232 protein-coding genes, 2 tRNA genes and 6 pseudogenes (1 of these 240 only partly in view) are annotated in these 227544 nt (G+C 57.7%); 107 read left to right on the forward strand and 133 right to left on the reverse strand.

Features of this window, described 5'->3' with window-relative positions; all coding sequences use genetic code 11:
- The first annotated feature begins 62 nt into the window (after positions 1-62).
- A complete protein-coding gene (locus FJD34_RS28855) occupies positions 63-308 on the forward strand; it encodes a BBE domain-containing protein (protein WP_090291284.1) in 246 nt (81 codons plus the stop codon).
- A gap of 563 nt (positions 309-871) precedes the next feature.
- Here FJD34_RS28855 and FJD34_RS16295 read toward each other — a convergent pair.
- The 6 genes and pseudogenes from FJD34_RS16295 to FJD34_RS16320 all read right to left on the reverse strand — a co-directional run.
- A complete protein-coding gene (locus FJD34_RS16295; protein WP_090291286.1) occupies positions 872-2677 on the reverse strand; it encodes a B12-binding domain-containing radical SAM protein in 1806 nt (601 codons plus the stop codon).
- Between the two features lie 26 nt (positions 2678-2703).
- Positions 2704-3609, reverse strand: a complete 906-nt coding sequence (gene yddG, locus FJD34_RS16300; RefSeq protein WP_065942850.1) for an aromatic amino acid exporter YddG — start codon at positions 3607-3609, stop codon at positions 2704-2706.
- A gap of 100 nt (positions 3610-3709) precedes the next feature.
- Positions 3710-4486 (reverse strand): AraC family transcriptional regulator, encoded by a 777-nt coding sequence (locus FJD34_RS16305; RefSeq protein WP_065942851.1) that lies wholly within the window; start codon positions 4484-4486, stop codon positions 3710-3712.
- A gap of 285 nt (positions 4487-4771) precedes the next feature.
- A complete protein-coding gene (locus tag FJD34_RS16310; RefSeq protein WP_065944069.1) occupies positions 4772-5215 on the reverse strand; it encodes an RES family NAD+ phosphorylase in 444 nt (147 codons plus the stop codon).
- Entirely contained in the window at positions 5215-5661 is a 447-nt protein-coding gene (locus tag FJD34_RS16315) for an antitoxin Xre/MbcA/ParS toxin-binding domain-containing protein (RefSeq protein WP_083204894.1), read from the reverse strand. Before FJD34_RS16315 ends, FJD34_RS16310 begins: the two co-directional genes overlap by 1 nt.
- A 119-nt stretch (positions 5662-5780) precedes the next feature.
- A pseudogene (locus FJD34_RS16320) lies at positions 5781-6571 on the reverse strand (tyrosine-type recombinase/integrase); the annotation flags it as partial.
- A gap of 99 nt (positions 6572-6670) precedes the next feature.
- Here FJD34_RS16320 and FJD34_RS16325 point away from each other — a divergent pair.
- Positions 6671-6961, forward strand: coding sequence for a type II toxin-antitoxin system ParD family antitoxin (locus tag FJD34_RS16325; protein WP_065944072.1), 291 nt, complete (start codon positions 6671-6673; stop codon positions 6959-6961).
- Between the two features lie 2 nt (positions 6962-6963).
- Positions 6964-7320, forward strand: a complete 357-nt coding sequence (locus tag FJD34_RS16330; protein ID WP_090291287.1) for a type II toxin-antitoxin system RelE/ParE family toxin — start codon at positions 6964-6966, stop codon at positions 7318-7320.
- Positions 7321-7527: 207 nt separating this feature from the next.
- Here FJD34_RS16330 and FJD34_RS16335 read toward each other — a convergent pair whose 3' ends face one another.
- From FJD34_RS16335 to FJD34_RS16365, 7 genes are all read right to left on the reverse strand, one after another.
- Positions 7528-7827, reverse strand: a complete 300-nt coding sequence (locus FJD34_RS16335) for an Arm DNA-binding domain-containing protein (protein WP_065944074.1) — start codon at positions 7825-7827, stop codon at positions 7528-7530.
- Positions 7828-8052: 225 nt separating this feature from the next.
- Positions 8053-8128, reverse strand: a tRNA-Gly gene (locus tag FJD34_RS16340).
- A gap of 63 nt (positions 8129-8191) precedes the next feature.
- Positions 8192-8752 carry a CDP-diacylglycerol--glycerol-3-phosphate 3-phosphatidyltransferase gene (pgsA, locus tag FJD34_RS16345; protein ID WP_029293776.1) on the reverse strand — a complete coding sequence of 187 codons (561 nt, stop codon included), beginning with the start codon at positions 8750-8752 and terminating at the stop codon, positions 8192-8194.
- A gap of 32 nt (positions 8753-8784) precedes the next feature.
- Entirely contained in the window at positions 8785-10608 is a 1824-nt protein-coding gene (uvrC, locus tag FJD34_RS16350; protein ID WP_032861471.1) for an excinuclease ABC subunit UvrC, read from the reverse strand.
- A gap of 16 nt (positions 10609-10624) precedes the next feature.
- Positions 10625-11266 carry a response regulator transcription factor GacA gene (gene gacA, locus FJD34_RS16355; RefSeq protein WP_029293774.1) on the reverse strand — a complete coding sequence of 214 codons (642 nt, stop codon included), beginning with the start codon at positions 11264-11266 and terminating at the stop codon, positions 10625-10627.
- Between the two features lie 219 nt (positions 11267-11485).
- Positions 11486-11926 carry a GNAT family N-acetyltransferase gene (locus tag FJD34_RS16360; RefSeq protein ID WP_032861426.1) on the reverse strand — a complete coding sequence of 147 codons (441 nt, stop codon included), beginning with the start codon at positions 11924-11926 and terminating at the stop codon, positions 11486-11488.
- Between the two features lie 19 nt (positions 11927-11945).
- On the reverse strand, positions 11946-12695 hold the full coding sequence (locus FJD34_RS16365; protein WP_032861427.1) for a carbon-nitrogen hydrolase family protein: 750 nt from the start codon (positions 12693-12695) through the stop codon (positions 11946-11948).
- Positions 12696-12842: 147 nt separating this feature from the next.
- On the opposite strand from FJD34_RS16365, the gene FJD34_RS28640 reads away from it, so the two are divergent.
- The 13 genes from FJD34_RS28640 (at position 12843) to FJD34_RS16425 (ending at position 29602) form a co-directional block, all read left to right on the forward strand.
- Positions 12843-12977 (forward strand): hypothetical protein, encoded by a 135-nt coding sequence (locus tag FJD34_RS28640; protein ID WP_262975311.1) that lies wholly within the window; start codon positions 12843-12845, stop codon positions 12975-12977.
- Between the two features lie 339 nt (positions 12978-13316).
- A complete protein-coding gene (locus FJD34_RS16370; protein ID WP_032861428.1) occupies positions 13317-14387 on the forward strand; it encodes a 3-deoxy-7-phosphoheptulonate synthase in 1071 nt (356 codons plus the stop codon).
- Positions 14388-14516: 129 nt separating this feature from the next.
- Positions 14517-14798, forward strand: coding sequence for a peptidylprolyl isomerase (locus tag FJD34_RS16375; protein WP_032861429.1), 282 nt, complete (start codon positions 14517-14519; stop codon positions 14796-14798).
- A 135-nt stretch (positions 14799-14933) separates the two neighbouring features.
- Entirely contained in the window at positions 14934-16793 is a 1860-nt protein-coding gene (locus tag FJD34_RS16380) for an extracellular solute-binding protein (RefSeq protein ID WP_090291288.1), read from the forward strand.
- Complete coding sequence (locus tag FJD34_RS16385; protein WP_032861431.1) at positions 16793-17854, forward strand: microcin C ABC transporter permease YejB; 1062 nt, start codon at positions 16793-16795, stop codon at positions 17852-17854. The genes FJD34_RS16380 and FJD34_RS16385 overlap by 1 nt, the downstream gene beginning before the upstream one ends.
- Positions 17854-18876 carry an ABC transporter permease gene (locus tag FJD34_RS16390; RefSeq protein WP_032861432.1) on the forward strand — a complete coding sequence of 341 codons (1023 nt, stop codon included), beginning with the start codon at positions 17854-17856 and terminating at the stop codon, positions 18874-18876. The genes FJD34_RS16385 and FJD34_RS16390 overlap by 1 nt, the downstream gene beginning before the upstream one ends.
- Positions 18877-18886: 10 nt before the next feature.
- The gene (locus FJD34_RS16395; protein ID WP_065944343.1) at positions 18887-20464 is read left to right on the forward strand and encodes an ABC transporter ATP-binding protein; all 1578 of its coding nucleotides are present in this window, start codon (positions 18887-18889) and stop codon (positions 20462-20464) included.
- Between the two features lie 139 nt (positions 20465-20603).
- A complete protein-coding gene (locus FJD34_RS16400) occupies positions 20604-22010 on the forward strand; it encodes a sigma-54 interaction domain-containing protein (RefSeq protein WP_090291290.1) in 1407 nt (468 codons plus the stop codon).
- A gap of 287 nt (positions 22011-22297) precedes the next feature.
- A complete protein-coding gene (locus FJD34_RS16405; RefSeq protein WP_032861435.1) occupies positions 22298-23689 on the forward strand; it encodes a GntP family permease in 1392 nt (463 codons plus the stop codon).
- Between the two features lie 7 nt (positions 23690-23696).
- Complete coding sequence (locus tag FJD34_RS16410) at positions 23697-24470, forward strand: 3-hydroxybutyrate dehydrogenase (RefSeq protein WP_032861436.1); 774 nt, start codon at positions 23697-23699, stop codon at positions 24468-24470.
- Between the two features lie 169 nt (positions 24471-24639).
- Complete coding sequence (locus FJD34_RS16415; RefSeq protein ID WP_032861437.1) at positions 24640-26592, forward strand: acetoacetate--CoA ligase; 1953 nt, start codon at positions 24640-24642, stop codon at positions 26590-26592.
- Positions 26593-26735: 143 nt separating this feature from the next.
- Positions 26736-29285, forward strand: a complete 2550-nt coding sequence (locus FJD34_RS16420) for a PAS domain-containing hybrid sensor histidine kinase/response regulator (protein ID WP_032861438.1) — start codon at positions 26736-26738, stop codon at positions 29283-29285.
- 41 nt (positions 29286-29326) lie between these two features.
- Complete coding sequence (locus FJD34_RS16425) at positions 29327-29602, forward strand: peptidylprolyl isomerase (protein WP_029293742.1); 276 nt, start codon at positions 29327-29329, stop codon at positions 29600-29602.
- 117 nt (positions 29603-29719) lie between these two features.
- Here the strand turns inward: FJD34_RS16425 and FJD34_RS16430 are convergent, their stop codons facing one another.
- From FJD34_RS16430 to FJD34_RS16465, 8 genes are all read right to left on the reverse strand, one after another.
- On the reverse strand, positions 29720-30628 hold the full coding sequence (locus FJD34_RS16430; protein WP_032857214.1) for a sugar kinase: 909 nt from the start codon (positions 30626-30628) through the stop codon (positions 29720-29722).
- A gap of 139 nt (positions 30629-30767) precedes the next feature.
- Positions 30768-31976: an amino acid deaminase gene (locus tag FJD34_RS16435; protein ID WP_065944346.1), complete on the reverse strand. Its 1209-nt coding sequence runs from the start codon at positions 31974-31976 to the stop codon at positions 30768-30770.
- 17 nt (positions 31977-31993) lie between these two features.
- Positions 31994-32758, reverse strand: coding sequence for an IclR family transcriptional regulator (locus tag FJD34_RS16440; RefSeq protein WP_032857219.1), 765 nt, complete (start codon positions 32756-32758; stop codon positions 31994-31996).
- Between the two features lie 81 nt (positions 32759-32839).
- Complete coding sequence (locus FJD34_RS16445) at positions 32840-33229, reverse strand: RidA family protein (RefSeq protein WP_032857221.1); 390 nt, start codon at positions 33227-33229, stop codon at positions 32840-32842.
- A 15-nt stretch (positions 33230-33244) separates the two neighbouring features.
- A complete protein-coding gene (locus FJD34_RS16450) occupies positions 33245-34012 on the reverse strand; it encodes an amino acid ABC transporter ATP-binding protein (protein ID WP_032857222.1) in 768 nt (255 codons plus the stop codon).
- A complete protein-coding gene (locus tag FJD34_RS16455) occupies positions 34009-34659 on the reverse strand; it encodes an amino acid ABC transporter permease (RefSeq protein ID WP_032857223.1) in 651 nt (216 codons plus the stop codon). The genes FJD34_RS16450 and FJD34_RS16455 overlap by 4 nt, the downstream gene beginning before the upstream one ends.
- A gap of 12 nt (positions 34660-34671) precedes the next feature.
- Positions 34672-35334 carry an amino acid ABC transporter permease gene (locus FJD34_RS16460; protein ID WP_032857225.1) on the reverse strand — a complete coding sequence of 221 codons (663 nt, stop codon included), beginning with the start codon at positions 35332-35334 and terminating at the stop codon, positions 34672-34674.
- Positions 35335-35386: 52 nt separating this feature from the next.
- The gene (locus FJD34_RS16465) at positions 35387-36235 is read right to left on the reverse strand and encodes a transporter substrate-binding domain-containing protein (protein ID WP_065944348.1); all 849 of its coding nucleotides are present in this window, start codon (positions 36233-36235) and stop codon (positions 35387-35389) included.
- Positions 36236-36569: 334 nt separating this feature from the next.
- Between FJD34_RS16465 and FJD34_RS16470 the strand changes: the two genes are divergently transcribed.
- Positions 36570-36932 carry a thioredoxin family protein gene (locus FJD34_RS16470; RefSeq protein ID WP_032857228.1) on the forward strand — a complete coding sequence of 121 codons (363 nt, stop codon included), beginning with the start codon at positions 36570-36572 and terminating at the stop codon, positions 36930-36932.
- Here the strand turns inward: FJD34_RS16470 and FJD34_RS16475 are convergent.
- The 3 genes from FJD34_RS16475 to rpiB form a co-directional block, all read right to left on the reverse strand.
- Positions 36929-38491 (reverse strand): TerC family protein, encoded by a 1563-nt coding sequence (locus FJD34_RS16475; RefSeq protein WP_065944350.1) that lies wholly within the window; start codon positions 38489-38491, stop codon positions 36929-36931. The genes FJD34_RS16470 and FJD34_RS16475 overlap by 4 nt on opposite strands.
- Positions 38492-38881: 390 nt before the next feature.
- Positions 38882-39862, reverse strand: coding sequence for a sugar-binding transcriptional regulator (locus FJD34_RS16480; protein ID WP_032857231.1), 981 nt, complete (start codon positions 39860-39862; stop codon positions 38882-38884).
- Between the two features lie 63 nt (positions 39863-39925).
- The gene (gene rpiB, locus FJD34_RS16485; protein ID WP_032857232.1) at positions 39926-40387 is read right to left on the reverse strand and encodes a ribose 5-phosphate isomerase B; all 462 of its coding nucleotides are present in this window, start codon (positions 40385-40387) and stop codon (positions 39926-39928) included.
- 282 nt (positions 40388-40669) lie between these two features.
- Here rpiB and FJD34_RS16490 point away from each other — a divergent pair, with 282 nt between their 5' ends.
- The 7 genes from FJD34_RS16490 (at position 40670) to dhaL (ending at position 48052) form a co-directional block, all read left to right on the forward strand.
- The gene (locus FJD34_RS16490; protein WP_090291291.1) at positions 40670-42157 is read left to right on the forward strand and encodes a sugar ABC transporter ATP-binding protein; all 1488 of its coding nucleotides are present in this window, start codon (positions 40670-40672) and stop codon (positions 42155-42157) included.
- Complete coding sequence (locus FJD34_RS16495) at positions 42154-43131, forward strand: ABC transporter permease (RefSeq protein WP_032857234.1); 978 nt, start codon at positions 42154-42156, stop codon at positions 43129-43131. The genes FJD34_RS16490 and FJD34_RS16495 overlap by 4 nt, the downstream gene beginning before the upstream one ends.
- Before the next feature lie 55 nt (positions 43132-43186).
- The gene (locus FJD34_RS16500; RefSeq protein ID WP_032857235.1) at positions 43187-44197 is read left to right on the forward strand and encodes a substrate-binding domain-containing protein; all 1011 of its coding nucleotides are present in this window, start codon (positions 43187-43189) and stop codon (positions 44195-44197) included.
- A gap of 148 nt (positions 44198-44345) precedes the next feature.
- Positions 44346-45101, forward strand: a complete 756-nt coding sequence (locus FJD34_RS16505) for an SDR family oxidoreductase (RefSeq protein WP_090291292.1) — start codon at positions 44346-44348, stop codon at positions 45099-45101.
- Positions 45102-45127: 26 nt separating this feature from the next.
- The gene (locus tag FJD34_RS16510) at positions 45128-46243 is read left to right on the forward strand and encodes an MDR/zinc-dependent alcohol dehydrogenase-like family protein (RefSeq protein ID WP_032857238.1); all 1116 of its coding nucleotides are present in this window, start codon (positions 45128-45130) and stop codon (positions 46241-46243) included.
- Positions 46244-46399: 156 nt separating this feature from the next.
- Positions 46400-47401 (forward strand): dihydroxyacetone kinase subunit DhaK, encoded by a 1002-nt coding sequence (locus FJD34_RS16515; protein ID WP_032857240.1) that lies wholly within the window; start codon positions 46400-46402, stop codon positions 47399-47401.
- A gap of 3 nt (positions 47402-47404) precedes the next feature.
- Positions 47405-48052, forward strand: a complete 648-nt coding sequence (gene dhaL, locus FJD34_RS16520; protein WP_090291293.1) for a dihydroxyacetone kinase subunit DhaL — start codon at positions 47405-47407, stop codon at positions 48050-48052.
- Positions 48053-48062: 10 nt separating this feature from the next.
- Here dhaL and FJD34_RS16525 read toward each other — a convergent pair whose 3' ends face one another.
- Positions 48063-48938 carry a LysR family transcriptional regulator gene (locus FJD34_RS16525; protein ID WP_065944354.1) on the reverse strand — a complete coding sequence of 292 codons (876 nt, stop codon included), beginning with the start codon at positions 48936-48938 and terminating at the stop codon, positions 48063-48065.
- A 150-nt stretch (positions 48939-49088) separates the two neighbouring features.
- On the opposite strand from FJD34_RS16525, the gene FJD34_RS16530 reads away from it, so the two are divergent.
- Entirely contained in the window at positions 49089-50630 is a 1542-nt protein-coding gene (locus FJD34_RS16530) for an MFS transporter (RefSeq protein WP_090291294.1), read from the forward strand.
- A 71-nt stretch (positions 50631-50701) separates the two neighbouring features.
- Here the strand turns inward: FJD34_RS16530 and sohB are convergent, their stop codons facing one another.
- Positions 50702-51724, reverse strand: coding sequence for a protease SohB (sohB, locus tag FJD34_RS16535; protein WP_032857249.1), 1023 nt, complete (start codon positions 51722-51724; stop codon positions 50702-50704).
- 193 nt (positions 51725-51917) lie between these two features.
- Here sohB and FJD34_RS16540 point away from each other — a divergent pair, with 193 nt between their 5' ends.
- From FJD34_RS16540 to hglS, 3 genes are all read left to right on the forward strand, one after another.
- Positions 51918-52628 (forward strand): histidine phosphatase family protein, encoded by a 711-nt coding sequence (locus FJD34_RS16540; RefSeq protein WP_090291295.1) that lies wholly within the window; start codon positions 51918-51920, stop codon positions 52626-52628.
- 56 nt (positions 52629-52684) lie between these two features.
- The gene (locus tag FJD34_RS16545; RefSeq protein ID WP_032857254.1) at positions 52685-52999 is read left to right on the forward strand and encodes an SCP2 sterol-binding domain-containing protein; all 315 of its coding nucleotides are present in this window, start codon (positions 52685-52687) and stop codon (positions 52997-52999) included.
- 180 nt (positions 53000-53179) lie between these two features.
- Positions 53180-54550: a 2-oxoadipate dioxygenase/decarboxylase HglS gene (gene hglS / locus FJD34_RS16550; RefSeq protein WP_065944357.1), complete on the forward strand. Its 1371-nt coding sequence runs from the start codon at positions 53180-53182 to the stop codon at positions 54548-54550.
- 145 nt (positions 54551-54695) lie between these two features.
- Here hglS and FJD34_RS16555 read toward each other — a convergent pair whose 3' ends face one another.
- From FJD34_RS16555 to FJD34_RS16565, 3 genes are all read right to left on the reverse strand, one after another.
- Positions 54696-54935, reverse strand: coding sequence for a DUF465 domain-containing protein (locus FJD34_RS16555; RefSeq protein ID WP_032857259.1), 240 nt, complete (start codon positions 54933-54935; stop codon positions 54696-54698).
- Between the two features lie 107 nt (positions 54936-55042).
- On the reverse strand, positions 55043-55681 hold the full coding sequence (locus tag FJD34_RS16560) for a ribonuclease T2 family protein (protein WP_090291296.1): 639 nt from the start codon (positions 55679-55681) through the stop codon (positions 55043-55045).
- Between the two features lie 107 nt (positions 55682-55788).
- Complete coding sequence (locus FJD34_RS16565; protein WP_032857263.1) at positions 55789-56757, reverse strand: Gfo/Idh/MocA family protein; 969 nt, start codon at positions 56755-56757, stop codon at positions 55789-55791.
- Positions 56758-56897: 140 nt separating this feature from the next.
- On the opposite strand from FJD34_RS16565, the gene FJD34_RS16570 reads away from it, so the two are divergent.
- Complete coding sequence (locus FJD34_RS16570; protein WP_032857264.1) at positions 56898-57260, forward strand: NUDIX hydrolase; 363 nt, start codon at positions 56898-56900, stop codon at positions 57258-57260.
- 3 nt (positions 57261-57263) lie between these two features.
- On the opposite strand, the gene FJD34_RS16575 is transcribed toward FJD34_RS16570, so the two are convergent.
- The 6 genes from FJD34_RS16575 to FJD34_RS16600 form a co-directional block, all read right to left on the reverse strand.
- Entirely contained in the window at positions 57264-57512 is a 249-nt protein-coding gene (locus tag FJD34_RS16575) for a DUF1652 domain-containing protein (RefSeq protein WP_032857266.1), read from the reverse strand.
- A 565-nt stretch (positions 57513-58077) separates the two neighbouring features.
- Positions 58078-58407: a hypothetical protein gene (locus tag FJD34_RS16580; protein ID WP_032857268.1), complete on the reverse strand. Its 330-nt coding sequence runs from the start codon at positions 58405-58407 to the stop codon at positions 58078-58080.
- 183 nt (positions 58408-58590) lie between these two features.
- Positions 58591-61068: a TonB-dependent siderophore receptor gene (locus FJD34_RS16585; RefSeq protein ID WP_032857270.1), complete on the reverse strand. Its 2478-nt coding sequence runs from the start codon at positions 61066-61068 to the stop codon at positions 58591-58593.
- Between the two features lie 102 nt (positions 61069-61170).
- Positions 61171-62118 carry a FecR family protein gene (locus tag FJD34_RS16590; RefSeq protein WP_090291297.1) on the reverse strand — a complete coding sequence of 316 codons (948 nt, stop codon included), beginning with the start codon at positions 62116-62118 and terminating at the stop codon, positions 61171-61173.
- On the reverse strand, positions 62115-62657 hold the full coding sequence (locus tag FJD34_RS16595) for a sigma-70 family RNA polymerase sigma factor (RefSeq protein ID WP_090291298.1): 543 nt from the start codon (positions 62655-62657) through the stop codon (positions 62115-62117). Before FJD34_RS16595 ends, FJD34_RS16590 begins: the two co-directional genes overlap by 4 nt.
- A gap of 109 nt (positions 62658-62766) precedes the next feature.
- On the reverse strand, positions 62767-64899 hold the full coding sequence (locus tag FJD34_RS16600; RefSeq protein ID WP_032857276.1) for a TonB-dependent receptor family protein: 2133 nt from the start codon (positions 64897-64899) through the stop codon (positions 62767-62769).
- Between the two features lie 170 nt (positions 64900-65069).
- Between FJD34_RS16600 and FJD34_RS28080 the strand changes: the two genes are divergently transcribed.
- From FJD34_RS28080 to FJD34_RS16615, 4 genes are all read left to right on the forward strand, one after another.
- A complete protein-coding gene (locus FJD34_RS28080; protein WP_167360822.1) occupies positions 65070-65231 on the forward strand; it encodes a hypothetical protein in 162 nt (53 codons plus the stop codon).
- A 5-nt stretch (positions 65232-65236) separates the two neighbouring features.
- Positions 65237-65875, forward strand: a complete 639-nt coding sequence (locus FJD34_RS16605; protein WP_032857280.1) for a helix-turn-helix domain-containing protein — start codon at positions 65237-65239, stop codon at positions 65873-65875.
- Positions 65876-65941: 66 nt separating this feature from the next.
- The gene (locus FJD34_RS28700) at positions 65942-66451 is read left to right on the forward strand and encodes a hypothetical protein (RefSeq protein ID WP_308425989.1); all 510 of its coding nucleotides are present in this window, start codon (positions 65942-65944) and stop codon (positions 66449-66451) included.
- A 351-nt stretch (positions 66452-66802) separates the two neighbouring features.
- Positions 66803-67639 carry a 5'-nucleotidase, lipoprotein e(P4) family gene (locus FJD34_RS16615; protein ID WP_090291299.1) on the forward strand — a complete coding sequence of 279 codons (837 nt, stop codon included), beginning with the start codon at positions 66803-66805 and terminating at the stop codon, positions 67637-67639.
- A gap of 61 nt (positions 67640-67700) precedes the next feature.
- Here the strand turns inward: FJD34_RS16615 and FJD34_RS16620 are convergent, their stop codons facing one another.
- Positions 67701-68189, reverse strand: a complete 489-nt coding sequence (locus tag FJD34_RS16620) for an Hcp family type VI secretion system effector (protein WP_065944362.1) — start codon at positions 68187-68189, stop codon at positions 67701-67703.
- 187 nt (positions 68190-68376) lie between these two features.
- On the opposite strand from FJD34_RS16620, the gene FJD34_RS16625 reads away from it, so the two are divergent.
- From FJD34_RS16625 to FJD34_RS16640, 4 genes and pseudogenes are all read left to right on the forward strand, one after another.
- Positions 68377-69291, forward strand: coding sequence for an NAD synthetase (locus FJD34_RS16625; RefSeq protein ID WP_090291300.1), 915 nt, complete (start codon positions 68377-68379; stop codon positions 69289-69291).
- Complete coding sequence (locus FJD34_RS16630) at positions 69288-69818, forward strand: hypothetical protein (protein ID WP_032857288.1); 531 nt, start codon at positions 69288-69290, stop codon at positions 69816-69818. Before FJD34_RS16625 ends, FJD34_RS16630 begins: the two co-directional genes overlap by 4 nt.
- 191 nt (positions 69819-70009) lie before the next feature.
- Positions 70010-70168: pseudogene (locus tag FJD34_RS28705) on the forward strand (acid phosphatase); the annotation flags it as partial.
- Positions 70169-70475: 307 nt separating this feature from the next.
- Positions 70476-71996, forward strand: a complete 1521-nt coding sequence (locus FJD34_RS16640) for a M91 family zinc metallopeptidase (protein WP_083204918.1) — start codon at positions 70476-70478, stop codon at positions 71994-71996.
- Positions 71997-72006: 10 nt separating this feature from the next.
- On the opposite strand, the gene FJD34_RS16645 is transcribed toward FJD34_RS16640, so the two are convergent.
- A complete protein-coding gene (locus FJD34_RS16645) occupies positions 72007-72774 on the reverse strand; it encodes an AraC family transcriptional regulator (protein ID WP_174553285.1) in 768 nt (255 codons plus the stop codon).
- Positions 72775-72962: 188 nt separating this feature from the next.
- Here FJD34_RS16645 and FJD34_RS16650 point away from each other — a divergent pair, with 188 nt between their 5' ends.
- From FJD34_RS16650 to FJD34_RS16675, 6 genes are all read left to right on the forward strand, one after another.
- Positions 72963-74594 (forward strand): APC family permease, encoded by a 1632-nt coding sequence (locus tag FJD34_RS16650; RefSeq protein ID WP_090291301.1) that lies wholly within the window; start codon positions 72963-72965, stop codon positions 74592-74594.
- Positions 74595-74605: 11 nt separating this feature from the next.
- Positions 74606-75550, forward strand: coding sequence for a 4-hydroxyproline epimerase (locus FJD34_RS16655; protein WP_090291302.1), 945 nt, complete (start codon positions 74606-74608; stop codon positions 75548-75550).
- A gap of 26 nt (positions 75551-75576) precedes the next feature.
- The gene (locus FJD34_RS16660; RefSeq protein WP_032857296.1) at positions 75577-76524 is read left to right on the forward strand and encodes a dihydrodipicolinate synthase family protein; all 948 of its coding nucleotides are present in this window, start codon (positions 75577-75579) and stop codon (positions 76522-76524) included.
- Between the two features lie 68 nt (positions 76525-76592).
- Complete coding sequence (locus FJD34_RS16665) at positions 76593-78164, forward strand: aldehyde dehydrogenase (NADP(+)) (RefSeq protein WP_065944367.1); 1572 nt, start codon at positions 76593-76595, stop codon at positions 78162-78164.
- A gap of 2 nt (positions 78165-78166) precedes the next feature.
- Complete coding sequence (locus FJD34_RS16670) at positions 78167-79438, forward strand: NAD(P)/FAD-dependent oxidoreductase (RefSeq protein ID WP_090291303.1); 1272 nt, start codon at positions 78167-78169, stop codon at positions 79436-79438.
- 118 nt (positions 79439-79556) lie between these two features.
- Positions 79557-79991: an HIT family protein gene (locus FJD34_RS16675; RefSeq protein ID WP_090291304.1), complete on the forward strand. Its 435-nt coding sequence runs from the start codon at positions 79557-79559 to the stop codon at positions 79989-79991.
- On the opposite strand, the gene FJD34_RS16680 is transcribed toward FJD34_RS16675, so the two are convergent.
- The 12 genes from FJD34_RS16680 to FJD34_RS16735 form a co-directional block, all read right to left on the reverse strand.
- On the reverse strand, positions 79985-81112 hold the full coding sequence (locus FJD34_RS16680) for a fimbrial protein (protein ID WP_090291305.1): 1128 nt from the start codon (positions 81110-81112) through the stop codon (positions 79985-79987). The two genes, FJD34_RS16675 and FJD34_RS16680, sit on opposite strands and share 7 nt — an antisense overlap.
- Entirely contained in the window at positions 81109-83706 is a 2598-nt protein-coding gene (locus FJD34_RS16685; protein ID WP_090291306.1) for a fimbria/pilus outer membrane usher protein, read from the reverse strand. The genes FJD34_RS16680 and FJD34_RS16685 overlap by 4 nt, the downstream gene beginning before the upstream one ends.
- Before the next feature lie 33 nt (positions 83707-83739).
- Positions 83740-84486 (reverse strand): fimbrial biogenesis chaperone, encoded by a 747-nt coding sequence (locus FJD34_RS16690; RefSeq protein ID WP_032857306.1) that lies wholly within the window; start codon positions 84484-84486, stop codon positions 83740-83742.
- A 72-nt stretch (positions 84487-84558) separates the two neighbouring features.
- On the reverse strand, positions 84559-85101 hold the full coding sequence (locus FJD34_RS16695) for a fimbrial protein (RefSeq protein ID WP_032857308.1): 543 nt from the start codon (positions 85099-85101) through the stop codon (positions 84559-84561).
- Between the two features lie 353 nt (positions 85102-85454).
- A complete protein-coding gene (locus FJD34_RS16700) occupies positions 85455-87812 on the reverse strand; it encodes an ATP-binding protein (protein ID WP_050593294.1) in 2358 nt (785 codons plus the stop codon).
- Positions 87809-90199: an ATP-binding protein gene (locus FJD34_RS16705; protein ID WP_090291307.1), complete on the reverse strand. Its 2391-nt coding sequence runs from the start codon at positions 90197-90199 to the stop codon at positions 87809-87811. Before FJD34_RS16705 ends, FJD34_RS16700 begins: the two co-directional genes overlap by 4 nt.
- On the reverse strand, positions 90196-90861 hold the full coding sequence (locus FJD34_RS16710) for a response regulator transcription factor (protein WP_032857309.1): 666 nt from the start codon (positions 90859-90861) through the stop codon (positions 90196-90198). The genes FJD34_RS16705 and FJD34_RS16710 overlap by 4 nt, the downstream gene beginning before the upstream one ends.
- Before the next feature lie 133 nt (positions 90862-90994).
- Positions 90995-91660 carry a response regulator transcription factor gene (locus FJD34_RS16715; RefSeq protein WP_032857311.1) on the reverse strand — a complete coding sequence of 222 codons (666 nt, stop codon included), beginning with the start codon at positions 91658-91660 and terminating at the stop codon, positions 90995-90997.
- A gap of 380 nt (positions 91661-92040) precedes the next feature.
- A complete protein-coding gene (locus FJD34_RS16720; protein WP_032857312.1) occupies positions 92041-93375 on the reverse strand; it encodes an EAL domain-containing protein in 1335 nt (444 codons plus the stop codon).
- 309 nt (positions 93376-93684) lie between these two features.
- Complete coding sequence (locus tag FJD34_RS16725; RefSeq protein ID WP_050593302.1) at positions 93685-94953, reverse strand: OprO/OprP family phosphate-selective porin; 1269 nt, start codon at positions 94951-94953, stop codon at positions 93685-93687.
- A 289-nt stretch (positions 94954-95242) separates the two neighbouring features.
- Positions 95243-96157, reverse strand: a complete 915-nt coding sequence (locus tag FJD34_RS16730; protein ID WP_032857316.1) for a LysR family transcriptional regulator — start codon at positions 96155-96157, stop codon at positions 95243-95245.
- 11 nt (positions 96158-96168) lie between these two features.
- The gene (locus FJD34_RS16735) at positions 96169-96501 is read right to left on the reverse strand and encodes a DUF2790 domain-containing protein (protein WP_032857318.1); all 333 of its coding nucleotides are present in this window, start codon (positions 96499-96501) and stop codon (positions 96169-96171) included.
- A gap of 312 nt (positions 96502-96813) precedes the next feature.
- Here FJD34_RS16735 and FJD34_RS16740 point away from each other — a divergent pair, with 312 nt between their 5' ends.
- Positions 96814-97335: a GNAT family N-acetyltransferase gene (locus FJD34_RS16740; protein ID WP_065944373.1), complete on the forward strand. Its 522-nt coding sequence runs from the start codon at positions 96814-96816 to the stop codon at positions 97333-97335.
- Positions 97336-97389: 54 nt separating this feature from the next.
- Positions 97390-97635, forward strand: coding sequence for a DUF6434 domain-containing protein (locus tag FJD34_RS16745; RefSeq protein ID WP_050593295.1), 246 nt, complete (start codon positions 97390-97392; stop codon positions 97633-97635).
- Positions 97636-97702: 67 nt separating this feature from the next.
- Here FJD34_RS16745 and FJD34_RS28085 read toward each other — a convergent pair whose 3' ends face one another.
- The 6 genes from FJD34_RS28085 to FJD34_RS28375 form a co-directional block, all read right to left on the reverse strand.
- Complete coding sequence (locus FJD34_RS28085) at positions 97703-97957, reverse strand: hypothetical protein (RefSeq protein WP_157695985.1); 255 nt, start codon at positions 97955-97957, stop codon at positions 97703-97705.
- Positions 97958-97987: 30 nt separating this feature from the next.
- Positions 97988-98884: a LysR family transcriptional regulator gene (locus FJD34_RS16750; protein ID WP_032857323.1), complete on the reverse strand. Its 897-nt coding sequence runs from the start codon at positions 98882-98884 to the stop codon at positions 97988-97990.
- Between the two features lie 221 nt (positions 98885-99105).
- Positions 99106-102285, reverse strand: a complete 3180-nt coding sequence (locus FJD34_RS16755; RefSeq protein ID WP_090291308.1) for an efflux RND transporter permease subunit — start codon at positions 102283-102285, stop codon at positions 99106-99108.
- Entirely contained in the window at positions 102282-103766 is a 1485-nt protein-coding gene (locus tag FJD34_RS16760; RefSeq protein ID WP_090291309.1) for an efflux RND transporter periplasmic adaptor subunit, read from the reverse strand. Before FJD34_RS16760 ends, FJD34_RS16755 begins: the two co-directional genes overlap by 4 nt.
- Complete coding sequence (locus tag FJD34_RS16765) at positions 103763-105019, reverse strand: TolC family protein (RefSeq protein WP_065944376.1); 1257 nt, start codon at positions 105017-105019, stop codon at positions 103763-103765. Before FJD34_RS16765 ends, FJD34_RS16760 begins: the two co-directional genes overlap by 4 nt.
- Positions 105020-105118: 99 nt before the next feature.
- Positions 105119-105460 carry a hypothetical protein gene (locus tag FJD34_RS28375; RefSeq protein WP_032857330.1) on the reverse strand — a complete coding sequence of 114 codons (342 nt, stop codon included), beginning with the start codon at positions 105458-105460 and terminating at the stop codon, positions 105119-105121.
- Between the two features lie 521 nt (positions 105461-105981).
- On the opposite strand from FJD34_RS28375, the gene FJD34_RS16780 reads away from it, so the two are divergent.
- Both FJD34_RS16780 and FJD34_RS16785 read left to right on the forward strand, forming a co-directional pair.
- Positions 105982-106590, forward strand: coding sequence for a fimbrial biogenesis chaperone (locus FJD34_RS16780; RefSeq protein WP_223232716.1), 609 nt, complete (start codon positions 105982-105984; stop codon positions 106588-106590).
- 23 nt (positions 106591-106613) lie between these two features.
- Positions 106614-107597, forward strand: coding sequence for a fimbrial protein (locus FJD34_RS16785; RefSeq protein ID WP_065944380.1), 984 nt, complete (start codon positions 106614-106616; stop codon positions 107595-107597).
- Positions 107598-107843: 246 nt separating this feature from the next.
- On the opposite strand, the gene FJD34_RS16790 is transcribed toward FJD34_RS16785, so the two are convergent.
- The 3 genes from FJD34_RS16790 to FJD34_RS16800 form a co-directional block, all read right to left on the reverse strand.
- Positions 107844-109097: a ferredoxin reductase family protein gene (locus FJD34_RS16790; RefSeq protein WP_065944449.1), complete on the reverse strand. Its 1254-nt coding sequence runs from the start codon at positions 109095-109097 to the stop codon at positions 107844-107846.
- Positions 109098-109473: 376 nt separating this feature from the next.
- Positions 109474-110406, reverse strand: coding sequence for a carbon-nitrogen hydrolase family protein (locus FJD34_RS16795; protein ID WP_032857336.1), 933 nt, complete (start codon positions 110404-110406; stop codon positions 109474-109476).
- Between the two features lie 32 nt (positions 110407-110438).
- Positions 110439-111764, reverse strand: a complete 1326-nt coding sequence (locus FJD34_RS16800) for an MFS transporter (protein WP_050593296.1) — start codon at positions 111762-111764, stop codon at positions 110439-110441.
- 82 nt (positions 111765-111846) lie between these two features.
- Between FJD34_RS16800 and FJD34_RS16805 the strand changes: the two genes are divergently transcribed.
- Positions 111847-112848 carry a LysR family transcriptional regulator gene (locus tag FJD34_RS16805; protein ID WP_090291311.1) on the forward strand — a complete coding sequence of 334 codons (1002 nt, stop codon included), beginning with the start codon at positions 111847-111849 and terminating at the stop codon, positions 112846-112848.
- Positions 112849-113701: 853 nt separating this feature from the next.
- Here FJD34_RS16805 and FJD34_RS16810 read toward each other — a convergent pair.
- The gene (locus FJD34_RS16810; RefSeq protein ID WP_090293173.1) at positions 113702-114244 is read right to left on the reverse strand and encodes an ATP-binding protein; all 543 of its coding nucleotides are present in this window, start codon (positions 114242-114244) and stop codon (positions 113702-113704) included.
- A gap of 172 nt (positions 114245-114416) precedes the next feature.
- Here FJD34_RS16810 and FJD34_RS16815 point away from each other — a divergent pair, with 172 nt between their 5' ends.
- Both FJD34_RS16815 and FJD34_RS28380 read left to right on the forward strand, forming a co-directional pair.
- Positions 114417-114626: a hypothetical protein gene (locus FJD34_RS16815; RefSeq protein ID WP_065944383.1), complete on the forward strand. Its 210-nt coding sequence runs from the start codon at positions 114417-114419 to the stop codon at positions 114624-114626.
- Between the two features lie 375 nt (positions 114627-115001).
- On the forward strand, positions 115002-116135 hold the full coding sequence (locus FJD34_RS28380) for a fimbrial protein (RefSeq protein WP_090291312.1): 1134 nt from the start codon (positions 115002-115004) through the stop codon (positions 116133-116135).
- A gap of 114 nt (positions 116136-116249) precedes the next feature.
- Here the strand turns inward: FJD34_RS28380 and FJD34_RS16825 are convergent.
- Positions 116250-117215 (reverse strand): annotated as a pseudogene (locus tag FJD34_RS16825) (DUF4113 domain-containing protein); the annotation flags it as partial.
- Positions 117216-117702: 487 nt separating this feature from the next.
- Between FJD34_RS16825 and FJD34_RS28385 the strand changes: the two are divergent.
- Positions 117703-117942: pseudogene (locus FJD34_RS28385) on the forward strand (LysR family transcriptional regulator); the annotation flags it as partial.
- Here FJD34_RS28385 and tnpC read toward each other — a convergent pair.
- Both tnpC and FJD34_RS16840 read right to left on the reverse strand, forming a co-directional pair.
- Positions 117939-118767, reverse strand: a pseudogene (gene tnpC / locus FJD34_RS16835) (IS66 family transposase); the annotation flags it as partial. The pseudogenes FJD34_RS28385 and tnpC sit on opposite strands and share 4 nt — an antisense overlap.
- 314 nt (positions 118768-119081) lie before the next feature.
- The gene (locus tag FJD34_RS16840; protein ID WP_090291315.1) at positions 119082-119696 is read right to left on the reverse strand and encodes a TetR/AcrR family transcriptional regulator; all 615 of its coding nucleotides are present in this window, start codon (positions 119694-119696) and stop codon (positions 119082-119084) included.
- Between the two features lie 230 nt (positions 119697-119926).
- Between FJD34_RS16840 and FJD34_RS16845 the strand changes: the two genes are divergently transcribed.
- From FJD34_RS16845 to FJD34_RS16860, 4 genes are all read left to right on the forward strand, one after another.
- Positions 119927-120676 (forward strand): SDR family NAD(P)-dependent oxidoreductase, encoded by a 750-nt coding sequence (locus FJD34_RS16845; protein ID WP_090291316.1) that lies wholly within the window; start codon positions 119927-119929, stop codon positions 120674-120676.
- A gap of 113 nt (positions 120677-120789) precedes the next feature.
- On the forward strand, positions 120790-121527 hold the full coding sequence (locus tag FJD34_RS16850) for an SDR family oxidoreductase (RefSeq protein WP_157695987.1): 738 nt from the start codon (positions 120790-120792) through the stop codon (positions 121525-121527).
- 656 nt (positions 121528-122183) lie between these two features.
- On the forward strand, positions 122184-123008 hold the full coding sequence (locus FJD34_RS16855; RefSeq protein ID WP_090291318.1) for an SDR family oxidoreductase: 825 nt from the start codon (positions 122184-122186) through the stop codon (positions 123006-123008).
- Between the two features lie 638 nt (positions 123009-123646).
- Complete coding sequence (locus FJD34_RS16860) at positions 123647-124576, forward strand: AraC family transcriptional regulator (protein WP_090291319.1); 930 nt, start codon at positions 123647-123649, stop codon at positions 124574-124576.
- A gap of 1768 nt (positions 124577-126344) precedes the next feature.
- Here FJD34_RS16860 and FJD34_RS16870 read toward each other — a convergent pair.
- A complete protein-coding gene (locus tag FJD34_RS16870) occupies positions 126345-127091 on the reverse strand; it encodes a YkgJ family cysteine cluster protein (RefSeq protein WP_090291320.1) in 747 nt (248 codons plus the stop codon).
- A 489-nt stretch (positions 127092-127580) separates the two neighbouring features.
- Positions 127581-128090, reverse strand: coding sequence for a winged helix-turn-helix transcriptional regulator (locus FJD34_RS16875; protein ID WP_146552226.1), 510 nt, complete (start codon positions 128088-128090; stop codon positions 127581-127583).
- Positions 128091-128281: 191 nt separating this feature from the next.
- On the opposite strand from FJD34_RS16875, the gene FJD34_RS16880 reads away from it, so the two are divergent.
- Positions 128282-128905 carry a cysteine hydrolase family protein gene (locus FJD34_RS16880; protein ID WP_090291322.1) on the forward strand — a complete coding sequence of 208 codons (624 nt, stop codon included), beginning with the start codon at positions 128282-128284 and terminating at the stop codon, positions 128903-128905.
- A gap of 586 nt (positions 128906-129491) precedes the next feature.
- Here FJD34_RS16880 and FJD34_RS16885 read toward each other — a convergent pair.
- The 9 genes and pseudogenes from FJD34_RS16885 to FJD34_RS16925 form a co-directional block, all read right to left on the reverse strand.
- Positions 129492-131606, reverse strand: a complete 2115-nt coding sequence (locus FJD34_RS16885) for a family 16 glycosylhydrolase (RefSeq protein WP_090291323.1) — start codon at positions 131604-131606, stop codon at positions 129492-129494.
- A gap of 24 nt (positions 131607-131630) precedes the next feature.
- The gene (locus FJD34_RS16890) at positions 131631-132464 is read right to left on the reverse strand and encodes a glycosyltransferase family 32 protein (RefSeq protein WP_090291324.1); all 834 of its coding nucleotides are present in this window, start codon (positions 132462-132464) and stop codon (positions 131631-131633) included.
- Between the two features lie 102 nt (positions 132465-132566).
- Positions 132567-134126, reverse strand: a complete 1560-nt coding sequence (locus tag FJD34_RS16895) for a carbamoyltransferase C-terminal domain-containing protein (RefSeq protein WP_197677888.1) — start codon at positions 134124-134126, stop codon at positions 132567-132569.
- 218 nt (positions 134127-134344) lie between these two features.
- Positions 134345-134791, reverse strand: coding sequence for a hypothetical protein (locus FJD34_RS16900; protein WP_090291326.1), 447 nt, complete (start codon positions 134789-134791; stop codon positions 134345-134347).
- Entirely contained in the window at positions 134781-136799 is a 2019-nt protein-coding gene (locus FJD34_RS28390; RefSeq protein WP_223232714.1) for a hypothetical protein, read from the reverse strand. Before FJD34_RS28390 ends, FJD34_RS16900 begins: the two co-directional genes overlap by 11 nt.
- Positions 136796-138532: an integrase gene (locus FJD34_RS16910; protein ID WP_090291328.1), complete on the reverse strand. Its 1737-nt coding sequence runs from the start codon at positions 138530-138532 to the stop codon at positions 136796-136798. The genes FJD34_RS28390 and FJD34_RS16910 overlap by 4 nt, the downstream gene beginning before the upstream one ends.
- Positions 138525-139838, reverse strand: coding sequence for a site-specific integrase (locus FJD34_RS16915; protein WP_090291329.1), 1314 nt, complete (start codon positions 139836-139838; stop codon positions 138525-138527). Before FJD34_RS16915 ends, FJD34_RS16910 begins: the two co-directional genes overlap by 8 nt.
- A gap of 58 nt (positions 139839-139896) precedes the next feature.
- A pseudogene (locus FJD34_RS16920) lies at positions 139897-140217 on the reverse strand (Y-family DNA polymerase); the annotation flags it as partial.
- On the reverse strand, positions 140210-140635 hold the full coding sequence (locus tag FJD34_RS16925; RefSeq protein ID WP_090291330.1) for a LexA family protein: 426 nt from the start codon (positions 140633-140635) through the stop codon (positions 140210-140212). The pseudogene FJD34_RS16920 and the gene FJD34_RS16925, both read right to left, overlap by 8 nt.
- 100 nt (positions 140636-140735) lie before the next feature.
- On the opposite strand from FJD34_RS16925, the gene FJD34_RS16930 reads away from it, so the two are divergent.
- Both FJD34_RS16930 and FJD34_RS16935 read left to right on the forward strand, forming a co-directional pair.
- Positions 140736-141416 (forward strand): SOS response-associated peptidase family protein, encoded by a 681-nt coding sequence (locus FJD34_RS16930; RefSeq protein WP_090291331.1) that lies wholly within the window; start codon positions 140736-140738, stop codon positions 141414-141416.
- An 82-nt stretch (positions 141417-141498) separates the two neighbouring features.
- Entirely contained in the window at positions 141499-142056 is a 558-nt protein-coding gene (locus tag FJD34_RS16935) for a hypothetical protein (RefSeq protein WP_090291332.1), read from the forward strand.
- Positions 142057-142088: 32 nt separating this feature from the next.
- On the opposite strand, the gene FJD34_RS16940 is transcribed toward FJD34_RS16935, so the two are convergent.
- The 10 genes from FJD34_RS16940 to FJD34_RS16990 form a co-directional block, all read right to left on the reverse strand.
- Entirely contained in the window at positions 142089-142607 is a 519-nt protein-coding gene (locus FJD34_RS16940) for a lysis system i-spanin subunit Rz (protein WP_090291333.1), read from the reverse strand.
- Positions 142607-143032, reverse strand: coding sequence for a cell wall hydrolase (locus FJD34_RS16945; protein ID WP_090291334.1), 426 nt, complete (start codon positions 143030-143032; stop codon positions 142607-142609). Before FJD34_RS16945 ends, FJD34_RS16940 begins: the two co-directional genes overlap by 1 nt.
- 60 nt (positions 143033-143092) lie before the next feature.
- Positions 143093-143371 (reverse strand): hypothetical protein, encoded by a 279-nt coding sequence (locus tag FJD34_RS16950; RefSeq protein WP_046485475.1) that lies wholly within the window; start codon positions 143369-143371, stop codon positions 143093-143095.
- Positions 143364-143705, reverse strand: coding sequence for a hypothetical protein (locus FJD34_RS16955; protein WP_146552228.1), 342 nt, complete (start codon positions 143703-143705; stop codon positions 143364-143366). Before FJD34_RS16955 ends, FJD34_RS16950 begins: the two co-directional genes overlap by 8 nt.
- Complete coding sequence (locus FJD34_RS16960; protein WP_090291336.1) at positions 143696-144463, reverse strand: hypothetical protein; 768 nt, start codon at positions 144461-144463, stop codon at positions 143696-143698. Before FJD34_RS16960 ends, FJD34_RS16955 begins: the two co-directional genes overlap by 10 nt.
- A gap of 59 nt (positions 144464-144522) precedes the next feature.
- Complete coding sequence (locus tag FJD34_RS16965; RefSeq protein WP_146552230.1) at positions 144523-145392, reverse strand: hypothetical protein; 870 nt, start codon at positions 145390-145392, stop codon at positions 144523-144525.
- Positions 145393-145701: 309 nt separating this feature from the next.
- On the reverse strand, positions 145702-149565 hold the full coding sequence (locus FJD34_RS16975) for a TipJ family phage tail tip protein (protein WP_090291338.1): 3864 nt from the start codon (positions 149563-149565) through the stop codon (positions 145702-145704).
- A gap of 59 nt (positions 149566-149624) precedes the next feature.
- The gene (locus FJD34_RS16980) at positions 149625-150218 is read right to left on the reverse strand and encodes a tail assembly protein (protein WP_090291339.1); all 594 of its coding nucleotides are present in this window, start codon (positions 150216-150218) and stop codon (positions 149625-149627) included.
- Positions 150219-150273: 55 nt separating this feature from the next.
- Positions 150274-150696: a hypothetical protein gene (locus FJD34_RS16985; protein WP_090291340.1), complete on the reverse strand. Its 423-nt coding sequence runs from the start codon at positions 150694-150696 to the stop codon at positions 150274-150276.
- A gap of 41 nt (positions 150697-150737) precedes the next feature.
- Positions 150738-151160 (reverse strand): RDD family protein, encoded by a 423-nt coding sequence (locus tag FJD34_RS16990; protein ID WP_090291341.1) that lies wholly within the window; start codon positions 151158-151160, stop codon positions 150738-150740.
- Positions 151161-151372: 212 nt separating this feature from the next.
- Between FJD34_RS16990 and FJD34_RS28395 the strand changes: the two genes are divergently transcribed.
- A complete protein-coding gene (locus FJD34_RS28395) occupies positions 151373-151609 on the forward strand; it encodes a hypothetical protein (RefSeq protein WP_090291342.1) in 237 nt (78 codons plus the stop codon).
- Here the strand turns inward: FJD34_RS28395 and FJD34_RS17000 are convergent.
- Positions 151593-151856, reverse strand: coding sequence for a hypothetical protein (locus FJD34_RS17000; RefSeq protein WP_090291343.1), 264 nt, complete (start codon positions 151854-151856; stop codon positions 151593-151595). The two genes, FJD34_RS28395 and FJD34_RS17000, sit on opposite strands and share 17 nt — an antisense overlap.
- A 123-nt stretch (positions 151857-151979) precedes the next feature.
- Between FJD34_RS17000 and FJD34_RS17005 the strand changes: the two genes are divergently transcribed.
- The gene (locus tag FJD34_RS17005) at positions 151980-152537 is read left to right on the forward strand and encodes a hypothetical protein (RefSeq protein ID WP_090291344.1); all 558 of its coding nucleotides are present in this window, start codon (positions 151980-151982) and stop codon (positions 152535-152537) included.
- Positions 152538-152543: 6 nt separating this feature from the next.
- Here the strand turns inward: FJD34_RS17005 and FJD34_RS17010 are convergent, their stop codons facing one another.
- The 21 genes from FJD34_RS17010 to FJD34_RS17115 all read right to left on the reverse strand — a co-directional run bounded on the left by FJD34_RS17010 (position 152544) and on the right by FJD34_RS17115 (position 169729).
- The gene (locus FJD34_RS17010; RefSeq protein ID WP_090291345.1) at positions 152544-153308 is read right to left on the reverse strand and encodes a C40 family peptidase; all 765 of its coding nucleotides are present in this window, start codon (positions 153306-153308) and stop codon (positions 152544-152546) included.
- Between the two features lie 3 nt (positions 153309-153311).
- The gene (locus FJD34_RS17015; protein WP_090291346.1) at positions 153312-154064 is read right to left on the reverse strand and encodes a phage minor tail protein L; all 753 of its coding nucleotides are present in this window, start codon (positions 154062-154064) and stop codon (positions 153312-153314) included.
- Between the two features lie 11 nt (positions 154065-154075).
- Positions 154076-154414 carry a phage tail protein gene (locus FJD34_RS17020; protein WP_090291347.1) on the reverse strand — a complete coding sequence of 113 codons (339 nt, stop codon included), beginning with the start codon at positions 154412-154414 and terminating at the stop codon, positions 154076-154078.
- Positions 154414-157749, reverse strand: coding sequence for a phage tail tape measure protein (locus FJD34_RS17025; RefSeq protein ID WP_090291348.1), 3336 nt, complete (start codon positions 157747-157749; stop codon positions 154414-154416). Before FJD34_RS17025 ends, FJD34_RS17020 begins: the two co-directional genes overlap by 1 nt.
- Positions 157746-158015 carry a DUF1799 domain-containing protein gene (locus tag FJD34_RS17030; RefSeq protein ID WP_090291349.1) on the reverse strand — a complete coding sequence of 90 codons (270 nt, stop codon included), beginning with the start codon at positions 158013-158015 and terminating at the stop codon, positions 157746-157748. The genes FJD34_RS17025 and FJD34_RS17030 overlap by 4 nt, the downstream gene beginning before the upstream one ends.
- A gap of 47 nt (positions 158016-158062) precedes the next feature.
- Positions 158063-158443 (reverse strand): phage tail assembly chaperone, encoded by a 381-nt coding sequence (locus tag FJD34_RS17035; protein ID WP_090291350.1) that lies wholly within the window; start codon positions 158441-158443, stop codon positions 158063-158065.
- A gap of 3 nt (positions 158444-158446) precedes the next feature.
- Positions 158447-159103, reverse strand: coding sequence for a phage tail protein (locus FJD34_RS17040; protein ID WP_090291351.1), 657 nt, complete (start codon positions 159101-159103; stop codon positions 158447-158449).
- 391 nt (positions 159104-159494) lie between these two features.
- A complete protein-coding gene (locus FJD34_RS17050) occupies positions 159495-159914 on the reverse strand; it encodes a phage tail terminator-like protein (protein WP_090291353.1) in 420 nt (139 codons plus the stop codon).
- Entirely contained in the window at positions 159911-160486 is a 576-nt protein-coding gene (locus tag FJD34_RS17055) for a hypothetical protein (RefSeq protein ID WP_090291354.1), read from the reverse strand. Before FJD34_RS17055 ends, FJD34_RS17050 begins: the two co-directional genes overlap by 4 nt.
- Positions 160483-160872 (reverse strand): hypothetical protein, encoded by a 390-nt coding sequence (locus FJD34_RS17060; RefSeq protein WP_090291355.1) that lies wholly within the window; start codon positions 160870-160872, stop codon positions 160483-160485. The genes FJD34_RS17055 and FJD34_RS17060 overlap by 4 nt, the downstream gene beginning before the upstream one ends.
- Positions 160872-161366, reverse strand: coding sequence for a DnaT-like ssDNA-binding protein (locus FJD34_RS17065; protein ID WP_090291356.1), 495 nt, complete (start codon positions 161364-161366; stop codon positions 160872-160874). Before FJD34_RS17065 ends, FJD34_RS17060 begins: the two co-directional genes overlap by 1 nt.
- A gap of 1 nt (position 161367) precedes the next feature.
- The gene (locus tag FJD34_RS17070; protein ID WP_090291357.1) at positions 161368-161703 is read right to left on the reverse strand and encodes a hypothetical protein; all 336 of its coding nucleotides are present in this window, start codon (positions 161701-161703) and stop codon (positions 161368-161370) included.
- 57 nt (positions 161704-161760) lie between these two features.
- Positions 161761-162909, reverse strand: a complete 1149-nt coding sequence (locus FJD34_RS17075) for a P22 phage major capsid protein family protein (RefSeq protein ID WP_090291358.1) — start codon at positions 162907-162909, stop codon at positions 161761-161763.
- 75 nt (positions 162910-162984) lie between these two features.
- On the reverse strand, positions 162985-163773 hold the full coding sequence (locus tag FJD34_RS17080) for a DUF6651 domain-containing protein (protein WP_090291359.1): 789 nt from the start codon (positions 163771-163773) through the stop codon (positions 162985-162987).
- A gap of 124 nt (positions 163774-163897) precedes the next feature.
- The gene (locus tag FJD34_RS17085; protein WP_146552232.1) at positions 163898-164515 is read right to left on the reverse strand and encodes a hypothetical protein; all 618 of its coding nucleotides are present in this window, start codon (positions 164513-164515) and stop codon (positions 163898-163900) included.
- Positions 164516-164582: 67 nt separating this feature from the next.
- Entirely contained in the window at positions 164583-164834 is a 252-nt protein-coding gene (locus tag FJD34_RS17090; RefSeq protein WP_090291361.1) for a hypothetical protein, read from the reverse strand.
- Positions 164831-165943: a hypothetical protein gene (locus FJD34_RS17095; RefSeq protein WP_090291362.1), complete on the reverse strand. Its 1113-nt coding sequence runs from the start codon at positions 165941-165943 to the stop codon at positions 164831-164833. Before FJD34_RS17095 ends, FJD34_RS17090 begins: the two co-directional genes overlap by 4 nt.
- Entirely contained in the window at positions 165944-167338 is a 1395-nt protein-coding gene (locus FJD34_RS17100) for a DUF4055 domain-containing protein (protein ID WP_090291363.1), read from the reverse strand.
- A 4-nt stretch (positions 167339-167342) separates the two neighbouring features.
- On the reverse strand, positions 167343-168641 hold the full coding sequence (locus FJD34_RS17105) for a terminase large subunit domain-containing protein (protein WP_090291364.1): 1299 nt from the start codon (positions 168639-168641) through the stop codon (positions 167343-167345).
- Positions 168628-169089: a DUF2280 domain-containing protein gene (locus FJD34_RS17110; RefSeq protein ID WP_090291365.1), complete on the reverse strand. Its 462-nt coding sequence runs from the start codon at positions 169087-169089 to the stop codon at positions 168628-168630. Before FJD34_RS17110 ends, FJD34_RS17105 begins: the two co-directional genes overlap by 14 nt.
- Positions 169090-169120: 31 nt before the next feature.
- Positions 169121-169729 carry a putative metallopeptidase gene (locus FJD34_RS17115; RefSeq protein ID WP_090291366.1) on the reverse strand — a complete coding sequence of 203 codons (609 nt, stop codon included), beginning with the start codon at positions 169727-169729 and terminating at the stop codon, positions 169121-169123.
- A gap of 70 nt (positions 169730-169799) precedes the next feature.
- On the opposite strand from FJD34_RS17115, the gene FJD34_RS17120 reads away from it, so the two are divergent.
- Complete coding sequence (locus FJD34_RS17120) at positions 169800-170393, forward strand: DUF1643 domain-containing protein (protein ID WP_090291367.1); 594 nt, start codon at positions 169800-169802, stop codon at positions 170391-170393.
- A 165-nt stretch (positions 170394-170558) separates the two neighbouring features.
- Here FJD34_RS17120 and FJD34_RS17125 read toward each other — a convergent pair whose 3' ends face one another.
- From FJD34_RS17125 to FJD34_RS17150, 6 genes are all read right to left on the reverse strand, one after another.
- A complete protein-coding gene (locus FJD34_RS17125; RefSeq protein WP_090291368.1) occupies positions 170559-170765 on the reverse strand; it encodes a YodC family protein in 207 nt (68 codons plus the stop codon).
- 193 nt (positions 170766-170958) lie between these two features.
- Complete coding sequence (locus tag FJD34_RS17130) at positions 170959-172002, reverse strand: RelA/SpoT domain-containing protein (RefSeq protein WP_090291369.1); 1044 nt, start codon at positions 172000-172002, stop codon at positions 170959-170961.
- A gap of 176 nt (positions 172003-172178) precedes the next feature.
- Positions 172179-172511: a phage holin, lambda family gene (locus FJD34_RS17135; protein WP_090291370.1), complete on the reverse strand. Its 333-nt coding sequence runs from the start codon at positions 172509-172511 to the stop codon at positions 172179-172181.
- A gap of 299 nt (positions 172512-172810) precedes the next feature.
- Positions 172811-173335 (reverse strand): hypothetical protein, encoded by a 525-nt coding sequence (locus tag FJD34_RS17140; RefSeq protein ID WP_090291371.1) that lies wholly within the window; start codon positions 173333-173335, stop codon positions 172811-172813.
- A gap of 94 nt (positions 173336-173429) precedes the next feature.
- Positions 173430-174248, reverse strand: a complete 819-nt coding sequence (locus FJD34_RS17145; protein WP_090291372.1) for a lipid II-degrading bacteriocin — start codon at positions 174246-174248, stop codon at positions 173430-173432.
- An 8-nt stretch (positions 174249-174256) separates the two neighbouring features.
- Positions 174257-174442: a zinc finger domain-containing protein gene (locus FJD34_RS17150; RefSeq protein ID WP_090291373.1), complete on the reverse strand. Its 186-nt coding sequence runs from the start codon at positions 174440-174442 to the stop codon at positions 174257-174259.
- A gap of 193 nt (positions 174443-174635) precedes the next feature.
- On the opposite strand from FJD34_RS17150, the gene FJD34_RS28145 reads away from it, so the two are divergent.
- Positions 174636-174875 (forward strand): hypothetical protein, encoded by a 240-nt coding sequence (locus tag FJD34_RS28145; protein WP_174553286.1) that lies wholly within the window; start codon positions 174636-174638, stop codon positions 174873-174875.
- Between the two features lie 112 nt (positions 174876-174987).
- Here FJD34_RS28145 and FJD34_RS17160 read toward each other — a convergent pair whose 3' ends face one another.
- From FJD34_RS17160 to FJD34_RS17190, 7 genes are all read right to left on the reverse strand, one after another.
- A complete protein-coding gene (locus FJD34_RS17160) occupies positions 174988-175413 on the reverse strand; it encodes a GAF domain-containing protein (protein ID WP_223232717.1) in 426 nt (141 codons plus the stop codon).
- Positions 175414-175693: 280 nt separating this feature from the next.
- Positions 175694-176275 (reverse strand): hypothetical protein, encoded by a 582-nt coding sequence (locus FJD34_RS17165; protein WP_090291375.1) that lies wholly within the window; start codon positions 176273-176275, stop codon positions 175694-175696.
- Entirely contained in the window at positions 176272-176847 is a 576-nt protein-coding gene (locus tag FJD34_RS17170) for a recombination protein NinG (protein WP_090291376.1), read from the reverse strand. The genes FJD34_RS17165 and FJD34_RS17170 overlap by 4 nt, the downstream gene beginning before the upstream one ends.
- Positions 176844-177314 (reverse strand): hypothetical protein, encoded by a 471-nt coding sequence (locus tag FJD34_RS17175; protein WP_090291377.1) that lies wholly within the window; start codon positions 177312-177314, stop codon positions 176844-176846. The genes FJD34_RS17170 and FJD34_RS17175 overlap by 4 nt, the downstream gene beginning before the upstream one ends.
- Positions 177314-178120 (reverse strand): ATP-binding protein, encoded by an 807-nt coding sequence (locus FJD34_RS17180; protein WP_090291378.1) that lies wholly within the window; start codon positions 178118-178120, stop codon positions 177314-177316. The genes FJD34_RS17175 and FJD34_RS17180 overlap by 1 nt, the downstream gene beginning before the upstream one ends.
- Positions 178110-178955 (reverse strand): replication protein, encoded by an 846-nt coding sequence (locus FJD34_RS17185; RefSeq protein WP_090291379.1) that lies wholly within the window; start codon positions 178953-178955, stop codon positions 178110-178112. Before FJD34_RS17185 ends, FJD34_RS17180 begins: the two co-directional genes overlap by 11 nt.
- A gap of 215 nt (positions 178956-179170) precedes the next feature.
- Positions 179171-179386 (reverse strand): helix-turn-helix domain-containing protein, encoded by a 216-nt coding sequence (locus FJD34_RS17190; RefSeq protein ID WP_090291380.1) that lies wholly within the window; start codon positions 179384-179386, stop codon positions 179171-179173.
- Positions 179387-179473: 87 nt separating this feature from the next.
- Here FJD34_RS17190 and FJD34_RS17195 point away from each other — a divergent pair, with 87 nt between their 5' ends.
- From FJD34_RS17195 to FJD34_RS17285, 19 genes are all read left to right on the forward strand, one after another.
- On the forward strand, positions 179474-180142 hold the full coding sequence (locus FJD34_RS17195) for a LexA family protein (RefSeq protein WP_090291381.1): 669 nt from the start codon (positions 179474-179476) through the stop codon (positions 180140-180142).
- 48 nt (positions 180143-180190) lie between these two features.
- A complete protein-coding gene (locus FJD34_RS17200; protein ID WP_090291382.1) occupies positions 180191-180709 on the forward strand; it encodes a DUF4823 domain-containing protein in 519 nt (172 codons plus the stop codon).
- A gap of 41 nt (positions 180710-180750) precedes the next feature.
- Positions 180751-180978 (forward strand): hypothetical protein, encoded by a 228-nt coding sequence (locus FJD34_RS17205; RefSeq protein WP_090291383.1) that lies wholly within the window; start codon positions 180751-180753, stop codon positions 180976-180978.
- A gap of 77 nt (positions 180979-181055) precedes the next feature.
- Complete coding sequence (locus tag FJD34_RS17210) at positions 181056-181364, forward strand: hypothetical protein (protein ID WP_090291384.1); 309 nt, start codon at positions 181056-181058, stop codon at positions 181362-181364.
- A gap of 22 nt (positions 181365-181386) precedes the next feature.
- A complete protein-coding gene (locus FJD34_RS28400) occupies positions 181387-181605 on the forward strand; it encodes a hypothetical protein (RefSeq protein WP_090291385.1) in 219 nt (72 codons plus the stop codon).
- A gap of 162 nt (positions 181606-181767) precedes the next feature.
- Complete coding sequence (locus FJD34_RS17220; protein ID WP_090291386.1) at positions 181768-182403, forward strand: hypothetical protein; 636 nt, start codon at positions 181768-181770, stop codon at positions 182401-182403.
- Entirely contained in the window at positions 182403-183467 is a 1065-nt protein-coding gene (locus FJD34_RS17225) for a helix-turn-helix domain-containing protein (RefSeq protein ID WP_090291387.1), read from the forward strand. Before FJD34_RS17220 ends, FJD34_RS17225 begins: the two co-directional genes overlap by 1 nt.
- A 251-nt stretch (positions 183468-183718) precedes the next feature.
- The gene (locus FJD34_RS17230) at positions 183719-184150 is read left to right on the forward strand and encodes a glycine zipper domain-containing protein (RefSeq protein ID WP_090291388.1); all 432 of its coding nucleotides are present in this window, start codon (positions 183719-183721) and stop codon (positions 184148-184150) included.
- Positions 184151-184250: 100 nt separating this feature from the next.
- Positions 184251-184484: a hypothetical protein gene (locus FJD34_RS17235; protein ID WP_090291389.1), complete on the forward strand. Its 234-nt coding sequence runs from the start codon at positions 184251-184253 to the stop codon at positions 184482-184484.
- Positions 184485-184845: 361 nt separating this feature from the next.
- Complete coding sequence (locus FJD34_RS17240; RefSeq protein ID WP_090291390.1) at positions 184846-185097, forward strand: DUF1654 domain-containing protein; 252 nt, start codon at positions 184846-184848, stop codon at positions 185095-185097.
- A gap of 436 nt (positions 185098-185533) precedes the next feature.
- Entirely contained in the window at positions 185534-185827 is a 294-nt protein-coding gene (locus FJD34_RS17245) for a hypothetical protein (RefSeq protein WP_090291391.1), read from the forward strand.
- A gap of 63 nt (positions 185828-185890) precedes the next feature.
- Positions 185891-186274 (forward strand): response regulator transcription factor, encoded by a 384-nt coding sequence (locus FJD34_RS17250; protein WP_090291392.1) that lies wholly within the window; start codon positions 185891-185893, stop codon positions 186272-186274.
- A 71-nt stretch (positions 186275-186345) separates the two neighbouring features.
- Entirely contained in the window at positions 186346-186546 is a 201-nt protein-coding gene (locus FJD34_RS17255; RefSeq protein ID WP_146552234.1) for a hypothetical protein, read from the forward strand.
- A 459-nt stretch (positions 186547-187005) separates the two neighbouring features.
- Positions 187006-187428, forward strand: a complete 423-nt coding sequence (locus tag FJD34_RS17260) for a hypothetical protein (protein WP_090291394.1) — start codon at positions 187006-187008, stop codon at positions 187426-187428.
- On the forward strand, positions 187425-187616 hold the full coding sequence (locus FJD34_RS17265; protein WP_057959985.1) for a hypothetical protein: 192 nt from the start codon (positions 187425-187427) through the stop codon (positions 187614-187616). Before FJD34_RS17260 ends, FJD34_RS17265 begins: the two co-directional genes overlap by 4 nt.
- Entirely contained in the window at positions 187613-187804 is a 192-nt protein-coding gene (locus tag FJD34_RS17270) for a hypothetical protein (protein WP_090291395.1), read from the forward strand. The genes FJD34_RS17265 and FJD34_RS17270 overlap by 4 nt, the downstream gene beginning before the upstream one ends.
- Positions 187805-187877: 73 nt before the next feature.
- Positions 187878-188603, forward strand: a complete 726-nt coding sequence (locus FJD34_RS17275; RefSeq protein WP_090291396.1) for a hypothetical protein — start codon at positions 187878-187880, stop codon at positions 188601-188603.
- Positions 188600-189163 (forward strand): siphovirus Gp157 family protein, encoded by a 564-nt coding sequence (locus tag FJD34_RS17280; protein WP_029294950.1) that lies wholly within the window; start codon positions 188600-188602, stop codon positions 189161-189163. Before FJD34_RS17275 ends, FJD34_RS17280 begins: the two co-directional genes overlap by 4 nt.
- 101 nt (positions 189164-189264) lie before the next feature.
- Positions 189265-190041 carry a hypothetical protein gene (locus FJD34_RS17285; RefSeq protein WP_090291397.1) on the forward strand — a complete coding sequence of 259 codons (777 nt, stop codon included), beginning with the start codon at positions 189265-189267 and terminating at the stop codon, positions 190039-190041.
- 358 nt (positions 190042-190399) lie between these two features.
- On the opposite strand, the gene FJD34_RS17290 is transcribed toward FJD34_RS17285, so the two are convergent.
- Positions 190400-191002 carry a hypothetical protein gene (locus FJD34_RS17290; protein WP_146552236.1) on the reverse strand — a complete coding sequence of 201 codons (603 nt, stop codon included), beginning with the start codon at positions 191000-191002 and terminating at the stop codon, positions 190400-190402.
- 102 nt (positions 191003-191104) lie between these two features.
- Between FJD34_RS17290 and yejK the strand changes: the two genes are divergently transcribed.
- Positions 191105-192112: a nucleoid-associated protein YejK gene (yejK, locus tag FJD34_RS17295; RefSeq protein WP_090291399.1), complete on the forward strand. Its 1008-nt coding sequence runs from the start codon at positions 191105-191107 to the stop codon at positions 192110-192112.
- Between the two features lie 15 nt (positions 192113-192127).
- On the opposite strand, the gene FJD34_RS17300 is transcribed toward yejK, so the two are convergent.
- Both FJD34_RS17300 and FJD34_RS17305 read right to left on the reverse strand, forming a co-directional pair.
- Entirely contained in the window at positions 192128-192385 is a 258-nt protein-coding gene (locus FJD34_RS17300) for a hypothetical protein (protein ID WP_090291400.1), read from the reverse strand.
- 49 nt (positions 192386-192434) lie between these two features.
- Complete coding sequence (locus FJD34_RS17305; RefSeq protein ID WP_090291401.1) at positions 192435-192905, reverse strand: hypothetical protein; 471 nt, start codon at positions 192903-192905, stop codon at positions 192435-192437.
- Between the two features lie 49 nt (positions 192906-192954).
- On the opposite strand from FJD34_RS17305, the gene FJD34_RS17310 reads away from it, so the two are divergent.
- The gene (locus FJD34_RS17310) at positions 192955-193746 is read left to right on the forward strand and encodes a hypothetical protein (RefSeq protein ID WP_090291402.1); all 792 of its coding nucleotides are present in this window, start codon (positions 192955-192957) and stop codon (positions 193744-193746) included.
- On the opposite strand, the gene FJD34_RS17315 is transcribed toward FJD34_RS17310, so the two are convergent.
- Complete coding sequence (locus tag FJD34_RS17315) at positions 193713-195290, reverse strand: HNH endonuclease (RefSeq protein ID WP_090291403.1); 1578 nt, start codon at positions 195288-195290, stop codon at positions 193713-193715. The two genes, FJD34_RS17310 and FJD34_RS17315, sit on opposite strands and share 34 nt — an antisense overlap.
- Before the next feature lie 190 nt (positions 195291-195480).
- Between FJD34_RS17315 and FJD34_RS17320 the strand changes: the two genes are divergently transcribed.
- The 3 genes from FJD34_RS17320 (at position 195481) to FJD34_RS17330 (ending at position 196902) form a co-directional block, all read left to right on the forward strand.
- Positions 195481-195876: a hypothetical protein gene (locus FJD34_RS17320; RefSeq protein WP_090291404.1), complete on the forward strand. Its 396-nt coding sequence runs from the start codon at positions 195481-195483 to the stop codon at positions 195874-195876.
- Between the two features lie 332 nt (positions 195877-196208).
- Positions 196209-196520 carry a hypothetical protein gene (locus tag FJD34_RS17325; RefSeq protein ID WP_090291405.1) on the forward strand — a complete coding sequence of 104 codons (312 nt, stop codon included), beginning with the start codon at positions 196209-196211 and terminating at the stop codon, positions 196518-196520.
- 4 nt (positions 196521-196524) lie between these two features.
- Complete coding sequence (locus FJD34_RS17330; RefSeq protein WP_090291406.1) at positions 196525-196902, forward strand: ASCH domain-containing protein; 378 nt, start codon at positions 196525-196527, stop codon at positions 196900-196902.
- Positions 196903-196959: 57 nt separating this feature from the next.
- Here FJD34_RS17330 and FJD34_RS17335 read toward each other — a convergent pair whose 3' ends face one another.
- Positions 196960-197604: a Qnr family pentapeptide repeat protein gene (locus FJD34_RS17335; protein ID WP_090293174.1), complete on the reverse strand. Its 645-nt coding sequence runs from the start codon at positions 197602-197604 to the stop codon at positions 196960-196962.
- A gap of 665 nt (positions 197605-198269) precedes the next feature.
- On the opposite strand from FJD34_RS17335, the gene FJD34_RS17345 reads away from it, so the two are divergent.
- From FJD34_RS17345 to FJD34_RS17355, 3 genes are read left to right on the forward strand one after another with little or no spacing between them, the layout of a single operon-like run.
- A complete protein-coding gene (locus FJD34_RS17345; RefSeq protein WP_090291407.1) occupies positions 198270-198491 on the forward strand; it encodes a hypothetical protein in 222 nt (73 codons plus the stop codon).
- 2 nt (positions 198492-198493) lie between these two features.
- On the forward strand, positions 198494-198736 hold the full coding sequence (locus FJD34_RS17350) for a DUF4224 domain-containing protein (protein WP_065944406.1): 243 nt from the start codon (positions 198494-198496) through the stop codon (positions 198734-198736).
- A 1-nt stretch (position 198737) separates the two neighbouring features.
- Positions 198738-199787: a tyrosine-type recombinase/integrase gene (locus FJD34_RS17355; RefSeq protein ID WP_090291408.1), complete on the forward strand. Its 1050-nt coding sequence runs from the start codon at positions 198738-198740 to the stop codon at positions 199785-199787.
- A gap of 116 nt (positions 199788-199903) precedes the next feature.
- Here the strand turns inward: FJD34_RS17355 and FJD34_RS17360 are convergent.
- Positions 199904-199994 (reverse strand) — tRNA-Ser (locus tag FJD34_RS17360).
- A gap of 152 nt (positions 199995-200146) precedes the next feature.
- On the opposite strand from FJD34_RS17360, the gene FJD34_RS17365 reads away from it, so the two are divergent.
- From FJD34_RS17365 to FJD34_RS17395, 7 genes are all read left to right on the forward strand, one after another.
- Positions 200147-200818 (forward strand): Bax inhibitor-1/YccA family protein, encoded by a 672-nt coding sequence (locus FJD34_RS17365; RefSeq protein WP_029293588.1) that lies wholly within the window; start codon positions 200147-200149, stop codon positions 200816-200818.
- Positions 200819-200905: 87 nt separating this feature from the next.
- Entirely contained in the window at positions 200906-201298 is a 393-nt protein-coding gene (gene tusD, locus FJD34_RS17370; RefSeq protein WP_032857339.1) for a sulfurtransferase complex subunit TusD, read from the forward strand.
- A 1-nt stretch (position 201299) separates the two neighbouring features.
- Positions 201300-201650 carry a sulfurtransferase complex subunit TusC gene (tusC, locus tag FJD34_RS17375; protein WP_032857340.1) on the forward strand — a complete coding sequence of 117 codons (351 nt, stop codon included), beginning with the start codon at positions 201300-201302 and terminating at the stop codon, positions 201648-201650.
- Positions 201650-201943 carry a sulfurtransferase complex subunit TusB gene (gene tusB, locus FJD34_RS17380; RefSeq protein WP_032857342.1) on the forward strand — a complete coding sequence of 98 codons (294 nt, stop codon included), beginning with the start codon at positions 201650-201652 and terminating at the stop codon, positions 201941-201943. Before tusC ends, tusB begins: the two co-directional genes overlap by 1 nt.
- On the forward strand, positions 201940-202275 hold the full coding sequence (locus FJD34_RS17385) for a TusE/DsrC/DsvC family sulfur relay protein (protein ID WP_032857343.1): 336 nt from the start codon (positions 201940-201942) through the stop codon (positions 202273-202275). The genes tusB and FJD34_RS17385 overlap by 4 nt, the downstream gene beginning before the upstream one ends.
- Positions 202272-203273: a glycosyl transferase family protein gene (locus FJD34_RS17390; protein ID WP_090291409.1), complete on the forward strand. Its 1002-nt coding sequence runs from the start codon at positions 202272-202274 to the stop codon at positions 203271-203273. Before FJD34_RS17385 ends, FJD34_RS17390 begins: the two co-directional genes overlap by 4 nt.
- Positions 203274-203361: 88 nt before the next feature.
- Positions 203362-204357 carry a glutathione S-transferase family protein gene (locus FJD34_RS17395; protein ID WP_090291410.1) on the forward strand — a complete coding sequence of 332 codons (996 nt, stop codon included), beginning with the start codon at positions 203362-203364 and terminating at the stop codon, positions 204355-204357.
- A gap of 128 nt (positions 204358-204485) precedes the next feature.
- Here FJD34_RS17395 and cysG read toward each other — a convergent pair whose 3' ends face one another.
- The 6 genes from cysG to FJD34_RS17425 are packed head-to-tail and all read right to left on the reverse strand — an operon-like array spanning position 204486 to position 211974.
- Positions 204486-205880, reverse strand: coding sequence for a siroheme synthase CysG (cysG, locus tag FJD34_RS17400; RefSeq protein WP_032857348.1), 1395 nt, complete (start codon positions 205878-205880; stop codon positions 204486-204488).
- A complete protein-coding gene (serS, locus tag FJD34_RS17405) occupies positions 205881-207161 on the reverse strand; it encodes a serine--tRNA ligase (RefSeq protein ID WP_032857349.1) in 1281 nt (426 codons plus the stop codon).
- 16 nt (positions 207162-207177) lie between these two features.
- Positions 207178-207552 carry a fluoride efflux transporter CrcB gene (crcB, locus tag FJD34_RS17410; protein ID WP_032857351.1) on the reverse strand — a complete coding sequence of 125 codons (375 nt, stop codon included), beginning with the start codon at positions 207550-207552 and terminating at the stop codon, positions 207178-207180.
- Positions 207549-208874 (reverse strand): replication-associated recombination protein A, encoded by a 1326-nt coding sequence (locus FJD34_RS17415; RefSeq protein ID WP_032857352.1) that lies wholly within the window; start codon positions 208872-208874, stop codon positions 207549-207551. Before FJD34_RS17415 ends, crcB begins: the two co-directional genes overlap by 4 nt.
- 10 nt (positions 208875-208884) lie before the next feature.
- Positions 208885-209508 carry an outer membrane lipoprotein chaperone LolA gene (gene lolA, locus FJD34_RS17420; protein WP_032857353.1) on the reverse strand — a complete coding sequence of 208 codons (624 nt, stop codon included), beginning with the start codon at positions 209506-209508 and terminating at the stop codon, positions 208885-208887.
- 57 nt (positions 209509-209565) lie between these two features.
- Positions 209566-211974, reverse strand: coding sequence for a DNA translocase FtsK (locus tag FJD34_RS17425; RefSeq protein ID WP_032857355.1), 2409 nt, complete (start codon positions 211972-211974; stop codon positions 209566-209568).
- A gap of 514 nt (positions 211975-212488) precedes the next feature.
- On the opposite strand from FJD34_RS17425, the gene aat reads away from it, so the two are divergent.
- The 3 genes from aat (at position 212489) to infA (ending at position 214251) form a co-directional block, all read left to right on the forward strand.
- Entirely contained in the window at positions 212489-213169 is a 681-nt protein-coding gene (gene aat, locus FJD34_RS17430; protein WP_090291411.1) for a leucyl/phenylalanyl-tRNA--protein transferase, read from the forward strand.
- 55 nt (positions 213170-213224) lie between these two features.
- Complete coding sequence (locus FJD34_RS17435) at positions 213225-213932, forward strand: arginyltransferase (RefSeq protein WP_065944413.1); 708 nt, start codon at positions 213225-213227, stop codon at positions 213930-213932.
- A gap of 100 nt (positions 213933-214032) precedes the next feature.
- Positions 214033-214251, forward strand: coding sequence for a translation initiation factor IF-1 (gene infA / locus FJD34_RS17440; protein ID WP_002553999.1), 219 nt, complete (start codon positions 214033-214035; stop codon positions 214249-214251).
- A gap of 186 nt (positions 214252-214437) precedes the next feature.
- On the opposite strand, the gene clpA is transcribed toward infA, so the two are convergent.
- On the reverse strand, positions 214438-216708 hold the full coding sequence (gene clpA, locus FJD34_RS17445) for an ATP-dependent Clp protease ATP-binding subunit ClpA (RefSeq protein ID WP_032857364.1): 2271 nt from the start codon (positions 216706-216708) through the stop codon (positions 214438-214440).
- Positions 216709-216737: 29 nt separating this feature from the next.
- Positions 216738-217106 carry an ATP-dependent Clp protease adapter ClpS gene (gene clpS, locus FJD34_RS17450; protein WP_029293391.1) on the reverse strand — a complete coding sequence of 123 codons (369 nt, stop codon included), beginning with the start codon at positions 217104-217106 and terminating at the stop codon, positions 216738-216740.
- A 224-nt stretch (positions 217107-217330) separates the two neighbouring features.
- On the opposite strand from clpS, the gene cspD reads away from it, so the two are divergent.
- Positions 217331-217630: a cold shock domain-containing protein CspD gene (gene cspD, locus FJD34_RS28410; RefSeq protein WP_090293177.1), complete on the forward strand. Its 300-nt coding sequence runs from the start codon at positions 217331-217333 to the stop codon at positions 217628-217630.
- 79 nt (positions 217631-217709) lie between these two features.
- Here cspD and icd read toward each other — a convergent pair whose 3' ends face one another.
- On the reverse strand, positions 217710-218966 hold the full coding sequence (gene icd, locus FJD34_RS17460; RefSeq protein WP_032857553.1) for an NADP-dependent isocitrate dehydrogenase: 1257 nt from the start codon (positions 218964-218966) through the stop codon (positions 217710-217712).
- A gap of 495 nt (positions 218967-219461) precedes the next feature.
- On the opposite strand from icd, the gene FJD34_RS17465 reads away from it, so the two are divergent.
- The 7 genes from FJD34_RS17465 to FJD34_RS17495 all read left to right on the forward strand — a co-directional run.
- Positions 219462-221687, forward strand: a complete 2226-nt coding sequence (locus FJD34_RS17465; protein ID WP_032857365.1) for an NADP-dependent isocitrate dehydrogenase — start codon at positions 219462-219464, stop codon at positions 221685-221687.
- A 179-nt stretch (positions 221688-221866) separates the two neighbouring features.
- Positions 221867-222268, forward strand: a complete 402-nt coding sequence (locus FJD34_RS17470) for a carbohydrate-binding module family 20 domain-containing protein (protein ID WP_032857367.1) — start codon at positions 221867-221869, stop codon at positions 222266-222268.
- Between the two features lie 507 nt (positions 222269-222775).
- Positions 222776-223222: an NUDIX hydrolase gene (locus tag FJD34_RS17475; protein WP_032857370.1), complete on the forward strand. Its 447-nt coding sequence runs from the start codon at positions 222776-222778 to the stop codon at positions 223220-223222.
- A gap of 59 nt (positions 223223-223281) precedes the next feature.
- Positions 223282-224406 (forward strand): tRNA 2-thiouridine(34) synthase MnmA, encoded by a 1125-nt coding sequence (gene mnmA, locus FJD34_RS17480; protein ID WP_090291412.1) that lies wholly within the window; start codon positions 223282-223284, stop codon positions 224404-224406.
- Complete coding sequence (hflD, locus tag FJD34_RS17485) at positions 224403-225026, forward strand: high frequency lysogenization protein HflD (RefSeq protein ID WP_032857372.1); 624 nt, start codon at positions 224403-224405, stop codon at positions 225024-225026. Before mnmA ends, hflD begins: the two co-directional genes overlap by 4 nt.
- A 125-nt stretch (positions 225027-225151) precedes the next feature.
- Positions 225152-226522 (forward strand): adenylosuccinate lyase, encoded by a 1371-nt coding sequence (gene purB, locus FJD34_RS17490; protein WP_032857373.1) that lies wholly within the window; start codon positions 225152-225154, stop codon positions 226520-226522.
- Between the two features lie 84 nt (positions 226523-226606).
- Positions 226607-227544: the 5' portion of a ribosomal protein uL16 3-hydroxylase gene (locus FJD34_RS17495; protein ID WP_032857375.1), read on the forward strand. Its footprint extends 232 nt past the window's final position; only the first 938 of its 1170 coding nucleotides appear in the window; it begins with the start codon at positions 226607-226609; the stop codon falls past the right edge of the window.

Consider the following 227544-nt stretch of genomic DNA (forward strand, 5'->3'; position numbering starts at 1 on the left):
TCTTTTCGGTCACTTGATTGACCGCTTGGATTTTGAATTCTTCGGGATAACGTGGGTTGCTCATGGCACCTCCTGATTGGCCTCAGTTTAAGGCAAAGAGGTGTCTACGAAACCCGGGGCGATTCAACTACCCGGATGTGGACATGCTCACGGTGAATGGCGCAGCGAATGACAGCTGGCTTGAGCTTTACTATGGAAACTCAGGACTGGTAGAAGACTTGATTCTGTTAAAAAATCAGGTAGATCCTAAAAACCTCTTCAGGCACCAGATGTCGATCCCGCTCGCACGAGACAAGAACAAACAATAAGAAATACATACTCCCAGCGGCACGCGCTGTTTCACCCGTGCGCGCCGTTGGGACATCAATCATGTCCGTGAAAGAGCCACTGTTGCCGGTCAGCCCCCTCAAAAGTAACCAACAGCGCTTCATGAATCTGAATGCAAGGTACGATGCCCTCAGTGCGTCGCCTCTCTAGCAACGCTCTGGCCTTGTATATGTCGAAAATCTGTCCCGAATCCATCAACGCGAGGATCAGTTCGTCTGAGATTCGATAATGCCCACAACCTGGACAATCTCGCTCTTCCCATGGGCCGTCGCACATAACGCGTTCTGCAGCACCAACACAAATCAGGCATTTCATATGCGATCACTATTTTATTTTTGTATGCGGATCGATCCAAGCGGTTCACGACTGCCTGGACCTTCACGTATGACTTGCTCTCGTCTACCTTGCGTTCTTGCCCATGTATCGAAGGCTTACTTCCACCTGCATTGTCTTGGGTGGCGTGACAGCCCCCCCAAGAACAAACATACACAGCCCTCCCAATCACGACTGCCGACTGCATCTGACCGTCGACGGCCATGGCACTTCATTGCACATCCACGGGCCAGGTACCACGACGTACCATCTCCCGGACACGGTCGGCGCCATTGGCCCGAACCAGCAACTCCATGCGGGCCTTTTCGATGTCCTCGGCGCTCCATTGATCGGTCGCCATGGTGGCCTTTTCATGAGACCAGCCGTTATCGTAATGGCGTACCACAAACTGCTGCTGGTATTCCCACATCGGTGTCCCAGGAATCGGGGTGACAATAAACGGATTGGCATAGGCCATACCGGCCCCCATCAGATTGACCGCGTAGTCTATGGTCCGCTCGATCAGTTCCAGGCTCTCTACAAAAGCCTTTTGCCCCGGCCCGCCGGGTGGGTTGACGAAGCCCAGCATGAAACCTCCGGTAACCTGGATCCCGTGCTCGGTAAAAATCTCTATGAGTTCGAACGTCGAGTGTTGAATCGCGTTCAGTCGAGACTTGTTGGAGTTAACCAAGCTGTCTTCGTTGGCGCTCTCCACCGCGAGATAGATGTTGTAGCAGCCATTTTCGGCAATCGAGCGAATGAACTCCCTTGCCGTAAGCCCTCCTTTGACAGCGTCGATCACATTGCGAAATTGTGGATTTTTGCGCTCTTTCTCATCCATCTGCGCGATAAAGGGTTCGCCCAGGTGCAGCAGTATCAGGTTGAAAAGACTCAACCCACCTTCCTCGACCCAGGGCAAATCATGTTTTTTCAGCAGCCGGCCGACCTCCATGGCATACAGCGGGTCGTGCATCAGGTGATCGTCCTCGATCAGGACTTCGGTCACGCCCTGTTTGACCAGGTCAGCCAGGTGCAGATCAAACCAGTCCAGGCCGAGTGCACGCCACGGGCCGTTGATTTTCGGGATGTAGCAAAAATTACAGTTCACGTTGCAGCCAATCGTGGAGAAGATCTGCGCCCAGGCGCCGTGCTTGCGTACCCGGGCACCTGATGAGTGATAAGGCTGCAAGTAATGGCTCATGTCCAGAAAGCTGAAGTCCGGTAATGGCATGAGGCCAAGTCGCTCATCGAGATCCTGGCGCTTGGGGACGATGCTCAGGTAGCTGGATTTATGGGTGGGGCGAACCAGTTGCACATGACTATCGCGGTAGGCCACCCCAGGCACGGCATTAATGTTCGTACCCTCGTGGGTCAAGGCATCAAGCAATAACGTAAAGGCACGGTCGGCTTCATTGATGAGCGTAAAGTCGAAGGCCGAATCCAGCAGTGCGTTTTTCCAGTCACCACTGGAGTGGGCGCCACCGGTTACCAGCACCAGATTGGGATCGATGGTTTTCACCAGTTCTGCCAGCGCCCGTGCATTGCCCCATTGCACCGTGTAATTGCATTGAATGCCGACAATATCGGGCTGTGCGGTTTCGATGATCTCGCGCATCTGCGCATCGGTCAGGCCGTAGCGGATCAGATGCCCCTGATCGACCTTGACCAGACTGGACTCCTGGGACCAGCCGGCAAAAGGTGCATCGACAATTTGCACCTCATAACCGGCGCGACGGGCCACCGTGGCGATGCGCAACAGGCCAATAGGGGTACCGGCGCGTTTCATCACTTCAAACGTATCAATGCCAATGCGGGCGAACGCGCTGTCGTGAGGTGTGGGTTCAATCAGACGTGTGTAGGGTGGCACGAACAGCAATACGCGAGGCGGCTCACCATTGGCGCGACGGCGGATGCCAGTACGGCTACTGAGTAGCGATGGCTGTCCTAGATGGTTGAGCAAGGGCCGCGTGGGGGCGACCGAAAAACTGGGCCCGTTGCTTTCGATCCTCATGGTTCCCTGCGAAGCGATCAAATCCATTTGCCTGTCTCCTTAGTTGGTCGATATCACCGTGAGGTCTTGCGTGACCGGGAAGTGGCAATGACAGCCCCCGTGATGATCAGTACTGCGGGAATTATCAGGATCGGCTTGGCATCGCTTTGCCCCACGGCAATAAGCAGCAGGGTGGAGAACAGCGGCGCCAGGTAAGACAAGGCGCCAAGCATCGCTAGGTTTCCGTGTTTGGTCGCGTGATCCCAGGCGAAGAAGGCCAGACCCACTGGGCCCAGCCCCAGGGCGATGATTGCTGCCCATTGGCCGGCGTCCGGCCGCACCGTGGTTTCAAAAGCCAGGTGGCAGAGCAGCCCAGCCACTGCGATCAGGCCGCAAATGCCACCGATGATACTGCTTGGGACATTACTGAAACGCCGGTTGACCACCGAATAGATCGACCAGACCCACGCGCAGGCAAAGGCTGCGGCGTAACCGATAAGCGGCATGCCGACGCTTTCACCCTGTGCACGCTGTTGCATGATGAAGGCTGTCCCCGCCAGGCCGAGCAAGGCTCCCAACAGTTGGCGCTTGCGCAGCGACTCGCCAGTAGAGAACCCTGAGAGCAGGACGATCAATAGCGGCCACAGGTAGGCAATCAGGCTGGCCTCAGCCGCCGGTGCGGTCTTCAGGGCAAAGAAATACAACGAGTGGTAGATAAAGATGCCGGCGAACCCCGTTGCCCATACATACCAGGGCTGTCGCCAACTGCTGAACCCCCCAGCGCCACGCAAGCCGAGCGTGCAGAGACTGGCCACGAACGCGACGGCGAAACTCGATGCCAGCAACTGAAAGGCCGGGATTCCGGCGGTCAAGGTGGTCAGTAGCGCCAGGCACGCCCACAGGAACACCGCAATCACGCCAATCAGAGTGGCACCTACGGCGCCTTTGGTGATGGTGATGGATGCGTTAGTCGTGTTCATACAAGCCCGTCTGCGGATAATCCTGATACGGGGACAATAGATAGGTTGTACGAGGACGTATTGATCGAGCCCGCTAAAAAATTGTTCAAGTCTGCTGCTTTTAGTGGTCGCGCGCTTGCTTGCGCACCGAGGCAGGGGTCAGGTTGCGGGCTCTCTTCAGGGCATGGCTCAGTGCACTCTGGTCGGCGTAACCGGCGCGATGCGCAATATCAGTGATCGACAGAGCGGTCTGGTGCAACAGGTCGATGGCCAGATTGAGGCGCAAGGTCGCTATATGGGTAAACGGGGTGATTTTCAGGTGCCGCCCGAACAGGGCATACAAGCGCCGCTCGCTGGTGCCAGCGTTACGGGCAATGTCATGCACTGTCATGGGCGTACTCAGGTGCTGTTCGATGTAGGCCAATGCCCTGGCGAGGATAAACTGCCCGGGATCGTTCGGTGCAACCTCTGGCTGCAATAAAGAACCCAGCAGCAACCGGCTCCATGACTCAGCCATCGTGGGCGAACTGATCAACCGTGGTCCATTACTGCTTGCGTAATCGAGCAAATGACGGATATCGGGCCTGACCGCAAAAAAGCGTTTGTCATCGAGAGAGTCAAGTAACTGTACGGTGCTTTTGTGTCCATCGGCACGCTGAGTCAATACGTCCAGCACCAGGAAACTGTTATGGGTATTGGCCAGGAATGTATGCCGGACCCCGGAGGCGATCACCACGCCCTGGCTCGCATCGACCTTGCCGCCACGTCCATCGACCTCAATCTCCATACAACCGGACTGGGGCAGGACTATTTGATGAAAGTCGTGTTCGTGAAGCTCGACCTGACCAGAATAGGAGCGCAGAGCCAGAGAGAATGGTTGGGGGGGCGTAGCGTTCATCCATCACTCTCCATAATCCGAGGCGCTTATCTTACGTCAACGGTAATTCCAGGAACCAGTCTGCTAACGGTAGCAATTACGTTCGGGTAACTGCGGTTAACTTGATCACGTGTGAACACAAGAATTACATCTCTTCCTGAGACACGATCTTCGACAGGCATAAGCACGTGCTTGACGTAGTCGTACAGATCAGAAAACCCAATCTGACGTTTTTACACACTCTGGGCCGAAAGCAGCCTTCCAGAAGGACGAGCCACGGGCATCTCAGCACCGCCCTACTCTTCTTTAGCGCAAATAACGCTTATCAAACCAGAACGGCTCAATCGTCTCGAGTAAATGCGTCTGAACCTGCGGATGCGCCGCGTTAACTAAATAATTAGTCGCATGCGGAATCAACGCAGACGGCACTGGCAACAGCAATTCCCCTCCGCCATCCAGCCAACGATTACCCACCACCTGCGAAGTCGGCTCATTAGCCTGCCATCCAACTGGTAACGCTGGTGAAGCCCCCATCGACGCTCCCGGAGCAACGTCGATGCGGGTCAACTGCAACGTCGAAGGAATGTTTGCCAGGCTCAGGCGCATGTGCGCCAGCACTTCCACCATCGCCAATGCAGGATGTTCAGCCGCGTAGATCACGGAGCGTGGCAAGGTGTGCCAGCGACCATCAGTGTGATGACCACCCAGCCCGCTCAAACCAGGAAAGGCTGAAATACGCCACAACTGCATCAGAAGATGCCGTGGGCGGTACGACGTATGTGAGACTCGATCAAGCGTGCGCCTGAGTCCATTACCGACAACTGCATGGGCGAAATTGCGGGTTGGCCGGGCAGGTAATCGGCCGGAGTATTCAGCCACAGCAATGCTGCGCCTTCGTCGCCACCAAACAGTTCGACCGCCTCGGCGTACACCCGCGTCAAGCGAACCACTCGCTCGGACTCGGCTTCGCTGAAGCGGGCATTGTTGCTCAGCCGGCGTCGGATGGTGCTTTCTGGCGCGACCAGTGAGGACGATAACTTTAACTTGCTGGCGACGCGTTTGTAGCTGTGGGTGGAAATACCATTGACCACAATACGCACGGCATCTGACTCTGAAGCGAGCTTGATATCCAGCAGACGCGCCATTCGCCCGAAGACTGTGTCCACTGGGGTTTTAGGTTGAAGTGCAGCACTCATAGAATTCCCTCCATTTGATCGAATTTATACGCCAAATGACGGATAACGTACAAGTGGCGGAACCCGGGTAGCGCTTCCAGCAAGACGAGCGGTCTGAGGCTACCCGATCAAGTGCTTGGTTACGACGTGGAGAGGGCCCAGAAGGCTTCCCAAGGGCCTTTGGCTGTGGCCAAGATCGTCTGCGTTTGTACCAGGCGCACAGAATCCAGCTGCCAATCCGGCACCCTCAACCCACGATTCCCCAACCCTATCGCCAACAACTGCCCCGCCTTGATTTCCCGACTCACCTGTTCCCGCGACTTACCCGCCAACCGCGCAAACTCTGGCACCGTCAAATTAGTCGGAGCCTCATACGCCGCCAGCATTGCCTGACGCTCACGCTGAATATCCGAAATCGCCGGTTCCGCCTCCTTTACCGCCCCCTCCTCCGACGTGCTCAGGCAGGCAGCAACAGCCTCAGCATTAGAGGGTGCCAACACCCTTTTCGACGCAGCCGCCACGTCATAGACCAACGAAGTGCTAGCCGCACCTACCGCCTCCGGCAGCGAAGCTGTCCCCTCCAACCGAATCGTCAACGGCGAACTCGCGGCCTCATGTTTACCCTGCGCCCACAGGTCCAGCCGATTCGCCCAATCTTGCATCATGGTGCGGCGCTGTTCGATGTATCTGGCGTGGTTGTAGGTGCACTGACTGGATCCGGATCTGCATGGGAGAGCTGCGCATCAATCCAGTTTTTGGGATAACCAATCTCGTGCAGCGCGGTGGAGATCGTCGCGCGCATGCCATGCTCGGTGAGCAGGTCGGCATAGCCCATCCGATGCAATGCATTGTTCAGCGTGTTCTCGCTGATTCGCAGCTTTAAGTTGCTGCGATGTGAGAGCAAAAACTTTTGTGCGGGTACGACCTGGTCAGTTCGTCAGATACAAATCACAAACTATGTGTTCGCGGGTAAAATGGCATAATATGCCAATGATCGAAAGAACCTGTTTGCCCAGAGCTGGAGCTAAAGATGGCGACACGAAACGTTGTGCTCACCCCTCACCAGGAGCAGGTCATCCATGACCTGGTGCAGTCCGGCCGCTATCAAAATGCCAGCGAAGTGATGCGAGAAGGTTTGCGGCTATTGGAGCAACGCGTCGCCGAAGACACCGCCAAAATTGAGGCCCTACGCCAGGCGACCTCGATCGGCCTCATGGACCTTGAGCACGGGCGCTTTGCTCAGTTGAACAAAGGGGATCTGGAGCACTACCTCGAGGGCTTGAGCCTTGAGGCAACCATCCCCGCGAGCGAGAAACACTGAGCATGCCGCAGTATCGGATTTCCAACGCGGCGCGCGCCGACATTGTCGACATCCTCAGGCTCTCCCAGACGCAGTTCGGCGATCCAGCACGCCAGCGCTACCAGGCACTGATCCTCGCGGCGCTGCAAGCGATTGCCGACACGCCTTATCGCATTAGCAGCCACGACCGCGATGAGCTTGCACCGGGCCTTCGCAGCTATCACCTCATCTATTCACGCCAGCAGACCAAACAAACCCATGGAACGGTCAAAAGCCCACGGCATATCATGTTCTATCGTGTGGCAAACGACGACGTGATCGAGGTCGTCCGACTTCTTCATGACGCCATGGAAGTGCAACTGCACCTACCCAACGACTGATCACCGACCTGGCCTAAAGACTTAACCGGCCATGAACAGCGAAGGTAAGGCGCCCCCTCGACATCTCAAACTGAGTGCCCTGGCTGTCAGCCAACTCGGCGACCAATTGAAGCGGGAGGTTCTGGGTCCGACCGGACTTTCGAGACCCATGACCAGAAACACGACGTTCAACTTTGCGTACCACTTTCAATGCTGAACAACCGTTTCTTAGGCGTTTTCCGTAGCTAGGCGCCTGGCATTACGTTCCAGCTGCCGATGGACACGCGGATCAATGCCCCTAGCCATCAGTACCCGCGCAACATCACGCAAAGCACGAGCATCTCGTAAGCTAAGTTCAGGATAGGCACCGAGAGAAATAAGGGGTTGCTTACCCGCCCTGGAAAAACGGAAGTGCCAGCACTTGATGCCTTTCGTATTCACGAAAAGGGCGAGGCCGTTGTAGTCAGGGAGGGCGTAGTCCTTGGCAAGTGGCTTGGCGTGCCGGACTGCCATATTGGTGAGAGCCATCGTACATTCTCCGTCTCGTTTGAATAGAGGAGATTTGTACGGTTTTCAGAGAGGCGAGTCCCACGAAAAAATGATCCACCAAACACCGGATTAATGTACTAAAAAATGTACTAAAAAAACGTAGCTGGTAGTGCTTTCGAGTGGAACTTACTGGAACGAAAAAAGAGGCCGAAGCCTCTTTTTTCAGTTTCTGCAAACTTCAATAGAAGCCTGTAGAACAATAATTGGAGCGGGAAACGAGACTCGAACTCGCGACCCCGACCTTGGCAAGGTCGTGCTCTACCAACTGAGCTATTCCCGCGTCTTGGTGGTGTGCATTCTATAGATTCCAGAACACACGTCAACCCCTTGATTCAAAAAAGTTTTATTTCTTTTCAACCGTCGTGCGCAGATGGGGCCAGGCGGCGCGCAGGTATTGCAGCATGGACCACAGGGTCAGGCCCGCGGCGATCAGCAGCAAGGCGTAGCCCAGCAGGACCCAGAAGGTGAAGTTCGACGGGTTGGCCAGCAGGATGACCAGCGCCAGCATCTGCGCGGCGGTTTTCCATTTGCCCATGTTGGACACGGCCACGTGGGCCCGTGCGCCGATTTCGGCCATCCATTCACGCAGGGCCGAGACGACGATCTCGCGACCGATGATCACGGCAGCTGGCAGGGTCAGCCACAGGTTGCCGTGTTCCTGGACGAGCAGCACCAGGGCTACGGCGACCATCAGCTTGTCGGCCACAGGGTCGAGGAACGCGCCAAACGGCGTGCTCTGCTCCAGGCGTCGTGCCAGGTAGCCATCCAGCCAGTCGGTCGCGGCCGCGAAGGCAAAGACCGAACTGGAGGCCATGTAGCTCCATTCATAGGGCAGGTAAAACAGCAAAATGAAAATCGGAATGAGCAGGACGCGTAGAACGGTGATCAGATTAGGGATATTCATCGGCACAACTGGCTACGAGGTGAGAGGGCATTCTACTCGCTGTGTAGGTTTGCATAAATCAACTCAGCAAGCTTTTTACTGATACCGGGGGCTTTGGCTATTTCTTCAATGCTGGCACGGGACAATTCCTGCAAACCACCAAAATGTTTCAACAGTTCGCGGCGCCGCTTTGGCCCTACGCCCGCCACCCCTTCCAGGGTTGAGGTGCGTCGGGTTTTGCCACGTCGGGCGCGGTGGCCAGTAATGGCGAAACGGTGAGCCTCGTCGCGAATCTGCTGAATCAGGTGCAACGCCGGTGAATCGCCCTTCAAGGTGAACTCATGGGCCGCATCATTCAAGTACAACGTTTCAAAACCGGCCTTGCGCGTCGCGCCCTTGGCCACGCCGAGCAGGATCAGGTCGGGCACCGCCAACTCGTTGAGTACGTCACGGGCCATGGACAATTGGCCCTTGCCGCCGTCCACCAGCAGGATATCCGGCAGCTTGCCCTCGCCGTCCTTGAGTTTGCTGAAGCGTCGGGTCAGGGCCTGATGCATGGCAGCATAGTCGTCGCCAGGGGTGACGCCTTCAATGTTATAGCGTCGATAATCGGACTTGATCGGCCCTTCCGGACCGAAGACCACACAAGACGCCACGGTCGCCTCGCCGCTGGAATGGCTGATGTCGTAGCACTCCAGGCGTTGCGGCGGCTCGTCAAGCTTGAGTACGTCAGCCAGCGCTTCAAAACGTGCGGCCACATGCTGGCGGTTGGCCAGGCGCGCACTCAGGGCCTGTTCGGCGTTGGTCACCGCCAACTGCTGCCAGCGCGCACGCGTGCCGCGCACCCGGTGACTGATGTCCAGTTCACGGCCACGCAGTGCGTGGATCGCCTCGATCAACGCAGGGAAGTCTTCGTGCACCACGTTGACGATCAGTTCGGACGGCAGGTCGCGCTCGGGGCTGCTGACGTAGTACTGGCCGAGGAACGCCGCCATGACGTCGGCCACCTCCTCCTCGATTCCCGTCTGCGGAAAGAAGTTCTTGCTGCCCAGCACCCGGCCGCCACGCACACTGATCAAGTGCACACAGGCGCCGCCAGGATTGACGAAGGCCGCAATCACATCCACGTCACCGGTGCCGCCTTCCATGCTTTGCTGGTCCTGGACCCGGCGCAGTAAGGACACCTGGTCGCGCAGCTCGGCGGCCCGCTCAAAGTCCAGGACACTGGCCGCCTGCTCCATGGCACCGGACAACTCGTCGGCCAGGGCATTGCTGCGCCCTTCCAGGAACATCACCGAGTGACGCACGTCCTCGGCATACTCCTGCGGCTCGACCAACCCCACGCAGGGCGCCTTGCAGCGCTTGATCTGGTATTGCAGGCACGGGCGGGTGCGGTTCTTGTAGAAGCTGTCTTCGCACTGGCGCACAAAGAACGTCTTTTGCAGCAGGCTCAGGCTCTCGCGGATCGCCCCGGCGCTGGGGTATGGACCAAAATACTTGCCCTTTTGCTTCTTCGCCCCGCGATGGATGCTCAGGCGCGGAAAGTCACCGTCCGACAGAAACACGTACGGGTAGGACTTATCGTCACGCAACAGAATATTGTAGGGCGGCCGCCATTCCTTGATCAGCGTCTGCTCAAGCAGCAGCGCCTCGGTTTCATTGGCGGTGATGGTGGTTTCGACCTGGGCGATCCGCCCCACCAGGGCGGCGGTCTTCGGCGCCAGGCCGGTCTTGCGAAAATAGCTGGCCAGGCGTTTCTTGAGGTTCTTGGCCTTGCCGACATACAGCAGGCGCGCCTCGCTGTCGAACATGCGATACACGCCGGGCCGACCACTGCAGGTTGCAAGAAATGCACTCGGATCAAACGCGGCTGTTATTTCAGTGGCTTGCATTTCAGGCGCTGGCGTCCACCATGCCGTGGCGAACCGCCAGCAAGGTCAGTTCAACATCACTGCTGATGGATAGCTTCTCGAAAATTCGATAACGGTAGGTGTTCACGGTTTTCGGCGACAGGCAGAGCTTGTCGGAAATCGACTGGACCTTCTGGCAGCCCACAATCATCAAGGCGATCTGAATCTCGCGCTCGGACAAGGCATCAAATGGTGAGTCGCTGACAGGCTGAAACGACTTGATCGCCAGTTGCTGGGCAATCTGTGGGCTGATATAGCGTTGGCCGGCGAATACCAGGCGGATGGCCTGGACCATTTCCGCGAGCCCCGCGCCCTTGGTCAGATAACCGGCCGCGCCGGCCTGCAGAAGCCTGGTAGGAAAAGGGTCTTCTTCACAGACAGTGACCACGACGACCTTGATATCCGGATGACTGCGCAACAACTTGCAGGTAGCGCCAAGACCACCAATCCCCGGCATCTTGACGTCCATCAAAACCACATCGGGTTTCAACTCGCGCGCCTTGATCAGGGATTCCTCTCCCGACTCGGCCTGGCCGACTACTTGCAGGCCATCGATGTCAGCCAGCATTCGTGTAATGCCTGTACGAACGAGATCATGGTCATCGACTACTAGCACCCTAATCAAGCAGACACCTCGCGAAATGGTCTTATAGGTTGCTGAACACCTTAGCAAAAAACCAAGGCACAGACCTAGCTGAACGCGTCATATATATAGAGTTTCAATACGCTACGACCGCCTGCCGAGCGACAAACGGGGTTGTTTCCTGGGTAAAAGGTCAGGATTCCTTGAGGACCGGCCGGGTTTTTCCAGGCACCACAGAGGAATACTCTGCCAAGGTGCTGCTCAGCCTGCGGACAGCCAGCCAGACTCCATACGCCAGAAACAACCCTCCTCAGCGACAATACTCAGGCCCTTGCGCTGATAGAGTCTTTTTGCCGGATTGGTCTTGAATACGGTCAACCGCAAGTAACCCCGGCTTTCCGCCCTCGCCTTGGCGATCATCTGCTCCAACACCCAACTGCCCGCGCCCTGGCAGCGCAAAGCATCAAGAATGTGCAGTTCGCGAATGTACAACGCATGATCATCCCGGCTCAGGCTCACAAACCCCAGCAACCTGTCGCCCTGGCAGATCAACCAGTTCTCCCGCCCGGCCCAGGCGGTATCGAAGCCTTTGTCGGACCACGTCAGATCGTACTGTCGATAGTAGTGATCCATCGCCTGATGCGTCAGGCTGCGCGCAAAGGCCAGGTGTTGATCCGATGCAGCCCTGAGCGTGAATGCCATAACAGTGTGCTCCATGGCATCACAGCGCGACTGACCAGCCACTCCAGTTGCCTGCCTCCCTGCGCGCGATGACCAGGGCATCGCCGACACCTGACGCAGCCGCAATCAATGCGCCGTCGGCGCCCCAGATCGCGCTACGTCCGGCACATACCCAGCCACCGGACGGCCCGCCATGGTTGGCCATCAGCACCACCATCGAGTGTTCGCCAGCATAGCCCTGGAGCAACGCACTATCGGCAGCGTAACCACCGTCGCTGATCAAAACGCCTGCCGCATAGACTGTGGCCCCGAGCGCCGCCGCATCACGCGGATGGCTGGCGTGGGAAAAGTCAGCGCAAACCGCCAGGGCGATCCGGTCATCACCCCATACCAACGCCTCGCCACCCTGTCCCGGCATAAATGCCAGTTCTTCACCGGAGTGCAGATGTTGTTTGCTGTACACCGCCAACGAACCATCGGCGGCCAGTACCAACGCCCCAATCAGCACCCCAGTGCTCGACGGCAAGCGAATGGGCATGCCGACCACCGCCGTCATGTTCAGCTCACGCGCCATTTCCCGCAGCGGCGTCAGTACCGCGTCGTTCGGCGCGATCGCCAACTCCATTGCCAGGAAAGGTTCATAGCCGGTCAAGGACAGTTCCGGGAACACCAGCAATTGCACGTCGTGCTCGGCAGCAGCGACCATAAATGCCAGGTGGCGCTCGATATTCGCTGCCAGGTCGCCAGCGATGGAGCAGGTTTGGGCACTGGCAAGGGTCAAGGTGGTCATGGTCGCGTCCTGGCAATGGGTGTGAGTATCCATCCAGCATATCGGGACTTGCGTCATAGCGCTAAGTCACTCATCGCGATAGAAATTACTGATTGAATCCAGCAGCGTGCCTCAGTTAAGCTCCACCCCATCATTTGGAGAAACACCATGTTGCAACTCACCCTCACCCAGGCTCGCCCTACTGCCAACGCACAGCGTTCGGTCGTGGCTACCCGCGTGAACGGTTTGAGCGCACTGGTCAGCTTTTATTTTGGGTATTGGTTTAGCCACTGGCGCGCCTGATACCTGAAATCGGCGCCCACTACTCAAGGGGTCGCCTGCCAGAGAAATCTAACCCCCGGTCGGCTCCCCGACCGGGGGTTTTGTTTTTTCAGCCCTGAACATTTTTTGCTACACACCGAACTTAAAGGGAATCACACCATGAACTACACCACTTATTACCGTTACGACACCTGCACCGCCTGGCGATTTAGCAAGCTCCGTTCGGGACAGCCTGCCGCCTCCGATCGGTCACCTATTGGTGGCAAGCCAACACACGCAGCCAATACGGCCAATTGTCGAACACCCCAGTAGGGCAGAGCGTGCGGGAACAGCCCGCCGCTTGCCCAGGAAGCCGAAACTATGAACTCCTCCATCGCCGCCCTGCCCGTCACCACCCTGTCCAGCGCCAATGAAGCGCTGACCCAGCGCTTGCCCAGCGCCCTTGAGCTCAAGCACCAGTTGCCCCTGAGCCCGTTCCTGACCGAGCAAGTCAATGCTCATCGCCAGGCTATCCGTGCAATCCTCAATGGCGAAGACAGCCGATTGCTGGTCATCGTCGGACCCTGCTCGATCCATGATCCTGAATCCGCCATGGAATACGCGCGCAATCTGAAGAAACTGGCCAATGACGTCAGTGACCAGATGTTGCTGGTGATCCGCGCCTACGTCGAAAAACCGCGCACCACCATTGGCTGGAAAGGCCTGGCCTACGACCCGCACCTGGATGGCAGCGATGACATGGCCGCTGGCCTCAGCCTGTCCCGGGAATTGATGCGCGAAATGCTGCGCCTGGGCTTGCCGGTCGCCACCGAGCTGCTGCAACCGATGGCCGCCGGTTACTTCGAAGACGTGCTCAGTTGGGTCGCCATCGGCGCGCGCACCACCGAATCGCAGATCCATCGGGAAATGGCCAGCGGCCTGGGCATGCCTGTCGGCTTCAAGAACGGCACCGATGGCGGCGTGGCCATCGCCTGTGACGCCATGCGCTCCGCAGCCCACCCGCACCGCCACTTCGGCGTCGACAGCCAGGGGCATCCGGCGATCATCCAGACCCCAGGCAACGCGGACACCCACCTGGTGTTGCGTGGCGGCCACCGTGGTCCGAACTACGACCGCCAGAGCGTGGCCCAGGTCAAGACCGACCTGGCCAAAAGCAAAGTGGCCACGCGGATCATGGTCGATTGCAGCCATGCCAACAGCGGCAAAGACCCAATGCGCCAGCCTGCAGTCTTCAATGATGTGCTGGAGCAACGCCTGCAAGGCGACACCTCGCTGATCGGCATGATGCTGGAAAGTCATCTGTTCGAAGGCTGCCAGCCGCTCAGCCCGTCGATGCGCTACGGGGTTTCGGTGACCGACGGTTGCCTGGGTTGGGACGGCACCGAGCAGTTGTTGCGTGAAGCGGCACAACGCCTGCGCGACCACGCCTGAGCTACCGCTATCGCCGGCAAGCCGGCGATGGCTTTACATCAGGTACCGACGCAAATCAGTGGAACTTTGCCGGGAAATAACCGCCTGAATCCGGTAGGCTCACCTTTTTTATTCAAGGAGTTACCCACCATGGCCAAAGCCACCGCCCGCCACATCCTGGTTGCCACCGAAGACAAGTGCAACGAACTCAAAGCCCAGATCGAAGGCGGCGCTGATTTCGCAGAAATCGCCAAAGCCAACTCCAGCTGCCCATCGAGCCGTGATGGCGGCAACCTGGGTTCGTTCGGCCCAGGCCAGATGGTCAAGGAATTCGACACTGTCGTATTCAGCGCCCCGGTCAACACCGTGCAAGGTCCGGTGAAAACCCAGTTCGGTTACCACCTGCTGGAAGTGACCAGCCGCCAGGACTGATCAGCGTCTTAGCAAACCACAACGGCCCGCCTTTTGGTGGGCCGTTGTGTTTGTGCCCCGGCGGGGTGACTGGCGACCCGCGCGCGGTTAGGGTACAAGTCCCCTTCCTTCTTCACCCGGCGCTCAAGGCTGATAATGCGACTGGACTTCCTCACGTTAGTTGGCTCTACCCTGGCCCTGCTGCTGGCGAGCACGGCATCGCTCGCGGCCCCTCAACACGCACTGACCGTCTACGGCGAACCCGCCAAGTACCCTGCCGGCTTCAGCCACTTCGATTATGTAAACCCCGAGGCGCCCAAGGGCGGCAGCCTGAAGCGTTCGGCCCTTGAGGTCGGTCGTTTTGACCATGTGCTGCCCTATATCGACAAAGGCATCGGCGTCAGCCAAGTGGACGGTTGGGTGTACTCGCCCCTGGCCTACCGCTCGCTGGATGAGCCCTATACGGTCTACGGCCTGGTAGCGCAAAAGATGGAGCGCGCCGAGGACGGCTTGTTCCTGCGGTTTTTCCTCAACCCCAAGGCGCGGTTTGCCGACGGCAAGCCCATCACCGCCGAAGACGTACGCTACAGTTTCAACCTGCTGATGACCCAGGGCAGCCTGCGCTTTCGCACGCTATTCGCCGACGTCAAGCACGTCGAAGTGGAAGGTCCCCTGCAAGTGCGTTTTGACTTTTCCAGCAATGAAAACCGTACCCTGCCCCTGGATGTCGCAACCCTGCCGGTGTTTCCCGAACATTGGTGGAAAGATCGCGACTTTGCCAACGGCGGTGGTTATGAAGCCCCTCTGGGCAGTGGCCCGTACAAGGTCAGCAAGATCAACTCCGGCAGCACCATCACCTTCCAGCGCGACCCCGACTGGTGGGGCAAGGACTTGCCCGTCAACCGCGGCCTGTACAACTTCGACCGCCTGAGCCTGGAGTACTTCGGCGATACCGAAGTCGCCCGCCAGGTCCTGCGAGGCGGCGCCTACGACTTCAACCGTGAATTTTCCGCCACCGGCTACTCCATCGGCTACAACGGCCCGGCCCTGGATGATGGCCGCCTGCAACGCGCGCACCTGGCCAAGGACGCGCCGCAATCGTCCCAAGGCTACGTGTTCAACCTGCAAAAACCGATGTTCCAGGACCGCCGCGTACGCCAGGCCCTGGCCATGCTCTGGGATTTCGAGTGGGCCAACCGGCAGATGATGCGCAACCTGTACATCCGCCAGCAAAGCTACTTTTCCAACAGCCCGCTGGCTGCCACGCAACTGCCCGACGCCCAGGAGCTGGCGATTATCGAACCCTTGCGCGGGCAAATCCCCGACGAAGTCTTCACCCAGGTGTTCAAGGCGCCAACCACCGACGGCAGCGGGATGATCCGCGACAAGCAGTTGCAAGCCCTGGCCCTGCTGGAAGAAGCAGGCTGGACGCCCAAGGGCGACAAACTGGTGAATGCCGCCGGCGAGCCGCTGGAGTTCACTTTCCTCAATGTGCAAAACGGCCTTGAACGCCTGCTATTGCCTTATAAGCGCAACCTGGCGCAGATCGGCATCACCCTGAACATCCGGCGCATCGACTCCTCGCAGTACGTCAACCGGCTGATGAGCCGCGACTACGACATGATCGTCAGCGGCTTTCCCGTCACCACCTCGCCAGGTCTTGAGCTGTACAACTACTTTGGCTCAGCCGCCGCGTTCGACCGAGGTGCCAACAACTACTTCGTCTTGCAGAACCCGGCGGTCGACACCCTGATCACCGGCCTGGTGCGCGCCACCACCCAGGCGCAGATGCTCAGCTACGCCCATGCCCTGGACCGGGTGCTGCAATGGAACTACTACTGGATCCCCAATTACTACCCGCCCGGGACCTCGGCCGCCTGGTGGAACCGCTTCGGACGCCCGGCCATCGCGGCCAGCAACGACGAAGCGCTGGAGTCATGGTGGGAAGTCAGCCCGACACCCTTGACCAATGAACAGATGAAAGCCGAGCTGGACAAGACCCGAGGTACGCACTGATGTTTGCCTATATCGTGCGGCGCCTGCTGCTGATCATTCCGACGCTGGTGATTATCCTGCTGGTCAACTTCGTCATCGTCCAGGCCGCGCCCGGCGGGCCGGTGGAACAGGCCATCGCCCATCTGCAAGGCATCGGCGGCGCAAGCGTAGGTGGCGCGTCCGGCGACGGGGTCAGCAGCGGCTCGCGGGCCAGCCGCGGCCTTGACCCGAAACTGATCAAGGACATCGAAAAACAATACGGCTTCGACAAGCCAGCCCATGAACGCCTGTGGCTGATGCTCAAGAGCTATGCCCAACTGGATTTCGGCAACAGCTTCTTTCGCGGCGCGACGGTGACCGACCTGATCCTGGAAAAACTGCCGGTGACCCTTTCCCTCGGCCTCTGGGCAACGCTGATCACCTACCTCGTGTCGATCCCCCTGGGCATCCGTAAGGCGGTGCGCCATGGCAGCAGTTTTGATGTTTGGAGCAGCACCGCCATCGTCATCGGCTACGCCATGCCGGCGTTCCTGTTTGCGATGTTCCTGATCGTGGTCTTCGCCGGCGGCACCACGCTGAACTGGTTCCCGGTGCGCGGCCTGGTGTCGGAGAACTTCGAGCAACTGAGCACCGTCGGCAAGATCGCCGATTACTTCTGGCACCTGGTGCTGCCCGTCACCTCCCTGGTGATCGGCGGGTTCGCCACCTTGACCATTCTCACCAAAAACTCGTTCCTCAATGAAATCACGCGCCAGTACGTGGTTACGGCGCGCGCCAAGGGCCTGAGCGAACGGCGCGTGCTCTACGGCCATGTATTTCGCAACGCCATGCTGCTGGTGATTTCCGGAATCCCCCAGGCGTTTATCAGTGTGTTTTTTGCCGGTTCACTGCTGATCGAGGTGATTTTCTCCCTCGACGGCCTCGGCCGCATGAGTTACGAGGCCGCCGTGTCGCGGGACTATCCAGTGGTCTTCGGCTCGCTGTTTATCTTCACCCTGTTCGGCCTCTTGATAAAACTGATCGGCGACCTCTGCTACACCCTGGTAGACCCGCGTATCGACTTCGCCGCGAGAAACGCCTGATGCTCAATCTGTCTCCCGTGGCCCGTCGGCGCTTCGAACGTTTCAAGCAAAACCGCCGGGGCTGGTGGTCGCTGTGGCTGTTTATCGGCCTCTTCATCCTGACCCTGGGCGGCGAGTTGATCGCCAACGACAAGCCGCTGGTACTCAGTTACCAGGACGAACTGTACTTCCCGGTGTTCAAGCGCTACACCGAACAACAGTTCGGCGGCCAGTTGCCGTTCCAGGCCGACTATCGCAGCGACTATGTGCAGCAACTGATCAAGAAGGACGGCGGCTGGATGCTGTTCCCGCCAATCCCGTTCAGCGACGACACGCCCAACTACGAGTTGACCCGCCCTGCCCCCAGCCCGCCTTCAGCGGTGAACTGGCTGGGCACCGACGATCAGTCCCGGGATGTGCTGGCGCGGGTGATCTTCGGCGCTCGGGTGTCGATCCTGTTCGCCCTGGCCCTGACCGTCATCAGCGCCACCATCGGCATTGCCGCCGGCGCCTTGCAAGGCTATTACGGCGGCTGGGTCGACCTGCTCGGCCAGCGCATCCTGGAAGTCTGGTCGGGGCTGCCAGTCCTGTACTTGCTGATCATCCTCTCGGGGTTTGTCGAGCCCAACTTCTGGTGGCTGCTGGGGATCATGGCGCTGTTTTCCTGGCTGGCCCTGGTGGATGTGGTGCGCGCCGAGTTCCTGCGTGGGCGTAACCTGGAATACGTGAAAGCCGCACGCGCCCTGGGCCTGGGTGACGGCAAGATCATCCGCCGGCATATCTTGCCGAACGCGATGACCGCCACCTTGAGCTACCTGCCCTTTATCCTGACCGGGGCGATTTCCACCCTCAGCGCCCTGGATTTCCTCGGCTTCGGCATGCCCGCAGGCAGCGCGTCCCTCGGTGAATTGATCGCCCAGGGCAAGCAGAACCTGCAAGCGCCATGGCTGGGATTGACCGCATTTTTCACCCTGGCACTGATTCTATCGCTGCTGGTATTTATCGGCGAGGCGTTGCGCGATGCCTTCGACCCACGTTCATGAGTGAATCCGTATGAGCGACAACCTGATCGAGATCCGCGACCTGTGCGTCGCCTTCAGCGGCCAGACCGTGGTGCGCAACCTGTCCCTGGATGTTCGCCCCGGCGAGTGCCTGGCGCTGGTGGGTGAGTCTGGCTCCGGCAAGTCGGTGACTGCCCATTCGATCCTGCAACTGCTGCCCCAGGCCGGCACCACGACCACAGGCTCGGTGCGTTATCGCGGCCAGGAACTGATCGGTGCCGGGCCCAGCGCCCTGCAAAAACTGCGCGGCAACCGGATTGCGATGATCTTCCAGGAGCCGATGACCTCCCTCAACCCCTTGCACAGCATCGAAAAGCAGATCGGCGAAACCCTGCTGCTGCACAAGGGGCTCGGCGGCAAGGCGGCCCAGGCACGCATCCTTGAACTGCTGGAGCTGGTGGGCATCCAAAAGCCCCGGGAGCGCCTCAAGTCCTACCCCCATCAGTTGTCGGGCGGCCAACGCCAACGGGTGATGATTGCGATGGCCCTGGCTTGCGAGCCGGAACTGCTGATCGCCGACGAACCGACCACCGCGCTGGACGTCACCGTGCAGCGCAAGATCCTGCTGCTGCTCAAATCCTTGCAGCAGCGCCTGGGCATGTCGCTGTTGCTGATCAGCCACGACCTCAACCTGGTGCGCAGCATTGCCCAGCGCGTGTGCGTGATGCAGGCCGGGGAAATTGTCGAGCAGGCCGACTGCCAAGCCCTGTTCAATGCCCCGCAACACCCCTACAGCCGCCTGCTGCTGGACGCCGAGCCGGTCGGCACGGCACTGTGCCAGGACACGCGCGAAAACGTCTTGCAGGTCGACGGCTTGAGTGTGCGATTCCCCATCGGGGGCGGGCTGTTTCGCCCCAAGCAGTACCTGCAGGCGGTGGACGGCATCAGCCTGGACCTGCAACGGGGCAAGACCTTGGGGATCGTCGGCGAGTCCGGCTCCGGCAAGTCGACCCTGGGCCAGGCGATCCTGCGCTTGCTCGACTCCAGCGGCAGCATCCGCTTTCAGGGTGAAGCTCTCGACAGCCTCAACCAGAAGCAGATGCGCCCTTGGCGCAAACAGATGCAGGTGGTGTTCCAGGACCCATTCGGCAGCCTCAGCCCACGCATGTCGGTGCAACAGATCATCAGCGAAGGCCTGGAAGTGCATGCGCCGTGCAGCCTCAAGGAACGTGACGCGCAAGTGATCAAGGTGCTCGAAGACGTCGGCCTCGATCCGGCCAGCCGCCATCGCTACCCCCATGAGTTCTCCGGTGGCCAGCGCCAACGCATCGCCATCGCCCGCGCGCTGGTGCTGCGCCCGGCGCTGATGCTGCTGGACGAACCGACCTCGGCGCTGGACCGCACCGTACAAAAACAAGTGGTGACGCTGCTGCGCGAACTGCAGGAAAAGTATGGCCTGACCTACCTGTTCATCAGCCATGACCTGGCCGTGGTGCGCGCCATGGCCCACGATATGATCGTGATCAAGGATGGCCAGGTGGTCGAGCGCGGCCCGAGCCAGGAACTGTTCGACTCACCGCAACACCCCTACACCCAGGAGCTGCTCGCAGCCACACAACTGCCCTTGTAGGAGCGAGCTTGCTCGCGAAGATCGTTAACGATAGCGCGAAAAGCCTGCCACCCCGAGGGGTCCTCAGGTTTTTCGCGAGCAAGCTCGCTCCTACAAGGGGCGGTGTGATCCTAATAACCTTTGTATTGGCGGCGCCTGCATGAACACCACCGAAAGCCTCAAGGACTACCAGCACGTTCGCGGCCTGGCGATCCAGTCCCTGTTCGAGATTATCGAGCAGTCCAGTGAAGGCACGGTGATTGTCGACCGCGATGCCAATATCGTGTGGATGAACGAGCGCTACGCCAAGCGTTTCGGCCTGAAAAGCGCCGACCAGGCCATCGGCCAGCCGTGCGAGCAGGTCATTTCCAACAGCCTGTTGCGCCAGGTGGTGCGCACTGACCAGCCGATCCTCCTGGATATCCAGGACACGCCCAAAGGCCCACTGGTGGTGATGCGCCTGCCGATCCACGACGATGCCGGCAAGGTGATCGGCGCCATCGGCTTTGCCCTGTTCGATGAACTGCGCAACCTTTCGCCGATGATCGAACGCTACCTGAGCATGCAACAGGAGTTGGCCTCGACCCGCTCGCTGCTGCGCTCACGCCAGAGCAAATACAACTTCGCACACTTTATCGGCACCAGCGCCGCCAGCCTGGAAGTCAAGCGCCGGGCGCGGCGCAGTGCGAGTGCCGAGTCACCGGTGTTGCTGCTGGGCGAGACCGGCACCGGCAAGGAGCTGCTGGCCCAGGCCATCCACGGCGCCTCCCCACGCGCCAACAAAGCCTTTGTCAGCATCAACAGCGCGGCCATTCCCCACGACCTTTTGGAAGCCGAATTTTTCGGCACCGCGCCCGGCGCATTCACCGGCGCCGACCGCAAGGGCCGCCCCGGCAAATTGCAGATCGCCCAGGGCGGGACGCTGTTTCTCGATGAAATCGGTGACATGCCACTGCCCCTGCAAAGCAAACTGCTGAGGGTGTTGCAGGAGAAAGAGTTTGAGCCGGTGGGCTCCAACGAGATGATCCACAGCGACGTGCGGATAATCGCCGCGACGTCCACCGACCTGGAAGCGGCGATCAAGCGCGGCGAGTTTCGCGCCGACTTGTATTACCGTCTCAACGTGTTGCCGATCCAGGTGCCACCGTTGCGCGAACGCCTGGATGATATTCCGGCGTTGAGTGAAGCGATCCTTGAAGAACTGCGCAGCCAGCATGAACTGGACCGCGAAGCCCTGGCGCTGCTGGCCCAGCATGCCTGGCCGGGGAACATCCGCGAATTGCGCAACGTGCTGGAGCGGGCCGCCTTGCTCAGTGATGACCTGATACTGGATGCGCGGGAAATTCGTGCGGCGATTGGTACGTTCAGCCCGGTGGAACGCGATGCCGTGGCACCGGTTGACGTCGAAACTTTCAGCGTGGCGCGGGAGCGGTTTGACCGGCAGTTGATTGCTGCGGCGTTGAGCCAATGCGGCGGCAATGTGATCGAGGCGGCCAAGCGGTTGGGGCTGGGGCGGTCGACGCTGTACAAGAAGATGGTGGCGCTGGGTATCGAACAGTCTCAATAAAGAGACTCAACTCTCAAAATAAAGACCCCCTAAATGTGGGAGCGGGCTTGCTCGCGAAAGCGCTGGTTCAGCCATGAATCAGTTGACTGACACACTGCTTTCGCGAGCAAGCCCGCTCCCACATTTGCTCTTCATTTGTCTTTAAATAGAGACAGGATTTGAAAATCAGTCACAAAGATTTATAAATATTCATATATATCAATAAGTTACGAACTTGGCACAATTCCCGCTACAGCCCCTTCCTACAGCTTCACCCCACAACAATAACAATCCGATGGAGACACACCATGAGTGTGATCATTGCCCTGGCGGCGCTCGCGCTGCTGATGCTGGCTGCCTACCGTGGCTATAGCGTCATCCTGTTCGCCCCCATCGCCGCCCTTGGCGCCGTGTTGCTCACCGACCCTTCCGCTGTCGCCCCTGCCTTTACCGGGGTGTTCATGGAGAAAATGGTCGGCTTTATCAAACTCTACTTCCCGGTGTTCCTGCTCGGCGCGGTGTTCGGCAAGCTGATCGAGCTGTCGGGCTTTTCACGCTCGATCGTGGCTGCGGCCATTCGCTTGCTCGGCACCCGCCAGGCGATGCTGGTGATCGTGCTGGTCTGCGCCCTGCTGACTTACGGTGGCGTGTCGCTGTTCGTGGTGGTGTTTGCGGTGTACCCGTTTGCCGCCGAGATGTTCCGCCAGAGCAATATCCCCAAGCGCCTGATCCCCGCGACCATCGCCCTGGGCGCGTTCTCATTCACCATGGACGCCCTGCCCGGCACCCCACAGATCCAGAACATCATCCCCAGCACTTTCTTCAACACCACTGCCTGGGCCGCGCCCTGGCTGGGTTTGATCGGCACGATCTTTGTGTTTTGCGCCGGCATGCTGTACCTGGCACGCCAACGCAACAAGGCCCAGCGTGCCGGTGAAGGCTATGGCACCGAGTTGCGCAACGAGCCGGAAACCGCCGAAGACCTGAGCCTGCCCAACCCGTGGATTGCCTTGTCGCCATTGATTCTGGTGGGAGTGATGAACCTGCTGTTCACCCACTGGATCCCGCAATGGTATGGCAAGACCCACAGCCTCGCCCTGCCGGGCATGAGCGCGCCGGTGACCACCGAAATCGCCAAGCTCACCGCGATCTGGGCGGTGCAGGCCGCCTTGCTGGTGGGGATCATCATGGTCCTGGTGTTCGGCTTTTCGGCGATCAAGAGCAAGCTGGCCGAAGGCAGTAAAAGTGCGGTCAGCGGCGCACTGCTGGCGGCGATGAACACCGCGTCCGAATACGGTTTCGGCGCAGTCATTGCCTCGCTGCCGGGCTTTTTGGTGCTGGCAGACTGGCTCAAGGGCATCCCCAACCCGCTGGTCAACGAAGCGATTACCGTGACCCTGCTGGCCGGCATCACCGGCTCTGCTTCGGGCGGCATGAGCATTGCCCTGGCGGCCATGTCCGAGAGCTTTATTTCGGCGGCCCATGCAGCCAATATCCCCCTGGAAGTGCTGCACCGGGTTGCGGCCATGGCCAGCGGCGGCATGGACACCCTGCCGCACAACGGCGCGGTCATCACGCTGTTGGCGGTCACCGGGCTGACGCACCGCGAGGCCTACAAGGATATTTTCGGCATCACGATCATCAAGACCCTCGCGGTGTTCGTGGTGATCGGTACTTTCTACGCCACCGGCATTGTGTGAGGTTTTCATGACGACATTGAATGGCAAGACCGCTCTGGTCACCGGCTCCACCAGCGGCATCGGCCTGGGCATTGCCCTGAGCCTGGCCAAGGCCGGCGCCAACCTGATCCTCAACGGTTTCGGCGATGCCAGCGCGGTGATTGCCCAGGTGCAAGCCTTTGGCGGCAAGGTCGGCCACCACCCGGCCGATGTCAGCGACCCGGCGCAGATCGCCGAGATGGTCGCCTACGCCGAGCAAGAGTTCGGCGGTATCGATATCCTGGTCAACAACGCCGGCATCCAGCATGTAGCGGCAGTGGAAGACTTTCCGGTAGAGCGCTGGGACTCGATCATCGCCATCAATCTTTCATCGGTGTTCCACAGCACCCGCCTGAGCCTGCCGGGCATGAAGGCCAAGGGTTGGGGGCGGATCGTCAATATCGCCTCGGTGCATGGCCAGGTCGGCTCGGTGGGCAAGGCGGCCTATGTGGCGGCCAAGCATGGGGTGATCGGCCTGACCAAGGTCGTGGGCCTGGAGACCGCCACCAGCAATGTGACGTGCAACGCTATTTGCCCGGGTTGGGTGCTGACGCCGCTGGTGCAGAAGCAGATCGATGATCGCATCGCCGCCGGCGTTGACCCGCAGCAGGCCCAGCATGATCTGCTGGCTGAAAAACAGCCGTCGCTGGAATTCGTGACCCCGCCGCAACTGGGCGAGTTGGTGCTATTTCTGTGCAGCGAAGCCGGGAGCCAGGTGCGTGGCGCGGCGTGGAATATCGATGGTGGGTGGCTGGCCCAATAACCCCATCCTCAGCACAACGCCGATCCAAATGTGGGAGCGGGCTTGCTCGCGAAAGCAGTGTGTCAGTCAACCTATTCATTACTGAACCACCGCTTTCGCGAGCAAGCCCGCTCCCACCTTAGGATCTTTGCAGTGTCAAACATCTGCGACAAGAACAAGAGACGTGCTTATGTCCGACATCCTCTGGCAACCTAGCCCGGAACGCATCCACAACACCCGGATGGACCAGTTCCGACGCTTTATCAATGATCGCCACGCCTTGCAGATCAACGATTACCCAGCCCTGCACCAATGGAGTATCGACCAGCGCCCGGACTTCTGGGCGGCGATTGTCGAGTTCTTCGACGTGCAATGGCGCACGCCGCCTGCCGCCATACTGGTGGAAGGCACGCAGATGCCCAGCGCCCAGTGGTTTCCCGGCGCCACCCTGAACTTTGCCGAACACCTGCTACGGCGTCGCGATGACCACCCCGCCGTGGTCGCGATCAGCGAAGACGGCCAGCGCGAACAACTGACCTATGCCGAACTGGCCGCGCACGTCGCCGGCCTGCAACGCAGCCTGCAAGCGGCCGGAGTGGGCCTGGGCGATCGCGTCGCAGCGTGCATGCCCAACACCTGGCAAACCCTGGTGGGCATGCTGGCGACCACCAGCCTCGGCGCGATCTGGTCCTGTTCCTCGCCGGACTTCGGCACCCAAGGCGTGATCGACCGCTTCGGCCAGATCGAACCCAAGGTACTGATCACCTGTGCCGGTTATCGCTACGCCGGCAAGTTGATCGACCAGAGCGCCAAGCTCAACGAAATCCTCGAACGCCTGCCCTCCCTGCAACAACTGATCATCGTGCCCTACGCCCGGCCCGAGGCGCGTGTCGACGATTATCAGACCCAGGCCAATATCAGCCTGTGGGACGACTTTTACAGCGCAGGCGGCGAACCGCAGTTTGTCGCCGTGCCCTTCGACCACCCGCTCTATATCCTCTACTCCAGCGGCACCACTGGCGTGCCCAAGTGCATCATCCACGGCACCGGCGGCGTGCTGCTGACCCACCTCAAGGAACACGGCCTGCACGCCGACCTGTCGCGCGACGATTGCCTGTTCTACTACACCACCTGCGGCTGGATGATGTGGAACTGGCTGGTCTCGGTATTGGCTATCGGCGCCACGGTGGTGCTGTATGACGGCTCGCCCTTTCATCCCGGCCCCGAACGGCTGATCGACCTGATCGACCAGGAACGCATCAGCGTGTTCGGCACCAGCCCGAAATTTCTCGCGACCCTGGAAAAATCCGGCCTGCAACCGCGCGCAAGCCATGACCTGGGCAGCCTCAAGGGCCTGATCTCCACTGGCTCGCCGCTCTCGCCCCAGAGCTACGACTACGTGTACCGCGAGATCAAACACGAGCTGTGCCTGTCGTCGATGTCCGGGGGTACCGATATCGTCTCCTGCTTTGTCATCGGCAACCCGGTGCTGCCGGTACGCCGCGGTGAGATGCAGTGCAAGAGCCTGGCGATGGCCATCGAGGTCTGGGACGACCAGGGTCGGCCACTGGTTGGCGAAAAAGGCGAGCTGGTGTGTACCCGGCATTTCCCGGCCATGCCCATCGGCCTGTGGAATGACCCGCAAGGGGAAAAACTGCGGGCCTCGTATTTCAGCCAGTTCCCCGGCGTCTGGGCCCAGGGCGACTATGCCGAACAACGTCCCAATGGCAGCCTGCTGATCCATGGGCGTTCGGATGCGGTGCTCAACCCTGGCGGGGTGCGCATCGGCACGGCGGAGATTTACCGCCAAGTGGAGAAAGTCCCGCAGGTCATGGAAAGCCTGGCCATTGGCCAACGCTGGCAGGACGATGTGCGCGTGGTGCTGTTTGTGCGCCTCAATGAAGGCGAACACCTGGACGCAGCCCTTGAGCAGCAGATCCGCGAGGTGATCCGCGCCAACACCACACCGCGTCACGTACCGGCGAAGATCCTCAGCGTGACCGATATTCCGCGCACCATCAGCGGCAAGATCGTCGAGCTGGCAGTGCGTAATGTGGTGCATGGCGAGCCGGTGAAAAACACCGATGCCCTGGCCAACCCCCAAGCCCTGGAGCAATTTCGCAACCGCCCTGAACTGGCATAAATGATGAAAGGTTTCAGCTATAACGCACTCATTTGAAGAAAAACCCCTCAAGCATGCTATTTTTCGAGGGGTAATCAGCCACTCCCGCACCACGGGAGCACTGGCTTTGGTCATTCTTCAAGCGTTACACGCAGGGCACCTACATGAACGGATCACCCACCGGCAGCGAGGCCGCGACACTGATCGCGCGGCTGGACTGGGCCACAAGCCCCCTCGGTGATGCCAGCCGCTGGCCGCAAAGCCTGCGCACGGCAATCGATATCGTCATCCACTCTCCGATGCCGATGCTGTTGCTGTGGGGCGACGAACTCACACAGATCTACAACGATGGCTTCGCCCTGCTGGCCGGCAACAAACACCCCCAGGCCTTCGGCCAACCCACCCATTTGGTCTGGCCGGAACTGCAACACTTCACCGACCCGATCTACAGCGCCGTCCTCACCGGCCAGGTGCGTACCTTTACCGAGCAACGATTTGTCCTGCAGCGCAATCACCGCGATACGGAAATCTGGCTGGACCTGACCTACAGCCCGATTCGCGATGAACGTGGCCGGGTCGCCGGGATCCTGGGGACGGCGATTGAAACCAACGAACGCCGGCAACTGGCCCAAGAGCTGCAACAACGCTCCGACGCCAGCCTCAAGGCCCAGCACAACACCGAGCAACGCCTGCAACTGGCCCTGGCCGCCACTGATGCGGTAGGCACCTGGGACTGGGACATCAGCGAAGATCGCTTTATCGCCGACAGCCATTTCGCCCAGTTGCATGGGGTTGATCCATGCAATGCCCAACAGTTGCCCATCAGCGATTACCTGCAAGGCGTGCACCCAGAAGACCGCGGCATGGTCGCCCGCAGCATCAAGCATTGCATTACCCATGGCACCGAGTACGCCGAAGAGTATCGCCTGCTCCAGGCGGACGGCCAGGTGCGCTGGGTGTTTGCCCGTGGCCGCTGCTACAAGGATCACCACGGCCGGCCGGCGCGCTTTCTCGGCGCCGCGCTGGACCTGACCGAACGCAAGCAGACCGAACAAGCCCTGCGCCAGAGCCAGACCGAGCTGCAGTTGATCATCAACGCCATGCCGGTGCTGATCGGCTATGTCGACCACGAAGAACGCTTTCGCCTGAACAACAGCGCCTACCTCGACTGGTATGGGCTGACGCCGCAAGAGCTGTATGGCAAGACCATTCGCGAAGTCATCGGCGCCGAGATCTATGCCGGGCGCGCCGATAAAATCGCGGCCGCGCTCAAGGGTAAGGCCTGCAGTTTTGTCACCATCACCCCCCACCGCGATGGCCGGCCACGGCATGCGTTGATGAAGTACCTGCCGCGCTTCAGCGCGGACGGCTCGGTCAACGGCTTCTATATCTTTGTGATCGATGAGACCGAACGCAAACTCACCGAAGAAGCGCTGCGCCATCTCAATGACAACCTGGAAGAGCGCGTGGTCCAGCGCACCCAGGCCCTGGCCGAAGCCAACCAGCGCCTGCAAAACGAGATGTTCGAGCGCGAGCGCGCTGAAGACGCCCTGCGCCATGCGCAAAAAATGGAAGCGGTCGGTCAGCTTACCGGCGGTATCGCCCATGACTTCAACAACATGCTCACCGGGATCATTGGCAGCCTGGACCTGATGCAGCGCTACCTCGCCGCCGGACGTAGCGATGAGATTGGCCGCTTCACCGAAGCCGCCGTGTCCTCGGCCCATCGCGCGGCCGCGTTGACCCACCGCCTGCTGGCCTTCTCCAGGCGCCAGTCCCTGGATCGCCGCCCCCTGGACCCGAACCAGTTGGTCGCGTCACTGGAAGAACTGTTCCGCCGCACCAAAGGCGCCCATATCGACCTCAAGGTGCAACTGGGCAACGATATCTGGCCGGTGAACACCGACGCCAGCCAACTGGAAAACGCCCTGCTCAACCTGGTGATCAACGCCCGCGACGCCATGCCCGATGGCGGGCTGCTGAGCATCGAGACGGCCAACAGCTACCTGGACGGTACTGACATCACCACCCTGGAGCCCGTCAAGGCCGGTGATTATGTGATGCTTGGCGTATGCGACAACGGCGCCGGGATGACGCCAAAGATCCTGGCCAAGGCCTTCGACCCGTTCTTCACCACCAAGCCCATCGGCCAGGGCACCGGCCTGGGTCTGTCGATGATTTATGGCTTTGCCCAGCAATCCGGCGGCCACGTCACGATCCATAGCGAGCCGGGCCGAGGCACCTGCGTGCGCCTGTACCTGCCGCGCCTGCATGGCACCGCGCTGGAAAAAGTCCTGCCGCAAAGCCCCATGGAAGCGCCGGTGGCGCGGGACGGCGAAGCCGTGGTGGTGGTCGAAGACGATACGGCGGTGCGCATGCTGGTGGTCAACCTGCTGGATGAGCTGGGCTACACTGCCCACCAGGCCGCCGACGCGCGGGCGGCCTTGCCGTTGCTGGAGTCTGACCTGCGGGTGGACTTGCTGGTGACGGATGTCGGCCTGCCCGGCATGAACGGCCGGCAACTGGCGGAAATCGCCCGCCAGCATCGCCCGCAGCTCAAAGTGCTGTTCATGACCGGTTATGCCGAAACGGCGACCGAACGCCAAGGCTTCCTGGAGGACGGTATGGACATGGTGGCCAAGCCATTTTCCATCGACCTGCTGGCCACAAAAATCCGCAGCATGATCAACGTCAAAGGCCAAGTTGATGCATAATCGCGCGCCTTCAAGCCCGACCGTTGCAAGGTAACTGCCCGATGAAAGCCCAAGCCCGTCATATCCTGGTCAAGACCAGCGAAGAAGCCGAACAGCTCAAGCAACGTATTGCCAAGGGCGAAGCCTTTGATGTGCTGGCCAAGAAGTTCTCCACCTGCCCGTCCGGCAAGCGCGGTGGCGACCTCGGTGAAGTACGGCCGGGACAGATGGTCGGGGTGATCGATGCGGTGATTTTCAAGAAGCCGCTGCGGGTGGTACACGGCCCGATCAAGAGCAAGTTTGGTTATCACCTGGTGCAGGTGTTCTACCGCGACTGAGCGCTTGGCTCAAAACCGCTATCGCAGGCAAGCCAGCTCCCACACTTGGAGGTGTGAACCCGCCCAAAATGTGGGAGCCGGGCTTGCCCGCGATCCGCCGCAGGCGACCTTACACTCTCAATCCCTGGGAATCAGCGCCCCCGGAACCTGGATCACCCGGCTCGCCAGCCAATGCCCAGCCAAGGCTGCCTCTTGCGGCGAACCACCGCGCAGCCGGCTGGCCAGGTACGCCGCGCTGAACGAATCCCCCGCCGCCGTGGTGTCCACCACCTGCTCGACCACCACCGCCGGCACCGCGAAACGTTCAGCGCCACAACGAATCAGACAATCATCCGCCCCGCGCTTGAGCACCACTTCACTGATGTCCGGGTAGGCGGCGAACACCTGCTCGCTGTCGACATAGCCAAACAAGGCCCGTTCATCGTCCTCGGTGAGCAAGGCCATATCCACATGGGCAAGCACCTGCCGATAGGCCGCGCGAGCAGCTTCGACACCGGCCCACAGACGTGGACGGTAGTTATTGTCGAACACCACCCGAGCACCGCGCTGGCGGGCTTCAACCAAGACCGCCAACAGGCGTTCGCGCCCTGTTTCGCCCAATACAGCCAGGGTAATACCGCTGAAATACAACACGTCATAACTCGGCAAGGCAGCTAGAATCGGTTCGGCCGCAGGCGTGGTGAAACAGTCGCGCACCGCCGCTTCGTTGCGCCAGTAGAGAAACTTACGCTCACCGCTGGCATCGGTCTGGATGCAATACAAACCCGGCAGGCGCCCCGGCAGACGCTGGACCTGTTCCAGGCCCAGACCTTCAGCGGCCCATTGCTGGCACATGGCATCACTGAAACTGTCATCGCCCAGGGCGGTGACGTAGTCCACCGTGCTGTGTGCGCCGAGTTCGCGGCGCAGGTAGACGGCGGTGTTCAAGGTATCGCCGCCGAAGCTCTGTTGCAGGCTGCCGTCGGCGCGGTGTTGCAATTCGATCATGCATTCGCCGATCAGGGCGATGCGGGGGATTGGCTTCATGTCACAGATCTCCAAATACACCTCCACTGTAGGAGCGAGCTTGCTCGCGAAAAACTCAAGATCGCCACGGGTTGTCAGATAGCCAGCGCTATCGTTGACGATTTTCGCGAGCAAGCTCGCTCCTACAGTGGGCCGCGGTCTAGAAGCAGGTACGCAGCGACTCAACCACCTGCAACTGCTCATCCACCAGGCACCCCACCTGCCACTTGTCGAAGGTCAGGCACGGGTGCGAGGTGCCAAAGGAGATGATGTCGCCAATGCGCAGCTCAACCCCCGCCGCCACACTCATGAACGCATGCTGGTCCATCACCGCCGTGACCTTGCAGCCACTCACATCATCGCCCGCCGCCGGCAGCACGCCGGCCTTGTAGCGTTTGAGCGGCACCGGCAAGCCGGCGTCGTAGGCCACGTCACGCTTGCCCAGGGCAATCACCGCAAACCCCGGCTCCGGCAACGACTGCACATGAGCCCAGACTTCCAGGGCCGGGCGCAAGCCTTCGCTGAGGTCGCTGCGCCGGTCGAGCACACAGCATTGCGCCTCCTTGTAGATGCCATGGTCGTGGGCCACATAGCTGCCAGGGCGCAGCACGCTGAGGAAACGCCCCTCGGCATTTTGCGCGGCGAAGGACTCGGCGATCAGGTCATACCAGGCCGAACCCGAGGCCGTGATGATCGGCTTGCCCAGGTCGAAAGCACCGCTGTTCTGCATATCCACCGCCAGGCGTACCAGGGACGCGGCAAACTCGCGGATACCACGGATGGCATGCTCGCCATGGATCACCCCTTCGTAACCTTCGATACCCGTAAGCGCCAGGGCCGGCTGGGCCTTGATCGCCCGTGCCAGGTCCAGCACCTCTTGCTCGCTGCGACAGCCACAGCGCCCGCCGACCACACCGTACTCGATCATCACGTTCAGGCGCAGGCCACGGGCAGCGAAGAACGCACCGAGGTCAGCCACGTTGTCCGGGTGGTCGACCATGCAATGGAAGTCAAAACCCGGGTCAGCCAACAGCTCGGCGATCAACGCCATGTTCGGTGCGCCCACCAATTGGTTGGCCATCAACACCCGACGCACCCCGCCGGCATAGGCCGCGCGAGTCTGTACTGCCGTGGCCAGGGTGATGCCCCAGGCGCCTTGCGCCAACTGACGCTCAAACAGCGCCGGCATCATGCTGGTCTTGCCATGGGGCGCCAGTTGCGCGCCGCTTTTGCTGACAAAGTCCTGCATCCAGCGAATGTTGTGTTCCAGTGCAGCACGGTGCAGCACCAGGGCTGGCAGGCTGACGTCGCGCACCAGGTGGGCACCGCTGGCAGCAGCGCCTTTTTCAACAGCATTGAAGGCAGACATGGGGTTACTCCGTTTTGCTATTCGTTGATGCGCCGGGCCAGATTGTTGGCGCTTTCGATCAGCACCCGGCGATAGTCGTTGTAGTTGTTCTTGGCGTCGGCCCGTGGAGCGACGATGCACAGGGTCGCAATGGCGATACCCTGGGCATCGCGTACCGGGGCGGCAAAGCAGTGGGTAAAGGTGTCGGCGACGCTGTCGAAGGAGAAAAAACCATCGACCGTGGCCTGGCGGATTTGCCCGAGGAAAGTCTCCAGGGGCAGGCGCTGGCCGTCCGGCAGGATGAAGTCATCGTGGTCGATCAAGTCGATAATCTGCTGGTCGCTCAAGTGCCCAAGTAACAGGCGCCCGGAAGCCGTCCAGGGGATTGGCGCGTTCTCACCGATGTCCGAGGAAATGCGGAAATGCCGCTCGCCCTCGCGCATCAGCGCCACCGTGTATTTACGCCCGTTGAGCAGGCACATCTGCGCCGTTTCATGGGTCTGGCTGACGATCTCCTGCAGGGCGTGATCGGCCTCGCGGGTCAGGTCGAAATGACGCAAGTGGGCCTGCCCGAGGAAGTACAGCTGACGGCCCAGGTAGACGTGGCCGTCCTTGCCCACCGCTTCGAGAATCCGCCGCTCCAATAGGGACGCGACCAGCTCATAGACCGTGGACTTGGGGCTGCCGATGCCGCTGGCGATATCGTTGGGGCGCAGGGGCTGGCCGACTTCCTTGAGAAAATCGAGGATATCGAACGCTCGGTCGAGGCCTTTGGCGCGGCGTTTGATGGTGTCTTCGGTCATGGCAGTCTTCGGTCCGGAAATCATAGGGCTTGCACCCAATCCCCTGTGGGATTGGATTTGAGTGGTCTTCAGATCGGGCATTTAGCCTTTTTTCTTGTAGGCCACGCAATCGATCTCAACCTTGCAATCGACCATCATGTTCGCCTGCACACAGGCCCGTGCCGGGGCATGTTCGGGGGTGAAGTATTCGCCGAACACCTTGTTGAAACTCCAGAAATCCCGTGGATCTTCCAGCCATACACCGACACGCACCACGTCTTCAAGACCATAACCGGCCTCTTCCAGGATCGCGACGACGTTCTTCATGGTCTGGTGGGTCTGCTCGACAATCCCGCCATTGATGATTTCGCCCTCCACCGCCGGCACCTGCCCGGACACATACAACCAGCCATCCGCTTCCACCGCGCGGGCAAACGGGCGGGGTTGGCCGCCACCTGCAGTGCTGCCAGCGCCGTAACGAGTAATGCTCATAAAGTTGCTCCTTGATTAAAAACGAATATTTTTCAGAAATTCCGCCAAGCGCGGTGATTGGGGGCGCTCGAAGATAGCCTTCGGCGGCCCCTGCTCTTCAATCCGGCCCTGGTTCATAAATACGATGTTGTCCGAGACCTCGTAGGCAAAGCGCATTTCATGGGTCACCAGCAGCATGGTCATGCCCTCTTGCGCCAGGTTCTTGATCACACTGAGCACTTCGCCCACCAACTCCGGGTCCAGCGCCGAGGTCACTTCGTCGAACAGCATCAGGCTCGGGTTCATCGCAATCGCCCGGGCAATTGCCACGCGTTGCTGCTGGCCGCCAGACAACTGACCGGGGAAGTGGTTGCGCCGTTCCAGGAGGCCGACGCGCTCCAGCCATTTTTCTGCCAGGGCCACCGCTTCGTCCTTGCCCATGTGCTTGACCTTGAGCAGGCCCAGGGTAACGTTCTGCAACGCGGTCAGATGAGGGAACAGGTTGAATTGCTGGAACGCCATGCCGGTCATCGCGCGATGTTGGGCGATGACCTTTTCCGGATGGCGCACGCGTTTGCCGGCGACATCGCGGTAACCGATGGACTCACCGTCGAGGGTGATCTGCCCACCCTGGAACTCTTCCAGCAGGTTGACGCAACGCAGCAGTGTGGTCTTGCCCGAGCCGCTGGAGCCGATCAACGTCACGACGTTGCCACGTTGCAGCGACAGATCGACGCCCTTGAGCACTTCGACCGCGCCATATTGCTTGCGCAGGCCGCTGATGTTGAGCAATGGTTGATTCATGGCAAGGCCACCCGCTTTTCAATGTAGCGCCCGAATAACTCGATGGCGTAGTTGATGACAAAGAACAGAAACCCGGCGAACAGGTAGAACTCCAGGGTCATGAAGGTCCGCGCGATGACTTGCTGGGTACTCAACAGCAATTCGGCAACGCCGATCACCGACAACAGGGTCGAGGCCTTGACGATCTCAGTGGAGGAATTGACCCAGGTCGGCAAAATCTGCCGCAGCGCCTGGGGCAACAACACATACCCCAGGGACTGGTAGAAGGTCAGCCCGATGGCCTTGCCGGCCTCCAGTTGCCCACGGGGAATGGCTTGCAGCGCACCGCGCACAATCTCGGCGACATGGGAGCCGCAAAACAGCGTCAGGCCCAGGGCGCCGGCCTGGAAAGCACTGATCTGCCAGCCGAGCGCCGGCGCCATGTAGAAACAGGCCAGCACCAACACAAACACCGGGGTACCCCGGATCAGGTCGACGTACAGGCGAAACGGCGCGCGCATCCAGAACTTGCCGTAGGTCAGCACCAGCCCGGCGACGATGCCGATCAGGGTGCCGAAGATAATCGCCAGCACCGAGCAATACACGCTGGTCTGGAACCCAGTCCAGAGGGTTTCCCGGGCGATCCACAACTCATGCAGCCAATACATGGAAAACCCCTCTTATCGACGGATCGCCAAACGCTGCTCCAGGTAACGCAGCAGCATGGCGATGAGGTAACAGGCAGCCACATAGAGCGCAGTCGTCACCAGCCAGGTTTCAATCACCCGGTAGCTTTCGACGTTGATCTTGCGGGCGTAATAGGTCAGCTCCGGCACGGCAATCGCGGCCGCCAGGGAGGTGTCCTTGAACAGCGAGATAAAGTTGTTCGACAGGGCCGGCAGCACATTGCGCAGCATTACTGGCACGGTGATATAGGCGCGGATCTGCCACTCACCCAGGCCAATCGCCAGGCCTGCCTCGCGCAAGCCCTTGGGGATATTCAACAGGCCGGCACGGAACACTTCGGTCAGGTAGGCGCCGGCGTACAACGACAGGGTGATGATGAACGAGGGGATCTTGTCCAGGCGGATGCCCAGGCTGGGCAAGGCGAAATAGATCAACAGGATCAGCACCAGGATCGGCGTGTTGCGCACCACCGTCACATACACCGAGGCCAGGATGCGTAACGCGCGGTGTTTGGACAGCATGGCAAAGGCCATCAACAGGCCAATCACGCAGCCGATGGCAATCGACAGCAAGGCCAGTTGCAGGCCCAGGCCGAGCCCCACCAGCAAGGTGTCGAAATCACGCCATACCGCGGCAAAATTCAACTGATAGTTCATGGTCGGCAATACCTTGACCGGGGCGCCAGCAACGACGCCCCGCGCTCACAATTCATTTGAACTCGACGGGAAAACCAATCGCCGGGGTCGGCAGATCGACACCAAACCACTGTTTGAACGACGCTGCGTAGGTCGGGAACTCCACGCCGGTCATGGCTTCATGCAGGGCCGTGTTGACGAAATTCAGCCAGTCCTGGTCGCCACGCTTGACCGCACACGCATAGGTTTGCGGGCTCCAGGCGTAGGTAGGGCTACGGTAGCGACCGGGGTTCTGCACCATCAGGTACTTGACCGAAGACTGGTCGGTGGCGGCGGTGTCGGCACGCCCGGAGTTCACGGCCTGGTACATCAGGTCGACGCTGTCGTACTGGTCGACCTTGGCCTTGGGCAGTGCCTGGTGTACCAGTTCTTCGGCGTAGACGTTTTGCAGCACGGCCACGGTGACGTCGTCGCCCGCCGCTTGCAGGTCTTCGATTTCCTTGTACTTGCTGTTGGCCGGCAACAGCAGGCCGACGCCTTCGCGGTAGTACGGCAAGGTGAACGCCACTTGCTGCGCGCGGCTGGCGGTAACGGTAATGAACTGGCAGCTCATATCGACTTTGTTGGTCAGCAGGTTGGGAATCCGCGCATCGGATGACTGCACCACAAACTCGACTTTGCTCGGGTCGTTGAACAGGCCCTTGGCGACGATGCGCCCGATATCGATATCAAAACCCTGCAACTTGCCATCCGCCCCCTGGAAGTGCCACGGCGCATTGGTACTGCCTGTACCGACGATCAGGTGCCCACGGGAGAGCACGCTGTCGAGTTTGCCGTCTGCCGCCTGCACCAGGCCTGCAAAAGACGCCTGCGCGGCGAAGAGAAAAACACACGCTTTGAACACGGAAGGTCGGTGATGCATGACAAGCACTCCAGGAGTTGTGTATTCCGCTATACCGGAACTTGGTATGTAACAACGGAATAGACAGCAGAAAGTGTGCCACAGCCAGTAACAGAAAAATATCGATGCCTTGAATCTGTTTTAAATCAGTCAGATACGCAGGGATCGACGACACAACATTGCGCAAGCTTCGGCAGGCAGATTGCTACCGTGCGCCCCAACCGAAGGTGGAAGGTTCTATTTGAGTGCGCATTTGCACACATCAGAGGCGCTACCTGTGAACTCTGACAGTAGACCCGCCCACCCGCCTCGCTTAGCGTTCAGGACACAGCCATGGGCATAAAGGAAGCTTGTCATGGGGTTGATCACCACGGTAATCGACGACGCGGATGCGTATAGAAGTGCGCTGGAGACCCAACGCACGGTATTCATGCTCTTTGTATCGCCCCAGTGCCCGGCATGCGGTGCGGCCAAGCCACTGTTCAGCAAAGTGGCCGGACGTTATCGCCGCCAGGCTGCGCTTTATGTGCTGGATACGACTCAGACCCCACGCCATCCCGAGGTGACCGGCACACCAACGCTGCTGATCTTGAAGAACGGCAGGCTGGTCGAAAAACTCAAGGGGTTCGGCCCCTGGGAGACCCAGGAGCAGACCCTGAAGAGAACCTTCGAGCGGCACACCCGAGGTGTGCCGACCAAACGCGCAAAGCCTCGTTAACCCACCGAAACAGGGGTCAACAGCACCTGCGTCACCCGCCGCTCCTCCACCGCTGCCACGGTCAGGCGCCAACCTTCGTGTTCCAGGCTATCCCCTACCACCGGCAGGCGATCCAACAAGCTCATGACCAGGCCCGCAAGGGTCTGGTAATCCTCGGTGGCCACCGCCTGGAAACCGGTGCGCTGGCGAATCAGGTTCAGGTTCAACGCACCGTTGGCGCGGTAACCGCCCTGCTCTTCAACGATGTCCGGCCCTTCCACTTCACTGGCGTCCGGCAACTCACCGGCGATGGACTCAAGAATGTCGGTCATGCTCAACACTCCCATGAAGTCGCCGAATTCGTTGATCACGAAGGCAATGTGCGTCGACTCCTGGCGCATCTGCTCCAGGGCGTTGAGGATCGAGAAACTGTCCAGCAGGTTGATCGCCCGACGCGCCAAGTGCTCCAGGTTGGGCTCATTGCCGGCCAGGTACTCCTTGAGCAATTCCTTCTTGTGCACGAAGCCCAACGGCTCATCCACCGCGCCGTTACGGATCAGCGGCAAACGCGAGTAGGACGAGTGCATCAGTTTCAGGCGAATAGTCTCCGGATCGTCAGCCAGATCGATGCAGTCGACATTCGCCCGTGGCGTCATCAAGGTGCGGATCGGCCGCTCGGCCAGTTGCAGCACACCGCTGATCATGATCCGTTCGCGACGATCGAACAGCGGGCCTTGAGGGTTATCGCCGCCATCGAGCAGGTCGGTAACGTCTTCACCCACTTCTTCCACCGCCAGGCTGCGACCGCCCAGCAGGCGCATGACCGCATGGGCCGTGCGCTCACGGATCGGTCGCAGGCCTTGCGCGGACTTCTTGCGACGTGCCCGGGCGATCTGGTTGAACACCTCGATCAGGATCGAGAAACCAATGGCCGCGTACAGGTAGCCTTTGGGAATATGGAAGCCCAGGCCTTCGGCGGTCAGGGCGAAACCAATCATCATCAAGAAGCCCAGGCACAGCATGATCACTGTCGGGTGCGCATTGACGAAGCGGGTCAACGGCTTGCTGGCCACGATCATCACGCCGATGGACACGATCACCGCGATCATCATCACCGCCAGCTCATCCACCATGCCGACTGCCGTAATCACCGCATCGAGGGAGAACACCGCATCCAGCACCACGATCTGCGCCACGATCGGCCAGAACATCGCGTAGGCCGCATTGCCGGTACGTTCGGTGATATGCCCTTCGAGCCGCTCATGCAACTCCATGGTGGCCTTGAACAACAGGAACACACCACCGAACAGCATGATCAGGTCACGTCCGGAGAAGCTCTTGTCGAACACTTCGAACAACGGCTGGGTCAAGGTCACCAACCAGGAAATACTCGCCAACAGGCCCAGGCGCATGATCAGCGCCAGGGACAAACCGATCAACCGCGCACGGTCGCGCTGCTCCGGTGGCAGTTTGTCTGCCAGGATCGCGATAAACACCAGGTTGTCGATGCCCAGTACCAGTTCCAGCACAATCAAGGTCAACAGGCCGAGCCAGGCCGTTGGATCCGCTAACCATTCCATATAAAAGTCTCTGTCTCTTTATTTGATATTCAGAATGCCGGGCATGGCAAAACGCGATCAGGTGATCGGGAATAGGTTAGCAGTCGGAATACAGGATGTTTCAGCGGGAACAACGACAGTAGAGGTCTTGGGGAAAGACGACTGGGGGGCTCCGAGAGGGTGTTCATGCAAGTCCTGCAGTGAGAAAAGGACTTTAATCCTACAGCCGAAATACAAATTTCCTACAATTTAAAACTATTACAAGATCTGTAAAAGCAGGCGCACGAAGCCTGTAGGAGCTGGCTTGCCTGCGATGCATACGCCACGGTGTATCAGTCACGCTGCGGTGATGCTATCGCAGGCAAGCCAGCTCCCACACAAGCCAGTGCCCACATTTTGATAGGAGGCGGCTCAGGTTTTGCGGGTTGCGTCGTCCAGCGCCAGGATGGTGTGGGCATTCGTTACCGTGGTTGCCAGGGTATTGATCACCCCCGAGCGCAACGCCCCCAGCGTCGCCGCCGCCTTGGTGTTTTCACTGGCGATTGCCACTACATCTGGAATACGGAACAGCTCCTGTACCGTCAAGCCGATCACCCGCCCTTGAATGGCGTTGACCGCGGGCTGGCCATGGATGTCGATAAAGTCGTAGCCCATCATGTCGCCCACCGTGCCGGACAAGCGTGCCTGGGCGATTTCCTGGGGTGAGAACCAGCCCATGCGCACCATATTGCTGTTTTCGCTCATGTCACCGATGCCGATCAGCGCCATATCGGCGCGGCGCGCGCGGTCCAGGGTCGAGCGCACGGTGTCGTTGCTGATCAAGATGCTGCGCAGTTCCGGATTGGCGACCAGCGCCGGGGCATACAGGCTTTCACTCTCGCCGCCAAAGCGCAGGGCCAGGCGCCGGCAGATATGGTCGGGGTTCATGTATTCACCCGCCTTGAGCGAACCGCCAATGGCGCAGACAAACGTGCAGTTGCGCGTCACCGGCAAAAACACGTTATCGGCCACCGCCCCCACATTGCGCCCCATGCCAACGGCGACAATCATGCCGTCGCCCAGGGTCTTGTTCAGGTAGTTGGCCACCAGGCTGGCCACGGCGGAGCGCTGGGTGTCGGCGTCGCTGTGATCGACCGCGATCAACGCACGGTCCAGCTGGAAGCGCTCCACCAGCGCCTGCTCCAATTCATTGTTCATTGCCGGATGCTGCAACACCCGCACCTCGACAATCCCTTCATCGCGCGCACGCTTGAGCAGCCGGCTGACTTTCGCGCGGGACAGGTCAAAGCGCTTGGCGATGGCTTCCTGAGTGACGTTCTCAAGGTAATAGAGCATCGCCACTTCGGTCATCAGATCGATATCGCTGGCGGTGCGCAGGGTACTGTCACTCATGGGGACGGGCTTCCGTTTCGGCGTCAAAGGCGCATTCTCCCGACTCTTGCCCCACCACGTCCACTACTGATGCCCATCACGCTCTATGGCATTGATGCGCTCGACCTTGGCCCCGGAACGCGCCGCCTCGAACTCCGAGGCCAGAAACGCAGTGACGATGCTCTTGGCCAGTTCCGCCCCGACCACCCGCGCACCAATGGACAGGATCTGCGCATCGTTGCTCTTGCGCGCCCGCTCCGCCGAATAGGTGTCGTGGGCCTGGGCCGCGCGAATCCCCAGGACTTTGTTAGCCGAGATAGCCATGCCGATGCCCGTGCCACACACCAGCACCCCCAGGCGCTGTTGCCCGGCGTTGATGGCCGTGGCCACTGCCAGTGCAATGTCCGGGTAGAGCACGGGCGCCGTGGAATGGGTGCCAAAGTCGGTCACCGGATACCCCAACGCCTCGATATGGCGCTTCAACAGCTCCTTGAGCTCATAACCTGCTTCGTCACATCCGATAGCCACCGGGAAAGGTGAGTTCATGACATTAGGCTCCGCTGCCGTGGTGAAACTTAAGACTGATCATATGATCACTCAATGAAATTTCTATCAGTCATTTCTCGGATATTCCCTCGCAACTGTCAAGCACGTTTTAACTGACCCGCCAGTCAAACCCCTCTAAAACGCCACGAAATAAGAGATGGCGGGCAATTACAAGTTTTCAGTGAAAGAGATTGACTGATCAGAATTTCATTTGGTACACATATGATCACGCAGCAACACGACTGTGTACCTAATAAGAATTCACAGCACGAGGACACGCCGATGGCTACGCCATTACTGCTCCAGGCTGAACACGTCGCCAAGGCCTACGCCGGCATCCCTGCCCTGCGTGACGGCCGCCTCTCGCTGCGGGCCGGCAGCGTGCATGCCCTGTGCGGCGGCAACGGCGCCGGCAAATCCACATTCCTCAGCATCCTGATGGGCATCACCCAGCGTGATGCCGGCAACATCCTGCTCAATGACGCCCCTGTGCATTTCCATCGCCCCAGCGAAGCGCTGGCGGCGGGGGTCGCGATGATCACCCAGGAGCTGGAGCCGATCCCTTACATGACCGTCGCCGAGAACATCTGGCTGGGCCGCGAACCACGGCGCGCCGGCTGCATCGTCGACAGCAAGGAACTGAACCGGCGCACCCGCGAGTTGCTGGAAAGCCTGGAGTTCGAGGTCGAGGCCACCGCCCCCATGCACCGCCTGAGCGTGGCGCAGATCCAGTTGGTGGAGATCGCCAAGGCGTTCAGCCATGACTGCCAGGTGATGATCATGGACGAACCCACTTCCGCCATCGGCGAGCGTGAAGCCGAAACCCTGTTCAAGGCTATCCGCCGCCTCACTGCCCGTGGTGCCGGGATCGTCTATGTGTCCCATCGTCTCAGCGAGCTGGCGCAGATCGCCGACGACTACAGCATCTTCCGCGATGGCGCCTTCGTCGAAAGCGGACGCATGGCCGATATCGACCGCGCCCATCTGGTGCGCGGTATTGTCGGCCAGGAGCTGACGCGCATCGACCACAAGGCCGGGCGTGAAAGCGCCGCCGAGTGCTGCCTGGACGTCCAGGGCCTGAGCCGCAGCGGCGAGTTCCAGGACATCAGCCTGCAATTGCGCCAGGGCGAAATCCTCGGCATCTATGGCCTGATGGGCTCGGGGCGCAGCGAGTTCCTCAACTGCATTTACGGCCTGACCACCCCGGATGCCGGCAGCGTCACCCTGCAAGGCAAGCCGATGCCCATCGGACTGCCCAAGGCGACCATCCGCGCGGGCATGTCCCTGGTTACCGAGGACCGCAAGGAAAGTGGCCTGGTGCTCAGCTCCAGCATCCTCTCGAACATCGCATTATCGGCGTACAAGCAGCTGTCGAGCTGGTCGCTGATCAATGCGCGCAAGGAAAACCAATTGGCCGAAGACATGGTCAAGCGCCTGCAAATCAAGACCACCTCCCTGGACCTGCCGGTGGCGTCCATGAGCGGCGGCAATCAACAGAAGGTGGTGCTTGCCAAATGCCTGTCGACCCAACCGGTGTGCCTGCTGTGCGATGAGCCGACCCGAGGCATCGATGAAGGCGCCAAGCAGGAGATCTATCACTTGCTGGACCAGTTCGTGCGCGCCGGTGGCGCGGCCATCGTGGTGTCGTCGGAAGCCCCGGAACTGCTGCACCTGAGTGACCGTATCGCCGTCTTCAAGGGTGGCCGGCTGGTGACTATCAGCAGCGACACCGCCCTTTCCCAGGAAGCCTTGTTGAGTCTTGCCTCATGAACGCCAAAACCATTGCCGCTCCGTTGACTACCCCCGCGCGCAGCCGCCTGCGTCTTTCCCTCGACCGCTTTGGCCTGCCGCTGGTGTTTATCCTGCTGTGTGTGGTCATGGCGTTTTCCAGCGAATACTTCATGACTTGGCGCAACTGGATGGACATCCTGCGCCAGACCTCGATCAACGGCATCCTCGCTGTAGGCATGACCTATGTGATCCTGACCAAGGGCATTGACCTCTCGGTAGGCTCGATCCTCGCCTTCGCCGGCCTGTGCAGCGCCCTGGTCGCGACCCAGGGCTACGGTTTGCTGGCCGCCGTCAGCGCCGGGATGTTTGCCGGCGCGATGCTGGGGGTGGTCAACGGTTTCATGGTGGCCAACCTGTCGATCCCGCCCTTCGTCGCGACCCTGGGCATGCTCAGCATTGCCCGGGGCATGACCTTCATCCTCAACGACGGCAGCCCGGTCACTGACTTGCCGGACGCCTACCTGGCCCTGGGCATCGGTAAGTTCGGGCCGATTGGCGTGCCGGTGATCATCTTTGCCGTGGTCGCGCTGATTTTCTGGATGGTGCTGCGCTACACCACTTACGGGCGCTATATCTACGCGGTAGGGGGCAACGAAAAGAGCGCACGCACCTCGGGGATTGGGGTGCGCAAGGTGACGTTCTCGGTGTACGTAGTCTCCGGGCTGCTGGCGGGCCTGGCGGGTGTCGTTCTGGCAGCACGCACCACCTCCGCCCTGCCCCAGGCCGGCATGTCTTATGAGCTGGATGCGATTGCCGCCGTGGTGATCGGCGGCACCAGCCTGTCCGGCGGCGTCGGCACCATCGTCGGCACGCTGTTCGGCGCCCTGCTGATCGGGGTGATCAACAACGGCCTGAACCTGCTCGGTGTGTCCTCCTATTACCAGCAAGTCGCCAAGGGCCTGATCATCGTGCTCGCGGTGTTGATTGACGTGTGGCGCAAGAAAAAACGCTAGTCGCTTTTCCTCTGAAACGAACTGAACGACCACAACAATAAACGGAGTTCTCATCATGAAATTCGCTACATCATTTGCCGCCGTTGCGGCCCTCACCCTGCTCGCCAGCAGCATCACCCTGGCCGCCGAAGGCAAGCCCTACAAGATCGGCGCCGCCGTCTACGGCCTCAAGGGCCAGTTCATGCAGAACTGGGTGCGCGAACTCAAAGAGCACCCGGCGGTCAAGGACGGCAGCGTGCAAATCACCGTATTCGATGGCAACTACGATGCGCTGACCCAGAACAACCAGATCGAAACCATGATCACTCAGCGCTTCGATGCGATCCTGTTTGTCCCCATCGATACCAAGGCCGGCATCGGTACCGTGACCCGGGCAATGGCCGAAGACATCCCGGTGATTGCCTCCAATGCCAAGCTGGCAGACCCCAAGATTCCTTACGTGGGCAACGATGACGTCGAGGGTGGCCGGCTCCAGGCCCAGGCCATGGTCGAGCAACTCAAAGGCAAGGGCAATGTGGCGATCATCCAGGGGCCGATTGGCCAGTCGGCCCAGATCGACCGGGAACGGGGCGAGATGGAGGTACTAAACAAGCACCCGCAGATCAAGATTATCGAGATGAAGACCGCCAACTGGTCCCGGGCCGAAGCCCTGGCCTTGACCGAAGACTGGCTCAATGCCCATCCCAATGGCGGCATCTCCGGGATCATCGCGCAAAACGACGACATGGCCCTCGGCGCCCTGCAAGCGGTGAAGTCCCGCGGACTGACGCCCACCGAAGTACCGGTGACGTCCATCGACGGCATGCCGGATGCCATCCAGGCTGCGAAAAGAAACGAAATCACCACCTTCCTGCAAGACGCCCAGGCGCAATCCCAAGGCGCCCTGGACGTAGCCCTGCGCGCCCTGGCCGGCAAGGACTACAAGCCGCGCTCCGTGATTTGGGAGCGCTATGCCAAGGACGTGCAATGGGGCGACGGCACCGCCAAGAGCTACATCCTGCCGTGGGTGCCCGTGACCACTGCGAATGCGGATGCGCTGTACCAGCAGGTCAGTGGCACTAAATAAATATTGAGTTGAAATACAGCCCAGTGTAGGAGCTGGCTTGCCTGCGATGCGAGCACCTCGGTGTATCAGGGTTACCCAGTCGATGCTATCGCAGGCAAGCCAGCTCCCACATTTGATCTCCACTGTTTTTGAGAATGGAGTTAAACCAATGTCTGGATTCTGGAACCAAGCCTTCGACCTCAGTGGCCGCTGCGCCGTGATCACCGGCGGGGCCGCGGGGATTGGCCTGGCGTGTGCCAGCCTGCTGGTGGAGCGCGGTGCGCGCGTGGCCTTGCTCGACCGTGATCCGGCCGTGGCCGAAGTCGCCGCCAGCCTCGGCGCCGGGCATCTGGGTATCGTCGTCGACCTGCGCCAGCTGGACCAGGTGCAGAGCAGCATCGACTCCGTGTTCGCGCACTTCAAGCGCCTGGACTACCTGGTCAACAGCGCCGGCGTGGTGATGTTGGACAAGGCCATCGACGTCAGCGAAAACGCCTGGGACATCACCCTGGACATCAACCTCAAGGCCAGCTTCTTCGTATCCCAGGCCTGTGCCAAATACATGCTGGCCCAAGGCAGCGGGCGCATCGTCAACCTGGCCTCCCAGGCAGCGGTGATCGGCCTGGACCGGCACGTGGCGTATTGCGCGAGCAAGGCGGCGATTGTCGGCATGACCAAGGTCCTGGCCATGGAATGGGCACCGCACATCAATGTAAATGCCATCTCCCCGACCATCGTCGAAACCGCCCTGGGCAAGAAAGCCTGGGCGGGCGAGGTGGGCGAACGGGCCAAATTGCAGATCCCGGCGGGCCGTTTTGCCCAGCCGGATGAAATCGCCGGGCTGGCGTTGTACCTGCTCAGTGACGCGGCCCAGATGATCACCGGCGCCAATATGGTGATCGACGGCGGCTACAGCATTCAGTAACCCATCTATTCGTCGCGAGGTTTGTCATGTCCACCGCCACCGAACGTACCGCCGAACAACTCAACCCGGTAATCCCCAAGACCATGCAGGCCGTGGTGTGCCACGGCCCGGAAGACTATCGCCTGGAAACCGTCGACGTCCCGACACCCGGCCCCGACGAAATCCTGACCAAGGTCGAGCTGTGCGGCATCTGCATGGGCGATATCAAGACCTATCGCGGCGCACCATCGTTCTGGGGCGACGCCGAGCAGCCGCGCTACGTCAAGCCGCCGATGATTCCCGGGCATGAGTTTGTGTGCCGCGTGGTCGCCCTGGGCCCTGGCGCCGAGAAGCGTGGGGTGAAGGTTGGCGACCGGGTGATTTCCGAGCAGATCGTGCCCTGCTGGGGTTGTCGCTTCTGCAACCACGGCCAGTACTGGATGTGCCAGAAACACGACCTCTACGGTTTCCAGAACAACGTCCAGGGCGCCATGGCCCAGTACATGATCTTCACCAAGGAAGGCATCATCCACCAGGTGCCGGATTCCATCGCGCCAGACGAGGCGATCCTGATCGAACCCCTGGCCTGCTCGCTGCACGCGGCGGAACGGGCCAATGTGGATTTCGACGATGTCGTAGTGGTAGCCGGCGCCGGCACCCTGGGCCTGGGCATCATCGGCGCGGTGCGCATGCGTAACCCCAAACGCCTGATCGTGCTCGACATGAAACCCGAACGCGCCGAACTGGCCCTGCGCATGGGCGCCGACGAGGTCTGGAACCCGGCCGAGGTGGATGTACTGGCAAAAATCCGCGAAATCACCGACGGTTATGGCTGCGATATCTATATCGAAGCCACCGGGCACCACAAGGCGGTGAACCAGGGCCTGGCGATGCTGCGCAAGCTGGGGCGCTTCGTCGAATTCAGCGTATTCAACGACGAGGCCACGGTAGATTGGTCGATCATTGGCGACCGCAAGGAACTGGATGTGCTGGGTTCGCACCTGGGCCCCTACATGTACCCACGGGCCATCGACTTTATCGGCAAGCGCAAGATCGACATGCGCGACGTGGTGACCCACAAGTTTGCATTGGCGGATTTCAAGGAAGCATTTGCGGTAATGGAACGTGGGGACAAATCCTTGAAGGTCGTGCTCGAACCCTAAAACACCCCAACCGCTTTTTACTGTAGGAGCGAGCTTGCTCGCGAAAAACCTGAGGGCGACGCACTCATCCAGGCAGCCCGCGTTAGCGTTAACGTTTTTCGCGAGCAAGCTCGCTCCTACAGTCAGTTGCTCACAACAAGAACAGGAACCCGCGTTATGAATCGAGTCATCAACGATCCGGACCAAGTGGTCGAGGACATGCTGCGCGGCATTCTGGTCGCCCATCCCGAACTGCGCCAGAGCGACACCAATCCCCGCGTGATCAGCAAGGCCAAGCCCTCCAGCCAGGGCTGCGTCGGCATCGTCACCGGTGGCGGCTCGGGCCATGAGCCGGCGTTTCTCGGCTATGTCGGCCCAGGCCTGGTGGACGCCGTGGCCGTCGGCGAAATCTTCTCTTCGCCCACCGCCAAGAGCTTTTTCGATGCCTTCCGCGCCGCCGACCATGGGGCTGGCGTGGCTTGCCTGTACGGCAACTATGCCGGCGACAATATGAACGTGAAGCTGGCAATGAAAATGGCCGCCAGCAAGGACATGCAGATCCGCACCGTGGTCGCCAACGATGACGTGGCCTCGGCCCCCAAGGCCGATATCGCCAAGCGTCGCGGGGTGGCCGGGGAGATTTTCATGTGGAAGATCGGCGGTGCCGCCGCCGCGCAGCACTACGACCTGGATGGAGTGATTCGCGTCGCGCAGAAGGCCGTCGATCACTGTCGCTCCATCGGTATCGGCCTGACCCCCTGCACCATTGCGGCAGTGGGCAAGCCGAACTTCCAGATCCCCGACGGCCAGATGGAATTGGGTATCGGCCACCACGGCGAACCCGGGATCGAAGTGATTCCGATCGAATCCGCCGCCGCCATGGCCGCGCGCATGCTGGCACCGATCCTCGCCGACCGTGACTTCAGCCAGGATGACAGCGTGGTGGTGCTGGTCTCGGGCCTGGGCGCGACGCCAGTAATGGAGCTGTACATCTTCTACGCCGAAGTCGAAAGCCAGCTCAAGGCCAAGGGCCTGAAGATCCATCGCTGCTACGTCGGCAACTACTTCACCTCCCTGGAAATGATGGGCGTGACCCTGACCCTGCTAGGCCTGGATGCCGAGCTGAAAACCCTGATCGACCAACCTTGCCGCTCCATCGGCATGACCCAGGCGGAATAAACCATGAGCCAGCATTTTTCTACCCACGATGGCAGTGCAATTGTCGCCGACCTGGTCAGCGTGATCGTCGCCAACCGTGAGTACCTCAGCGAAGTCGACGGTGCGATTGGCGATGGCGACCACGGCATCAATATGGCCAAGGGCTTCGCCCATTGCGGCCGCACCATCGAAGGCCGGCAGTTGACCCTGGCCGAGGCCCTGGATGAACTGACCTTGAGCCTGATGGAAGGCATCGGTGGCTCCATGGGACCGCTATATGGCAGCCTGTTTATCGGCATGGCCGACGAGGTGCGCGGCTGCGAAGACATCAATGGCGCCACCTTCGCCCATTTGCTGCGCGGCGGCCTGACTTCGTTGCAGGACATCACCGAAGCCGGTGTGGGCGACAAGTGCTTGATGGACACCCTGATTCCGGCGGTGGAGGCGTTTGAGCGGGCGCAGGCAGCGGGCGCGTCCTTCGGTGATGCCCTGGACGCGATGAAAACTGCAGCCTCCCAGGGCCGCGACTCGACCAAGGACCTGGTGGCCAAGATCGGCCGGGCCAGCCGCCTGGGCGAACGCTCGCTGGGGGTACTGGATGCCGGGGCGGTGTCCTGCTGCCTGATCCTCACGCAACTGGCAGACTCGATCCAACCCCGCCTGACCCTGTAGGAGCCGACGCCTACAAAGTGGGGTTATGTTTGACGTGCTGGATATACCGCGCCACCGCCGGGGCCTTTTCAAAGCGCCGGTAAATCAGCGACAGCCACGACGAGGCATCGCTGCCCTGGATGTTGCGGTATTGCACACCCGGCAGGCTGACATGCCCCACCACCGACTCCGGCACCACCGCCACGCCCTGCCCCAGCGACACCAGGGCAATCACCGCCACCAGGCCTCCCGGCTGCGGCCCCAGGCGCGGGGCATACCCGCCTTGCGCGGCCACCTGCAAGGTGCCGCTGATTTGCTCGGGCAGGATGAAGGTCTCGTTCTGCAAATGCTCGCAGGTGATCGCCTTCAAACCCAGCAGCCACGACCCCTGGGGCAACGCCAGGACAAAACCTTCGCTGCCCAGGCGTAGCGCCTCCACACCGTCGGGCAAGGTCATCGGTGAGCGAATATAGCCAATGTCGTAGCGCCCCTCGGCCACCAGCCCCGGCAACAGGGCCATTGGGCTTTCCCGTACGCTGAGGCTGACATCGGCAAACTCTGCGCAAAATGCCTGGACCTGCCGTTGCAACACTCCCGAATACACCGCCGACGCGACATAACCCAACTCGATATGGCCGATCTCGCCACGCCCGGCGCGCTGTGCATTGCGCTGGGCAAACTCGAACTGGCGCACGGTGGCCTCGGCTTCGGCCAACAGCGCAGTGCCCGCCTCCGTCAGGCTGACGTCGCGCTGGCGGCGGATAAACAGGCGAGTGCCCAAGGCACGCTCCATATCCTGGATCTGCCGGCTCAAGGTGGGCGGGGCAATGTCCAACTGCTCGGCGGCACGCGTGAAGTTGCGGTGCCGGGCAACGGCCAGGAAGTAGCGGAAATGGCGTATTTCCATTGCAGGATTAGCTCAAAGGTAATGATGTGCTTCGCTTCGGCTAACAGAACCACTGGGCGCCGACGATAAGCTGACAGGATGCCCACAGTAGAGAGTCCTCATCATGTTCGTCAATTGCACCTTGCCTGTTGCCTTTCAGGTAATCATGCCATGAGCCAGGTCAGCCCACGCCTTACCCTGTTGACCGCCTCTGGGGTCTGTTCGCTGATTGTCCTCGACACCAATATCGTCGCCGTGACCCTGCCGACTATCGCCCGCGACCTGGGGGCCAATTTCGCCGATATCGAATGGGTGGTCAGCGCCTATATGCTGGCGTTCGCCGCCCTGCTGTTGCCGGCCGGGAGCATTGCCGACCGCTTCGGCCGCAAGAAAACCCTGCTCTGGGGCCTGGCTATTTTTATCCTCGCCTCCCTGGGCTGTGGCGCCGCCCCCAACGTGCTGCTGCTGGATATTGCCCGCGCCGTCAAAGGTGTCGGTGCGGCATTACTGCTGACCTCAGCCCTGGCGTCCATCGGCCACGCCTTTCACGATGAACTGGAACGGGCCAAGGCCTGGGCCTTCTGGGGCGCCTGCATGGGCGTGGCGATGACCGCCGCCCCGACCCTCGGCGGCCTGATTACCCACTACATGGGCTGGCGCTGGATTTTCTACCTCAACCTGCCGGTGGGCCTGGCGTTGTTGGCGCTGGTCCTGCACGCCATACCGGAATCGCGCGACAGCCAATCGGCGCGCCTCGACCCCTGGGGCAGCCTGACCTTCAGCGCCAGCCTGTTGTGCCTGATCTGGGGGCTGATCGAAGCCAACCGGATCGGCTGGGACAACCCGCTGACCTATGCGCGGTTGCTCGGCGGCGCATTCCTGCTGGGTCTGTTTGTGTGGGTCGAGCGTTTGCAACGCCGGCCGATGGTGGACCTGCAGCTGTTCCAGTACCCACGGTTTATCGGCGCGCTGCTCGGGATGTTTGCCTATGCCGGTTGTGCCCAGGTGATGATGACGTTGCTGCCGTTCTACCTGCAAAACGGCCTGGGATTTTCTGCGATTGCCTCGGGTCTGGGCATGCTGCCGTTTGCCCTGACCATGCTGATCTGCCCGCGGATCGGCGCACGCCTGGCCAGCCGCTTCGCCCCGGCCACCCTGATGGCGAGCGGGCTAGCCCTGGTGGGCAGCGGCAACCTGCTCAGCGCCTGGGCCGTGAGTGTCGGCGGTTATCTACCGTTCGCCCTGGCGATTGCAGTGACCGGCGCCGGTGCCGGCCTGCTCAATGGCGATACCCAGAAAAACATCATGGCGTGTGTGCCGCGGGACCGTGCTGGCATGGCCTCGGGCATGAGCACGACCATGCGCTTCAGCGCGATCATGTTGGCAATCGGGGTATACGGGGCGCTGCTGGCCAGTCATAGCGAGCATCTGCTGCACGCCAGTCTCGGTGCGCAATGGCAGGCGCAAGTACCGGGAATTGCCTCGCGGGTGGTGGCCGGGGACATGCCAGCGGCCATGGCGCTGCTGCCGGAATCGGCGCAGGGGCTGGTGCAACCCTTGGCATGGCAGGCGTTTGTCGGTGGGTTTGGCAGGGTGTTGTGGGTGGCGGGGCTGTTGAGCCTGCTGGGGGCGCTGGTGGTGGGCCTGCTGCTGAGGCATCCGATTCCCACACCCTGTAGGAGCGAGCTTGCTCGCGAAGGTCGTCAAGGATAACGCGGGTCTGCTGGATGACCGCGCTGGTCTTGAGTTTTTCGCGAGCAAGCTCGCGCCTACAGTGGGCCGTGTTACCAGAAGCGCTGCTGGGTCAGGCGGCTCCACCAGGCCAGCAGCACTCGGTCCACCGAGCCGCTGGCTGCCAGGCCCACCCGCTCCTGCAGGCTTTTACGCTCGGCATAGTGCAGATGGAACAGCTCGGCGGTCTTGGCCTTGGTGGCCAGGTATTCGTCACTGGTCTGCAGGGCGTCCACCAGTTGCTTGTCCAGCGCCGCGACACCCAGCCAGACTTCGCCGGTGGCCACTTCATCAATCGCCAGTTGCGGGCGATAGCGCGACACGAAGTTCTTGAACAGTTGATGGGTAATGTCCAGGTCTTCCTGGAACTTCTCCCGCCCCTTCTCGGTGTTTTCGCCAAACACGGTCAGGGTGCGCTTGTATTCGCCAGCGGTCAGCACTTCAAAGTCGATGTCGTGCTTCTTCAGCAGGCGGTTGACGTTGGGGAGCTGGGCTACCACACCAATGGAGCCGAGGATGGCAAACGGAGCACTGATGATCTTCTCGCCGATACACGCCATCATGTAGCCGCCGCTGGCTGCAACCTTGTCGATGCACACCGTCAGCGGCACGCCCGCCTCGCGGATCCGCGCCAATTGCGACGACGCCAGGCCATAGCTGTGGACCATGCCACCGCCGCTTTCCAGACGCAGCACCACTTCGTCCTTGGGCGTGGCCAGGCTCAGCAGCGCGGTGATTTCATGACGCAGGCTCTCGGTGGCCGAGGCCTTGATGTCGCCGTCAAAATCCAGGACAAACACCCGTGGCTTGGCCTCAGGGGTTTTCTTCTGTTTTTTCTCGGACTTGCCCTGGGATTTGCGCAGGGCCTTGAGCTGATCCTTGTCGAGCAGGGTCTGCTCCAGGCGCTCGCGCAGGCCCTTGTAGAAGTCATTGAGCTTGCTGACCTGCAACTGCCCGGCATTCTTGCGCCGGCCCTTGCTGCGCAACGCCGCAAAACTGATCAGTACCACCAGAATGGCGACCACCAACGTAACGGTTTTTGCCAGAAAACTTGCATACTCAGCCAGAAACTCCATGGGACTCCTTACAGATACGGTGCGCCAAGCGCGGATCGCCCCAGCATACCGACGGGACCGCCGGGGAGCCAGAGCTGAAACCCCTTGAGACGGGCCTCTAACGAGCTTTTAAAACAAGCGTATGTTTTTTCATTGACAGCTTCCCGGCATCCTCATAACCTCGCCAGACTTTCAACGTACCGGGTGAACGGACGTGGGCAGCATCTATTTGATTCGACATGGCCAGGCCTCCTTCGGTGCAGACGACTATGACGTGCTGTCGCCCGTTGGTGTGCAGCAGGCGCAGATCCTCGGCAGCCACCTGGCTGACCTTGGCCTGACGTTCGACCGCTGCGTGTCGGGCGACCTGCGCCGCCAGCAGCACACCGCCAACGCCGCCTTCGAGTCCATCGGCGCCCAAGGCTTGCCGGTGCCGCCCCTGGAAATCGACAGCGCCTTCAACGAATTCGATGCCGACGCAATCATCCGCGCCCTGCTCCCGGACTTGCTCGACAGCGAGCCCGAAGCCCTGGAGATCCTGCGCAACGCCCCCCAGAACCGTAGCGAGTTCCAGCGCATTTTCGCCCTGATCATCGAGCGCTGGCTGAGCGGGACTTACGACACGCCCGGCCTGGAAAGCTGGCTGGGGTTTGTCGAGCGCGTCCGCGGTGGCTTGCAACGCCTGCTTGAGACTGCCAACAACACCCACAAGATCGCCGTATTTACTTCGGGCGGGACCATCACCGCCCTGCTCCACCTGATTACCCGCATACCTGCCGCCCAGGCTTTCGAGCTGAACTGGCAGATTGTCAACACTTCGCTCAACCACTTGAAGTTCCGTGGTCGCGAAGTGGCACTGGCTTCCTTCAACAGCCATACCCACTTGCAGCTGTTGAAGGCGCCGCAGCTCATCACCTTCCGATGAATTGCGGCCAACCGTGACCCCAAGGTCACTGGCACCACCCATAAAAGGATCGAACCATGACTGACGTAGCTAAAGCCGTAGAAGCAATGAAAGCCAAATTCAACCCAAGCGCCGCCGACGGCCTGGACCTGGTGTTCGGTTTCCGTATCGACGACACCAAGAACTTCTCGCTGATCGTCAAGAACAATACTTGCGAACTGCAAGAAGGCGAGAACCCAGACGCCCAAGTGACCTTGGTCATGGACGGTGAAACCATGCAAGGCATCGTCGACGGCTCCACCGACGGCATGCAGGCCTTCATGGGCGGCAAGCTGCGCACCGAAGGCGACATGATGCTGGCGATGAAGCTGAGCGAGCTGTTCCCGGCCTGATCCAGGGCAACCCTGGATTGACCAATCCCGCCTGCCCAGGCGGGATTTTTGTTTGCGCCTGTCGCGCTCATTCATTTGCAGAATGAAGTCCAGAGGAATCTTCGTTTGCGCCCACGGGCAACGCCCAACAAAATCTGGCTTACGGCCCATACCACCGTTATCGCAGCCAGGAATTTTTCTATGTCTACCCCGCGCCATATCAGCCCCGACGACATCCGCAAAGACTTCTCCAGGGCCATGTCCGACATGTACCGCGAGGAAGTGCCGCTGTATGGCGCGTTGCTGGAGTTGGTGGCCGAAACCAATGCCCGGGTGCTGGCGAACGATACCGACCTGGCGCAGCAACTGCAGCGCACCGGTGAAATCCAGCGCCTGGACAGGGAGCGCCACGGCGCCATCCGCCTGGGCACCGCCCTTGAACTGGCAACCATCAGCCGCTTGTTTGCGGTGATGGGCATGCAGCCGGTGGGCTACTACGACCTCACCCCAGCTGGCGTGCCGGTGCATTCCACAGCCTTTCGCGCAGTGCATGAAAGCGCCTTGCAAACCAGCCCGTTCCGGGTCTTCACTTCGTTGCTGCGCCTGGAGCTGATCGAAAACCTTGAACTGCGGGCCTTTGCCGAAGCCGCCCTGGCCAAGCGCTCGATCTTCACCCCGCAGGCCCTGGCCCTGATCGAACAGGCCGAAGCCGACGGCGGCCTCAATGCCAGTGATGCCCAGGCCTTTATCCAGCAGGCCCTGGAAACCTTTCGCTGGCACCACACCGCCACGGTCAGCGCCGCCCAATACCAACAACTCAGCGACCAGCACCGGTTGATTGCCGACGTGGTGGCCTTCAAGGGTCCGCACATCAATCACCTGACCCCGCGCACCCTGGACATCGACCGCGTACAAGCCGACATGCCCGGCAAAGGCATCACCCCCAAGGCCGTGATCGAAGGCCCACCCCGCCGCCAATGCCCGATCCTGCTGCGCCAGACCAGCTTCAAGGCCCTCGACGAAGCCATTGCCTTTACCGATGCCAAAGGCAGTCACAGCGCAAGGTTTGGCGAGATCGAACAGCGTGGCGTGGCCCTGACGCCCAAAGGCCGGGCGCTCTACGACCAGTTACTCAACGCCGCCAGGGACGAACTGGGCGCCTTTCCCAATGAAACCAACGCCCAACGCTACAGCGAACTGATGGAACAGCACTTCCAGGCTTTTGCGGATAATTACCGGGACATGCGCGAACAAGGGTTGGCGTTCTTTCGCTACTTTGTGACCGACAAGGGCCGCGTAGCCGATAAGAGTCCGCGACCCAATCTGGACGCACTGCTTGAGGCCGGTCACGTGGCGATTGAACCCTTGGTATACGAGGATTTTCTGCCGGTCAGCGCGGCGGGGATTTTCCAGTCGAACCTGGGCGATACGGCGCAGAGTCACTACGCGGCCAACGCCAACCAGGCTGAATTTGAACAGGCCCTGGGCCGCCGGACCATTGATGAGTTGCAGCTGTATGCAGACACCCAGCAGCGCTCGATCGACGCCTGCCTGCAGGCGCTGCGCACCTAGAAAATAGAGTTCGCCCGACACCACAACGCATTCCATGCGCAGTCAACGTGCCCCAGGGTCGGGCGAACGGTTGGGATAATAGGCAGTGGCGGGACGGCTGTCCTTTGGTCAATTCTGAACAAATATGGACGCCTGCCAGCGCTGGCTAATGCCCCTTGGTCTGCTCCAGTTGTTCGACGATTTTATCTTTGATCAACAGGCGTTTCTTCTTCAGGTTCTCCACATCATCGTCATTGGCACTTGCGGATTCAGCTTCCAATACCTCCTTGTCGGCGACGTCATATTGGGTAAGCAATACATCCAACCGATGGTGGCTTGCCCGACGCTGCTGGACATCCTCCTTGCTCAACCCCAAATCCTGATAAAGATCATGTTTCACTGGCATGAAGTACCTCCGCAAGTTAATCAATGACTGGTACACCTTGAAACTAGCCCATCCATGGGTCTCTTGTCATGCCCAAGGTCAATACCCCGGGCCGACATAGAAGACAACTAGCGCTGCGCAGGAATCCGGAGCTCACCACCACGGCATTGCGTCTTGATGCTCTGCGGGCAACCGGCCAAGCGCAGTTCCTTATTCAAGCAGACCCGCACCTCCGACAACACCTTGCCCTTGCAGATCACGGCCATGCCGTGGCGCCCCATGCTGGGGTTACTCTCGCGAAACAAGGCTTCAATGTCCCTGGCGGCGAGTGGGCCGGGCACATTGAAGGGCTGGAACGCCTGCGGAATCTGCACCACGCCCAATGCAGCATCGGTCTTGTCCAAATAGTCGGACGCCTCCAGACCACTGCATGTGCCGTGCTTGGCCCATTCATGCTTGAGCAGTTTTTCGGTGACGAACAATGACATGCCCTTGGCCATTTCTTCGGCCGACAACCGTGACTGCGGCAGGCAAGAGGCTGGCCACCCGCCCCGTGCATATTGTGGCCACAGGCCATGCAGCACAAAGCCGTAACCCTTGCCGATGCACTGCTGGTCCTGCGGATGGGTCAGGCAAAAAGTCGGCGACCAGGACAATGCCAACACATAAAAATCAAAGTCGCCGGCTTGCCCCTGGTTACGCGAGGCGGCGCCTGCCTGCGTAGCCAACACCAGGCACAGGGCGATCCAGGCGGCTTTCCATTTCATCGAGCTAATCCTTCTTTAAAGTGAACGGCCAGTGTTCTGAACCTGCGCCCCAACGGGTAGTCAGGCAACGCGCCGCCGCGCAGCAGAAAGCGCAACAGCTCCAGGCATCAAGGCTTGCGCTGCAACACCCGATCCATGATCCGGTCGGTCTTCAGGGCCTCGATCGCCAGGGCCGGGTGCACGCTCTCGCCGCGGATATGCGCGTTCATGCCCAACACGTGGTGCCACTGGATATGAGGGTGATGGGCAATGTGCAGGGTCTCGCTGACCTCGGCTTCCAGTTGCAACGGCTGCTCGTCGAACACTGAAAAAGTGATACGCCCCTGGCTGCCAATCAACTGGACCCGATCCTCGCGACGGTCGGCGACAAAGTTCCAGCAGCCCATCCCCAGCGCGCCCGAACTGAAGCTCCAGCAGGCGGTAACGGCATCTTCCGCCGCATAGCGCCCGGCCTGATGTGCGGTGTAACCCGTGACCTCGACGATATCTCCCGCCAGGTACTGGAACAGGTCGAAGCCATGGCTGGCCAGGTCGGCAAAATAGCCACCCCCGGCAATCGTCGGGTCGGTACGCCAGTTGCTGGTTTGGGTATCGGTCGGCGACGGCGGCTTGCACAACGTCCAACTGAGGTGCCGCAACTCGCCGATGCGCCCCTCTTGCAGCCAGGCGCGCACCTGCTGGAAGCGCGGCAGGGAGCGGCGGTAATAGGACACAAACAGATGCAGCCCGGCGCGTTCGAAGGTGCGCTGCATCAATGCGCTCTGTTCAGCATTCAGCGACATCGGTTTCTCGACGCAGCAATGCTTGCCCGCCGCAGCCGCCAGCAGGCTGTATTCCAGATGGCTGTCAGGTGGCGTAGCGATGTACACCGCATCCACTTCGGGGTCATTGACCAGTGCCTGGGCATCCGTGTAGGTCCGGGCAATCCCGTGGCGTGCCGCATAATCGCGCACCACTTCCTCGCGCCGCCCCATCACGGCCACCAGGGCCGAGCCTGGCGCTTTGTAGAAGGCGGGTCCACTCTTGATTTCAGTAACACTGCCACAACCGATCATGCCCCAGCGGATGGTGCTCATCTGACTTTCCTTCATCAGTATTCTTTCAGTCGGGCAGTATCGGTGTTTTCCTGTGCGGCCTCCAGCCTCCCCCCATAAAGACCCAGCATGACAATTGCATTACACTTTTATGACAAGCATCTAGCTGCGGGGCACAGACGATGAAAATACGCGCAACGGTGATTTGCGAGCACGAGGGGCACATTCTGTTCGTGCGCAAGGCCAGGTCGAAATGGGCATTACCCGGTGGCAAGGTCGAGCGCGATGAGCGCCCGGTCGGCGCGGCCGAGCGTGAACTGCAAGAGGAAACCGGGCTGAACGTGGATGGTTTGCTGTATCTGCAAGAATTAAAGGCCAGTGACACACTGCATCACGTGTTTGAAGCCTCGGTGGTGAACATCGACCAGGCCAGGCCCTGCAATGAAATCATCGATTGCCAGTGGCATGCCTACAGTGCCTTGGAGCAACTGGACGCAACCGATACCACCAAACAGATTGTCCGCTCGTTTCTGCGCAGGCTCTGATACCTAGCCGAATGCCGCAAACCCACGGCGCCCGGCCGCAAGCTCGGTGCGCAGTTCGCCGATCAGGTTGGAGATGGCACGGATGCTGTCCAGGCCCTGGGGCGACACGCCGGTCAACAGCAGGTCCACACGACCGGACTCGGGCTCGAAGACACGGATCGTCAAAAAACCCTGGGGGTTGACGCTACAGTCGCACGACAGCGGGACGAAACCGGACGCCATGATGCGGCTCAACTCAACGATCGGAATCATCCTGGACACCCTTGCTCGCACATGACGCGATAGACGTGATTCATACAGGGTAGGTCAGGTTGTGCAGCGCGTGTGAGTAATCCTACGAAAGTGTTAGCTACCCCACACTTTTCCCCGACGGCGCTGGTGCATTGGCGCCAGAAAAACCACGAGCATTCAGGTATGAAGGTCAAATCCCGGGCAAAAAAAATCCCAAGTAGCTGATGGACACTTGGGATTTAAAAATGCATAAACCGTGGGAGGTGAACGCCCGGGCATAATAACCAGCGAGACAACTTGTAACAAGTTGATTAATAGCCTTTCGTCGGATTAAAACAGCTCTAAGTCATTCAATAACCACACATTTTTTATGGAGCATGACTTCCTCAGTGCTACTTTTTGGTGCAACTTGCAAACTTGCCAGGTTAAAACCTTAATAACTATCAGGTTAATGAACATCCATGAACGCAGTTGACGTTTGTGTAGGCGCCGGCTTGCCGGCGAAGCACCTGAGAGCAACGCGGGGGACCAGACACCCCGCGTTATCGTTGACGTTTTTCGCGGGCATGCCCGCTCCTACAAGTGTCTATTTGCGCGCCAACTTGTAACGCACGCACTCTTCATAAAAGCTTGCGCGAACGGCCGTAGGCTTGAGTCGCGAAGGGCTGTCATAGGTCTGCTCGGTGATGCCCATGGCCATCATGCGCATCCAGGACTTGTCGAACTTGTACCGCTGGATCTTCTGCCGCGCCGCATACAATGAAACGCCGGCCAACTTCAGTTCCTGGGCCCTGGCCGCCGTCCCCGCCCCCCAACTGCACATGTACCGATCCCCTTCGCGCAGCGCCTTGCCCTGGGCCACCGTCGTCCCGCTCGCCAGGGCCAAGGCAATCAGCGTGATTTTTACGTTGCGCATTGGCATCCCACCTAACCACCTGAAAATAAAAGTGATTTTGGCGAAACATTGGCGACGTGGGGGCCAGCAAAATGCCTTCTCGATACATTTGAGCAAAACCCTTGCCCGCTGCAATAAAAAAGGTCAGCTCGATAATGAACTGACCTTTTGAGACGGCATTGCTACGCAGGGCGTTTTTTCAACTTACCACTGATACGTCGCACTGGCCTGCACCGTACGCTGCGAGCCATACCAGCACCACGAGTACGAATAGCAGGACGCGACGTACTCTTTATCCGCCAGGTTGGTGGCGTTCAGCGCCAGGCGCAGGTTGTCGCCCAGGGTATTGATGTGCGGGATGTCGTAGTGCACCGCCGCATCAAACAAGGTGTAGCCCGGGACCTTCAAGGTATTGGCAGTATCGCCCCAGGACGAGCCGACGTAACGTGCGCCCGCACCTACGCCAAACCCTTTGAGGTTGCCGTCGTGCAAGGTGTAGTCGGCCCATACCGAGGCCGTGTGGCGCGGTACAGCATAGGTGGTGGTGCCCTGGGTCGGTACGGCCGGGCCTACGCCAATGTCGGTGATCGGCGCGTAGCGCACGGTGCTGTTGGATTTGCTGATGCGGTTATCGAGGTAGGCATAGGCCGCCGTGATATCCAGATTGTCGTTAAGGCTGGCCTTGCCTTCCAGTTCGAAGCCACGGGAGCGCACTTCACCGTCCTGTACCTGGCAACGACCACTGCCACACAGATGAGTGGGGTCCGGATCCATGGTCGGTACGTTGTTCTGGCGCAGGTCGAAGATAGCGGCGGTGATAAAGCTGTTGCTGCCTGGCGGCTGGTACTTGATGCCGATTTCGTACTGCTTGCCTTCGGTCGGCTTGAACACCGAACCGCCGTAGCCGGTACCGGTTTGCGGGGAGAAGGATTCGGAATAGCTGGCGTAGGGCGCCAGGCCGTTATCGAAGAGGTAGACCACACCCAGGCGGCCAGTAAAGGCTTTGCTGTCCAGGGAGGATTTGGACTTGGCGCCAGTCTTGAGGGTCAGCGTGGTGTTGTCGGTACTGGCCCAGTCATAACGGCCGCCCATCAACAGTACCCACTTGTCCCATTTCATTTGCTCTTGCAGATACACCCCGGTCTGCTCGCTGCGAGACGTGGCGTCAGTGGTGAATGCCGGCGTCTGCACTGGCACGCCGTATACCGGGTCGAAGATATCCAGGTCCGATCCCTTACCATAACCGGCCTTGGTATCGACGCTGGTGTTCTGGTAATCAAGCCCCATCAACAGCGTGTGCTGCACCGGGCCGGTGTCGAACTTGCCTTGCAACTGGTTATCCAGGTTGTAGGCGTCCATATCGACATCGGTGGCGATGGTCGAGCGGCTCATGGTGCGGTAATCTGCCTGCAGATTATTGCTGTAGATACTGCGATAGATCCCTTCGCTGCGCATATAGCGGGCGTTCTGGCGCACGGTCCAGACATCGTTGAAATGATGCTCGAAGGCATAGCCGATGGAGTAATGCTCGCGATCACTCTTCTCGAAGTTTTTCTCGCCGTCATAGAAATCCACATCAATCTTGCGCCCGAGCGGGCTGTGCAGCACCGACCCCCAGGCCGGGACCGAACCGTAGGACGCACCCTTGGGGTCCTTCTGGAAATGCCCGAGCAAGGTCAGCGAGGTGGCCTCATTCGGACGCCAGGTAAAGGCCGACGACAGGGACTGACGACGGGTCTCGGTGTGTTCGACCTGGCCGTCGGCATCATCGAACAACCCGGCGACGCGATACGAATAAACCCCTTGCTCGTCCAGCGGGCCGCTGAGGTCGAAGGTGGTGCGCTTCTTGTTGAAGGTGCCGTACTCGACGCCCACTTCATGGAACGGCGTATCCAGCGGGCGCTTGGTGACCATGTTGATCACACCGCTGGGGCTGCCCTGGCCGTACAACACCGACGCCGGGCCGCGCAGGACCTCCACGCGCTCCAGGTCAAAGGCATCCTTTTGCGGCGAGGCATCGCGGCTTGACGCCACGCGCAAACCATCCAGGTACGTCACCGGCGAGAAGCCACGGATGGTCAACTGGTCCAGGCGCGAGGCAGTGGCGCCACGGGTTTCCGGGACGACCGCGGCGCTGTAGCGCAGGATCTGGTTGAGGCTCTCGGCATTCTGCGCACGCATCTGGTCCTTGGTGACCACCGAGATCGATTGCGGGGTCTCGATCAACGCGGTGTCGGTCTTGGTGCCGGACAGGCTGCGCGTGGCGACATAGCCGGATACCGGGCCGATCGGGCTTTCGCTTTGATAGGCACCGCTGATGGTCGTGGCCTGTAACTCCACAGAACCGTCCGCCTGGGGGATGGGCTCGATGCGGTAGCGCTTGGCAGACAATGCCTGGGCACGTAGACCGCTACCCGCCAGCAATTGGGCCAGTGCTGCGTCGCTGCTCAACTGCCCGCTCAAGCCACTGCTGCGCTTGCTGCGGGTCAAGGCCGGATCAAAGGCCAGGGCCAGCCCGGCCTGTTCGGCAAAGCCGTTGAGGGCCTGGCTCAGGTCACCGGCAGGGATCGAGAAATGGCTGCCTTCATCAGCCCATGCCGTGTGAATGGTCAGGGGCACAGCGGCAAAAGCCAGCGCCACTGACAGCGCCAGCGGGTGCAACGGACGAGCAAAGCGTGACATGAGAGGTCCTGGAAAATGGAGTTCTATATTCCATGACGGCCATGTCGGGAAATCGGGTATGAATGAGCAGCCTTTTTATTTGAATGGGTGTTTTCAGCCCGCTCAGATGGGTTTGACCACCACCATCAGGTCAGTGAAATACTCCACCTTGATCGGCAGGTTATCCGCCAGGGTCGCCAGCGCCGCGTCGCTGTCATCGAGCTTGAACACACCCGACACACGCATGCCTTGCAACGCCTGGGGATCAAAATGCACCACGCCATGGCGATAGCTGGCCAGGGTCTGCAGGACTTCGCTCAGCGGCCGATCATCCACCGTGAGCAAGCCTCGGGTCCAGGCAGCCGGGTCGCTGTTGCCGACCGGTTGTGCCGGCTGTGCACGTCCCTGCTTGAGGATCGCACGCTGGCCTGCGGTCACTTTCACCGCTTCGCTGTCGTTGCCTTTGGCGGCCACTGTTGACTCGATCACCGTGACCACGGTCGAGCCGTCCACTGCACGCTGAACCAGGAAACGCGTACCCAGTGCCGTTGCCGTGCCCTGGTCAGTGCGCACCATAAATGGCCGTTGCGCGTCCTTGGCCACTTCGACCCACATCTCGCCCTTGAGCAATTCGATCACACGCTGGCGGCCATCGAATTTCACGTCCAGCGCCGAGTTGCTGTTGAGCTGCACCTGGCTACCATCGGCCAGGACAACCTGACGCCGCTCACCGACGCTGGTACGTTGGTCGGCTGTCCACACCGGCAGTTGCTCAATACCCAGCCAACCGATAACCAACACACCCAGCAACGCCAGGGCTTGCCCACCTCGCACGGCGTACCCGGATTTACGTGGAACAAAGGCCTGATTCAACGCCAGGCGTGCCGGCTCGGCAGGCAGTTCATCAAGGCTGCCCCACAGCGATCGCATGCGCTCGAAAGCCACCCGATGGCGTGGGTCGGTCTCGCACCACGCCTCAAAGGCCTCGCGGTCGATAACGCTGACGTCCTCGTCATTGAGCAGCGCCAACCAGCGCGCCGCCTCACTGACAATCTGCTCGGTGGATGTCACAGCGGGTCGGCGCCGTGCAGCGTGTGGTAGCAATGCACCAGCGCGCTGGAAATGTAGTTTTTTACCGTGCTGGACGACACCTGAAGCTGGGCGGCGATTTCACTGTAGGTCAGCCCGTCCAGGCGGCTGAGCAGGAACGCCTCGCGAGACTTGTCCGACAGACCGGCGAGCATCAGCGCAATGCGCTCCAAGGCCTGCAGCGCCACATGAATGGTCGCCGGGTCAGGCATGCCGGCGTCTTCGTATTGGATGGCCAGGGCTTGCATGTAGGCTTTCTCGATCTTGCGCCGTCGCGCGCCGTCAATCAGCAGGCGTCCGGCTGTGGTCGCGAGAAATGCCCGGGGCTCTTGAATGTTGTGGGGCTCGGCCAGCAACAACACCCGTACGAATGCATCCTGGGCCAAGTCCGCCGCATGCTGTGAGCAGCCGAGTTTCTTGCGCAGCCAACCGTGCAACCAGGAGTGGTGGTCGCTGTAGAGCGCGGTGAGTGTCTGCTGGCGGCGGGCGATATCACATTCGGCCACAGGAAAATCATGCATGCGCAAAAAATTCTCAAACAAGAAAGATTACCAATCGCGCAAACGATGACAGCAAAACGATAGCAGGGCAAGGGCCCGACGATGGCGCCTGGCTATAAGTTTAGGAGCCTTAACGCAGGCTCCAGGAAACCCCGGCATACACGCCCATGCCATCGCCCGGCGTCGAGCGCGCCATATCACGGCCCTGATCGTCATAACCCGGGGTCACGGTATTGGCGTAGCGCTGGTTGGTCAGGTTGCGCAGGTCGACCCAGGCTTGCCAGTCCTGTTTCGGTGCGTCGTAACCAACGGTGGCGCCCAATAAGCCATAGGCTGACGCGTAGTAGGAGTTGGCATAGTCCACCGCCACCCGCGAGGAATACTCACCATTGAGGCTGCTGAAAAAACCGCTGGGATGGCTGTAGCGCAACTGCGCCTGGTAATAGTGCTTGGGGATGCCAGGCAGCGTGTTGTCGCCAAAGCGTGGGTCGTCGCGGTAGTGGAAGTTGCTGAAGGTGTAGGCCTGGCGCAGGGCCAGGCGGCCGGCATTACCACCGTCCCACAGCGGGCTGGTGAGGCTCAGTTCCAGGCCCTGGTGGATGGTCGGGCTGGCATTGGACTCGGCAACCACCTGCGAACTGTTGAGCGTGGCCGCCTGGGTCTCGACGCTGAGCAGTTCATGGCGCACCAGCGAGTGATACAACGCCAGGTCCCACTGGCCGAACCAGGCTTCGCCGCGCCCGCCCAGTTCCAGGGTGGTGGCGGTCTGGTTTTGCAGTTCCACGCCTTCGCGGGTCAGGCCCGCCTCCGGCCTGCCAGAGTCTTTCGCAAAGAATTTGTTCGAACCCCAGATCATCGACCAGGCATGCGGCGGCTCGACCGAACGGCTCAAGTTGCCATACACCTGCAACTGCGGGTTGAAGTCATAGCGCAGGCCCACGCGCGGGGCGTAGTCCCAGTCGTGGGTACTCAAGGGGGCACGGGTGTCGGGATAAGTGACTTCGGTTTCGCGGCGGGTGTAGATCGCCGCCAGGCCGGTGGTCAGCCACAGGTCGGGCAACAGCTCCAGGTCGTTGCTCACGTGCAACACCGTATCCGAGCCCAGGTAACTGTAGTCACGGGTCTTGGTGCCGGGAGTGAAGTTAGCAGTGGTGCCGGCGGGTACACGCACGTACTCGGACACACCGTTATTGGGCAAACCCTGGGTGGTGCGCAGGCCGACGATGGTCTTGCTGTCGCGCCCCAGCAGCGTGTCCTGACGGATGTAATTCAAGGTGCCGCTGATATCGGTGTATGCCACCTTCAACCGGTTGGTGCCTTCGCGCAGGTCCATGGGGTAATCGTGGTAGACCAGCCCAGCCTCTACCCGAGAGTTATCGTCCAACTGCAATGTGGTCTTGTTGGCGATCCAGGTAGACCCCGGCTGCAAGCGCTTGGAGTCGCGCGCCAGGTTGACGGCATTGGCCCTACGCGGGCTGTGCTCGATCTGCTCGCGCGTGAGTTTGCCGGGGCTGTCGTTGGCGGTTTCGCGGTAACGGAAATAGAAGCGGGTTTCCAGGTCCGGGTTGAATCGGTAGCCGAAGTTGGCCGCCACACCCTTGCCACTGCCGGCGCTTTGTTGCTGGAAGCCATCGTAGTCAGAGTCGGTCAGGCTGATGTAGTAGTCAGCATCGCCCAGCACTTGCCCGGAGCTGATTTCCCGCTGGGCGTAACCATGGCTGCCAGCTTCGTAGCGCACGCGCAACTTGGGGGCATCGTAGCCGGTGTGGGTCACATAGTTGACCGCACCACCCAGGGCCAGTGCGCCCCGGTCAAAGCCGTTGGCGCCGCGCAGCACTTCGACCCGGCTGAGCCACAACGGGTCCTTGAGTTCGTAAGGTGTGCCGCCGGGGCCGGTGAGTGGCAGGCCGTCGATGGTTTCATACAGGCCGGAGGCGTGGCTGCCGGGACCACGGTTGATGCCCGAGCCGCGAATGGAGATTTTCACCCCTTCGTTGTTCGCCGCCTTGGCGTAGATGCCGGCCTGGTACTTGAGTACATCTTCGTTGCTGCTGACTCGCCCCTGCTCGACGCTGGCCATGTCAATGTAATTGGTCCCACCGGGCACCTGCCGCAGTTGCGCCTGGGCCGCCTCACCTTCGCTCAGCTCGCTGCTGGTGACTTGCAGCGGCGCCAGCTGCAGTGCCTCCTGGGCCTGGGCCAGGTGACTGAATGTCAGGGCGACGCCGAAAGGAAGAAGCAGCAAAGGTTGTCGCAGGCGCATGGGCCGAATCCTGGAAAAGTTCAAGCGTTGGAAGAACCAGGGGTACGGTAGGTCACGTCTGTTTTTAAGTCCAAAATAGAATTAATAAATGCTAACTCAGTATTTAAGGAAATAAGCTGCACGCAGTAATGTGGAGCAACCGAGTCACCACCGTCACCCGAGACTGCCCCATGTCGATATCCGCCAACGTCATTGATTTCACCCTCCACCGCAAGCGCCGCCAGGCACGTGCAGCGGCCGAGCTGATGTGGGCAATGTACGCGGCGCGTGCCGGGCTGTCGGGATTCACCTTGCAGACCAGTAACGCATCCAGCGATACACGCCGGGCATAAGGCCGATGAGTTTTCTCCAGGCCCTTCCCGAACGGCTGCCTCCCACCGCTCAACCCAAGGATTGCGCCACCCGCGACGACGATGCCATCAGCCAGTGCGTCGCGCATAACCTGCAGCGCCTGCGCAGCAAACGTTACTTGTCCCTGGATGCGCTGGCCCGCGCCTGTGGAGTAAGCCGGGCGATGCTCGCGCAAATCGAGTCCGGACGAAGTGTGCCGTCGATCAAGGTGCTGTGCAAAATCGCCAAGGGCCTGAAAGTATCGGTGGCGGCGTTCCTGGAAAACCGCTCGTTCGAAGGGGTTGAATTGCTCCCCGCCCACCACAGCAAACGCCTGGTGAGTGCCGATGGTACGTTCGTCAGCCGTGCATTGTTTCCCGACGACATGTCACGCCAGTCGGAGTTCTATGAGATACGCCTGAGCGCGCGCGGTGAAGAGGTGTGCGAAGGCCGCAGGCCAGGAATCCAGGCAAACCTGGTGGTCGCTCAGGGCGTGCTGGAAGTCAGCGTCAACGAGGAGCGATACTTGCTGTCCACCGGCGACTCGATTCTGTTCTATGCCGACCAGCCCCACCGCTACCGCAACCCGGCAGACAGCGATGCGCTGGCGTTCCTGGTCATCATCCACCCCGAACGCCTGGACTGAACGCAAAAAGCCCCGCCTGAGCAATCAGGCGGGGCTTTTTCATGCCCGCGAACAGCCTGTCAGCAGGTGCAGCACATCATCGGCATGCCGTTGCAACTCATCATCATCGGCATGGCGCAGTCATTCATCATTTTCTTCATCAGCATGCAGCAGTTGTCCATCATCACCATGCTCATACCGGGCATCGGCATCATCTTGCAGGTCATGCCATCGGCTTGCAGGGTGCATTCCATGACGCACTTCATCATCGGCATCGACATCCCCATCGGCATGTTCATCGCCGGCATGTTGTTCATCATGGCCATGGTGTCTTGCGACATGCACATCATCGACAGATTGGCACACTGCATCATCATCGGCATGCCGCAGTTCATCATCATCACCATCATTTCGGCGTTGTTCTTGAACATCGCCATGTCCATGCCGGCTGCCGGTTTCATCGTGCACATCATGGCATCACCGGTCATTTCACACTGCATGGTGGCCATCATCATCGGCATGCCCATCATCGGCATCATCGGCATCGCGTTGTTCATTGGCATCTGCATGGCATTCATCATGTTCGAAACTCCGTAATCGACAGGAAAGGACTAAATTCTGGGGCCGATTCTAGAGATGACACACGGCGGTGCAAGACGCTGGCCGAGCAGCAGAAATAGACGTCAGACCGTCCGATTATCATTTAAGACAGACTGTAAAAGCGTGGGAGCAGACAAATGCTTGTTATTGCATCCACTCCCGATGCAGCGACCTGAAAATAGCAGCGATGGATATTCACTGGAGTGCTATGTACCTTCGATAAGGAAATAAACGATCTAACCCTTGTGAAAATAAGCGCCTGATGCAGGCTGGCGCGCAATACTGCGGTACTGTGCGGAGCTCGATCGTCGTTCCACTATCGCCATTTTTTTAAGGCCGACTATTTTTATGCGTCTGATGAATGTTGCCGGCGTATGCCTGCTTTCTTCGGTACTGATGGGCTGCCAACAGCGCCCACCCGCCAACGACCAACTGGATGCAGTGCTGTGGACCCAGACCTCCATCGAGCATGAGCTGATCTATCGCCAGGTGTTCGCCGACGCCACCCGCCAGCTCGACGTGGCCCTGGCCACCAAGGACTGGGACGCCCTGCCCTTTGCCCCACGCAACCTGGCCGGCCTGCCGCCGGCGGTGATCGTCGATATCGATGAAACCCTCCTGGACAACGTGCCGCTCAATGCCCGGGACATCGTCAACAACCAAGTCTACTCCTATGACCGCTGGAACACCTGGGTCGACCAGGCCAAGGCCCAGGCCCTGCCCGGCGCCGTGGCGTTTTTGCAGGCGGCCAAGCAACGCGGGATCAAGGTGTATTACCTGACCAACCGTGAGCACAGCCAGGTCCAGGCCACCGTCGACAACCTGCGTTTGCGCGGTTTCCCGATAGAAAACAATGAACAGGTGCTGGCAGCCGCCACCCCGACCGGCCATTGCGAACAAGCGGGCTACGGAAAGAACTGCCGACGCCAATGGGTCGCCAGCCAGGCGCGAGTGCTGTTGATGGCCGGTGATTCCCTGGGGGATTTCGTCCAGGCCGAACACAACACCCTGGCCGCCCAGCGTCGGGCGGTCGAACCCTATGCGGGCTGGTTCGGCCAGCGCTGGTTCCTGCTGCCCAATCCTACCTACGGCAACTGGTACAGCGCGCCCTATGGCGACCGCGAAGAGATACCGTTTGCGCAGAAGCGCTTTTTCAAGCGTGAGGCCCTGCAGTTGCAGCAATAACCCGCTTTATATAGGAGTCGGCTTGCCGGCTCTTGCCGCAGAGCAAAGCTGCTCCGTAACTCTAGTTTTTAATATTTTCGCGAATGTTCCAGCCAAACTTCACCGGCCCTCCGTCCTTTGCGCCTTCTGCTTTTTGAGGCTGGTAACTCACTTCCACCTTGGCAAAATTCAGCGCGAGACTCTCATACAAAATATCGCTGTTATCGTCAGTACGCACGTCATAGGAAGTAACCATGACTTCCTTCAACACAATGACCAGATACTCCAACGAATTGGGGCCGCCAGCCTTACGCACCACGAGTCTCGCTTCTGGATAATGTGTGCCGCTGGCACAGGCCATCATCAGGTTAGGCGTGGATCTATCCAGGGCCTTCTTGAGGTTCAAGTTAGCGACGTTGACTTTGCCTGATCCGCCCCCCGTACCGCTATGCATGGAGCCCGATTGGGACAGGCCCCAGGCCCAGTGGGTAATCTCGATTTCATCACGATGCATCTGGTCCCGTGATTCACCCTTGATATCTCCCAACCTCAAAAACATGTCAGTTGCCATAGTTACTCCCTGTCCTGGTGTTCGCCGGTAGCGGCAAGGAGCGCACCTTTTCCTATTCAGGATGGCGCCTGCAAGACACCAAAATCGATATGGGAAGCACCTTTCAGCATAAAGGAACTTTTCTGACATTCATCCACGACGACGCATCTTTAATCTCACGGGCCTCATGAAAGCCAGGAGTTAAGGAATGACTTCGTCCCCGCTCAGAGATGGGTTTCCTTCAGCCCATCGCATCACACGTCAACAGATTGAAGGCAGCGTTGACCTGCGCCGACTGTTCTTCGCTATTGATGCAGACCCGCAGCTGATCGGTGCGGGAGTTGTCTATATAGATGCTCAATTCAACGTAGTCACCTTGCGTGAGTTCCAGCCTATTTGCAGTGTACTGCCAAAAAAGCTGGTGTTACGTGAGGCGCCCCGACATGTCGGGCCATCAGAGTTCAAGCGGATGCTGGAGCATGAGCCTCGGCAATCGGAACTGACCGCGCTCGCACTGAATACAGCAATGACATGCGCCGGTGCGCTGCTCAGTTGGGCAGTGATTACGAGTGGCTTTATTCTGATGCCGTTCACTGCCGGAACCAGTGCGGTGATTTCTTTTCTTGGGCAGGCGGCGGCAGTAGCAAGCACCACTCAGTGTATTGCTGGAGCCCTTAGAACAGGAATTGAAGCTTATGCACCAACACTTAATGATGCTCTAGATAGCGAAGCCTGGTACCAGGCCGTGATGAATATACTGGATGGCATTGCCGTGCTGGGCATTGCGGCATCAGCTTTGACCACAATGAAGGTGGTCAACATGACCACAAAAGCAACCGGAAAATCCCTGCGCCAAGCGCTCAGAGGGCTTACCCGACAGGAACGAATAAAACTGAATAATGAGTTGCTCAAAATTCAGGATCCACGGTTGACGCCGAAACTACTCAAGTTAAAACAGGCCACAGGAAGTCTACCAAAACGCATCAGTACCACAGAAATCCAGGCGTCCACCGCAAGCCATATTCGAGACGCCATGGCCGCAACCCTTGGCTTGGGCAGCAGCGCAATGTCTGGGAACATCAACACATTAGCTATTGGCATCTATGAAGAAGTAATGCCATGAGCCGGCAAAGGAGACTAGACCTGAAAAAGTCGAAAGGCCGGAAAACGCTCTACGACTCCAATTTTTTTATTGAAGATCCATGGCCACTCCTCAAACGTTATATGCCGGTTATAGGGGGCGACCTCCTTGTCGGGTGCTTCTCGATTGCTATAACCACCGTCTTAGTAACGGTGACCTACCTCTCTACACTCCCAACGGTTCTGCTCTCCCAGATATTTTTTTTCGGTAGCCTGGGGTCGGGCCTGATATTTACGATCGCTAAATTCAAAGTTCTGTCCGGTCGAACTCATTGGGTTTGGATAAGTACCGGAATTTACTTCACGTGCCTGCTGATATCTCTTCCGGCAATCATCTATCGCCCAAGCCTTTACCTTTACCTCATGGCGCTCGTTGGGCCGCTAGCAGGCCTGCTGATTCTCAACAGCAACCGGTGCAAGGAAATGCGCAAAAAGATGGTTGAAATCCGCAATAAGCGTGAAGAGAGAGTCGTCACCCTCAAAAAACAAGGCAAATGGAAGTGGTGGTAGAGCCAGGGGTTACACAGCCGTCGCCTGGCGATACTGACGCGGCGTAAAGCCGGTCAACGCCTTGAACTGCCGGGTAAATGCACTGACACGCGGGTCACGTACAAACCTGGGCGATTAGGCTAATGTACTGACCCTGAGTCCCCTTCACTTTTAAGGCCGAGTCTTTCACGCGTAATCCTACTTTCGCCAGTATCTGCCTGTTTTCTTCGCTATTGGTCGGTTGTCAGCAGTACCCACCCACCAACGACCAACTGGATGCCGTGCTCTGGACCCAGACCTCCATCAAGCATGATCTGATCTATCGCCAGGTGTTCGCCGACGCCACCCGCCAGTTCGACGTGGCCCTGGCCGCTTTTTCAAGCGTGAGGCCCTGCAGTTGCAGCAATGACGATCAAATCTGGGTCAGCCACCATAAGTACTGACATCACCAGGTAGAGGAAGCTGCATACCGGAGTGCGTTGAAAAGTCTTTACGCGATATGACCCCTTCAAGTTCCGTGGAACTATGTTGCCGTCGACACCACAGATGCTATCAAGTCAATGACGAACACAAGCATGGATTAGGATTGCGGACTTTCCGGGCCCAGCTAAAAACTGCAACAGCCTAATCATTATTACGTCAGTGTCGACAAAAGCAAAACAGTTCAGAGGCTGTACTATGAAAATATCACACAGACCACCTGCCACCCCCTTTAACGCCACACAACATCAACCATCATCCAGCAATGGATCTTCTGTCGGGGTAAAAAAGCAAGAGCGTGACTTTTCAAACACCCTGACGATATCTGAAATAAAAAATCCAACACTGGGAGTATTCCCTGAAAAAAAGGAGCTATCAAAAAACTACCCAATTCTAAGCGATCGGAATATAACAGTTTCTCGCGAACTGAAGTGGGTATATGAAGCGCCTAAAACCAAGGTAGAAAAAGATCGCCTGGTGATAGAAACCACAAGTCATGCAGACACTGTTCACGTAAAAAAAGCAAGCAATAAAAGTATTGATATTATTATCAACGGCAAGACCTACCATATAGACAGTCAGCAGCGTGATCAGAAAATCCCGGAGATCCATATTAAAACCCTCGGAGGCGACGACCACGTCTGGGTCGATCCTGATGTCAGTGAACGGATGCTCATCGAGACCGGGGATGGTGCTGACTATGTTCAGGCCGGAAGTGGTTATACGCGGGTGCTGGCGGGTGCCGGCAACGATACGGTGCGACTTGGCAGCGGCTTTGGTTATGCCGAGGGCGGCAAGGGAGATGATGTACTGATTGCAGGCCGCGGAATGGGTGCACTGTACGGAAATGATGGCAAGGACAGAATGTTTGCAGGCTACTTTGGCAACACACAAAGAACCTATATGGATGGTGGGCGTGGCAATGACGAAATGTACGCAAAGGGTGGGCGTACTATTATGCACGGCGGCCTGGGCAATAACTTTATAATGAGTTGTGGCGGTAGCCATATCTATACTGGGAAAGAAAAAAACCGGGTTATCTCACTCAGTGATACCGATACGATTTTTGCCAAGACAGATGATACTGTCCAACGCACTTCCGGCTCTAAACTGGTAGAGGCCAAATACTCTGACGCAGGGCACGCGGGCTTGAAAGTTTCAGGAACCCCTGAATTCAAACAGCGGATTGCAGATGACTTTGAGCTACTACGCCTATCACCCACAGGGCAAAAAATGCTGATGGAGCTTGATGAAGCCTATCGGCGCAATACTGCGTCTGACGGTGATACACCGAGGGCTGAAATATACAACGTGGAGACCGGGCAATTTGAAGAAGATCAACCCATCGAGATCAAGCAAGCAGACGATGATGACGGGCACTTCTTTTTCCGGGACATAAACGTCAACCCTTCATACTTGGGGACCAAGCCCCAGACATTTCCAATCAGTATTTTATATCATGAAATGGCCCACGCTTATAACGCTGTAAACAAAAGTGAATTTAAAGGAAAAACCAAGATCAATGATGGACCTAAAGGTTTAGAAGATAATATAGAGCGTCAAGCCGTCGGTTTATGGACGAACGAGTCATTCGATTTCGACAGAGACCCGTCCACACCGCCTACATTTACCAACCCAAAGCCATTCACGGAAAACGGCCTTCACGAAGAAATGGGTGAGCCCCTGCGCAAGGCGTACCACATTGAGAATGTTGTTTGAAGGTCAAAGGTTAACTTGTCGCCTGGCGATACTGACGCGGCGTAAAACCAGTCAACGCCTTGAACTGCCGGGTAAATGCACTGTGGTCGGTGTAACCGCACTGCAAGGCCACATCGGTGATCGGCAACTCGGTATGCAGCAGGCGGTGGGCATGCTCCAGGCGCACTTTCTGGATCATCTGCCGGGGCGTCAGGTGGAACACGCGCTTGCAGTAACGCTCCAACTGCGCCACGGACGTACCGGCGATGCGCGTCAGCTCACCCAGGGTCACACGTCGGTTGAAATGGGCGCGGATGTATTCGTCCACAGCAGCCAAGCGCTGATAGGCCGGGTGGGTTTCGCTGGCCGATTGCAGGTCGACCGAAATGCCCGCCAGGCCGATGATCGCGCCTTCGTGGTTGTACAACGGCCATTTATGGGTCAGGCACCAACCGGGTTCGCGGCTGCCGTACAGGTGCAACTCCAGTTGGTCCTCCAGCACCAGGCCCTGTTCCAGCACGCGCCGATCCTGTTCGGTATAACCCGGCCCCAACTGCGCGGGAAACACCTCGGCGCTGGTTTTGCCCAGTAGCGGCCGGCGGTCTTTCAAGCCGCAACGCTGCACCAGCGTGCGGTTGGCCATGACGTAGCGCGCCTGCACGTCCTTGATAAACATCGTCGCATTGGGGATCACGTCAAGCATCGGCAACAGCATGGCCACGCCCGCCAGCAGTTGTTCGAGGCTGTGTGGCCGCTGCTCGCCGCCTTGGCAAAGGGTTGCAAACGCGTTCTGCATCATGCCACTCACCGCCTCGTTGATCGCCTCGCAAGGCCAGCAGATTGCCCGATGACCATGGCCCTGTCGAGTCTGGCAATTGTGCTGAATTCGTCATTGATCGCCACGCAAAACATCAATCGCCAGCGGGTCGATGGGTTCACTGTAGCGCCACTGCATGCCTATCCAATAACCCACAAGAAGGCGCCGCTATGTCAGCCCAAGGCAAGTTCAAGAAACAGCTGTCTCTGATCGACCTCACCTTTATCGGACTGGGAGCCATCTTCGGTTCCGGTTGGTTGTTTGCCGCCAGTCACGTGTCGTCCATCGCAGGCCCAGCGGGGATTTTTTCCTGGTTGCTGGGCGGCTTTGCGGTGCTGTTGCTGGGCATTGTCTACTGCGAATTGGGCGCGGCCCTGCCCCGTGCCGGTGGCGTTGTGCGCTACCCGGTGTATTCCCACGGCCCGCTGTTGGGCTACCTGATGGGCTTTATCACGCTGATCGCGTTCTCTAGCCTGGTGGCGATTGAAGTGGTTGCTGCACGGCAATACGCCGCCGCCTGGTTTCCCGAACTGACCAAGGCGGGATCCAGCGATCCCACCACCCTGGGCTGGCTGCTGCAGTTTGGCCTGCTGTGCCTGTTTTTCGTGCTCAACTACCGCAGCGTGAAGACCTTTGCCATCGCCAATAACCTGGTAAGTCTATTCAAGTTTGTCGTGCCGTTGCTGGTGATCGGCGTACTGTTCACCTTCTTCAAGCCGGCCAATTTTCACTCCCAAGGGTTCGCGCCGTTCGGCCTGTCAGGGATCGAAATGGCGGTGTCTGCCGGTGGGGTGATTTTTGCGTACCTGGGGCTGACGCCGATCATTTCGGTGGCCAGCGAAGTGAAGAATCCACAACGCACCATTCCCATTGCCCTGATCCTTTCGGTGCTGCTGTCCACGGCCATTTATGTGTTGTTGCAAGTGGCCTTCCTCGGCGGCGTGCCCACCGAAATGCTCGCCAACGGCTGGGCCGGGATCAGCAAGGAACTGGCGCTGCCCTATCGCGATATCGCCCTGGCATTGGGCGTGGGCTGGCTGGCCTACCTGGTGGTGGCCGACGCGGTGATCTCCCCCAGCGGCTGCGGCAATATCTATATGAACGCCACGCCACGGGTGATCTATGGCTGGGCGCAGACTGGCACCTTCTTCAAGATCTTCACCCGTATCGACAAAAAGTCCGGCATCCCGCGTCCGGCGCTGTGGCTGACCTTTGGCCTGTCGGTATTCTGGACCCTGCCATTCCCATCCTGGGAAGCGCTGATCAACGTGGTATCCGCCGCCCTGGTATTGAGCTACGCGGTGGCCCCGGTATGCGTCGCCGCACTACGGCGCAATGCCCCGGACATGCCGCGCCCGTTTCGGGTCAAGTGGATGAATGTGCTGGGCCCGCTGTCGTTCATCATCGCCGCGCTGATCGTCTACTGGTCGGGCTGGAACACCGTGTCCTGGCTGCTGGGCCTGCAAATCGTGATGTTTGTGGTGTACCTGCTGTGCCGTCGCCTGGTGCCGACCCAGCACCTGAACATCGCCCAGCAAGTGCGCTCCAGCGCGTGGCTGATCGGCTTCTACGCGGTGACCATCGTGCTGTCCAAGCTCGGCAGCTTTGGTGGCCTGGGCGTGCTTACCCACCCGTTCGACACCGTGGTCGTCGCCGCCTGCGCACTAGGCATCTACTACTGGGGCGCAGCCACCGGCGTGCCTGCGCACCTGGTTGAACTGGAACACGAAGACGACGAAAGCGAAGCCGTGCTGCCCACCACCGGCCTGCATCCGGCCAACGCGCAACTGGCCAATCACTAAGGAAGAGCTTGATGAAACGACTGCACGTGATTGACTCCCATACCGGCGGCGAACCCACGCGCCTGATCATGAATGGCTTCCCCGCCCTTACCGGTCAAACCATCGCCGAGCAACTCGACTGCCTGCGCAGCGAACATGATCAATGGCGCCGCGCTTGCCTGCTGGAGCCCCGTGGCAACGATGTCCTGGTCGGCGCGCTGTACTGCGAGCCCGTCTCGGCGGGAGCCACCTGCGGGGTGATTTTCTTCAACAATGCCGGCTACCTCGGCATGTGTGGCCACGGCACCATCGGCCTGGTCGCCTCGTTGCACTACCTGGGGCACATCGCACCGGGAGTGCACAGCATCGACACGCCGGTGGGCCCGGTCAGCGCCACCCTGCATGAGGACGGCGCCGTGACCCTGCGCAACGTGCCCGCCTATCGCTATCGCCAGCAAGTGCCGGTGGATGTGCCAGGGCATGGCCGTATCTACGGCGATATCGCCTGGGGTGGCAACTGGTTTTTCCTGGTGTCGGAGCACGGCCAGGCACTGCACATGGGCAATGTCGACGCCCTCACCGACTTCACCTGGGCGATGCTCAAGGCCCTCGAAGCCCAAGGTATCCAGGGCGAAGACGGCGCGTTGATCGACCATATCGAACTGTTTGCCGATGACGAACTGGCCGACAGCCGCAACTTCGTCATGTGCCCCGGCAAAGCCTACGACCGCTCACCCTGCGGCACCGGCACCAGCGCCAAGCTGGCGTGCCTGGCCGCCGATGGAAAACTTCAGGCCGGTGAACCCTGGGTACAAGCCAGCATCACCGCCAGCCAGTTCGAAGGCCGTTTTGAGTGGGAAGGCCAGCGTATCCGCCCGTTCATCACTGGCCGCGCCTACATGACCGCCGACAGCACGTTGCTGATCGACGCACAGGATCCCTTTGCCTGGGGCATTTGCGCACCCGGCAGCGTTTAACCAAACCCTTCCACGGAGATAAAACAATGAGCGATAACATCTTCACCGGCTGCATCCCGGCCCTGATGACCCCATGCACTGCCGAGCGTCAGCCGGACTTCGACGCCTTGGTCGCCAAGGGCCGCGAGCTGATCGATATCGGCATGAGCGCCGTGGTGTATTGCGGTTCCATGGGCGACTGGCCGCTGCTCACCGAAGCCCAGCGCCAGGAAGGCGTGGCGCGCCTGGTGGCCGCCGGCATCCCGACCATCGTCGGCACCGGCGCGGTCAACAGCCGTGAGGCAATATCCCATGCCGCCCACGCGGCCAAGGTCGGCGCCCATGGCTTGATGGTCATCCCCCGCGTGCTGTCCCGTGGCGCCTCGGCGACGGCACAAAAGGCGCACTTCGCGGCGATCCTTAGCGCCGCTCCGAACCTGCCGTCAGTGATCTACAACAGCCCTTACTACGGCTTTGCGACCCGCGCCGACCTGTTCTTCGAACTGCGCCGCGAGTACCCGAACCTGATCGGTTTCAAGGAGTTCGGCGGCGCTGCCGACCTGCGCTATGCGGCCGAACACATCACCTCCAAGGACGATGACGTGACCTTGATGGTGGGTGTCGATACCCAGGTGGTGCACGGTTTCGTCAACTGCAACGCCACCGGCGCCATCACCGGTATCGGCAACGCCCTGCCACGGGAAGTCCTGCAACTGGTGGCCCTGAGCAAGAAAGCCGCCAAGGGCGACGCCAAGGCCCGACGCCAGGCCCGCGAACTGGAAGCGGCACTGGCAGTGCTGTCGTCCTTCGATGAAGGCTGCGACCTGGTGCTCTATTACAAGCACCTGATGGTGCTCAATGGCGACCTGCAATACCGCCTGCACTTCAACCAAAGCGATGTGCTCAGCGATGCCCAGCGCCGCTATGCCGAGAACCAGTACGCGCTGTTCCGCCAGTGGTACGCCAACTGGTCGGCGGAACAGAACGTCGACTGACTGCCGCGCACGCCGCTGTGAAACCATCGTGTTGCGCAGCGGCTGGACTCTTTTAGCAAGGATTTACCATGACTTTGACAGGCAATATGCTGATCGGTCAGCATGCTACACCCGGCACCCGCGAGGCCGTCCGTGCGATCAACCCGGCCACCAATGCTGCGCTGGAGCCGGCCTACCACGGAGGCACCACCGAGCACGTGGCCCAGGCCTGCGCGCTGGCATGGTCAGCCTTCGACAGCTACCGCGAAACGTCCCTGGCGGCGCGTGCTGAATTGCTCGACACCATCGCCAGCGAAATCGAAGCCCTCGGCGATGAACTGATCGAACGTGCCGTGGCCGAAACCGGCTTGGCGCATGCGCGGATCCAGGGCGAGCGTGGCCGCACCTGCCAGCAACTGCGCACCTTCGCCCGTACCGTGCGCGCCGGCGAATGGCTGGATGTGCGGGTCGACCCCGCACAGCCAGACCGTCAACCCTTGCCCCGCGCTGACTTGCGCCAGCGCCAGGTGCCGCTGGGGCCGGTGGCGGTGTTTGGCGCCAGCAACTTCCCGCTGGCATTTTCGGTGGCCGGGGGCGACACCGCCTCTGCACTGGCTGCCGGTTGCCCGGTGATCGTCAAGGCCCATGGCGCACATCCGGGCACCAGTGAGTTGGTGGGCCGCGCCGTGGCCCGTGCGGTCAAGCACTGTGACTTGCCCGAAGGCGTGTTCTCCCTGCTGTACGGTTCCGGCCGCGAAGTGGGGATTGCGCTGGTCACCGACCCGCGCATCAAGGCCGTGGGTTTCACCGGTTCGCAAAGTGGCGGCATCGCCTTGTGCCAGGCGGCCCAGGCGCGGCCTGAGCCAATCCCGGTGTATGCGGAAATGAGTGCAGTCAATCCGGTGTACCTGTTTGCCGGCGCCCTCAAGACGCGTGGTGAGGCACTGGCGCAAGGCTTTGTCACGTCGCTGACCCTGGGTGCCGGGCAGTTCTGCACCAACCCAGGGCTGGTGATTGCGGTTCAGGGAGCAGCGCTGGAGCGTTTTATCAGCCTCGCCAGCGAGCATCTAAAAGAGCGCCCGGCACAGACCATGCTCACCCCCGGCATCTTCAATGCCTATGAAACGGGCGTCGGCACCTTGGCCGAACATGCCCAACGCCTGGCCAGCGGCCTGGCAGCACAAGGTCCGAACCAGTGCCAGGCGCAGCTGTTTACCACCCGCGCACAAGACTTCCTCGCCAACCCGCGCTTGCAGGCCGAAATCTTCGGCGCAGCATCACTGGTGGTGCAATGTGCCAATGACGACGAAGTCCGCCAGGTAACCGAACATCTCGAAGGCCAGTTGACCGCCACCCTGCACCTGGATGACAGCGATATCGAGCACGCACGGGCGTTGTTACCGACCCTGGAGCGCAAGGCCGGGCGCCTGTTGGTGAACAGCTGGCCGACCGGGGTCGAGGTGTGCGATGCGATGGTGCATGGCGGGCCGTTCCCGGCCACCTCGGACTCGCGCTCGACCTCGGTGGGCACTGCCGCGATCCTGCGTTTCCTGCGCCCGGTGTGCTACCAGGACTTCCCGGACAGCCTGCTGCCCGACGCCCTCAAGCACAGTAATCCGTTGGCGTTGCGCCGCTTGCTCGACGGCCTGAGAGAAGCCTGAACATGCCTGACAATCGTCAACCCGAGATCGATATCGCCGTGGTCGGCGCCGGCATTATCGGCGTTGCCTGCGCCCTGCAACTGGCACGCCAGGGCCGGCGCGTAGTGGTTATCGACCAGCAGGCACCCGGCATGGGCGCCTCGTTCGGCAACGCCGGGCACCTGGCGACCGAGCAAGTGTTCCCCATCGCCGACCTGTCGATCCTGATGCGTTTGCCCGCCATGTTGATGGACCCCATGGGGCCGCTGCGCCTGGACTGGAAATACCTGCCCCACGCCCTGCCCTGGTTTGCCCGCCTGTTGTTGAACCTGCGGCCGACGGCCTACCAGCGCACGGTGGCCGGCATCCGTGCCCTTAACGAAAGCAGCCTGGGCGCCTGGCACCGCCTGCTGGCAAGCATTGACCGGCCTGGGTTGATGCGTGAAGACGGCTCGCTGCTGGTGTTTGAGCGTTCCGAATCACGGCCAGCGATTGAAGGATTGAAAGCGCGCATGACCCGCCAACAGGTGCCGGTTGAGTTCTGGTCGGCCGACGCCGTACAGCGGGCCGCGCCGCAATTGAGTGAGCGGATTCAAGGGGGGTTGTTCTTTCCTCGTACCGGGCACTTCCTGGATCCGTATCGCGTGGTGGGCGAGTTGGTCGAAGCCGCCAAGGCCTGTGGCGTGCGCGTTCTCCAACAACAGGTCCGGGGCGGCCAGTTACAGGCCCAGGGTGTTGCCTTGATCACCGACCAAGGCCAAATGCACGCACGCCAGGTACTGATCGCCTGCGGCGCGCACTCGGCCAGACTCACCCAGGCACTGACAGGTAAAAAGGTGCCGCTGGACACCGAGCGCGGCTATCACCTGATGCTGCCCCATGAGCAGGAGCGGCTGCCGTTTGCCGTCACCTCGCTGGAGCGCAAGTTCATCATGACGCCGATGACCGACGGGCTGCGGCTCGCCGGCACCGTTGAGTTCGCCGGCCTGGAGCGGCCAGCGAATATGGAGCGCGCCTGGCAATTGCATCGCCTGAGTCACGGCCTGCTGCGGCATGACCTGAGTGCTGAAGACGCGACGCCGTGGATGGGCTTTCGGCCTTCACTGCCGGACTCGCTGCCAATCATCGACCGGGTATGCGACGGCAAAGTACTGCTCGCGTTCGGCCATCAACACCTGGGCCTGACGCAAGCGGCGGTGACGGCCGAGCTTATCGCGCAGTTGGCTTCGCCGATCTACGTGCCACAGCCGCAGGGGTTGCCGGCACTTGAGGCGTATCGATTGGATCGGTTTTGAGGGTCGAGGCGTTCTTGCGGACGCCATCGCGGGCAAGCCCGCTCCTACAGGAGTCAACCGCACGCCCTCTGATCCGTGTTTCAATGCGGCATTTCGCCTGCCCATTTAAGGACTACGGATGTCTCTGATCTCGCAACGTGTAGCACTGGCGCGCAGCGGCGCCAATGACAAGGTGATTTGCAAAATGGCCTCCGGTTGGGCCGTGATGGGCGATGTGCAGTTTCTTCCGGGCTACTGCCTGCTGCTGCCCGACCCCGTGGTGCCGAGCCTCAACGACCTGGATACCCAGGCCAGGACCACCTACCTGCTGGATATGGCCCGCCTCGGCGATGCCGTGCTGCAGGCAACCGGTGCACTGCGCATGAACTACGAAATCCTCGGCAATTCAGAGCCGGAACTGCACTGCCACATCTTCCCCCGCTACGCCTCGGAAGCAGAGCACTACCGCAAGATGCCGGTCTGGTTCTACGACTGGAAAACTGCCACGCCGTACGCCGAGGACATCCACGGTGCCTTGCGACTGGAGATTGCGCGGTTGCTGGCCACTCACTGATAAATAATCGTGAACGTCGCCGAGGCATTGGCCGGCCCCGGCGTGACCGTGTTCGCGGTTTGCAGGTAACGCGCACGCAGGGGGATCGAATAGCTGCCCTCGCTGGTGCGCAAGGTGAGGCCGCTGGCTCGGTTGGTTGCCAACGGCACAGCCGTACCGTTGCTTGTGGCCACCTGCACACCGACACCGGTAGCGGCAGGTGCCTTCCCCGTCCCGCTAGGGTCAAGGGCAAGCACACCATTGGCTGCGTTGATCGCCACACGGGCCGGGTCGATACGGTACTGCAAGGAGTTGTTGACTCGGGTACCGCTACTGGTGCTGCTGCCAGACGGTGAGTTGCCACTTTGCGAGACCCAGTTCGGCCCGCTAGTCGTATAGATCCCGCTGAACGCCGGGCAGTTGTTCAAGGCAATGGCAAAGTCTGTCCAACCCGTGGCGCTGTTGACCCCGGTGAATTTGGCAGTCAGGTGCGAGCCCATGGGCACCGACACATCCGGCGTACTGCAGGTGCGCGAGACAATCTGGATGCTGCCGGAGATGCCCATCCTGAAACCCTGCATCCTGGCGTCGCCGAAGTTACCGAACAGGCTCACGATCGGTAACGTACTGCCCACCAGTACACCCGGCGTCACATCGCCCAGCTTGATCAGGATCAGCTCAAAGTTCGAGGGCCCGTCAAAGGGGACCAGGCACCTCCAGCCATTCGTACACGTGGTCCATGCTTTACCCGATTGCCTTGGCAGCGGGCCACCCGCGCTATTGAAGGCGACCCCCAGCCCCGGAATACTGGTTCTGTAGACTTTGTTGGCATACGTCCCGCTGGACACACTGGCCAGGGCATAGCTGGATTCGACAGTCAGCTCGGTCCACTGCTGGTACGGGGCATAGAGGCACTCAAGCTTGGGCGCCTGGCCTGCCGCCATGCTGAATTTCTGGCGATACACTTCAGTACCCACCGGCACATCGCGCCCGACAGTGATCGCCGAAACCTGCAATGGCATGGAGCCTACGGCCGGGCGAATACCGTCCATGTAGGTACAGGTGACCGCCATGGCCGTCCCGGCCACCGCCCACAATGCGCCGACGGCCAGGCCCGCCTTGATCAAAGCCCCGATGTTCATAACTGTACCTTTTGAAGAGTGTTGGGCTGCACGCTGCCAGCCACGTGTTTACCGGCCGCACACACGGCGTCCAACTGCTGCAACTGCTGCCCTTCGCCGGGGCCGGCCGGGATCACCAGCGCGCATTGCTGATGGGTCTTGCTGCCCCAGTTGATCAGCAACTGGCGGGTTTCAGGCTTGATCCGGGCGTACAACTGACCGCCCTGCCCAACCATGCCCACCGACGTGCCTTCGGCATCGGTCACACCCGCACCGAAAGGCAAGCTGCTGCCGTCGTCGAGGCGCACATTGAGCAACACCGCGCGGCCCTGGTTGGTGGTGTATTTGAGATGCACCACGGCGCCGGCACGCGGGGCCACCTGCTGGCTGGTTTCGTTGAGTTCGACATCCAGCGAGCTGCCGATCGGGTCGATTGCCACTTCGTTCAACTCATAAGGGCGCAGGTACGGCACCACCGCGTTGCCGCTGCCGTCGAGCTTGAGCCCTGGATAACCGGACACCTTGGCGCCTTCGGCACCCGGCGCACTGACCACCGCCATGGTTTCACCGCGATACGGTGTCAGGGTCACACCCTCGGCATGGGCCACCACCGTACCGCTAGCGCCCACCGAGGCGCTGGTATAGCCATCGCCACGGCCCAGGGCCGCGCTGAGCATGGCCCGAGCGCCGGTGTACTGGCCATTAAGGGCCACGCTCTTGCTGTTGTTGGCACCGTCATGACCGATGGTCGCACCGTAGCCATACTGGCGGTCATCGCCAGCGGTGCCGCTGATACCGGCCTGCTCGCTGTAATTGCCTTCGGTGTCACGCCCCACCTGCGCAGTTATTTGCGGGGTATGGCCAGACGCACCAAACTCCAGGGGCATGCTCATGGTCAGCAAGAAGCTGTTTTGCATATCGCCCAGGCCCATACGGCTGCGGTTGGCGTTCACACTGAAGCTGATGCGATTGAACTGCTTGCTGTAGCTGAACTGATACTGCAAGTCACTGCCCGGCAGGTTCCAATAGTTCTGCGCAAAGCCACTGATTGCCACTTGTCCCCAGTCGCCCAGGCTCTGATCGGCGGTGACTGAAAAGCGGCTGCGTGGGCGCCCGAACATGCTGGTGTCCCAGCCACTTTTCTCGGCATCGAGCAGTTGCACAGCATTGCTGAAATCCAGGTATTCGCTGGTGGAAAAACGATAGGCCGCAAGTGAGAAGTTACTGCCAGTACTCAGCACGTTTTTGCTGTAGGACACCCGCATGCTCTGCCCTTTCGCAGCACCGCCAGCCAGGTCGGTCTGGGCATGGGTCACGTCCACGGCCATGGCGCCGATAGGCGTGCCGAAGGCCAGGCCGGTCAGCGCGGCCGTGTAGTCATCACTCGACTGCATACCGGCAAACCCGGTGAAGGTATTGTTCAGGCCATATTGCACAGTGCCCTGCAACAGGCGCACCTGCTTGTCGACATAGTTGTTGCGGGTTTCACCGGCGGTCAGACTGAAACGTGAGGTGCCCGGGCGCAGCAATTGGCTGACCGAGGCATACGGCACGATGAAGTTCTGTTCAGTACCGTCGGCCTCGGCCACGCTGACATTGAGGTCGCCGCCGTAGCCGGTGGAGTACAGGTCATCGATCACAAAGGCGCCGGGGGCCACGGTGGTTTCCAGCAGGATATTGCCGGCCTGGCGAATGGTCACCCGCGCGTTGGTGCGGGCAATGCCACGGATCACCGGGGCATAGCCGCGCATGGAGTCGGGCAACATGCGGTCGTCACTGGCCAGTTGCACACCACGGTACGACAAGGTGTCGAAGATTTCACCGGTGGTATTGGACTCGCCCACCGTCAACTGGCTTTTCAGCGCAGTGATATCGCGTTGGGCGTAAGTGTCCAGGGCCTGGTAATCAGTGCCCAGGCGCGACTGCCAATTGACCGAGGCATTGTGGCGCAGGCGCCAGTCACCCAGATTAAGACCCGCGTGCAGACCCAGAAACGCGGAATCGGAATTGCCGCTGCGGGTGTGGTTACGGTTGCCGCTGAAGTTGTAGCTGAGCATACCGGCGGTGACGCCACGGTCCCACAACTCGGGGCTGACATAGCCGCGCGCATTACGCTTGAGCGCCATTTGCGGAATGCTCAGGTCGAGGGCCTGGTTATCCGGTGAAAAGTTTGCGGTGGCGCCCTGGATCAACATGCCAACAGCAGCGCAGCCCTGGTTGTCGAGAGCCAGGCTGGCTTCGGGCGACAGGCTGGACATCTCCACGCCCTGGCGCTCAAGCAAGCCACGAGTCATGCACACCACCGGCTTGCTGCCGTCGGCCTGGGCCTCGATGCGGATGTCCTGGCGGCTGTTCAACTGGCCGTTGAGCACCACGTCTGCACGGTATTGCCCCGGCATCACCGGGTTGCCGGCCTGGTAGGCACCAAGGTCGAGATTGCGCGAGTCCTCAGGCAGGAACGCGTCATTGAATTGCACCTCTTGCGCCAGTGCGTCCTGCACGGCTATTACGCCCGGGGCAACGGCCAATACCTTGAGGATCAAGGCCGTGAGCGGATTCAAGGCGAAGCGAGGCCGCGCCCGCAGAAAAAGCCTGCTGCTGAAAGAGGTCGACATAAATGACTCGCGAGTAAAAACGTCAGGGATTGATCAGCGCTGGAGTGGCTTCCGAGTCGGGACCAGTGCGCCGTAATCATTGATGGCGTTGAACTCCACCTGGGCATCGCCAGCCGGTCGCGCCTTGAGCGCGGGCAGTTCGAACTGCCGGGTTTCACCCGGAGCGATCATGCCGTCTTCACTGCGCTCACGCTGGGCGCCGGCCACCAGTTCCAGTTCAACCAGCGAGACGTAGAACGCCGTCGGATTGAACGCCTGCAAGGCCAGGCCTTGCCCGTCACGCGCCGGCACCAATTGCCACTGCACCTGCTCAATCGCCTCAGTGGCAGTACCCGGCAAATCGCTCGGGCGGTAGAACAATTTGATCCGCGAACGAAACGCCATTTGCAGGGTATTGAGGTCCGTACCGGCTTCGGGCTTGGGCGGAATTTCCAGTACGTTGAGCCAGAACACCGACTCTTTGTCCTGGGCCAAGGGAGCCCCCGTGAACATCAGCCGCAGGCTTTGGCCCTTGGTCGGATCAATACGCGCCACGGGTGGCGAAAGCAGGAACGGCGCCTTGGAGCTGGTCGGGGTCGACTTGACGTCGCCGGTGTCGATCCACGACTGGGTCAGCGCTGGCTGCGTGCCGTTGTTATTGAGTTTTACGGTGATTTCTTTCTGGCCCGCCGGGTAGATCAGGCGGGTTCCGGTAATCACTACCCCAGCCAAGGCCTGGGAACACATCAGTGTCGCCATCCCCGTGAGGAGCAGTTGCTTGAATAGAAACTTGCAAGACATAAAGCAATCCCGTTGCCGCATGGAAACACGCCCCTTCAATAAACAGCGGGGCGTGTGTCCATGGCCTGCGACTTACTGATAGTTGATGGAGTAAGTCACGGAGCTGACAACGGTGCCCGGAGTAGTAGCAGCCTGGGCGAAGTACTGAACTGCGTATGGCAGGATGGCGGAGGTGTTTGCAACGTCGACACGGCTGGTCGAAGTGACCTGCGCGGTGTTGCCGGCCTTGATCGCCTGGCCATTGGTTGCGTCAACCAGTTGCAGTTGAACTTTGGTGGCAGAACCACTCACGTTCTTCAGGTTGCCGCTGGCTGGGTCAACGCTACCGCCCGACTCGAAGAAGGCAGCAGCGGTCTTGATCGCAGCAGAGCAATCGCTCAGCTCGATGTTGAAACCGGTCTGGCCGGCCACTTGGCCTGCGGTAGTCAGGGAAGCGGTGGAGATGGTTGGCAGCGTGACGGTAGTCCCATTCGCACCGGATGCACCGTTCACTGCAACTTTGCAGGTTTCGGCTTTAAGTTCGCCGTTGAAATCGATTTTGCCGTCCGAAGCCAGAGCAGCAGAAGACACCGTGGCAGCGACCAGTACAGCGAGGGCGCGGGCTTTGTAATTCATGAGTAACTCCGAGAGAGCGATGTTCTACAGTAAGTTTTAAAGCTTCCGCTTGCCGGAGAGCTTCTGTGTTGTTGCGGGATGAAGTTTAGGGAGGACGCATCAAACTCAATATAGGAGTGCTCTGAAAAACAATTTAACGCCTAAACTTTTCAGCACTTACATGCCCCGCAAAACTTACTGTTTCGCCTTAACTCCTTTTTAAAAATCATCGACACTGCGTCAATAGGATCACTCCTAAAAAGCAGTCACTCCAATAGTTCTTAAACCCAGCTTATTGGGCAAATACCGAAATAGAATGTTGGCGCTGCGGCCCGGCAAGTAAAACGCGGTGAGCCCATCGCAATCACAGCCGCTCAGCCGCTCACCTGCGCCCCGCAGACAAGCCCACCCCGGTGCTCCAGCAAGCTACGAGCATGGTCCGCAATCGCTTCTGCCGGCCAGCTCACTTCGTCCTGCAACAACGCTTGGATATGCTGCACCGTGGCCGCAAAGTCTGCCCAGCCAATCACCAACGCTGCCATGTGCAGCTTCTGTATCGCGTCCAACGCCGAACTGCGATCACGCAGGGCAAGCCGCTCAATCAGGCGGTTGAGTTCCTTGTGCAGTTCCTCCGGCGCCGCGGCAGGTTCCGGACGCGGCTCAATCGGGGGAGCCTGGGGAACTTCGCACCATAGTTCAATCATCTGTTGCAACTTGGCCTGTTCGATCGGTTTAGTCAGCACGCCATCTATACCCGCGTCGAAACAACGCTGAAGGTATTCGTTACCGGCAGATGGCGAGAGGGCAATGATTGGACAATAGGAGCGCTCCTGCTCACGCTCCAACTCACGCAATGCGCCGGCCATGCGTTGCGCGTCACCCTCTGGCGAGTCACAGTCGATCAGCACCATGTCGACCCTGCGGGCACTGAACAGCGCCCTCCCCTGGGCTGCATCCGCCGCCAGCAGCGCCCCGTGACCAAGGCTGCCGAGCTGTGCCTGCAACCCTTGCCGGCGGGGCAGCGAATCGTCGAGCACCAGCACCTGCAAACCGTGACTGATCTCAACTATCGGAGCCGGCTCGGTTGCCGGCAGTTCATGGCAAGCGGCGCGCTCAACAGGCAGCCTCACTTCGACCTGGGTACCGACGCCTTGCAGGCTACTGAGGAGCAGCTCACCATGCATCAGCCGCACCAGCCGCCGACAGATCACCAGGCCCAACCCGGTACCGCCCGTGCGCCGGTAGGATTGCTTGGCCTGGGCGTAAGGCCGGAACAACGAGGACTGCGCCTGCTCGGACAAGCCGATACCCGTGTCGATGACCCGAATCACCAGCTGTCGAACCTCAACCGCAGGCTTTTCCAGCAGTTGCAGTTGCACCTCGACCCGGCCGATATCGGTGAACTTGACGGCATTGGACACCAGGTTGCGCAGCACCTGCGCCAGGCGCAGGTCATCCAGCAGCAAGGGATCGTCGGGGCGCTCGCCCGTCACCATCAGCTCAAGACCTTTGTCCTCGGCAGGCGCTCGATACTCGTCCACTATCCGCAGGACCAGTGCCCAGAGATCCACCGGCTCAAGATTGAGAGTCAGTTGCCCGGCCTCCATCTTGGAGATATCCAACACATCATCCACCAGCCGTAGCAAGGTGTTGGCCCCGCTATTGGCCAACCCGGTGAAGTGACGCTGCTGCTCGTCAAGCGGCGTGTGCTCCAACAACTCGACAGCAGCCAGCACCGCGTTCATCGGCGAGCGTACTTCATGGCTGATGACGGCCAGAAACATCGCTTTCTCCCGCTCACTGTGCATTGCCTGGCGCCGCTGCAGACGACTTTGCACGACCAGCGCGAGCAACAGCGCCACCACGGACAGCAATAGCCACAACTCACCTTGGTAATGTTCGGCAATGGCCTTGATGGTAGGAATATCCAGGTTCATATCGACGAACCAGGCGTCATAGATCGCCTTGCGCTCGTCGCTGGTGATAGACGCCAGCGCCTTCTGCAAAATGGACAGCAGGATCAGGTCACTGTCACGTATCGCCATGCTCACGCCGGTATGTTGCTCGGGGACCACACCGGATATCTGCAACACCCCACGGTATTGGCGAGACAGGTAAGGAATCAGCAGCCATTCGGAAGCAATCGCCGCATCCGCACGGCCGTCCTTGACCATCGCCATCATGTCCACCGCATTCTGCGCCGAGATGATGGTGATACCGGGCGCCTTCTGCTGCAAGAACGCGAAATACCCTTCGCGCCCCAACATCACCAGGCGCTTGCCGGCGAGCTGCTCCAAGGCCACAAAAGGCTGATCGCCAAAACGGCTGATAAGAATGGTCGAGCTGGTGTTGTAAGGCGTGGTGTAGAGCAACCCGCGATCCTGCACGGGATCGTCATCCTGGCGCCGGGTGGGTAGGATGTCGACTTCGCCACTGATCAGCATGTCTTTGCGGGCGCTGCGCGTGGTGGTGCTCACCGGTTCGAAACGCAGGCCCGTGCGCGAAGATATCAGCCCCAGGTATTTGGCCGACAACCCTCTGAGCTGGCCATCGCTGATGTATTCAAAGGGCAGCAGGTTGTCGAACACCCCGACACGCAGCACCGGGTTGGCCGCAATCCAGTCAAGCTCCTGCTGCGTCAATTGCATCGGCACTGGGCTGGCCTGCGCTGCCATACCCAGGTTACCCAGCAGGAGCCCTATCAGCAGCAAGCGTGCCAGTACGGCGCTCATCGCGGCGCCATCCGCGTGCTCCGGGCAGGCGCCAGTACGTCGAAGGCCGTGTCTGCGCCCAGGGCATGCCAATGCTCAACCAATGCTTGCAAGGCCTGCGCATAGACGGGGTTATCCCAGCCCTGCTCCGCACGCAACAGGCTCTCCAGGCGCTCGGCACTCTGGCCCAGGGCCGACCACTCCATAATCAGCGCCGCGCCGTGCACGCGGTGGGCAACATGCACGGCGCTGGGACGATCACAAAGCGCTATCGCCTTGATCAGGCTCCCCAGGTCACTGGCCATTTCCCGATTGATCGCCTCCTGATCAAGCCTGGGTGCCATCAGGCTCGCACGGGGTGCCGCCAACTTGACGCCGCACCAGCGCTCGATCACCTCGCGCAGTTGTCCCAGGCGTATCGGCTTGCTCAATACCGCGTCCATGCCAGCATCCATGCAGCGTTTAAGGTGTTGCTCGCCGGTCAAGGCAGAAATGGCAATGATCGGGCAACGGGCCCGCCCCAACTGACGCTCGAACACCCGCAGTTCACGGACCAGGCTGTAACCGTCCTGGTCCGGCAGGTCGCAGTCCATCAGGATCAGTTCGTAGGCCTGCTCACCGAACAAGAGCCGGGCCTGGGCAGCATCCGCAGCGATCACAGCCTGGCAGCCAAAACCGCCGATCTGGGCGCGCAGCACCTCCTGGTTGGCCAGGGTGTCTTCCACTACGAGGATCTGCAGGCCGTCGGTGACAGCCTGAGGCGCTGGCGCCTGAACCGGTGGTTGTGCAGCGGGCTCAGGTGCAACGGTCACCGGCACGCAGAGAATGATGGTAGTGCCCACGCCCGGTTCACTGCTGAGGCTCAACGAACCCTGCATCAAGCTCGCCAGTTGCTGGCAGATCACCAGGCCCAGGCCCGTACCACCGGAGCGCTTGTACGATTGACTGGCCTGGACATAGGGACGAAACAAAGAGGCCTGTACCGCTTCGCTCATGCCGATCCCGGTGTCGTGGACCTTGACTTGCAACTGCGGGTCACCGGCCTGCGAGGCCACCAGGCACAGCTTGATGTCGACACCTCCGGCATCGGTGAACTTGATGGCATTGGAAAGCAGGTTATGAAAAATCTGCGTCAGGCGGGAGCTGTCGAGCAACAGCAAGGGCAGCTGTGCCTGGATGTTCATATTCAAACTCAGGTGCTTTTCCCGGGCGCGCAGGCGATGCAAGCCGACCACGCCCTGCACCAGCGCCGTGACATCGGTCGGCTCGATGTTCAGGCGCAGGGCCCTGGCGCCCGAGCCAGGTGTATGCAGCACATCATCAAGCAAGCGCACCAAGGCGTTGGCACCGCTATTGGCCAGGTGCGCAAAGTGGCGCTGCTGCTCATTGAGCCGGGTGTGCCCCAGTAACTCCATGGCCGCCAGCACGGCATTCATCGGTGAACGTATTTCATGGCCCATGACCGCCAGGAACATGGTTTTTTCCTGCTCGTTACGCACAGCTTTAAGCCGCTGGCGATGACCGCGATAGGCCAGCACACACAAACTGGCCAGCACCAACGCCCCCAGGATCAGGACATGCAAGTAGTGATTGGCAATCGTGAACAGGGTCGGAACATCCAGGTCCAGGTCTTGATACCAGTGATCGTAGATCTGATTGCGTTGTTCGGCGGTGATTGAGTCCAGGACCTTCCCGAGGATCGAAAGCAATATGGCCTGGTCATCACGAACGGCCATGCTGACATCCAGTATCTGGCTCCCGACCACCCCTGAGGTTTCCAGGACGCCCTGGAACTGCCGATACAGATAAGGCATCAGGAAGGTTTCGGAGGCGACCGCTGCATCAGCACTGCCATCCTCGACGCGGGTCAGCATATCCAGGGCCGAGGTGCTTCTGATTAGGTTGGCACCGGTACCCGTAGCCTTGAATATCTGCTCGTAATGATCTGTGTCGGGGATCATCACGGTTTTGCCTTGCAGTTGATCCAGATCGAAAAGACCGGGGCTGTCGACCCGCGTCACGATGATCGGCGAGGTGGTGTGATAGGTCAGCGCGGTAAGGCCCTCGGTAGATGGCTCAGACCTGAAATGCAGGTAAGAGGACAACAGGTCGACCTGACCTTCAAAGAGCATTTTCTCGCGTATTTCCAGGGTCTTTCCCGGCGTGTACGTGAATGTAAGTCCCGTGGTATCCGTCACCAACTTCAGATACTGAACTGATCGCCCTTGCAGTGTCCCATCACTCATGTATTCGAAGGGAATCAAGCCTTCGACCACCCCCACCCGCAACACCGGATGCTGCTCTATCCAGCGCTGCTCCTGTTCGCTCAACTCAATGGGCCCCGCACAAAGGGCAGGCACTCCTCCCATCAACCACAGCAGCACGCCCCCACACAGCCACTGCCTCATGGCGAACCGATGATCTTGTTGAGCTTGAACAGTTCGTTGTTCGACGTGACCCCCAGCTTGCGAAACGCCGAAGTTTTCTGGGTGCTGATGGTCTTGATGCTGCGATTGAATTTTTCGGCGATTTCCGTGATGGTCATGCCTGCCAGGTAACAGCGGATGACTTCCTGCTCACGACTGGTCAACTCTGCCAGGATCAGTGCGTCCGGGACCTCGTCCGAACCCTTGCGGGTATCGCTGGTGACGGTTTCGGCCAGGCGATAGGTCATGTCGGTACTCAGGTACACCGCCCCGGAAGCCACTTTGCGGATGGCCTTGATCAACTGGGTCATGTCTTCGCCCTTGCCGACAAACCCCCGGGCACCGACGCGCATGGCCAGGCCCACAGTCGCCGGGTCGTGATGACTGGACAGGATGAGGATCTGGCAGGCGGGAAACTTGACCCGCAAGGCGCGGATCAGCGACACGCCGTCCAACTCATCGGGGCTCAGGGAGAAATCCAGCAGCAACAGGTCGGCAGGCGCCGTGGCGAGACCGGCGATCAGGTCTCGGCTGCGCTCATAAATGCCTACCACTTCAAAGTTCGTCTCGGCGGCCAGGGTATTGGCCAGGCCATGACGAACAACAGCATGGTCATCGAGTAAAGCAATACGTATAGGTTTCATCGCAATCGAGCCCACTCAGCCCAGCGCACGCGGCGCTGCTGGAAAACAGGGATACCCCTCCGATACAACGTCTGACTCTTGCTTAAGTATATGTAACAAACGAAAAATGACACGGCGCATAAAGCCAACTGGTTCACACACCTTCAATAATGTGTTTGATCTTGAACAACTCGTTGTTCGACATCACACCCAACTTGCGAAATGCCGAGGCTTTTTGCGAGCTGATGGTCTTGATGCTGCGATTGAATTTCTCGGCAATTTCGGTGATGGTCATGCCCGTCAGGTAACAGCGGATCACTTCCTGCTCACGGGCAGACAAGCTGACAAAACGCAGTGCGTCCTCGCGGCTCCTGGCGTCTCCGTCACACGGGCTGGCTGTGGCTTCGGCCACCCGATAAGCCATGTCCGGACTCAGGTACACCGCCCCCGAAGCCACCAGCCGTACTGCATCGATCAACTGGGTCATATCTTCGCCCTTCCCGAGAAAGCCCCGGGCGCCGACACGCAGGGCCAGGATCACGGTGGCGGCATCATGGTGCGTGGAGAACACCAGAATGCGGCATTGTGGAAACTTCACCCGCAGTGCGCGAATCAGTAAAACTCCGTCCAACTCATTCGGCCCAAGCACGTAGTCCAGCAACAGGACCTGCGCCGGATCTTTCGCCAGCCCTGCCAGCAGGTCACGCGTGCGGGAATAGACGCCGACCACTTCAAAGTCAGGCTCCTGCACCAGCCGATTGACCAAACCATGTCGCACGATTGCATGATCATCCAGCAAAGCAATTTGTAAGCGTTTCATAGATCACAGGACACTCTGTATAACGAGCAAAAAGATGAATAACACCCATTCATCATTGGTAAGTTGCCGTCATGGCTGACGGACCTACAACATCAATTACATCCGTGCAACTGAGCAATCGCACACTAAAAGAGTAACGGGCGAACTTTCGTTTACGCAAAGAAGTGCCCACAGACAAACTTTAAAGTTGCCCGATGAACAGTCGTTTTTTTCAAGCCAATTACAGCAAGCAATAAGTACCCGACGCAAAGAGGCACTAATCCCTGGAGCCCGCGATAAAAAATTCGATGATGGGAATTTAAGGCAATAACGCAGAAATGGACATCGGAGCACTCCTAAAAACACCATCAGTCTTAGGACTGAAGGCGAGCGGAGGCGCGTTACTGGGGTTTTCCCTGCTCGATCACGAAACCCAGGAACGCATCGATTTCCATTGGCCGAGCCAGGGCATACCCCTGGCCGACGCGACATCCCAAGCGGTGCAGCAACGGGATGGTGGACTCATCCTCGATGCCCTCGGCCACCAGGTTCAAATTGAGCAAGCCCGCCCAATTGACGATGCCTGCGATCACCTTGCGTGACGAGGCATGCTGCTCGACAGCCCGCACGAACGAGCCGTCGATTTTCATCTCATCGAACGACAGGTTTGCCAACAGATTCAAGGTGGCCGCCCCGGTACCAAAGTCATCCAGGGACACCTGGAAACCCTTGGTGCGAATGGCCGTCAGCGAAGCCGACAGCAAGAGTTCGTCCGGCTCAGGCACATCCTCGGTGAGTTCGATTTTCAGCAGCCGGGTTGGCAGGTCGGCCTGCCGCATACGCGCCGCCATACTGTCAGCGAAGTGCGGGGTGCAAATGGTTTTCGCCGACGCATTGACCGCAATGGGAATCCAGATGCGTTCACGCTTGAGGGCCAGCATGACCCGGATGGTCCACATTTCAACCAGACTGAACAGCAACAGGTCCAAGCCCAGCCGGTTGACCAGGGGCATCAGCACTGACGGCGGTATTTCACCAAACTGCGGATGCTTCCAGCGCACCAACGCCTCGGCGCCCACCACACGCCGACTCAACAGTTCGAACTGTGGCTGGAACACGAAGCGTAGCCCCTCTCCTGTGGTCAGGGCATTGATCACTTCATCCTCGGCCAGGGCGTCGAAGGTGGCCACGTTCAACTGGGGGTCGGCTTCTGCGCGGGTCAGCATCACGGCTCGCAAGGCATCACCCAGCTCCAGAGGCGTACCGTCACGCAGGATCTCCACCAGAATACCCGCGGTGCGGGCCAGCCGGGCATGGGACTCCAGCGCACTCACCGCCACCCCGCCAATGTGCCTGATCCAGAATTGATTGGTGCTAGCCTGTCGAGGCGGTACACAGGCCCCGTCGACCGCTTGCGCCCGAGCATTCAGGGTGGTTTCACCCGTCCAGAAAATACTCGGCAACTGCATCAGAGTGCCGGCGTCATACCGCCCCTTGAGCAGGCTGGGCAGCATCAACCCGGCGTCACTGCCAAGCCGGATTTCGCAGACAATGACATCGACCTGGCTTTCATCCAGCCAGGCCTGCACTGCGCTCAAGGATTCAACATTGGCCAGAGGCGTAATACCCATAGCACTCAAGGCGCCGGAGAGCCGACTTGCGCAGGTAGCGTCGGTTGCCAACGTGATGACGCGCAAGGCGTTGAACTCGTTGGGCACGGCGGCATTTAAGATCATGACAAAATTTTCCCGAGACTGTATCCAGGAAAAAAGCTTATCAGTGCCAAAAAAGAAGCAAATAGGATTGGGACTAAAAGCTCGGTGAATCAGATCAAGCACCAGGGCCTTTGGTTCTTGGGCAACGGCGCCCCAGCGACAGCACGAACAACGTGATGGCAAAGACCGTTAACTGTGTGGTGAGAAAGGGAGGGATGACTCTGGACATGAGCAACGTAGCGACCGAGAACCCTTCTCGATGAAATACTGCCAGAGCGGCACCGATGGGCATCAACACTGCCCCATCGGCACCCCACTTTCCTGCGTGTTCTAGAACACGTACTGCAAGCGCATCACGATGCCATCGCCCGTGTCATCGCCCACGGTGTTGCTGACGTTATCCGTGCGGGCCTTGACGTAGTTGGCACTGACCTTGACGGCTTCGTTAGCGTACCAGTTGACCCCCAGGGTGTGTGCCTTGCCTTCGCTGTCGCCGACCTGGCGCACATTGGTGCTGACCACCACATTGTCGTCCTCGACAGTGAACGCGTCGTAGCGGTAGAACACCTCCCAGGCGCCGATCTGTTTGTTCTGCGGCTTGATCGAGTCGAACTTGGCGCCATCGAGTTTATAGATGCGTGGCTCGCCGGTCAGGGTGTAGGCCATCTGTGCGTAATAACCGCTGGCCTTGATGTCACTGCGTGCGGCATCGGCCTTGAGGGTCCGGCGCAGGTATTCGCCCTGTACCGAGAACGCATCCAGCGCCCAGGCGCCTTCCAGGCCCCACACCGAATCGTCCTGCCACAAGCCCTGCTGGGCAGCGCTGCCGCCAAATACCGAGCGGGTACCGTTGGTGCCCGCGCTGTTGCCGCCATTGGTCTCGACGCCGCGCATGCCCATGCGTGAACGGATACGGGTGTCGATGGCTGCATCCTTGAGGTCACGGTAGGCGTATTGCAGCCCCACGTGCAGCACATTGCCGGACTCATGCAGCGGCGCAAACACACCACGCAGGTTGTAGCGCTTGACGCTGTCACCGTCGGTGTCGTTGTTGTTTTCGCTGAATACGCTGCCGGACAAGTAGGCCATGCTCCCTACGACGCCGGTGGCCTGTACGCCCATGCCGGAGTTGTCGTTGATCCACTCCGCCACGTCGTAGGAAAGGTTGCGCTCCAGGGCCGTGACCCACTTGGAACTGGTGGCTTTCTCCAGGCCGAAATCCGTGTAGAAACGACCGACTTTCAGGTTCAGTGGATTGAACCCGGTGTAGGTCACACTGCCTTCGTCGAAGTAGCCTGTGCTGTCATTGCCCACGTTACGGGACAGGTCGTAGTTGATCTGATACTTCCAGTCCTTGTAGGCCGTACCACCAAACTCCAGGTAGGCCCGACGAAAATAGGCGGCGTCTGCCGAGTTGCCGTTACGGGTGTAGTAGTCATTGAACCTGGCGTAATCAGCCTGGATACGCCCGCCCAACTTGAAGCTGAACTCTTTGTCGGCAGTGGCAACTTCGAGGCCGCCCTTGGTTTTCAGCACGATATCAGCACCATCGGTGGTCACCGTGCCAGCCTGAACCGACATGGCCAATATGCCGCCCATGACGGCCAGGCTCAACTGAGTGAATCCAACGTATTTCGAATCGCTAATCGACATCAACTTCCCCTCGTTATCGTTAAGTACAACTTGGCGACGGGGAGCTTCCAAAGAGCAGATGACGGTTTTGGTTTATTTAAAAGACACTTTTGTGACGGTGACGACTTTCGCTCTTGAATCACGACGCAAGCCTTATAAACAAAGGGCCCAGCAACTTTTCAAGGGATCTCGCCAAATATTTCAGAATGATTAAAGTTGCTGCTGACTCAGATGACACTCCTCCACCTCAAGGGGGCTAGCTGACCACTCTTTCAAACCAATCACTGCGCTCGTCAAAGGCTTTGTGAATCAGCGCCACCAACGCTTGCACATGAGGTTGCTCGGCCGTCAAGGGCGCAGTGGACAGCCACGCCAAACGCTCCATGCGCTCGCTGAACAATGGCGTCAGGCCCAGCAGCGTCTTGTCCAGATGGGTGATGTAGTTTGGCAACAAGCCGACACAGGCACTGTGCCTGATCCACTCCCGCACCCACGCCTGGGAATGCACCTGGGCTACCGCCCTCTGGCGTTGTTTGACCAGGCGGTTCCAGGGCTCAAAAGCCGCAACCGGAGCATTCGTACGACCTTGTACCAACATAAAGTCAGACAGGTCTGCGATTTGCGCCGGCAAACGGTTACCGCGACAGTAGCGCTTGGCAATATGCGGGCTGTAATCAATGCGTGCCAGCCGTTGCGGCGTGGTCATGGCAAACCCAGGGGAAGGACGCGGGCGACCAGGATCCGCCAGCCACACCATGATATCGGCCTGACGCGTCGGCTCGCCCGTCAACGGGATGACTTCCAACTGCATTGCCGGGTGCTTGCGCATGAAATCCAACACCTCACGCGCCAGCAGATCGTGCATGAGGGAATCTTCCACGGCCAGGCGCAACAACGGTTGAGGCAAGACGCTCGCCTGTGGCTGGACATCGCCAAAACGCGCCACCAGTGCCGCTTGCAGACGCTGCCCCTTGAGGGTCAGGCGCAGGGCGCTGTCCTGATACACAAACAGCGGGCTACCCAGATGGCTTTCCAGGTGGATCATTTGCTTGCGCAACACTGCGGCGCGGATATTCAGACTTCTGGCGGCCTGGCGAAAACTGGCACAACGTACGCATGTCAGAAAACGTTGCGCCAGCTCACGGTCAATCAACGGTGGCGGTGCAGTCATAAGGCAACCTTTCAGCGGCCATTATTACGGCACTGCCCCATGACTTTATATTCGATGGTATTGAGCTTGCCGCCCGAGTCCTCGTAGGTCATGCGCGATGGCACGATGTCACAGGAACGGATCGGTGGCGTTATGTTGACCACCTTGGCGATGTCCAGCTTCATCCCGTAGCGATAGCCCTGGACCTGGGGCTCGTCCTTACCTTTTTTTGCCGCATAAGCGGCCATGGCTTTCTGGTTATCGCTCATCATCTGGTCAAACACACGGTCACCACCTCCCGTGGCGAGCGCGGCCGTGGACAATGACAACATCAATGCAGCAATACTTAGTTTTAACAGGTTCATAGGGTTCATCTCTCAAGTCACTACAGCAAACTTTCCAGACTTGAGATTAACGAACCGACCCTTTCACCAAGGTAGCTTGAAGATTACCTTTCTGTTATCAACCACTAAGCATTGCCTGAAACGACGACGATGATCACCGCCCAATCAACGTCGGGCGGATTACAAACAAACTGACCCACCACTTTGGGTCAGCGTAACGCTGGCGACGGGTGGGACCTATCAGGTGAGTATCGAGCAACTGAAAGCCGGTTCTGACCCAAAGGAGCAATCGAGTAGCAGCCGCATCCGATAATTCAGACAGGGAGCAAAACAGTGATCGGTATTAGAGAAGCAACCATAGAAGACATCCCCCTACTTCGGAACCTCGGCATGGCGACCTATCGAGAGCATTTCTCTGACATCTGGAGCGCTGCGGGCATGCAGGACTTCCTGAACAAAGACTTCTCAATCCGCGAACTCCAGCAATCAATCGAGTCGCCTGCCTGTCATTGCTGGCTTATGGCATTTGATGCAGACAACCAAGGCGTAGGCTTTGCCAAGATCAACTGGTCCAAACCCATGCCCTTGCCTGGACAGGTTGGTGCTGAGCTTCAGAAAGTCTACTTCCTCAAAACACAGGCCGGCCGAGGCTACGGGAAGCAGCTCTTGCAGTTCATTTTTCAGTCAGCAAAAGACCGTCAGCAAGGCTCTATCTGGCTGGAGGTGCTGAAGTCCAATGCCAGTGCGCAGCGTTTCTATGAAAGCTGCGGGTTCGAGGTGCGAGGAGAAATACCGTTCAGTACCGACAAGGCCGATATCGGGATGGTGGTGATGAACTGTGGCCTTTCCCGGTAGCCAGGGGGCTACGCCGCTCATACCGCTCACATCTTAATCACCAAAGGAATGGCAATGATCTTCGACTGGCACTCCGGCCCCATCACCCGCACCACCCCATTGGATAAGCACTACCGAAATACGCAAAAGGTGCGTCAGTTTCTGGTCAGCGAGTGCGGGGAGTCGTTCAAGTTCGACCGACCGTTCATGGCCTGGATCAAGAGTGGCGAGCCCTTGACGATGGGAGACGTGGCGGATATGTGGAGTCGCAGAGACGCAGGGGAAATGTTTATCGCGCCTCAGCAGCAGACAAACGACTGATCAGGGTGCTGGCGCGCAACGCACACCAGGAACCTTTTTCACAATCGGGACTCAGTGCTGCATGTTTTCATACCAATGACTCAGCGAATTCCCGATGATTATCCGAAGATCCCTGCTCTGTATCGCCTTGGTAGCCATCGGCTTTCTTGCCGGGTATGCCGCCAAACCAAATAATGGACTTCAAGTGACTGCTGGCCAACTGATCAAATGTGGCCAGGTGACCATTCCTACCCTGGAGATGTGAACCCGAAGTCACAGCACGGTCGCCAGCGACCGCAACGGCTTTCACCAGCAAAACCTGACATCCAAGTAAATAACGCATTGATAGCTTCCCGGCGAATAGTCGACGGATTTAATAACTGGCTGGAGCCAAAATGGTCATTGACGACGCGCTCGCCAAATATTCCACGTACCCCTGCGCAAAATCCAAATACGCCCGCACGATAGCCGACGGATGACGGTGTGATGGGTAGATCAGGTTAATCTGCTGCTCCGGCAGTGGATGCTCAGGTAGCAGCACCAGCAGCTTCCCTTCGCGGATGGCGGGCCCGGCTAGAAAAGGCGGGAGCTCCGTCACCAGATCACCGGCCAACGCCCGGCTGCGCAAATGCGCATAGTCATTCGTGGTCAACATGGCCTGCGGCTTGAATAGCACGCTTCCCAACTGCCAGGTTCCCTGACTCCAGGTGCCACAGGGATAACCGTGCAAAGCCTCGACACTGGCAGGCATACCCAGCCTTTCAATCAGCGTCGGACTGGCCACCAACCAGTGGCGATAGTTCAGCAGGCGGCGGGCAACCATGGTCTCGTGGGCAATCATGCCGACCCGCAACGCCACATCGACACCATCCTCGATCAAGTCGATACGCCGCTCGGTGGTATGGACGCTGACCTGGACCTGTGGATAGCGGCGCTGGAACGCCGACAAAACATCCCACCAGGGCTCAAACGAAGGTGGCAATGACAACCGAAGGCGGCCTTTGAGCAGCGCCTGATCACTGATCACCGCCTGTTCGCCCTCGGCCAACGCTTCAATGCCGCGACTGGCATGTTCGTACAACCGCATCCCCGAATCGGTGAGCCTGGTGCCTCGTACAGAGCGTTCGAGCAGTTGCACTTTCAGTTGCTGTTCAAGCTCGCGAATACGCCGGCTCAAGGTCGGCAATGGAATATCCAGGCGCTCGGCGGCAGCTGACAGGCTGCCGGTCTGCGCTACGCTGACGAACATGCGGACGGCGTTGAAGTCCATGGCTTAACCTCTCAGTAATAAGAGGCACGATATATTTTTTGTGGGCCATCTTCCAGTTTCGATTGATGGACAGTGCAGTCTTCATGAGGATCTGTTTTAGAGTACGCTGGCTGCCCACCGTAATTTTAAACAGCGATTCCCTCCCCTTGCCCACCGTCCATTAATCTGATCCAGCACCCTCTGGTACAACAAAGCGTGCCGGACACTTCCACCATAGGTATTTATTTTTTAATAGACACAGTCGTGGCTCTGCTACCTTCAGGTTTGGTGGGTTCGACTGAGAGGTGCCGGCGACGCATCAAGCGATAGGCTGCCGGAATCACAAAAAGTGAAAGCAAGGGCGCTGTGACCATACCGCCAACCATGGGCGCGGCAATGCGGCTCATCACTTCGCTACCAGTCCCACTGCCCAACAAGATGGGTAACAAGCCCGCAATAATGACGGCCACGGTCATGGCCTTAGGTCGAACTCGCTGCACAGCACCTTCACGAATCGCCGCAATCAATCCGCGCTCAGTGCTGTCACCGACGTCTTCACGTTCGGCCCAAGCGTTCTTCAGGTAGAGCAGCATGATCACGCCGAACTCGGCAGAAACCCCAGCCAAGGCGATAAATCCGACTCCGGTGGCGACCGACAGGTTGAACCCCAAGAGATAGAGGAACCATGCTCCACCGCTCAGTGCAAATGGCAGAGTGGCCATGATCAATAGCGCCTCATCGAAGCGGGCGAAAGTCAGGTAGAGCAGAACGAAGATGATCAACAGCGTGGCAGGTACTACCAGTTTGAGGCGTGCGTTGGCCCTTTCGAGAAACTCGAACTGTCCTGAGTAGCTCAGGCTCATGCCTGGCTGCAGCTTGACCTGTTCATTGATGACCCGACTCAGGTCGGCGACAACCGAGGCAATGTCCCGTCCCCGCACGTCGATATACACCCAGCCTGAAGGCCTTGCGTTTTCGCTCTTGAGCATCGGCGGCCCGTCGCTGACCTTGATCTTCGCCACCGTGCCAAGTGTGATTTGGCTGCCTAGCGGGGTGTAGATTGGCAACTGCGCCAGGGCGCCGAGCGAGTCACGCCACTCACGGGGGTAACGGACGTTGATCGGGAAGCGTGCAAGCCCTTCAATGGTCTCCCCGACGTTTTCACCGCCGATAGCGCCGGCCACAATGGACTGCACATCGGCGATATTCAGCCCGTAGCGGGCGGCGGCCTTGCGGTCGATATCCACGTCGATATAGCGGCCACCGGTCAGTCGTTCAGCCAGAGCCGAACTGACACCTGGCACATCCTTGGCTACCCGCTCGACCGCCTGAGTCACAGCATCGATCTCCGTCAGGTTGGTGCCGGCAACTTTCACCCCAATTGGACTCTTGATACCCGTAGCCAGCATGTCGATACGGTTGCGAATCGGTGGTATCCAGATATTCGTCAGCCCAGGAACTCGTACCACTCGATCCAGCTCTTCCACCAACTTTTCCTGGGTCATGCCTGGACGCCATTGCTCGTGCGGCTTGAATTGAATGGTGGTTTCGAACATCTCCAGCGGTGCAGGGTCGGTGGCGGTTTCAGCGCGCCCCGCTTTACCGAAGACGTGTTCAACTTCAGGCACGGTCTTGATCAGACGGTCAGTCTGTTGCAGCAGTTGTGCCGCTTTCTGCGCCGACAATCCCGGCAGAGCTGAAGGCATATAGAGCAGGTCACCCTCATCCAACGGGGGGAGAAACTCGCCACCCAAGCGCGACATTGGCCATAGCGTACTGACAACAACCAATAACGCCACCAGCAGCGTGATCTTTGGTCGACACAAGACTGCGTCCAGGGCTGGCTGATAGATCCGAATCAACCACCGGTTCAACGGGTTCTGATGTTCACTGGGAATTCGTCCTCGAATCCAGTAGCCCATCAGCACTGGCACCAAGGTCACTGACAATCCCGCCGCTGCCGCCATGGCGTAGGTCTTGGTGAAAGCCAAAGGGCCGAACAACCGTCCCTCCTGAGCTTCCAGCGTGAACACCGGAATGAACGACAGGGTGATGATCAACAAACAGAAGAACAGCGCAGGGCCTACCTCTGCCGCCGCTTCGGTCATTACATGCCAATGACGTTCGCCCTTCAGTTCTTCCCCCGGATTGGCCGCGTGCCATGCCTCAATTTTCTTGTGAGCGTTCTCGATCATCACCACAGCGGCATCGACCATGGCGCCAATGGCAATGGCAATCCCGCCCAAGGACATGATGTTGGCGTTGATGCCTTGGTAGCGCATGACGATAAAGGCAATCAACACACCAACAGGCAGCGAGATGATCGCCACCAGGGATGAGCGCAGGTGCCAGAGGAAGATTCCACAGACTAACGCGACGACAATGAACTCTTCGATCAGCTTGTGGCTGAGGTTTTCAACAGCGCGGTCGATCAGCTTGCTGCGGTCGTAGGTGGTAACGATTTCCACCCCGGACGGCAGGCTGCTTTTCAGTTCGTCGAGCTTGGCCTTGACCGCCGCAATGGTCTCGCGAGCATTCTTGCCACTGCGCAAAATCACCACGCCACCGACGGTCTCGCCTTCGCCGTCAAGTTCGGTAATGCCCCTCCGCATTTCCGGCCCCAACTGGATCGTTGCGACATCGCCAAGGGTCACTGGTACACCACCCGCACCCAACTTAAGCGGGATCGCCCGGAAGTCATTGAGCGTCTTCAGATAGCCCGAGGCGCGCACGATGAACTCGGTCTCCGCCATCTCCAGCACGGCACCACCGGTTTCCTGATTGGCCTTGCCGATGGCGTCGGTCACCTCAGCCTGAGTGATGCCGAAGCTGGCCAATTTCAGCGGATCGAGCTGCACTTGATACTGCTTGACCATGCCACCCACGGTGGCCACTTCCGCAACGTTCGGCAGGGTCTTGAGTTCAAACTTGAGGAACCAGTCCTGAAGAGCGCGAAGCTGTGCCAAATCATGCCCGCCACTGCGATCCACCAGTGCGTACTGATAGATCCAACCCACCCCCGTCGCATCGGGCCCCAACGCCGGCTTGGCATTGGCCGGCAAGCGGCTTTGTATCTGACTCAGGTACTCCAACACCCGCGAGCGAGCCCAATACAAGTCAGTGCCGTCTTCGAACAGCACGTAGACAAAACTATCGCCAAAGAAGGAATAACCACGCACGGTCTTGGCCCCCGGCACCGAGAGCATGGTGGTGGCCAACGGATAGGTGACCTGGTTCTCGACGATCTGCGGCGCTTGTCCTGCATAAGGGGTGCGGATAATCACCTGCACATCGGAGAGGTCTGGCAACGCATCAATGGGCGTGCTTTGCACCGACCAGACGCCCCAAGCGGTGACAAACAGTGTCGCCAGTAGTACTAGGAATCGGTTGGCCACTGACCAACGAATCAGGGCAGCAATCATGGCTGGCTCCCCGATTTATCCAGGCGTTCAACACGCAAGCCATCGTCGGTCTGGCTCAACGCGATTCGAACCTTGTCACCCGCTTTGAGGCCCTGCATCAGCGCCGGACTAGCGAGTGGGAAAGTCATCGTCATGCCAGGCATACCCAGCGTCTTGAAAGGGCCATGGGCGAGCGTGACGTCTTTGTCGTCGATCTCAACGATCTGCCCATCAGCCTCATGAGAGCTGGAGGCTGTTTCACTGGGTGGCGACTCTTCCTCCGTGCGAGCAACAATGCCCTTGAGACTGGCCTCCGAGTCGAGCAGGAACTGGCCAGACGTAACCACCTTCTGACCTGCTTCCAGACCTTTCACTATCGCGGTTTTGCCATCGCTTTCCTGCCCCAGGTGCACCTCCACTGGACGGTAGCGACCAGCGTCTTCGGCGAGCATCACCAGGGCTCGTCGGCCAGTGCGAATCACCGCCTCACTCGGCACCCACAATACACTTTGCTCGGTCGAACGATTCAGGCGTACCTGCACCGTCAAACCCGGCCTGAGGCGCTCGCCCGGATTGGGTAACTCGACACGTACCCGAAGTGTGCGGCTGTCCGGATTGGTTTCGGGCAAAATCGCGCTGACCTTGCCACTGAGTGTTGTTCCTGGGAAGGCCGGCAGTCGCGCTTCGACCGCCTGCCCCACGGTGATAGCTCCGGAATCCGATTCTGGAACGGCCACGGCTAGCCAGACACTGCTCAAGCCATTGACGCGCGCCAGAGTGTCGCCAGTCGCCACGGTCATACCCGAACGGACATTCAACTCTTGCAGCACGCCGCCAATAGGGCTGGTGAGCGTCAGGTAGGGCTGAACCTTACCGCCACGCTCTAACTGAGTGATCAGTGTTGCCGGCATCCCTGTGAGCTGCAGTCGTTGGCGGGCGGCAGCCAACAAGCCAGCATCACCGTTGCGCTTAAGGGCAAGGAACTCTGTCTGGGCGGCCGCCCACTCAGGCACCAGGATATCCGCCAACGCCGCGTTGGCTTTGAGTACATCGCCGGGAGCATGGGCATAGACCCGCTCCACAAAACCAGTGGTGCGGGCCTGAATCACAGCGACATCACGCTCGTTGAATCCCAAGACTCCTGTGACGTCGAGACTGGAATTAAAGATTCCACGGGTGACTGTCGCAAAACGCAGACCGAGATTCTGAGTCAGGCTCGGATCGATACTGACAGTCGCACGATCTCCTGCGCCCCCGGCGTACTGAGGAACCAGTTGCATGTCCATGAAAGGGGATTTACCCGGCTTATCGAACTTTTGCTGCGGGTACATGGGATCGTACCAATACAGAGCCTTGCGCTCCTCTGGGGAGCTGGGACTCTGCTCCGGGCTGGCACCAGGTACTCCGTTCACGCGTTGATGTGCGAACCAGTAACCACCGGCAACACCGAATGCCAGCGAGACGCCTACCAGCAATGCCCCGCTCCATTTTTTAAGGATCATTGGCTGGACTCCCCATACGCAAAATACAGACGCGCACTGGTCAGTGCTCGCTGTTCTTCCACGTCGATCTGTTTAAGACGGGCTTCAATGAGTTCACGTCGGGCGGCAATCACCGCATTTAAATCGCCCTTGCCTGCACGGTAACTGGCCATGCTGAGTTCGACCTTTTCCTTGGCCAGAGGCAACAGGCTGTCCTGATTTCTGCGCACGGCGCGATTCAGACGCTCATAGTCAGCCAGTTCATTTTCCAGTTGCTGGGTATGCTCGCGTGACAGCGCTTCGCGCTCGGCCTCCAACTGGTTGAGTTCAGCCTGCTTGGCTGCAATCCTGGGGTTTTGGCGAGAGTCGGGAAATAGCGGTAGATCCCAGGAAAGTTGAACGCTGACCATGTCGCCGAACTGACGGTCACGACGCTGATAATCAAGCTCCCAACTCCAGTCCGACTGCTTTTGCGCTTCGGCTTCACGAACTTTAGCCTGCGCCTCGCGGGTCATCGGTGCAAACGCTGCCAACTCGGGGTGGTGTTGCAACTTATGGGAGTAGCCTGAGGTATCTACGGGCCATTCAGGCATACGCCCCACGGGCTTGTCGTTGGCGGCGGAGCCAATCCAGCGTTTGAGGGCTGCTCGCGCCTGTGCTCTCTGGAGAGTCAGATCGTCCTGTTGCTCCGCCAGTTGAGCGGCTTCTTGCTTGGGTGTCACCGCATCGGCGGGTTGAGCGCGGCCACCGGCAATTTGGGCCCGGACGGTATCGCTCAGCAGGCGGTTTTCTTTGTAGAAGTCCTGGAACAGCACATCCTTGCGCTCAACCGAGTAGCTGCTGATCCAGGCCAACGCCGTGGACTGGCGCACCTTCAGACGTTCGACTCGACGTTGCGCAGAGGCACGATCAATAGCTGCATCGGCGACTTCGATACGCGCTTTGCGCTTGTCGCTATTGGGCACCTCCTGCCTGATCCCGACCATCTGCATGGTCATGAAGTCCTGGTCGATACGCCAACGATCCGGGCCGCCGATGGGGTAGTTCTGCACGCCCACCAGGAGCTTGGGATCAGGTAATTCACCAGCAGGGATGGCTGCACTGCTGGCAGCCTGAATTTTTGCGTCTTGTGCGGTCAGCGACGGCGCATTGTTTTCTGCCAGCCGCAACGCTTCATCGAGCGTCAATGCGGCAGCGAAACTCGGCAATGCCAACACGCTTGCCGCTAGGCCGGCCACGAGAGACCAGCCTGTGCAATTGCACTTGGAGTTCATGTTTACGATTCCTGTAATCATCCACTGCACGCGTCAAAAGACATGCGCACAGCTAGTCCATCCCGCTAATGCAGAATGAGGCTCAATGTGGGACAGGAATCAAACGCGGGGCGGTCGCCATACCCCGGATAGGGTCTGTATAGGTAGGGAATCGCTGAAAAAGGAAATTGCTACTGGGCTGAACAACGTTACGGGAGGCTTGAAGACCGAGACTTGCAGTATCCCGCCCGTCTTGCATTCCTGGCCCGGCTTGCAAGGCTTACCGTGCTCGGAAGGGCTTTTCATATCGTTGCAGCAGTCCATCCCCATGTCGTCCATCATCGCCATGCCCATCGTCTTCATTGGGCAAGGTTCTGTTGGTGCCTGAACACCCGCCATCCCGCTGAGGGGAAGCGCCAAGCTGATAAAGAAGATGAGGCAAAACCGTAGATAGCGTTTCATGGGCCGGAGTGTAGTCGCTGAAAATGGCTCTTACAATTGAATGCAGGTTCAAAGCAGCCTGCCGTAGGCTCTGATTCATGCGATATCACCGTATCTGAATTAAGCCAGCATTATCACTAACTTATGATTTACGCAGCATTCAGATTAAAGGCGATTGGCCCGTTTCTGCCTGGCGTTACCGGCATTTGCCCAATGAGTGATGGCATCCACCGCAAGAAAACTCAGAAACACCTTATGTTCACGACGCAAAGTGGCCACTAAAGTGTGCTGCTTACGAGTCAGATACCGGACAAAAACTTGACTAATTTCAAAGAGTTAAGTAAAATACAAGCCAGCAGCCAGCAGCCAGCAGCCAGCAGCCAGCAGCCAGCAGCCAGCAGCCAGCAGCCAGCAGCCAGCAGCCAGCAGCCACTAAGGTCGCGCCTACCCGTACGATAATATCCTTACCGCCCCTCCTCAGAATCTTACTGATCGCCTGTGCACTGCTGGCCCTCGCACCGTCAACCCACGCCGCACTGAAAATCCAAGGCACACGCCTGATCTACTTCGGTCATGACCGGGAGGTCAGCATCGGCGTGGTCAACCAGGCACCACAGAAAATGCTGGTGCAAACCTGGATCACCAGCGAGGACGAAGCCGCAGACGGCGATGTTCCCTTTGCCGTCACCGAACCGCTAGTGCAACTGGCTGCCGGGGAGCATCACCGACTGCGCATCCTGTATGCCGGTGAAGGCTTGCCCATAGATCGCGAATCGCTGTTCTGGCTCAACGTCATGGAAATCCCACTCATGCCGGAAGGTCCCAACAGCGTGCAGTTTGCGATACGCCAACGACTCAAGCTGTTTTATCGACCGCCCATGCTCAAGGGTGACTTGGCCGAAGCGGTGCAGCAGTTGGTCTGGCGCAGCGACGACGGACGCACCCTAACGGTCAGCAACCCCAGCGCATTCCACCTTTCGCTGATGAACCTGCAAACCGCCGGCTACGCCCTCAGCGATTATCTGCTGCTCAAACCCTATGAGAGCAAAACCCTAAGCGCCCAAGGCACCTTGCCGAAAGGCGCCACCCTCCACTTCACCGAAATCAACGATATCGGCTTGCAGTCCCACCACAGCGCGGTAGTCAAGTGATCGATCACGGAGTATTTTCACCTATGCCACTGACCAAACGTTTTCTGCCACTACTGTTGTGGGCCGGCGCGGTATTGCCTGCTACCAGCCACGCCTTGGCCTGTGTTGAAGACGGAACCAACTCGGCTATCACTCAAGAAGCGCTGGGCACGGCGCTGGCGATCTCAGCCGATGCACCCGACGGCACTATCATCTGGGAGTCCGGCCCACGCTCCGTCCAGATTCTCTGCAAGCAAGACTACGAAGCCGGCCGCGAAGGCGTGTATTTCTACGTCAATCCAGCCAAAGCCAACATCGGTACGGGTATCCGCTTGGGAATCCGCTATAACAACCAGTTGATCACCCAAAGCACCGGGGCGGTCGCTACCGGATTCTTTTCCGACCACGGTTGCAACTGGGCCAACTGTCAAGGCTGGGACAAGGCACGCTTCACCCTCAATTTCAGCGTGTTCATCGAGAAATATGGCACCACGCCGCCAAACGGCCAGGCCAGTCAGTTGGCCTCGTACCGTGTATTCCAGCTGGACGGCAAGGGCGGGCTCAACCCCCGCCCCAACAGTAACCTTAACTATGTGGTCACCGGCATGAACGATATCCGCTTCGTGCCGTGCGCCCCCGATCTGACCATCAGCCCCAGTGTGGTCAATTTCCCCAATCCGTCGCATAAAGCATCGATTGGAGAAGTCGCCAGCAGCGCGAACTTCAGCTTGAACCTGCGCAAAGGCTGCGACACGCCTTATACCGTCAGTGCGCGCTTCGCCACCACACCAGGCGGTGGCGGTGTGATCAATGGGTTGCTGGTGCCGGATAACAACAAGTCAGTGGGAATCTCGCTATCTCGTGTCGATAGCCAACAGCCACTGCCTTTCAACGACTGGTTCACGCTGCAGGCATTGATGGGGCAAGGTCAGAGCCACAATGAATTTCGCGCGGACCTGAAATGGCGCACGCAGCCGATCCCTGGTGTATTCGACGCCGCAGTGGTGGTGGATATGTATTACAAGTAGGCGTTTTTAAGGGACCTCTTATGCCACGGGCAACTTGAGGAACAAATAGGGTGCGGACACGATGCTGGAGCTACATCACCGCAAGATGCGCGTGAGCGAAGACGGAAGCGGTGATTTGGCTTCAAACATCATTACCGCCGCCATCAAAGTCCGCATGTCGTTCCCTCTTTCGTTTGGCGGGACTCTAGCACTGGTGGACGATTGCAAAAGCCAAGTAGCGTGAGCTGCATTAGGCATCCTGCCGAATCAACGGAACTCGAAAAGTTCGAATTGAAGATTAGCCTTCGGAATCCGATTGATTTCCATAAGCTCATACACCTTGGCGAGTAGGCCTTTTGGACCGCAAAAACTTACTTGAATCTTGTGCGGCTCGGTTTGAGCTGCTGCCTCACGCAAGGTTTCAGCCAACTGCTCAGTACCACCTGTATTACGAACAAATTGCACGCCACGCATTGCGGTCATGCGTTCCAACTCCTCGGAAGGAGGAAACACGCGTGAGGGGGTGAAGCAATAGACCAGGGTTGCCTTTTTGAACTCTTTGCCATTCGGATCTTGCAACCAGGAAATGAAGGGTGAAATCCCCACACCTGCGCCGATCCAGATTTCCCGCTCGGCCTGAGAAACCCGTTTAAATCGCCCATAAGGGGCATAGATAGTGGCCAGCATTCCGGCTTTCGCGCACTCGCACAGCTTTTTGGTGTAATCCCCAAGCCCTCTGATTATGAACTCAACCTGCCCATTTGGACCGCCAGCACTCGCTATCGTGAAAGGGTGAGGCTCACGTAAACCTTTTTGCCGCATTGCCAGAAAAGCAAACTGCCCGGCGCTGAAGTTAAACCCATTATGGGTTGGTTCCAGCGTCAAATGCAGTGCCCTGTTTCCTCTATTGACTGCTGTCACCTTGTACTCGCCAGCACGTGCGAGAAATGGATAAAAAATCAGTTTGTAGAGGGCCGCTGACACACCCAACCCACAGGACAGCGCCAACCAGATACCTGAGGGGCTGAACAACGTGATCGGTGATTTGAAGCTAAGCCAATGCAAGATCACGACAAGAAACAATGGTCCGGAGAGCTTGTGCCACCACCGCCATACGCTGTAAGGAATATTGCGGTTCAGCGCAAGTAGTACGATGAAGCCTAAAGCTACATAGCTCAACTGGCGCACTAGTCGTGTCCAGTATTTTGATAGCTCCAGGATAGGCACGCTGTTCCAAACATCCAGATTTGCCTTGAACACAAAGTGATAAGTGGCAAATACGAGAGCCCAGATGCCTAGCCACTTGTGCGACTCATAGACCCGGTCTAGGCCACCAAATAGATTTTCAATTACACCCCAGCGACTGGCCAGCAGGCAGGAAGCAGCCATAAAGACCAATGCGCAAGTTCCGAGTATCAGGCTGAGAGTTGCCGATGTAAGCCAAGTATCAATAGGTATTTCAATCAGCAACGTTAGTGTAGTAACCACCAAGATACCAATTATGCAGTGCCAGCTCTTCACCGTGAATGCTCCAGTCATCAATATGGTTGTAGGCTGAACCTGATCCTCCCTGAGCGTGTCAGCGACTGGACACGCTAGCAGACTGCCAAAATCGGGGCATGACCCAAGTCATACCTATGGAGAACATCTTAATCATCCCAGACCTGCACGGTGAATCGCCCCGGCGTCCTGCCGACCGAACACCAACCCCTCATTTGCACGCAACAGTCCGACCCTCACCTGGATGCCGCACAGAAGGCGATCATCCAGACTGACTTCGGTTTGGTTGGTAGACAGCTGGAGATTCCCAGTCGCCGGGCGTTCGTCAAGGATGTAGTGCCCCTGGCCCGGCTTTGCCGGGTATCGCCAGCAAGGCTGACCCCTACAGCAGAAGGTGTCAGTCTCCGTCAAACACCACCGGTTTCATCGCCGCCGTATTGACCTTCAGGGTGAACACATCCGGCCGGGCGTAATGCCCGCACACGTCGAAGTCGAGGTTACTGGCCTGCCCCACAGTCAAATCGATCTCGGCATACAGAATCGTCTCCTGATCAAACACCGGCCCGGCCAGCACCTGACCGGTAGCACTGACGATCATGCTGCCGCCGTGCATGATGTAGTCCCCTTCTGCGGCCTCCAGGCTGAAGTCTTCCCGGTAGGCTGCCGGGTACTCGCCGAGGGTGATCGCCTGGCAAGCGGAGAGCACCGGCACCCGCCCTTCCAGTGCGATATGGACCATGGACGCAGCCCAGGTGGGACGGTCATCGGCAGTCGGCGCACAGTAGATTTCAGTACCCTGGGCATACATCGCCTGGCGCAATGCCGGCATGTAGTTTTCCCAGCAGATGACCGTGCCGATTCGGCCGAACGGGGTGTCTACCGGGGCGATGCTTGAGCCGTCGCCGAAACCCCAGATGATGCGTTCCTGCCCGGTCGGCATGAGCTTACGGTGATAGCCTGCAACGCCCTTGCCCGGCGCCAGAGTCACGGCGGTGCAGTACAGGGTCCGGCCCAGGCGTTCGATGATGCCCATGACGACATGGACGCCGGTTTCATTGACCACTTCACAGATCTTGGCCAGCTCCGGACCGTCGAGGCTGACGGCGCCTTGCACATACCGCAAGTACTGCGCGCGGCCGATATCATTACGGCTGCCGACGACGGTGCCAAACGCTGCACCTTTGGGGTAACCACCGAGAAACGCCTCGGGGAATACGGCAAGTTCACTACCACGCTCTGCGGCGTCACGAATCAACCCGACGGCCTTTTCAGCACTCAGTTGCGGCTCGAACGGAATGGATGAAGCTTGAACAACAGCAACCTTGATCATGAGTCTTCCCTTGATGAATGTGTGGATCGGCATTAACCGTGGGTGATATCGCGGTCTTTGGTTTCCGGGAGGAGGAACCAGAGCACGATGAAGCAGATCAGCGACACCGCTGCCAGGTAGGCTGCAGGAATGTTCGGGTTATGAGTGGCCTGGATCAGTGCCACGGCAATGAACGGTCCGGGGCCTGCCAGCAGCGCCAAGGCGACGTTGTGGCCAACAGCAGCCCCGGTCGAACGGATCGAGGCCGGGAACACTTCAACCAGCAGCACCACATCCATCACTGCGGTGATTGCCACCAGCGCCGCCATGATCACCAGCCCCAGCAGAATCGCGGCGAAGCTGCCGGTATTCATCAACAGGAACACCGGGTACGCCAACAGGGTCAGGCCGGCGGCGGCAGTCAGTACAAACGGACGACGGCCGAAGCGATCGCTCAGGCGACCTACCAGCGGGTTGAACAGGGTGTAGAGCACCAAGGCCAGGCTGCACAGCACCAACGCAGTCGATTTGCTCAGGCCCACGGTCTGGGTCAGGTGGGTGTTGGCGTAGGTGATGAAGTAGTACAGCGACACACCGAACAGGGCGGAGAAGGCAAACGAGACCACGAAAGCTCGCTGCTTGGCCCCACGCGACACCTGCTCCACGGCACCGGTGGCACGCTTGTGTTGCAGCGCCTCGTAGACCGGGGTGTCACCCAGTTTGCGGCGAATGTACATGGCCACACCGGCCATGATGATCGAGGCTACAAACGGTACGCGCCAGCCCCAGGCCATGAGGTCTGCGTCCGACAGGGTCGCGGTGATGATGGCGGCGATGGCCGTACCACACAGGAATGCCGCGCCTGCGGTGCCGGTGATCACGCTGGCTGCGGTTGCCCGGCGGTTGGCGGGGGCGCTTTCGACAATGTAGATGCCGGCGCTGGACCACTCTCCACCCACCATCATGCCCTGCAGAAAACGCAGAGCAACCAATAGGATCGGTGCAGCGATACCGATGGCGGCGTAGCCGGGCAACAGTCCGATCAGGGTGGTGGCCAGGCCCATGCCGAACACAGTGATGATCAGCACGGCGCGCCGCCCCAGCTTGTCGCCAATCGGGCCCAGTACCACAGCGCCCAAGGGCCGTGACAGGAAGCCTACGGCAAACACCGCCAACGACGACAGCAGCGAAACGCCGGGCGCGGTGGAAGGAAAGAACAGTTGCCCGATCACCGCGGCGAAGTAGCCGTAGATGGCAAAGTCGAACCATTCCATGAAGTTGCCAATGCCGACGGCAATGGCCCGTTTGCGCAGCTCTGCTGCGTCGTTTGATGAGACCGCGCGCTCACCCTGTTGCGATTGCACTATTGAATCTTGCATCCCCGGCCACCTGATTATTGTTGTGTTTGCGTAGGGCCGAGAATAAGAATGTCGAGTCAAATTAAACAAACGAATACAATAGATGACCATAATTAGCGTTGCTAATATCAGCAGGATCGACCTCAACCTGCTCATCGTTTTTCAGTGCCTGATGAACGAGCGCAGCGTGACCCGTGCAGCAGCGGTGCTGCATGTCACGCAAGGGGCGGTCAGCTCTTCGCTCAAGCGCCTGCGCGAACAGTTTCACGACGAGTTGTTCATCCGTACCAGCACCGGCATGATGCCAACCCGACGGGCGCTGGAGATTGCGCCGAAAGTCACTGAGGCTCTCACCGCCGTGGCCTCCATCGTCGACAAACGCCCGCAGTTTTCCGCCGAATCGTCCACGCGGGTGTTCAACATTGCGCTGTCGGATGACATCGAAAGCTATGTATCGCCACGGCTGGTCAACGAAGCAAAAGCACGCGGGCTTTCGGTGAAATTTGCCTTTCACCAGAGCAACAGTTCGCTGTGGAAAAGCTCGTTGGCCGACCCGGATATCGACCTGGTCCTGTGCTCCGAACCCAAGGAACTGACTTCGCATTACAGCTCACAGGTACTGTTTTCTTCGTCCTACTCATGCCTCTACGACGGACCCAGGCTAAACCTAAAAAACCCGCTCACCCGCGATGAATACCTCATGCATGAACATGTGCGGATTTCCTTCGACGGGCGCCGGGGGTTCGTTGACGATCTGCTGGAAAGCGAAGGGGTCGCCCGTCGGGTGTCGGCATCGTTCACCCACTTCAGTGGCGCCCTGGCGACCCTGGTGCACAGCGATGTGATCGCTACCTTGCCCACGTTTGCAGCACTATCCTATGCGCGGATTGCGCGTTTGACCGTCAGCCCTGTACCGATTTTCGTCCCGGCCTTTCGCGTGTTCATGGTCTGGGATGTGGAGCACAACGACGATCCGCACAACCGCTGGCTACGTAGCTTCATTATCGACACCACCCAGGAACTGCAGCGCGCCTCACACACCGACCTGAGAGGCAGTGACCGGTTGCAAGAGCCGAATGAAAAAAACAGCAGATCATCGACATAATTAACCAAGACGACGACAGCCCGGCAATAAGCCTGGGGGAGATAACGCAATACGGCCTGCTTCCGTGATCGGGATTCGACACGCAAGGTTTGCCGAGCAAGACAACATATTTCCTCGATGACCTTGGCGACAGGGTCATCCGGATAATCAACGGAGGCAAGACGATGACCAGAGAAGAAGCTTACGCAGAGATTGGCAGGCGACCGCATCCCTTTGGAAGGACTGCAGTGGAATTCAATTCGGCGTGAATATCTTATTTTGGGGCGTAAACGCCGCACAGTTGCTGCTGAACGACCTGAAAGGACGGAGTGCAGAAGGCTAGGCGCCACTGCGAAGCCGTCAAAATAGAAAAGTTCTGGAACGGTTCCATAATAGTTATGGAACGCCGAGCAAATACAAGCCCGCCACAGCCAACCCCCAGAAACACGAAAGCCCCGCAATCGCGGGGCTTTCGTATGAATCTTGGCGGGAAACCAGGGATTCGAACCCTGGGAACGCTATTAACGTTCGCCGGTTTTCAAGACCGCAATGCAAACTCAAGCGGGCTGGTACCTTGAAGGCCTTCGGCGTTCCTTTACTCGCAGCAACCAACCAAGCTACAGGCCACATTCTGCAAGGGGTGCGGTTTTGGTTTGGGAACTGTTTTTACCCCTCCCCCGGCGTTCCGCCGAATGAAAAAAATACCAAAAAAGCCAAAGACTTATGAGATACACCATGACTGCTTTCGGCCAAAAGCAGTCGTTGGTGATGGACAGCTCCCGGCCAAAAGCAGACGTTCAAAATGGCAGGTATCGACCCGAAGCGGGCATTACTAAAGCGTGTTGAGTCGTGCCTCAGCCGTTCCGGTCTCGAGCTATTGCGCTACTTGCGACAAAGCATGAATGACATCCGCAACCATCTTTTCAGCACTGTTGATCCCGTCAATCCGTAAGACCGGAGCGGTCTGCTCTGATAGCCACGCCTCGTGCCACGCCCGGTTGCGTCCTGAAAAGTTCGGATCGTCATACTGCGAAGCCCATTCCCGAAAGGCTACATGTATCTCATGCATGTCACCGCCCGGTGCTATCCGATCTCCAAAACGCTCCTTTTCACGGGCGGCCAGCCGTTCAAGGCGAGTGGGTGTTGGAGTTACAACGAAAACAATCAGATCGACATGGGTAATCAGCGCTTCTCCCCAGACCATGCAAGAACCGGTCAGCACCCAATCGTCATCACCGAACTTTTGCTGGATCAATGACACGCGCTCACTGGGAGTTCGCTTGGTCGTAAAAGGAGGGTCAGTGGGCATCCAGAAGTAATCATCGACATCGACCTGGCGTACACCGAGCAGAGTCGCGACGTTTTGACCCAAAGTAGTCACGCCCGCACACGAAGCACCTGTAATGTAAATCCGCAATTTTTCCTCCATGAATACAAGTCTGTTTCGAGGCAGGCAATATATCCCTTACTCGATTGGGTCTCACTTTTTTCTGGGCTGCAAATGACTGCTTCTGGCCGGAAGTGGACATCCTTAGAGCAGCCGTATCGAACGCCAACTGCTACGCTGTTCACTCCAAGGAGGAACACCGATGCCGAACTCTGACCTGCTCCCTTCCCTGCTGTCCAAAATCAACGAAAACCAACTCGCCCTTGAAGCAGCCATCATGGAGCTTACGAACTGGGTTGAGCAGCAAGGCGGTACCGAAATCGCCGACAACGTTCGTGGCGCGCTGGATGCCATCGACCGGAATGAAGAGTTCATCAAGATAACGCTTTCAGTGATGATGGCGCCAGAATGACAATCGAGAGGAGCAGAATTACACAGCGATTTTCAATGGGTAGTGGTAAGTAGCGAAAGCCAATGAATCCGGGGGTTTTCTCCCTCATAAATACCCGGATTTACCCTGCTAAACACAGTCATTGGTACAAAAAGTGGTACAAGATTCACCCCCTCCCCCGGCGTCCTGCCGACCGAACACAAACCACCACCAAACAAGCTTCAAGATTGCCAGTCTGAGACTTATAGATAGCCCGTGCTCGGCCAAAAAAGCCCCCCTCACTACTTGACTAAAAGCCATGACAGCAGCCGCAGACAAACTCAGGAATGCCTTATGTTCACTGCCCGAAACGGTCGCTAAAGTGTTCTGCCGTCCATATCAAACAGAAGGCAAAACTTGACTATTATCAATGACTTACATATAATAGCGGTCAGCGGTCAGCGGTCAGCGGTCAGCGGTCAGCGGTCAGCGGTCAGCGGTCAGCGGTCAGCGGTCAGCGGTCAGCGGTCAGCGGTCAGCGGTCAGCGGTCAGCGGTCATGAACCTTACGATAAAGATTTTTTCATTCGTCGTTATGTCATCGGTTTATATTCCTGGCGCATTTGCGGCTTGGTCGATAGGTGATTGCCAAGAAGCTTGGAACAATAGAACTGCTACTTTGAGTTTTCAGGGGCCGGCATCGTTAAACATACCCGAGGATACCCCCTCAGGAACGGTTGTTTATGAAGAGACCAAAAGCGGTGTTAGTGCAACCATCAGATGCGATACACCTGCTGTGTTTGGCATTAAATCTAACCCTGCGCTCATTGAACAACCGGCGGGAGGTAATCTATTCCCCATCAAGGGCACTGGACTCTCTTGGCAAATCACTGCGTCTGAGGGCGGACTGTTAGCGGGGCCAGTTCCTTCAATACCACCAGGTAGAATTTTGCCAACACTCCCCCCTCTTAACATTTGGTACACCTGGTCCAGTAACAGAAATAATTTCAAATTAGAAATAATTAAAACCGGCAACATTACTGGCAAAACGAAGTTGCCTGCAGGCATTTGGGGAACTATCAAGGCCAACCAAATGGCCATGATCGACATTGTCATGTCAAAAGAGGTTCCTCAGGAAGCACTATCGTGCGTAACACCTAACATTTTGGTGCCAATGGGTGAATATACACCGAGTGACTTCAATCACAATGGACAAACCCCTCCTATCGGCTACAAAATCGGGCTTATCAATTGTCCCAAAGGTATCAAGAAAGTAACTTATGCACTGATCGCCACGACCCCAGTCATTGATCGAGAAGGAGGAATAGTTTCAATCAATGCCAGCTCTACGGCCGAAGGCGTAGGCCTGAAACTAATGAATGATAACGGTCTACCGATCAAGCTGAACCAATCTTACACGTTTTCTGATTACAACACGGCCGGGGGGAACTTCTCCATTCCTTTAACCGCTTCCTATGTACGGCTACAAAGCCAACAACTTGTTTCTGGCTCGGCCGATACTGAAGTCACCTTTTCAATCAGCTACTTGTAATATAAAGTTAGAGTGCGGAGTCGTACACTTTTGAAGCAATGGGTATCAGCAAGAAGTTTTCCTGTTTGGGGTACGCTGACTATCCATCGAAATTTAAAAAACCATTCACCCCCCTCATTTGCAAGAAATCGTCCACAGTTGATCAAGCCTTGTCGTATAACTCTGGCTCATCATCTCCCGACGCATCCCCCAGTCAGGGTTTGTCGGAACGCTGGCCGACCGCAGCGTTCCCCTTCCCCACCGTCCATTGATCTGGTCCAGCACCGTCATCACCCTGGTAGCCTCCGCAGGCTGCGACACGGCGAACAGATCGTCGGTGTACTCGCCCGGCTGGCAAAGGTTGAGCAGCATCACCTCGGCCTTGCTGTATTTGAAGCCAGGCCGGTAGATATGGTCCACCGCATCAACCGCAGCCTTCGTGAGTAGGCGCACGTCGTCGGTTGGATAAGGCAGGTCAACCACCACCCCGTTCGCATACTTGGCCTCTTCCGGGTTGAACATCCCGGTTCGGATACAGACGCGAACCTTCTTGCACAGTGAGCCCTGGGCCCGGAGCTTTTCAGAGGCCCGCATCATGTAGGTAGCCAGCGCCTCCTTGATTGGCGGCAACTCGGTCAGGCGCTTACCGAACATCCGGCTACAGCAGATCTCCTGCTTCGGTGGGTCGGGCTCGTCAAGCTCCAGGCACGACGTGCCGGCCAACTCCCGGGCAGTCTTCTCAATCACGATGCTGAACTTCTTACGCAGCGTCCATGGGTCAGCCTTGGCCAGGTCCATGGCGGTCTTGATGCCAAGTGCGTCGAGGTGGAGTTTCATTTTTCGGCCGACACCCCACACCTCAGACACGTCGGTATTGCGCAGCACCCAGTCACGCTTGACCTGATTCGTGATGTTCACCACGCCACCGGTCTGAGCCTGCAACCGCTTCGCCATATGGTTGGCTAGCTTGGCCAAGGTCTTTGTGGGAGCAATGCCGACACCTACAGGGATGCCAGTACCGCGCAGCACCTGGGCTCGAATCCTTCGTCCGAGGCCGTCTAGGTCATCGATACCGGTCAAATCGGCGAAGGCCTCGTCAATGTAAAGGAAAGATTGTGAACTATGGACATAGCCACAGAGCAGTCATGGTCTGCTGTTGACTCTGATCTCTGATGTCCATACTTCACCTCCATTTTCCCGCGAAAAATCTAGGGGGTGCCCATACGTCATTGCATTGATCCAACCCTCTATTAGCTGCATCGCGTTTGACCTTTTTTCAGCTGACGTCCCTAAGCACTTGCGCATATGCGTAATTGCATGGACTTGACCAGCACACTGGTTAGCCTTGACCGGCAGAAATCGGCCAATAGCTGCCGGTCGCGAGAGGCATAACACGGCCAAAAACAGGCGGTGGAAAAATTGGTAGCGAGTTGGCATCATCGGCGTGCCCTAATCGCTCACTCAGGAGCTGCCACATCAAGCATTCCGGCTAGCTCTGGTCAATCTTTCCTTAAAAGTAATCTTCGCGAAGCTTGTATAAAGGAGCTCTTAGAGTCTCATGCCCCTTAGAACTGCGAATATCAAAACCACATTACACAGTTACCCGATGATGCTTCAAGCCGCAGTGGAAGGACATGGTATCGCCGTCGGCTGGGCTCGAACTGCGGGGAGGCTGGTTGAAAGCGGAGACTTGAGAAAGCCCTGCGCTGAAAGCGTGTTTTTACCGCAAGCGATATCTGTTTTTAAACGCCCTGTTATTACCGAGCAAAGAGAAACCAACTCCCTGATAGAGTGGCTCAGGATTGAACTGTTAGAATCGATAGATTAGACGCACGAGTTCCCTGATCGAAACGCGACCGATTCGACTACCGGTTGCCACCTTATGCGGTAGCAACTCGGAAATTTCACTCGCCCGCTGCGTCGGCAGGCGCGTGAGGACGTCCTTCAAATAAGCATACGGATCATGCCCGTTGAGTCGCGCCGACTGGATCAAACTCATGATTGCCTCTGCCCGTTTTCCGCTTCGCAGTGATCCTGCAAAGAGCCAGTTCTTGCGTCCAAGAGCCCATGGCCAGATCTGGTTCTCTGCCCAGTTGTTGTCTATGGGTACGGCCCCGTCAGACAGTGCTGCCCAGCGTTTCAGGCTGTAATCCAGTGCTCTGCTGATGGCTAAACCTTCAGGCACGAGATCGCGCTGGGCGATCATCCAGGCGTGCAGCCTATCCATCGCCGGGACAGCATTTTCTTGCCGTCTTCGGCGCCGCAAATCCGGTTCCAGGCCGCGCACTTCGCTCCCGATTTCATACAGCAACTGGATGTAGCGAAGAGTCTGTTCGGCCAGCTGGCTTTTGTTGGTGGTGTAGAGTTCGAAGCTAGCCTTGTAGCCCCCCAAATCATTACACACCAGCTTGCCCTTCCAGTCTTGCAGGAAGTTGCGAGCATGCTCCCCCGCGCGGCTGGGGCTGAAGTCGTAGACAACAGCCGCTGTTTCGCAGAACTGGCTGGTGGCGTAGGCCCACACGTAAGATCGGTGGGTTTTCTTTGATCCCGGAGCAAGCATTTGCACCGGCGTTTCGTCGGCATGGATAACCTGTTGCCCGAGCACTACGTCGCGCAGCGCATTGACCAAAGGCTGCAACTGCACACCAGCCCGTGGTGGCCGCCATGATAGAGCGGGCATGACTTCACCCGAATCGGAACCGAATAGGGACGATGTATCCCGCGACCAACGCAGCACCGCAATCTTCAAGGCCTAGGCTGAAGACGACATCGCCACCGCGGATGCGACCTATGAGCAGCAGGCCTGGGCCTGCCGGTTTCGAGAGCCCGAACGCACCTAAAATCATCGCATAGTTAAAAGAGGCCGGCTTCGGCATCTCGACGATATCGGCGAAAGAGGTATGGCAAGAGGTTGCCCGCATCCTGGACCGGTACCGCCAGGCGTACTGACGTCAGCGTAAATAGCGCCTAGCTGCGCGCCGGCCAGGCCGCCATCGCAACAGCGAGCACATCGAGCAGCGCCGCTTGCTCCCCACCGTGCTGCGCCTGCAGCGCCAGGCCCTGCATCAGCACCGCATAATAGTTGGCGAGGCTTTCCGTGTTCGTGCTGGGCGGCAACTCCCCGACCATCACCGCCTTATCAAAACGAGCGCGCAGTGTGAGCGCAACGGTGGCTCGCCGTCGCGCCAGCTCGCCCAGTGCCTCCGCTGACACTTCGCCGCTTTTCAGCGGCGCTTGCGTGATGAAACACACACCCGGCCCGTGCGGATCGGTGGACATCATCACACCTTCGCGCAGCAGCCGCTCGACCCCCGCCCGCGCGGAGGGGGCGGAAAGGCAGGACTCTAGGAGCTGTGCGCTCATGCGCGAGAAGCGTTCGAATGCTTTCAGGTAAAGCGCTTCCTTGTTACCGAAGTGCAGATAGAGACTCGGCCGGTTGATCCCCATCGCTGTGCAGAGATCATTCATCGAGGCCGCTTCGAATCCCTTCGACGCAAAAACGCCCGTTGCGGCAACAAGCGCTGTCTCGATGCAAAATCCCAAGGGCCGCCCCCCGAGATTTTTGATTGAAGAATTTCCCATCTTTTTTAGAGTACCTTAAGGTTTTTTACCGACAGATACAATTCCTTATTGACTTAGCCGAATTCGCAACGCTATCATAAAACCAATCGGTACAAAACCTCTGTTGAGCAGAGCTCCTTCCACAACCAACCAGGGGCCAACATACCGAATAAAGCAAACTGATCCAGGATGCACTGTCACGCCCAATTTTGTACCTTTCGGTAAAAAACATAACGCAAAGGAATATACTCATGTCTCAAAAACTCGCAGGAAAGGTCGCCATCGTCACCGGCGCCTCAACCGGCATCGGTGCCGCGATCGCGCGGGCACTGGGTGCCGAAGGGGCTTCGGTCGTCGTCAATTACAACACCGACCAAGCCGGGGCGGAGATCGTTGTAGCAGATATCAAGAAGGCCGGCGGCAACGCCGTTGCCATCGGCGCGAACATCGCGAAGAAGGAATCGGCGCAAGCCGTCGTGGACACGGCGATCGATTATTTCGACCAGCTAGATATCGTCGTGAACAATGCCGGCAGGCACGAGGTCGCAACCGTCGAGGACTTCGACGAAGAACTTTACCGGCGGACATTTGAGACCAACGTGTTAGGCACAATGCTCGTCACCGCCGCCGCCGTGAAGCACCTCAAGACGGGCGCCAGCATCATCAACCTCGGCTCAGTCACGACGCACTTCTCGATGCCCGGCTCCTCTGTTTACACAGCATCCAAGGCCGCAATAGATGGTTACACCAGCGTCCTCGCCAACGAGCTGGGACCGCGCGGCATCCGAGTCAACGCCCTGAAACCCGGCTTGACCGCGACCGAAAACGCGGTTGCCAACGGCATCCCCGACTCCGATTTCGCCAAGGGTTTCATCTCAAGAACGCCGCTCGGCCGCCTCGGCACGACCGACGAGATAGCCAAGACCGCCGTCTTTCTGGCGTCCGACGACTCCGCCTTTGTCAACGGCGTCCACCTGCTGGTCGCCGGCGGCCTTCGCTAAGGCCCAGCGTCTGACAGAGCGCAACCATTAGTTCATTAATACCGAACAATTAAACAATGGCGCTACCACACCTACCTCAGCAGTTCATTATTTCTGAATTAAAGGACAATCTCATGAAAAACAAGGTCATTCTCATCACCGGTGGAACCACCGGCATCGGTCTCGCCACGGCGCAGCTTCTCCTCTCAGAGGGCGCGAAGGTGATCGTCACCGGGCGCAACCCAGCCACACTGGACGCGGCGAAAAAGGCACTCCCGAATGCCATCGTAATCCAATCCGATTCGGAGGACCTCGCCTCCGTGCAGAGCCTTGGCGCAGCAGTGAAAGAGCACACAGATCATCTCGACGGTGCATTTCTGAATGCCGGCGTGATCACTCAAACTCCCTTTGAGAGTGTCACTGCGCAGGAATACGACAACCAGTTCAACGTCAATGTGCGGGGCCTTTACTTCCAGCTTCAGTCCGTGCTGCCGCTACTGAAAAACCCAAGCTCGGTAGTGTTCACGTCCTCCATCGCAAGCAGCATGGCGTTCCCCGGCGCTTCGATCTATTCCGCCACCAAAGCTGCGGTCAACTCTTTCGGTCGGGTGCTCGCTATCGAACTTGCTCCGCGCGGTGTCCGCGTGAATGTGCTCAGTCCGGGGCCGATTGACACGCCGATCATAGGCAAGACAGGGCTTGATGCTGAGACGCAGAAGAGCATGGTCGCCGCAATGATCGAGAAGTCTGTTCTCAAACGGCTTGGCACCCCCAATGAATGCGCCAAAGCCGTACGCTTCCTGCTCTCAGAAGACTCCTCCAACATTGTTGGCATCGAACTGGCCATTGATGGCGGCTTCCGGCTAGCCTAATCCGTCTCGCCCCAAATGGCAGGCCCGGTTTTTTATTGACAGTAAAAAACCTACGTAAAGGAATGGCTTATGCCTCAACAGGTTTGGCGAATATGTTGTTTCACACAGCCATGGAGAGGCCAACCTTCGTGTTCCGCCCGACCATTTCATCGGTAGTCCAGACATGGACTTCGAAATTACTCAGGGGCACCCTAGGTCCAGTACGTATCCACCATGCATGCGCGGCATCGGCTTTGCGAAAAAATTGACCAGAGCATGTAACGCACAGCATTAGGGTAACCACTGCTGAGGCTGGGTGGCGATGCAAATAGAGTGCCTGGCTGATGCGCGTATTGCTATTGATCGAGCTTACCTACTGACCCTCCTCGCTCCTGGAGAATCGATAACATTGACAACGTTTGCCGCCATTACCGAAAGCTCTGTAAGCAAGGTAGTTGTACTTAACGTATTGCAATACGTGGCGGACATAGACATTCAACTGCAATGAGGTGCCGACCTGAGCCGCGTCGTACCGCTCACCGCGTTCGATGCTCAGGCTCGGATCTTCGTTGGCGGATGGCCCGAATGAGGTGCGCAAGGGAATTGAATTATTGCCAAAGTACAACTAACTAACGCGGATACTCCAAATCATACGGCACTAAGAAAGATGAGAGTCAATGAACAATCGTGTATTTATCACTGGTGGTGCCAGTGGCTTGGGACAAGCTCTGGCTCTACACTATGCACGCGATGGCTGGGATGTGTGTATTGCAGACCTCAATGACGTTCGCGGAAAGGTCACCAGTCGGCTGCTGAAAGCCCATGGCGGTAAAGTGCTCTATTTCCACGCAGATGTAACGATAGAGGCTGACTTGCAGCGCATCGCCGATGCGCTACGGGTGCAATGGAATGGCCTTGACTTGCTCATTAACAATGCCGGGGTCGCCCAGCTAGGCGCCATCGATAAAGTTACCTTGAGCGACTGGGAGTGGATTCTCAATATCAACGTGCTCGGCGTGGTGCGAGGGTGCAAGGTATTCACTCCAATTTTTAAGAAACAAGGGCATGGTCAGATTCTTAATATTGCGTCTATGGCCTGCTTGCTTGATGTGCCATTGATGGCTTCCTACAACGCGTCAAAAGCCGCTGTAGTAGCGCTCAGCACAACCCTCGATCAGGAGTTGATGCAGTACGGCATACGCGTCAGCGTGGCCTGCCCATCGTTCTTCCATAGCAATCTAGATGAATCCGTGCGCTCAACAGATCTTGGCACTAAGAGGCTGATGGACAAGCTGTCGGCTCGCGGCGAGCTTGGTGCCGATGAAGTGGCCGAGCGTATTGTCAAGGGTGTAACTAGCAGTCAGACCTACATCTTCCCGCACATCAAGGGAGAGTGTATGTGGCTGGCCAAACGCTACCTGCCGCACCGTTGGTTCAGTCGTATTTTTCAGTATTACGTGAAACGCATGCTACCCAAGCCGGCAGCGCTAAGCCAAGACTGATGCATTTGCTGACGAAGAAGTTTGCGCACGACGCCAACATACCAGAATGAACGGTTCGCCCAAGGGAAGAACTCGATGTGACGGCGGTGGATTACAGGCTGAAACAATGGACCAGAGGTCTAGCCGGGCAGACGGTGAGTTGTGGCACGAAGTAAGTGTGTCCCGAGATGATGTAAGAAAAGGCCTCTATGATGAAGCAAGGAACTGTCTGGATGCGCTAGCCGGCTTCCGCAACAACTTCCCTGCCGCACTCTGTGAATTCGAGAGACTCGAAGCCTTGGAATTGGTACCGCCGCGCTGACAGTGCTGGTTGAGACTGACTTTGAGGCCATATCAAGCCCCGCTCAATCTTCACAATCCGATTTCAGCACATCCAGCCCGGGCGCCGGTTTGGTCGATGAGTAGGTGCACATGAAGTTTCCGTGGCCCTCCAGAGCCGACGACGAGCAAGCATTTACGAAGGCTCAAACGGTGACCCGGATTTGATTTGTCTAGCTTGCCAGCAACATTACAGTGCTCTGTTGTCTAGTTCGTATTACAGAATGACTGAAATGAGTGCTTCATGCCGGAGATTATTCGTATGAACAACGGCGTAGCTCGTGACCTGTAATGAACATTGTGTTCTCAAGGAACCAACTGTGCAGTCTGCAATTAAAAGCCAAGAAATTGTCAGCGATACAAGTCGTCTTGCTGGCATCGTCAGCAAGATTGTGCGCAGCGACTGCGACCAGCTCACCGCCGTTCCCGGCCTGAGCCTACATCGGCGTAATTCTGCGTCAGCGTCAGTGCACTGCATTTACGGATTGGGTATTGGCGTTACCTTGCAAGGCTGCAAGCAAGTTATGGTCGGGAAGGAGGTAATTAGCTACGCGCCTGGTCAGTCCATAGTTACCAGCGTTGACCTCCCAGTTATTTCGCATGTAACTCAGGCCAGTTTCACAAAACCGTTCCTCGGTATGATGCTTACGTTCGACAGCGCCACGGTGATACAGATCGCCGAGCGAATGCGTTTATCACAACGCCTCAGAAATGACGGGTTCCGGCCTATTAACGTACAGGCGTTGGACGTTGGGGTGCATGATGCGCTGTGGCGTTTGGTTAGGCTACTCAGTGAGCCGCAACTGCTTGAAACACTCGCACCGTTGATCAAGGAAGAGATCATCGCACGCTTGTTAAGCGGAGCTCATGGCTCACAGTTGCTACATATCGTCACCGGGAGCTCGCCCAGTCAACACATCGCCAAAACACTTACCTGGCTGAAACTTAACTTTCGCCATGCGCTGCGCATGGACGATTTGGCGGCTAATGCGAATATGAGTCCTTCTACCTTCCGCCAGCATTTCCGTACTGTTACAGGTATGAGTCCACTGCAGTATCAGAAACAATTGCGGCTGCAGGCAGCTCGACAGTTGATGCTGACTCAGTATGTTGACGCGAGCAGTGCAGGAGGGTCGGTGGGTTATGAAAGCTCGTCGCAGTTCAGTCGCGAATATCGTCGCTTGTTCGGAGAGCCACCTCAGAGGGACATCAAACGCATGCGGTTGCAACAAATAGCGACCAATCGTTGAGCGTGGACTAGTCTAACGGCCAAATCGTCTACGCTGTAACCGTATTGGCGTCACCGAACTTGCCCCCTCAGAGAAACTAGGCCAGGTCGTGACAACCATACTGGAGTGCTCGTTTAGCTTGGGTAATGGGTGAAATAATAGGGCGCTACCATTTATACTCCACCCCTGGTATCACTAGCTTTGTATAGAGCAGCCAATGAGTAACTCGGCTTGCCTTACTATTTCCAACGCGGTTTTAAGGTGTGTTGGCTGTTCCAGAGCCGCAGATGAACAGGGCACTCCGCTCGCGTTCGGTGAGCTTGAAGCTGGATAGATCTCTAGCATCACTGACATGTACTTGTATACTGATTAAGCCAGATAGAGGCAGGTAAATGCTTCCCGCGCATGACCAATTCCGTCACAAGCCGTTGCTAGTGGGAGCTGACCAGTAGTGAGTTCAACGAACTGGTCAAGCCGGGCATCACGGGCTGATACGTTCATGAGCGCGCTTCAAAAAATAGACTTTAGGTCCTGGGCCTTGCTCAGCGGTTCGATCATGGCGAATAGGTTATTCCTTGAGTTCGCGCGCTGCCAGCGGAGGCGAATTCAATTCGCCCAATTCTGCAGTTAGAATGTATAAGTGATTGGCAGCACCGTCGGTTTGTCCTCGACTTTCAAGGCTCGGGCCGCTTAAAACGGCAAATGCGACTCGCCAATAATCCACGAGTAAAACACATTATCTCAGTTGCGCATTGTGCACGAAATCATCTGCTCGCTTGTCATCGGTGAACATCCAACACCCAGCGGCAGGCCTGTTAGTACGTGGTTCTTCTCGGCATAAGGCACCATAAAATTCGGCGCCCAAGGCAGGGGTTCGCCTGCGGTATAGAATGCAAGTCAATGTCGATAAAATCCCCTCTTACGCCTTTCAGCCTCTCCAATGCCTGTATTAACTCGGATAACGACCGTTCTACCTCTTAACCAGATTACACCACGCCCTGGCGCCACGACTGACTCGACCACAAATTCTATCAGGAACCGTGCGCCGTTCTCTAGGTTCACCCCGTAGCGGTCGTTACGAAAGATGGCGGGCTGAGAAAAAACTCTGGCAGAGAAAGCCGTTAGCGAAATGTATTTCGAGCCACCGTCTTCCCTCCCGGACTGCAGCACTGGAGAAGTCATGTTGCGTGCGTTGAATATCTGCGTCATTTACTCAGAGTTATGCGAGGTACCGGCCCAAAAGAACAATGCTTTGGGTACAATGGGCGTTAGGCTTGGGGATCGACTCTGCGCTTTACCAAGGCGTAGCGAAACCGGCTTACCACACCTGCATGCACCACTTGAATACCTGCCACGGCCCCAGTTGCCTTGATGGAGTGTGCTACAGATGAAAAATAAGTTATTTGTGGATTATTCCAGAGCCCCGTTCCCCCCAAGATTACCCGCCCCCCCTAAGAAAGACGTTAGTAGACTCTACCATCATCGGACCGGACGGCCTTTTTTGGTGAAAGTTTCATAGTGGGTCTTGTGCCACTCACTCAGCAACCCGTCATGTACGTGGTAATGGCAAAGCGGCGAAGCTAGGATACGGTTGCCCAGAGTAACGTCTTTCAAGGCATAGTGCGTGAAAAGAGAGGTCATCGTTTCGGTCCTACTTCGTTAATAAGGACTACCACAGTATGAAGCTGCCTCTGCATAGGAGGATTGCTCAACTGGCGCTATTATTTGTCGTAGCCGTATATTACAAATTATGTGAGACCATCTTGATACCTAATCCGATGAGCCCGCTCTATAGTCGATGAAAGATGTAGTCGACCTGCGGCCGCTCATCCAGAGCAAGGCCTGCGGCCTGCAGTTGCTGCCGTAACTCAGGGTCGTCAACTCGTATCTTCCATTCGTGGCTGGTCGATACCCTCATCCCGGCGTCGTAATGATGAATGGCCTCAAGTAGAGACGCTCGATCAGGCAAGTACACCGCCATCGCATTATCTTTCCAGGCAGCAACGCTAATCCCCATGGCTTCACAAACAGCAATCTTGGCCTGGGCGTCGTCCCTGTCAGCCTGACGAGAGCGCTCGACTTGATCGTCTAGCACCGGGTCGACGATCCGGTCGGTGAAAAAGACCTCGCCCTGCTCCCAGACCTCCGGTGGGCAAATCTTGTTTTCCGGGTTAAGGGCAATAAATGGATTGATTTCCATCGGATAAATGCGACAGACCAGTGGCCGCTCCTCATAGATTCCGCAACGACCGTCTTCGCCCAAGTTCGGACATTGCTGCAGCGCATTACCCGCGAGCACTGCAACCGCCCGGACCCAGGCATCACCACTGGCGACGTCCACTCCCCGTTGTGCGCTATGGGCATACTGTCCCGGCTCCGATGGCCAGGTCGACTCATCAAAAGCCTCTAGTATCACGGCCACCTCATGCCCGCGCTGCAGCCACTGCCTCGTTTCATTCAACGTCAATGGAACCAGACGCCCTTTGCAGCAAATTCCGCAGCCATTGCAAGCAAACCGGACACCATTATCTTCCATATCAAGCGCTCCTCTTCGATCATCCAAAGACTGTCTCCTACGTCTTGCTGAGTGTTAGACCCAATGATTCAGGCGGAGTATACGAAGCAGCTTGTGGGTCAGGTTGCCTGAACCGGCTATTTGCTTGCCTGATACGGGGAGATTAATGAATGACGGTACGTGACAGTTACGTGGCGTTATATTCGTTCACTCACGTACTTGGCGAACAGAGTAAGTACAGGCGACTTCGCCGCACCGAACACCGCGATTACTCTGGCCACTCGCATGTCCATCGGTTCGGTGGCGAGCCAGATGGAGTCGATGCGGATCATCGCAGCAGGTTTCGGAGAAAGGTCGCGCAGACAGCAGCACTTTCGGTTGGCCAGTTCACTTTGACGGTGCCGCGCGGATGCTGGACTTCAACGAATATTAGATGACGCTGCTCGTGAATGTGCTATGACCAGCTACATGGGCATCCGCAACAAAGAGCAAGCTGGTTATTATATCAGCTCATTTAGCATCTTTGCGCTTAGACGAGGTGCGGAATTTAATCTGGTTCTCGGAGCGTTCCTTTTCGAACGCTTTACTCAAAGTAGCCTCATAGTTATCAAAACTTAGCTCCAACACGTCATCCGACACATCTTGGCCTGTAGACCTATGTTTTAGAGCAACGGCCGGCTCATCCTCCCCAGTGCGTGCTAACCACTTTGCTCCCCATGAACGAAGTAACAAAAGCACCCCATCGAGCTCTTTACCCTTTGGCGTCACGAAGTATTCATACCTTGGCGGTCGGACGCAGTAGGCCCGCCGCTCTATGAGACCATTTTGCTCTAGCGCCTTCAGGCGGGTGGACAGTAGGTGTGAAGAGATACCCGTTTGAGCCTGAATATCATCAAAACGGCGTGAGCCCATGGAAAGCTCGCGAAAAATAAGCAGCGTCCACTTGCCCCCCATGACCGAAAGCGACCTTGCTATTGGACACAGGGTCTCACAGCTATCGTCCACTACGCCCTCAATCATCCTACCCCCCCCAAAAACGATTAGATTCAGCTATACCGCGCATGATATTCAAATAGCTTCTTTTTTTGAAGCTACTTGACAGCCAAGCACAGTAGCTTCATATTTTGAAGCTACAGCCTTGGTGGCTTTCCAGCCATTGAATCACGCTAACTGGCATTCCTTCCACGTTTTGGACACTTGAGACTACTGAAATGACTGACTCAAAATATCTGACAGATCGTACTGCCCTGCTGCTAGTAGATCCCTATAACGACTTCATGAGCGAAGGTGGAAAGCTTTACGACGCCATCAAGGAAACTGCGCTGGCAGTCGGGATGTTTGACCATTTGAGAGAGATACTTGGAGTAGTCCGAGCTCTCGGGATACCGGTTTTTATACTCCCACACCACCGCTCCAAACCCAACGATTTCGATGGCTGGCGCCACGTGAACCCTACCCAACAGCTTTCCAAGCAGTGGCAAGTCTTCGCGGAGGGTAGCTGGGGCGGCGAATGGCATCCTGAATTCGGCCCCAAATCAGGGGATGTCATCGTCCACGAACACTGGGCACAAAGCTCATTTGCCAATACTGACTTGGATGCTCAACTCAAACAGCATGGGATCGAACGAATCATTCTGGTCGGATTTGTAGCGAACACTTGTATCGAGTCTACTGGGCGCTATGGCATGGAAATGGGCTATCACGTAACGCTCGTTAAAGATGCCACCGCAGCATTTAGCCATGAAGCGATGCACGCAGCTCACGAGATTAATGGCCCCTCATATGCACACGCAATTCTTACCACCGAAGCTCTTTTAAAAGCCCTTAAAGAATAGAGTATCATGCGGATTACTTTTTCCAGAAAAGAACTTCAGCGGTTAAGATAATCAGCATTTTTTAACTTGCGTACCTACAGTGGCCCCGCCCCTCATTGGGGAACTGAGTCTCAGTTATTAAAAACCTCGAAATGCACCATGAGGAACTTAAAAAAGCACAGAAAGACTAAACTCAATTTGCTTAATTAAAATACTAATTCACTTTTGGACGCCTCTTTGCTCATTTAAAAAGTGGGTCTTTAAGACGTCCCTCGGGACGCCTTTTTTTCAGTAAGACTCTTTGCAAATAAAAGAGTGTCTATAGTCACATCGAATGGCTGCTTTTGGCCGACTTCTGCCGGTGAAAGACTCCTAGCGTGCTGGTCAAGTCCAACGCATACGCCTGGTCAGGTCGAATGCAATTGACTGGTCGGTGGCATTGCAAACGGGTGGTCAAGTGGAATGCAATTACGCACGCATATACAGCAACTCCTAGGTCAGAATCCATCTTTGGGTACGGGCGGCTTGGGTGGACCTGGTGCGACTAATTCCAGCTAGAGGGTTTTAACCTCACTTTGCACACGCCACCGTGTAACTACGATTGGAGTCACGCCCACACCGAGACATTTTTGAAACGCGCTGTCGCTGGCAAGAGATGGGGATCGAGTCGTCCTGCGAGCTCTTCGGACCGAGGAGCCCAGAGGTTTGCGTGGAGTCGCATTGGAAGATGTGGAATTGGAGTGGGGTCCCAGCCTACACGCTCATGCACGACATGGCCGTCCACTGACCACGTGATACGGTCCGGTCGCCAGTCAACCGTGTAGACATGGAAGTCCGAAGTAGCATCGAAGCCGAGGTCGATACGGCAAGGCGAACCCCTATAGCCGAAGTTCATTGCTGCGTCATCGTCACCTGGGTTGAAGTAGACGTTTACCAGCATGCTTCGAGGATCATCTCCTGCCAGTTCTACATCAATCTCTTGCCTCGGTGCATCTCGGTGAAGGAAAAAACCAGTGATGAGGCCAGATCCGCTGGCGGCTTTTATCTCAGCCTCAAAGCGACCGTATCCGAACAGTCGTTTTGACGCGAAGGCTCCCGAACGGTACTGCCTGGTTCCAGTGGCAACCTTGCTGACGATGAGATGGGCACCGTCCTTATCATGAACGAGAGCATCCTGCGAAAACGAGACCAAATTCCCCGGAAAAGTCTCGATGAGCGCGGAAAAAGACGAGGTCGCTGTAGTCATTTCGGAAAAAACGAGCAGCTCCCCTACAGGTGGTATGGGGCGATTCGAGGGTACTTTCGGCTGCCACCCATATTTTGCCGAGAGGACCCAAGGTGACTCATCTAGCAAAGAAATCTGCTGGGGATGCGACGGGGCAATCCGGTGCGCGCCGTCTTCTCTACCGACTCGAAACATCCTCAGGCTCCGTGGTGTTCCAACCGGGAAAGACTGCACGGGCTCGGTGAGTCTGAGAAGCCTGCAGATCGGTTCCCACAATCCACTCTCTGACTCGTCATACGACAGAATCGTGGTGCGCGAAGGCGGTAGAGCCCCCTGCCGTGTCTCGCACCGAAACACTGCCTTCGCTTCCATAAGAAATCTTACGTCAGTCCTTGCGGTCATGGCTTCCATGGCCTCCGGCGTTAGTGGAGCGTCAACGAGAGCGTCGAACATCTCGAAAAGCTCCAACAAGTCTTGCGGTCGAATTGCGTCTTCATCACCATCGAACACCCGCACTCGCAACCCCAACATCGACAAAGCCATTGCGAGCGGTTCATGCTCACCGCGGGTGGTCCAGGCCAACACCGACAACGCCCCCGCCCGTTCGGGTGCCATAGGGCCCGAGCCTGCATCAACAATCCCCGCTCGCGCTAGGTAAGGAAGCACGGAATAGGAATTGTCCGAGCCGCCGTCCTGTCGCTGTAATATCACGGGCGAGGAAAGGGCGAGTGCACCGAGCTCACCAAAGCGATAGTTTAACCACATGTCCACAGGGCCAATCACGGGCATAGCCCGAAGCAGTGCCGCCGCACCCTCACGCGACAAGATGTAGCCGGAGAGAAACCAAAGTCCCCGCACCGGTCGGAACAGTGCATCGCAGAGGTCAACACGTTCTGCTGTTCCCCCGGCATCTTCATAGGACAGATACAACAAACGCGGACCTCCTTCAGCACAACAGCGTTGAATGGCAGCACGCCAGCCGCAGGAGATTGCTGCCGCTGCACCTGTTTTGAACCAAACGTCGTCCTCGAGCACCAGCACATAATTGTCTGCCCCGCATGCGATGGCCTTCCAAACCTCGACGTGCGACCTCGCTACAGCTATCTCCTGCCGCGTCATTTTTATCGGCTCGTTGATAGGAAAACACTCTTCAAGCCTTGCATCCGGCTGGACGTAAAGTTGGTCACCAATGCGATATGTCGAGTCGACATCGGCAGTTGCGGCGACGGCGCGGCCGTCGCGAGCATCCACTGCCGCGAATCGTCGAGCTATAGAGGCAAGGGAAACATCGTCGGCCGTACGGAACCGCCTAAGTTCTCGGACCACACGCCGCCATCTACGCGGTTGCCGGTCAAGGTTGACAATTAAAATCGAGTTGATCAGCCCTTCGCCCGTACCAAAGGCCGAGATTTTCCCACCCGGAAAAATGCTCGCTATGGCACGTAGAAACCGAAATGTTATCCCACGCAACATGCCAGAGGCGTCCCTAAGATTCATCGAAACTTCCTACTCCAGATTGCCTCAATGGGAGTCCATGTTGCGCCAGTTGCGGGCGTCGTTACGGTAGGAAAGGTCCCAACGTGTTTGCGCAATTGACTCCCAGTCATTTAACAATTCGAAGTCGAGAGGTGCCCCCCTAATCATCAGATCACGTGCGTGCGCGGCTAAAGACGCGGTGATATTTCCGGGACCCGTCGTCTCTTGGATCTCTGGGAAGCGAGCTTTGCCTAAAAGCTTCTCGGTCGAGCGAGACAGCGCGCGCTTCAGTACGGGGTGATGGGCTGGCGCAGCTATTGGATCGTTGTTGACATAAAAGATGCGTTCGTCTGTTAGTAGATCACTTCGCCAGATCTCTGACGCTGGCACCATGCTGCAAGATGGGATGTCGTAGCAAAGCGGCTGGACCTTAAGTGCGCTGTCATGGAAAAGGTATCTCCAGTTGTCTCCAAGCAGTACGTCATCTGCATCGACATAAAGTCCACCTTCTGCAACCAAGACGCACATCCGCAAATAGTCGCAGCGCATTGCCGGATGGCGACATCGGGCGAATGCCTCTTGCTCCGACTCTCCATACCACTCAGTAATGTACTCGGCACCGGATACGTCGTTAAACATCCGGAATGCAAAACCCTCCGCGCTTAGCCTCTTCCAACTGTTGATACAGACTTGAACGTCTTCCGGCACATCATGCGGATCGTGCCAGTACTGTAGGAGTGTCTTCGGAATACTCGAAGTCAGGTTCGATCCGGCAACATTCGAAGTTGCCGAGCGGTTCAGTTGATGCAGCGTGAGGTTTCGGATAAAGGCGGATCGCAGGCGATCGTCCTCCTCAAATCCCAGTGGGTATGAATCCATAATTTTCGCTTACTCAGTAAGAGTCATACATCGGATTGGGGCGCACGACTGGTGCCCCGTCAGGTGTGACGCGTGGCGCAACTACCGCTAGTCTTTGCCCAGTTAGCGGGTCGCCAAAACTGAAGAGTCCACGACCGCCTTGTATGTTTGATATCGCTGGGAAACCTTTAGCAGATATGCCTGCCCTTCAACCACGAACCCGTCCAATCCGTGCTCCACGCTGTAGGCATCGAGATCAGCAATGTTATTGATGAAGCCTTTCCCGTTGAAATTCAGGGACGTGTTACACAATACTCCGTACCCAGTGCGACTTTTAAACGCGACAAGCAAATCATAAAGTCTTTTGTTGGTTTTAGAGGTGACGGTCTGGATACGGGCCGTCCCGTTCACATGCGTGACGGCTGCTAGAGCGTTCGTCGTTGCACGATGAGTGAAAAGCATGTGTGGACTTTCGTGTGCGCATCCGAACCATCTCTCAGCATCATCCTGGAGGCATACAGGAGCAATCGGACGGAACTGTTCGCGCTGCTTGATCTCGTTCAGTCGGATTCGAGTACTATCTCGGAACGGGGCAGCCAAGATAGACCTGTTGCCAAGTGCACGTGGGCCGATCTCGTATCGGCCGCTTACCCATCCGAGGATGAGGTCGCTCGCCAGCATATCGGCGATTGCAGCGGAATCGACATTTCGAATGTCATATCTCTCAGCATTGAATGCGCCGAGCGTACCAAACTCCAGCCCGGCATAGACATCCCATTCGATCTTAGGATTGCCAGTAAAGCGGAACTGCGCATCGACGGCCGTGCCTATGGCAGAGCCGGAATCGTTGGCGACCGGAGGCACGAATATCTCCGAAAAAAGACCAGTCCCCATCCATTTCGTGTTCCAGTCGCAATTCAATCCGCATCCACCGGAAATAACCAGTGGAAACTTCTTTTTCAAGTGGTTTTTCGCGAACCGATAGAAGATATCGAATATTGCATCGCTATAAATTCCTGCAAAGTTTCTAAACTCATGGTCTTCCAGGCCTACATTGAAGTGAGGCGCGCTTTCAATGCCCTCGTAAGAGTCGAGTGCTTGGTACGGGCCACTTAATAGAAAGTTAAGCAACTTCTTCTCTTCAGCGGAAGGCGTGCTCCGATTCGAATATGACGCCAGCGCCATGAGTTTCCCCGCATCTGAGTTCCGGGGATACGCTCCATTTTTTGGAAAGGTCGGATCGGCTAGGCCATAGAGCAGACCGTATCGATTACCCGGCTGACCTAGAACGTCGGCAACCAGTGTGATGTTCAGTTCTGAATCAATCTCGTAAAAGGCACCTATGCCCCCCTCCCACACTAAGGCATAGCAAGGGGTTCCTTTTGGGAAAGCAGACATGCCAAAGGCGCAAAGTAAGTGTGCACGTTCGTGTGAGGATGAAAAGTACTTCACATCTCGTTTTAGGAAACGTCTTTGGCTTATGATGATATCGCTATCGGATACACCACGATATCCGACATTCGTTTTCGATCCATAAAGATACTCATTATGATCACGAGGCCACCACCCCCCAGCACAAATGACGTCCGGGATGTCTTCTAGCTCACCGATCGCATCCAAAACATCCGGAATAGCAAGTGATGAATACCGATAGTTCGAGTTTTTTTCCGCTTCGATAGACATTATCAAATGTCCATCTTGAAGCAGTGCAATGGCGCCATCGTGGCCCGGGTTATACGAGAGAATTTTCACGCGGTGGCAATCCCATCATCCATAAACACTACTTGCATGGTGGCGCTCCCTCTCAGTTGGGGTAAGCGCTCCACGCCCCCTTTATGCAGCTTCGTAGGACCGTACCACAACTTTAGTTATGCCAACTCGCTTAACATCGTGCTGTTATCTCAAAGCTTTCTCGACCCGCGCGGATCCAACGAAATTATATTTGACGCAGGCAGCTGTCGCTCAAGCTCAGCGATACGGTCATACAGCTCAACGATTTTTGCATCTGCTTCGCTCAATAAGCTTGCGAGTTGGTCGCGCTGCTGGGCAACTTGCTCAATTCGATCACGCAGGGCGCGGCTTTTCTGCCGGGCGAGAAGATTTACCTTGTTCAACGAAGGGGGTCGCTCCTCCGCATGTTGCTCCACGTAGGTTTTTATCTCTGCGATGAGACTCGGGAAACGAGATTTCTTAAGCGCCGACGGATCGCTCCCGGCCTCTTTGGCCACGTTGTTCTGAGTGACCGGTGTCCCCTTTGGTAGAAGCTGTGGCCTATCAAGTTTCAGGCGCTCGAAAGCATCACGATATTGATCAGCCGCGCTGCGGCGAGCAGGGAGCTCAACTTCCATTTGCGTTCCCTACGACACGACGGAAGCTCTCTACGCTTCGCTGTTGAGCCATCAACGATTCCATTAGCGGACTCCCATCCTGAGCAGTAGCAAGCCGCTCTTTGAGTACATGTTCAAGATCATCTACCGCGCTCAATCGTTCTGAGTCATACAGCACATCAGGGCAAGGTTTTGCATCCACTGAATCACCGCCCGCGCAATGGGCAATGTTGTCAATTCCGCCGTACGGACAGGGCTCGCGACTCGAACAAACGCCAAGAATGATCGGGCGACATGCGACCGCGCCTTTCTTTGCCAAACCAATCATCTTCTTCGCATCCTCTGGCGAAATCAGCCGAACGATCTCAGCCTTTCGTTTGTCTCCATGGGGACTGACAAAACGCTCACTCGTAAGCTGCTGCAACTCTCTTCCAAGCGTCTCGTACATTGTGCGAACGTACAGGGTGTGAGCCTTCTCCTCCAGACGCAACCGCGAGTGATTTTGACCGTAGTAAAGGCTCATCGATCGAGTGACGTGCTTGAGCTGGTACTGAAGCGAAGCATCACTTACGAGCCCGGAAGCTTGCATGTTTACTGCCCCAGTTCTACGCAACTGATGCCACGCCAACGGCCATACAGCGCCCACTTGATACTCCTCCGGCAGTGTAGGGGTAGCTAGCCGGGCCAATTTCAAATCCTCAGTCGTGATACGCAAACGTTCTAAGTCAAAGAGTTTCCCGTGCCCCAAAAGGTCGGAATATGGCCGAATGTTCGGTCTAAGTGAGTGATTACCTTTATTGCGCAATGAACTCCAGGGCTCGTAAGAAAAATCGGTCAAGTAACGCCCGGCGAGATCTCCCGCAGCTTTGTGAGGTGCGTACAGTGAGCGAAATAGAGAAATGACCTCCATCGCCTTCACGGCGACCGCCACAGATGGGGATGTGACCCAAAGGGCGTCGCTATCAGAGAGCGTTTTTGTCGTCTGCCCGTGTAACAAAAAAATGTCGCCGAAGCTCTTGTCGTGCTCGACGTCAAGGCACCCGGCTCGAAGATTCCATGCTTCCTCGACCCGCATGAGACTGAAGTTAAGGATGTAAGCTAATCCCGCGCCGTTGACCAGTTTCAGATAGCTAGTCAGCGCTCTTACTTGTAAGTCGCCACTGCGACCCACCCAACGTTCAAGCAGCTCAAAGATGCCGAAGCGTTTCGCGGTATCTGCAAATGCGCCGAGAAAACGAAGCCCCGTTTTAGCGCCTGATAACTGCATATGATGGCCGCAAAAAGGCGGTGCGTTTACGCACGCCGTTCTCTCCGAAACTCTCTGGTTATGTTCGTAAGCCGCGAAGCAGAACCGGTAACAAGCTTCAATCTGTTCTCGATGGGATAGGAAGTCATCAAGGCACTCTCGCAGCCTAGTAACTTGATAGCGCCAAATACGTGTTGGAATGTAAGGTGTTTGAGCTGTGTGGTGAGTTGGAAAAAGCGCAGCCAGGCGGGTTAGTGAGCCTGAATCCAACAACGTAAACCCTACAGCACCCCTGGACGCGTAAAGCTCATGCATTAACGTCAGAAACTCGGTTTTTCTTGAGGTATGAAGAAAGGCAGGGATCCGTTCGCATACGCGTGGAAAGTGACGTAATTCGCTGGCAAGTATTCCTGCCTCCTCGCAAAGAACAAACAGCCGCCGCATCTGATCGAAACGCGTTTTAAGGGATCTGTAGCCACGAGCGCCGTACGGCCCGTATAGCCACCAGCCAGTGATGATTCGAAGTAAATTTGCGTTCTTTGAGCTAATTGACGTCGCTGTTTTTTTAACTGACCCATCACCAAAATTCAGCGTCAGTGCCTTCTTGGCCCATGGATCAAGCCTCCAAATTGGATCGCCCCAACGGCTTATTACTTTGCCCTGTGCATCAATTACGACCGGCCAATCAGGTGGTGGAGGCCAGCTCTCTGGACGGTAATTCGATGCCCCAGGAACGGCGAGAGGCGACTCGATAGAAAGCCCTAACGTCGTGAGCATATTCATAGGGAAGCCCCCCCTGAAACTTCCGCAAGCCGAATAAATCCGTCCCAAGCTGGGTGATAGTCCTCCTCAGCTATGCGTGCCAGTGCCTCATCCACCCAAAGCCGACGCACCTCGCTACTCTCTTGAAAGAACCGTAACTTCGCACTCAGACGCTCGACCGCAAGCATCGCAGGATGGTCAGCCTCGTCAGATCTATCCGTGCAAGCTGGACGATATCTAACTAGCTCCAAGCTCTTTAGCACTCGCAAACTACTCAGAGACCAGACGTGATCCTCGCTTTCAATATCCCGATGATTGACGCAGAAAAGGCAACCCGCAGCGTTGATACAATCGGGATCAGGAGCATTAGTCGGAGCATCCACGACCGATTCTGGTATCGGCGCCACACAAGTACCTGGAGCAGGTGAGCAAACGACGGGATCTGCTTGCCGGTGAAATCGAGTGATTTCAATCATCGCAATTTGCGGATTGGGCTCGGCGTACACACGAATCAAAGTTTCAGCGGTATGCTGTGCGATTTCCGCCACCAGTTCGGGGCGTTGCGACTCACGTAACAGCCAATTAATACGCGCACCCCGGAGCTTACGAGGTCGAACGAATCGAACACTGGAATCGGTGCAGACGCGCGCAATAGCCGTGAACTGAGGAGCTTCTAAAACGAGACGTCCCCCAGAGCGGACGAGAGGGAAAAGAAGTCCCTCTAGATCGTCAGGAAACCACGTGTTACGCCACTCAATGTAGCGTTCGAACCACTGCTTGTAGCTTGAGAAAACGTCAAACAGCACTTCACCCTGACGGCGATTTTTGTAAGACCTCACTTGGTAGCCATCAAAATGACTCGTGTAATGGTATTGGTCGATCCGAAGCTGATGCGCCTGCGACAAATTCATGCCGGTTTGTGCGATGAACATTAGCAGCTCGGCTTCGATTCGTAGATTCACTGCCGGGTATCGAGTCTCGATTGAAACGTCAGCGCTCCGAATTTCGCGGTTTCTAAGGATAGCCGCAATCTGGAATTTGGTTTGAGGTCGAATCCGTCGTGACGCTTCCTTCTCTGTATCGCGCAGGCCGCACCAGATAGGTATCGTCGAACCCGACCGCAACTCCACGTGGATGGGAAGTGGCCCCGCCACAGCTTCATAGGTAAGGGACGTACAGACGTCGGCAATGAACTGCCCGAATGAAAAGCTCTCTTCTAAACTTTGCTTATCAGCGCCCCCATTATTGGCCTTTCCGTTGCATCTAGGCTTGCGGATTCGGGTGCTGTACAGAAGCGTCGAGCTTCGGCCTAGAACTCGGTCGAGCATCGTCGCTGTTAAACTTGCCGCGTCGTATAATGATCCGGCAGTTAGATATCTTTCCACGCGATGACGCTGTAGAAGATGTTCAGCCCACCCCAAGTATTCCTCCGCGACCGTATCAATGCTCAACGGACGCTCGCACTGATCCACCCACTGAAAAAACTTCCTCAACGCACCAATCTTGTTATTTGCCGAAAAGCGGCTCCTCCCGCCGACAAGGTCGTCGGTCAAACAGTCATGGAGCCCCTTCACAAGCTCTACCCGCTCCAGCAAAGGATCACCCAAAGCACCTGATGTGATTTCACTGCGTACAGTCTTCACTTTTGCCTTAGCACCACCGCTGTATAAAAGTGGTGCCAGATCCCAGGGCGTCTCATTTTTCGCGTACTCAAGTATTGGAAACGTTAGGTCTGAAAACGTCAGATTATTCATTGCTTGCTCCCTGCATCGAAGCAATCCCTGTAAACGCAGTCATGAAGCTGTTCGCAATGGCCTGCTTGGCGGGTGCGGCTTGCACAAATTTGATGTATTTGAAGGTGGTAGCCTCCGAATTTCGACCGTGAAGCAATGCATTGCTGACAGTCGCAATCACTATCGCCACATCAGTGCAATTTGCTAAAGCGAGCCTAGCTAACTCAGTTCCAAAGGTGCATCGGGATTGGTGGAAGCGAAACTTCCTGAGCGCTTTGATGCCCGACGCGATGCCTAATTTTCTAAGCGATGACATCTCAACGTTTATGGCCGAAGACTGATCACTGTTGCGACGTCCGAAAGGGTTTCCGAAACGTGTCAAGAACACTAAGTCTTGATGCTCGCCAGCAGCAGATGCCTCGCGAGTCAACCTGCGAAGACCCTTGGCGTACTCCAAGAGTTCTGAACACAAAGCTTCGGGAATCCATACCTGGCCAGTTACTGCAAATTTGGTATGCACGGGCGGGGACGCACCTGGCCCTACGGATATCAGAAGCAGACCTTTAGCAGACGGATCATGTAGGGCACGCTCCAACGTGTCGATACGAAGGTCACAGATCGTTCCCAGTCGCATACCCGTGAAGAAACCTAAAGCCAACATCAGGTAAAGCTCGGGTGAGGCGCTCTGTTTTGCGAAATCAAGAATGGTGTCTCTATCAACCGCAGACACAGGAAGTAGGCCTCCTTCCAAAGTGACCCCAATGCGTTTTCGGTTTGGAATACCCAAATCGGTGGTGGTGCCAGCTAACGTTCGCTCGAAGCCGACCTGGTCAAAGTATTTGATGAAATAGCGCTTGTCTTTCCACAGCAGCAATAGCGGGTTTAGAAGGCCACGCCTCCTAACCCACCTGTAGAAACTGATGCAGTTACGCATGTACTCGGAAGCCGTGGCAGGACTGATATGACCAGCGTCACGAGCCTTGATAAGCGCCCCACGGTACTGGACAAGACATCGGTCAGCCTTTCGAGTCGGAAACTCAAACCACTGAAGCCTGCGACTCTCCAAAAACTTCGCGTAGTTCAACAGCCCGTTCAGGTTGCTAGAAACGGTCTTAAGGAGTGCCTCACCATTAGTGACTCTCTCCATAGCCCAGAGATTGGCTTCTCTCCATGGCAAGCCGTCTTCCCAGAATATTTGTGGCAATCCTTCGATCACTACACGGGAGCTATTCAGCGAGTAGGTAATCAGGCGGCCTTTGACAGAAAGGTCATACGGACTGAAGTGAATGTGTTCGACGGTAGGCAAGTGGAATCTCTGTAAGAGCAAGCGTCAATGTCCATGGGGACACGATCTACGTTTAGGTGTCCACAGTATGCAACTTATTCTTATCGATGCTGTAGATCTCGACCGCCGGGACCATGCTCTCGATCACCGTCATAACCCGCTCGCTCATATCCCCATACAGGGCGTAATTTGAGGAAAACGGGACGATGCCGTGCTGCTTGAGCTTGTGCTTGATCTGGAAATAGGGTTCGCCCATTTTGACGAAAGGCTTCGCGTCGTAGCTGCGGGCAATGACACAGCCATCGTTATTGCTAAGAACCACGATGGGCACCTTGGCCAGGTCCGGACGGAAGACGCGCTCGCAGCTCGCATAGAAGCTGTTGCAATCGATAAGGGCGAAGACTGGTTCCAGCTTAGACATGGCTGCGCACGGTGTTGGTGATCACCCCCCAGATTGAAAGCTCGTCGCCTTCCAGGATGTAACGCACCGGATACTTCGGGTTTTCCGATAACAGGATGACCTCTTTCCCACGCTTGCACAGGCGCTTACAGATAGGGTCATTGTTCAACAGAGCCACCACGATATGCCCGTGGGCTGGCTCAATAGAGCGATCAACGACCGCCAGATCACCCTCAAAGATACCCGCCCCCTGCATGCTCTCGCCGGTGATAGCGATCAGGTAAACGTGGGGAGCCCTGATATTTAGAACCTCATCCAATGAGATGTGCTGCTCGATGTGGTCGGCTGCCGGCGATGGGAATCCAGCCGGTACCCGGAACGAGCAGAAAGGCAGCTTCGTGCCGCCTTCGGATATTGGACCTAGAATTGTAAAGCTCATGGCGAAGCCTTTTACATGAACTGTATGGATGTACAGTTAATGTTATAGGCAGCTTGCGGTCAATTTTCTGTAGGAAATTTCGACAGGCGGAGAGGTGCGTATGTGCGGGAGGATTTCGCAGTTCAGCGACATTCGAGAGTATGTAGCCACGCTGGGCATGAAAGGCGCCCTGGTGAATTCCGTGGGTGACGCACCACTTGAGCGCTACAACGTGGCACCCACAACCCAAGTCGCCCTGCTCCACCTCCAGGATGAAACCTTGCACGCCGACCTGGTGCGCTGGGGATGGCGGCCGCACTGGGCCAAGGATAGAGCAGCCCCGATCAATGCCCGCGTGGAGAAAGTGGCCCACGGGCCATTCTTCAGGGCGATCTGGCCGCACCGGGCAATCACGCCCGTGGATAACTGGTTTGAGTGGGTCGATGAAGGCGGGCCGAAGAAACAGCCCTATCTGATCCGGCGGCGGGATGGTGCGCCGGTGCTGTGCGCGGCCATAGGCCAACTGCCCGACGCAGATGAAGGCCTGGGCGAGCATGACGGCTTCGTGATCATCACCGCCGACAGCGCCGGCGGCATGGTGGACATTCACGACCGGCGGCCCGTGGTGCTGACGCCCGAACTGGCCAGGGAATGGCTGGACCCGACCACGCCCAAGGAGCGTGCCGAGCAGATGGTGTTGCACCAGGGCGAGCCCGCAGAAATCTTCGAATGGTTTAGAGTGAGCATGGCGGTAGGGAACATTCGAAATCAAGCTGCTAACATAATCAAAGTAGCGCTCTAATGAGGAACCATATAGGGTAAAATATGTTGAGCGCATCACAACTCAAAATAAGCACAGCATTTAACTTCAAAAGAATCATAAAATGTCCAAACTCGAAGATATATACATACTGGCACTGCAATACGCAGAAAACAAAGAGTCTTTCAACCTGAGAGAGCTGGCCACCACACTTAATTTAACGCCGAACCAAGAAACTATATTAGCATTGCAAATAGACAGAAAAGAAATTTTTCTCCACAACCAAGTTTTATATTTTACACACAGACAACGAGACACCATAGAACTATTCTTTACAGTTGCAGACAAGTTTAGACTGCTTAGCCATGCCGAGCTAGAGGAAGCTCGACTATCGGCAAACTCCGCATCTAAATACGCGACTTACGCCCTGATAATTTCAATAGCAGCCGCAATAATTAGCTCAGCTCTTTCCCTGATACAAATCAATTCAGACATTTCACTACCAGAGCACACAACAAAAACACTTGAGAATATAAACCAGTCCCTATCCCCCATAAACCAAAACATAAACAAAATCATCGAGCAAACAGAAACACCCACAAAAATTCAGCAATACTTCATCATTCAAAACGCACTACCCTACTTCCCCACACAAGCTATCAAGGCAAGTAAAAACCCGTAATCAAAATTTTATTTTTTAGAGCCACAGTAATTCTATTTAAAAATAGCCCTGACATACGCCTGGCACGCCCGCAACGCGATCAATCCTTGGTCGCCGGCATCGGTGATGGCGACAATTCGTTGAGCATGCGCTGGGTTAAGTTGGGCTCGACGGGCTGCATGAACCACGCCGACGGCGCCGGAGGTGGCAGGCACGTTGCAGCCACCGGCTGAATCCGTGGCGTCGAGAAGGACTGACAGCCGCACATCAGCAGTAGCAAGGCGGTCGCGCAGCAGAGCCTGGTTGCGTTTAGCATCGGAAAGTTCTCGGGTGTGTTGTTGATCGGATGTAGCCAACGTCCTCTCCAGGGCCAGGCGCCTGCCCTGCTCGGCGCTCACCTGCTTGGCGGCGGTCGCGCTTACGGCAGCCAGTTCGCCCTGGTGCAGGCCGGCCTGCTCGGCCAGCTTCTTGCCCATGCGCCATTCCTGCACCTGCCAGGTGAAGCCGGCGGCGCTGGCCATCAGCACCAAGATCAGCACCGCCAGCCCGGCCAGCTTCTGCACGGGTGTCATCACGGCACATCCTTGAAAAAGACGTGATGCCCGATGCGCAGCGTCTCCTTGGCCTTCGCCGCCCAGGCTGGGGCCTTAGGCATCGTGGTTGCGTAGTAATGCGTGGCCCCGCCGGTTGGATCCGGTACCGCGCCGGCCATCACCTGGTCAGCAGCACGCTGGGCCTGGGCGAGCTGCGCGGCCGGGATCGGCTTCGCACCGCTGAGGTAGGCGTAGTTAGGGTCGTTCTGGTTCCAGCAGCTGAACTGCCATGGCTTCAGGCACACGCCGGCGTAGCCCTCGCCCCACCAGGACTTGGCCTTGCCGTCGAACACACGGTTGCGGATGGTCCAGGCCACTGCGATCTGGCCGCCCAGCCCTTCCCCGCGGGACTCGGCCCACAACGTGCGCGCCAGGATGTCCCGATCTCTATCGGAAGCTGTCATAACTTTTCTCCAGGCAAAAATAAACCCGCTCGATGGCGGGTGCTAGCGTCCGTAGATTTATCAGATGGGCCGAACAGGCCTGAGGGTTTGGTCGGGGTATCCGGCGGCCCCCTCCTTCCAGGCGCGCACCTGGATGCGGTAGTCGCGCCACGCCCGGTCAGTGCCGGGGAGCGCAATTGGATCGCCGTCTTCAAGTGCAAGCAACTGCCCTGCGATACTTTCCATTTCAGCCCGCTGCCATTGCTCCTCGGTCGCGACCTGAATCGCGGCCTGTTCGGCAGCAAGCGCCGCGTCGGACATCGCCTTAGTAACCAGCCTTTCCCAATCAATGTTACTCATCTTGACTCACCTCTAGCGTTGCAATTGGAGCCAGTGGCTTTGGAAGGTTGACCACCCCGTTTGCCTTGATTGAAACGGGGCTCGGGAAGGCTTGCTCTGGGCTGTAATTCACTGGATTCGGGAGGTTGATGTGAAAGATCAACTCTCCACCGATCCTTGTGACTTCCCGGGTAAAAAATTCGCTGCTGATCGCGTCGACGGGGAGCGTGTCACCCTCTCCAATCCGGGAAAAATCAAACGGCTCGCCGTTGACGACCAACGCGTCTCCCCGCTTTTCCAGTTCCAGCGAGAGATCGTTGCGTACCCCATATAGATTTATGATCATTACTTCCACACCCCTATAACCATGTATCGAACATCAAAGAACTGGGCAGTCCCACCGTTCCGGATTGCTACGGTGCCGCTGATGTGCCTGTTAGCGGTGTATGCAGACATATCGTACATTCCGTAGTGATCAGCCGAGGAAAGCCCATATGCAACACCGGAAACGGACGGGAAGGTCCCGGCAAGAAACTGATGCGGATAGGTCAATACCGTTGTCATGGCATAAGTGTTTGCAGCAATTGTCGGGGATCGCTGCAGGCCAAAACCAATAAGAAGGCCACCCGCAAACTTTACATAGGTGCCATATGTATTTGAGCCTCTTTCGATAATGGCGCCGGCCGTTGCAATGCCCTCTACATCAGCTACAGCGCCCGTCTTTAGCTCCAGGCCGGCTCGAGCCAGCGCAGCTGTTGCGCCACCAGTACCACCCTTGTTAACCGGGACGACGTTCTCGGTCGAGACCGTACCAAGCCCTGCCAGCGTAGAGCCCCACTGCTGAATGATCGCCCCGGCAGCAATCGCCAGATCACGCTGATAGCCTTGCACAGGCATCAGCGCATAGTTTGCGTTCGACACCGTCGCACTGCGGTAAGCAGGACTGATCGAAAGCGTGGTCGGGCTCGGGGCATTGATGACCTCGTACCACTGGCCATCCGGGCCGATGAACGCATCCCCGGTAAGCGTGTTTGCTGCGAAGTTCGTACCCACGCCGGTGACGTTGGTTTGACCAGCGACAACGTTCACCTTCCCCTCTTTGTACCAACCCATAATAATCTCCAGGCAAAAATAAACCCGCTCATGGCGGGTGCGTGTTCTTTCATCGGTTGTCAGTTAAATGGAAATGGCAATCCTGCTGTTTTAATAACTAGTGCCGATGGGAATCTATCAGTAGGCATGAGGTGGAAGGAACTCTCTCCCGTTGTACTCTGGGCCGGCCACGCATCCTGTGTTGTTCTTCCTGGCGGGGCAAAGACGAACGATATGCCACCAACAATACCAAACGCCCCCTCAGCTACACCGTATATATCTGTCCCTCCGCCAGAGTAGGCCTTGGGGTCGATGATTCCGCACGATCTGTTCCAAGGAAGGAATGCCGCGTACTCAACACCCCCATCAAGTGGAATGTCTACTAAGCTGTGAACGCTGGCCACGCCTGATGTCGTTTGATGGGAAATCCTTTGATTGCGCCCACCGATGTAAGCGGTGACTGGTCGACCAAATCTATCTAGCGGACCTGGTTGCGGCGCTGCTATTGCCCCCACAATATTGAGCGGGATCTGATTAGAGTTAAATGAAATCCCACCAGACTGCTCCTCGCGAGTCTTCAGCTTGGGCCCCAAAATAGAATCATCACGCATAAGATCAAAACAATAGAACTTAGTTGAAGTGCTAGCGCCCGCAAACAAATAGGTCTTTGTGCTTCCGCTCACCTTCACCCCTGTAGCCACACCTGGGCCAACCAAAAAAACTATAGGAGATAGCGGGCTATCAATTGAAAACCCGAACTGGTCGTCACCCGGAACCCCTTGCTCGACCCAGCTACTGCCAATATTCGGATCAACGTTTACTCCACGCAATCTTAACCGACGCCAATTCTCAACGTATGACAGATATCCACTTTTGACCAAACCATAACTTATGTTGTTTGTGTCATAAAGAAGACTGGAATCACTTAGTCTAACAACAAGTCCTGCCATATCTAATAGTACCCGTAAGAGATACGGCAATTGGCGGAGAAAAAACCCCAGCCAGCCGTGTTGTATGAATAGGCCCAAGACAGGGTGGTTCCATCAAGGGTGACGCCGGGCCTCTTCCCTTTTTCCACCTGCAAATCAACCAGCGGACAAACGGAAAAAAACAAGTGCCGACCTGGCGGTGCAGTCGGGATCTGAATAGATCCATTCTGCCCGCCAGTCTCAACGCTGCCAGTCTCCTGACTGATAAAGCTTGTCATATCAACCTTAATGAGGCCCGTGTCTTTGTCCCTTATTACTAATCCCACCATGTCAAAGACTCAGGTCGATGCCATCAACACCATTGGCATAGGTGAATTTAAGTCCGTCACTATTCAGCAGCGAAGAGTTCCCGTTTTTGCTCCCACGGAAAACGAACTTGCCTGTTTCCATATTCAGCTCGATTAGCGGCTGCCCATTGGCATCGACAGCAGCAGATCGCAGCGTCATGCCCAGGATGATCTCCTGGATAAATGCCTTGTTGATCACTGCCTGGTTGATGAACACCTGGCCACCGCTCACAACGAACGGTGTAATCAACTGCCCGCTGACCTCGTCGACAATGGCGAAGCGCTGTGCAAACGCCAGAATCTCCGACGTTTCCCCATCACTGCCCAGAGCCAGGCCGGCCATAACCTTTTTGCCATTGGCAATGGTCTGAGCCTTGATCGTCGTCTGGGCAGATACCTTGCCGTCGAGATTGACTACCGTCTGGCTGACCTGCTGAACCGATGCATTGGTTTGCCCGATGCTCGATTGCAGCGTTTCTGTTGTCCTACCCAAGGCCTCATTTGCAGACGCCTGCACCTTCTTCTCAGCGAAGAAGGTAGCCGTGGAATCCCAAGACTTAACGACGCCGGCCAAATCGGCAGCCCCATCATCACCGCGCACCGCCGCCCGCAGCGATTCGTTACTGGCCGCCAACGAGGTGACCCTGCCATCAACCTCAGCGACCTTTGTGTCGAGGCCAGTGATAGCCACGGCATTACCGGCCACCTTTTCATCGGTCAGCGCCAGATCGCTCTTCAGTTGGTTTACTTGAGTGGCTGCCGTCTCCCTGTTGGTCGCCACCACCTGCTCCAGAACGGTCAGCCCTGACTTGTTCGCCCCCACTTGCGCGTTCATCGTCAGCAGCTGCTGCGCCACGGACTCGTTTTCTGTTGCCCTGGTGCGTTTCTCAAGCGCCAGATCAGCGGTTGCCTGCCAGCCTTTGAGCGCGTTCGCCAGGTCGCCAGCACCATCATCGTCGCGAGCAGCTGAACGCAACGCCTCAATCGAGGACGCGGTGGCCACGATCTTTCCGTCGATCTCTTCGATCTTCGTGCTGACAAGGGCAATCTGCTGAGTGAGTGCGTTCGTGGTTTCGAGGATCGTCCCGATATCTTTCCAGTAGGTGGCGTTCGGCGGGGTTACGCCTGCCGGCACCGCCTGCATAGCCTGGTAGATATGCCCCTCTTCCTGGACAAACGCGGCAACCGGATAAGGCTTGCCGGGATCGTAAGGCGCTGCACCCGTGATCTGCCCCAGCAGCCCCTCCAGCTCTGCCTTGGCCTCCTTCAACCGTTCGTTGACCGAATCAGGGCCATCCCCCGAAATCAGGTCGATCTCTTCGCGCAAGTCCTGGTATAGGGCTCCCTTGCCGATCTTGTCGGCAAAGTACTTCTCATAGTCGCTCTGGGCCGAACTGGCCTGGCCATTGACCGCGCCCGGGATCGGGAAGAGCGGCCCGACGTTGCCAGTCCGGTCCACCAGGCGCGCCCAAAAGAACAGGCTCGCCCCCGCCAGCAGGCTGTGCATTTCATGCTTGGCCTGCGGGTAGCTGAAGTCGCTCAGCTTGATCGCAGTCGTCAGGTCCGGCGACTCGCTGTACCAGATCTCCGTACGCTGGGTGTCCTCTGCACCTGGTGGAAAACCCCACTGGATGCCGATGCCATAGACCAAGCTGGTGATGGTCAGGAACGCCACCGCCGGCGGCAGGCCGGCCTTGCCTTCCAGGCTGGTCAGATTGGAGCTCTTCCAGATCGAGGAGATCTCGAAGGCACTCACCGACCGCACCCGGGCCAGATAGGCGCCCGAATAGATGCCCGTAACGTCCACACTGGTCGAACCAGTGCGCTGCAGCTTGATCCAGTTGCCGCTGTCCTTGCGCCACTCCACGTCATAGGCGACCGCACCAGCAACAGCGGGCCAGGAGATGTTCATGGTGCTGATGGCCAGGCCCTGGTCGACGGAGTAACTCGACGTGATATCGACGCTCGCCGGCGCTGGAACCACTGTGATCGGCACAACGCTGATTGGGCGTTCTTCCAGGCGCGCGCCAGTGTCGATGTGCGCGAATTTACTCGGGTCGTACTGCACGGCCGAGATTTCAAAGACGCCAGGCTCCGGCCGGGCCACGCTGACCACTCGGTACAGTGGGATGGCCAGATCATCGGCATCCAGCGCCCACACCAACTCAGGTTCCGGCACCACGGAGTAAGCAACGGTCACGGTGACCTGCCGACCGCTGACCAGCTGTACGGTACGCCCCTCGCACTTGCCGTCTGGCAGGTTGAGGATCAGCCGGTCACCGGGCTTGGCCTGGGTGTCGCGGTCCAACTTGATGACCTTGCCGTTCACTGCCGAGATACGCCCGCCCACCGGCCGACCGGCCAGCAGTTCGTCCGCGATCGGGATCACGTAGCCAGGCAGCGGAATGCGCCCGTCGAGGCCGACCTTGAAGGTGACCGCCCGATCCTTGGAGTTTGTGAGCAGCGCCCACTTCCCGCGGCGCTGAGCCTCGGATTCACGGGTGCAGCCGATTGCACTGATTTCGAGAGGGTTGTCACCGTAACGCCGCTGCAGCTTCTGGTCGGTCACCGCCGTGACGTCGGTGTCGTAGTTGTTCAGCGGGTTGTCGTAGCTGACCAGGGCCCTGGTGTAGCGGGTCCGCTCCGATGCGCTGGAGTAGGTGAACTTGCCGTCAATGACGTTTGCCCGGGTATAGGCAAAGTCGAAGTCAGTAGCGCGCGGCATATCCGCCAGGGTGAACACCTGGCCCTGGGCCCAGTAGGTCATGCCTCGATAGATCGCCGAGATGTCGCGCAGCAGTGACCAGGCATCAGCCTTGCTCTGCAGGTTTAGGTTGCAGATGAAACGCGGCTCCATACCGCCCTTCCCATCCGGCACCAACTGGTCGCAGTACTGCGAGATGCGGTAGAGCTCCCACTTATCCACCATCCACGGCTTTATGCGGCGGCCCAAGCCGAAGCGGTCAACCGTAGTAATGCCATAAGTGGCCCAGGTCGGATTATTGGTGTATGCCTCTTTGAGCGTCCCGTCCCAGATGCCACTGTAAGTGCGCGATACGGGATCATAGTTGCTCGGCACCTGCCATTTGCGAGCCTTACAGCCAACGGTGACGGCCGGAATGCTGCGGAACTGCTCGGCCGAGAACTCGATGTAGAGCAGCGCGGTATTGGGATAACGGATCTTGGCGTCAATAACCTCGGTGAAACCCGCTATCTGCATGATGTCGGAGAACTTGCCCGGACTGTTCTGGTTGACGGTCAGTCGCGTTATCCGCATCAGCCAGCCGCTGGTTGCCTTGGGCAAATCGATACGTCGGGTTCGCTCGTAAAGATTGGTTGTCTTGCCGTCGACTACCTCACTCAGGACTTCCTGATAGGCCCCGCCATCGGTTGCCAGTTCGACCTTGTACTGGATCCGGTAACCATTGATATTGTTGTTCGCGTCCACGGACTGGAGCGCCGGCCAGGCGAAGCGTACTCGCACAGCAGAAAGCTGGGTGTTACTGATCGCCCGGACCCACGGTGTTCCACTGCGCAGTTCGGTGCTGATCGTGGTTTCGTTCTCGATCGAGGGGATGCCCTGGATATAGGTCTGATCCACCACCCCGGTGCGCCACTCCCACTTTACGTTCGGGAAGTTCATGTTGCCCTGGGGGTCTTGCAGCGGAGTGTTGTCGAGGTAGATGTCCCGCGCAGTAGGCGTGCCTTCGAACTCGCCCTCGCCGATAGCAATGAGCATTTTTGCGATAGCGACAGAGCGTAGGCTGTCCGGTGCTTCGGTTGGAGTCTTGGGCTTCTCGGAGCCGCCCTTGGCGCCATAGACATCAATCTTGCGTGCTGCGCCCATGCTTTCCTCCAGGCAATAAAAAACCGCCTCTGGGGCGGCTGCTGTAATTCGGGTGTTAACTACATCTGGTCTTCGGCGTAGATCGCGGCGCTGATAATCGCCCCGCCCCAGCGGCGTTCGCCGATACAGAGCGGTACTGGGTTGCCGGAGGCGGTGGTGTTCTTTGCGCTGCCGAAGGCGTACCCGGGTGTGTTTTCAGGTGCTGCACTGGTCTTGAGGCCCCCGGCCTGCGGGCTGAGCATTTGGATCACACCGCCGGCGACCAGGCCGATGCCTGCGCCTATGAGCGGAGTACCGAAAGGCGTTGCCGAGAAAATAACACCCACAACAATCAAGATCGCGCCGACGATGGTTTGAAGAATACCGCCGCGCTTGCTGCCTACGACCACAGGCGCAATACGGATGTCTCCGGCGCCGTTGTAGCTCAGTTCCTTCTCCCCGATATTGCGTTTATCGCGAAACACAGCGAACTCGAGCCCGCGCGACTTGGCATTTGACAGAAACCGCTCGAATCCAGGGATCTGCACGCATAGTGCTTTGATCGCCTCCGCCGGCGTTTTCACCGCGAGCCTGAAGGACTTTCCGAACTGACGGAGTTGACCGTGCAGGCGAATCGTTGTCATCGGTTGATAGTTGATCGCTAATGTTTGCATCACTTTCTCCGGGCAATAAAAAACCGCCCGGAGGCGGTTTCAAGGTTTTCTTGGTTCAGTTGTAATCGACATAAGGGCCAATGTAGAACCCGGCCATATCACCGCTAATACGGTACAGGCTTTCCTTGCCAGGCTTCACCGTCGCTGCGATGGTTCGAATTGCAGCGCCTGCGCACAAGCCTGAGCCCGCTAGGCCAGCGCCGAGATTGGGCGATCCCGGCGGAAGGTAGATTGTAGCCCGCTGACCAGTACCTATTTTTGCAGCCCTGCGGCCGTCGACATAAACAACAATATCGCAACCAGAGCCGACCGCGCCCGAGTCGCGAACTACGGTGATTTTTCCGCTCTCGCCAACAGGTTTAGTCTGGAAGGCATAGACCTCGTCCGACGGAACCGGCTTCGCATCCCGCACCGAAATCGCCGAAGAGGCGCACCCCGCCAGCATCGCCACCGCTGCCGCAGCTATCAAAATCCGCATGTCGTTCCCTCTTTGGCTTGGCGTCACTACAGGATTTACAGTTACTTAGAACGGATCACTACGGTCGATGCGAGCATGTCTCCTAACCGTTTCCGTGAGCCAAAGAAAATGAATATCCAGTCAAGAATATTTAAGAAAGGCGTAGTGATATTTCGCATAAATGACTGAAATAGATTGCAATTAAGGTTGGTATGCTCATCAACCACTTGCATCCCCAGCAGCTTTTTACCCACGCTCTGGCCGTTGGGCATTGCGTCCGAAAAAAGGTAATACGCGGCAGCGATCCCAATAGCTAGAATCCCGACCGCGTCTTGGGGCAAGCCAGCAAACTCAGCCGATTGCCCCACGACGAATAACACAAAGAGGGTAATTAACGAGTCAATCCACTGCCCTCCCAGCCGCCGGCCCAATCCAGCCAGGTTGCCTGGCTTTCGGTACTCGCTTTGAATCGTACTTACTTCCATGCACTGACGCTCCAATAGCAATTGATTAAAGTATTTGTCCCACCCCAAAAACCGCAAAGCAGGACTTTTGCTTGCTGCTGGCAGCTAAAACCATCATTGAAGCGGTACGATAGCACCTTGCCTGTCCAGGCATCCAGCGTGGATGGAATGCCAGTAACGCAGCAGCAGCTACCGATAGTAGCCTCTTGCCTTCAATCAACCATGGAGTGGCTATGACGATCCGAAGTCTTGCGAAAAACCTTCCGGCGGACCCTGACAACAAAGGGTGCGTGCTCGGCTGGGCAGTTCTCAGAGATGCCCTTGAGCCTTGGCACCTGGTAGACGTATACGCAAGCAAGGCTATCGCCGAGGCTGAGGCCGCGCGACTGAATAACGGTTACATCGTCGAATACGGCTCTCACCGGCTTGGCACGGATGAGTTCATTGGCGGGCTTACACCACCGAAGTGACTGCAAGGCTCTCTGCGGCAAAGTGGATTCGCCCAGGGCCCGAAGCAAGCTCCGCAGTGAGGCAAGGCTTGCCGTCGTAGCGCCGGCGATAACCATCCTTGCTTTGGAACTTGCCGGAGAATTTCATACGATCGATCTCGACACCGCCATCCAGAATGGCGACCACGGAGACAGCGCCGCAGATACCACCGCCGGTAATGGTGAAAAGGTCGTGAATGGTTAGCACGTAACGCTGGCTTGACTGCATGCAGCCCTCCTTCTGCCGGACGGGCAGTGAAAAATTAATGTAAGGATTCCCCAGTCCTTCGCCTGCAAGCCCAAGGACTGGGGTTGCGCCAATATCGGCGCGCATAAAGACAGGGAGTTTTGCATGTCCGAAATGAAAATGACTGACGACTCGACGAGCTACAAGATCTGGCCGTTCCAGTCGGCGGAGGTTTCTATAAACGGGGACCGGAATAACGGCGGGATCAATCTTGTGGGTAGCCCGGAGCTGATTGAGCTCATACATGAAGCAACTGAAGAAAACGGCTTGCGGCAGCTACTGCTGTCGATGAACGCGCCGGACCGGGCGTTCATGACGCTCGGCTGCCTGACCGGAGACACTGACGCAGCTTATTATTCCTACGTTGAGTTCACCCCGAGAAACCAAGCGCTTGCAAGAAGAGAAGATTTGATCACCGGGCTACATCAGTTATGGCTGAACTGGTCAACGACGAATTGCGCTGCTTATCCCGGGCTCGCCGATGCACTTCATCAAAATGTAAAATGGGAATATCGGAAATTTTCGTTTCGCGGAAGCGAGCCGCAATATCTGATAACGATATATCCGCGTGCCCGCTCTGCGCAGGATCATGCTTCTCTACTTTCATGGGTTCACAATTTCCTCTGCAGTGTCGATCCTAATAACCTTCAGCGCACGCTTTAGGCTAAGTCACTTGGCGCTCTTCGCTGATTGGTGTCTGAGGATCAGGCGCGTTCGGTCATGCCAAGGGCCGCCGTAAACGATGATCTCGGACGGCCTGCCGTACAGGTGGTGCAACAGAAAGGGGCCTGGGCCAAAGGTGCCTGACTCTTCACCAGGCAATGCAGGATCAGTACCCAGGTATATCCCGGCGTGGTTCGGGTGAACGGTGCGCCCCACCTGCATGACGATCATATCGCCCCGCTGCCGCCGGTCGACGCGCACAAAGCCAGCGGCCTCGTAGTTCGCCTCGTACAGACTTGCGTTCTCCGCACTCTCCCACCAGCCGTCGGTGCGCTGGAAGGCCTCAAACTCAAGCCCCCACTCACGCTGATACCAGTCGGCGCAGACCTGCCAGCAGTCCCAGGCGCCGTGCACGAACGGGCGCTTGAGTAGCGGCACGCTGCCGGTCGGGGTGATCGACCGCAAATCCCCCTCGGGCCACGACAAAATGTGCCAGGGCAAGGCCGTGGCCTCACACATGGCCAAGTCGTGAGGTGATGGCCTGGAGGTCGCATCGGGGTGTGAATGGACAATTGCCATCACCTCGCCAATATCTTCAGCCGCAGCGTAGTCCTCGGGGTCAAGCCGGAACTCTTCTTTCGGTTCAGTGGCGATGTTCCGGCACGGGAAATACTTCTGCGCGCGGCCCACGGCAACCAATAGGCCGCAGCACTCTTTCGGGTACTCCGCCGCCGCGTGCGCCTGGATGGCCGCAATGATGTGTTTGCGCATTCTTCAACTCCGGGCAATGAGTGACACAGCGGGAAATCCACCGAACGAGTTTTCGTTGTTTTCACCGAAGCGCAGCTTGCAGGACGATAGGCAGCCCTTGCACTGATCCTTGGCTGGATCATCTGTGGGGTTGTCTTCGTCATCAAACATCGCTGTCCCCGTGTAGTTACAGTCAGGGCCCCTGTATCCCCCCGTCATGCTCCAATGGCACAGCGTCGTCATCTGGCGCCCGGGCAGACCGTGGTTGTCGATCTCGCCAGGGGAGGACAGCTCCCAGACCACGGCCTCGCCGTCCTCGCTGGTTTTCTGGTCGATGTACCAGATCTCCAGCGCTTCCTGAGTAGGGTCAGCAGTTGGGTTTCCCTCGGGGAAGTTCACTGCATCCAGGTACTTGGCCAGCGTCTCGCGAACCGTCAGCTTGAACTTCAGTAGATCCTCGAAGGCGAGGCAAAGTGCAGTAACCCGCCCGTTAACGTTGCCGGCAGAGAAAGTCGGCCGAGAAGCGGTGCCGTCGCTGCTCGAGGAAATACCCTCAATCTGCACCGGCCAGGCCGCGTACTCCTCGCCCTGCCACCAAATCGACTTGGCTGGGAGCTCCTCATCCGAATGCTCGTAAGCCAGCAGTTCTTCGGGTGTATGCGGAATAGCGTGCCCGTGAAAGCGCAGGTAATCCGCGCCGTACTCGGTCCCGTCAATTTCAAAAAGGCGAATCTCGCCGCCGGGCTCCAGTTTCTGGATGTCCGTGATCAGTGCCATGGGCGGTTATCTCAGGGGTGAAAGGCTTGCTGGAAGGTTGCGGTGATGGCGTAGACCTGGCCGCCGCGATGCACGGGCTTGTATCCGTTGCACTTGTAGAGGCCCAGATCCCCAAGGGGAGGCGTCCAGAGAAACGCCTTTGCCCCCTTGTGCCGATCAAGGAACGCCTTGATTAACAGAACCCGGGGCTTGGCGCCGGTGAAGGTGAGCGGCCAGGACTGCGACTGGTTGTTGAGACCGTCCTCGACCGACTGCTCGTACCCGTGCCCGAACTGCTTGGTGCGGACGCGCTGGGCGACATCCCCTTCCGCGCCCTTCTCTGTCTCCCAGATGAATCGTTCGATGGCCATCAGCGCCCCTTGATTGCTTTGTTGATGACGCCGCCTTGGCGCATGTCCTTCGTCCGCAGCTCCTGGTACTTCTGCTCGACGAACGTTGCCAGCTCTTTGCCGAACAGGTCGTAGCCAGGGTCGTCAGAAGAGGACGACGCGTTGCCGTCACCATCGATGTGCACCTCGACATTGATCTGGGTAGCGCCAGCCCCGCCACCGCCCATTGCCATTACACCCAACTTGCCGCTGGAGGTTCTGGTCAGCGGCATAATTGCCTCTTCTCCTGCCTCCCCCATGACGCCGGTCTTGCCATTAGCCATACCGAAGGCCGTTGGCTTGCTGACAATGGAGTTGGTGAACGCACCGCCGTCGGCGAACATCTGCACGCCGCCGGACCAGGCACCACCCTTTGCCTGGGTCACACCGGACCAGCCAGCCAATACTTCAGGGCTATACCCGGCCGCAGTCGACCCTGCTGATGTCGTAGCACCGCCGCCAAAGTACGAGCCAGCAGCAGACACACCAAGCCCCACAAGAGAGCCGAGAAGGCCAGAGGCTGCTTGTCGGGTCGCGATGCGTGCCATATCGGCAAGAATTGACTTGGTGAAGTCAGCAAACGACAGCTTCCCGGTCATGGCGAAGTTGACGATTGAATCCTCCATCGAGCTGAACGCGTTGCCGAACAGGCTCTTGGTCTGCCCTGCGATGTTCCGTGCCGAATCCAGATAGTTTTCCCAGGCCGATGTCGCGCCCTTCGTCCAATCGCCCTGGGCGGCCTCCACATCCGCGTAGTTTTGCCGGATCTGGTCGGTTGCCTTTTTGTTCGCATCGGCGAGCGCCTGCGATTTTCGGGTGAATTCTTCGTCCGACATATTGCGCGATGGATCGGAGCGCTGGTTTTCCAGATCCAGCGACTGCTGTGCAAACCGATCTTGCTGACTGTTCAGCTCCCCGTTGAGCGCGTTTTGCCGATCTCCCTGGCCAACGCCGAGCACAGCACGCTGTCCGGCAAGCTCCAGCGCTCGCTGTTGCTGCCCTAGCGCCTGCACGTACGAGCTGATCGCCCGCTCCTGCTTGGCGAGTCGCCCGGTCTCATTGGTAGCCAACACCTCTAGCTGGCTGTCGGCATCCTTCTGTGCCTTGACCATCCCTGCCCGCGCATCGGCGATCTTCTGGTCCAGCTGGATGCTTTGCGCGGCTGTCGTAGACTTCTTGCCCTTGGTGGCCTCCAGCGCGGCAATCTCGGCCTCGTAAGCGGCCGTCACCTCGTCGCGCTCGTTGCCGATCATGGCGGCGCGCTTCAGGGCATAATCTGATTGCGATACCAGGCCAGCCTTCTGTGCGGCATCCAGTTCCTTCTGAGCGTTTTTGTACTCATCGACAATGGCCGCCAGACTGTTCTTGGTCTTGTTGAAAGCCGTCAGATCAACCTGATTACCCGCGGCTTTCGGATCTTTGTTCTTATCTTCTAGCCCCTTCAACAGCGTGTCGTAAGCGCCCCCTGAGAACTTCTTGCCGTCAAAATCAACACCGTCCAATAACGGTGATTTCTGCCCGGTCCGATCAGCGTATTGGTAAAGCTTTGTAAATTTTTCATCCAGCTTTTTAAGCCCGGCCAGACGCTTGTTAAGCGGGTTGGTGTCATTGAGTTGAGCGCTTAGCTCCTTCTCAGTTGCAATCAACTCTTTATTCGCACGAGTGCTCTCGCCAGTAGAGGCAGTAAGGCTTTCGCTCGCCGCCTGTCGTGCCTTGAGATCTGCGAGCTTTGCCTCAAGCGCCGGAGTCGAATCGTCATGCTCCCCAGTGCCCAGGCCCAGCGCAGAGTTGAGAGAGCTCAGTCCGTTGGAGATCGCTCCAGATATGCCGCCACCCTTCCGCGTGTCGAGTACCCGTTGAGTGATCTCGATTTGCTTGGCCAGGTCAGGAAACACCTCAGACCGGACAGCCGCATAGGCGCCCTTGATGGCATTTTTGATGTCGTCCCAGTCGCGCTCTACATCGGAGAGAGAGGTGCGGTAGGTTTTCAAACGCTCCAGGGCGGACTGATTCAGGTCTTCACTGAGCACATCCAGCGCCCGCTGATGGTCGCCTTGATCGTCGATCGCCTTGATCACCTGGTACTGTTCAAGCGTCAGCAGGCCATATTGGCTGCTGATCTTGCCGGCGGCCTCAGTTGCTGTATCGCCAGCGGTAGCAAAGGACTTAGCGAGCTCGCCCGCCCCCTGGCCGGTAATCTCACTGATTGCTGCGGCGGCTTCCGCCAGGTTGCGCATCTGCGTGCCGCTGGTGGCCACTCCGGAGGCAAGGGACACAACCGCCTCACGCGCTCCGGAGAGATTGCCGGTAACGCGGCCAGCGCCTTCTGCCATCTCCTTCAAGCTACCAATGGTCTGTCCTGCGTCGTTCGAGCCACCGTTGATTGCGGCATTGAACTCGCGCGCCTGCTTCATTGCATCGAGATAGGCGTAACCAAGTGACCCGAGAACGGCAACCAACAAGCCGGCGGGGATCAGCATGGCTGCCATACTTTTTGCAGACGCACCAGCACCGGCCCCCAACTGTGCAACTGCCCGCGCCCCGCTCCCCCAATCCCCAGACTGAAGGGCGTTAGTGAGCTGCATGACGTTTTCTTGAGCCTGGCGGGTACCGAGCTTCAATTTATCGAAAGCCGTCTCTGTTGCCGTCAGTCCAGAGCGGTCCTTACCGATTTTGGCAAGCGCTTCGTTGTATTCGTTGGCGTCTTTCACGCCAATTTTATGAAGCTCGTTTAGCGCACGCTCGCGTTCTTCCAGCCTCGCAAGTTTGTTGGTGACTGGATCAATTCCATTAACGGTACGCTTCAGCCCTTCGATCCGGCGGTTTTCCGCATCAATGAGTCGCTGCTTCTGGGCAAGCTCTTTGGATTCGGCCTTCTCAATCCGCTCGAAGGATTTGCCGAGCCGTTCCTGATATGCCTCCTGTTGCTCAATGGTGACTAGACCACCCTTGCGGGCACGTTCCAGCAGACCCTCGGCCTGAATCAGCGACTCCATGCTGTCGATGTTGCCGGTCATCGCCTTGTCGAGCTGTCTGATGATGGCGATTTCGGCGACAGCGCTGTCGGCTACTTTGCGGCTCGCGCCGACCTGCCGCTCTCTGGCACCGGTAGACTTCTCGATGCCTAGAGCGGCCTCAGCTTCAGCCTGGGCGACTTTTTTGCCGGTACCGGCAAGGCCATCACTGGCTTTGCTCAGCCCATCTACCGCCTTCTCCGCGCCCTCGGCAGCAGTAACCAGCTTTCCAAGATCGTCTGTGGCTTTGACAGCATCCGACGACTCAACCGCAATACCCAGGGAAGCGAAGTTGGTGCTCATTTGTTTTCTCTCTGTTCCGCCATAACCTGCAGGGCTTCAGCCTCCATTCGCCGGAAGTCGCTGAAAATGGTTTGTCGCTGGCAGATCGGCACACCGCACATCCGAATCACTCCGGAAAGAACGCTGTAGTCCATACCCGTTGCGCCGCACGCGCCTGTACGCCACTGGGTGCTCATGGCCTCAAAGACTTTGAAGACGTCCCAGTTATCGGGCCAGATGCCGACTTCCTTGTCGGGTATGTCCTGGCGCGACAAACCGAAGGCCATCAGATCTGCATCTGAGGGCCCTGGCTCATAAAGGGCGCGGGAGGCGCTTAGGAGTTTCCCAGGCGGGCTTCACTGAAGGCTTCTGCGTAGGCATTCAGCACAGCCTTTGGTGCCGAGTTAATCGAGTTGACGAGGATGCGCACGTTTTCAGGCGTGAACTTCTCCTCGATATCCCAGCCAACCACCACATCCAGTAGCTGGTCTGCTTGCAGGGCGATCTGAGCGGCGGTGAAAGCTTTGAGGTCCATGTCGCCGAGCTGCTTGCTCAATTCGTCGTGCCGCTCGTTCCAACCGGTGTACAGCTCAGCGAGCGCGGTACGATCCAGGTACTTGAACTCGAACTCCACCTTTTCGGCGCTGTATCCAGCCCGCTGGATCATCACCGGCGCCTTGAAGGTCGGCTTTTGGATCAGCTTGAACTTGGCCATGGGTTACACCGTGGCCGCGTAGCGGGTTGGAAGGCCAGTCAGGGCAACGCTGATAACACGGGTCATCAGGTTGTTGCGTGACATGGTCGGCGTCGCGGTAATCGACACATAGCCGTTGTAGATAATGCTGCTACCACCCGGGAGGTTCAGACGGAGCAAGCGAGGCTGCTTGTCGTCGTCCGCTGCCTCGCAGACAGCCACATAGGGCTTGGATGGATCGTCAGCGACGGTATAAGTCAGCGTGATCGGGTTCTTGGTGGTCGGCATCTGGCGGTCGTTGTCGTCGGCCACGAAGCCAAAGGTCAGGAACTGCTGATCGCCACCAGCCGAGTTCATTTCGGTGACCTGCGAGATCTCGGTGAAGGCAGTCACCTCACGGACAGAGCCAATACCGGAGCCCGCTGGATACTGCTGAGTGTTGGTGGTGTTCACGCCTGCCAGTGCGAAGGTGCCGCTGGCAATTACCCCTACACGGACACCGCGACCGTCGAGGCGAGTCCAGCCGGAATTGACGGCGACTACATCGTCCTCGGCCAGGCCATGGGCTGCAGCAGTTGCGATTGCCGGATTGGCATTGGTCAGCGCAGTGAATGGGATTGCAACGCCGTAAGTCGACGCAATCTCAAGGGTGGCGCCGTTGGGCATTTGGATGCCGGCCATGGGTGTTTCCTCTTTTCAGAAATGACAAAACCCGCACAGAGGCGGGTTTCGATGTTTGCCCAACGGGCTAAATGTGTTTGTTGCTAATCGACTTTCATATTGCTTCGGACCTCGTCCAAAGGGATACCGGATTTCGAACCTACAACCACACCGGTAAGGCCACAGTCTGGACAGCAGGCATGCTTATCTTCGTACCACTTTATAATTTCAGTGGGCACAAGCCAAAGACCGCATCCGACGCATAGACACCGTTCACTCAAGGCAATCTCTTCACGATTCCTATAGCAATGGTGCTCAACCCATTCACTTAGATACTGAAGTCGTTGCTTCCTGATTTCGTCCATCGCAGGTATCCCCACATAAATTCATGAAGGAATTCTAACGCTTTGGATCAAAAGGTGTCGGCTCGGTACTGAAATGACAAAGGCAAAGTACTTGTCGTCTCGCCCTGGATCCCTGCCGCAGTCGCCATTGGCGAACGGACATAGACAGTGAAGTCCGCTTTCGCCAGGGGCAAGTTGTTCGGGTACAGCTGTGCAATCTCCTCGGCAATCAGGCCGGCGCCCCCCGTGCCCGAGCCGGGCGCAGTAACCACGCTGACCTGAAATACGCCCCGATAGGAGACGTGCTTGCCTGCAAGATCCTCGCTATCGGTATTCCCGGGCATCAGGTATGCCCTCAGGTAAGTATCCCCTCCAGCCGGCGGCGTGAATGCCACGCCTTCATAAGCGATCACCAGCTTGGGTGCGCGCGTATCAGCCCAGGCCTTCAAGCGTGCCTCGAACAGACTTCGGATAATCCGGTCGCTCATTTTGAAAGCTCCGAGACGGCTTTGTTGATGTACATCTGAAACTCCGTCACGGTGATCTGCACCATCCCGGCCGGCGCCTGGTTGGACCAGCCTTCGTACTCAAGCCGAGGGCCGTACGGAAGATTGTTCGTGATCCAGATCGCCCCTTTGCCAATCGTAAACGTCTGGATAAGAGCTGCGCCCGCATCCCTTGTTGCGCTGCTCTTTGGATCAATGCGGTCGATGCTACTGGTGATTGCGGTATCAAAAGAGACCTGCCAGTTACCCCTAAAGCGACCTCCTACATATTCCTTACCTGCAACGAGGTCCATACCATCTTTGATCAAGCGCCCAGGCTTTAGGCGACCATTTTTGGTGAGATTGGTAGGGTCGTTACGTAACTCTGTATTCAGCCTCTTAACTTCGTCGTTGTACTGAGTTGCGGTGGCATTGACCGCCCACAGCTCTGGGTTACCGACTGGTGACCGATCAACAACGGAGGTCAGAAGGTCGATGGCGGTCTTCTTGACTACCTCCTCAAGATCACTTTTGGTCTTCTCGACGAACTCCCGAATATCGATACTAAAGCTCATTTTCTGGCCTGCACACTGAAGCCGACAGCGATGCCCGCGTAATCCCATGGGTCAACGTGCTGCACCGTGTAGGTGTCGCCGTCGAACGCGATCTTGTCCAGCGTCACTGGCTGGGGCGTGTCTGCGCCATCCAGCAGCACCGGGGAGATCAGGATCTTGACGTCGCCCTGCTTGATCAGCGAACCGTCGATGTCTTGTTGGCGATAGTTTTGGCGAAGCCCTGAGCCGTCGAATTGCTCCGTGAGTGCCGGGCTCCCGCCGACCTCGGGGTCGTACTCGCCGGTAGTGACCCGAATCAGCGAAAGCTCAAGCCCCTTGCCGCCCCTGGATCGCGGGGCGAGCATCCTTGCTGCATTTGCTTTTGCCCGATCATAGATATCTGCCATCAGCTGCGTACCAGGTTGACCTGACTTGAGGACTCCAGCAGCCCGGAGAACTGCGCATACGACTGCCGGGTTGCTGCTGGCTTGCTCACCGACTTGGTGGCAACTGCAAACGTGGTGCTGATCGGCCCAACTGTTTCGGAAACGACTGCTCCCGTTTTGGTTTCAGGCGCGATCAGGTCATCCGCATGGATCTCGGCGGCCAATGCCATCTGGCCAGCCTTGATCTGTGGAGGGATCTCGTCGAACCGCAACACCCAGCCCTGACGCTTGACCTCAGCTCTAGGCCAGGCCAGCGCCTGATCGCGATTCACAGCCCTGCCCTTCCATGGCATCGCGTCCATTTGCAAAGCCGCGCGGCGCAGCAGGGATTCCTGCGCCACCTCATCAACGGGGATTGTTTTGCCGAAGTTCGTGGCATAGGTGACCAGTTCGGCGGCCGTTGCGAAGCTATCGGCGCCTGACACCACCTTGCCGTTCTCGATCACCAGAGCCATATCAGACCTCTTTCCAACCGAGACGCTTGTGGTCATCCAGGCAGGAAGGGTGAACGTGCAACTCCTGGCCGCCCTGCTCAACCTTCACCAGGCCGGTGTAGTCCGGTTCATCGTCTTCCACGGCTGACTTACCTTTCGGCTTCGCCGCTGCAGCTTCATCCGCAAGGCGTTGAGCGTCTGCCGCAACCAGATCAATCGCGTCCTGTGCGCTTTTGCTCCAGTCAGCACGCTCCTGCTCACCCAGCGCCTCAAAAGCTTCAGCGCTCAAACCACTGAGCTCGATAGCCTTGGCCAGCAGCGCCTTTGCTGCCTTCTGTTCTTTCGTCAGTCCAGCCATTGTCATTCTCCAGAAACAACGCAGGGGCCGAGGCCCCTGGTTGTCGTTGTGGTTGAGTTAGCCGACCAGCAAGCTGATGTGCTCATCCTTGATCGCGCGGCAGCCCCAGGCCAGACGGACGTGGTAGGCCGTTTGCAGGAACTGGCGGTAGACCGCGATCTCGAACGACAGTCCGGTCAGCGGGTCGGTGATGGTGATCACGTCGTCCGCCGAGTCGCCACCCTCAGGCATTGCCGGGGCACGGGTGGCCAGTACGATGGCCGAGCGGGCAAACGCCACGTTCGCGGTGTACGAGTTTCCCAGGGTCAGAGCGTTGCCGGTCGGGATGACGATCTGCGAGCCAGGTTTGTTCAGGGTGATGGTGCCCGGGGCCGCAACGCCGGTACCGACGACGTACTTATTGTCGCCGTCAGCCGCGAAGGTCGCGATATCGCCGGCCAGAACCGTACCGGTACCGGTCGCCAGAGCGACGTTGGTCGCACCGATAGCGGTAGAGCCGTTGGTGACGTACGCGGCGCCGGTGCCTTTGACGTGTCGACCCACCTGGTGAGAATGACGGATAGCCATGTTCATGATGCGGTCGGTCATGCCGTTGCGCAGCATGTCGCTGGAGCCGGCCTCGTTGACCTTGAACAGGCCGGACTGCTTGCCACGCATGTTGCCGATGGCCGAGTGGCCCAGGACCAGCTGCAGGTCGTTGGTTGGTGCGCCGTTTTGCTCCAGGATACCCAGCACGCCGGCGAAGTCGGACAGGTCAGCCGCAGTGCCAAAAGGCGTGGTGCCGGCGGTGCCGTAGGCGCGCGAGGCGTTACGGTAGGCTTCGAACCACAGATCCTTCTCTACCTCGTTCACCAGTGTGCGCATCGCCTGATAGAAGCGGTCAGCCTGGATGGACGAGAAGGTGCCTGCGTTTTGCAGGCCCTTGGTCTGCTCGCCATTCCAGCGCACCGGAACGTGCTTGCTCTTGGTGATGGCCACCGCGACGTTATCAACGATGGCGTCGCCCGAGTCCGGCGCGGTCACGCCCGGGGTGTTGTCAGCTGCAGCCGCTTCGCTGGTGATGGGCACCAGCACGTCCTGACCGATTGCCGCGCGAGCAACGGACGAGTCACGGGATACCGCCGGGATGAAGCCCGTCATCTCGCGAGAGATAACGTCAAGTGCTTCGTACAGAGCCGGCACCAGGCCGTTAAGGGTGTTCGCCATTTTGGCTTTCTCCACAAAAAAGCCCGCTCAGTGGCGGGCATTGATTACTTGCCGGGCAAACCCCGGCGGCGTTGGTTAGTCAGTTACCAAGCCGCCATTGCGTGCATGATCAGCCTTGGCGGCTGGATCAAGCGCATCAAATGCGGCTCGCGGAAGGGTCTTCTTGTCGCCACCCTTGCCGCCATTGTTCGGAGAGCCGCCGCCACTGGCGCCGGAGCCCTTGAGAATGTTGTCGCGGTACGGGTAGCGCTCGACCAGGGCTTCCAGCGCCTCGTCGAAGTCAGCCAGCTCGCCAGGGCGGGCGCGGCTGTAGATCTTGTTGCCATCGTCGCCATAAGCCACGACCTTGCCTTCCTCGACCTTGAAGGCCTTGCCGAAGGTGTTTTGCAGCATGTCGGGCGGAACGGCGATTTTGTCGGTGACGAACTTGGAGCGGCCGAAGGCGCCACCGATCTTCTCCTGGTAGAGAATGCCGGTGGTGGTGTCGCGCTCCGTGGTGACCGTCTTGATCTGCTCGGTGAGCGTGGACACTTGGGCCTTGAACTTCTCCTCGGTGGCCGCGATGGCTGCTTGCTTGATCTCGTCGACCTTGCCAGCCTGGACAAGCTGCCCGGCGTCGAGGTTGGCGATGGTTGCAAGTGCGGCGCGGGCCTTTTCCGGGTCCTCAATGCCTTCGAAGGCTTTGGCTTTCGCTTCGGCGGTTTCTTTGGCTTCGCGGTGCCCTTTGGCTTCAGCGTTCAGCGCAGTGATTTTGGATACGGCCGACGGCGCATCAAATGCCACGTCCTTCCCATCATCGTGCGTATAGACCGGCTTGCCATCCTGCACAACCACATGGCCTTGCTCGTCGAGTTTCAGTTTCATCGGTTCGTCTCCGGGCATCCGCCCATCTGGTGGGCCATCCGGCCCGGTGCGGCGCTATCCATCCGGAATCGCGCCCATAAAAAAGCCCCGGCGGATGCCAGGGCTTAAGGCTTTCAAAAACTAATCATTCTGCTAGAGACTGTTGGTACTCTTGACGCCTTTGTTGTTTTTCCAAATGACGCTTCAAGTAGGACACGTAAACCGAATCTAGCGGAAAATGAAATCGTCCCAGGCTTGTATTGATCACCAGTAAAAGGCTTCCAAAATTCCCGTTGAATCTTTTTTCCACCTCTTGTGCAATTTTGAGATCAAATTTATCTAAAACCAATACGCTGATAAGCTCCCCGAAATCGATTCGCCCGATTGGAAATCGCTTTTCAAGAAACTCACCCGTAGAAAGATTCAGTTTTTTTTCTGAGCTTTTTTCTCCGATGTACAAGCCCGTTACAAACGATGGCCTATTCCCGGATGAAATAATTTTGATAAGCAACCCTTCCTCACGGGATACCTGCTCTACAGTGATTCTTTCAGTGTTTTCTTTACGTTGCTTATCGCTAAGCCAGAGAGTCACTAACACAGCAGCGAGCGCACCAATGCCCGACACCCAATCTCCAACACTCCCCAGATTGAGCAAATAAACGTCAGCAGTTTCCGGGTTGATCTTTATGGCCACAGCGAACCCCATAGCGAATCCCGTCAATACAGCTAGCGCTAAAAGTACCGAAATCCATGCTTTTGTCATGATTTACCTCGCAAAAGTTGCGAGGCGTTATATCAGTACTGGAAAGCTGGATCCAGTTGGCGGGCAACTACAGAAGAACGACTCTTTCACCCCGCAGCAGGCACCCGACGCAGATCAACGTCTTGGTGCCGCCAGTTGGCCGACCATTCTTCATCAGCACACCGATCTTCGTTTCGATCACCTCACGCCCACCGCAGCGATGGCACTGAACCATCGTCGCTGGCTTGGGCATAGCACGAACGCGCTTGCGCACCTGCTCCGCAGGAGTGTTCGGGGCTGGCGTGCCTCGAATGAGGTGAAGCTTGGGCTTGTCGGTCATGCAGCCATCTTAGCGAATGCCTGCGCGTCATGCTGCTTGATCTGCTCCAGGGTCAGCCACTCACCAGTTGGCGTGTAGAAATCCTCAAGGCTCTTACCCTCCTTGTAGAGCTGATACCGCATTGGCCCGAGGATTTGGGCCTTGCGCGCATCCGACTGCCGTTCAAGCCAAGTCCCGTAAGTGGTATCCCCCGGCACCTGGCCGTCCATGCTTGCCCGCTGACCTGGCGTCATCTCGTCAATGGGAATGCCAAGCTCTCGCCATGACTTGGTTCGCAGCGTTGAGGTGCTGCGACAGCAAAAGTGAATCCGTCCCGGACCTTGCAACCAGGGCACCTTATGCCCTATCGGCTTGTGCGTGCCCACCTCATACGAAAGCTTGTCTCGGATGATGCAGTCTGCGGAGGTATTCGTGTCCAGAGTGCTTAGCCAGTCCTCGGCCTTGATAATATCTTTGTTTGCCACGTTGAACTGTTCACGAGCAGTGGCCGCCGTGTGACTTACCGCCGTCTGGACGACCGCAGCCAGGTCCTTTCGTGGTCGCTCAAGGAAGCCATCGGCATAGCCTGCCGCCCGGGTACCGCGAATGCTGCGGATGATCTGGTCGGTAGTTTTACCTTCCAGATACCCAGAGCGGATTGCATTGCGAACCTTGACCATGCGCTCGGCGCCGACCTGCTTGCCCCAGTCGCGCAACAGACGGCCCTGAAACGGTCGTGACATCGCTGCTGCATAGGCCTGCTCGGCACTGATGCTCACCAGCGGGAAGCGCACCAGCACCGGATCTGGAACCGTCTTCTGGAATAGCGTCTGCTGCCAATTGGATTCGTAGCTGGCAAGCTCTTGCAGGTCGGACTCAAGCACCGCGAACACCTGATCGTAGGCTTGGGCGTTGACGGCCCTCACCTCATCCAGCAGCAACTCCAAGCGCTCCACGGTGAACGACTCGGCGGGCATACGCTCCAGGGCCTCAGTCAACGCAGCCGAAAGTCTGGCATCCGATCGATTCAACTGAGCGATGATGCGCCGCACCACGCCAAGCTTGTACTTCTCCAGCGATACCGCGTGAGCGATATGCTCGTCCTGAAGCATTTCGTTGACCGTCGCCATTTAGAGAGCTCCGAGTGCTGGCCCCTGATCGGCAATCTTCTGTTTCTCGACTTCCCACTCAATATCATCCGAGACTACGCCACGGCGTTTGTACTCATTGAACAGGGTTTCGTCAGAGAGTCGGCCTTGGGTTGCCATGTTGAGCAGCAGTGGAAGAGTGGTTTCCGGTGCAAAGTCCACGTCGAAGTTACCGTTCACCTTCACGTGGCCGCCTTCCTTCTCGCCCTTCCACAGCGCGAAGAACTGAAGCACTTGGTCAAGCGTGTCCTCAAGCTGGCCGGCCATGGTTTGCAGCGGGCTCATTTCCTGAGCCGCCTCTTCCTCAGCCTGGGTCGCAGTCTTCGTGGACTGCTTGTCCTTCTGAAGTAGCTTCGCACCAGCGATGCGCATCTGATCTTCAAGGTCTTCCAGCGACTTGCGGCCGGCCTCGATGGCGGCGCCAGTATGCTCCACCCACTTCATGTCGCCGCCAGTAGGAAGCTTGGTGGCGGAACTGGTACCGACCTTGAGTTCAAAAGCGTCGTCGTCGATACCGGAGATCATCAGCATCGGCACTCGGGCGACATGTAGGATGTTGTCCTGATCGCTTTGGGACTGCCAGTGCTTCTTGTTGAGGTGTGCCAGCTCCAGCAGAGGCGGCGTCGCGGTCATGAAGCCCGTGCGCTTGGTGTAGTACGTAGCCAATGGGATGGTCGGGAGCGTGTTCGTTCCTTCATCGGTCTTGGTCCACTCCTTTTTCCCGTTGGCGTCTTCGGTCTTGCGATACACCCTCCAGCCACCAGGGATCAAAACCCTGATCTGTGGAATGACTGTTACACCGAAATCGCCAGCGCGCTCTTCGACCGCCTCCGCATACCAGAACTGGGACAGCGAGCATTCTCCGCCCTTTTCTTCGGTGTGCCAGCCAATCACCTGTTGCGGGTGGATCATCACCGCATAAGGGCGAACGCCGGCGGCCTTCTCGTCCGCAGCAGTACGTACGACCGAGTTGCCTTGCTCGTCTTTCGTCTTAGGGTAATCAGCCAGCACATGGCAAAGACCATGGGAAAGCCCCACCGTGAACAGCTGCTGAGCCCAAACCTGCAGGTTGTTGCCCTGGCGATCGAAGTTTTGCGCATAGGCCTTGATCGTCTCAGGCACATCCTCGCCAAGCGCGATATGTTCTGCGAAGACTCGGCCCTTCATATTTTGGACGGTCTCGCTGAATGCAGGGAGTAGCGTGGACAGTCCTAGGCGCTCCTTGTAGGCGTCGTCATCTTCCTTTGGCCACTTCGGCAGGTAGACCTTGCCCGCCAGCTGCATCGCCTTCGTTCCACCCATCAGAGCATCAACAAGAGCCCAGTCTTCGCGCATGGCGTCTACTGCCGGTAGCGTTTTGCTTGGGTCATTGCTCATGGGGTCACATTCTCAGGGAGTTGGTGAAAGCAGTTCGCTTAACGATCGGATACTCGCGATGGATGAAATAGCCGCCGGCGTCGTTCGCGTGATCAATGCCGGCGGTTTTGTCGGGCTCCCCGTTCGTGCCCCAAACTTGCTGCTCCAGGCCATCGGCGTAGGTTGGGCAGGTGAGCGGGTTGACCAGGTAGCGGCGCTCGCCCTGCGCATTGCAGAAGACGGCGTTCATTGCGTTGATTCGATCCTTCACCGGCGGGTTTGCCGCTGGGGCGATGACAGTGAACCCTGCCTGCTTGAGCATGGCCAGGTCGGTGATGCTGGCGTTCACGGACTTGCGCGAATCACCCGATGCGTCCGGGTAGATCCTGATCTCGCAGGTCTTTTTAAAGTCGTTGCCGTCGTGCTGCCAGTAGCGCTCCTTGATACGGCGGATCATGTCGGGCGTGTCGTAACCGTCTATCAGCTCATCCACCGCCCTGGGCAGCCCCTGGTCGCGTTTGACGTGAGTGATTGCCGCCATCTTGCCGACGTTGAAGTCCATCCCGATGAACAGCGGCTCACCAGGCTGCACGGTGTCGAAGCATCCGTTGAGCTTGCGGTCGTAGGCCGTATAAATAGTGCCGGACGTCAGGTTGACGAACTGGCCCTTGAGGTACGCCATGATCAGTTGCGGCGGATAGGACTCCATCAGTGAGGCGATGTAGTCATCCGGCAAGTTCAGCTCGTTGTCGAAGGTGCTGGCCTGCACCAGGCCATACATCTCCTTGAGCGACGGCTTGTCCCGCAACTGCTTCACGAACTGCAGGAAGACGAACTTAAAGCCTTCCGGCGTCGTGGTGACATCCACCCCGTTCTTCAGTCCGGGCAAGTTGTAACGCATCCGGGCAATGATCTTGCGCCAGGCCTGCTGCGCCTTGATGGCAGTCAGCACGTCCAGTTCATCCACCAGGGCATGGCCGATCTTGAAGCCGACAATGGTCTGAGGCTTCTCCATCGACCGGCAAATCACAGTGCCGCGGTACTGCCGGCCGCTGTAGATATGAACTTCGTGGTTCGCCTGGTTGATCTTTGTCTTCAGCCCCCAGTCGTAAGCCACCTCATCCATGGTTGGATAGAAGATGTCCCGGATCTGCGGGTAAGTCGGTGCAAAGTAGCCAGCGTTAACGCCGGGCCACTCCATGAAGTGCTTGCTCAGCGCCGAGCACCCCACCCAGGTCTTGCCTGAGCCGAACCCTGCAACGAACGCGCGGAATTTGTGAGGCAGTGTGAGGAACTGAGCCTGCGGAACATTAAGGCTCGGCATTCGGCTTCCTCGCGTCCACTACGTCGACCTGGATGCGGGTCGGGATCACTGGTTCGTCGCCCACCTCCTCCTTCCTGGCCCGGTTGACGTAGATATCACCGGTTTCTTTCGCGGCCTGCTCCAGGATCTGCAGCGCCAGACCGATGTTTTTCATCGTTTCGGCCCTCTCCACAAAGCGGTTCATGGCACGGAGGCGGAAGGCGCGGTTGGCGATCGGAATGTCAGCTGTCTCTTCGCGGAACCGCTTCCGGGTATCTTCGAACATCGTCACCCAGCGCTTTGCCAGGCCTTTACCCGATGTCTTCGTTGGATCGTGTGTTTCCACCTGCTGGCGGGTCACCGCAACCCCATATTCTTTCTGGACAGCTTCGACGACCTGCGAGGGCGTGTCGAAGCACGCCAGGGCCTGAACGATAAAGGCCTTCACGTCGTTTTGAAGGGCTGCCATAGATTCTCATCCGTCCAGAGCCTGTCCAGAATCAGGCCGACTTGAGCAGACAGGTTCCGCAGGCCCTCGCAATGTTCAATTTCCCCACCTCAGCAGGACTGTTTGCAGCATCCACCAACGCTTGAACGTCAGGGCTCGCACCGTAGCGGCGGACCACACCGACGAATTCCTCGACATCGTGTCCCTGCAGCTTGATCTTCGGTGCACCGTCTTGGGTGAATGCTGGTTGACCGTACTTGTCGGTCGCGTGAGCCAGGTGATAAAGCTCGTGCTCAATCAGGGCGCAGAACTCTAGGTCGCTGCACTGGGCGCAGTAGTCAGCAGCCAGGGTGATGATGAAGGCCGGCACATCGCCGAACCAATCACGCATCTGTTGCTCCATCCTGGCTTTCTGCCAGCCACCGGCGCGGAACGCTACCTGCTCGGCCTGGCCAAGGACCGTGCGGCCCTGCTTGTTGAAGCTCGACGATGCCCACATGATCCGGATGTCTGCATCCAGTAGATGGGCATGGTCCTCGTTGTGGATGCTGCCGGTGACGCCCAGGATCTCCTGCCGTATCCACTCCCACACCTCGTGCGCTGGATGAAGCGTAAGGAACGCCGACTCGAACACCTTGGCCTGAGGCATTGGTCTGTTCATGAATCACCGGTAGTTTGAAGAGGCGGAAGGTTGCAGGTATTAGTGCTATGACAGATTAGAGGGAACAAAGATGTTCAAATTTTTTGGCAGTTTCTATGCCCATCCGATGACGCCGGAAAAATTCAGGCGTTCGCTCAGCATCGTGCGCGAGGGGATGGAGGTTCAAAGACTAGATGCGCTGGTGATCATGATGAATCCTGGTGGATCCACTCCGCTCTGCGACCATATCCCTAAATGCTCTGCCTCATGTCTCGATGAAGCCTCAGATCTACCTGTACCTACCGATCCGGATAAAACTCAGCATCGAATTACAGCGCTGATGAAGCTGAAGAACTGGAACCACGTTCGAGTCATCAACCTATCCGACGTCAGAGCTAAGAAACTGCACCTAGTGAAGGTTGTCGATTTGCCTGATGACCATTCGATGTTTGCACCATCTCGGGCTGCAGAGCTTGATAGTGAACTCTCGAAAGCACCTCTGGTGATCTGCGCTTGGGGCAAAAGCTCTGAGCTAGCGCACATCGCCCGATTGGCGATGGTGCGCCTAGACTCGCTCGACATCCCCATTTACGGGATAGCTAACGCGGCAAAGACCGACTATTACCACCCGCTTTACCCCGGGCTCGGCTATTGGCCAAACGAAATGGCAAAGCTGATTCCGTAAGGTGACCTCCACACACAGCGCCCCAGCCCGGTACGCATGTTCGATTGCCTCCCAGTCGGGTTGCTGGGCTGTCATATTGAATTCCACTTAACAAAAAGCCCCGCACTAGGCGAGGCTGATGAGGATTGAGCCGCAACTCCGGTAGCTAGGTTGCGTGCATCTAGATCAAACCTTTAGAAGGTTTTCCGGGTAGAAAAAAGCAGTTTGAAGGGCGTCTTTAGAATCAAACCACTGGCAGAAAATCGTTACACGAAACGGAATGCCTGGAGTAAAAATATCTTCAGGGTTTGGCGTATCCTCAATGTAAGTGATCGTCATGCTTGGTCCGCCACTTTTGAGCCTTACCACTTCACCATTACTGAACTCCGACATCGCCCTGCTCCTTGGATAGTTGGACAGCAATCATGGCCAAACTTCAACCCAAACTCAACATGATGTCGATTAGGCGGCGCTCAGACTGGTTACCAAAAGTGTCAACATCTTGCCGTCAGTACCATTCTCGTGAAAAGGCATAAAACGCTGGCGAAGTCGCTAAAGACGGCTACTTTCTCAAATTTAACATCACTCACGCTAAGGCGGGCTTTACTGATTCCACGAAGTCTTCGGCATCCCGAAAGTAATTTCGAAAGGCATCAGCAATCGCACCTGTGGATTGCGCCGTCACATACACGACGTCATCGGCCGGGTGTTGTTTTTCAATACCGTCTCGATAAGCCATAGCTTTCGGCCCGCTCGCAAACCCTTCGGCAATAAGCTCTCCATCATGAAAATGAAGGACAATGTGCTTTCTCTGAGGGATCTCCGTTGCGCTTCTACGGGCCATATCGAGAGTATGAATAACTCCCAATTCTCCTTCCAGCTCCCGCATTTCTCTACAGAGGTCTGCATCATTGACGTCAGGAAAAGCGCCCCTTTGATTCTCCCTCGTTCTTGCCAAATACTCGCTTGCCAGTACGAAGAGACGCTCTCTTTTTGGGTTCGCATTTTGGTCGAACTTGATTCTTGCGCCATCCAGCAGATCACTAATCTCAACAGCAGTAGCCCATGCGTGTTGAGTTCTCGTCCTGTATTGAATCTCGATTTTTAAGCCACTGTATATCTGTCCGCCGATGGATTGACTCGCGTATTTATAGACCTCGTGGATGCCACGATAACCAGTTGACTTCGGGCGCGCTATGTAATCGTACCTGTCTTGGTCATCACGCAAATGCTTGGCCCTTGTCTTGTGGAATGACGCTCGAAACTCTTGAATTTCTTCAATTGAGTCAAAAATCAGTCTACATCCTGCCAAGTCGTGCATAGAGGCAAGATCATTCGCGCGACCAGTCGAAAGCTTGTCAATAATGGTATTCAGTCGTTTTAAACGCTGAGCGAACGTAATGTTCATGCCCCCATGGCGCCTCATGTAATCGCGCAGATTGGCCTGAAATGTGTTTAGGATATACGCATGAGAGTTTCGCCAATTATTGACGATCTCCCGGTCTTCAGCGGCTCCTTGCCCCACCGACAATTTTGTACCCGCCCTGCTTACCGCGCCTTTGCTGTACTTTTTGGGATCCCCATAAGCAGCCATCCACAATCCCTCCCTTGATATCGTTGTGATGGCCACTTTAACCTCCTATCGTTTAATCCTCAAATCAACAAATATCTTGGCGATCGCACTATCAATACCGGATGCCCTTTTTTGATATCTGACTTAACGATAGCGCGCAAGACAGGCGGGGGACGGTACTCATCTACAAACCCTCGCGCCACTATTTGCATTCAAAAACGTGGCGCGGATTACTATCCCGCCCCACTCCTGGGAAACTTGAACTCGGCGACCCGATCAGCAAAGTCGGCCAGCTTCTTCACGCCCAAGAACCCGATAAACACCCCGGCAGCCGTCGCAAGGTTCAGCGGCAGACCGAAGTATTCAAGGACTGGGATCAGACCAATCGTGATCAAGGTGCAGATCGCCGCCTCAAGCAGAGCCTGACGCCGGGTACCGCCGCCATAGATGATTCTGATACCAGCCATCAAGGCAGATAGTCCTGCGGCATAAAGCGTCGGCGAATGCTGACTCAGCCATGCAAGCACGATGAGCCAGGTGTCCGGTTTGTCTGGCATATTGGACATCTCGGTTCCTCCCCGTCAGGGAGTTAGGAATACAGCAGGTCATGACCTGCGAATTTGAATCAGCCCCAGCAGCACTCCCAGCTCGAAGCAATGGGTGTGGTGGGGCCGAAAACGAAAAAGCCCCGGCAAATGCCGAGGCTTGAATTGATGAGGTATCTTTGTCGCTTTGGCATCGCCCTATAGCGGGCACCTCAATGACTAGCTACCGGCGGGTCTCCATGACCACTCGGTCACCATCCCCAGGATACTAAACGCCAGGAAAGTGCGGCGACCTCAGCCATACTTCTCACCCCACTACTCTACGGTTGATGCTTAATCGTTACTCGCTTTGGTGCCGCGATGACGACCAACGCCAGTGACGCAATGTACAGAGCAACTCCGGCTACCCCAGATATTGTTCCAAGTACATACGAAGCAATGACAAAGACACCTAAGAGCGATGCAAGCACCAGCAGGGCATTAGAAACCCAAAATACGGCCAGCCTGAATCCAAAAGATACTGACCTGATTTTGTAGGAAGCCAACATTCCAAGCACTGAAACTATGATCGCCACAATACCGATCGCTTGTAGGGCTACCGCATAAATCGTTACCGGAGGAAGCCCGCTTGTATCGGATAGGTCCGCCGGATTCTCTGGAACCCCGGCTGTTGCAGATAACAGCAGGAACCAAGCGGCAACAAATAAAGCAATGGCAATCAACAAGCTTTTATAGCGACCCATAGTCGGCACTCGGTAATGAATTTGTAGGGGCCTCTCAGTATAAGCACAGCGCCAAACAATGAGAAACACTCTCATTTCATCCCGAGTGATCGGCTGGTTCATTACTGGAGCCTAAAACTTGCGACGGACTATCTTCATAGTCCGTCGCAGTCTTACCAGCTAGGGCCCAATCGAGCCTCTTGAGGACGACATCCGATTAGCGCGAAAAATTGATCGGAAGAGCCCCGGTGATCTTGATTTCGTAGTCCTTTGCATTGGCTACTCGACCAATTTCCCGCAGAGCCGAGGTGGCGCCCTCATCAAATTGCGCTCGATGGCTGCTGGCATTTGCATCATAACGATCCGAAAACGCCTTTACTGTGCCATTGAAAGTGACTTTACCCGAGGTGGTGTGGACTACCGTGCCCTCCACGCTGATGGTGATATTACCCAGGTAAACACGCGCAATTTGAGAGTCTTGCCCAGTGGAGTACGGGACTTTCAGATTAACCGACGTTTCACCAATACCGGCCGTGTCAATAATGGCTTTCAGATCGGGAATTTTGTCTGGCGTTGGTCGAATGCCAGTGTTTTCAATTTTCACACTGGTAGGTTTGCCGTCCCCTACCAGCCAATGGGCCAGTGCGGCAAACGGGGTAAAGACATTGCCTGAAAACTCATTCTCGACTGCGAGTTCTTTCAGATCCTTGATCTTTGTTCCTTCTTTGATCCCCTGTGTCCATGCATCGAGGGTAGAAAGATCCTGGTTCTTCAAGTGGACACGATCTGCCCCATAAGCGACCTTAATATCGCCCGTGATGAATCCATCGAGGCCATAAGGAATAGGCTTATTGTTTCGCATTGCCTTAGCGTGGCGCTGAAACATCGGAGACCAGTCACCTCGCCCGTATGCAATGCTTCGCTCCTCCACCATTCGGGCAATCATCAAATGGGGGTACGGAACGACGAAACCAGAATCGCGCATAGTGCCGTATTCATCTGGATAAACGTAAGTAGGTTGTAGTTCGAGAGTCATTTTTTCACCTATTGAGTCGAATGATTGTTCGCGGAGAATTCCGCTTTCATGTCGCTCAAAGGCGATTGCTCGAGGCTCGTGGCCTTCACATGATTCAACGTCCCGCATCGGGAACATTTGATCTGGAGCTCTGTAAACCCACCCGTACGGGCGAGAAGTCTTTTGCAGTTACCGCATCTGAATTCTTTCAACATCTGCAAATTCCTTTTGCTGAATCGCCCTTTCCGTGGGCAATAAAAAACCCCGCACTTGGCAGGGTTCCTGTTTAAACGTCGCTGATTACTTGATGACTTCAACTGCTCCGTGATCGTCGCAGTGATCTCCATGAGGATGGTGTAAATGACCATCAACTAAATAGTCCACATGATCACCATGCGGAACAGCTTCATGGCCGCAGCCTGGGCCGTGCTTATGCTCGGGGGCATGCGCACCGCAATCGTGCTTGGGCGTACATTGGTCTGGGTTAGCCTGGCTTACCGACAACACATGCTCATCAACGTGATCGCCATGAACATGATGCAAATGACCGTCGTGAAGGTAATCCACATGGTCAGCATGCTTTATTGCGGTATGCCCACAACCTGCCTTGTGTTCGTGATCATGGTTCGAGTGTTTATCACAACCTGACATAACGACTCTCCTGCCAAAATACAGCGACGATTGAGTCAAAAAATATAACAGATAATTCACGACCAAAACAAAACTCAGCGCTTGGCCGGCGATAACTTGCGGATAGTGGTTATTTCAAGTCCCGCGCCAGCTGTGCCTCAACCTTCTTGCGAAACTCATCCAAAGCGGCCCGCTCTTCGGCGCTGTATTTCTTGGCATCCTCGTGCAAGGCGCAGACGGTGCCATACACCTCGCCGTCAGGACCGCGTACTGGATAGCCTAAATAGTTGCTCAGCCCAAACTCCACCTCATCTTCATTGCCAGCCCAGTCTGACTCTAAGCGCGAGTCCTTGACGTATAGCGGCTGGTCGGTATCCACCACCCGCTCACAGTAGAGTGCTTGGCCGTTGTGGGCCAGACTACTTTTCTTGCCCTGGGCGCCTATGGGATAGGTATCTTCATGACGTCCGCCAGAAGCCTCTACCTGCATATGCTGGGGCAGGGAACGCATGACAAGGATAGAGCTGACACCGAGTTGTGCGGCTAGCGCATCAATTTCCTAGCGTAGCGAGTCGAATACTGAGCTGGATTTGGCCACAAAAAGGTCCGGACTATTGGTTGGAAAAGTCCAACTATAGGGCGCCGGATCGAGGATCCTAAATACCCAATGAGCATTAGGATAGAAGTTTGCGAGGCACACCAAGCGGTGCCACAAGACGCCAAATTTAAGAAACAAAAAACCCGACACTTGGCCGGGCTTTCTTAAATCGTTAGTACAAGTTGCCGTAGGCAAAATACTAACTATGGGGAAATAATGCCCTCAGCCGTGCGGGAAGTCAAGCGGCCTCTTTCATCTTGTAAATTATCCCGCCAATTGGGCTTAGCGCCTTGGCGTCAATGTCATAGCAGGCATCGAAGCAGAGCTGCACAAAAGGCTCCCAATCCCTCCCCCAAGCTGCCGATGGGAGCTTGATGCCGTACTCCCCTTCCAGCCAGGCACGAAAGATCTCTGGCTTGATGAGTGGATCAGGGTTCGAGGACTGCCCGCCCTGGTGCATGTATCGATACCGGCGAAATACACCCTTAGCAACGTACGCGGCACGATCACGCTTGCTGGCAGTCATGCGCTCTACTCGGGAGCAAGCCAGGTTGAAAACTGCCTCTTCCGCATCCTCCCGATCATCATCGGTCGGCTCTGCCGCGTACATAGCATTGCCAAAGGCGCGCAACTGGTAATGGAGACGCGCGATCGCCGACTGGATGTGACCAGCAAGCGCTCCGTGCACTGCGTGATTTGCGGTGGGTCCTCGCTCGGTGTTCTGCACCACCACCCCAAGCTCTGCGGCATCTGAGGACTGGCCAGGCGCTGGGTTGTAGTTGCAGTCATGCCATGCCTGACGCGCTGAATTGATCTTCATGCGGCAGCCCTCTTCAGTTCTTTTGTCTTCGCCCGGTAGTCGGCGGTCATAGCCTTCAGCTCATCCACGGTGTACTTCTTGGCCTCATGAGGACCTTCCAGCCACTCAACTTCCTCAGCCCCGATGCGCTTCACCAGCTCAATGCGGTAGTTCACGATGTTCCCGGAGAGCCGGGTGTTACACGGTGAGCACTGGCGGTGACAATTCTTTGGCTCGAAGCGCAGCGCCGGATTGCTCCCCACCGTCCGGTAATGTCCAGCGTCGTACTTGCCCTGGTGGTGCCGGCCGCAACTGACGCACGGAAGCTCCGCGTCACGGGCGCGCACCCAGGCGTTGAAAGCGATCTGTGTGTCTTTGAGGTGATCCGCCCTACTCTTCAGTTTCTCCTTGCGCACCTGGATCTCCCGGCGACCTGCCAGGGCCAAGGACTTCTGCTCCTTCACCTTCTGCACCTCTACGGTGGCCAGTGCACACTTAGGGCTGCACACCGCCTGCCCAAAGCGCTGCGGGACGAATGAGATCCCGCATGCTGGGTTCTTGCACTTCTTCGGTTTGGGTTGCTTGGTGATCATGCAGCCTCCTTGCTGAGTAGATCAGTGAAAACCACACCTTGGCCGGTGAAATAGGCGGCAATGCGGTCGGTGTAATTGATGCCCTGGGCGCGGCTGAACAGGCTAGTCACCGGGAAGCCGTCCGGCCCAAACAAGTGGCACTCGCCCATCATGGCCAGCTTCGTTTCGTAGGGCAGATGCCGCATGACCCGGTACCACTCAGCCTGAAACCCGGCATCCTCGTTCAGCAGGATCTGCACGCCGAAGTGCAGCTTGCAGTAGCGGCGGGCGTCGGCCGGGTCGCCGATCTGGGTCATCTCAGCGATGCGCTTGTACATCCCGAACCACAATCGGTTCTGGTCGAGCGTGCGGTCTTTGCCCGCGCGCAGGGTCACCACGACAAACTTCTTGTCTTTGTACATGGCGCTGATTTTGGTGATGACCTCGGAGAGCTTGGCCTGGCAGTTGACGCTGATTTTGTCGGACATCAGAAACCCTCCTTGCCGCGCTGCGATTCCCACTCAAACGGAATGACGATCACCCCGCCCTCTCGAAGGCGATCAATGCAGCGCTCGCCGATGGCGGCCGGCAGCGACTGCCCATCCAGGTTGGAAACGATCACCGTCGGGCGCAGCTCTTCGTACCGGCCGTTGATGATTGCGAACAGCGTGGTCAGCTCGAAGTCGCTGGGCTTTTCCTTGCTGACGCCGATCTCATCCAGGATGAGCAGCGAGGGGCTGATCAGGCTAGCCAGGATCTGACTTTCGCTCTGGTCGCTGGAGTGGTCGTAGGTTGCGCGGATGGCCTGCAGCACGGCGCCGATGGTGCGGTATACCGCTGTTGAGCTGGACTTGGCCATGATCTCGTTGGCGATCGCCACGGACAGGTGCGTCTTGCCAGTGCCGGGCTTGCCCAGCAGTAACAGGCAGCGGCCCGTCTCGGCGATGTGCGCGAACTCGGCGGCATACCGGCGGCAGGTGTTCAGCGCCTTGCGTTGCTCCGTGGTGGTGGCGACGTAACCTTCCAGAGTCTTGCTGGCGAAGCGCTTGGGGATCAGCGCGGCGCCGAGCTTGCGCTCCATGGCCATGCGCAGCTCCATCGCCTTGTTGGCCAGTTCGGCAGCTTCCGCCTTCTCGCGAATTATCCGGCCACACTCAGGGCAACCGCTTTTCAGCTCCTTGCCCAGTACCGGGAAAACCTTCTGATCATAGTGGCCGTGGGTCTCGCATTCGGCGGGCTGGATGCGGGTGCCCGGCGGTAGTTGTGGGGTTTGCTGGGCCGGCTCAGATTGCATAGGAACCGTCCTCACGCTGTATCAGACCATCGGTGTAGTTCCGGTCACCAAAGCCGGTGTGGCGCGACTGAGGAGCCGGCACCGGTTCCGATTCAGCCAGGCGCTTGATCACCCAGGACGCCTTGAACCCCTGCCAGCCGGCATTCAGCGCCTCGGTGATTGCATTATCCGCGGTGATCCCCGCCTCGGCGCACTTGGCCAACTCGGTGTTCACGGTTGACCAGACGGTGGCGGTCACTGCTGCGCGTTTGGCCTTGCGCTGGGTCAGCCAATCGGCCAGCAATTGCTCTGGGACGTTGTGCGGGTTGTCGGCCAGCAACTGGGCCATGCCGAACGGAACCTTACGGCCTGGCTTCGGCGGTTCGGTTGGCTCTTGGGGCGGATTAATCTCTTTCGAAGAAAGAGTTAATAGGGGTTCTTTCTTTGTATAAAGAAGGGAGTCGTCGGGTTTGGTCTGTTTCGCAGCTGAGCCGATTCGGACCACTTGAGCCGAATCAGACGATATGGTCTGTTTCGGCTCTACGACGAAGATCCACTCTTTGGGATCGCAAACGCCGATATCGCCGCGCGCACCACCCTCCCGGTAAAGCACACGACGGCGCAGTAGCCCGGAGATAGCTTTCGATACCGTGTCAGGGTGGATATGGGTTGCCTTGGCGATATCGACCGCAGGGATGCGATGGGCGCCCGTACTGAAGTTCAAAGTGGCCTTGGCCACATACAGAACAATCTTCAGTTCGCGCGCCGACAAATCGATGGCCATCAAGCCATCCATCATCTGGTTGTCCATTCGGGTGAACCCCCGAGGGTTGTGTATCGGAACAATGTTTGGCATGATTTCTCTCGCTTGAAGCTGTTGAAGAAGCCGACCTCGTACGTCGGCTTTTTTGTGCCTGTAATTCGGCGCGTCTGCGCCAACCTCCCCGCCCTACTCCCACTTTTCCACCTCTCAAGCCTCTACTGGATATAACTCCAGCGACTTCAGGTTTCTTACTTCGCAGGCCGTCTGAGCCGATACTGGGTACACGGATTTGCGGATAGAGATCTCGCTTAGGCGGCCATCTCGGCCCAGGGAAACGAAGGACAAAGGGACTCTTTTTTGAAAGCACCTCCGGTCACCGCCTCCGCTCGCTTGGCAACCACTGGAGACATGCCGTGCTTCCCGCGAACCCAACCGGAAACGGTGCTTTGATCAACCTTGAGCTTTTCAGCGGTGACCTCCTGAGTGCCAATGAAGGCAACGAGGTCTTTGTAAATCGTGTTCATATCGCCCCTCCATACGGGAATACCCATATAGTAGGTTATGGGAATACCGATTTGCAAGGATATGGGAGCACCCGTAATACTCGCGGAATGGAATTCAAAGACCGTTTAAAGACAGCGCGCCGGCACGCCAAGCTCAATCAGGGCGAATTGGCCGCTAAAGCTGGTATCACGCAGACGTCGATTTCTGACCTTGAGCGTGGAAAATCGAAAGCCACCGCGCACGTCGTGAAGATCGCCGATGCATGCGGGGTGAGCGCCAAATGGCTTTCCGACGAGATCGGACCAATGCTGGCCCTGGGGTCGAGTGCAGGCTCTGCTGAATCGAACATCTCAATTGCCGCCCAGCCCAACAAATCATTCCGTTACCCAGTAATCAGCTGGGTTGCTGCTGGCGCCTGGGCGGAGGCCGTCGAGCCCTACCCGGCCGGTTTCTCGGACACCTACGAGTTCTCGGAGTACGACTCCAAGGGCACAGCTTTTTGGCTGAAGGTGAAAGGTGACTCGATGACAGCGCCCGCCGGCCAGAGTATCACCGAGGGCACTCTGATCCTGGTGGACACAGAGGCTGAGGTTGTACCAGGTAAGCTGGTGGTGGCCAAGCTCCCTGACAGCAATGAAGCCACATTCAAGAAGCTGGTCAGCGACGGCGGCCGACTATTCCTGAAACCGCTGAACCCGAGCTACCCGATCGAGGCGGTGGACGAGAACTGCCGGATCGTGGGCGTGGTTGTTCAGGCGCTGCAGAAGTTTTACTGATCAAGGGATTTGATTCAATTTTGCAGAACATCTGAAAAGGAAATCGAGATGCGAATGCCCGCAGTTCTAATCCTGATAGCAGCGCTTTCTGGCTGCGCCGACTCCCATCAATGGCTACCAAGTCAGTCTGTCTCTACTCAGCAGCTCAATCGAACGGACAAGATAATCATCGCTACTCCGGTAGATGGTGAATACGGCGACCACGTTTACAAAGGCTCCGGTCGTAATACAGCTCAAATCCTCTACGCGGCGTTTGCGAGGCGATCGGCAGGAGTAACGGTGGATTCAGAAGCCTCGAGCTATGATCTGGCCTTAGAGAAAGCGAAGCGCAGCGGGCAAGACATCCTAGTTCTTCCGACCATCCTGCATTGGGAAGATCGCGCAACTGAATGGTCGATGATCCCTGACCAGGTAGAGGTCAAAATAAGCGTAATTCAGGTTTCTTCAGGGGCTGTAATCAGCTCCGGGATCGCGTCCGGTGAAAGCGGTATTGCAACATTTGGCGGGGATCACCCACAGGATTTACTGCCCGAGCCGATTGAGGCCTTCGTCTCATCTTTATACTGAGCAGGCGCCAATATCCAGCGTCTATCACCTCGGAGGCCACCGTGTCCCTCAAGAAGCCAAACCAGCAACTGCGCCGCGACCTGAAGGCGATCGCCTCAAACCTTGAGGAGTCCTGTATCGACCTGGGTAAGCTCTCAGAAAAACTCAGCGATGCAGACGCCATAGCCCTGATGGGACTGGTGGGTACGCTTTATGAGGAAGCTGACAGACTGGTGAGTTATGCGGATGAGGTGAAGGCGGGGCAAATAAATCGAAACAAGCCCGAATAGACACCTGGTCGGGCGCGACAACCTAAATCGAACTACCGCGGGCTGAGCAAGGCTCGTATGCGCAAGGGAATGTAGTGATGAATGCCTTACGGATAGCCGCTCTAATAGCTGCGCCGCTTCTTTTCGCCGGCTGCTACAGCATGCCAAAAGAAAAAACCGAGTACGAAAAAAAGATCGACGCAGTACCAATGCCCGTGACAGAGGCTGATCGTTTAGAGCAATGCCGCAACTTCAAGCGAGTCGCTGACGACCAGGAGATTGACGACTTTTTGCGCATCGGACAGGAACCTAATCTCAGCGCCTCGGAATATGGATTTACAGAGAGTTTAGCGCTTTTGCGTCGCCTCAGAGCCATGAAGTGCCCTGGCTATGGTTGGTTTTCCTGATGCTGCTGCCCAGAGTGAGCCAATGACTGCATGGCGAGAGCAGAGCTTCTGGAGCAAGGTTGGGGTCATTGCTTGCCTGGCTTTCCTTATGATGCTCCCTGGCTATTCCGACGCTGCTGGTCTTAGCAGGGGCTCGACAGGCCGCAAGCGGGTCTTCAGCCCCGGTTTCGTTGTGCTCTGCGTGTTCGTGGCGGTGGTTGAGCTGATAGCGCTGAACCACTTCTACGGTGCGCGGGGATGAGGTGCAGAAGGCATTGAAAGCGTGACGCGGTAAAGTACAAGGGAGGGATTTAAACAAGGCTAAAATAGGAAGTCGGCGCATTTAGGAATATTTTTTGGAATAATTTGACTAATATTTTGTAGTTGCTCTATGATTCTCTCAAGCCTTAGAGAGAGCTCCTGTATGACCGCCCAGTTATCCGACTCAGAAATCAGCAATCTCATCAAACCCTACGAACAGGTCATCGCAGAAGCCGTACTCAAAGGCTGGAAGCAATGGCTTGAGGTGCCAAATCGAGCTCAGTTCTATAACAGAACTCGGGCGAACGTTGTTTGGGACTACACTATTGGAGCTTTGGAAGAGGCACTTGATCCGCTCCCTGGCATCCACGTTAACAGGGCGGGAAACACCTGTATTTTCATGATTGGCCAGCAATTGGCATTTCGCTTCAAAAAAGGCGACGAAAAGGGGTTCAGCAGCAACTACCCTACGCCTATGGCTCTTGCCTTTCACGACCCCGAACAGCAGGTTCTTGGGATTCCAGAGGCAGTAAAGACCGAAATTATTTACATCCTCAACAAGCTTGAAACCGAGATCTTTCAAGTCCGCATGGTTCGCAGGGATGGGGAGTCGGTAGCTTGGTCCCATCCAGTTTATGAGCGACCAGTCGCGCCTGTTGAAGCTATCCCAACTGGACTGCCCCTAGCGCCATCGAAGGATTCGCAGGGCGCCCAGCCCGCGAGAAGGCGCCGAGCAACAGTCAAGAAAGAGCTGGCGCCAGTTAAACCTACTGAAAGCAAACCGGCCCGACCATCGTGATGAGCAATACATTTAACCCTGAGATGCTTCAGCTGGCCAGGCAGTTTCGCGGCTTCAGCCAGAGCGCTCTATCCAAATCCATGAGCATCACTCAAGGCTACCTATCAAAGATTGAAAATGGATTAATGGAGCCTGCCGAGGAAATGGTTGAAGCCTTCTGCAAGTGCCTTTCCTTTCCTAGGGAATATTTTTTTAACCAGGATCGGGTGTATGGGCTGCCGGTTAGCGTTCATGCTTATCGCAAGAAGGCTACTGTCCCGCAGAAGACGCTTGACGCCATCCAGGCCGAAATGAATCTGCGCATCATGCACTACCGAAAGCTTCTTAAATCCGTAGACCTCGCAAAGGATTATGAGCTCCCTTATCTAGACATCGACCAATACAATGGCGATGCCGATGAGATCGCATTCTTGGTCAGAAGATCGTGGATGATCCCTGACGGACCTATCAAAAATCTCGCCGATTTCGTGGAGCGCGCTGGCGTTTTGATATTTGTTTGCGATTTTCCTGCTGGAAAAATTGACGGCGTAACCCTTGCCATTCGTGGGATGCCGCCTTGTATTTTTCTGAGCAAAAATCAATCCGCAGATAGAATGAGATTTTCACTTGCTCATGAGCTCGGCCATTTAGTGATGCATCGACAACCCAGTCCAACGATGGAGGACGAGGCCAACAAATTCGCAGCCGCATTACTGATGCCAGAAAAAGATATTTTCTATCAGTTGAAGAACATCAGCATACAGTCGCTGGCCGCGCTTAAGCCTGTATGGAAAGTATCTATGGGCGCCTTGCTCTATAGGGCGGGCACGATCGGTGCAATTACAAAGTCTCAGAGCGATTATATGTGGAGACAAATCGGCAGCCTCGGCTATCGAATGAGGGAGCCCGCTGAACTGGACTTTCCGCATGAGAAGGCTCATCTGACTTCAGAGATTCTGGAGCTTCACATGGAAGATCTGGGGTATTCGCTTGAAGATCTAATGAGCATCCTTGGATTGGCGCCTGAAGACTTTGGTAATTTGTATAATTTCAAGCAAAAGCCACGCCTTAGCATCGTGAAATAATCAAAACGAGCCCGGCCTAGCGCTGGGCTTCTTGTATCTGCCATTTCGCATCCGGGCTTCTCTGGCCACCCCAATTCCTAGTGAACCTTCTTAAGACCACCCTCCCCGGCCGGATTCATCCCGGCATACCTTGTTACAACCATTCACCCATAGGCAGCGCCCGTAGAGAACTTCAAACTTTCACCCTAGTCCTAATGCTAGGCGTGCTTTAAACCGTGAGCGCCTGCTGACAACCCATAGAGGTTCACAAAATGAAAATGACACTACCCGCCCTAGCTTTGGGTGTCCTCATTTCGCAAGGAGCGATGGCAGCCGGAGATGGCACAGCCGCTCTTGGAGGCGGCGTTGGTGGTGCACTTGGCAATATCGTAGGTCAACAGCTCGGGGGCTCGACAGGCGCGGCGGTTGGCGCAGGCGTTGGTGGTGCTGCTGGTAGTGCTGTTGGTGCCCAAAAAGGCAATAAAGCCGAAGCTGCATTAGGTGGCGGTATCGGCTCGGCTGGTGGCTCACTAATTGGTAATCGCCTGGGCGGCACAACTGGCTCGACTATCGGTGCAGGTCTCGGCGGCGCCGCGGGTGGTGCGATCGGAAACAACCTGGCGGACGATGAGAGCAATCATCGATCTGATGGCAAGAAGCACAAAGGCAACAACAAGCATAAACACAAGAACAAACATCGTTAGTTTCTGACGCTATTACATCGAAGCCCGGCACAGCGCCGGGCTTCTTGTTTCTGTCCTTACCAGTTAGGATCAGTGATCGCATCCGTATGGAGGTGGCTGCATGAAACCCACCGCAACCAAACTCGTCAAAATCACCGCACTCATGAGTGTATGCGCCAGCGTGAGCTATGTGGCCCATGTCGTGAGCCGAGAAGTGGCTTACGTCCATGCGAAGGTGAGCAGATCGACGAGCACTGAAGCCCCACGGCAAGAGCTTCGATGGCCAGAAGCCGTCGCTTTGCCAGAGTTGCGTGTCCCTCCATTGAAAGCTGACCAACTGGGCGCTGATGATTAATTCATCTCGCAGAGTTTGACTTCCGGCATTTCACAAACCTTTCACAGCTGAACGCATATAGTTACTCCAGCTCCTAAAGAACATCCTTTTAAGCCCGCTACTCCCCATCGCGGGCTTTTCTTTGTCTGCGATTTGGATCTAGATTGCGCTCGCCGATCGGGCTAGATCGCCTTCCACCTTTCTACTTTGAGAAATCTCGGGCAATTCCTGGCGTGCAGCAATACATGCCCAGCTTTTCCTAGCTCCGGATTTCCTTAGCGAATGGTTTATGCATTTATGCATAAAAGCTGTTGCCGTCCTATTGCCAATGCCTGCTAGTAGGAATACTGTTTGTTTATACAGTCATCGCAAGGAGCGAAGAATGAGCCAGGCACCCTACCCCGCATCGAAACCACGGAATTCCTATGAGCTTGTTGGTCGCCGCCTACAAGGCTTGATCGCTTCTCCCCGGGTCCAAAGGATTCAGCTGGTCGAGGTATCCAGGCGCGACGACGAAAGCCCTGAAGCCTGGCACCAGGTCATCCAAGACATCGGCGACACAGCCGGAATAAGGATTGAACATTTGGATGATGGTGCCGTCCGGATAGGCTGGCGCGAGTACTGCGATTCCTAAACGAGCCCGCCAGTGAGCGGGCTCTTTATTGTCTCCCGCAAAAAATATGGGAATACCCATTGACGATAAATATGGGATTGCCTATATTTGCATCCAGGCCAGCAACGAATATCGCCGGCCAGTAGCGAAAGCAGCACCGATCTTTAGCGGCACCCCTTGCCGGATCACCACCGGCCCAGATTCAAAGGCAGCGATGAACCGGCCTCAACGGTTCAGAGGGTTGGCAACTGACCCGGGCGTGCAGCGTAAAGCGCCAAGACGAGTTATCCAGCGGGAGAACAAGCCGAAAGGCCCGCGGCTGGAAGAACAATTTGGAACTGCCGAGGATTTCTCGGTGGTTCGATTCAACCCCGGCCTGTCGCCAGTAGCGAGGTCGGGGGTTTCACCGATAGTCCTTGGCAGCAGGGCCTAACGGGAAACCAATCGGGAGAAATATATGGCCAAGAAAGTGAGCAGAACGACCAAGACAGAGCCAATCGGGGTCCGAGTCAGCCCAAGAACGCGGTACCTCATGGATGTAATGGGGCGAACTCAACGGCGATCTTTGACGGCGGTCATCGAAGCGGCTGTAGAGAGTTACGCGACAGAGGCGGAAAGCTCGCTAGCCGCCCATACCTGGTCAACTGATGAAGGCGAGCGCCTGCTTAATTTGTACTCGAAGGCCCCGCACCTCTGCTCATTTGACGAGGAGATTGATGCCAAAGCAGCCCTGGCCGCGCTCAGCGACTAAACGGAAATTTTCACTTCTGTCACCGCATCGGTGGCAGCGGGAAACCAACCGAGGGTCACCACGATGGAAGCAACAATCATCAACGGTTCATGGAAGGGTCACCTCGGACGTGGCCTGGCGCCGCGAGAGCTTCAGTTTCTGCTTTGGATTGCCCAGGGCTTCACCTCGAAAGAGATCGCCCGCGAAGCAGGGATTGAGGCAGGCACCGTCAAGAAGCGCCTGACCAATGCGATGTTCAAGCTGGGCGTGACGAAGCGTACGGCGTTAGTAGCTGAGGCCATGAAGCGCCAGATCATCACGCCGGTGTGCTTTGTGCTGGCGGCGCTGATCGCCATGCACTCGATGATCAGTGACGACTCGCTGCGTCGTGATCGCCGGGCGCCGGAAAGGCGCATGGCTCAGGTGCGGATGGTGCGCCGGGCAGAGCGTGTTGAGCTGACAGCCTAAGCGCTCCAGACTTTTTCACTGATGCACCTGGTTACCCGGGTGCATTGGGAAATCAAACAGGAGAAAGGAAAATGAACGAAGAACAGATTGAACGAGTTCGTGAGTTAGTTCGGATCGTAGCGAATGACGACGGTACCGATTTTGATACCGCCTTCAACGTTTCAATGAAAGTACTGAAACTGCACGCTATCGACAACGCTCCGAAGGGCGCGGCCAGTGGGGGCGGAAAGTCTCAGGCCAGGTCTAACCAAGCAGACCATGTTTCGGACTGAGATACGAAAATCCACGGTCCGCCATGCCCGGAAAGCGGAGTAGCGAGCCCCCTGATCCGCTCGCGAAGCGCGGTTATGTCAAGACTGCTTGATCCGTAATAGGTGCCGATTGGGAGTTTTCGCAACGCCCCGTCGGAGAATGCAATGGTCTTCATCAACCCCAACGCTTCCATCCCAGCATGAAGATCCTCGTAGTCATCCCATCCGGCCTTCAGTAACTCAACCCGCACCATGTAATTCGCCATAACTGCATTCCTTGTTTCGACAGTGGAAGCCGAAGCATATGGGGTTTCCCTCGCCTGTGGAAAGCGAGGAAACAGGGAGCCTGCCCCTGTAAAACAGGCGCTCCCCTTCCCACCTCTACTCGTCAGCACTCCTCCCCCGCGCCCCATCGGCAACCAGCGGGAGGTATGAGTGTTGACGAATACAGGTGAACAACCCGCCACTTTGGAGGCGACCATGTCAGCACTACGCAAGGCTCAGTTTGAGCAGGACGAACAACTGCCGCCTCCGGTGAGCGAAACCTCTCAGCAATTGGCTCGCAGCGAATGGCTGTACAACGCAGCCGAAGAGCTGGCCAGAGGTGGCAGCGTGGTGTTCAAGCGCCACCTGCACCCGCAGCAAGGCGTCACGGCTTACCAGTTCGCACTGGCTGTCGATGAGTACGCCAACAACCTACTTGCCGACTGCGGCGTCGACGCTCCAGCCCTGGGCTACTTGCTGATCGCTGGGATGGCGGGCTCAAGGGTGAAATCGGAAGCACTGGAGCTACTCGGCCAGAGCGACCACCCACTTGGGAAGCTCGGCGAGATTGCCGAACGCCTACTTCAACCTTTGGCTGATGACGCACTAATCGCCCAGGCCGAGGACAACGAACTGTGAGCCCCTATGTTGAGATCGATAAAGCGCTGTTTGCGCTTGAAGATCCAGATAAGCCCGCCATCGACGAGATCTTGGCCGAGGGTTTGATCGTGCGCCACTTCACCTCGGGCGCCATCAACGCAGAAGAATTTCATTGGTATAGCGCACGCCTCCTGGATGTCAGCCGGCGGCGTAAGGAGAAGGCATGACTACCGCACCGGTTAAATCCCTGATCGACGAGCAGCTCGAAGATATCAGCGCTCATAACCTTCGCGAGGCCTACAGCCTGGCCGAACGCCGCGGCTTCTTCGGTGCGCCAGTTGAGCAGTACGTAGAGCCTGGCTACGGCGGTCGAGTGCTTCAAGTACTCCGCTATAGGGTTCAGCAGCAGCGCTGACTTTACACCCGGCCCTTTCAACTCCCCCACTCAGTCACTTTGAACGCTGCGATCAACGCGGCAAGGACTCCTCATGTCGACGAACATGCAGATTTGGGAAAAGGTCTGCACGACCGATACCCGCTATACAAAACCTGCCGAGGTTGGCGGTCAGAAGATCACCAGTCTGAACGGTACCGCGATGATCATGAAGGCGACCGAAGTGTTCGGTCCTGTAGGGATCGGGTTCGGTTGGTCAGTCATCGAGGAGCGCTTCGACGAAGGCGCTGAAATGGTCAGCGGTGAAGGAGACAAGCGCCTGGTACTGGGTCGCGAACTGAACCACACCATCAAGATCCGCTTCTGGTTTGAGTTGGATGGCAAACGCGGCGAGATAGAGCAATACGGCTGCACGCGCTACCTCTACAAGTCGAAGTTCGGTACGACTACCGATGGCGAGGCGCCAAAGAAGTCGCTCACCGATGCAATCAAGAAATCATTATCAATGCTCGGTTTCAGTGCCGACGTGTTCCTTGGGATGTTTGACGACGCCGAGTACGTCAACCAACTGAAGGATGAAGAACTGATCGAGCAAGCTGAAGATCAAGAAGCCGAGAAAGCTCGCCAGCAGCAGGAACGCCTGGACTACATCAAATCAGTCATCGACACGATGGCCGGTGCCCAGTCTCCTCAGGAACTGAAAAAGATCCATGACGTGGCGGTGCGCAAACTCACCCTACGCAAAGACACCAAGGGCGCCGAGCGCGTCTCGCTGGAATGGAAGCGAATCACCGACGCCGATAAGGAGGTTGCAGCATGACCCAGCTCTACACCCTCACCGGCAAGCTCGCCGAACTACAAGCGATGGCCGACACCGATGACGAAGGCCTGAAAGAAGCTTTGCAGCACGCCATGGACGAGATTCAAGGTGAGTTCAGCGACAAAGCGGAAAGCGTTGTCATGTTGAGTCGGAACATCCAGGGCGATATCGACGCAATAGAAAAAGAGGTCGACCGACTGAATGAGCTCAAGCGCATCCGGAAGAACACCGTCGGCAAGCTCGACGAGTACTTGCGCAATAACATGGAGGCCGCCGACATAAAAACGATCAGGCGCCCCCTGTTCACAATCACGCTGGCTCTAGCCCCCGAAAAAGTTATCGTCGATAAAGAGGACGATATCCCGGACGACTTTATCGACACCAAAACCGTGTTCTCTCCCGACAAGCGCGCCATCGCGGCCAAGCTCAAGGAAATCCGAGAGCACAACGTAGCCGTACGAAAACGCATGGCCGCCGGTGAAGACGCAGAACACGAACTGCTCGAAGAGCCCATCTGGGCGCATCTCGAGCGTGGTGACAGCTCCATACGGATCAAGTAAGACGCCGTAATTTTGTAGCAAAAGTGGCGCTATGACGGCGGTCATACGCTTCGGGCCATTTCGGCCTGCACTCATACGCACTTTACTTAAGGATGAGTATCATGAACGATGATTTGAAGCAGTCAGGCTCTACTACTACCTCGCAAACCACCACCTCGTTAGAGCAGGTTAAAACCGGCAGGGTCTTGGATTTCACCTGGGCGCCAAACGCCAACACAACGACCACCACCGTCTCGGCGGACTTTGTCGACTACAAGGTCGACACCTCCCAGGGCAACCCTACTGGAGACAGCCACTCCATCGCCCGATTTACCTATGTCCAGGGAAAAGGCGGTGGCCAGATCAGTCAGTTATTTCTCGAAGAGATGCGTGCCGGCGTACGTGCCAACACCCAGATCGGGCTGATGGTAGGACGCAAATGGGTTCTGGATCCCAACGCTGAAGTATCAGGCAGCATCGGCACCTACGTGGTCGAGCAATTCGATGACATGCGTGCCAGTGTCAATTATGTCGGCGCCTTCGCGCGCGTCTTCGCCGACCCGCGAATGGTCAGCTACCACGCTGGGGGCCACGTACACACCAACGTCTCCATCACCGGCAGCAGACCACTGACTATGGCGGACTCAGGTAAGTCGATCCTGGTCATCAGCGATACAGACGTCACGCTCACAGTTGGTGATGACGTGACTGAGGGATTCAAGGTGAATCTAATCCAGGCGGCCGCTGGCAAGGTCAACATCGCCGTATCGAGTAGCCATGTGATCTACAGCAATGCAGGGAGTCGCACACGCACGCTCAACCCATTAGATGAGCTGGAAGTCAGTACCTTCCCATTCGGCCCTGTGTTCCTGGCTTTCCGGGTCAGACCTACTGCCTAACGATACATTGCGCGCTGACAGAGGTGGATCTTACTGCCAGCGCCGTAATCACCGACAGACCTGGCTCGCGCTGCAGGCCAGCGGAATAGAAGAGGTAGGCCATGGTCAAGAGTCTAAGGGAGCCGACGGCGAGAACAATCAAAAAGCGCAAGAAGGAAGTCCCGCTGTGCATCGAGAGTTCACAGTTGAAGTGGCCAAAATGTTCTAGCCAAACTTAAAGCGAATCATCGATGCCGATGGCATGAACCACGAGCAGGACATTCACCTGACGCTGATGTGGAACTGGATCGCCACCGACTCCAAAACTGCAGCGCGAGGGATACAACAGCCATTAAATATAGCTGTCAGGTTGATACATTTATTCCTGAACAGTAGTTGATGGCTGCCTCAATACAACTTTAAACAACCATCCACCGCCTACAACAACGACTGTCGCTACCGCCGACAGTATGAGAAAAAAAACCGACCACAAACGCTCGTATTCAAGTTTCACTGCAACGCTATTATCACTTACCAATTTAGCCAGCGCATCATAATCTTTTCTAAGCATCGGAACAGATAGCGCACGCTCAGGCGTCGTAGAAATTGAACTTTCCAATAGAGTTAAACGAGTGTCGATAGTCGCCACTTTAGATTCAAGCGCTTTAATCAATGCACCTTGCTGGTCAGAAACCACTGGAGTTCCGAGCGAAGACATTAACGCTTTCAAAGCCAGAATTTCTTTTTGTAAGTCCATAATTTTTTGAGAGGGCACCGCTGGCTCGGTCACACTTTCCATACTAATTCGAGCAAATGTAGCTGCTTTCTCCCTAATTTCAAGAAAACCTTGAAATGACGCAAAAGATGTGATCACACCAACTACAATAACTACAGCCATAGATGAAAGCTTTAAATACCACGAAGCCTTTTGATAGCTATTTTGGCCTATGCCTTTACTCCTTAAGTATTCTTCCGCGTTCAAAATCGATCCTTACTATGTGTCAAAAAGCCATCAGACGAACTTCACATTATCACATGCTCGCTTTCCGGTCACGGAGGGCGGCGCCTACCTGAGGTAAACGCAATGCCCGTACTTCACAGCGCAATCCACAAGATCGACAAGAAGCCAGACGGCACCCCGGCCGTTCTGTTCCTTGGCGGCGCCGAGCAAGTCGAAAGCCAGGCCCGCGACGATCTGATGCAACAGTTCAACGAAAGCTACAACGGTACCACCGGCAAGGGCTGGGGCTTCTTCCATGCCGAATCAGGTGCCTTCCCACTCAGCGGCTGGCTCGGCAAGTACCTGACTGGAGTCGGTGACTTCCTCAAATTCAGCACCATTGCTGCCGAGCACCTGGTCAAGCTCATGGAAGAGTCGAACCTCACCACCGGCGGGCACGCCCTCTTCTGCCATTACCAGCAAGGCCTGACCGAATACCTGGTCATCGCCCTGGTGCAGGAAACCGAAGCCGTGACCATGACCGAGGAACTCAGCCTTCTGACGGTTAAGCGCCTGGACTTGGATCACATCCGCCTGGCCGCGCGCATCAACCTCAGTGAATGGAAAAGCAACCCGCAGTCGAAGCAATACATCTCGTACATCAAGGGCAAGCAGGGCCGCAGGATCAACGAGTACTTCCGCGACTTCATCGGTTGCCAGGAAGGGATCGACGGCCCAAGCGAAACCCGGACCTTGCTCAAGGCGTTCAGCGACTTTGTTGAAAGTGAGGATCTGCCTGAAGAGTCGGCACGCGAGAAGACACACACGCTGGTCAGCTACTCCATGGCCCAGGCCAGGCTGGGCGAGCCGATCACCCTTGGCGATTTGTCGGAGTTGATCGACGAGGACCGCCCGAAGAACTTCTACGACTTCATCAAGGCAAAGGACTACGGACTTTCCGAGACCCTGCCACCGGACAAAAAGACGCTCAACAAATTCCGGCGCTTTACCGGCCGGGCGGAAGGCATGTCGATCAGCTTCGAGGCGCACCTGCTGGGCGACAAGATCGAGTTTGACCCAGCCGGAGGCACGCTGACATTGCGCGGCCTGCCTACTCAGCTAACCGAGCAGCTCAAGCGCGCCTCTCTCTAACGTTTCGGGATGGTGTTAAGCGGGGACGATAGTTAGATGAGCAAAATAGTTGTGATCGACAACCATTGCACGACCTTCTTCCGTCTCCGAAATACGGCCGAGATATTTGGCGTTAGTCCCGGCCGTATAGACCTCGTCACCATCAATTCGATATAGAAGCTCTCCGGTATCACTTCGCACAAATTCATCCTCGTCGATACGACCAATTAGTGGAGCCATTGGGCCTCGTCCCGAATAAACGCTGTAGCGACCCTTTGTAAAATCGATAGCCATTTGAATCTCCTTGATCCGGCTCCATGCCGGTCACCTGTAATAGCCCATATCACTGTACAGCGCCAGATGGCGGCAAGTGAGATGCGAGTGCTTTGTATGCTTCAGAGAAGTAACCCCTGAATAGCGGATCACCGGAAAACTTCACGCGGTAGTCTGCTACCTCTGGCTCATCCATCATTTCAAATGTACTGAGAAAGGCATCCTGCTCAGAAATTAGTATCTCGGGCTGGTTGTACTCCTCAAATTGGCTCCCAGTGATATCTATCTGTAAATGTCCAAGCTTTAGCCAGACGTGAGAGCCAAGCTCGCCTCTGTGGCCACCACATGCCCCAGAGATTCTAAGAGCACCTGGCAGCCCCTTGTCCGTTAGGTATGTTGCCAACAATGCAGATGAGTCATCACAGCATCCTGCTGGAAACCTCTTGCTAATCGATATCTGGAAAAAGAAACCGCTTTTTACCAATTCGTGAAGTGCGGACCTGAAGGTTTTCACCTCTTTAAGCAGTTCATTTCGATCCATCTGACATCTCCATTTCGAATCGCTCCGAATATACCTGCGAGGATCCCCTATGTCCGCACAACGACCACGAATCGTTTGCCAGTTCAGCTGCGGTGCTGCCTCGGCGGTTGCCACAAAGCTGGCACTAGCACAGTACGGCGCAACACACGATGTGCAAATCATCAATGCATTTCTGGCCAACGAGCATGAAGACAACCGGCGATTCCTACTGGACTGTCAGGAGTGGTTTGGGCAGGAAATTGTGCAGCTGCGTGACGAAAAATACGGCGCCGACATCATCCAGGTATTCCGCCGAGAGCGCTTTATGAAAGGCCGCAATGGCGCACCCTGTACCAAACTGCTGAAACGCCGCTTGCTTGATGCCTGGAAGCAACCGGGAGACGTCATGGTGTTTGGCTACACCGCCGAAGAGGTTGACCGACTTGAGGACTTCCGCGACCGAAACCCAGACCGACCGATCATAGCGCCGTTGATTGATGCAGGGTTAGGGAAAGAGGACTGCAAGGCAATGGTGCTGCGCGCTGGCATAGAACTGCCGCTGATGTACCGGCTGGGCTACGACAACGCTAACTGCATCGGCTGTGTGAAAGGTGGCGAAGGCTACTATCGATCGATCCGCGAGGACTTCCCGGAGCAATTTGAAGAGCTTTGCCGTGTTCAGGATGAACTTGGCCCAGGCTCGTACCTGCATCGCGACCGCAAGACCAATATCCGTTTCTCTCTACGCAATCTTCCGCCTGGTGAACCTCGTCGAAACGATGCACTACCAGCTTGCTCTTTTTTTTGCGAGATAGCTGAAGCCGACTATCAACCGAGCGCTGCGGACATAACGTCGGGCTGAGCGTTAGCTGGTGACGCGTGAACAATCTGAGCCCTCAATTTGCTATGCAGTACACGATGACAGTTGGCACACAGGCATCGCAATTGATCCAGCGTTGTCTTGTGCTGGTCGCCCATATCTGCGACCTGGATCGCTTCATGATGAACTTCAATACAAGCCGCCCCAAAATCGCCATACGCTTCGACAGGATCTGTTCCGCACTCCTCGCAGAATAGCCGGCCATGCTTCTTGATAAATGAAGCTTTCTTGGCTTTAGAAAGACCCGGTGAGCGTTCACGTTTCAGGTGGTACACCAGCTTGACTTGGCCCTCGGCCCACTCCCTATCCTCAGTGTCTATGGGTATTTCGAGCGTCTCGACTTGCTCACCTTTGGGGACGACTTTGTAACCCGCAGCTTCCAACAGCTCGAAACAGACCGTCCCCTTTCCCGCAGTGAAATGCTTGGGCATTACCTTGAACCCCAACGCTTCCGTTGCAGCGAGGCCGAAGACCTGCTTGGGAGCTAGTCTGGCATTCGCATCAACTAACAGGTCGTAGTCGATAGAGGGTCCAAAATCCTCTGTCAGGACACCTTGAAGGAGATATTGGACTGCTTTCCAAATGTACTCAGCAGTAACCTTACGTAATTCTTCCGCCGGCAAGCGAGCATTGCCTGCCAGCCCAGTCCCGTCTACGGAAACTAAGGCTTGTGTTGCAATTACCGCTTCCAACTCAGGGGCGTCCAAGAAGCCAAAAATTACGTTACCCAATGCAACTGAAATGGCCGCCAGATAGCAACCCTGGTTACCGTTACCATTTGATTGGAGAGGTGAATTTTTTTTCGGCAAAAATTTTACAATTTTGTCGATGTGGGCTTTCGGCGAAATCGGAGTAGTTAATGCGACCCAGTTGACCGACACCAACCACCCTGTAGCAGCCCAGCTTTCACCAATCGTTCCAAATTCTTCAGGCTTCGGCGCTTCGGCGTAATTACTGATTGCTATGCCAATCGCTTTGATCAGGCCATCCGCGTAGGACACCACAACATCCCCCGGCTCCACCTGGGTCAAATTGTCGTAAGTTTTGTTGCGGGCACCATTTTTACTGGTTTTCGGCGACCAAATATAGCCACCTTCAAACTCAGCCTTAAAGGTCTGCTTATGGTTCACCCACCAAAATTTGTGCCGGGAGGTTACCGCGTCCTCAAAGTCTCGTAGGCGCGATGCCGAATGTTCTACCGCTTCTGGGGAAAAAAAATCAGGGTGCCTAACCACAACGGCTTCAAAAGCGAAATTCTGTAAACCAAGGCCGACTAGAGCTCTGTAGCCTTGCGTTTCTGCTTCACGGGTAACCACTCTCTCGACGCCCGGAACAATCCCATGTTCTTTCAGCATCCTCCATGTATAAGCAGCTGGCTGCCGCTTCCCATGTTTCTGGAGCAGTGTCTGCTCGTACGACAGCACGGCAAGAATCGACTCGATCTCAGCCGATGAAGTTGCACCAAACTGCTCACGAGCGATGAGCTCCGCTTGTTGCTTCAGGGTTTCAAGCTTATGTGCGTCCATGTTTGCTCTCTCCGATGAGAAACAGAGTTTAAAGCAGATGGTGGCATTTCGACACTCACACCTCTCAATACGTAATGCGCTAATCCTTACACGGTGCAATTGAATAATTGCAGTGCTACGCACTGATCTACCCGTAATCCCTCCCCCCTTCAAAGTCAGCCGCTATAGCGGCAAGGACCGGTATCGCCCAATGAAAACGAAAGCGGTTCAAACAGCTGCGCCTGTTCCTGCGTGCGGGTTTCAGCGTGGAACCTGGGAGTGTCGTGGCGACGGCTACCTTTGGGACGCCGATTGCGACGGCTGGGATCCAGCTGAAAATGATAATCCTTGCCCTTGCTGCAACACGATGGAGTATCTGCAGCGCGCCAAAGATGAGGCTGAAAGCTGCAGCTATTACTCGAATAACGGATCGTCAGGCACGGGCGAAGACATTTGGCTCAACTGCCTATCCTGGGCTGAAGCTGCAAACCCAGAAGGGCTACCTGAAATTCTTCGTCAGATTGGGCCGGTTGAGGCGCTCATAGATGATCCCTCGGCGCCAGATGGCTACATCGTCCGCACAAACAACGCCGAGGTGACGCCATGATCGCCACCCTCTGGTTCGCCTACGTCTTCATCTACGAACGACTGGGCAAGGATGTGACCAGCGGACCAAGGCGTTGAGTTACTAGCCCAGAGGAAGGGAGTTGTTTAACTCTCAGCTAACTACTTCGGTCCACTGATTCACTGCCCACTGCTTGAAGAGCGCGCTCCAATGACTTGATAGAGCGCCAGTCGGATAAGCACTTGAACAACACATATCTGAAATACAAGCGCGACACATCATTTCTAGCACACCTCTGGATCTAGTCCAGGGTCGATTTCAAATAAATCCCCTCACCCTTCAACGTCAGCCGCTATAGCGGCAAGGACGAAGTCATGACCACTGAAAACCAAAGCCCTGAATTCGAATTGAACGGCTCACAGACTGCACGCCTTGACCTGCGTTGCTACAGCGTCGGCGATCAAGACTGGGTTGCAGCTACAAGCGAAGAGGAAGCCCGGCGCTTGCTGGCTGAGATGAACGGCGATGACCCTGCCGACTACGAAGACTGGGACGTCGAGTTGACCAGCGAAACCATGCTTGATCGGCAGTGGACAGACGAGGATCCGCCGCACGCTGAATGTGGGTGTCTTCGCGACTGGCTGGCTGAAGCAACTGAGCCCACCTACCTGATGGGTACGGAGTGACGCCATGAAGGCTTTATCAATTCGCCAGCCCTGGGCCTGGCTGATCGTGCACGGCGGCAAGGACATCGAGAACCGCAGCTGGCACACGAAGTTCCGGGGCCGGTTCCTGGTGCACGCCGCCAATGGCATGACAAGCAACGAGTTCACCATGGCCCTTCTGTACTGCTCGGAGCGGGGCTTGCCTATGCCGGATCGTGACGACATGCAGCGGGGCGGCATCATCGGTTCGGTTGAGCTGGTCGACAGCCTCGATACCAGCGGCTCGCCCTGGTACATGGGGCAGAAGGGATTCTTGTTGCGCGATCCCAAGCCGCTGCCCTTCACGCCGTACAAGGGGCGACTGGGCTTCTTCGAAGTGCCTGACGAACTGGTGACGCCATGATCCCAGTAGCCACCCTCTGGTTCGCCTACGTTTTCATCTACAAAGGGCGGTTATCGACTAACCCAATACGTTAATTCCCAAGCGAGAAGCAAGCTCACTCATCTGATCACGACTGACCTTCACACCCTCCAAATTTACAGTCCTTATGTCGAGATCCCCCAACTCTGAATCAGTCAAGTCGCAACCAGTAAAGTCTGCAGACTGCCAGTCAAATGAGTTGAACTCTCCACCGGAAAGATCAGACCCGGAAAAGCTGGCACCGGTCACATTTGCACCGGTCCACCTGTTATCCCAAAGTTCGCACCTTTCGAGATTCACTTTTGAGAAGTTGGTGTAAGCCAAGTTGCTCTTATTGATATATGCGCTGCAAAACCACGATTTATGAGATATGACATTCATAAAACTCGCACTACTAAAATCGGCTCCCTGAGCCTTACACTCACTGATTTCCAGACCAAGAGCGCTGACAAAATTGAACGCGCAGACTGACAAATCGCAGCGTTTGAAGGAGGCCCCCTTCATTTTGGCGCTACGAAAATTGCATCCGAGTTGGCGATCTGAATCGTAGAAGATGCAATCGACAAACTCTGTTTCAGACAGATCAACCTTGGAAAAATCACAATTCAGGAACGTTACGCCGCTGATGACTTGCCCAGTGAGCTCGTCTATGCCAATACGCTTGTTTTCAAAAGTTTTGATCAACATGAAGCGTTCCTTCCGACACACAACCTAAAAAGCTATCAATTTAACATCTTAGTCAGGGCCTAAAAATGCTTCGACACCTCAATTTGTATCAGAGATTTTCTTTGTTTTTACATCGTTAGGGTCTGGATAACAGCCTGAACATCTCAGGTAGACGCTACTCGTCAGTTCGCCTTCCCGTGCCCCACGCAGGGCTGCCCCGTAACTACGGACACCTCCAGACTTATGGCTACTCAAGGCGAATAGCAATAGGTCTCCAATCCAGGCCTACCAATACCCACCGTCGACATACCTGCTGGGGACGACTCAGCGTAATTGGCTATCGATCCAGCGCTCCGCTGCTGCCATTGCATCACCCAGTGCCGCCGGATAGTCAGGCCATGGGCCCGTCAACTCGGCGGCAACCTCGCCCAACCCTTCAACGGATGCCGGCTCGATGATTCTCGCAAATGCGGGTACGTCATCGTTTGGTCGACTCCATTCGAACTTAAGAAACAACGTTTGCCCCCGATAGGCGTGAACGACTGGAACATCGAGATGGTGTGACACGCGCCCTCCCAGACACATGAACAAAGTTGAACCGTATTTGTAGCTCCCCTTCCTACCCATCGCCATCAAGGCATTTAGCCATCAACATCTGCCGCCCAGCGCGGCAAGGACACCCCATGTACGCAACGAAACTCACCCTGCTCATGACGGCCATCGTGTTGTACGTGGCGGGGTCCACCTTCTGGTTTTTCTGGCAGGTGCCGGAGCTGCTCTCCACCGGTACCGACCCGACTCTTGTCGCAGCCTTTGCCGGCACCGTCGCCTGGATGCTGCTCACCTTCGGTTTCATCATCCACATCATCAAGACAGCGCGGCCTACAGCGGGCGGCAGGAGGTAGGTATGCAGGCTGAAATACTGTCGGACGATGAACTCGCCGACCTCACCGGCTACAAGCGTCGATCTGATCAGCGCAAATGGCTCAAGGATCGCAACTGGGTGTTCGTCGAGAGCCGCGGCGGCCGGCCGCTGGTTGGCCGGATGTTCGCCCGTATGAAGCTGGGTATGGTCAACGCCACAATTGCAGACCAAAACCCGGCGCCGGCGCGACCTGCTTGGACGCCTGATTTCTCCAGAGTGAACTGATATGCGCCCCCGGAACACGGAAAACAGGGACTTGCCGCCAGGAATGGTGCGCCGTAAGCGCCCAAGGAAGAATGGCAAGGTCTGGATCGGCTACTACTACCGGGATTCTGCTGGCAAAGAGATCCCGCTTGGAACAGACCTGAGCAAAGCCCGCTTAAAGTGGGCCGAACTGGAGGCCAAAGAAAAGCCGGCCGATCTGACAACAATGAAGGGCATTTTCGACCGGTATGTACGCGATGTCATTCCGAAAAAGGGGGAGCGGACACAGAAGGACAACATGGCTGAACTGAAACAGCTTCGCCCTACGTTTGACGAGGCGCCCATCGATTCAATTACGCCGTTCAACATTGCTGGGTACCGTGATGCCCGCTCAGCAAAGGTTCGAGCCAACCGCGAGATCGCCCTCCTGTCCCACGTTTTCAACATGGCCAGGGAGTGGGGACTCACCGAGCGAGAGAACCCATGCCAGGGCATAAGGAAGAATAAGGAGGCGCCGCGTGACTACTACGCCAATGCGGTTGTGTGGGATGCAGTGTACGGAATGGCGGAGCTGGAGCTTAAGGAAGCCATGGACTTGGCCTACCTGACTGGCCAGCGACCCGCTGATGTGATCGTCATGCGCATTGATGACGTTGAAGGCGACTACCTACTGGTGACGCAAGGGAAGACACAGCAGAAGCTGAGAATTCTGATGGGTACCAAGGAGGCGGAGAACAGCCTGGGCAAGTTAATCCGGGAAATCACAGAGAGGAATGCCTGCCACCCATCCAAGTATTTGTTGATCAACAAACACGGGAAACGGATGACAAAAGGGATGCTCCGCTTGCGCTGGGACAAAGCACGGGAGAAGGCGCGTGAAAAGGCCATCGAGCAGAGTGACCCAATACTTGCGGCGAAGATAGGAGGGTTTCAGTTTCGTGACATCAGGCCGAAGGCGGCCTCGGAAATCCTCGATATTGGCGACGCCAGCCTGCTGCTTGGGCACAGCAAACAGGAGATCACAAAACGGGTTTACAGGAGGATCGGCGCGACTGCGAAGCCGTCTAAATAACCAAAGTTTCGGAACTCATACCCGAAAGTTTCGGAACTGCCACCCAATACAGCAAAATATGACCCAAACCCCAGAAACACGAAAGCCCCGCATTTGCGGGGCTTTCGTATGAATCTTGGCGGGAAACCAGGGATTCGAACCCTGGGAACGCTATTAACGTTCGCCGGTTTTCAAGACCGGTGCATTCAACCACTCTGCCAATTTCCCTTGTGCAACACAGGATTATAGTAGCCCATCCTGTCTCAGCGGGCGCCATAATACCCGAATGAAACACACTGTCAAACTCTCTGCATAGCTTGTTACAGAGCGTCTGTTATGATCTTTGCGACTGAACGTTTCAAAACTGAAGGAGTGTCGCCATGCGCGAACAGGATTACGCAGTTAATAGCAACGTGCAGGCTGAGCAGCTAGAGGTTAGCCGCGTCCTGCGCAATACATACGGCCTGCTCGCCCTCACCCTCGCATTTAGCGGCGTGATGGCGTATGTGGCGCAACAGATGCGTGTCGGCTACCCGAACATCTTTGTGGTATTGATCGGCTTCTACGGCCTGTTTTTCCTCACCAACAAGCTGCGCGACTCGGCCTGGGGCCTGGTGTCGGCGTTTGCCCTGACCGGTTTCATGGGGTTCCTGCTGGGCCCGATCCTTAACCGTTACCTGGGTATGCAGGGCGGCGCGGAAGTGGTCAGCTCGGCGTTTGCCATGACGGCACTGGTGTTTGGTGGCCTGTCGGCCTATGTACTGATCACCCGTAAGGACATGAGCTTCCTCGGCGGCTTCATCACGGCTGGCTTCTTCGTGTTGCTGGCGGCGGTGCTGGCGAGCATGTTCTTCCAGATCAGCGGCCTGCAGCTGGCGATCAGCGCCGGTTTTGTGCTGTTTTCCTCGGTCTGCATTCTGTTCCAGACCAGCGCCATCATCCATGGCGGCGAGCGTAACTACATCATGGCGACCATCAGCCTGTATGTATCGATCTACAACCTGTTTGTCAGCCTGTTGCAGATCTTCGGCATCATGAGCCGCGACGACTGATCCCAGCCTCATCAAAAAGCCCGCTTCGGCGGGCTTTTTGTTGCCTGCGGCTTTATCATTGGCGCAGGTTTGCCTACAGAGTGTTCCATGAAGTTCGCGATTGCGCTTTTTTCCGCCGCCCATGCGCCTTCCTCGCGCCGTGCCCTGCAGTTTGCCCAGGCTGCGCTGGCCGGTGGGCATGAGGTTGTGCGGCTGTTTTTCTATCAGGATGGGGTCTACAGCGCATCCAACTCGGTGGTAACACCGCAGGATGAGCAGGATATCGCTCAACAGTGGCGCGCCTTCGTCAGCGAGCATCAGCTTGATGGTGTGGTGTGCATTGCCGCAGCATTGCGTCGTGGGGTGTTGAATAACGAGGAAGCCTCACGCTATCAACGTAGCGCGGTCAATATCGATGCGCCCTGGGCGCTGTCGGGCCTTGGGCAGTTGCACGATGCAATCCAGGACGCCGACCGCCTGATCTGCTTTGGAGGGCCATGAAATGTCCAGATCCTTGTTGGTAATCAGCCGCCAGGCACCGTGGTCCGGGCCCAGTGCGCGAGAAGCGCTGGATGTGGTGCTGGCCGGTGGTGCATTCGACTTGCCGATTGGGCTGCTGTTTCTCGATGACGGCGTGTTTCAACTGGCAACCGCGCAGGATGCCAAGGCCTTGCAGCAGAAGGACGTGACTGCCAACCTGCAGGCACTCTCGCTGTTTGGTATCGATGAGGTATTCGCCTGCAGCCACAGCCTGGCCGAACGTGGGCTGAGCCCCCCTGATAACGCGCAGCCACTGAGCAGCGAACAGATTTCCCAGATGATTGACCGTTACGATCAGGTGATGACCCTCTGATGTCGACCTTGCATGTGTTGTCCCACTCCCCTTTTACCGACAGCCGCCTGGGCAGTTGCCTACGCCTGTGTGGCGCGCAGGATGCAGTCCTGCTGTGCGGTGATGCAACCTATGCCCTGCAAGCCGGCAGCGCGCCTTTCCAGGCCTTGCAAGCCAAGGCCCTGGATGTCTTCGTGCTGGCTGAGGATGCCCAGGCCCGTGGCCTGTCGTTGCCGGATTGGGCCAAAAGTGTCGACTACCCGGGTTTTGTGCAGTTGTCGATCGACCATGACAAGGTCAACACTTGGCTATGAACACCCTGACCGTAGGCGCGCGCACCCTTGAACTGGACAAGGACGGTTACCTGGTTGACCTGAACGCCTGGTCTGTCGAAGTGGCCAGTGCCCTGGCAAGCGCCGAAGAACTGGAGTTGACCGACGAGCACTGGGAAATCCTTGAGCTGCTCAGGGGCTTTTACCAGGAGTTCCAGTTATCACCGGCCACCCGCCCGCTGATCAAGTACACCGCCTTGAAGCTGGGCCCGGAAAAGGGCAACAGCCTGCACCTCAACCGACTGTTCAAAGGCACTCCCGCCAAACTTGCCGCCAAGCTGGCGGGCCTGCCCAGGCCGACGAATTGCTTATGACCGACTTTGCCCCGTTGATCACCGAAACTCCCGCCGAACATCCCTTTGCGCCGTTTGTACGCATCCTCGGCAAAGGCAAGCGTGGTGCCCGCAGCCTGACGCGCGAAGAAGCGCGGGAAGCCATGGGCATGCTGCTCGACGACAAGGTCGAAGACTCTCAGCTCGGTGCATTCCTGATGCTGTTGCGCCACAAGGAAGAAAGCCCGGAAGAGCTCGCCGGCTTCACCGAAGCCCTGCGTGAGCGCCTCAACGCGCCAGCACTGAACGTAGATATCGATTGGCCTACCTACGCGGGGAAAAAGCGCCACCTGCCATGGTACCTGCTGGCCGCCAAGTGTCTGGCGCAGAACGGTGTGCGAATCTTCATGCACGGCGGCGGCGCCCACACGGCTGGGCGCCTGTACACCGAACAATTGCTGGGTGAGTTGCAGATTCCACTGTGCCGCAACTGGCAGCAGGTCGAGACAGCCTTTGCGCAAGGCAACCTGGCGTTTATGCCGCTGGGCGACTGGGCCTCGCAACTGCAACGCATGATTGACCTGCGCAACATCCTCGGCCTGCGTTCACCTATCCATTCCCTGGCACGCATCCTCAACCCGCTGGGCGCACGCTGCGGCCTGCAAAGTATCTTCCACCCCGGCTACCAGGGCGTACACCGTGATGCCAGTGGCTTGCTGGGCGACAACACGATTGTGATCAAGGGCGATGGCGGCGAGATCGAGATCAACCCCGATACCACCAGCCATTTATATGGCACCACCGGCGGCGCAAGCTGGGATGAAGAGTGGCCAGCCCTCTCGGCTCAGCGCCACGTCAAGCCGGCCAGCCTAGAACCTGAGCATTTGAAAGCCCTGTGGCGCGGCGAGGTCCAGGATAGCTACCCGCAGTTGGCACTGATCGCCACCATGGCCCTGGCCCTGCGCGGCCTTGGGCACCCACGGGAACAGGCTTTTGAACTGGCCCAGCAGTATTGGGATGCGCGGGACAAATCGATTTAATCGATCATTAACCCCGAGCCTTTGCGCTATTTCTTCGAACTCAGACGATTAGACTGCACACCAACGCTTATTAGCCAAGGAGTCAGTCATGGGTTTGCTGATTGAAGGACGCTGGCATGACCAGTGGTACGAAAGTAGCGCAGATGGCGCCTTCCAACGGGAACAGGCGCAACGCCGGCACTGGGTCACCACCGACGGCCAACCGGGCCCCAGCGGTGATGGCGGCTTCAAGGCCGAAGCCGGCCGCTACCACTTGTATGTCTCCCTCGCCTGCCCGTGGGCGCACCGCACCCTGATCCTGCGCAAACTCAAGGGCCTGGAAAGCCTGATCGACGTTTCAGTGGTCAGTTGGCTGATGCTGGAAAATGGCTGGACCTTCGACAAGGCCCACGGCTCAACTGGCGACAAGCTCGACGATTTTTCCTTCATGCACCAGCGCTATACCGCCGACACCACCGACTACACCGGGCGCGTCACTGTGCCCGTGCTGTGGGACAAGAAGCTCAGTCGCATCGTCAGTAATGAATCGGCGGAGATCATCCGCATGTTCAACAGCGCGTTCAATGAACTGACGGGCAACACCCTGGACTTTTACCCCGAACCGCTGCGCCCGAGCATCGACGCGTGGAACGAGCGGATCTATCCCGCCGTAAACAATGGCGTGTATCGCGCAGGCTTTGCCACTTCACAGCAGGCGTACGAAAGTGCTTTTGATGACGTGTTTGCCGAGCTGGATCACCTGGAGCAGCACTTGGGGGGGCACCGCTACCTGGCCGGTGAATACCTGACCGAGGCTGATGTACGCCTGTTTACGACGCTGATCCGGTTTGATGCGGTGTATTACAGCCACTTCAAATGCAACCTGCGGCGGATTGCGGATTATCCAAACCTGTCGAATTGGTTACGCGAGCTGTATCAATGGCCCGGCGTGGCCGAGACCGTGGATTTTGCCCATATCAAGGGGCATTACTATGCCAGCCACCGGACGATCAATCCGACGGGGATTGTACCGAAGGGGCCGTTGCAGGCGTTTGATAGCAAACATGACCGACAGAAGTTGAGCAGCAAGGGCGTCTGGAGCTGAAGCAAAAACGGTAGGAGCGAGCTTGCTCGCGAAGATCGTCAACGATAACGCTGGCATCCTGGATGAACGCGGCGCCCTTGAGTTTCTCGCGAGCAAGCTCGCTCCTACAATTGATGTGAGTGCCGGTTTCACACCTGGGACTGGGCACCTTCGAACCACTTCAGCTTCTCACGCAACACCACCACTTCTCCTACAATCACCAGCGTCGGCGCATGCACTTCATGCTCCGCCACCAGGCGCGGCAGGTCCGCCAGGGTGCCAGTAAACACGCGCTGGTTGGACGTGGTGCCTTGCTGAATCAACGCAGCCGGGGTGTCTGCCGAACGGCCATGGCGGATCAGTTGCTCGCAAATGATCGGCAAGCCAATCAAACCCATGTAGAACACCAGGGTCTGCGACGGTCCCACCAGGTCATTCCAGGGCAAATCCGAGGTGCCGTCTTTCAGGTGCCCGGTGATGAAGCGTACCGATTGCGCATAGTCGCGATGGGTCAGGGGAATACCGGCATACGCCGCACAGCCACTGGCTGCCGTAATCCCCGGCACCACCTGGAACGGGATGCCATTGGCCGCCAGCTCCTCGATCTCTTCGCCGCCGCGACCAAAGATAAACGGATCGCCGCCCTTGAGGCGCAGTACGCGCTTGCCCTGCTTGGCCAGTTTCACCAGTTGCTGGTTGATCTGGTCTTGCGGCACCGCATGATCGGCGCGGCGCTTGCCGACATATACCCGCTCGGCGTCGCGACGGCACAATTCGAGAATCGCCGGCGCCACCAGGCGGTCATACAGCACCACATCGGCTTGCTGCATCAAGCGTAGCGCGCGAAAGGTCAGGAGGTCCGGATCACCGGGGCCTGCGCCCACCAGATACACTTCACCCGGCGCATGGGGCGGCTTGCCATTGACCTTCTCCACCAGCAAACGCTCGGCTTCATCGCCTTGCCCTGCCAGTTGCCGATCAGCGATCGGGCCCTGGAAAACGTCTTCCCAGAAGGCCCGGCGCTGCTGCACATCGGGATACAGATTTTTGACCTGCGCGCGAAAACGTGCGGCCAGCCCGGCCAATTGACCGTAGGTGGACGGAATCCAGGTTTCCAGTTTGGCGCGAATCAGCCGTGCCAGCACCGGCGCATCACCGCCACTGGACACCGCAATCACCAAGGGCGAGCGGTCGACGATCGCCGGGAAGATCACGCTGCACAAGGCCGGCGCGTCCACCACATTGACCGGCACACAACGGCGCCGAGCATCACTGGACACTTGCGCGTTCAGCGGCTCGTCGTCGGTTGCCGCGATGATCAGGGTGCAGCCATCAAGGTCCGCCTCCTGGTAACCACGCACAATAAGCTCACCGCCACTGCCCTGTACCAGTTCACGCAACTGGTCTTCGATCAAGGGAGCAACCACCCGCAACAACGCGCCGGCATCGGCCAGTAGCCGGGATTTGCGCAAGGCAATCTCCCCGCCACCGACGACCAACACACGACTGCCGCGCAGGTTATGGAACAGCGGCAGAAATTCCATTTAGCCGATGACCTCAACGCCCGCCATGTACGGCTTGAGCACTTCAGGTACGCGGATCGAACCGTCAGCCTGCTGGTAGTTTTCCAGCACCGCGACCAGGGTGCGGCCTACAGCCAGGCCCGAGCCGTTGAGGGTGTGGACCAGTTCCGGCTTGCCGGTTTCCGGGTTACGGAAACGCGCCTGCATGCGGCGGGCCTGGAAATCACCGCAGTTGGAGCACGAGGAAATCTCGCGGTATTTGTCCTGGCTCGGCACCCACACTTCGAGGTCGTAGGTCTTTACCGCGCTGAACCCCATGTCGCCGGTGCACAGCGCCAATACGCGGTACGGCAACTCCAGCAATTGCAGGACGCGCTCGGCGTTGGCGGTCAGGCCTTCCAGGGCTTCCATGGAGGTCGACGGCTCGACAACCTGCACCATCTCGACCTTGTCGAACTGGTGTTGGCGGATCATGCCGCGGGTGTCACGGCCCGATGCCCCGGCTTCGCTGCGGAAGCACGGGCTGTGGGCGACGAACTTGATCGGCAGTTGCTTGGCGTCGAGGATCTCGCCGGCCACGATGTTGGTCAGCGATACTTCGGCGGTCGGGATCAGGTACAGATCGGCTTCGCCATCGCGGCTGATCTTGAACAGGTCCTCTTCGAACTTCGGCAACTGGCTGGTGCCCATCAGCGCCGGAGCCTGCACCAGGTACGGGGTGTAAGCCTCCTCGTAACCGTGTTCGCCGGTGTGCAGGTTGAGCATGAACTGCGCCAGGGCACGGTGCATGCGTGCGATCGGACCGCGCAGCAAGGCAAAGCGCGCGCCGGACATTTTGGCGGCGGTTTCAAAATCCAGGCCACCGGTCAGTTCGCCCAGGGCAACGTGGTCCTTGATCTCGAAATCAAAGGCTTTTGGCGTACCCCAGCGGCGGACTTCGACGTTACCGTCTTCATCGGCGCCGACCGGCACGGATTCGTGCGGCAGGTTGGGGATACCCAACAGGATCGAATCCAGCTCGGACTGAATCTTGTCCAGTTCGACCTTGCCGTCAGACAGCTCGCTGCCCATGCGCTCGACGTCCGCCATCAGCGGCGCGATGTCTTCACCACGCTGCTTGGCCTGACCGATGGATTTGGAGCGCGCATTCCGTTCAGCCTGCAATGCTTCGGTGCGGGTCTGGACGGTCTTGCGCTGTTCTTCCAGCGCTTCGATGCGCGCAACATCCAAGGCAAAGCCACGGGATGCCAGGCGGTCCGCTACGTCCTGAAGGTTGCTACGTAACAGTTTGGAATCGAGCATGTCGGTCTCTCGTTTATCAAAGTTTGGTCAAGGACAGGCCGGCCCAGGTGGCGAGCAGCCCGCCGAATACACTGATGGCCACATAGCCTAATGCCAGCGGCACTTGCCCGCTTTCCAGCAGGCGCACGGTATCCAGTGAAAAGGATGAAAAAGTGGTCAGGCCGCCAAGGAAGCCCACCATCAACCCGGCGCGCACTTCAACAGGCACCTCCGGGCGTAACAGAAACAGGCCGTACAACACGCCGATCAGCAGGCAGCCCACGATATTAACGGCCAGCGTCGCGGTATAGAAGTGTTTCGGCCAATTGGCGCTAATCCAATTGCCGGTGGCAAAGCGCAATAGGGTACCGGCCACACCGCCTACGGAGACTGCGATCACCAAGGGAATCATGGCTTTCTCCGCTGTTTCGGGCTCAAGCGGTCCAGTTGCGCGAGGTGATTGAGCTTCTCGCCGATCTTCAGCTCCAGGCCACGGGGCACCGGTTGATAGAACGGTTGCGGCTCCAGATCATCAGGAAAATAGTCTTCGCCGGCCGCATAGGCATCCGGCTCGTCGTGGGCGTAGCGGTATTCGTCGCCATAACCCAACTGTTTCATCAGTTTGGTCGGCGCGTTACGCAGGTGCAGCGGGACTTCCAATGAGCCATGCTCAGCCGCAGCACGCAGCGCCGACTTGAAGCCCATGTACACCGCATTGCTTTTCGGCGCGCAGGCCAGGTAGGTAATGGCCTGCGCCACCGCCAACTCGCCTTCCGGGCTGCCGAGGCGCTCCTGCACTTCCCAGGCCGCCAGGCACAGGCTCAGGGCGCGGGGATCGGCGTTGCCGATGTCCTCGCTGGCCATGCGCACCACACGCCGGGCCAGGTACAGCGGATCGCAGCCACCGTCGATCATGCGCGCAAACCAATACAACGCGCCGTCCGGGTTGGAACCGCGTACAGATTTGTGCAATGCCGAAATCTGATCGTAGAAGGCCTCGCCGCCCTTGTCGAAGCGCCGCCGGGTATCGCCCAGCAGGCTTTGCAGCAGGTCGACGCCAATCTCACTATTGTCTTCAGCCAGGTCAGAGGCGTTTTCCAGCAGATTGAGGAAACGTCGACCGTCACCGTCAGCCGCCGCCAGCAGGATCTTGAAACCCTCCTCCCCCAGGCTCAGATGGCGCTTGCCTAGCCCCTTGTCCTCGCCCAGCGCTCGCTGCAACAGCTTCTGCATCGCGGCTTCATCGAGGCTCTTGAGGACATACACCCGCGCCCGCGAGAGCAAGGCATTGTTGAGTTCAAACGAGGGGTTTTCAGTGGTGGCGCCAATAAAAATCAGCGTGCCGTCTTCCACATAGGGCAGGAATGCATCCTGCTGCGACTTGTTGAAGCGGTGCACTTCATCGACAAACAGGATGGTGCGCCGACCGTACTGCCCGGCCTGCTGCTTGGCGACTTCCACCGCCTGGCGGATCTCCTTGACCCCGGCCAACACGGCCGAGACTGTTTCAAAGTGTGCGTCCGAGACTTTCGCCAGCAGCCGCGCCAGGGTGGTCTTGCCCACGCCCGGCGGCCCCCAGAAAATCATCGAGTGCAGGGCACCCTGCTCCAGGGCTTCGCGCAGGGGCTTACCGCGGGCCAGCAAGTGCTCTTGCCCGACATACTCATCCAGGTTGGTCGAGCGCAAGCGCGCGGCCAGGGGCTGGGCAATCGGGTCACTGCGAAACAGGTCCATGGGCAGCGATTTACTCCTGGATCACATCGGCACCCTTGGGGATGTCGAACTTGAACGTGGAGGCTGGGACCGACTCATTGGCCTTGACCCCGGTGAACAGGATATTGGTGCGCTGGCCAACACTGTCGATCAGTTGCATATCGTTGATCACACCGTTGCGAAACGACAGGCGCAGGCTGTCGAACAGTGTGTCCTTGGACTTGGGCTTGAGGGTGAAATCGATCACGTTGCTTTGTTGCTTGGACGTGATCTCGAAACTCTCGCTGATCTGCGACACATCACCGGACAGCAACAAGGCCGGGGTCTGGCTCAGACGTGGGTCAAGGGTCTTGATGGTCGCCTGCTCCAGGTCCGGGTCCCACAGCGTGACTTTCTTGCCATCGGAGACGATGGTCTGCTCGTTGGGCGCGTCGGTTTTCCAGAAGAACAGGCCTGGGCGCTGCACAGCCATTTCACCGGCCGTTTCCTGCAACTGCGTGCCGCCGCCGTCCAGGGTCAACTGGGAGAAGCGCGCGGTCAGGGTCTTGGATTTGTCCAGCAGGTTGGTCAGGCTCGCAACGGATGCCTGGTCAGCGTGGGCCGAAAACGCAGTCAGGGCCAAGGCTGGCAACAACAGCATGCGGATAAGACGCATGGGAGTCCTCATAGAATGATGTGAAAGGCGCGCCGCGTGCTGCCACGCGGCACGAAGTCAGTCGCGCATCGGCCCTGGCGCGATCACTTCGCGCGAGCCGTTGGTGTTCATTGCCGTGACGACGCCGGCCATTTCCATGGATTCGATCATACGTGCGGCGCGGTTGTAGCCGATCTTCAGTTTACGCTGCACCGCAGAGATTGAGGCGCGGCGGCTTTCCAGGACGAACTGCACGGCTTCGTCGTACAAGGCGTCGGTTTCAGCATCGTCATCACCACTGCCGCCGCCATTTTCAAAGCCGCTGCCGGCCTCTTCGACACCATTGAGGATGTCGTCGTTGTATTCAGGTGCGCCGCGCAGTTTCCAGGCTTCCACCACCCGATGCACTTCATCATCGGAAACAAATGCACCGTGCACCCGGATCGGCAGGCTGGTGCCGGGCGGCATGTAGAGCATGTCACCATGGCCCAGCAGTTGCTCGGCACCGCCCTGGTCGATAATGGTCCGCGAGTCGATCTTGCTCGACACCTGGAACGCCATACGCGTCGGGATGTTGGCCTTGATCAAGCCGGTGATCACATCCACCGAAGGCCGCTGGGTCGCGAGGATCAAGTGGATCCCGGCCGCACGGGCCTTCTGCGCGATACGCGCGATCAGCTCTTCGACCTTCTTGCCGACGATCATCATCATGTCGGCAAATTCGTCGACCACCACGACAATGGTCGGCAGCTTGGTCAGCAGCGGCGCTTCATCGTGAATGCTTTCGCGCTTGTACAGCGGGTCGGCCAGCGGTGTGCCGGCGTCCTGGGCTTCCTTGACCTTGGCGTTGAAGCCGGACAGGTTACGCACGCCCATCTTCGCCATCAGCTTGTAGCGCCGCTCCATCTCGGCAACGCTCCAGCGCAGGGCGTTGGCCGCATCCTTCATATCGGTCACGACCGGGCACAGCAGGTGCGGAATGCCTTCGTAGATCGACAGTTCCAGCATCTTCGGGTCGATCATGATCAGCTTGGCGTCTTCCGGGCCGGACTTGAACAGGATCGACAGGATCATCGCGTTCACACCCACCGATTTACCGGAACCGGTGGTACCGGCCACCAGCAGGTGAGGCATTTTCGCCAGGTCCGTGATCACCGGCTTACCGCCAATGTCGTGGCCCAGAGCCAGGGTCACCGGCGACTTGAAGTTGTCGTATTCCGGGGTCGACAGCACTTCGGAGAAGCGCACGATCTGGCGGTCTTCGTTGGGAATCTCGATACCTACGGTGGTTTTGCCAGGGATTACTTCCACCACACGCACACTGGTCACGGCCAGGGAGCGCGCCAGGTCTTTTGCCAGGTTGGAAATACGGCTGACCTTGACGCCAGCGGCTGGCTGGATTTCGTAACGGGTAATCACTGGGCCAGGGTGGATCGAATCCACCGTGACCTCGACGCCAAACTCCTTGAGTTTGATTTCCAGCAGATGGCCAACCGCCGCCAGGGACTCCGGGGAGTAGTTGAGTTGTTTCTTCTCGGCCGGATCGAGGATCGAGATCGGCGGCAAGGTGCCTTCGACGGCGCTGTCGATAAACAGCGGCGCCTGCTTCTCTTTCTGCACCCGATGGCTTGGCTCGGGCGCCTTGATTGGCGCCGGGGCGATAACCGGCGGCACTTGTTTCTCGCGATCGGACATGTGCTTGGTCAGGGCCTGCTCGCGTTCGATCAGGCGCTCCTTGACCTTGGCCTGCTCACGGCGATCCGGCGTGCTTGGGGCCACGACATCATTGACCCGGGTATCGACTTCACGCAATTGCGCCACCATGCGCTTGCGGTCCACGCGAGCGGCCCACCAGCGGTTGGCAGCGCCCTGGAACAGTTCGAACAGGTCGAGGGTGATCTTGCCGGTCACGTCCATGACCTTGAACCAGGACAAGTCGGTGAATACCGTCAGGCCAAACAGGAACAGGGCGATGAACATCAGCGTGCTGCCCTGGATATTCAGGGTCCTGCGGGCCAGGTCGCCCAGGCTTTCACCCAGGGCTCCGCCCGCACCCGCCGGCAGGCCGGTCGGCGCGTGGAAGTGAATATGTGCCAGCGCCGCACCCGACAACACCAGGAACACCAGGCCGATCAGGCGCCAGGAGAACAGCCAGCCACTCCACTGCCACGGCTCATGGCGCTGGCGGAAGATCTGCCAGGTCTTGATCGCCAGCAACAGCGGGAAGATATAGGCGAAATAGCCGAGGATCATGAACAGGATATCGGCGCTGTAGGAGCCCACAGGCCCACCGAAGTTCTGCACATCGTCGATCTTGCTGTTATGGCTCCAGCCCGGATCGTCCTTGCCATAGGTCAGCAAGGCCATCATCAGGAACAGGCATAAAGCACCGATGGCAATCAGCGCGCCTTCCTTGAGCCGATAATGCAGGTGCTGGCGCCAGGCCGGTACCACTGCTGTTTTGGGTGCTGCGGCGGATTTCTTCAAAACGGGTCTTTTCCTGCGCCTTAAGCGCGTCCAACAGTTGAATGACTATAAAATACTGGCCAATCCGGACAGTTGAAAAATGAACGAGTGTTGTCGAATCTTCTTTTAACACTCTGTAACGGATTCATGAAGTGGCCATAACCGCTGAAAACCGGCATCCAGCCCGCTTATTGTACGGGTTTGCGTGCCTGTTGCCACGCTTGCGAGCCTGCTTGCACAACCTGTTCGCAGATCCTTCAATTTGAGCATGCATTGTCTTTGCTGACAAAGGCTTATGAGCTGTATTTATCAGACTGGACAAGCTTTACCAAGGTTCACCACCCATCACCCGCCCGACGGACTCGCTTACGACCACGTTGACAGGGCCAAGTTGCAGAAACACCCACTTACCCATCGGCCCACCGATTGCGTGATCGGGGTAGCCGGGAAGCGCTTCGTCGACAATAATCAATCACAGCCTATCGCGGCGGGCCTGGCCTGCCACCGCCCTCCCCTTCTTGTAAGCCTGAATCCCATGCTGACCTGGTTGCAACGTAACACCCTGACATTTCCACCCCTGACCAAAGCCATGCGTGAGCCCAACGGCCTGCTCGCCGCCGGCGGCGATCTGTCTGCCGACCGGCTGATCCAGGCTTATCGCCACGGCTGCTTCCCCTGGTTCTCGGAAGGTCAGCCGATCCTGTGGTGGTCGCCCGACCCACGTACGGTACTGTTCCCCGCAGAGCTGCACGTATCCCGCAGCCTCGCCAAGCTGCTGCGCCAGCAACGCTACGAGGTGACCTTCGACCAGGACTTCGCCGCGGTCATCCAGGCCTGTGCCGCGCCTCGCAGCTATGCAGACGGCACCTGGATCACTGACGCCATGCAGAACGCTTACTTGCAACTGCACCAGCGCGGCTATGCCCACTCCGTCGAGGTGTGGGACCAAGGTGAACTGGTCGGCGGCCTGTATGGCCTGGCCATGGGCCAGTTGTTTTTTGGTGAATCCATGTTCAGTCGTGCAGATAACGCCTCGAAATTCGGCTTTGCCACGCTGGTCAGGCAATTACAGGCCTGGGGCTTTGTGCTGATCGACTGCCAGATGCCCACCGATCACCTGCACAGCCTCGGTGCCCGCGCCATCGCGCGCAGCGACTTTGCCGGTTACCTGCGCGACCACCTGGACCAGCCCAGCAGTGCAGCATGGCTTTCTTGAGCGACTTCCTCGCACCTGGCTTACACTTATTTCAAAGCTTATCCGAGGGTTGATCATGACCGAGTTGGCGCGCTTGAAGTTTTATGCCACTCAACCCCACTCTTGCAGCTACCTGCCCGACGAACAGGCCACTACGCTGTTCCTCGACCCCAGCCAGCCGATGGACGTGCATGTGTATGCCGATCTGTCAGAGATGGGCTTTCGGCGCAGTGGCGACCACCTGTACCGGCCGCACTGCCAGAACTGCAACGCCTGTGTGCCGGCGCGCATACCGGTGGAACAGTTTCTTGCAGACCGCAATCAGAAACGCATCCTCAAGCGCAATGCCGACCTGATCGTGACCCCCGCCAAGCCAGGCTTCAGTGAAGAATACTTCGATCTTTACCAGCGCTACATTGAACAACGCCACGCCGACGGCGACATGTTCCCACCCAGTCGCGACCAATTTTCCACGTTCCTGGTGCGGGATCTGCCGTTCTCGCGCTTTTACGAGTTCCGGCTTGAAGGAAGGCTGCTGGCTGTCGCGGTCACCGACCTGCTGCCCAACGGTCTATCAGCGGTCTACACCTTCTACGAGCCCGCCGAAGAACGTCGCAGCCTCGGGCGCTTTGCCATTCTCTGGCAGATCAGTGAAGCATCCAGGCAAAAACTGGAAGCGGTGTACCTCGGGTACTGGATCAAAAACTGCAAAAAGATGAGCTACAAGACCCAATATCGGCCCATTGAACTGCTGATTAATCAAAGATGGGTCACGCTTAACTAGAACCCCTTGGCTTGAACACCCTTTTTCGGGCACAATGCACGCCGCTTTTGCCTGGCGCAGTTGCACCGGGCCATTCACTGGATACCGAGGGCTTTACTGCATGTCGAAAGAAGACAGCTTCGAAATGGAAGGCACTGTCGTCGACACCCTGCCCAACACCATGTTTCGCGTGGAGTTGGAAAATGGGCACGTCGTAACCGCGCATATCTCCGGCAAGATGCGCAAGAACTACATTCGTATTCTTACCGGTGACAAAGTGCGCGTCGAGCTGACGCCCTATGACTTGAGCAAAGGGCGCATCACTTACCGCGCTCGCTAAACAAGTCAATACAAAACGCCCGGTTATGCCGGGCGTTTTTGTGTGCGTGATATTTATACAGGCCGCAAAACAACTGTAGGAGCGAGCTTGCTCGCGAAGAACCCAAGGACAACGCACCGAATCAGAAAGCATGCGTTATCGTTGACGATCTTCGCGAGCAAGCTCGCTCCTACAGGTTTACAGCAATCAGGCCATTTCGGCCGTGGTCTCGAACTCGAAGGTCAACTCGCCATCCTTCAAGTCGATATGCACCACGCCACCATGGTCGGAGAGCTCGCCAAACAGGATCTCTTCGGCCAACGGCCGCTTGATCTTGTCCTGGATCAGGCGCGCCATTGGGCGGGCGCCCATTGCCGCGTCGTAGCCACCCTCGGCGATCCAGCTGCGTGCCGCTTCCGTCACTTCCAACTGCACGCGCTTGTCTTCCAACTGCGCCTGAAGCTCGGTAAGGAACTTGTCCACCACGCTCTTGATCACCTCATGGCTGAGGCGACCAAACTGGATAATGGTGTCCAGGCGGTTACGGAATTCCGGCGTGAAGCTCTTCTTGATCACTTCCATGGCGTCGGAAGAGTGATCCTGATGAGTAAAGCCAATGGAAGCCCGCGCGGCCGTCTCGGCACCGGCGTTGGTGGTCATGATCACGATGACGTTGCGGAAATCCGCCTTGCGCCCGTTGTTGTCGGTCAGGGTCCCGTGATCCATGACCTGCAGCAGCAGGTTGAAGACTTCCGGGTGAGCCTTTTCGATTTCGTCGAGCAGCAACACACAATGCGGTTGCTTGGTGATCGCCTCAGTCAACAGGCCGCCCTGGTCGAAGCCGACATAGCCCGGAGGCGCACCGATCAGGCGCGACACAGTGTGCCGCTCCATGTATTCGGACATGTCGAACCGCACCAGCTCGATACCCATGGCCTTGGCCAACTGCCGCGCAGCCTCGGTCTTGCCGACGCCGGTAGGCCCGGCAAACAGGAACGAACCCACAGGCTTGTCCGGCGACTTGAGGCCGGCCCGGGACAGCTTGATCGCTGTCGACAGCGAGTCGATCGCCGCATCCTGGCCAAATACCGTCAGCTTGAGGTCGCGCTCCAGGTTACGCAGCAGCTCCTTATCGGAACTGGTGACGTGTTTTGGCGGAATTCGCGCGATTTTCGCCACGATGTCCTCGACCTGCGGCACTTCAATACGCTTCACACGCTTCTCTACCGGCTGCAGGCGCTGATAAGCCCCTGCTTCGTCGATCACATCAATGGCTTTGTCCGGCATGTGCCGGTCATTGATGTAGCGCGACGCCAGCTCAGCGGCCGCACGCAGCGCCTCATCACTGTATTCGATGCCGTGGTGCGCTTCGAAACGCCCTTTCAGCCCACGCAGGATGCCGATGGTGTCTTCGACCGAAGGCTCGGACACATCGACCTTCTGGAAGCGACGCGCCAGGGCACGGTCTTTTTCGAAGATCCCGCGAAACTCCTGGAACGTGGTCGAGCCGATGCAGCGGATATCGCCCGAAGACAACAGTGGCTTGAGCAGGTTGGAAGCATCCATCACCCCACCGGAAGCTGCACCGGCACCGATGATGGTATGGATTTCATCAATGAACAGGATCGCCTGCGGGCGCTTTTTCAGCTCGCCAAGCAACGCCTTGAAACGCTTTTCAAAGTCGCCACGGTACTTGGTCCCGGCGAGCAGCGCCCCCAGGTCAAGGGAGTAGACGACGCTATTGGCCAACAGGTCCGGTACCTGGTTATCAACAATACGCTTGGCCAGGCCTTCGGCAATCGCGGTTTTACCCACGCCTGCCTCACCCACCAACAGTGGATTGTTCTTGCGCCGACGGGCCAGGATCTGCGCCACCCGCTCAACTTCCATCTCGCGCCCAACCAGCGGATCGATGCGCCCCTGGCGCGCCAGTTCATTGAGGTTGCTGGCATAGGCATCCAGCGGGTTGCTTGAAGAAGAAGACTCACCGCCCTCGTCGTCCTGCATATCCTGCTCACCTTCGGAGTGATCGCCGTGCCCAGGCACTTTGGAGATGCCGTGGGCGATGTAGTTGACGACATCAATACGGGCAACGCTCTGCTGCTTGAGCAAGAACACTGCCTGGCTTTCCTGTTCGCTGAAAATTGCCACAAGCACATTGGCGCCCGTGACTTCACGCTTGCCGGAGCTCTGCACGTGGAAGACAGCACGCTGCAATACCCGCTGGAAGCCCAGGGTTGGCTGGGTCTCACGGTCCTCGTCATGCACGGGGATCAGTGGCGTGGTGGAGTCGATAAACTCCTGCAGATCATGCTTGAGCTTGTCGAGGTTGGCGCCGCACGCACGCAGAACGGTGGCGGCAGCTTCGTTATCCAAAAGTGCCAGCAGCAGGTGTTCGACGGTCATGAATTCATGACGCTTCGAACGAGCCTCCTTGAAGGCAAGATTAAGGGTGACTTCGAGCTCGCGGTTTAACATAGCTTCACCTCATACCCAAGTGGTCGGAGTTAACCGTCCTTCTCGATTTCACAGAGTAGCGGATGCTGGCTTTCCCTGGCGTACTGGTTGACCTGCATGGCCTTGGTCTCGGCGATGTCGCGGGTAAACACTCCACATACTGCCCGTCCTTCTGTGTGAACGGCCAGCATTACCTTGGTCGCCAACTCGCGGTTCAGATTAAAAAACACCTCGAGTACTTCGACGACGAAATCCATCGGCGTGTAGTCATCATTGAACAAAACCACCTTGTACATCGGCGGCGCCTGTAAAGCAGGCTTGGCCTCTTGAACAGCGATGCCTGCAGAACCGTCATCGTCTTCTAGATGATCCGGGCGATCCTGATTGAATGTTAGTCGAATCTGGCTGAATGCATGCATGGAAAGAAAGGTTCGTCAGTTGTGCATTTACAGTGGTGGGGGCGACCTGTCAGAAATTCAACTCCGACCGACTGGTCAACTTGACTATCGGCAAAACGGTGATACAACCAATAGAACCCACAGTGGGTAAAAAAGGTCCGCGCAGTCAACCTTATTTATTCGGGTTAGGACGGATAAACTGGATGATACTCCAGTGATGGAGTCTGGTGCAGAGGGATATGGGTATGTCTGGCGTCAAGATCAACGGCAAGGTCAAATGGTTCAACAATGCCAAGGGATACGGCTTCATTAATGAAGACGGCAAGGATGAAGACCTTTTTGCGCATTTCTCGGCGATTGCCATGGAGGGGTATAAAACGCTGAAAGCGGGCCAGCAGGTGTCCTTTGAGATCATCCAGGGACCCAAGGGCCTGCATGCTGTCGAAATCTGCGCAGCCGGTGCGGCTGCACCTGGAAACCCCCACGAAGACAAGCACGACAAGGCAGATAAATCCGCTCCCTCCAAAAAGAAGCAAACGGCCTGATCAGCCACTGAGTAGATACCCTGCATAAAAAACGGCCATCCCGAGCAGTCAGGATGGCCGTTTTCTTATGGCTTTCGGCTTACATGTGCGAAATCAACGCATCCCCAAAGCCCGACGACGACACCAGCTTGGCGCCGTCCATCAAGCGCTCGAAGTCATAGGTTACGGTCTTGGCCGAAATCGCCCCGTTGGTGCCCTTGATGATCAAGTCGGCGGCTTCGGTCCAGCCCATGTGACGCAACATCATTTCGGCCGACAGAATCAACGAACCGGGGTTGACCTGGTCTTTGCCGGCGTACTTGGGCGCAGTACCGTGGGTGGCTTCGAACATCGCCACGGTATCCGACAGGTTGGCGCCCGGCGCAATACCGATACCCCCCACTTCTGCCGCCAGGGCGTCGGAGAGATAGTCGCCGTTGAGGTTCAGGGTGGCGATCACATCGTATTCGGCCGGACGCAGCAGGATCTGCTGGAGCATGGCGTCGGCAATGGCGTCCTTGACCACAACGTTCTTGCCGGTGCGCGGGTTCTTGAACTGCATCCACGGCCCACCATCAAGCAGGGTCGCGCCGAACTCTTCGGCCGCCACTTCATAGGCCCATTCCTTGAAGGCACCTTCGGTGAACTTCATGATGTTGCCCTTGTGGACGATGGTCAGCGACTCGCGGTCGTTATCCACTACATATTGCAGGGCCTTGCGCGCCAGGCGCTTGGTGCCCTCCTTGGAAACCGGCTTGACGCCAATCCCGCAATCCTGGTCGAAACGAATCTTGGTGACGCCCATTTCTTCTTTCAGGAACTTGATGACCTTGATCGCTTCCGGCGAGCCGGCTTTCCACTCGATACCGGCGTAAATATCCTCGGAGTTTTCACGGAAGATGGTCATGTCCACATCGCCTGGTTTCTTGACCGGGCTTGGTACACCTTCGAACCAGCGCACCGGGCGCAGGCAGACATACAGGTCCAGTTGCTGGCGCAGCGCCACGTTCAGCGAGCGGATGCCGCCACCGACCGGCGTGGTCAGCGGGCCCTTGATGGAAACCACGTAGTCCTTGACCGCGTCCAGGGTTTCCTGGGGCAGCCAGGTGTCCTGGTCGTAAACTTGAGTCGCCTTCTCGCCGGCATACACCTCCATCCAGGAGATTTTGCGCTTGCCGCCGTAAGCCTTGTTAACAGCTGCATCGACCACCTTGATCATCACCGGGCTGATGTCGACGCCAATACCGTCACCTTCGATGAAGGGAATGATCGGGTTATCAGGAACATTGAGAGAATGGTCTGCGTTGACGGTGATTTTGTCGCCGACTGCCGGAACCTGAATCTTCTTGTATCCCATGCTGAACTCCGTTTGTGGATTGAACATCTGGCTGTGTCCGAGCCTACTCCAGTTGAATGTGGACTGGAACCTTGCCCCCGGCACATTTGCGGCGAAAACCGTAGATTTAGTCGCCTACAACCTTGAAACAAAAGGGAAAAACGCCAAACTTGAGCACTACGTGCGACTTTAGGCGCAATCAGGCCCCTGCGACCTTTAGACCAATGGACGACCCACCTTTTGTATGAAGGCTCGGCGTAAGCATAGCGACCTATGTATAATGCCGCCGCTGACCAAAGAGTCACGACGGCCGACCGCTCTATATCGAGCACCTGCGCCTGAAAAAGCCGGGCTGCCACCGTAGCCCACCCGCTTGACGCTCGACTGATGCAACCCAACATCACCGCGAAGAAACATCGACATTCGGCTCATGGATGACTTTGAACGAACGCGCTTTACCCGGCGCATCTCGAGTTTCCGCGCACGCTTTTAGCAAAGAAGAGAGTTAATCCGAATATGCCCACCCGCTCGAAGATCATCTATACCTTCACCGACGAAGCCCCGGCCCTCGCCACCTATTCACTGCTGCCTATCGTAGAGGCCTTCACCGCTTCCGCTGATATTGAAGTGGAAACCCGCGATATCTCCCTCGCAGGGCGCATCCTCGCAAGCTTCCCCGAGCAACTGGGCAACAAGGCTGTTGCGGACCACCTCGCCGAACTGGGCGCCCTGGCCGTAACCCCCGAAGCCAACATCATCAAGCTGCCTAACATCAGCGCCTCGACCCCGCAGCTGCAAGCCGCGATCAAGGAACTGCAAGCCCAGGGCTACGCCCTGCCGGACTACCCGGAAACCGTAACCACCGACGCGGAAAAAGAAACCCGCGCACGTTACGACAAGGTCAAGGGCAGCGCCGTGAACCCGGTCCTGCGCGAAGGCAACTCCGACCGCCGCGCGCCACTGTCGGTCAAGAACTACGCACGCAAGCACCCGCACAAAATGGGCGCCTGGGCTGCCGACTCCAAGTCCCACATTGCGCACATGAGCAATGGCGACTTCTACGGCAGTGAAAAAGCCGTACAGATCGAAGCCGCTGACGCGGTCAAAATCGAACTGGTCGGCAAGGATGGCACCACCACCGTCCTGAAAGAAAAGACCACCGCACAGGCCGGTGAGATCCTCGACAGCGCCGTGCTGAGCAAGAACGCCCTGCGCGCGTTCATTGCCGCCGAAATCGAAGACGCCAAGAAACAGGGCGTACTGCTGTCGGTTCACCTCAAAGCCACCATGATGAAGGTCTCCGACCCGATCATGTTCGGCCAGATCGTTGCCGAGTTCTATAAAGACGCCCTGGCCAAGCACGCCACCGTGCTCGAACAGATCGGCTTCAACCTGAACAACGGCATCGGCGACCTGTACGCTCGCATCAAGGCCCTGCCGGCCGACCAGCAAGCGCAGATCGAAGCGGACATCCAGGCGGTCTACGCCGCTCGCCCATCGCTTGCGATGGTCAACTCCGACAAAGGCATCACCAACCTGCACGTGCCGAGCGACGTGATCGTCGACGCCTCGATGCCAGCCATGATCCGTGACTCCGGCAAGATGTGGGGCACCGACGGCCAACTGCACGACACCAAGGCCGTGATCCCGGATCGCTGCTACGCCACCATCTACCAGGCGGTCATCGAAGACTGCAAGGCCAATGGTGCCTTCGACCCAACCACCATGGGCAGCGTGCCAAACGTTGGCCTGATGGCGAAGAAAGCCGAAGAGTACGGCTCCCACGACAAGACCTTCCAGATCAAGGCTGACGGCGTAGTCCGCGTCACCGATAGCAAGGGCAACCTGCTGATGGAACAGTCGGTTGAAGCCGGCGACATCTTCCGCATGTGCCAGACCAAAGACGCGCCGATCCAGGACTGGGTCAAACTGGCCGTCAACCGCGCCCGCGCCAGCGGCACACCGGCCATCTTCTGGCTGGACCCGCTGCGCGCCCACGATGGCGTCGTGGTCGAGAAAGTTCAGGCCTACCTGAAAGACCACAACACCGAAGGCCTGGACATCCGCATCATGTCGCCGGTCGACGCGATGAAGTTCACCCTGGAACGCACCCGCAAGGGCCTGGACACCATCTCGGTGACCGGCAACGTACTGCGCGACTACCTGACTGACCTGTTCCCGATCATGGAACTGGGCACCAGCGCCAAGATGCTGTCGATCGTACCGCTGATGAACGGTGGCGGCCTGTTCGAAACCGGCGCTGGCGGCTCGGCTCCAAAACACGTGCAGCAGTTGCTGGAAGAAAACTTCCTGCGCTGGGATTCCCTGGGCGAGTTCCTGGCCCTGGCCGCGTCCCTTGAGCATTTGGGTGTGAACTACAACAACCCGAAAGCCCTGGTACTGTCCAAGACCCTGGACCAGGCCACCGGCCAGTTCCTCGACAACAACAAGTCGCCATCGCGCAAAGTCGGCAACATCGACAACCGCGGCAGCCACTTCTACCTGGCGCTGTACTGGGCACAAGCCCTGGCCGCCCAGACTGAAGATACCGCGCTGCAGGCGCAGTTCGGCGAACTGGCAAAAACCCTCGCCGAGAACGAGGCAACCATCGTTGCCGAACTCAACGCCGTACAGGGCAAGCCAGTGGACATCGGCGGCTACTACGCGCCGAATCCTGAGCTGACTAGCAAGGCTATGCGTCCGAGCAGCACGCTTAACGCGGCGATTGCCAAGTTGAAGTAAGTTCGCAAAGGAACATCACAAACCCCGGCCAAGTGCCGGGGTTTGTGTTTTCCCGTGCTCACAACAGAAGAACTATCGCGAAAAACTCTAATGAACTGTAAGTTCTAACAGGTTACTTCCAGCCCTCCGAAGAGCATTCTGCTGCCGTACTCAACGACTTGAGGGCAGGAGACAATCAAATGCTGCGCATTCATTATCTATTGCCACTGAGCGCTCTCTTACTTGCGATACTGTCCGCAGCCAACGCCGGCCAGAACGTACAAATTGAGTATTTCCTCAACGTAAGCTTTACCTGTCATAACGGCCACACCAAACCGGGATACAGCGTGTTTATTAGCGGATCACGCCCAGAGCTGGGAAATTGGGATCCATCCAAAGCCGTATTACTCAAAAACCCAGGCCACCCAACCTGGTCTGGCAGGGTACAGTTCAAAAACGTTAAACCCGGTGACACGCTGGAATGGAAATGCATCATCCGCAATGAAAAAGACCCACTGGAAAAACCACAATGGCAGCCAGACCCTGACAATCAGGTAACATTTGCCTTCTCTCCAGAGCCGCAGGCAGTCGGCACATTCTGACCAGCACGCATTTCCAGCGACTTAAACAACCCCGTATTCCGTGCGCCGCGACTTATCATCCTCTACTTGAGCTCGACAGCCAGGACATCGGAACATGCACGCCACCTTGACCCATGCCAGCAAAACCTCCTGCCTCTCACGCTCCCCAGCCATACCAACATAAACACGCGCAAAGACACGCCAGAGCATAATAAAGGCAACAGGCAGCCGCGATGCCAGGCGCACCTCGTAGCTTTTGCGGGCAACCGGATTCATGACACTCTTCAATAACGACTGTTCTGAAGAGGTAACCTGCGCCCCGGTCTGGCTCCGGTAAAATCACATAATGTCAGGCGCATCATGCAGATTGCTTATGCCGCCTCACTGAAGAAACCCAATCAAAATGTGGGAGCGGGCTTGCTCGCGAAAGCGGTAGCTCAGCCAATATATTCGGTGGTTCAAACACCGCCTTCGCGAGCAAGCCCGCTCCCACACTGACCGCGTCACACCCTGAATCAAGGCGTTCAAATGACCTGGCAACCCCACATCACCGTCGCCACCATCGTCGAAGACAACGGCCGCTTCCTGATGGTCGAAGAACTCAAGGACGGCCGCGCCGTGCTCAACCAGCCCGCCGGCCATCTCGACCCGCACGAAACCCTGACCGAAGCCGCCGTACGTGAAACCCTCGAAGAAACCGGCTGGGACGTCGAAGCCACCGGCATTGTCGGCATTTACCTGTACACGGCCCCAAGTAATGGGGTGACCTACCAGCGCGTGTGCTTTATCGCCAAGGCCCTGAAACACCACCCGGACTATCAACTGGACGAAGGCATCGTGCGCGCCCGCTGGCTGACCCGTGACGAACTGATGGCCGTGCGCGACGACTGGCGCAGCGAGCTGATCATCCGCTGTATCGATGATTATCTGGCCGGTCACTGCCACAGTCTCGAATTGATCCGCCCTTCTCTTTAGCCTTGCGGGCTCGGGCCTGCTAGAATCGCGTCCTTTTTCAAGACACCCGTTGAAATCCTATGCGTGATCCAGCCCCTTCTGACACACAAAAGAAGCGCGTCATCGTCGGCATGTCCGGCGGCGTGGATTCTTCCGTTTCCGCCGTTCTGCTCATGGAGCAGGGTTATGAGGTGGAAGGCCTGTTCATGAAGAACTGGGAAGAAGACGATGGAACGGAATACTGCACCGCCATGGACGACCTGGCCGATGCCCAGGCCGTCTGCGACAAGATCGGTATCAAGCTGCACACCGCCAACTTCGCCGCCGAGTACTGGGACAATGTGTTCGAGCACTTCCTGGCCGAATACAAGGCCGGTCGCACGCCGAACCCGGACATCCTGTGCAACCGCGAAATCAAGTTCAAGGCGTTCCTCGACTACGCCATGATCCTCGGCGCCGACCTGATTGCCACTGGCCACTACGTGCGCCGTCGCGATATCGATGGGCGCACCGAACTGCTCAAGGGCCTGGACCCGAACAAGGACCAGAGCTACTTCCTGCACGCCGTGGGCGGTGAACAGATCGCCAAGACCCTGTTCCCGGTGGGCGAGCTGGAAAAACCCGAAGTGCGCAAGATCGCCGAGAAACACGGCCTGGCTACCGCGAAGAAGAAAGACTCCACGGGGATCTGCTTTATCGGCGAACGCCGCTTCAGCGACTTCCTCAAGCAGTACCTGCCGGCGCAACCGGGCGAGATCAAGACCACTGAAGGTGAAGTCATCGGCCGTCACCACGGCCTGATGTACCACACCATCGGCCAGCGCCAGGGCCTGGGCATCGGCGGCTTGAAAGACGCCGGTGAAGAGCCGTGGTACGTGCTGGTCAAGGACCTGGAAAACAATGTGCTGATCGTCGGCCAGGGCAATGAGCACCCGCTGCTGTTCTCCGGCGCACTGCTGGCCTCGGAGATCTATTGGGTCAACCCGATCGACCTGAGCACTCCACGCCGCCTGACCGCCAAGGTGCGCTATCGCCAGAGCGACCAGCCCTGCACCCTGGAAAAAACCGCCAGCGGCTACCGTGCGACGTTCGATGATCCGCAGCGCGCGGTCACGCCTGGCCAATCGGTCGTGTTCTACGACGGTGAGATTTGCCTGGGGGGCGGCGTGATTGAAGTCGCCGAACCCTGGAGCAACCCGGCATGAGCCCGACCCAGGAGCAATTGACAGCACTGGGTGGGGTCTTCCTCGCCGCCGTGCTGGTGGACAAGATCGCCAAGACCGGCCAGGTGACCGAGGCGGGCCTGACCTGCATGCTCGGCAGCTTGCTGGTGGTCGACCCCAAGGACACTCTGGATGTGTACGGCGGCGACGACCTGAGCCTGCGTGAGGGTTATCGCGCCCTGATCGGCGCCCTCGAACGCGACCCGAGCACCTTGCAGCGCGAGCCGTTGCGTTACGCCCTGTCGATGCTCGGCCTTGAGCGGCAGTTGGCCAAGCGCGACGATCTGCTGGAAACCATCGGCAAACGCCTGCCGCAGATCCAGTCACAAGTGCAACACTTCGGCCCGGCCCACGAGAACGTGATCGCCGCCTGTGGTGCGCTGTACCAGGACACCTTGAGCACCTTGCGCCAGCGAATCCAGGTTCATGGCGACATGCGCAACCTGCAACAACCGAACAACGCCTCGAAAATCCGCGCCCTGCTCCTAGCCGGTATTCGTTCGGCGCGGTTGTGGCGCCAGTTGGGCGGTCATCGTTGGCAGTTGGTCATCAGCCGTCGCAAATTGCTTAAAGAGCTTTACCCGTTGATGCGCAACGAATAAGTCGCAGCAACAGGCTATTTTCAAGCCGTTACGCGTAATACGCCGGTCAGTTGGCGACGGACCGGCGGATTTTTTCATGTATGATACGCGCCCCATTTCGTTGCCCGACTGTCCGAGAACACCCCATGCAGCTCTCTTCGCTCACTGCGGTTTCCCCTGTTGACGGCCGCTACGCCGGCAAAACCCAGGCCCTGCGCCCTATTTTCAGCGAATACGGCCTGATCCGTGCTCGTGTACTGGTTGAAGTGCGCTGGCTCCAGCGCCTGGCCGCTCACCCTGCCATCAGCGAAGTGCCGGCGTTCTCCGCCGAGGCCAACGCTGTACTGAACACCCTGGCGGAAAACTTCTCCCTGGAGCACGCCGAGCGTGTGAAAGAGATCGAGCGCACCACCAACCACGACGTCAAAGCCATCGAGTACCTGCTCAAGGAGCAAGCGGCCAAATTGCCGGAACTGGCCCAGGTCAGCGAATTCATCCACTTTGCCTGCACCAGCGAGGACATCAACAACCTGTCCCACGCCCTGATGCTGCGCGAAGGCCGTGATGACGTGATGCTGCCACTGATGCGCCAGACCGCCAACGCCATCCGCGAACTGGCCATCCGCTTCGCCGACGTGCCGATGCTGTCGCGCACCCACGGCCAACCGGCCTCGCCGACCACCCTGGGTAAAGAACTGGCCAACGTGGTGTACCGCCTGGAGCGCCAGATCGCTCAAGTGGCCGCCGTGCCGTTGCTGGGCAAGATCAACGGCGCCGTAGGCAACTACAACGCCCACCTGTCGGCCTACCCTGAGATCGACTGGGAAGCCAACGCCCGCGCCTTCATCGAAGACGAGTTGGGCCTGGGCTTCAACCCGTACACCACGCAGATCGAACCGCACGACTACATCGCCGAGCTGTTCGACGCCATTGCACGCTTCAACACCATCCTGATCGACTTCGACCGTGATATCTGGGGCTACATCTCCCTGGGTTACTTCAAGCAGCGCACCATCGCTGGCGAAATCGGTTCGTCGACCATGCCGCACAAGGTCAACCCGATCGACTTCGAAAACTCCGAAGGCAACCTGGGGATCGCCAACGCCCTGTTCCAGCACCTGGCCAGCAAGTTGCCAATCTCCCGCTGGCAGCGCGACCTGACTGACTCCACCGTATTGCGCAACCTCGGCGTGGGCTTTGCCCATAGCGTGATCGCGTACGAAGCCAGCCTCAAAGGCATCAGCAAGCTGGAACTCAACGCGCAGAAAATCGCCGCTGACCTGGACGCTTGCTGGGAAGTCCTGGCCGAGCCGATCCAGACCGTAATGCGCCGCTACAACATCGAAAACCCGTACGAAAAGTTGAAAGAGCTGACACGCGGCAAGGGCATCAGCCCCGAGGCGTTGCAGTCCTTCATCGACGGCCTGGACATGCCCGCCGCGGCCAAGGCCGAGCTGAAACTGCTGACCCCGGCCAACTACATCGGCAACGCTGTAGAGCAAGCCAAACGCATCTGATTGCGGCTTGAACCCTTAAGACGCCCGGCAGCGCCGGGCGTTTTTATTCCTGTCTTAAAAGTGCTTTTTTTCAATAGGTTACACATGAATCCTGATATTCCTCTTCAACTTCTGGGCGGCATCACGGCACGGGAATTCCTGCGCGACTACTGGCAGAAAAAACCGCTGCTGATCCGCCAGGCCATCCCTGATTTCGAAAGCCCGATCGACGCCGACGAACTGGCAGGCCTGGCCCTGGAAGAAGAAGTCGAATCGCGACTGGTGATCGAACACGGCGAACGCCCGTGGGAACTGCGCCGCGGCCCGTTTGCCGAAGACGCCTTCAGCAGCCTGCCCGAGCGCGAGTGGACCCTGTTGGTGCAGGCGGTCGACCAGTTCGTGCCGGAAGTGGCCGAGCTGCTGGAGCAGTTCCGCTTCCTGCCAAGCTGGCGCATCGACGACGTGATGATCAGCTTTGCTGCCCCCGGTGGCAGCGTCGGTCCACACTTCGATAACTACGACGTATTCCTGCTGCAAGCCCAGGGCAAGCGTAACTGGAAGATCGGCCAGATGTGCAGCTCGGAAAGCCCGCTGCTGCAGCACGCCGACCTGCGCATCCTCGCCGAATTCGAAGAGACTGCCGAATGGGTGCTGGAACCGGGCGACATGCTTTACCTGCCGCCGCGCCTGGCGCACTTCGGCATCGCTGAAGATGACTGCATGACCTACTCGGTAGGTTTCCGCGCACCGAGCGCCGCCGAAGTGCTGACCCACTTCACCGACTTCCTCAGCCAGTACCTGACGGATGAAGAACGCTACACCGACGCCGACGCCCAGCCCGTCAGCGACCCGCACCAGATCCAGAGCGACGCCCTGGACCGCCTCAAGAGCCTGCTGGCCGAGCACATGAGCGATGAGCGCATGTTGCTGACCTGGTTCGGCCAGTTCATGACCGAGCCGCGCTACCCGGAACTGGTCGCAGGCCCCGAAGAGCTGGCGCAGGACGAAGTGATCAGCAGCCTGGAAGACGGCGCAGTACTGAT

The organism is Pseudomonas brenneri (assembly GCF_007858285.1).
GTDB classification, from domain to species: Bacteria; Pseudomonadota; Gammaproteobacteria; order Pseudomonadales; family Pseudomonadaceae; genus Aquipseudomonas; species Aquipseudomonas brenneri.

Coding starts and splice junctions, on each gene's coding strand:
- FJD34_RS17355 (WP_090291408.1), top strand. CDS start 198,738: ATGCGCCCCCGGAACACGGAAAACAGGGACTTGCCGCCAGGAATGGTG.
- FJD34_RS28395 (WP_090291342.1), top strand. CDS start 151,373: ATGACGATCCGAAGTCTTGCGAAAAACCTTCCGGCGGACCCTGACAAC.
- FJD34_RS16765 (WP_065944376.1), bottom strand. CDS start 105,019: ATGAACTCCAAGTGCAATTGCACAGGCTGGTCTCTCGTGGCCGGCCTA.
- FJD34_RS16385 (WP_032861431.1), top strand. CDS start 16,793: ATGTTTGCCTATATCGTGCGGCGCCTGCTGCTGATCATTCCGACGCTG.
- FJD34_RS16655 (WP_090291302.1), top strand. CDS start 74,606: ATGAAACGACTGCACGTGATTGACTCCCATACCGGCGGCGAACCCACG.
- FJD34_RS16700 (WP_050593294.1), bottom strand. CDS start 87,812: ATGAGCGCCGTACTGGCACGCTTGCTGCTGATAGGGCTCCTGCTGGGT.
- FJD34_RS16840 (WP_090291315.1), bottom strand. CDS start 119,696: ATGGGAAATTCTTCAATCAAAAATCTCGGGGGGCGGCCCTTGGGATTT.
- FJD34_RS16755 (WP_090291308.1), bottom strand. CDS start 102,285: ATGATTGCTGCCCTGATTCGTTGGTCAGTGGCCAACCGATTCCTAGTA.
- FJD34_RS17415 (WP_032857352.1), bottom strand. CDS start 208,874: ATGGACCTGTTTCGCAGTGACCCGATTGCCCAGCCCCTGGCCGCGCGC.
- yddG (WP_065942850.1), bottom strand. CDS start 3,609: ATGAACACGACTAACGCATCCATCACCATCACCAAAGGCGCCGTAGGT.
- FJD34_RS17325 (WP_090291405.1), top strand. CDS start 196,209: ATGACCACTGAAAACCAAAGCCCTGAATTCGAATTGAACGGCTCACAG.
- FJD34_RS16800 (WP_050593296.1), bottom strand. CDS start 111,764: ATGCAAGATTCAATAGTGCAATCGCAACAGGGTGAGCGCGCGGTCTCA.
- FJD34_RS16395 (WP_065944343.1), top strand. CDS start 18,887: ATGAGCGACAACCTGATCGAGATCCGCGACCTGTGCGTCGCCTTCAGC.
- FJD34_RS16605 (WP_032857280.1), top strand. CDS start 65,237: ATGAGTTTTCTCCAGGCCCTTCCCGAACGGCTGCCTCCCACCGCTCAA.
- FJD34_RS17210 (WP_090291384.1), top strand. CDS start 181,056: ATGAATGCCTTACGGATAGCCGCTCTAATAGCTGCGCCGCTTCTTTTC.
- FJD34_RS16650 (WP_090291301.1), top strand. CDS start 72,963: ATGTCAGCCCAAGGCAAGTTCAAGAAACAGCTGTCTCTGATCGACCTC.
- FJD34_RS16530 (WP_090291294.1), top strand. CDS start 49,089: ATGAGCCAGGTCAGCCCACGCCTTACCCTGTTGACCGCCTCTGGGGTC.
- FJD34_RS16695 (WP_032857308.1), bottom strand. CDS start 85,101: ATGAATTACAAAGCCCGCGCCCTCGCTGTACTGGTCGCTGCCACGGTG.
- FJD34_RS28640 (WP_262975311.1), top strand. CDS start 12,843: ATGTTGCAACTCACCCTCACCCAGGCTCGCCCTACTGCCAACGCACAG.
- FJD34_RS17465 (WP_032857365.1), top strand. CDS start 219,462: ATGCCCACCCGCTCGAAGATCATCTATACCTTCACCGACGAAGCCCCG.
- clpS (WP_029293391.1), bottom strand. CDS start 217,106: ATGCATGCATTCAGCCAGATTCGACTAACATTCAATCAGGATCGCCCG.
- FJD34_RS16670 (WP_090291303.1), top strand. CDS start 78,167: ATGCCTGACAATCGTCAACCCGAGATCGATATCGCCGTGGTCGGCGCC.
- icd (WP_032857553.1), bottom strand. CDS start 218,966: ATGGGATACAAGAAGATTCAGGTTCCGGCAGTCGGCGACAAAATCACC.
- FJD34_RS17010 (WP_090291345.1), bottom strand. CDS start 153,308: ATGCGCAAACACATCATTGCGGCCATCCAGGCGCACGCGGCGGCGGAG.
- FJD34_RS16940 (WP_090291333.1), bottom strand. CDS start 142,607: ATGACACCCGTGCAGAAGCTGGCCGGGCTGGCGGTGCTGATCTTGGTG.
- FJD34_RS17280 (WP_029294950.1), top strand. CDS start 188,600: ATGACCCAGCTCTACACCCTCACCGGCAAGCTCGCCGAACTACAAGCG.
- FJD34_RS16465 (WP_065944348.1), bottom strand. CDS start 36,235: ATGCATCACCGACCTTCCGTGTTCAAAGCGTGTGTTTTTCTCTTCGCC.
- FJD34_RS16985 (WP_090291340.1), bottom strand. CDS start 150,696: ATGCGGATTTTGATAGCTGCGGCAGCGGTGGCGATGCTGGCGGGGTGC.
- FJD34_RS17070 (WP_090291357.1), bottom strand. CDS start 161,703: ATGGCTGGACTGACGAAAGAACAGAAGGCAGCAAAGGCGCTGCTGGCC.
- FJD34_RS16975 (WP_090291338.1), bottom strand. CDS start 149,565: ATGGGCGCAGCACGCAAGATTGATGTCTATGGCGCCAAGGGCGGCTCC.
- FJD34_RS17190 (WP_090291380.1), bottom strand. CDS start 179,386: ATGAACACGATTTACAAAGACCTCGTTGCCTTCATTGGCACTCAGGAG.
- FJD34_RS17030 (WP_090291349.1), bottom strand. CDS start 158,015: ATGGCCTTCGGTTTGTCGCGCCAGGACATACCCGACAAGGAAGTCGGC.
- sohB (WP_032857249.1), bottom strand. CDS start 51,724: ATGGAGTTTCTGGCTGAGTATGCAAGTTTTCTGGCAAAAACCGTTACG.
- FJD34_RS16785 (WP_065944380.1), top strand. CDS start 106,614: ATGCCACTGACCAAACGTTTTCTGCCACTACTGTTGTGGGCCGGCGCG.
- FJD34_RS16420 (WP_032861438.1), top strand. CDS start 26,736: ATGAACGGATCACCCACCGGCAGCGAGGCCGCGACACTGATCGCGCGG.
- FJD34_RS17040 (WP_090291351.1), bottom strand. CDS start 159,103: ATGGCCGGCATCCAAATGCCCAACGGCGCCACCCTTGAGATTGCGTCG.
- FJD34_RS16405 (WP_032861435.1), top strand. CDS start 22,298: ATGAGTGTGATCATTGCCCTGGCGGCGCTCGCGCTGCTGATGCTGGCT.
- FJD34_RS16930 (WP_090291331.1), top strand. CDS start 140,736: ATGTGCGGGAGGATTTCGCAGTTCAGCGACATTCGAGAGTATGTAGCC.
- FJD34_RS16725 (WP_050593302.1), bottom strand. CDS start 94,953: ATGGGCGGCATATTGGCCATGTCGGTTCAGGCTGGCACGGTGACCACC.
- FJD34_RS16945 (WP_090291334.1), bottom strand. CDS start 143,032: ATGACAGCTTCCGATAGAGATCGGGACATCCTGGCGCGCACGTTGTGG.
- FJD34_RS16815 (WP_065944383.1), top strand. CDS start 114,417: ATGCCGAACTCTGACCTGCTCCCTTCCCTGCTGTCCAAAATCAACGAA.
- FJD34_RS17320 (WP_090291404.1), top strand. CDS start 195,481: ATGAAAACGAAAGCGGTTCAAACAGCTGCGCCTGTTCCTGCGTGCGGG.
- FJD34_RS17150 (WP_090291373.1), bottom strand. CDS start 174,442: ATGTTGAAAGAATTCAGATGCGGTAACTGCAAAAGACTTCTCGCCCGT.
- FJD34_RS16850 (WP_157695987.1), top strand. CDS start 120,790: ATGAAAAACAAGGTCATTCTCATCACCGGTGGAACCACCGGCATCGGT.
- FJD34_RS17395 (WP_090291410.1), top strand. CDS start 203,362: ATGGGTTTGCTGATTGAAGGACGCTGGCATGACCAGTGGTACGAAAGT.
- FJD34_RS17090 (WP_090291361.1), bottom strand. CDS start 164,834: ATGACCGACAAGCCCAAGCTTCACCTCATTCGAGGCACGCCAGCCCCG.
- FJD34_RS16305 (WP_065942851.1), bottom strand. CDS start 4,486: ATGAACGCTACGCCCCCCCAACCATTCTCTCTGGCTCTGCGCTCCTAT.
- FJD34_RS16880 (WP_090291322.1), top strand. CDS start 128,282: ATGACTGACTCAAAATATCTGACAGATCGTACTGCCCTGCTGCTAGTA.
- FJD34_RS16615 (WP_090291299.1), top strand. CDS start 66,803: ATGCGTCTGATGAATGTTGCCGGCGTATGCCTGCTTTCTTCGGTACTG.
- FJD34_RS17300 (WP_090291400.1), bottom strand. CDS start 192,385: ATGGCTATCGATTTTACAAAGGGTCGCTACAGCGTTTATTCGGGACGA.
- FJD34_RS16560 (WP_090291296.1), bottom strand. CDS start 55,681: ATGAAATGGAAAGCCGCCTGGATCGCCCTGTGCCTGGTGTTGGCTACG.
- FJD34_RS17385 (WP_032857343.1), top strand. CDS start 201,940: ATGAACACCCTGACCGTAGGCGCGCGCACCCTTGAACTGGACAAGGAC.
- FJD34_RS17365 (WP_029293588.1), top strand. CDS start 200,147: ATGCGCGAACAGGATTACGCAGTTAATAGCAACGTGCAGGCTGAGCAG.
- FJD34_RS16470 (WP_032857228.1), top strand. CDS start 36,570: ATGGGGTTGATCACCACGGTAATCGACGACGCGGATGCGTATAGAAGT.
- FJD34_RS17145 (WP_090291372.1), bottom strand. CDS start 174,248: ATGACTCTCGAACTACAACCTACTTACGTTTATCCAGATGAATACGGC.
- FJD34_RS16925 (WP_090291330.1), bottom strand. CDS start 140,635: ATGAGCTTTACAATTCTAGGTCCAATATCCGAAGGCGGCACGAAGCTG.
- FJD34_RS17115 (WP_090291366.1), bottom strand. CDS start 169,729: ATGAACAGACCAATGCCTCAGGCCAAGGTGTTCGAGTCGGCGTTCCTT.
- FJD34_RS16600 (WP_032857276.1), bottom strand. CDS start 64,899: ATGCGCCTGCGACAACCTTTGCTGCTTCTTCCTTTCGGCGTCGCCCTG.
- FJD34_RS17060 (WP_090291355.1), bottom strand. CDS start 160,872: ATGGCAGATATCTATGATCGGGCAAAAGCAAATGCAGCAAGGATGCTC.
- infA (WP_002553999.1), top strand. CDS start 214,033: ATGTCGAAAGAAGACAGCTTCGAAATGGAAGGCACTGTCGTCGACACC.
- FJD34_RS16640 (WP_083204918.1), top strand. CDS start 70,476: ATGAAAATATCACACAGACCACCTGCCACCCCCTTTAACGCCACACAA.
- FJD34_RS16720 (WP_032857312.1), bottom strand. CDS start 93,375: ATGATCTTAAATGCCGCCGTGCCCAACGAGTTCAACGCCTTGCGCGTC.
- FJD34_RS17230 (WP_090291388.1), top strand. CDS start 183,719: ATGAAAATGACACTACCCGCCCTAGCTTTGGGTGTCCTCATTTCGCAA.
- FJD34_RS17180 (WP_090291378.1), bottom strand. CDS start 178,120: ATGCAATCTGAGCCGGCCCAGCAAACCCCACAACTACCGCCGGGCACC.
- FJD34_RS17225 (WP_090291387.1), top strand. CDS start 182,403: ATGAGCAATACATTTAACCCTGAGATGCTTCAGCTGGCCAGGCAGTTT.
- FJD34_RS16390 (WP_032861432.1), top strand. CDS start 17,854: ATGCTCAATCTGTCTCCCGTGGCCCGTCGGCGCTTCGAACGTTTCAAG.
- FJD34_RS17305 (WP_090291401.1), bottom strand. CDS start 192,905: ATGGATCGAAATGAACTGCTTAAAGAGGTGAAAACCTTCAGGTCCGCA.
- FJD34_RS16380 (WP_090291288.1), top strand. CDS start 14,934: ATGCGACTGGACTTCCTCACGTTAGTTGGCTCTACCCTGGCCCTGCTG.
- FJD34_RS16750 (WP_032857323.1), bottom strand. CDS start 98,884: ATGGACTTCAACGCCGTCCGCATGTTCGTCAGCGTAGCGCAGACCGGC.
- FJD34_RS16950 (WP_046485475.1), bottom strand. CDS start 143,371: ATGAGTAACATTGATTGGGAAAGGCTGGTTACTAAGGCGATGTCCGAC.
- FJD34_RS17255 (WP_146552234.1), top strand. CDS start 186,346: ATGAACGAAGAACAGATTGAACGAGTTCGTGAGTTAGTTCGGATCGTA.
- FJD34_RS17080 (WP_090291359.1), bottom strand. CDS start 163,773: ATGAAACTGAAACTCGACGAGCAAGGCCATGTGGTTGTGCAGGATGGC.
- FJD34_RS16730 (WP_032857316.1), bottom strand. CDS start 96,157: ATGACTGCACCGCCACCGTTGATTGACCGTGAGCTGGCGCAACGTTTT.
- FJD34_RS16760 (WP_090291309.1), bottom strand. CDS start 103,766: ATGATCCTTAAAAAATGGAGCGGGGCATTGCTGGTAGGCGTCTCGCTG.
- pgsA (WP_029293776.1), bottom strand. CDS start 8,752: ATGAATATCCCTAATCTGATCACCGTTCTACGCGTCCTGCTCATTCCG.
- FJD34_RS16430 (WP_032857214.1), bottom strand. CDS start 30,628: ATGAAGCCAATCCCCCGCATCGCCCTGATCGGCGAATGCATGATCGAA.
- FJD34_RS17005 (WP_090291344.1), top strand. CDS start 151,980: ATGTCCGAAATGAAAATGACTGACGACTCGACGAGCTACAAGATCTGG.
- FJD34_RS17000 (WP_090291343.1), bottom strand. CDS start 151,856: ATGCAGTCAAGCCAGCGTTACGTGCTAACCATTCACGACCTTTTCACC.
- FJD34_RS16365 (WP_032861427.1), bottom strand. CDS start 12,695: ATGACCACCTTGACCCTTGCCAGTGCCCAAACCTGCTCCATCGCTGGC.
- FJD34_RS16990 (WP_090291341.1), bottom strand. CDS start 151,160: ATGGAAGTAAGTACGATTCAAAGCGAGTACCGAAAGCCAGGCAACCTG.
- FJD34_RS16400 (WP_090291290.1), top strand. CDS start 20,604: ATGAACACCACCGAAAGCCTCAAGGACTACCAGCACGTTCGCGGCCTG.
- FJD34_RS17055 (WP_090291354.1), bottom strand. CDS start 160,486: ATGAGCTTTAGTATCGATATTCGGGAGTTCGTCGAGAAGACCAAAAGT.
- FJD34_RS17330 (WP_090291406.1), top strand. CDS start 196,525: ATGAAGGCTTTATCAATTCGCCAGCCCTGGGCCTGGCTGATCGTGCAC.
- FJD34_RS16875 (WP_146552226.1), bottom strand. CDS start 128,090: ATGATTGAGGGCGTAGTGGACGATAGCTGTGAGACCCTGTGTCCAATA.
- FJD34_RS16585 (WP_032857270.1), bottom strand. CDS start 61,068: ATGTCACGCTTTGCTCGTCCGTTGCACCCGCTGGCGCTGTCAGTGGCG.
- FJD34_RS28390 (WP_223232714.1), bottom strand. CDS start 136,799: ATGAATATGCTCACGACGTTAGGGCTTTCTATCGAGTCGCCTCTCGCC.
- crcB (WP_032857351.1), bottom strand. CDS start 207,552: ATGATTCCCTTGGTGATCGCAGTCTCCGTAGGCGGTGTGGCCGGTACC.
- FJD34_RS16500 (WP_032857235.1), top strand. CDS start 43,187: ATGAAATTCGCTACATCATTTGCCGCCGTTGCGGCCCTCACCCTGCTC.
- FJD34_RS28400 (WP_090291385.1), top strand. CDS start 181,387: ATGACTGCATGGCGAGAGCAGAGCTTCTGGAGCAAGGTTGGGGTCATT.
- FJD34_RS28145 (WP_174553286.1), top strand. CDS start 174,636: ATGGCCGCAGCCTGGGCCGTGCTTATGCTCGGGGGCATGCGCACCGCA.
- FJD34_RS16415 (WP_032861437.1), top strand. CDS start 24,640: ATGTCCGACATCCTCTGGCAACCTAGCCCGGAACGCATCCACAACACC.
- FJD34_RS17350 (WP_065944406.1), top strand. CDS start 198,494: ATGCAGGCTGAAATACTGTCGGACGATGAACTCGCCGACCTCACCGGC.
- FJD34_RS17175 (WP_090291377.1), bottom strand. CDS start 177,314: ATGTCCGACAAAATCAGCGTCAACTGCCAGGCCAAGCTCTCCGAGGTC.
- FJD34_RS16450 (WP_032857222.1), bottom strand. CDS start 34,012: ATGAATCAACCATTGCTCAACATCAGCGGCCTGCGCAAGCAATATGGC.
- FJD34_RS17105 (WP_090291364.1), bottom strand. CDS start 168,641: ATGCCGAGCCTTAATGTTCCGCAGGCTCAGTTCCTCACACTGCCTCAC.
- FJD34_RS16475 (WP_065944350.1), bottom strand. CDS start 38,491: ATGGAATGGTTAGCGGATCCAACGGCCTGGCTCGGCCTGTTGACCTTG.
- FJD34_RS17140 (WP_090291371.1), bottom strand. CDS start 173,335: ATGAACCAGCCGATCACTCGGGATGAAATGAGAGTGTTTCTCATTGTT.
- FJD34_RS16885 (WP_090291323.1), bottom strand. CDS start 131,606: ATGAATCTTAGGGACGCCTCTGGCATGTTGCGTGGGATAACATTTCGG.
- cspD (WP_090293177.1), top strand. CDS start 217,331: ATGTCTGGCGTCAAGATCAACGGCAAGGTCAAATGGTTCAACAATGCC.
- FJD34_RS16440 (WP_032857219.1), bottom strand. CDS start 32,758: ATGACCGAAGACACCATCAAACGCCGCGCCAAAGGCCTCGACCGAGCG.
- FJD34_RS16595 (WP_090291298.1), bottom strand. CDS start 62,657: ATGCATGATTTTCCTGTGGCCGAATGTGATATCGCCCGCCGCCAGCAG.
- FJD34_RS17260 (WP_090291394.1), top strand. CDS start 187,006: ATGTCAGCACTACGCAAGGCTCAGTTTGAGCAGGACGAACAACTGCCG.
- FJD34_RS16900 (WP_090291326.1), bottom strand. CDS start 134,791: ATGGAAGTTGAGCTCCCTGCTCGCCGCAGCGCGGCTGATCAATATCGT.
- FJD34_RS17310 (WP_090291402.1), top strand. CDS start 192,955: ATGTCCGCACAACGACCACGAATCGTTTGCCAGTTCAGCTGCGGTGCT.
- FJD34_RS16910 (WP_090291328.1), bottom strand. CDS start 138,532: ATGAATAATCTGACGTTTTCAGACCTAACGTTTCCAATACTTGAGTAC.
- FJD34_RS16570 (WP_032857264.1), top strand. CDS start 56,898: ATGAAAATACGCGCAACGGTGATTTGCGAGCACGAGGGGCACATTCTG.
- FJD34_RS16935 (WP_090291332.1), top strand. CDS start 141,499: ATGTCCAAACTCGAAGATATATACATACTGGCACTGCAATACGCAGAA.
- FJD34_RS16855 (WP_090291318.1), top strand. CDS start 122,184: ATGAACAATCGTGTATTTATCACTGGTGGTGCCAGTGGCTTGGGACAA.
- hflD (WP_032857372.1), top strand. CDS start 224,403: ATGAGCCCGACCCAGGAGCAATTGACAGCACTGGGTGGGGTCTTCCTC.
- FJD34_RS16315 (WP_083204894.1), bottom strand. CDS start 5,661: ATGAGTGCTGCACTTCAACCTAAAACCCCAGTGGACACAGTCTTCGGG.
- rpiB (WP_032857232.1), bottom strand. CDS start 40,387: ATGAACTCACCTTTCCCGGTGGCTATCGGATGTGACGAAGCAGGTTAT.
- serS (WP_032857349.1), bottom strand. CDS start 207,161: ATGCTCGATTCCAAACTGTTACGTAGCAACCTTCAGGACGTAGCGGAC.
- tusC (WP_032857340.1), top strand. CDS start 201,300: ATGTCCAGATCCTTGTTGGTAATCAGCCGCCAGGCACCGTGGTCCGGG.
- FJD34_RS16715 (WP_032857311.1), bottom strand. CDS start 91,660: ATGAAACGCTTACAAATTGCTTTGCTGGATGATCATGCAATCGTGCGA.
- FJD34_RS16965 (WP_146552230.1), bottom strand. CDS start 145,392: ATGGCAGGACTTGTTGTTAGACTAAGTGATTCCAGTCTTCTTTATGAC.
- yejK (WP_090291399.1), top strand. CDS start 191,105: ATGCCCGTACTTCACAGCGCAATCCACAAGATCGACAAGAAGCCAGAC.
- FJD34_RS16370 (WP_032861428.1), top strand. CDS start 13,317: ATGAACTCCTCCATCGCCGCCCTGCCCGTCACCACCCTGTCCAGCGCC.
- FJD34_RS17195 (WP_090291381.1), top strand. CDS start 179,474: ATGGAATTCAAAGACCGTTTAAAGACAGCGCGCCGGCACGCCAAGCTC.
- FJD34_RS16325 (WP_065944072.1), top strand. CDS start 6,671: ATGGCGACACGAAACGTTGTGCTCACCCCTCACCAGGAGCAGGTCATC.
- FJD34_RS16745 (WP_050593295.1), top strand. CDS start 97,390: ATGATCTTCGACTGGCACTCCGGCCCCATCACCCGCACCACCCCATTG.
- FJD34_RS17125 (WP_090291368.1), bottom strand. CDS start 170,765: ATGTCGGAGTTCAGTAATGGTGAAGTGGTAAGGCTCAAAAGTGGCGGA.
- FJD34_RS17245 (WP_090291391.1), top strand. CDS start 185,534: ATGGCCAAGAAAGTGAGCAGAACGACCAAGACAGAGCCAATCGGGGTC.
- tusB (WP_032857342.1), top strand. CDS start 201,650: ATGTCGACCTTGCATGTGTTGTCCCACTCCCCTTTTACCGACAGCCGC.
- FJD34_RS17120 (WP_090291367.1), top strand. CDS start 169,800: ATGTTCAAATTTTTTGGCAGTTTCTATGCCCATCCGATGACGCCGGAA.
- FJD34_RS17170 (WP_090291376.1), bottom strand. CDS start 176,847: ATGATCACCAAGCAACCCAAACCGAAGAAGTGCAAGAACCCAGCATGC.
- FJD34_RS16335 (WP_065944074.1), bottom strand. CDS start 7,827: ATGGCTCTCACCAATATGGCAGTCCGGCACGCCAAGCCACTTGCCAAG.
- tusD (WP_032857339.1), top strand. CDS start 200,906: ATGAAGTTCGCGATTGCGCTTTTTTCCGCCGCCCATGCGCCTTCCTCG.
- FJD34_RS16960 (WP_090291336.1), bottom strand. CDS start 144,463: ATGGGTTGGTACAAAGAGGGGAAGGTGAACGTTGTCGCTGGTCAAACC.
- FJD34_RS17015 (WP_090291346.1), bottom strand. CDS start 154,064: ATGGCACTGATCACGGACATCCAGAAACTGGAGCCCGGCGGCGAGATT.
- FJD34_RS16580 (WP_032857268.1), bottom strand. CDS start 58,407: ATGCGCAACGTAAAAATCACGCTGATTGCCTTGGCCCTGGCGAGCGGG.
- aat (WP_090291411.1), top strand. CDS start 212,489: ATGCTGACCTGGTTGCAACGTAACACCCTGACATTTCCACCCCTGACC.
- FJD34_RS16330 (WP_090291287.1), top strand. CDS start 6,964: ATGCCGCAGTATCGGATTTCCAACGCGGCGCGCGCCGACATTGTCGAC.
- FJD34_RS16425 (WP_029293742.1), top strand. CDS start 29,327: ATGAAAGCCCAAGCCCGTCATATCCTGGTCAAGACCAGCGAAGAAGCC.
- FJD34_RS17100 (WP_090291363.1), bottom strand. CDS start 167,338: ATGAGCAATGACCCAAGCAAAACGCTACCGGCAGTAGACGCCATGCGC.
- hglS (WP_065944357.1), top strand. CDS start 53,180: ATGTCTACCCCGCGCCATATCAGCCCCGACGACATCCGCAAAGACTTC.
- FJD34_RS17025 (WP_090291348.1), bottom strand. CDS start 157,749: ATGAGCACCAACTTCGCTTCCCTGGGTATTGCGGTTGAGTCGTCGGAT.
- FJD34_RS16490 (WP_090291291.1), top strand. CDS start 40,670: ATGGCTACGCCATTACTGCTCCAGGCTGAACACGTCGCCAAGGCCTAC.
- FJD34_RS16375 (WP_032861429.1), top strand. CDS start 14,517: ATGGCCAAAGCCACCGCCCGCCACATCCTGGTTGCCACCGAAGACAAG.
- FJD34_RS28085 (WP_157695985.1), bottom strand. CDS start 97,957: ATGCGTTATTTACTTGGATGTCAGGTTTTGCTGGTGAAAGCCGTTGCG.
- FJD34_RS17165 (WP_090291375.1), bottom strand. CDS start 176,275: ATGAAGATCAATTCAGCGCGTCAGGCATGGCATGACTGCAACTACAAC.
- FJD34_RS16295 (WP_090291286.1), bottom strand. CDS start 2,677: ATGGATTTGATCGCTTCGCAGGGAACCATGAGGATCGAAAGCAACGGG.
- FJD34_RS16555 (WP_032857259.1), bottom strand. CDS start 54,935: ATGCCAGTGAAACATGATCTTTATCAGGATTTGGGGTTGAGCAAGGAG.
- FJD34_RS16890 (WP_090291324.1), bottom strand. CDS start 132,464: ATGGATTCATACCCACTGGGATTTGAGGAGGACGATCGCCTGCGATCC.
- FJD34_RS17270 (WP_090291395.1), top strand. CDS start 187,613: ATGACTACCGCACCGGTTAAATCCCTGATCGACGAGCAGCTCGAAGAT.
- FJD34_RS17110 (WP_090291365.1), bottom strand. CDS start 169,089: ATGGCAGCCCTTCAAAACGACGTGAAGGCCTTTATCGTTCAGGCCCTG.
- FJD34_RS16980 (WP_090291339.1), bottom strand. CDS start 150,218: ATGCAAACATTAGCGATCAACTATCAACCGATGACAACGATTCGCCTG.
- FJD34_RS16525 (WP_065944354.1), bottom strand. CDS start 48,938: ATGGAAATACGCCATTTCCGCTACTTCCTGGCCGTTGCCCGGCACCGC.
- FJD34_RS17435 (WP_065944413.1), top strand. CDS start 213,225: ATGACCGAGTTGGCGCGCTTGAAGTTTTATGCCACTCAACCCCACTCT.
- dhaL (WP_090291293.1), top strand. CDS start 47,405: ATGAGCCAGCATTTTTCTACCCACGATGGCAGTGCAATTGTCGCCGAC.
- FJD34_RS17220 (WP_090291386.1), top strand. CDS start 181,768: ATGACCGCCCAGTTATCCGACTCAGAAATCAGCAATCTCATCAAACCC.
- FJD34_RS17185 (WP_090291379.1), bottom strand. CDS start 178,955: ATGCCAAACATTGTTCCGATACACAACCCTCGGGGGTTCACCCGAATG.
- FJD34_RS16360 (WP_032861426.1), bottom strand. CDS start 11,926: ATGGCATTCACGCTCAGGGCTGCATCGGATCAACACCTGGCCTTTGCG.
- FJD34_RS16895 (WP_197677888.1), bottom strand. CDS start 134,126: ATGTCTATCGAAGCGGAAAAAAACTCGAACTATCGGTATTCATCACTT.
- FJD34_RS17315 (WP_090291403.1), bottom strand. CDS start 195,290: ATGGACGCACATAAGCTTGAAACCCTGAAGCAACAAGCGGAGCTCATC.
- FJD34_RS16705 (WP_090291307.1), bottom strand. CDS start 90,199: ATGAGGCAGTGGCTGTGTGGGGGCGTGCTGCTGTGGTTGATGGGAGGA.
- FJD34_RS16680 (WP_090291305.1), bottom strand. CDS start 81,112: ATGAACATCGGGGCTTTGATCAAGGCGGGCCTGGCCGTCGGCGCATTG.
- FJD34_RS16845 (WP_090291316.1), top strand. CDS start 119,927: ATGTCTCAAAAACTCGCAGGAAAGGTCGCCATCGTCACCGGCGCCTCA.
- FJD34_RS16660 (WP_032857296.1), top strand. CDS start 75,577: ATGAGCGATAACATCTTCACCGGCTGCATCCCGGCCCTGATGACCCCA.
- FJD34_RS28375 (WP_032857330.1), bottom strand. CDS start 105,460: ATGAAACGCTATCTACGGTTTTGCCTCATCTTCTTTATCAGCTTGGCG.
- cysG (WP_032857348.1), bottom strand. CDS start 205,880: ATGGAATTTCTGCCGCTGTTCCATAACCTGCGCGGCAGTCGTGTGTTG.
- FJD34_RS16435 (WP_065944346.1), bottom strand. CDS start 31,976: ATGTCTGCCTTCAATGCTGTTGAAAAAGGCGCTGCTGCCAGCGGTGCC.
- FJD34_RS16410 (WP_032861436.1), top strand. CDS start 23,697: ATGACGACATTGAATGGCAAGACCGCTCTGGTCACCGGCTCCACCAGC.
- FJD34_RS16445 (WP_032857221.1), bottom strand. CDS start 33,229: ATGAGCATTACTCGTTACGGCGCTGGCAGCACTGCAGGTGGCGGCCAA.
- FJD34_RS16795 (WP_032857336.1), bottom strand. CDS start 110,406: ATGATCAAGGTTGCTGTTGTTCAAGCTTCATCCATTCCGTTCGAGCCG.
- FJD34_RS17075 (WP_090291358.1), bottom strand. CDS start 162,909: ATGGCGAACACCCTTAACGGCCTGGTGCCGGCTCTGTACGAAGCACTT.
- FJD34_RS16735 (WP_032857318.1), bottom strand. CDS start 96,501: ATGAACCTGTTAAAACTAAGTATTGCTGCATTGATGTTGTCATTGTCC.
- FJD34_RS16620 (WP_065944362.1), bottom strand. CDS start 68,189: ATGGCAACTGACATGTTTTTGAGGTTGGGAGATATCAAGGGTGAATCA.
- FJD34_RS16575 (WP_032857266.1), bottom strand. CDS start 57,512: ATGATTCCGATCGTTGAGTTGAGCCGCATCATGGCGTCCGGTTTCGTC.
- FJD34_RS16665 (WP_065944367.1), top strand. CDS start 76,593: ATGACTTTGACAGGCAATATGCTGATCGGTCAGCATGCTACACCCGGC.
- FJD34_RS16510 (WP_032857238.1), top strand. CDS start 45,128: ATGTCCACCGCCACCGAACGTACCGCCGAACAACTCAACCCGGTAATC.
- FJD34_RS16870 (WP_090291320.1), bottom strand. CDS start 127,091: ATGGAAGATAATGGTGTCCGGTTTGCTTGCAATGGCTGCGGAATTTGC.
- FJD34_RS17095 (WP_090291362.1), bottom strand. CDS start 165,943: ATGGCGACGGTCAACGAAATGCTTCAGGACGAGCATATCGCTCACGCG.
- FJD34_RS17285 (WP_090291397.1), top strand. CDS start 189,265: ATGAACGATGATTTGAAGCAGTCAGGCTCTACTACTACCTCGCAAACC.
- FJD34_RS16480 (WP_032857231.1), bottom strand. CDS start 39,862: ATGAGTGACAGTACCCTGCGCACCGCCAGCGATATCGATCTGATGACC.
- FJD34_RS16805 (WP_090291311.1), top strand. CDS start 111,847: ATGACCATAATTAGCGTTGCTAATATCAGCAGGATCGACCTCAACCTG.
- FJD34_RS16495 (WP_032857234.1), top strand. CDS start 42,154: ATGAACGCCAAAACCATTGCCGCTCCGTTGACTACCCCCGCGCGCAGC.
- FJD34_RS16685 (WP_090291306.1), bottom strand. CDS start 83,706: ATGTCGACCTCTTTCAGCAGCAGGCTTTTTCTGCGGGCGCGGCCTCGC.
- FJD34_RS16675 (WP_090291304.1), top strand. CDS start 79,557: ATGTCTCTGATCTCGCAACGTGTAGCACTGGCGCGCAGCGGCGCCAAT.
- mnmA (WP_090291412.1), top strand. CDS start 223,282: ATGCGTGATCCAGCCCCTTCTGACACACAAAAGAAGCGCGTCATCGTC.
- FJD34_RS16565 (WP_032857263.1), bottom strand. CDS start 56,757: ATGAGCACCATCCGCTGGGGCATGATCGGTTGTGGCAGTGTTACTGAA.
- FJD34_RS17475 (WP_032857370.1), top strand. CDS start 222,776: ATGACCTGGCAACCCCACATCACCGTCGCCACCATCGTCGAAGACAAC.
- FJD34_RS17135 (WP_090291370.1), bottom strand. CDS start 172,511: ATGTCCAATATGCCAGACAAACCGGACACCTGGCTCATCGTGCTTGCA.
- FJD34_RS16710 (WP_032857309.1), bottom strand. CDS start 90,861: ATGAAACCTATACGTATTGCTTTACTCGATGACCATGCTGTTGTTCGT.
- FJD34_RS17235 (WP_090291389.1), top strand. CDS start 184,251: ATGAAACCCACCGCAACCAAACTCGTCAAAATCACCGCACTCATGAGT.
- FJD34_RS16645 (WP_174553285.1), bottom strand. CDS start 72,774: ATGATGCAGAACGCGTTTGCAACCCTTTGCCAAGGCGGCGAGCAGCGG.
- FJD34_RS16310 (WP_065944069.1), bottom strand. CDS start 5,215: ATGCAGTTGTGGCGTATTTCAGCCTTTCCTGGTTTGAGCGGGCTGGGT.
- FJD34_RS17035 (WP_090291350.1), bottom strand. CDS start 158,443: ATGGCCAAGTTCAAGCTGATCCAAAAGCCGACCTTCAAGGCGCCGGTG.
- FJD34_RS17470 (WP_032857367.1), top strand. CDS start 221,867: ATGCTGCGCATTCATTATCTATTGCCACTGAGCGCTCTCTTACTTGCG.
- FJD34_RS16545 (WP_032857254.1), top strand. CDS start 52,685: ATGACTGACGTAGCTAAAGCCGTAGAAGCAATGAAAGCCAAATTCAAC.
- FJD34_RS16505 (WP_090291292.1), top strand. CDS start 44,346: ATGTCTGGATTCTGGAACCAAGCCTTCGACCTCAGTGGCCGCTGCGCC.
- FJD34_RS17085 (WP_146552232.1), bottom strand. CDS start 164,515: ATGACAAAAGCATGGATTTCGGTACTTTTAGCGCTAGCTGTATTGACG.
- FJD34_RS17200 (WP_090291382.1), top strand. CDS start 180,191: ATGCGAATGCCCGCAGTTCTAATCCTGATAGCAGCGCTTTCTGGCTGC.
- FJD34_RS17275 (WP_090291396.1), top strand. CDS start 187,878: ATGTCGACGAACATGCAGATTTGGGAAAAGGTCTGCACGACCGATACC.
- FJD34_RS16515 (WP_032857240.1), top strand. CDS start 46,400: ATGAATCGAGTCATCAACGATCCGGACCAAGTGGTCGAGGACATGCTG.
- FJD34_RS16460 (WP_032857225.1), bottom strand. CDS start 35,334: ATGAACTATCAGTTGAATTTTGCCGCGGTATGGCGTGATTTCGACACC.
- lolA (WP_032857353.1), bottom strand. CDS start 209,508: ATGCGTCTTATCCGCATGCTGTTGTTGCCAGCCTTGGCCCTGACTGCG.
- FJD34_RS28080 (WP_167360822.1), top strand. CDS start 65,070: ATGTCGATATCCGCCAACGTCATTGATTTCACCCTCCACCGCAAGCGC.
- FJD34_RS28855 (WP_090291284.1), top strand. CDS start 63: ATGGCACCTCCTGATTGGCCTCAGTTTAAGGCAAAGAGGTGTCTACGA.
- FJD34_RS17345 (WP_090291407.1), top strand. CDS start 198,270: ATGTACGCAACGAAACTCACCCTGCTCATGACGGCCATCGTGTTGTAC.
- FJD34_RS16625 (WP_090291300.1), top strand. CDS start 68,377: ATGACTTCGTCCCCGCTCAGAGATGGGTTTCCTTCAGCCCATCGCATC.
- FJD34_RS17065 (WP_090291356.1), bottom strand. CDS start 161,366: ATGGCTCTGGTGATCGAGAACGGCAAGGTGGTGTCAGGCGCCGATAGC.
- clpA (WP_032857364.1), bottom strand. CDS start 216,708: ATGTTAAACCGCGAGCTCGAAGTCACCCTTAATCTTGCCTTCAAGGAG.
- FJD34_RS17250 (WP_090291392.1), top strand. CDS start 185,891: ATGGAAGCAACAATCATCAACGGTTCATGGAAGGGTCACCTCGGACGT.
- FJD34_RS17050 (WP_090291353.1), bottom strand. CDS start 159,914: ATGAGCGACCGGATTATCCGAAGTCTGTTCGAGGCACGCTTGAAGGCC.
- FJD34_RS16455 (WP_032857223.1), bottom strand. CDS start 34,659: ATGTATTGGCTGCATGAGTTGTGGATCGCCCGGGAAACCCTCTGGACT.
- FJD34_RS17390 (WP_090291409.1), top strand. CDS start 202,272: ATGACCGACTTTGCCCCGTTGATCACCGAAACTCCCGCCGAACATCCC.
- FJD34_RS17020 (WP_090291347.1), bottom strand. CDS start 154,414: ATGGCCATCGAACGATTCATCTGGGAGACAGAGAAGGGCGCGGAAGGG.
- FJD34_RS17240 (WP_090291390.1), top strand. CDS start 184,846: ATGAGCCAGGCACCCTACCCCGCATCGAAACCACGGAATTCCTATGAG.
- FJD34_RS16690 (WP_032857306.1), bottom strand. CDS start 84,486: ATGTCTTGCAAGTTTCTATTCAAGCAACTGCTCCTCACGGGGATGGCG.
- FJD34_RS16630 (WP_032857288.1), top strand. CDS start 69,288: ATGAGCCGGCAAAGGAGACTAGACCTGAAAAAGTCGAAAGGCCGGAAA.
- purB (WP_032857373.1), top strand. CDS start 225,152: ATGCAGCTCTCTTCGCTCACTGCGGTTTCCCCTGTTGACGGCCGCTAC.